The organism is Halogeometricum pallidum JCM 14848 (assembly GCF_000337095.1).
Taxonomy (GTDB): Archaea; Halobacteriota; Halobacteria; order Halobacteriales; family Haloferacaceae; genus Halogeometricum; species Halogeometricum pallidum.
Genome location: NZ_AOIV01000021.1, coordinates 113,363 through 277,681, shown reverse-complemented (window position 1 = coordinate 277,681; position 164,319 = coordinate 113,363). Strand labels below are relative to the sequence as shown.

The following is a 164,319-nucleotide window of genomic DNA, read 5'->3' as shown; positions in this document are numbered from 1 at the left end:
CTACTAGACGGTATGCGCACGAAATCGAAACTCCTCCTCGGCGGCGTCGGAACGGCACTCGCGGCGTGGGTCGGATGGGGCGTCTACAGCGCTCAGTCGGCCGATCGCGTCCCGTACGAGACGCTGGGGTCGCTGGGTGACGGAGCCGTGGAACTGCGGCGGTACCCGCGGACGCTCCTCGTCGAGACGACGGCGCGGGACGACGAAACGGCGTTCCGACGTCTGTTCGGCTACATTTCGGGTGCAAACGAGGGCTCGCGAGACCTCGCCATGACTGCTCCGGTCCGCTCTGACGAGAGCGACACGAAGCGGGACGGCGAATCGGTCCCGATGACGACGCCCGTTCGCACGGAGAACGGGTCGAGCGTGTCGATGACCGCCCCCGTCCGCAGCGACGAGGGCGACGACGGCGTCAGGATGGGGTTCTTCCTCCCCGCGGAGTACACGCAGGAGACGGCGCCGGTGCCGACGGACCCCGACGTCCGACTCGTCGTCGAAGGGCCGCGGACGGTGGCAGTGCGGTCGTTCTCGTGGCGGGCGACCGACCGCCGGGTGGCGAACGCCGAAGAGTCGCTCCGCGCGACGCTCGAACGCGAGGGCGTCGAACCGCGGGGCGAACCGACGCTCCTGCGGTACAACGACCCGTACACGCCGCCGTTCATGCGGCGCAACGAAGTCTCGGTCCTGGTGAGTACCGACGGGTCCACCGACGCGTCGTAGAACCCAAACAGTTATTTTAGGTCGTCCTAAAACATGGATTGACGCCCTCGGTGCGCCCCGCTGACCGACCCTCCCGCGCGGAGAACCGGCTCCCGCCAGCGGCGATTCTCGTCCCGAATCCGCGCGCTCGTACCGGCGTACGGAGAGTGGGGAGCGCGCCGGCATATATTTTAGGTCTGCCTAAAATTCGCTGGTTTTACGTACTTTTAGGCTCGCCTAAAATTGTATGCAGTCACAGAGCACCCCCATTCGGACGCGACGCGCGGCCGTTTCGGACGCCTCCGGAAGTGATGCGCCGTGAGTTACGAGAGCGACGGCAACGACCCCATCCTCGCCCAGCAAATCAATCGGGAATCGAACGCCCGAACCTACCCCCGTCACCTCCCCTTCGCCATCCGCGAGGCGCGCGGATTCACCGTCACCGACATGGACGGCGACGAGTACTACGACTGCCTCGCGGGCGCCGGAACGCTGGTCCTGGGGCACAACCACCCGCACGTGGTCGACGCGATGGAGCGAATCCTCGACCGGAACCGGCCGCTCCACACGCTCGACATCTCCACGCCCGCGAAGGAGCGGTTCGTCGATTCGCTGTTCGAGAGCCTCCCTGACGAGTTCGCGGCGCGGGCGAAGGTGCAGTTCTGTAGTCCCGCCGGCACCGACGCCGTCGAGGCGGCGCTGAAACTCGTCCGGACGGCGACCGGAAACCGGAGCGTCCTCGGCTTCGGCGGCGCCTACCACGGGATGACGAGCGGCGCCCTCTCGCTGATGGGCGACACCGAGGCGAAAGAGCCAATTTCGGGGCTGTCGGGCCACGTCCACCACCTTCCCTACCCGTACGACTACCGTCCCCCGTTCGGCGTCGGCGGCGAGGAGGGCCACCGACTCGCGGCCGAGTACGCGGAGAACCTCCTCGCCGACCCCGGGAGCGGCGTCGCGAGCCCCGCGGGGATGATTCTCGAACCCGTGCAGGGCGAGGGCGGCGCGATTCCGGCCCCGGACGAGTGGCTCCGAGAGATGCGCCGCGTCACGCGCGAGCACGACGTTCCCCTGATCGTCGACGAGATTCAGACCGGACTCGGTCGGACGGGCGCGACGTACGCGTTCGAGCACGCCGGAATCTCGCCCGACGTGGTGACGCTCTCGAAGGCCGTCGGCGGCGGCCTCCCCCTCGCCGTCGTCGTCTACGACGAGTCGCTGGACGTGTGGGAACCGGGCGCCCACGCGGGCACGTTCCGCGGGAACCAACTGGCGATGGCCGCCGGCGAGGCGACCATCGACTACGTGCTCGAGCACGATTTGGCCGACAGGGCCGCCGAAGCGGGCGAACGCCTGCGCGAGAGCCTCGACGAGACAGCCGAGCGGTTCGACGCCGTCGGCGACGTGCGCGGTCGCGGCCTGATGCTCGGCGTCGAGTTCGTGGACCCGACCTGCGACTGGCGCGGTCCGGGACCCCACCCCCCGGACGGCGACTTCGCGTCGGCCGTCCGCGCGGCGTGTTTCGACCGCGGACTGGTCGTCGAACTCGGCGGGCGCGAGAGCGCCACCGCGCGGTTCCTCCCGCCGCTGACCGTCTCGGACGAGCAGTTGGACGACGTGGCCGCGATATTCGACGAGGCCGTCGCGGCCGTCGCCGGCGGAGAACGGGCGGAGACGGAGGTGACAGCATGAGCGGAGACGACCTATTCCTCGGCTCCGAATCGGGCGACGCGGCCTACCGCGAGTCGATGGAGCGAGCGACCGACGCCGTCGTCGATATCCTCGCCGACGGAGAGAACCCGTACACCGGGGAATCCGCCGCGGCCCTCGCCGACCTCTTCGAGGAACCCGTCCTGCCGGAGGAGGGCGCGGGCCTCGACGCGGCGATCGACGAGGCGGCCGAACGGGTGCTGTCGCACTCGGTCGCCACGTCGAATCCGCGCTGTGCGGCCCACCTCCAGTGTCCACCGATGGTGCCGGGGCTGGCCGCCGAGGCGATGCTGACCGCGGCGAACCAGTCGCTCGACTCGTTCGACCAGGCGCCCGCCGCGACGGTGCTCGAAGAACGCGTCGTCGGGGCGCTCTGCGACCTGTTCGACCTGCCCGACGGCGCCGACGGCGTGTTCACCAGCGGCGGGACGCAGTCGAACTTCCAGGCCCTGCTGCTCGCTCGCGACCGGTGCTGCGGGCGTCGGTTCGACCGGGACGTGCAGGCCGAGGGCCTCCCGCCGGAGGCCGAATCACTCCGAATCGTCTGCTCGGCGGAGGCGCACTTCACCGCCGCGCAGGCCGCCCACCACCTCGGACTCGGCGAGGACGCCGTCGTCTCGGTGCCGACCGACGGGGAGCACCGGATGGACGTCGACGCTCTCGACGCGACGCTCGACGAACTCGACGCGCGCGGCGACCGGCCGTTCGCGCTCGTCGGAACGGCGGGGACGACGGACTTCGGCAGCGTCGATCCGCTGTCCGAACTCGCCGACAGGGCGGCCGAGCGAGACCTGTGGTTCCACGTCGACGCGGCCTACGGCGGCGCGGCGGCGCTGAGCGACGAGCACGGCCACCTGCTCGACGGCATCGAGCGGGCGGACTCCGTCGCCGTCGACTTCCACAAACTGTTCTACCAGCCCGTTAGCTGCGGCGCGTTGCTGCTCCGCGACGGCGACGACTTCGAGTGGATGGCGCGCAACGCCGCCTACCTCAACCCCGAGGACCACGAGGACGCCGGCGTCCCCAACCTCGTCGCCAAGTCGGTCCAGACCACCCGGCGATTCGACGCGCTGAAACCGTACGTCGCCTTCCGCGCCCTCGGGCGCGAGGGACTGGCGCGCCTCGTCGACGCGACGCTCGAACTCGCCGACGACGCGGCGTCGCTCCTCGACTCGACCGAGGACTTCGAGCTCGTCCACGAACCGACGCTGAACGCCGTCGTCTTCCGCTACCGGCCGCGCGAGGGGATGAACGACCGCGCCGTGAGTCGGGTGAACGCCGCCGTCCGGCGGCGACTGCTCGACGACGGGCGGGCCGTCGTCGCCAGGACGGAGGTGGAGGGCGTGACGAGCCTGAAGTTCACCCTCCTGAACCCGAGGGCGACGCCGGAGGACGTGGAGGCGATGCTCGACGCCATCCGGGACTGCGGCGACGAACTCGCCGCGGAACGGGGGGTGGTCGCGTGAGCCTCGGCGTCGAACGCGAGGCGGACGACGTCGACGCCGCCGAACGCGCCGACGACGCGACGGTCCACGCGTTCCTGAACTGCTACCTCCGCGAGACGGGCGAGTACGAGATTCGGGAGGGCGAGGACGCAGGCGTCGCCGGCGTCGAACCCGGACCCGAGGGTCTCCTCCGGGCGCGACTCCCCGCGCAGGGAATCGACCTCCTGGCGCCGCTGTCGTACCGCTCTCCGACCGAGCGACACCTGTTCGAGACGCCGGTTCGATACCGCCTGCCGGGCGGCGGGAGTGAAATCGGCGGCGACGGCGGAGACGACGGTGACGGCGGCGTCCACCCCGCGGACGCCGCGACGCTCGCATCGCTGGTGGTGAAGGACCTCTCGCTCGCCCGCGGGGGCGACGCCGAGACGGACGAACTGCTGGCGCGCGTCCTCCGGAGCAAGCGGGCCGTCGAGTCGTTCGTCGCCGCGCGGACCGGGGACGGCGAACGCCTCTACGGCGAGGGCGCGTCGTTCCGCGAGGCCGAGCAGGCACTCGTGTTCGGCCACCACCGCCACCCGACGCCGAAGAGTCGAGAGGGCATCGCAGAACGGAATCGGGCGACGTACGCGCCGGAACTCCGCGGGTCGTTCGCGCTCGAGTACTTCCGCGCCGACCCCGAACTAGTCACCTCGGAGTCGGCGCTGGATCGGAGCGCGACCGCGTGGGTGAAAGACGAACTGCGCGCCGACTCCCGCGTCTCGGAGTCGTTCGTCGCCGAACACGTCGAGAGCGACGACGTACTCTTGCCGGTCCATCCCTGGCAGGCCGACCACCTGCTCGACCAGTCGCGCGTCCGAGAGCGCCTCGGCGACGGCTTAGAGCATCTCGGTTCGGTCGGCCGGGAGTTCTACCCCACCACCTCCGTGCGGACGCTGTACAGCCCCGAAGCGCCGTTCATGGTCAAATCCTCTCTGAACGTCGCCATCACCAACTCCGTGCGGACGAACAAGCGCCCCGAACTGGAACGCGGCGTCGCCGTCGCGGAACTGCTCGGCACCGCCTTCGGCGACGAACTGGCGTCCGAGTTTCCCGACTTCGACATCGTCCGCGACCCGGCGTACCTCGCGCTGGACGCCGGCGAGAAACCCGAGTCCGGTCTGGAGACCATCCTGCGCGCCAACCCGTTCCGCGGCGGGACGGGCGAGCGCTCGACGCCGGTCGTCTCGCTGTGTCAGGACGCCATCGAGGGGCAGTCGCGGTTGGGTCGCCTCGTCGCCGGCATCGCGGAACGCGAGGGCCGGACCGCGGCAGCGGTGAGCGAGGAGTGGTTCCGCCGCTATCTCGAAGTCGGAATCCGCCCCATCCTGTGGCTCTACCTCGAACGCGGCGTCGGCGTCGAGGCGCACCAGCAGAACTCTGTGCTGACCCTCGACGCCGAGGGCTACCCGAGCGAGTTCCGCTACCGCGACAACCAGGGGTTCTACTTCCCCGAGTCGCGGTACGACGCCGTCGACGCCTACCTCCCCGGCGTCGGCGCGCGCGCGGACACCGTCTGCGCAGACGCGATAGCGGACGAGCGACTCCGCTACTACGTCGTGCTGAACAACGCCTTCGATGTGATAAACGCGTTTGGCACGGCCGGACTCGTGGACGAACGCCGCCTGTTGGACCTCCTGCGCGGGGAACTCGAACGGGCCCGCGAGCGCTACGACCACCCCGAGTCGGACTTCCTCGGGCCCCTACTGGAGTCGCCGACGGTTCCCTGCAAGGCCAACCTGCTCACGCGGTTTCGCGGGCTGGACGAACTGGAGAACGAACTCGAAGAGCAGTCCGTCTACGCGGACGTGACCAACCCGCTCGTCACCGAACTCGACCGATGAGAGGAACGACCGAATCTCCCCCGAACGAGGAGTACCGACCCGGCTACGACTACCGGCGCTACGACGCGGAGAGAGACCGGACCGTCTCGCTCCGCCCGGCGACGCTGGAACGCGATTTCGGACGGCTCCACGCGTGGCTCGGATACGACCACGTGAAGCCGTACTGGCAGTTGGACCTACCCCCCTCGGAGTTCCGCGAGCGACTGGCCGAGAAGCTCTCGGACGACCACCTCACGCCCTACGTCGGCTGTCTCGACCACGTCCCGATGAGCTACTGGGAGTGCTACCGGGCGGCCGACGACGACGTGGCGAACCACTACGACGCCCGCCCGTCTGACCGGGGGGTCCACCTGCTCATCGGCCCGCCGGAGTATCTCGGTCACGGCTATGCGCTTCCGCTACTGCGCGCCGCCGTCGCCATGCAGTTCGAGAACTCGGACGCGGAGCGCGTGATAGCCGAACCCGACGCGCGGAACGAACGCGTCATCCGCGTCTTCGAGCGCTGCGGGTTCGAATCGGAGAAGCAGTTCCACTTCGAGGAGGCCGGGAAGGACGCCGTGCTGATGGTCTGCGAGCGGGAGCGGTTCGAGACGGACGTGCTGGGCGCCGAAACGGACCGAAAGGCGCGCGCGACGGAGGTGCGCGAATGACCGCCGAAGAGGCCGAAGCGGCGGACGGGACGGCGGAGACGCGAGACGTCGTCGGCATCGGCGTCGGCCCGTTTAACCTCGGTCTGGCGGCGCTGTTAGAAGGAGGCGACGCGGACGTCGACGCCCTCTTTCTCGAACGCGACGCCGAGTTCCACTGGCACGAGGGGATGCTGTTGGACGGCACGACGCTGGAGGTGCCGTTCCTCGCGGACCTCGTGACGCTGGCGGACCCGACGAACCCGTACAGCTACCTCAACTACCTGCGGGAGACCGGCCGGATATACGAGTTCTACTTCTACGAGACGTTCCAGATTCCCCGCCGGGAGTACGACGACTACCTGCGCTGGGTCGTCGACGAACTGGACGCGTGTCGGTTCAGCCGCGAGGTGACCGACGTGCGCTGGGACGCGGAGGAGGAAGCGTACGTCGTCCTCGCCCGCCACCCCGAGACGGGCGAGCGATTCGAGTACCGCGGCGAGAACGTCGCGCTCGGAATCGGCTCGCGGCCGCAGATTCCCGAGCAGCTGCGAGGGCACTCCGAGGAGGACGTGTTCCACACGGCGAGGTACCGCCACAACCGCGAGCGCGCCCTCTCCGGGGAGTCGATAACCGTCGTCGGGTCGGGCCAGAGCGCCGCGGAGGTGTTCTACGACCTTCTGAAGCGGCAGGACGAGCACGGCTACCGCCTCGATTGGCTCACCCGCTCGGACGGCTTCTTCCCCATGGAGTACTCGAAGCTCGGACTCCAGCACTTCACGCCTGAGTACGAGCAGTACGTCTACGACCTCCCGCAGGGGGTGAAAGACGACCTCATCCCGAACCAGGACCTGCTATACAAGGGGGTCGACCCGGAGACGAGCGCCGACATCTACGACCTGCTGTACCGGCGGTCCATCGGCGACAGGGACCCGGACGTGGGCCTGTTCGCGATGACCGAGGTCAGGGATATAGAGTCCGTCGGCGACGCCTACGCGCTGGACTGCCGGCAGTGGCAGACCGACGAGTCGTTCGTCCACGAGAGCGAGGTGGTCGTCTGCGGCACCGGCTACGAGCGGCCGATGCCGGGCTTTCTCGAACCCCTAGAGGAGGAGATATCGTGGGACGACCGCGGCCGCTTCGGGGTGACCGAGGACCATCGGTTGGAGGTCGACCTACCGGGCGACGTGTTCCTGCAGAACGCCGAACTCCACACCCACGGCGTCGGCGTTCCGGACCTCGGTCTCGGCTGTTACCGGAACACGAAGTTCGTCAACCGACTGGCGGGCCGCGGGGTGTACCCCGAGGACGCCGACACCGTCTATCAGGACTTCTCGCTCGACCGATTCGTCGAGCACGCACCGGGCGCCTCTCGCCGAGAGAGCGAACCGACCGCGGCGACGCGGGACGACTGACGACCGACGATTACCATGAACCCGAACGACACCATCCGAGACGACGCACTGGACGCCGACGTGTGGGAGACGGTCGAACGCCGCCTCCTCGCGAAGATGCTCGAAGAGTTCGCCTACGAGGGGATTGTCGACCCCGAGCGGGTCGAATCGAACGCGAACGACGCGGACGCCGGGTTCGGAGCGAGTGACGCCGACACCGGGTCCGACGACGCCGCCGCGACCCACCGCTTCGAACTCGGCGACGACACCTACCGGTTCCGCGCGGAAACGCGACTGATGGACAGTCTGTCCGTCGACGCCGAGAGCGTCGAACGGCGGGGCGGCGGCGCGGACGGGGAAGGGGACGAAAGCGGCTGGACGCCGCTCGAGGACCCGCTCACGCTGCTCCGCGATATCGGCCGGACGACGGACCTCGACGGTCTGACGGAGGGGAACCTCGTTCGGGAGTACAAGCGAACGCTCCTCGCGGACGCGCACGTCGAAGCGCGGAAGCGGAAGCGCGCCGAGAGCGGGGAGTTCGACACCCTCGAACTCGGCTACGCCGAACTCGAGGGGGAGATGGACGGCCATCCGTGGATAACGTACAACAAGGGCCGTCTCGGCTGGGGGTACGACGACTACCGCGAGTACGCCCCCGAGGCGAAAGAGCCCGTCACGCTGTCGTGGGTCGCCGTCAGCAGGGAGAAGGCGACGTTCGTCTCGACGGCGGAACTCGACTACGACTCGCTCGTGAAGGGGGAACTCGGCGACCGCTACGGCGCGTTCCGCGAGCGACTGGCGTCGAAGGGGCTGGACCCCGAGGAGTACTACCTCCTGCCGGTCCACGACTGGCAGTGGGAACACAGCGTCGTACCGCTGTTCCCCGGCGATATCGCCCGTGACGATATCGTTCCGCTGGGCGAGGGGCCCGACGAGTACCTCCCCCAGCAGTCGGTGCGCACCTTCGTCAATGTCGACAGCGAGGAGAAACATCACGTGAAAGTGCCGATGCGCATCCTGAACACGCTGGTCTGGCGCGGATTGCCCGGCGAGCGGACGGAACTCGCGCCGACGGTGACCGAGTACGTCAAGGGCATCCGCGATGACGACGAGTTCCTGCGGGACCAGGGGCTCGTTCTCCCCGGCGAGGTGGCCGGCCTCAACTACGACCACGGGGACTTCACCGACATCGAGGGGTCGCCGTACCAGTACCACGAACTGCTCGGCGCGGTGTGGCGCGAGCCGATATACGCGTTCTTGGAGGACGAGGAGCGAGCGGTGACGCTGTCGTCGCTGATGCACGTCGACGGCGACGGCGTCCCCTACATCTCCCGACTCGTCGAGGCATCGGGGCTCAGCACCGACGAGTGGCTCCCGGAGTTCTTCGAGACGGTGCTCCCGCCGCTCCTGCACTACCTCTATCGCTACGGGACGGTGTTCTCGCCGCACGGACAGAACACCATCCTCGTCGTCGAGGACGGCGCCCCGTCCAGACTGGCGGTCAAGGACTTCGCGGACGACGTGAACGTGAGCGACCGGCCGCTCCCCGAGTTGGAGACGCTCCCCGACGAGATGCACGAGGTACTGCGAAAAGAGCCCCCGGAGGGACTGTGTCAGTTCGTCTTCTCGGGATTGTTCGTCTGCGTTCTCCGCTACGTCGCGGACGTGCTCGAACGCCACGAGGACTACCCCGAAGAGCGGTTCTGGACGCACGCTCGGGAGGCGATTCTGGCCTACCAGTCGGAGTTTCCCGAACTCGAAGACCGGTTCGAACTGTTCGACCTGCTCCGACCGGAGTTCACGAAACTTACCCTGAACCGAAACCGCATCTTCGAGTACGGCTACGACGACGCGCCGGGTCGTCCCCACGCCTCCGAGCACGGGACGGTTCGGAACCCCCTGCACGAAGTCGCGGACGAGCGTCCGGACTACGCGAAGCGGTCGAGTTCGGCGGACGACTGAGCAGATAGCGGCGGTCGCGGTTCCGGCGCGTCGATCANACGACCCACGACGTGCCGTTCGCCGCGCTGGCGTTTATGACGCGGTCCATCTTGGAGGTGCCGTCGAGTGGGCCGAGGTTGTACCACCCGAGCGACATCGACACCACGTCGGCGTCCGTCTCGGCCTCCAACCAGTCGACGGCGTTGTAGAGGTCCCAGTCGGTGCTGATGCGCACGAGCACGATCGACGCGTTCGGCGCCGTCTCGGCGACGAGTTCGGCCGTCCCCGTCCCGTGCTCGCCGGACTCACTGTTCCCGTCGAGTCCCTTTTCCGTGAAGTCTTTCGTGGCGACGACACGGTCTGCGAGCGCCGGGTTGTCGAGGTCGAACCGGTCCACGTCGATGACGGCGATGGTGACGTTCTCGCCGCCGTAGCCGCGGGCGTGCAGCGACTCCAATCGAGCCGTCTGGATCGCCTCCGTCGTCCCGTCACTCCCCGCGAACGAGACGGGCCGAGCCGGTTCCCTGACGTACGACACGGACGGTTCGGCGGCCAGGGCGAGTATCTCCTCGCGCGTCGCCGTTGCGCCGACGTACCGGCCGTGCGCCGCGGCGTCGCGACCGAGGACCCGCGCGACCGATTCGCGCCCCGCCGCGACCCGTTCGGCGTCGAGTTCCACGACGACGGAGTACTCAGTTGGTTCCTCGCTCGACGCTTCGGTATCGAGACGCTTCGCGGCGACAGCGGCACTCCCGCTCTCGTCGTCGCCGCTCCGGGCGAGCAGTTCGGGGTCGACCTTCGCTTGGACTACCGCCGTCACAGCGTCCCGTTCGGTGACCGTCGTCCGCGATGTTTCGGTCGCCGTCGGTGGTTCGGTGGCTGCCGGCGTTTCGGTCACCGTCGACGTTTCGGTCGCAGTCGCAGTTGCCGTCGACGCTTCCGTCATTGTAGCCACCGCTGTCTCGGTTGTTCTCTCCGCTTCAGCCGTTGCCTCGGCGTCCGCCTCGTCGAGCGCCGAGACGACCGGCGCGACGACGGCTGAGACGACGACGAGGAACGTCACGGCGGCGGTGAACGCCACGCGTGCGCCCATCAGCGCCCCCCAGTGCGGTCGGTCGCGTCGACCCGCTCCGCGACCCGCACGCCGTGAGACGAGCCAGTTCGCTCGCCCGCCGTAGCGTCACCGCTCGAAGCCGTCGGCGCTGCCGACGTATTTTCTCCCCCGATTCCCCCCGTTTTTCCCGACGTTCCTACGCCGCCGTCCGAGTCTCCCCCGAGACGTTCGAACGGGTCCGCCGCGTGGACCGTGACGGCGTCGATGACGAATCGACGTCGGGTCGAGTCGTCTGACACGTCCTTTATACCCACCCGATGTATAATATCTTTTTCGGAAGAGTATAATTTCCTAACGACTGTATTTAACGAGTGATTTAAGCACGTGCGGGACAGTCTGCCGAGCCTGTTGGCAGCGAGACGACGTAGACTGGAAAACTCCGAGCTCCCATCGGACGTGACGCGACCCGTCGAAGCCAGGCGGTCCGCGGTCGTCCGGGACGTCCCGCTAAGACCATCCTACCCCGGCTAACAGCCGAATAACTATGACTAATCGAAGCGTCATCTCGACCGCTCCTCGGAATCCAGTCCCGTTCTCGGTCTGCCAGGAGCGAACATGGGTTGGTGGACGGCGGTCCCCCCGCCGAACCACTTACTGTATCTCCGGTTGCTACCCTGAGAGCGACCGCTCCCGGTCCGACACTCCGTCGTTTTCGCTGCCGTCGGTTCGAATATCGAAGCGCGCGCCGCCGGACCGACCGTCGACGGCGGTCACGCTCCATCCGTGCGCGTGGGCGATGGTCCGAACGATGCCGAGGCCGAGGCCCGTTCCTTCGGGATTCGACGAGACGCCGGGGTCGAACACCGTCTCTCTGTCCGCCTCGGGGATGCCGTCCCCGTCGTCCTCGACGAAGAAGCCGCCGTCGTCCAGACGGCCGACGCGGACCGCGATGGTGCCGTCGCCGGACTCCGCCGACCCGTCCGTCTCGGCGTGTTCCACCGCGTTGCGAAACAGGTTCTCGAACAACTGTCTCACGCGCCCCTCGTGCGCCTCGATGGTTCCGAGTTCGTCGGGCACCTCCAGGGTCGCGTCGCTCCCCGCCATCGCCGTCTCCCACGCGTCGCGCACGACACTCCCGAGGAGGACCGTTTCGAGTTCTTCGACCGGCTGACCGTTCCGCGCGAGGTCGAGCATATCTTCGATGATGCGGCGCATCCGACGGTGGGCTCCCTCGATGCGTTCGAGCCGCTCCATCACCGCGTCGTCGTCGCCGGCAGTGTAGTTCGCCCGCAGCAGCTCCACCTGCCCCGACGCGAGGTTCAGGGGGTTCCGTAGGTCGTGGCTCACGACGCTCGCGACCTGTTCGAGCTGTTCGTTCTGGGACTCCAACTCGCGCTCCCGGCGCCGAAGCAGTTGCTCACGCTGGACGCGTTCGAGCGCGGCGCTCGCGTTCAGCGCGAGCAGTCGAGTGAGCGAGACGCGCGAGTCGCCGAGGTTGTCGGCCTCCCACGACCCGGCTATCAGGACACCCTCCTCGCCGATGGGAAAGATCACCTCGTTCTGTACCTCGGTGTCGGGGTTCAGTGCGTCGGGGTCCTCGCCCACGTTGTTCAACACCTCCCCCTCACCGCTCTCCAGCACCCGCCACGCGATGCCCTCTCCGTGCGGTATCACCTGGTCTCTGACCGTCTCCGCGGCGGCGTCCGACAGCGCGCGGGTGACGAGGGCGTCGCGGTCCGCGTCGTAGAACGCGACGCCGGCCAGGGGGTAGCCCAGGATGTTCTCCGCGGCGTCGCTCACCACGCGGGCCACGTCGTCGTACGTCGTCGCCGTCGTCAGTTCCCGGTTCGCGCTGTGGAGGGCGCTCAGCCGCTCTTGATATCGCGACTGCGCCGTCACGTCCGTCAGGACGACGACGACGCCGCGGGTCGCCTCCGCTTCCGCGCCTTCGGGCCCGTCCGGTCCCTGTTCGTGCAGCGGCGAGAGGTCGGCCTCGATTCGCTCGACGTCGGACGGGAGGTTCGCGGGGAGTCGGTGTCGCTCGTACTCTCCTTCCCCGGTGAGGATTCGGTCGACGCTCGCCGCAACCCGCCGGAACCCCTCGTCGTCGAGGATACCGACGTCGCGAAGGGCGGAGACGGGGCGACCGACGAGTTCCTCGACGGGCACGTCCGTCCACGCTTCGACGACGCGGTTGACGAACGAGAGGCGGCGGTCCGTCCCGACGATGCACGCCCCCTGCCGGATATTCTGTACGAGACTCTCGTACCGGCGGAGCCGCTGTTCGTACTCCAGACGCTCGGTCACGTCGCGCGAGTTGACGACGATACCGTCGATGCTCTCGACGGGGTCCGCGCGCGCGACCGACTCCAGCCACACCCACGACCCGTCCGCGTGCCGGATGCGGAACCGCAACGTCTCGACGGCCGACCCGGCCGATTCGGACAGGCGCTCGAACGTCGCCCGCACTCGCGTCTCGTCCTCGGGATGGACAAACGAGCGAACCTCTCGCCCGACGGCGTCCTTCGGGTCGATACCCAGGATTCGCTCGCTCGACGGGCTCTGATACCGGATGACTCCCTCGCGATCGACCGTCGTCACGAGGTCGGTTGAACGTTCGATGAGGGCTTGGAATCGCTCTTCGGCGCGTTCCTCGTCGCTCACCTCGCGGACGGTACCGAGCGTCGCCGGTTCGCCCTCGTACCGTATTCGCTGCACGTCGAACGTGCACCGCACCGTCTCGCCGTCCTTTCGGACGACTCGCGCCGTGTACCGCGAGGTAGCGTCCTCGCCGGCGCTCGCGCGTCGCTCGGCGATGCGGCGCACCCGCGCCTCGTCGTCGGGGTGGAGGAGGGCCCAGATCTCCTTCTCGCGCAGTTCCGACTCCTCGTAGCCGGTCAGTTCGCGGACCCGGCGGTTGACGAACCGGAACCGGTCGCCCTGATAGATGTAGATGGCGTCGTGCGTCCGTTCGACGACGGTGCGGTAGAGCGCCTCGCTCTCGCGGAGTCGCCGCTCCGTTCGGTAGTGTTCGACGGCGTTGCGGATGCGGTTCGCGAGCAGTTCGTACTGCTTCCCGTGCGTCCGCTTTTGGATGTAGTCGGTGACGCCCGCCGAGATGGCTTCGCTCGCCACCTCCTCGCTCCCGCGACTGGTCAGGAGGACGAACGGCAGTCGCTCGTGACGCTCTCGGACGCACCTGAGGAGGTCGATGCCCGTCGTCCCGCCCATCTCGTAGTCGCTGACGACGCAGTCGACGGCCGCCGGACGGCCGTCGGAGCCGTTTTCGTCTCCGTCTCCCTCCGCCCCCTCCAGACGGTCCAGGACTGCGCACGGGTCAGTCTCGGCGACGACCTCGAACCCGCCCCGCCGCTCTAAGTGCGTCGCCACCAGTTCGACGAACGCGGGGTCGTCGTCGACGTGCAGCACGCGAACCGTCTCGGTCATTGAAGATAATTGACCAGTAGACTACTTATGGGTTGTCACCATTTTTTACAATTCGCCGCGTACGGTGGCCCCCTCCGACCGCTCGAACCGCCTCGCGGGCGATTTCGATCGGAACACCACCGTGTCCGCTGTTGTTTTACGACGTGGTTCGGCGGCGTTCAGTCGACGTGCCCGCCGCCGTCGACCCAGACGGTTTCGCCGGTGACGTAGGAGGCGTTCTCGCTGGCGAGATAGAGATACGCGCTCGCCAACTCCTCGGGATCGGCCGCGCGGTGCGGCAGGCCGGGCGTCTCCCCCTCCGGTTCCATCTCCTCGGCCTCCTCGGCCCATCCCTCGCGTATCTCGGTGGCGACGGGGCCGGGGGCGACGGCGTTCACCCGGACGTTCTCGGGGGCGAGTTCGAGGGCGGCGCTCCGCGTCACCATCCGAATCGCCCCCTTCGACGCGCCGTAGTGCGAGTGGTCCCACTCCGCGCGCCCCTGGGTGCTCGAGGAAGTGTTGACGATGACGCCCTCGACGCCTCGGTCTATCATGTCTTCGGCGGCGTACTGCGTCCCGAAGAACGTCCCGCGTGCGTTGACGCCGTACACGTCGTCGAACTCCTCGGGCGTCACGTCGCGAAAGCGCGTCTTCGTGTAGAGTCCCGCGTTGTTCACCATCACGTCCACGCCGCCGTACTCGCGGGCGTGGTCGACGAGGGCCTCCAGTTCTGTCGGGTCCGACACGTCGCACTCGACGTAAGCGGCCTCTCCGCCTTGCTCTCGAATCTCCTCGTGGGTGGGCAGTTCCGCGTCGGGGTCTTTCGGTTCGCTTCGCAGGTCCGCGTTCAACACCGTCGCGCCCGCTTCGCCGAACGCGAGTGCGACCGCTCGACCGATGCCGGAACTGCCGCCGGTAACGATAACTGTCTCCTCGGAGAAATCCGCCTCGATTCGTCCCATACCCGTCGTACGGACGGGGCGTTGAAGATTCGTGTGGTGGTTCGCGGACCGCCCCGTCGTCTACGGGGGGTGCTCGAACGGCGACCGGGCGCCGTCGGGTTCGTTGCCGGGGAGAGTGATCAGATTCCGCCGACCGAGCGATATCTTCGTGATGCGCCCCTCGTCGGCCATCGACGAGAGGACGCGACTGACCGTCGCCTTCGACCACCCGGTCTCGGAGACGATGGCGCTCTGTTCCAATCTACCGCCCGCGGCTTCCAGGATGGCGATTATCTCGTCCTCGCGGGTGAGCGGTTCGTCGTACCGCTCCGGTTCCTCACGCTCGGCCGCGGGTTCCGCGGCGCTCGGTGTCCCCGCCCCCGTCACCGGTCCGACCGTCGACTCGGATTCGTCGGCCGACTCGGCCGAGACGGCGGCGGCCCCGCCGCTCCCGTCACCGTCGTCAGTCTCCGTCGCGGACGCGGCCCCGCCGCGGCGACGCCACCAGAGGTAGCCGCCGCCCGCGGCGAGGACCGCGGCGCCGATTAGCGCGAGGCCCGGGCCCGACGAGACGGGCGTGCCGGGTTCGGACGCCTCGCCCGGGTCGCTTCCGTTCTCTATCTCCACGCGGTCGCTCGTCCCGTCGTTGTCGGTGTCGGCGCTGTTGGGGTCGGTTCCGTGGACGTTCACCTCGGCGCCGTCGTTGAGGCCGTCGCCGTCGGTATCGGCTTTGTTCGGGTTCGTCTCGTACGTCTTCACCTCGGCAGCGTCGTCTAGGTTGTCCTCGTCGGTATCGGCCTTGTTCGGGTTCGTCTCGTAGGTGTTGATCTCCTCGCCGTCGGTGAGGCCGTCGCCGTCGGTGTCGGCTTTGTTGGGGTTCGTCCCGTAGGTGTTGACCTCCTCGCCGTCGTCGAGTCCGTCGCCGTCGGTGTCGGCCTCGGCGGGCGACGTGGAGTACTGGTTTATCTCGGGACCGTCGTTGAGTCCGTCGCCGTCGGTGTCTGGTTTCGTCGGATTCGTCTCGTACGTCCGAATCTCGGCGGTGTCGTCGAGTCCGTCGTTGTCGGTGTCGGGCTTCGTCGGGTCGGTCCCGTGCGTGTTCACCTCCGTTCCGTCGTCGAGTCCGTCGCCGTCCGTGTCGGCGTTCTTGAACCCGGTTTCGCCCGATACCTCCGCTTGGTTCGAGAGGCCGTCGCCGTCGACGTCGCCGTCCTTCGTCATGACGAACACCGCGCTCTCGACGAGGGTCCGCCGCCCGTCCGTTCCGTTCACGAAGACGTTCTGTGCTCCGGTGACCCCGTCGGGCCAGTTCTGCACCGATATCGTCAGATTCGTCGCTCCGTTCGCGGGCACGCACGTGACTGTACGGTTTCCGCCGACGGGACCGACGCAGACCGACGAGGAGGAAGAAAGCGGTCTGTCGGTCTGGACCCGGATGTCGGTCGGCGACGACTGCCAGACGTAGGTGGTGCCGTCTATCGTGGCGACAGACTGCGACGTAACTGTCGCTCCGGGGGCGGCCGCGGCTGGCGCGCCGACCACCCCGAGGAGGATCAACGCGACCGCGGCGAACGAAAGTACAGACCGAAGCGCGGGTTGAGACATCTTTTCGATTCCTGTTGCACGTCAATCGTCGCGTTCGACTCAAAAACTTACTGGATCGTGTTGGAATATCAGTATAATGTGATGCTAAATCGGTCGTGTATATGGGAATTTCACCCATCCTTTCTTGTTTGGGTGAGCACCCGTCACTCGCTATACGGAGATTTGAGCCGGAATTCGGCGGTTTTCTCGCCTTCCGCCGGTGCCGCCGCTGAAACGGTTATCTTTCTAATCGGTTAAGCGCGGCTCGCCCGGCGAAACAGTCCTGAAACAGTGGAAGTGAGCGTAACGAGTATCACCGATTTTATCTACGGCTGTGTTTGTACCAGTCGGTGGCATCGTAAGGACTCCCACCGCGTCGCGGCCGCATCACCCGCCGCCGTTCTGACGCGTCACCGGGTCCGAGCCATCGTAGGCGACAGAAGCGCGCGGTTCCGGACGACACTGCCGGTCTGGAGGACCCCACTCCGGGCACCGGCTCCGAACTCCCGTCCCGCCGTCCCCACGACGGCGTCCCCATCCCGCATCCCCGGGAGTTCCCCCGTCGCATCCCCAGCGACCCACTGTGTTTGTCCGATTCCCGCATCAGCACGTCCGCGCGACGTCACATCCCCATCGACGTTCCCGCGCGGTCACGCTCGGTGCCCGGACACCCGTCCGGCACTGCGCGCTCTCGACTGCTAGCCGGGCTCCCCACCCCGGCGTTTTCCTTTCGAGACCACGATTCGCCGGTAGCTACGTCGACGCTTGAGATCGCACCACACGGTTTATAGACTCTATAGCGCTCTTGTTTCGGCCTCTACCGATTGAAACAGTGAAAGCGCTCGCAACGGGTGCCGGGGCCTTTATCCCGCACCGCCGTCGGCCGAATCGATGGTAGACAGAAAGATCGTGGCTGCCGGACTCGTCGCGGCACTCATGCTGTTCGCAGGGTGCTCGGGGTCCAGTGGTGCGGGCACGGAAGCGGGTACAGGTACGGAAGTTACGACCTCCGCGAGCGAGGAGACGACGGCCGAGATGGAAGCTACCGACGAGGAGGCGAACGCGACGGAGATGGAGGAGACCGAAGAGGGTTCCTCGATGACGAACGAGACCGAGGAGAACTCGACCATGGAAAATGAGACCGTGGAGAACTCCTCGATGGAAGAGACCGACATCCCCGAGGAGAACGAGACGATCAACGTCGAGAACGAGACCGACACCGAGACCGAAGCGTCGGCCTGAGCGTCGCGCTCTCGCCGTTCGATCCTCCACTCATCGAACGCACGCGCGTGCCGTCCCCGCGTTCGATGTTCCTTCGAGACTATTTTTCTCGCTGAGTGACGTCTGAAAACCGGCGACGACGGCTCGTTACTCGTTCAACCGCGACATCTCCTCGTCCGTGAGGTCGAGGTGTGTCGCGCCGACGTTCTGCTTCAGGTGTTCGACGTCGGACGTCCCGGGGATGGGCAACATCACCGGGGAGTGTTCGAGCAACCACGCCAGCATCACCTGATACTTCGTCGCGTCGCGTTCGGCGGCCACGTCTTCGAGGGCGTCGGACTTCTCGTCGACGTCGCCCGCCGCGAGGGGGGACCACGGGATGAACCCGATGTCGTACTCCTCGCAGGCCGCCAGCACGTCGTCGTCGCGGTGGCCGAGATTGAACCGGTTCTGCACCGTGGCGACGTCGACGATGTCCCGCGCCGTCTCCAACTGCTCGACGCTGACGTTGCTGAGGCCGACGTGTCCGACGACGCCCTCGTCTTTCAGTTCGGCCAGCGCCGTCACCGACTCCTCGAAGTCGACGTCCGGGTCCGGGCGGTGGTACTGGTAGAGGTCTATCTTCTCGACGCCGAGGCGGTCCAGACTACACAGATGCGCGTTGCGGAGGTAGTCGGGGTCGCCGCGAGGGAGCCAATCCCCGTCCCGGTTGCGGAGGAGGCCGCCCTTCGTCGCCACCACGAGGTCCTCCGGGTACGGCGCGAGGGCCTCGCGGATGAGCCGTTCGCTCACGCCCGGCCCGTAGGAGTCCGCCGTGTCGACGAAGTCGATGCCGAGGTTCATCGCCGTCTGGAGGACGTGCTCCGCCTCCGCCTCGTCGTCCGGACGTCCGACGATGTCCTCGCCGGTGAGTCGCATCGCGCCGAACCCGAGTCGGTGGACCGTCAGCTCGCCGCCGATATCGAACGTGTTGCTCTCGTTCTGAAGCATCCTCTCGACCGACGGACGGGAGGGTGGTAAACGGTGTGGCCCTGAGACGAATTCACACGAATTTGGCGTCGAGACGGGTCCTCGGCGTCAGACACACGGCGGACGCGACACAAGACTTTTATTCAGTCTCACGTACGTGTTGGTACGGTGAACGAGCGGCGGCCCGCGGGCGCGACGGGTAGGGGTACTTGACGCGCACGTCGCTGCCGCTCACTCCTACTTTCATGGACTCGACCGGAGAGCGGCGGCGCCGTCGACGCCACGGGCTCCGCCGCCGCCCCATTCCTTCACTTAGAGGTGACAATCTTCACAGATGTTACTTAGCGGTTGAGGGTCGTTTTTCGATGCTGAAAAAGAGCCGCGTTAGCTCGGCGCGCGGTGAGTCTCCTCCTACCGCGCCCGCTACACCTCGGGCGTTTCCATCACCTGCGGGACGCCCTGCGCGACCACCGTTTCGCCGACGACGTACGACGAGGCGGGGGCGGCGAGGAACTGCGCGAGGTCGGCTATCTCCTCGGTGGTGCCGATTCGTCGCTCCACCTCCCCGCGGTCGATGTTCTCGGCGGAGACGCCCATCTGCGACTCGACGCCCGGGGTGGCGACGAACCCCGGCGCGATGCAGTTCACGCGCACGTCCTCGCCGGCCCACTCGTAGGAGAGACTGGTCGTGAGGTTGACGACGCCGGCCTTCGCCGCGCCGTAGTGGCTCATCATCGGGGAGCCCTGCGTTCCGGCGACGCTGGCGAAGTTGATGACCGTCCCGCCGCCCTCCTTCAGGTGCTCGCCGGCCGCCTGCGTGCAGTGGTAGGTGCCGGTGAGGTTGATGTCGACGATGGTCTCCCAGCCGTTCTCGGAGACGTCGTCGAACGACGCCATGAACGACGCGCCCGCGTTGTTCACGAGGCAGTCGAGGCCGCCGAACTCCTCGACGGTGGCCTCCACGAGGGCGTCGACGGCGTCGCGGTCGGTCACGTCGCACTCGACGGCCAAGGCGCGTCCGCCGTCCCCGTCGGCGCTCCCCTCGTTGATTCCCTCCGCGACGGGGTCGACGTTCCCCTGTTCGCGCGAGCAGACCACCACGTCCGCACCCTCCGCGGCGAATCGTTCGGCGACGGTCTTTCCGATACCGCTCGACGCGCCCGTGACGATGGCCGTCTGTCCGTCGACGGAGAATCGGTCGGTCGTCATCGCCGCGCCTCCGCTGAACTGTGTGTCATCACTGTCCGACTCTCGTGCGTTGGTAATTAATCCTCGGCTGTCTTTATCAGTGTAAAAAACTCCTGTCGACAACGACGTTCCAGCGACGGTGTCGGCGACAGTACCGTCGCAGCGACGGCGCTCGTTCACGAGGGGACCGTTCTCACGGAGAACGTCGAACGCTTCGGAGTAGCCGAACTCGAAATCGAACCGCTCCGAGACTATCCCTCGTACTGCGTGATTCCCTCTACCTGCGACGAATCCACGTCCTCGAAGGCGTCGCGCGCGACGACGCGTTTGTGCACCTCGTCGGCGCCGTCGATGAGGCGGAACGCGCGCACGTCTTCGTAGAAGTCCGCGAGCGGGAGGTCCTTCCCGATGCCGTTGCCGCCGCACAGTTGCAGGCAGTCGTCCACCACCTCCTGCACGACGTTCGCGGCGTACACTTTCGACATCGAGACGGGCACGCGCGCCTCCTCGCCCCGCGCGATTCGCTCGGCGGCGTCCCGAACCATCGTTCGAACGGCGTGCAGGCGCGTCTCCGCCTCCGCGACGGTGAACCTGACCGACTGCTTCTCCGAGAGACTCCCGCCGAACGCCTCTCGCTGCTCGGTGTAGGCTTTCGCCACCTCCAGCGACCGGGCGGCCATCCCGGTGTAGCGCATGCAGTGGGTCAGACGCGCCGGCCCGAGTCGCTGCTGAGCGTGCGCGAACCCCTCGTTCTCCTCGCCCAGCAGGTTCTCCTCGGGGACGCGCACGTCGTCGTAGCGAATCTCGGCGTGGCTCGACCCGAGCAGTTCGCCGCCGACGTGGGGGATGTCGCGCACGATGTCGACGCCCTCGGCGTCGGCGTCGACCAAGAAGAGCGAGGTGCCCTCGTAGGGGTGCGCCTCGGGGTCCGTGCGCGCCATCACGATGAGGAAGTCCGCCTCGCTCCCCTGCGTCGTCCACCACTTGTGGCCGTCGAGGACCCACTCGTCGCCCTCCCGGCGCGCCTCGGTGCGGATCATCTTCGGGTCGGACCCGCCGCCCGGCGCGGGTTCGGTCATCGAGAAGCCCGAGCGAATCTCGCCCGCGACGAGGGGTTCTAAGTACTCCTCTTTCTGCGCCTCGGTGCCGACGAGTTCCAGCGTGTGCATGTTCCCCTCGTCCGGCGCGCCGACGTGCATCGCCGGCGGGCCGAGGAGGCTCCGTCCCGCCTCCTCGAACGCCGGTAGCACGTCGCGGAAGTCCAGTCCTTGCCCGCCGTACTTCTCGGGCATCTGCGGCGCGTACAGGTTCCGGTCGCGCGCCTCCTCGCGCAGGGCCGCTATCTCCTCGTCGGGGACGGGGCCGTCGCCGAGGTAGTCTCGCTCCACCGGGATGACGCAGTCGTCGACGAATGCGCGGACGCGCCCCGCGAGTTCGGCCGCCGTCTCCGTGTCGTCGTACTCCATACTCGATCCTCGCAATCGAACGGTGTAAATCTATTTCCGCCCCGAACTTATCGTCGGTAACGGGACTGATGACATGAGCGACGACGGAAACCACGGCGGCGACGACCGAACGCACGACGGAGGGGCGGACGCCGAGCGAGGAACCCGCGGCGACGACTACTTCCGGCGACTCGTCGACGAGGACGCCCTCCGCGCGTACCTCGAAGCCGAACTCGGCCCCGAGTCGACCTTCGAGGTGGAGCGACACCCCGCGGGTCACTCGAACGAGACGCTGTTCGTGACGTGGGGCTCCCGCGAGTTGGTGCTCCGGCGGCCGCCGCCGGGAGAAACGGCCGAGACGGCCCACGACGTGCTCCGGGAGTACCGAGTGATGGATGCCCTGCAGGGGACGCCTGTCCCCCTCCCGGAGACGGTGCTGGCCTGCGAGAATCACGATATCGTCGGCAGCGACTTCTACCTCATGTCGCGCGTCGCGGGCGACGTGCTCCGCGAGGAGGAACCCGAGCGCTTCGGGAATCCCGAGGCGCGCGAACGCGTCGGCTACGAACTCGTCGACACGCTCGCCGCGATTCACGAGGTTGACCTCGATTCGGTCGGCCTCGCCGAATTCGGGCGCGCCGAGGGCTACACCCGGCGGCAGGTCGACCGCTGGGGCAAGCAACTCGCGTGGGCGTTCGAGCGGACCAGCGAAGTCCGCTCGGTGCCGGCGCTCCGCGAGGTGGGCGAGTGGCTGGACGACCACGCTCCCGAGGACCATCCCGAATCGCTCGTCCACGGCGACTACAAGCTGGACAACGTGCTGTACGCGCCCGGGACGCCGCCGGACCTCGCGGCCGTCTTCGACTGGGAGATGAGCACGCTCGGTGACCCGCGCGCGGACCTCGGGTGGATGCTGTCGTACTGGCGCGACGCCGACGACCCCGAACCCGCGATACCGGAGTTGGAGACGCGGTTCATGGAGCGGGAGGGCTACCCGACGCGCCGGGAACTCGTCGCCCGGTACGAGGAGCGAACCGGTATCGAGTTCGAGCACCAGCGGTTCTACCGCGCGCTGGCCGTCTACAAGCTCGCCGGCCTCGGCGAGATGTTCTTCCGGCGCTACCTGGAGGGCAACAGCGACGACCCGATGTACCCGAAGATGGAAGCGCGCGTCCCGGCGCTCGGCGACCGGGCCAAGCGCATCATCGAGGGCGAGGAACCGCTGTAGCGCGCCCGCTCCGATGGGAAATCTGCCTCAGACGAACAACAACGCCGCGCCGAGTGCGGCCGCGAACGCGCCGATAGCGACGCCGACGAGCGACTGGCGGACGGCGGGAACGGGTCGGGGGCGGAGACGACGTCCGCCCGCGGTCACTCCTCGGTGTTCAGGCGCGCGAACAGTTCCGGGTCGGTCCGGAACTTCAGGACGTTGTGGACGGCGGAGTTCCGCAGGTTCGAGACCACCTTCCCGTGGCGCTTGTAGAACTCGTGTATCCACTTCGATTGGGCCTGCGAGGATTCGAACATCATCACCGACTTCCACTGGTACTCGCCGTCGGAGAGGAAGTAAAAGAGCGTGTGCGGGTCGTCGCGGATGTACGCCATCGCGTCGTGCCACGTCTCGGCGAAGTGTTCGGGGTCGAACTTGAACTCGAACAGCGCGAAGGAGTAGTACTCCTCGTTCGGCACGATGGCCTCCCGGAAGACGCCCTCCTCGCGCATCCGGCGGATGGTCTCCGAGACGGTGACGTGCGACACCTCGATGTCGTGCTTCTCTGCGAGGATGCGCGTCAGTTCCCGCGAGGAGCGCTGCGGGTCCGCGGCCAACTCGCGCAGGATGACCGTATCGCGGTCCTTGAACGTCCAGTCGGGGGCGTCGTCGTCCATTCTCGTCACCGTGGTTTCCGTCCCGCGCCGTGTCGCTTTCGGTCCCGCTCTCCGTCTCCTCCTCCGGCCGCGCTGAGTCGCATCGCCCTACAGCACCCGGTCTGCGATGATGTTCTTCTGAATCTCGCTGGTCCCCTCGTATATCTTCGTGATGCGCGCGTCGCGGTAGAAGCGCTCGGCCGGGTGGTCGGTGACGAACCCGGCGCCGCCGTGGACCTGCACGCCCTCGTCGGCGACGTCGACGGCGCGTTCGCTGGCGAACAGTTTCGCCATGCTGGCGAACCGCGCCGCGGTGTCGTCGTCTCCCTCCTCGACTTCGGTCGCCGCGCGGTAGGTGAGCGACCGCGCCGCCTCCACGTTCGTCGCCATCTCGGCCACCTTGTGCCGGATGGCCTGGTACTCGGCTATCTTCTGTCCGCCCTGCTCGCGTTCGTTCGCGTAGTCGACGGCGGCGTCGACGGCCGCCTGCGCGACGCCGACGGCCTGCGCCGCCACGCGCGTCCGCCCGTCGGCGAAGAAGTCCATCAGTTGGTAGAACCCCTCGTCCACCTCGCCGATGACGTTCTCGGCCGGCACGCGCACGTCGTCGAGGACGATTTCGGCGAGGTCGGAGGCGCGGATGCCGAGTTTGTTGTCTATCTTCGTCGCCTCGAAGCCCTCCGCGTCGGTCGGGACCAAGAAGGCCGTGATTCCCCGGTGGCCCGCGTCGGGCGTCGTCTTCGCCATCACGACGGCCACGTCCGCGACGGTGCCGTTCGTTATCCACATCTTCGTGCCGTTCAGGACGTACTCGTCGCCCTCGTCCTCCTCCGCGGCTGCGCCGCTTCGGTTCGAGGCGCTCCCCCCCTCGCGCTCCGCCCGCGTCTCTATCCCGGCCACGTTCGATCCGTGCGCCGGTTCGGAGATGCAGGAGCAGGTTGCGGCGTCGCCGGCGGCCACCTTCGGGAGCCACTCCTCTTTCATCCACTCCTCGCCGTACTTCCGGAGCATCGACGTGCCGAACCCGCGGGAACCGATGGCGCTCCCGATGCCGGCGTCGGCCCGCCACAACTCCTCCGTGACCAGAATCTCCGTCAGCGCGTCCATCCCGGCGCCGCCGTACTCCTCGGGGATGCCGGGCGCCACGAGGTCGTATCTGGCCGCCTTCTGGACGAGGTCGCTCGGGTACTTCTTCTCCTCGTCGTGCTCGCGGGCGACGGGGCGAATCTCCTCCTCGCCGAACTCGCGTACCACCTCGCGGACGGCGCGTTGCTCGTCGTTCAGTTGGAAGTTCATCGCTCGCCCCCCGTCTCGTCGTCGTCGGACGGCGCGGTCCCGCTCCGGTCGCGGAGTTCGAACTTCTGCACCTTGCCGGTCGTCGTCCGCGGCAGTTCGTCGATGAACTCCACCTCGCGGGGGTGTTTGTACTCCGCGAGGGTGTCGAGGCAGTACTGGCGTATCTCCTCGGGCGTCACGTCCGAATCGGGGACGGGGACGACGTACGCCTTCACCGTCTCGCCGCGGCGGTCGTCCGGGATGCCGACGACGGCGGCGTCGGCGACCTGCGGGTGCTCGAACAGCAGTTCCTCCACCTCCCGCGGGTAGACGTTGTAGCCGCCGGTGACGATCATGTGCTTCGCGCGGTCGACGACGTAGTAGTAGTCGTCCTCGTCGCGGTAGCCGATGTCGCCGGTGTGGAACCAGCGCTCGCCCCCGTCTTCGGTGAACGCCTCCTCGTCCGCCTCGGGCAGGCCGTAGTAGCCCCGCATCACGTTCGGCCCGCTGACGACGAGTTCGCCCGTTATCTCGTTTAGGTCGACCGCCTCCTCGTCCACCGGTCCGCGTTCGACGGGCGGCACGTCCTCGAACGCCCCGTCGACGATGCGGGCGTCGAGGCCGTCCAGCGGTTTGCCGATGCTCCCCGGCCGTCGCTCGCCGGGCCGGTTCGCGTGCGTCACCGGACTCGTCTCCGTCAGCCCGTACCCCTCGTACAGTTCGACGCCGAACACCGTCTCGAAGCGGTTCATCACCTCTATCGGGAGGCTGCTCCCGCCGGAGTTGACGAAGCGGAGCGAGGAGAGGTCGTAGTCGTCGGCGTCCTCGAAGTTCACGAGGTCGTTGAACATCGCGGGTACGCCGTGCATGACGGTCAACCGCTCGGCCTCGATGCGCGATAGCGTCGCCTCGGCGTCCCACGCGGGAAGCGGGTAGTAGCTCCCGCCCTCGAACAGCGTCGACAGCATCGTGACCGTCATCCCGTAGATGTGAAACAGGGGGAGGACGCCGAGGAACTTGTCGTCCGGTTGCACCCCGTCGGGCAGCAGTTTCGCCGTCGCGCGCGCGTCCCACGCGAGGTTGTGGTGCGACAGGAGGACGCCCTTCGGCCGCCCCGTCGTCCCCGAGGTGTACGGCTGGACCGCGACGTCGTCGTCGTCGCGTTCGACCACGTCGGCCCCCTCCTCGGCGAGGAACTCCTCGAAGGGGGTTGCCCCCTCCGCCTCCCCGCCGACGCTCACGACGTGTTCGACGCTCGTCTCCTCGCGGACGGCGTCGACGAACGGGACGAGGTCCGAGAGGGCGACGACGACGCGCGCCTCGCTGTCGGCCAGGAGGTGCGATATCTCCCGAGATTTGTACTGGGGGTTCATCGGAACGACGATGCCGCCCGCGTGGAGCGTTCCGTGGAAGGCGGTGACGAACTGCGGGAGGTTCGGGAGGTAGACGGCCACCCGGTCGCCCGCCTCGACGCCGTGTTCCGCGAGTCCCGCGGCGAACCGCGAGGTCAATTCCCACAGTTCCTCGTAACTCCACTCCTCGCCGCGGAACCCCACGGCCGTCCGGTCCGGGTTCGCCTCCGTCGCCGCCGCGATGTCCTGCACCAAGTTTGTCATTGTCGACCGTTTTAGTCGACGGCGACGAGGGGCTAAAGTGTTCGGCACAGGGATTAGCGACGGTCAGCGAAACGGGGACGATAATTTACATCGTTCGACGGGGTTCGGTTTTTTCACGGCTCGTCGCCGAGGGGGCGGTATGCAGACGGTGGAACTCACCGAACCCGGCGTCTTCGAGCACCGAGAGCGCGACCGCCCCGACCCGGAACCCGGCGAACTGCTCGTCCGGACGACCCACGTCGGCATCTGCGGTTCCGACGTCCACTACTACGAGCACGGCCGCATCGGCGACTACGTCGTCGAGGACCCCCTGATTCTCGGTCACGAGAGCGCGGGGGAAGTCGCCGCCGTCGGCGAGGGCGTGACCGGGTTCGAACCGGGCGACGAGGTGACGCTGGAACCCGGCGTCCCGTGCGGCGAGTGCGCGCGGTGTCGCGCGGGCGAGTACAACCTCTGTCCCGATGTGGAGTTCATGGCGACGCCGCCGGACCACGGCGCGTTCGCGGAGTACGTCGCGTGGGACGCCGACTTCGCCTACCGCCTCCCCGAGAACGTCTCGACGCGCGCGGGCGCGCTCTGCGAACCGCTGAGCGTCGCCATCCACGCGACGCGGCGCGCCGACGTGGAACTGGGCGATTCCGTGCTCGTCTCCGGGGCGGGTCCCATCGGGATGCTCGTCGGCGAGGCGGTCCGCGCCGCCGGCGCGGGGTCCGTCCTCGTCTCCGACGTGGTGGGGACGAAACTCGAACGCGCCGAGGCGTACGGCGCGACGGCGACGGTGAACGTCGCCGACGAATCGCTCGCCGAGGCCGTCGACGACTTCACCGACGGCGAGGGGGTCGACGTGGTGATAGAGGCCTCGGGCGCGGCGGCGTCGATCGAATCGACCGTCGACGTGGTGCGCCGCGGGGGCACTGTCGTCTGCATCGGCCTCTCCGCCGAGGACGAGATTCCCGTCGAGACCAACGAGATAGTCGACAAGGAACTCGACTTCAAGGGGTCGTTCCGCTTCCGGAACACGTACGACGACGCCGTTTCCCTGCTGGAACGCGGCGCGGTGGACGTCGAGAGGATTATCGACTTCGAGATGCCGATGTCGGACCTCACGGCGGCGTTCGAGCGGGCGACGGAACCGGACGTGGTGAAGGGGATGGTGACGGTAGGGGAGTAGCGCCGCTCCGAACCCCGGCGATTTCGTCGTGCAGTCGTGAGATTCATTACTGATAAGCGAAAACGAAGGTGGTAACGACCACCGTGCCGACACAAACACACCCGCTCGCGTTTCTGCTCGCCTTTCTCGCAGACCTGTCGCTGTCGGTTGCGATGCCGGTCTCGACGTTGATATTTTGGCGCGTCGCCATCGGTCCGCTCGGAATCGTCGAGTCGGTTATCTGCGTCGTCGTCGGACTCGTCGGTTACGTCTTCGCCCGCGGCGTCGTCCTCCCGCGACGCCTGTTCGTCTCGCGAGAGGTCGACGACGCGCCGAAGCGGCCGCCGCCGCCGTGAGGGGTCCGGGACGCGGCGGCGGCCGCAGACGCTACTGATACGTACCCCGGGTCCGCAGTCGTTTCCATGAACCCGAGCGAACTCAGAGCGTCTATCCCGGTGTTCGAGGACGTACGCTACATGAATACGGGCGCGAGCGGACCCAGCCCCCGCCCCGTCGTGGAGGACGCGCAGGCGATGCTGGCGCGCCACGAGTACGACGCCGCCAGCGAGGAGGGCCCGTACCCGTTCGCGTTCGACTTCTACGAGGATGTCAGAGAAACCGTCGCGGACTTTCTCGGAGCCGAGGAGACCGAAGTCGCGCTAACGCAGAGCACCGCCGACGGCATCACCCGCGTCGCGGGCGCGTTCGACTGGGAGGCGGGCGACGTGGTCGTCCGCACCGACCTCGAACACCCCGCGGGCGTCCTCCCGTGGTCGCGCCTCGAACGTCACGGCTGCGAGGTGCGCGTCGTCCCGACCGAGGGTGGACGAATCGACCGCGAGGCCTACCGGGAGGCCGTCCAGGACGCGAAACTCGTCTGCTTCAGCGCGCTGACGTGGAACTACGGCACGTCTCTCCCCGTCTCGGAGTTGGTGGAGGAGGCCCACGACGCGGGCGCGTTCGTCCTCGTCGACGCCGTGCAGGTGCCCGGCCACTCCCCGTTGGACGTGACCGACTGGGGCGCCGACGCCGTCGCCGCCGCGGGGCACAAGTGGCTCCTCGGAACGTGGGGAGGGGGCTTCCTCTACGTCTCGGAGTCGGCGGCGAACGACCTCGAACCGACGGACGTGAGTTATCGGAGCGTCGAGGACCCCTCCGCCGAGGAGTACGAACTCAAGACCGGCGCGCCGCGCTTCGAGGTGGGGACGACAAACCTCGCGCCGTACGCGGCGCTCCGGACGGCGATGGAGACGATGGAGTCCGTCGGCCTCGACGCCGTGGAGTCGCGTCTCCTCGACCTCGCGGGCAGGCTGACGGACGGCGTTCCGAACGACAAGCTACTGAGCCCCGAGGACCCGGAGTCGGGACTCGTGACGGTACGGGTCGACGACCCCGAGGCGACGGTGCGGACGCTCAAGGACGACTACGGTATCGTGATCAGACCCATCCCGTCGCTCGACGGGTCGGTCCGCGCGTCGCTGCACGCGATAAACACCGAGACGGACGTCGACCGACTGCTCGAAGCGCTCGAAGAAACGGGGTGGTGAGGTCGGGTCGCCGCGAGTCCGGTCTCAGACTCCGCGCGCGCGTTCGCGCATCACGTCTACTAAGCCGGCGTTCGCCGAGCAGTTCGGGCAGGCGCGGACCGTCCCCGACTCGTCCGCGAAGACGCGGACGAAGCGTTCGGAGACGTGGGTTCCGCAGTGGTCACACGCCGCCATCTCGTCGCTCCTGTGCTGTGGTCATCTGTCGTACCCTCGATTGAAACGGCGTCGGGGTAGCTAAAAGCGAATTTGCCGATTCTCACCCAAATCTCTGCAACATCTGCGCCGAATCGACCGTTCGACGGCGGACCCGTCGGTTCCCGACCCGCCCGTCGGCTACCGCCTCCGAGGGGCTTTTGCTCGTGGGACGCCCAGTTCCGTCCATGAGTGAGACCGAACTCGCGACGCTCGGCGGCGGTTGCTTCTGGTGTATCGAGGCTCCCATGAAGGAACTCGTCGGCGTCGAATCCGTCACCTCGGGCTACGCGGGCGGACACGTCGACGATCCGACGTACGAGGAGGTCTGTCGGGGATCGACTGGACACGCCGAGGTCGTACAGGTCGAGTTCGACCCCGACGGACTATCCTACCGGGAACTGCTCGAAGTGTTCTTCGCGCTCCACGACCCGACGACCGAGGACAGACAGGGACCGGACGTGGGGTCGCAGTACCGCTCGGCGGTGTTCTACCACGACGAGGAGCAGAGACAGACCGTCGAGGCCCTCACCGTCGAGATGACCGAATCGGGCGTCTACGACGACGACATCGTCACCGAGATAGCGCCGTTAGAGGCGTTCTACGAGGCCGAAGAGCGCCACCAGGACTACTACGAAAAGAACCCCGACCAGCCCTACTGTGCGGTCCAGATTCCGCCGAAACTGGAGAAGGTCCGCGAGAAGTTCGCCGGAAAGGTCCGCGGCGTCAACTGACTCGGTCGACTTTTTCCGGTCGCCCCCGCGTCGACGCGTCGCTCCGACGGCGACAGATTCTTATCTCCCGAATGACACGATGCCGCGTGACGAGTTCACCCACCGACGAGAGACGCGACGCGGACGGGATCACTTCGGTCGCTAGCCTCGACGCTCTCCGCGACCGCGGCGTTCCGTTCTTCGAGGAGTCGGAGACGGTCAACGCGGAGACGTTCGACCGGTTCGCCGAACTCGACGACTTGGCCCCTACCGGCGTCGTCGACGACGCGGGGCGGGTTCTGCTGGCGCGCGTCACAGAGGACTGCCCGTGGAAGATTCCGTCGCCGGCGGTCGCTGAGCGAGAGGACTACGCCACGGCGGCCCGCCGCTGGATTCGCGAACAGACGTGCGTCGCCGTCACCATCGACGGAGTCGAGGGCGTCTGGTCGGTCACGGTCCGCGCGGAGGGGGAGGCGCGGGAGGCGACGCGGCGCTTCGTTGTCTTCGCTGCGACGCCCAAACCCGCCCCCGACTCGGCCGCCGGGGACGTGGGCGACGGCGATGCCGCCGCCGTCGCGTGGGCTGACGAACTCCCCGACGGCGCCGAGCGACCGCCGGGTACCGACCGATTCTTCGACTGACGCGACGGAGCGTCACCGCTCGGAAGCGTCGCCTCGCGGGCGTCCGCCGCCGGTTGCGTCCTCCTCCGCTCTCACCCACGCAGCAGCAGCGCCGCCGCGACGAGTAGACAGACCACGAAGCCGCCGAACGCGACGGCGTAGTCCGCGTAGGTGGCGACGACGCCGACGTACGCCGGACCGAGGGCGTTCGCGCCGAGAAAGAGCGCCCGCGCCGCGCCGAGGTCCGCGCCCATGCCGTCGGCGGGCGCCTCGTCCATGATGATGGCGTCCGCGAGCGGAAAGCCCGCCTTGTAGCCCGCCGCCGTGGCGAAGACGGCGACGTAGAGGACGAGACGCGACTGCGCGAGGACGATGCCGGTGAGCGAGACGGCGCAGAGCAGGAGGCCGGCGACGGCGATGTGTCGGCGCGAGTAGCGGTCGCCGAGACCGCCGGCGAGCGGTTTGATGGTGAGACCGACGACGAAGACGATGGCGAACGTGGCGCTGGCGAGGCCGTCGGAGAACCCCCGCGCCTGCGCGAGGTAGGTCGGAAAGAAGTTGATGAAACCGCCGACCATGAAGTAGAACAGCGAGAAGGCGAGGAGCGTCTCGCGCTGTCGGGAACTGGCGACGAGTCGCCGGACGGTCCCGGCGGCGTCGAGCGACGGAGACCCGACGCTGACCGCCTCCCGCGTCCAGAGGGCGTACAGCGCGGTCACCGCCGCGAGGACGGCCGCGATGGGGACGAACGGCGTCCGCCACGTCGCGTACGTGAGCGCGAGGACGGCGAGGCCGGAGGCCAACAACCCTCCAACGTCCGTTCCGGCGGCGTAGACGCCCAGCGCGCGGCCGCGGCGGGCGGTGAAGAGGTCCGAGACGAGCGCCCGCGAGGGGATGGCGAACAGGCCCTTCCCGAATCCGACGACGACGGTGCCGGCGAGAAAGCCGAGGAGACCCCCGGCGAGGCCGAACAGCAGGAAGCCGACGACGAGGACGGCGAGACCCGGCAGGATGAGCGTCGTCCGGTTCCAGTTGTCCGAGTACTCGCCGCCGGGGTACTGCGTGATGGCGTAGACGCCCTGGAAGGCGGCGAGCGCGAGGCCCGCCGTCGCCTCGGTGATGTTCAGCGAGGAGATGATGGCGGGCAGCAGCGGCGAGAGGAGGAACCGACCGGTCTGGAGGACCGCCCATCCGAGCGAGACGACGAGGAGCATCCGCGTCGCGTAGCCGCTTCCGCTCTCGCCGCCCGTCGCGTTCGCCCCCTGCCGCGTCGTCTCGCTCACGATGGAAACTCCGCGACGGGGGCGTAGGTGGTTTCGGGTTGCGGAACCCGCGTGCCGGAAAGTCTCCGGCGATTAATCGTCTCGGCGCCGGTTAGAGGTTCGACGCGCTCGACCCGCCGTCGATGGGAACCGCGGCGCCGTTCACGTACCCCGACTGCGGCGAGGAGAGGAACGCGACGGTCCGCCCGAGATGCATCGGGTCGCCGACGCCGCCCGTCGGGATTCCCTCGCCCCACTCTTCGATGCCCTCCTCGTAGGAGTCGTACTCGCCGCGCTCGACGCCCTGTTCGACGAGTTCCTCGATGCGGGACGTCTCGTGCGACCCGGGGAGGACGGCGTTCGCGCGCACCTCGGGGGCGAACTCCTTCGAGAGCGTCTTCTCCAGTCCGATGACGCCCATCCGGACCGAGTTCGAGAGCACGAGTCCGTCGATGGCCTCCTTGACGCTCCCCGAGGCGATGGTGACGATGGTGCCGCCCCCGCCCGCCTTGAGATGCTCTTCGGCCGCACGCACCGTCCGCACGACGCTCATCACGAGCAGGTCGAACGCCTCGTACCAGTCCTCGTCGGTCGTCTCCGAGAACGGACCGGACGGCGGCCCGCCCGCGGAGGTGACGAGGTGGTCGAGGCCGCCGAACTCCTCGACGGGTCGTTCGACCAGCGATTCGATGTCGTCGGGGTCGGTCAGGTCGGCCGCCTCACCGACCACCGTCGCATCGCTCGCTGCGTCCTTCTGGACGTCCTCGACTGCCGATTCGAGTCGGTCGGCGTCGCGCCCGTTCATCACGACGTTCACGCCCTCCCGTGCGAGCGCTCGCGCCGACGCCCTGCCGAGACCGCTGCTCGACGCCGTCACCAATGCCGCGTCGCCTGCCATATCGAGTTCCATGCCGTGGAGTGCGCGCGACTCCCACAAAGTCCTGGCCGTGGCGGTGGCTTTCGCGGGCGGCCGCCGTCGGGGTCCGAGCGTCGCGCTTCCCCCGTGAGACCGGACCCGATTCACTCTTCGCCGAGTGACGCTTGAGCCCGATGGCCGCCGAAAAGACCGATCCGGACAGATTAACTCGCTCTTAACCGGAGTAACGGAGTGAACACCAATATGCTTCCGCGTTCATCGCGTCGGTATGGCAGCCGAGCTAACGGACGCCCAGCGGGAAGAAGTGTGGAACCTCTTCCGGTCCGGTATGTTCTCGAAGGAGGTCACCCGGGACCTGCTCGGGGAACGGACGTTCGAGGCGCTGGTGGAAGCGACGCCGCCGCCCGTCGACCTGTTCTGGGGCGATGCGAACCAGTTTTTCGCCTGAGGGGTTCGGCATCCCTCGGTTCGCCGCCCCCGCGAGGTTCGCTCGCCCCGGCAGCGCGGCGTCTCGTCGGCGCGTTTCGACCGCTCACCGAGTTTAGCTCTGTCGTTGGCGGCACGGGAGCCGGAAGCTGCAACGTTTTTGACTGACCGGCCAGTCAATCAGTGTAGTGACCGATTCTCGGTCGATTACGAATGAGCTCTGATGCCGCCGATGCCATCATGGACGGGACGCACAGCGCACTCCGCGCGCACGGGTACGCGGAGTTGACGATGCGGGACATCGCCGACGAGGCCGGAGTGAGCAAAGCGGCTCTTCACTACCACTTCGACGGCAAGCACGACCTTCTCCTCTCCTTTCTCGACCGCCTCTTAGAGCGGTTCGAGGCCCGCATCGAGGACGTGTCGGGCGAGGACCCCGAGGAGCGGTTGCTGTCGCTCGCGGAGACGGTGATGCTGCCGCCCGCCGACGGCGACCCGCACGAGTTCCGGACCGCCCTGCTCGAAATCGAGGCGCAGGCTCCCTACGACGAGGCGTACCGAACGCGACTCGAACGCTTCGACGAGGCGTTCGCCGACCGCGTCCGCGCTATCCTCGCCGCGGGTGTCGCCGACGGCACGTTCGACGAGTCCGTCGACCCCGACGAGTCGTCGTCGTTCGTCGTCACCTACGTCAGGGGGGCGCGGACGCGGAACGTCGCTGTCGGCGCGTCGCTGGACGACGCTCTCGCCGCGTTTCGCCGGTACGTCCGCAGCACACTGCTCGCCGACCCGCCCGAGGTGACGACCGAATGAGCCTCTGGGACCGACTGAACAGCGTCTTCAAGAGCCGCGACGAGTTCGACCTCACCTCTGGCGACATCGCCCGACCGCTGTTCTACCTCTCTTTACCCATCGTCGTCACCAACCTCCTCCAGACGGCGTACAACCTCGCCGACACGTTCTGGCTCGGCCAGTTCAGCACGAACGCGCTGGCGGCCATCAGTTTCGCGTTCCCGATGGTGTTTCTCCTCATCGCGTTGGGGATGGGGCTGTCCGTCGCCGGCAGCGTCCTCGTCGCCCAGCACACCGGAGCGGAGGAGGAGTCCGAGGCCGAGTACGCGGCGTCGCAGACGGTGACGTTCTCGCTGCTCGGGTCGCTTCTCCTCGGCGCCGTCGGCTACTTGCTCGTGGGGCCGTTCCTCGACCTGTTGGGCGCCTCTCCCGAGGTACTGCCCCTCGCGACGGACTACATGCAGGTCATCTCGCTGGGCCTCCCGTTCATGTTCGGCTTCTTCGTCTTCGTCGCCCTCATGCGGGGGTACGGCGACACCATCACGCCGATGCTCGTCATGTTCGGATCGGTCGTCCTGAACATCGCCATCGACCCGATACTCATCTTCGGATTCGAGGGAAACCCGCTGTTCACGATGCTCGGACTGGGCGGCCTCCAGTCGCAACTGTTCGCCGCCACCGGCTACACGGGGTCGGGGATTCAGGGGGCGGCCATCGCCACCGTCTTCTCGCGGTCGCTCGCCCTCGTCGTCGGTCTGTACATCATGTTCGGGAGCGCTCGGGGGGTCCAGATCCGTCTCTCGCAGATGCGACCGGACTTCGAGTTCTTCCGGCGCCTGCTCGCCATCGGCGTCCCCGCGTCCATCGAGGGGACGGGCCGCGCCCTTTCGGTGAACTTGCTTCTCGTCGTCGTCGGGATGTTCCCCACCACCGTCGTCGCCGCCTACGGTATCGGCGTGCGGGTGTTCTCCGTCATCTTCCTGCCCGCCATCGCCGTCGCGCGCGGCGTGGAGACGATGACGGGCCAGAACATCGGCGCCGGCGAGGAGGCCCGCGCCGAGAAGGCGGCCAACTTCGCGGCGATAGCGATGTTCGTCATCCTCTCGCTCGCCGGCGTCCTCGCCTACGTCGGCGCGACGCCCATCATCGCCGTGTTCACCGACGACCCCGAGGTGATCCGCGTCGGCGCGGATTTCCTCCACTGGGTCGCGCCGACGTTCGGCTTCATCGGCATCATGCGCTCGTACACCGGGAGTTTCCGCGGCGCGGGCGAGACGCTGACGTCGGCGGCCATCTCGGTGCTGATGCTCGGCGTCATCCGCCTGCCGTTCGCCTACTTCGCCTCGCAGTCGTGGGGCTACGACTCGACGGGTATCTGGATGGCGTTCACCGTCTCGAACGTCGCCGGCGCCGTCATCGCCTACCTCTGGTACCGCCGCGGGACGTGGCGGGAGGGGTCGCTCACGCGGCGAGCGCCGGCGGACGACTGAGTCCGAGCGCCTTCCGCCCTCGCTCCCGGTTTCGTTCTTATTTTCGCTCTCCCTCGTTCTCTCTCCCGGTTTCACCTTCGGCGGACCGCTCGGAGAGGACGACGGCGTCGCCGTCGGCGAGTCGGGTCGTTCGGTCGGCGTCGCCGCCGTTCACCCGACAGACGAGTTCGCTCGACAGCGATTCGGGATCGAAGGCGTCGAACTCCGCGCCGAGGCCGCGAATCACGTCCTCGACGGTCGAGTGCGGTTCGAGGACGCGCGCCAGCGACCGCTCGCCCACCGCGTCGGCGACGCCGGCGTAACACCGAATCGTGACTTCCACGACCTCCGACTGGTACGGCGGATACAAAGAACGTTCCGGGTTACCACACCACTTCGAGTCGACGTTCCGGCATCAGCGACGCTCACGTCGCCCGTTCGGCGGGGCGTGCTACTCGTCCACCGCGGTTCGGACCGCCGGCGGGAGGTCCATCCGTGCCAGTTCCGCGGCGGCGTCCACCACCGAGACCGACTGCTCCGCGTCGGGGCGGCGCTGCCCCGAACACGGCGTCCGGATCTGAGGCTCAGCGCCCCTCGACGCCCCGCCGAGGTCTGTGGACATATGTACGTTCGGCACGTACCGGGGCTATGACCGAGACGGTTCTCGGCGGCGCCCCCGAACCCGGCCGGTTCGCCGGCGTGTTCGACGTCTACGAGATGGAGACCGACGGGGGAGAGATACGCTACTACGGCCAACCCCGCTCGGACCGCCAGTCCGTCGTCCGCGTCGTCGCGCCGATGTTTCGCCAGCGGGGATACACCGTCTCCGTGGAGCGGGAACTGGGCGAGTACGTCCTCGTCGCCAGCGAGCGAACCACCGGCGTCGACGGTTTCCCGACGACGAACGTCGCGCTCTTCTGTCTCACCGTCGTCACGACGCTGTTCGCGGGGTCGCAGTGGTACGGCATCGACGCCCTCTCGAACCCCCTCGGCGTCCTCGACGCGTGGCCGTTCGCCGTCGCCGTCCTCGGCGTTCTCGGCGTCCACGAACTCGGCCACTACGTCGCCAGCCGTCATCACGACGTGCAGGCGTCGCTGCCCTATTTCATCCCCGTCCCGACGCTTTTGGGGACCATGGGCGCGGTCATCCGCATGCGCGATACGCTCCCCGACCGGGAGTCGCTGTTCGACATCGGCGTCGCCGGCCCCCTCGCCGGTCTGGTCGCCACCGTCGTCGTCACCGCAATCGGCGTGTCCCTGCCGCCCGTCGAGGTGGGCACGCTCCCCGTCCGGTTGGGCTACCCGCCGCTCATCCGTCTCATCGCGGCCGCGCTGGGTCAGCAGCTCACCTACGGGGACGCCTCGTTGATGGCCAACCCCGTCGTCGTCGGCGGATGGGTGGGCGCGTTCGTGACGTTTCTGAACCTCCTGCCGGTCGGACAACTCGACGGCGGACACATCGTCCGCGCCATGTTCGGCAGCGCGCACGCGACGGTCCAACGGTTCGTCCCCATCCCGCTGTTCGCCCTCGGCGCGTACACCTACCTCTTCGCCGACGGCCAATCGCTGAGCCTCTGGGTCATCTGGGGCTTCCTCGCGCTCCTGTTCGCCCGCGCGGGCAGCGCCGAACCCGTGGACGACTCGCCCCTCGGCGCGCCCCGCCTCGTCGTCGGCGCGGTGACGCTCCTGTTGGGTGTGCTCTCGTTCACCCCCGTCCCGCTGGCGCTGGCGTGACCCGAGGTGCGTCGAGCGTCGGCGGAAGACGTCGCTCCCCGGAACGGGTCGCCGGTGCCGGTACGTCCATCCCGCGCCCGCCCGACCCTCGCGTATGAACGTTCCCGACGCCGTCCATCCGCTCCCGGTCGAACTCGAATCCGACGGCGAGACGCGGCGTTTCTGGCCCTGCGCCGTCGAGACGGACCGCGGTCTCGTCCTCGTCGACGCCGGGTTCGCACACACCGCAGACCAACTCGAAGCGGGCCTCGCGGAGGCGGGCTTCGACCTCTCGGACGTGCACCTCGCCTTTCTCACCCACCAGGACGGTGACCACGTCGGCGGCCTCGCGCACGTCGTCTCCGAGACGGGCGCCGTCGTCGTCGCCAGCGAACGCGCGGCGCGCGTCGTCGACGGCTCCGAACCGCCTCGCGGCTCCGACTCCGGCGACGACCGGTACGAACCGGTGGCCGTCGACGTTGCGCTCGGCGGGGAGGCGACGCTCGACACCCGCGCGGGACCGGCGCGCGTCGTCCCGACGCCGGGACACACGCCCGGTCACGTCTCGCTGTACTTCGAGGCGGCGTCGTTCCTCCTCGCGGGCGACGCGGTCACCGCGGCGGACGGCGAACTGAACGGCCCGGACCCGACGTTTACCGAGGAGATGGACGAGGCGCTGGCGTCGGTCAGGACGCTCTCCGAGCTAGATATCTCGCGGACGCTGTGCTACCACGGCGGCTTCGCCGCCGCCGGGAGCGACCGGATGGCAGCCATCGTCGCGGACGCGGATGCGGATATCCGCCGCTGACGGGCGGCGGGTTCCTCGCGCCGAAAAAGAGTCGAGTTAGAGGCGGTCGTCGTCCGCGGCGCCGGGGTCGTCCGCGGTGTCGAACAGGTTGTTCTCGGCGCCGTCCATGAAGTCGTCGCCGGGCGTCGACTCGTCGACGATGTTGACGTTGTAGGCATCGATTCCCATGCTTATCAGTTCCTCTGCGGCCTGCTCCTCGCTTACGAACTCCTGGTCGACGAGCTGCTCGAACTCGGTCAGCAGTTCGTCGGGGAGCGTCACTTCGACGATTGGCATCGGTCGAGGTTCTACCTCCGGGTACTTGAGTGGACGGTTGGTGACGCACCCCCCGCCGCGAGAAGCTCTCGTCCGGCTTCGAGCGCCGCGGGCGACGCCGTCGGACCCGATTCGACGGTTTCACCGCTCTCGTCTCGTCACCGACCGTCTCACCACTCGGCGTCGAGGCCGGCGTCCGAATCGCTCTCTTCGGCGGGGTCCGCTTCGTCCTCCTCGTCGTCCGTCCCCGGCGTCTCGGCGTGGCAGGTCACGCGCACGGGTTCGCCGTCGCGTTCGCTCTCGACGGCCCACATCTGCCCGCACCCGAGCAGCGTCACCCAGTCGTCGCCGCGTCGCTGGTCGACGGTCACGAGGACGTCGTCAGTTTCGCTATCCCGGCCGGCGTACTCGATACGAATCGTCTCGCCGTACACCTTCAACCCCATCGGCTCCCCCAGTTCGACGAGGGTCGAGTCGGTTCGGCCGTCGGGGTGGTCGACGAACACTTCCACTATCGGCGCGTCGCCCGTCGGGAGCGAGTACTCCACCGCCAGCGTGCTCTCCTCGACATCCACTCGCTCTATCTCGACGAGCGACGCGGAGGCGCCCACGGCGTCCGCGACCTGTCGCTTGAGGGCGTGGACGGGAACCCGGGCCGTGTCACGTTGTCTGTCCATACGGTCTCTACGCGTGATAGAGGGTGGAGGGGTTTGACTGCACCGGCGTCGCGTCGAACAAGTGTGTCGACGGTGCACGGTCTGCCATCGCGCGTCTCGCTGGACCGTTACGCGCGGAGGCGCGAGATAGTCGCGTTCGACGCGCCGTCGACGGCCACGACCGGGCCGGGTTCCCCGGTCGGCGTCGGTCCGACTGACTCGTCCGACGCCCCCGACCCACCGGACGACTCGTCAGACGACTCGCCGGCCTGCGGTGCGGTGTCGTCGGGTTCGGACGCGGTGTTCGAGGGCGTCGTCTGCTGCGGTGCCACCGGCGTCCTCCGCGCTTCGGACGGCGTCGTCGCCGGCGCCGGATCGGGTGTCACCGTCGGTTCGCCGGCGTCGCTACCGCGCGCACCCGACGGACTGCCCCCGGGCCGCGAGTCCGGTGTCGGCGCGAGCGTCTGGGTGTCTTGGTCCACCGCCGGCGTCCGGCCGGTGCCGTCTCCCCCGCATCCGGCGACGAGGACGAGGAGAACCACGACCAGGATGCGCTTCATCCCGTCTACGTCATCGTCGTGTTCGACGTCCCCGACACGCCGTCCGTCTGCGCGGTCTTGTTGGTGACCGTGGCGTCGAACGACGTCTCCACGACGGTGACCGCCGGGTGGTTCGCCGCGACGGCCTGCAGCGCGGGGTAGTAGTTCGACGCGGCCGAGTTCGCCGGGTCGTCGTTCGTGGCCGTCGCGTCGGTGACGTCCGGTAGCCCGTCCTCGTCGTTCATGACGAGCGCGGAGTTCTTCTGTGAGTCGTCGCTCTGTGTGTAATCGAGGTACCGCTTGAACGTCGACTCGCTCCCGTCCCACTCCGGCCTGGTCAGTTCGCGTCGCGTCTTGTCTCCGAAGCTCCCGTAGTTCATGTAAGACCCCTCAGATTCGTTGATGCCGTAGAGGGCGATGGTGTAGCGGAGGTGGACCGTCGTCGTCTTTTCGGAATCGTCGGCGTCCTCGTTGATGTGGTCCGTCGAGTCGGCCGCGCCGTAGTACCCCGCGTCCGCGCCGGGGTAGTTGTTCTGCGGGCCGTGACCGACGACGACGTCGCCGCCCTCGACGTAGTTGTCCGCGTCGGAGACCGAGTTCCCCTCGAGGTAGGAGCTATAGTCGACGCTGCCCGCTATCTGGTTGAAGTTCCACGACTGGTAGTCGGGTCGACCCTGGCCGTCGAACACGGTGATGGTCGGTCCGTCGATAGAGTAACCGGAGTCGCCGGTCCGCTCTCGAATCTCGGCCGCGAACGCCGACGGCGAGAGGTCGACCGTCAGCTTTCCGGACTCGCCGGGCGCCTGAACGAGCGTACCGCCGTCGAACAGTTCCTCGGTGAGCCACGGCGTCGCGCGGAACAGCGGCCACTAGTTCCCCTCGGCGTCCTTGGCTTCGACGAGGCAGAACACCTTGCCCACCGGGTCGTCGAAGCCCTTCCAGTCCACGGTGAACTGGGGGCTGATTCCGACGCGGCTGACCTTCCCGTCGTTCGTCGCCGCGTCTACGTCCTGCGCGTCGATGGAGACATCTGACGTGGCGGACGCGTCGCCCGACGCGAGCGTGAGTCCGGCCCCTGCGATTCCGACCGCCCCGATTCCCTTGATGAATGTGCGTCTTCCGAAGTTCATTGGTGTACCACCGAGGACCCACCTCGGTCGACTGAACCACCCGACGAACACTACTAAGCTACGAACCGGCTAAGAACGCTGAACCGACAGTTTAGGCGTCTCAGGCCCGCTGTGTCGACATCCCTCCGAAGCGAAACCGCTCGTATAATCGGCTAAACGAGTCGATTCACGAATATCATAATGACAACCATTTTCTACCGACGTCTGCGACCCGTATTTTGCGGACGATCTGCCCGTCGGTTCGGTCGATGCGGCGGCGTATCGACTTCGCCCGCGGACGGCGACGCCGACCGAACCGCCGCGAGACGTAGGTTGATACTCGACCACTGCGACCCGAGAGCGTGACCAAATCGGAACTTTTCGAGCGAATCGACGCCAACGAGTCGAAGCTGACGACCATCGCACGGCGGATTTGGGAGACGCCGGAACTCGGTCTGCACGAGGAGGAATCCGCCGCGACGCTGATCGAAGCGCTCGAAGACGGCGGGTTCGACGTGGAGACGGGCGTCGCCGGGATGCCGACGGCGTTCGTCGCCGAGTACGGCGACGGCGACCCGACGATCGGAATCCTCGGCGAGTACGACGCGCTGCCGGGCCTCTCGCAGTCGGTGTCGGCCGAACGCGACCCGATAGCGGCGGACGGTCCGGGACACGGTTGCGGGCACAACCTCTTCGGGACGGCCGGCGTCGGCGCGGCCCTCGCTCTCGCCGAGGCTATCGACGCCGGCGAGGTGCCGGGCACGGTCGCCTTCTTCGGCTGTCCGGCCGAGGAGACGCTGGTCGGAAAGACGTACATGGCCCGCGCGGGCGCCTTCGACGACCTCGACGCCGCGTTGACGTGGCACCCCGGCGACCTCAACACGCCGCGGATGGCCTCCTCGAACGCGCTGAACTCGCTCACGTTTACCTTCGAGGGGGTCTCCGCGCACGCCGGCGGCGCGCCCGACTCCGGGCGGAGCGCGCTGGACGCGGTGGAACTGATGAACACCGGCGTCGAGTACATGCGCGAGCACGTTTCGGACGACGCCCGGATGCACTACGCCGTCACCGACGGCGGCGACGCGCCGAACGTCGTGCCCGCGGAGGCGACGGTGTGGTACTACGTCCGCGCGCCGACTCGCGAGGAGGTCGAGCGAAACACCGACTGGCTCCGCGACATCGCCGAAGCCGCGGCGATGATGACGCAGACGGACGTCTCGGAGCGGTTCCTCACCGGCTGTTACGACTACCGCGCGAACGACGTGGTCTCGAACGCCATCTGGGAGAATATCGAGGCGGTCGGGGCGATACCGTATGACGACGCGGACCGCGAGTTCGCCGCCGAGTTGCAGGCCACGGTGGCCGAGGACCGCATCGAGGCGCGCCTCGAAGAACTCCCCGACGACCTTCGAACCGATGTCGAGGGCGAGGCGCTGTACGCCGACCCGGTCGCGCCGTACGACCACGACCGGCAGACCCACGGTTCCACGGAGGTGGGCGACGTGAGTTGGATCGCGCCCACCGGGCAGTTCAACGGGGCGACGTGGCCCGTCGGGACGCCCGCTCACTCCTGGCAGGTTGTCGCGGCGAACGGCGACTTCGGGCTGAAGGGCGTCGCCTTTGCGGCGAAGGTGCTCGCGGGAGCGACGTACGACCTGCTCGCCGACGAGGGGCGCCTCGCGGCCGCGAACGAGGAGTTCGAGGCAACTATCGGGTCGGACGCCTACGAGACGCCGCTCCCCGAGGACGCCGAACCGCCGTTCGACGTGACGATGGGCTAGCTCCTCTCCGCGGGGTCCTCGCTCGATACCCCGGCGTCGTCGGGCAGCCGAAACGCCAGCCCGTACATCTCCCCGGCCGACTCCGAGCCTATTTCCGCTTCCAGGCGGTCCGCCGCCGCCGCGAGCGGTTCGGCGTACACCGCCGGAAGCCGCTCGCAGGCCCGACGGACGACGTTCGCGTGCGCCGCGACGTGTCCCTCGGTCCACGGCACCGGGTCCAACAGCGTCCGCGTCCGGTCGAACGCCCACCCGCGGGCCTCGAACTGCGCGCGGAGGACTTCGGCGGGGTAGAACGTCAAGGCGGGTCGGCCGTCCGCGAGTTCGGTCGCCGCGTTCTCCAGGGCGAACAGCTCTCGCACCGCGGCGCCGTCGGGGAGCGGTTCGTAGTCGTCGACGACGAGGTGGGCGCCCGGCGATGCGACTCTCGACAGTTCCCCGACGACGGCGACTAGCGACGCGGTCGGAACGACGTTGAAGAGGGCGTGCGCGGTGACGACGTCGACGGAGTCGTCGGGCAGCGGTATCGCTCGGAGGTCCGCCTCCAACACCGTCGTCCGCGCCCGTTCGTCGGGAGCGAGGCGCTCGCGGACGAGTCGCGCGTGGCCGCGGTCGTTCGTCACGGCGTAGACGTGCGCGGCGCCGGCGTCGAGCAGACCGGCGGTCGCCTTCCCGACGCCCGCGCCGGCCTCCAAACAGGTCGAACCCGCCACCGGGCGGTCCGCGAGTGCGACCCGGACCGTTCGCGGTACGTCCATGCGGTCCGAGAAGTCCGACGTTCACAAGAAGCTACCGCGGGGTGACTAGTCTTCTGATAGGCATATCTGCACCCAAAAAACGTCGACACTCACTTGTTAAATCTGTTATAGCGATTTTTACCGTGTCCCACGGTATATTAAGAGATAACGGACACAAAATGGTTGAAAGTAGATTTATAAATGAAGAGTTTAGATATACTATCTATGGAATAACGGTATTACGGCGTGTTTGGTTATCTGAGTGGTGGGGGGCGCTTGAATCTGTTTTAGAGTTCGTTCCTGAGAGCGGAACAGGCTGCCTGCCGTGAGTTACACGCTACCTTTCGACGCGCGAGTCGTGTACACTTGCCTCCTGACCGGAACTCACCGTAATTGGACGTTGTAGTTACGATCTCTCGAATAGCTTTCCTCTATGGATCTTTTGGAGAACGATGGTCGCTATCCGATGAGACGTCCAATTCCTCGCTTACTCTCCGCGATCACCTTCTCGTAGTTCTCACAGCGGTTCGTCCGGCAACGCAAATCAATTACAGTATTAGGCCCGTAACGGAAATAGGTGTTTCGGGAGGTCGGATGCGTCTCGGGGCGAAAGAAGGTGAGCACGCCGTTCCGCTCTCAGGAACGAACGGGAACGCGGTGTCCGAAGCGGAAGCTAGGGGGACGACGTTCGGACGGATGGATGACGATAGGAAAGATTTCTCCGCGAGTGAGTGAGCGAGTCTATTCGTCGCTGCCGAATCGTGGGGTCGAAGGACCGACCTCGAGCGCCGCTTTCAGTCGTCAGCGTCGGCGCCCGCCGGCCGACCCTCGGGTTCGGAGGACTCCGACCCGCCGGTGTCGCCGAACAGCACCGTCTCCTCCCGCAGGAGGACGTTCTCGGACTGCCGGCTGAACGATTTCGCGAGGCCGGCGACGGCGATGAGACAGACGATAGCGAACGGGCCGCCGGTGATGATGGCGGCCGACTGAAGCGCTTCGACGCCGCCGATGACCATGAGGATGGACGCGACGACGCCCTGGAGGGCGCCCCAAAAGATGCGGCTGATGGAGGAGGGTTCGGCTTTCCCGCCGGTGGTCATCATCGAGACGGCGAGCGTCGAGGAGTCCGCAGAGGTGACGAAGAACGTCGTCACGAGGACGAGGAACGCGAACAGGAGGATGGTCCCCACCGGGAGGGGGATCCACGCCACGTCGAGCGCCTGGAACAGCAGGTAGCCGGAGACGGCCTCGCCGTACTGTCCGACGGGTCCGAGGATGTCGACGACGCCGCCGTGTTGGAAGAGAACGGCGGTGCCGCCGACGATGGCGAACCACGGAATCGTCGCCAGCGACGTGGCGACGACGCCGGTGAACGCCACCTCGCGGACGGACCTGCCGCGCGAGATGCGGGCGATGAAGAGGCCGGCGAACGGCGACCACGCCAGCGGCCACGCCCAGTAGAACACCGTCCACGCGTTCGACCACGACCCGCCGTTCGTGAAGTCGGTGAACATGCTCATCTGGAACCAGTCGCCGACGAGGCCGCCCGTCGCCTGCGTGCTCAGTTCGAGGACGCGGACCGTCGGTCCGAGTATCAGCGTCGCCGTCATGAGCACCGCGAACAGCCCCATGTTGAAGTTCGATAGGCGGCGGATACCCTTATCGACCCCGAGAACCAGGGAGATGGTGAACAGGAGGGTCATCCCGGTGATGATGCCGACCGTCCCGACGTCGCCGATTTGGTACCCCCAGTTGAACTCGATACCGGTCAGGAACTGGCTCCCGATGAGTCCGAGCGACGTGGCGACCCCGCCGAGCGTCGCGAACACCGCGAGGATGTCGACGAGTTTCCCAAGGAGGTTGTCCACGTTGTCGGCGCCGACGAACGGCGTCAGCACGGCCGAGACGCGAAGCGGCGCCCCGTGTTCGTGCGCGAAGTAGCCGATGCCGAGACCCATGACGGTGAAGCAGGACCACTGGGTGATGCTCCAGTGGAACAGGCTGTACTGGACGGCGATGGGGATGGCGGCCTGAGATTCGGCGGCAACGTCGTACAGCGGCGGGACGGTCGAGTAGTGTAGCAGCGCCTCGGTCGGCCCCCAGAAGACGATGCCCGCGGCCAGTCCCGCCGAGTAGATCATCGTGAAGTACGAGATGTAGCTGAACTCGGGGGAGCCCTCTCCGAGCGTGATCTTCCCCCACGGACCCACGATGAGGAAGGCCAGAAAGCCCACCAGAACGAGCATGACGATGAGGAACGCCCAGTTGAACCGCGCGAGCACGAACTGGTTGGCCCCGGAGACGACTTCGCCCGCCGCCTGGGGGCGGAGCGCGAAGAGCACCACGAACAGGAGGGTGATTCCCGCGCCGAACCCGAAGATGGTCGGCTCTATCTCGTCGAGGAACTCGGAGACGGCGCCGCTGCGCTCGCTCATGTGTCCTCTCCGTCGGTCCCGCGCTGGACCCGGTGGTTGACGTCGCTGTACGCCCGCGAACGGTCGCCGAGCTCGCCACTCTGATTCGAATGCATCTCTGTATGCGTGTGCGTATCAACGACAATATTCAAACTCACAATTAAACGTTGTGGATACGAACGCCGTGCGGACGCCGATATCGGACGGACGCCTCGACCCGCTACACGGTTTCTGTAATCGGGTACGGAGCCGAATTCGGCCGATTCTGCTCGTCCGGTGATTCACCGTTTGCGGGGCGCTCGAATCCTGTGTGAGGGTTTCTCGTGGTTCACAAATCTTAACCACGGACGTACACGAGAAGTGTGTATGACAGACACCCCCGACGCGGACGCCGCGGACGAGACGCTCGCGCACTCGGCGGACAGAGCGCGCGGCATCCTCACGCCCAGCGACCGGGAGTTCCTCCTCGGACGAAAGACCGACTACACGGAGCACTCGAAAAAGCAGAAGCGCAATCGCATCCGCCGCCGCCTGCGGAACGCCATCCTCGATTTCTCTATCCTCTTCGAACACTTGGAGGACCGCGACCGGGAGACGGTGTTCAACCCCGAGGACGACGCCCGCGACGCCTACACGCGAGGAATCGTCGATATGCTCGGATTCCTCCACCTCGGCACCCTCGGCTACCACGTCCCCTTCAAGGACATGCTCGGACAGGGCGTCAACCGGGCCGAGCAGAAACTCGCCGGGTCGGACTACCGCATGGTGACCGTCGACTTCAACGTGGACCCCGTCGGTCGGATAGACGTCGACGACGTCGTCGACAAACTGGAGTCCGAGCGGTTCGACGAGATAACCGACGAGGAACTCCGCGCGTTCGTCCGCCTCATGACCGAGTCCGAGGAGTTCTCCTCCGCGGAGATGCGTTCGGGGATGAAAGCGGAGATGCCGGCGTTCCTCGACGCCGTCTCCGAGGCGACGGAGCGGCGGAACGGGCGGGCGGACGACCTGAGCGACTGACGCCGTCGGCCCCGCGGCGCCCGCCCCGCCCGGACCGATGCAACCGGAGACGGATTCTGTGTACGCCGTACCGAATAACGTTTATGACCCTCCAGCGAGTGGGTGGGACCGAGACTCATGCCAGAGCAGACCGCGATATCGACCGCCGGCGCACCGCAGAACGACAACCCCTACTCGCAGGGCGTCCTCGCGGACGACCTCCTGTTCGTCTCCGGGTTCGGTCCCGTCGACCCCGAAACCGGCGCGGAGGTGGAGGGCGGCATTCGGGAGCACACGCACCGCGCGATGGAGAACCTCGCGGCCGTCGTCAGGGAGGCCGGCGGGTCGCTGGACGACGTGGTGAAGACCACCGTCTACGTCGCCGACATGGACGACTACGACGCCGTCAACGAGGCGTACGCCGACCACGTCGGCGAAACGCCGCCCGCCCGCGTCTGCATCGAGGCCGCCCGCCTCCCCGAGGACGTGCGCGTCGAGATAGACGCCGTCGCGAAGGTGGCGTGACCATGCGGCTCACGACTACCGACCCGACGACCGAGAAGGACGTCGAGACGTACGAGTACCACGACGACGCCGACCTCGACCGCCTGCTCGACCGTTCGGCCGACCGGTTCGAGTCGTGGCGGGACCGACCCGTCACCGAGCGACAGGCGCTCGTCGGGTCGATAGCGGACGTGCTCCGCGAGAACGAGGACGAGTACGCCGAACTGATGACCGAGGAGATGGGCAAGCCCGTCTCGCAGGCCCGCGGCGAGATACAGAAGTGCGCGTGGGTCTGCGAGTTCTACGCCGAACGCGCCGCGGAGTTCCTGCAGGACGAACGCGTCGGCGTCCACCCGCGGGCGCGGACGAAGGTGTCCTACGAACCGCTCGGACCGCTCGTCGCGGTGATGCCGTGGAACTACCCGTTCTGGCAGGTGCTGCGGGTGGCCGCACCGACGCTGGCGGCCGGCAACACGATGCTGCTCAGCCACGCGCCCAACGTCACCGGCTGTGCGAAGGCCGTCGAGCGAATCCTCGACGAGGCCGGGTTCCCCGAGGGCGTTTTCACGACGCTCGTCGTCGACACCGACGCGATACACGACGCCGTCGCCGACGACAGGGTCGCGGCCGCGACGCTGACCGGCAGCGTCCGTGCGGGCCGCGCCGTCGCCGAGACGGCGGGGAACAACCTCAAGCCCTCGGTGCTCGAACTCGGCGGGAGCGACCCGTTCGTCGTCCTCGCCGACGCGCCCCTCGACCGGGCGTGCGAAGTCGCCGCGAAGGCCCGCGTGAACAACAACGGGCAGGCCTGCATCGCCGCCAAGCGATTCATCGTTCACGAGGACGTCTACGAGTCGTTCCGCGACGGCCTCGTCCGCGAGATGGAGTCGCTGACGGTCGGCGACCCCGCGGACGAGGACACCGACGTGGGCCCCATCGCCCGCGCGGACCTCCTCGACACCCTGGAGACGCAGGTGCGGGAGACGGTCGACGCCGGCGCGACGGTGCTGACGGGCGGGGAGGCGCTGGACCGTGAAGGCTACTTCTTCGAACCGACGGTGCTCGAAGACGTGCCCGACGACGCCCCGGCCGCCTGCGACGAACTGTTCGGCCCCGTCGCCTCTCTGTTCCGCGTCGGGAGCGAAGAAGAGGCGATGGAACTGGCGAACGACACCGACTACGGACTCGGGGCGAGCGTCTGGACCGAGGACTTAGAACGCGGGGAGCGACTCGCGGGCGAGTTCGAGGCGGGCGCGGCGTTCGTCAACGAACTCGTGCAGTCGCACCCGAAACTCCCGTTCGGCGGCGTGAAAAACTCCGGATACGGCCGCGAACTCGCCGCCGACGGCATCCGCGAGTTCACGAACAAAAAGACGGTGTGGGTGTCGCCGGCCGACGGCCTCGACGGGTAGGCCCGTTCGGGTCTACCGCGTCGCCGTCGCCGTCGTCGTCTGTTCGACGGCGTCGACGATGACGTCCATCGCCGTCTCGGCGAGGTCGTGCGTGAGGACGAGGGGCGGGAGCAGTCTGAGGACGTTGCCGTGGCGGCCCGCCTTCCAGACGAGAACGCCGTGCTCGAAGCAGTAATCCTGAATCGCGTCGGCGACGTCGCCGTCGGGGTTCCCGTCGGCGTCGACGAACTCCGCGCCGACGAACAGCCCTCTTCCGCGCACCTCAGCCAGTTGCGGGTTCGACTCGCCCGCCTCTCTGAGTCGGTCTCGGAGGTACTCACCGAGTTCGCGCGCGTGCGCTAACAGGTCGTGCTCCTGTATGTACTCGATGGCCCGCGTGCCGGCCCGCATGCCGACGACGTGGCCGCGGTAGGTACCCGCGTGGTCGCCCGATCCCCACGTGTCGAGGTCCTCGTGGTACATCGTCGCCGAGAGGGGGAAGCCGACCCCGCCGAGAGCCTTCGCCGTGGTCATAATGTCCGGCGTGACGCCGTCCCACTCGCTGGCCCACCACTCGCCCGTCCGGCCGAGGCCGCACTGTATCTCGTCGAACACGAGGGGCACGTCGTTGTCGGTGGCGATGTCGCGTACACCCTTCAGGAAGCCCTCCGGCGGGGTGACGACGCCGCCCTCGCCCTGAATCGGTTCGACGATGATGCCCGCGGGATTCGCGAGGCCGCCGTAGGGGTCTTCGAGTATCTGTTGGACCTCCTCGAGAGCGTGGTCGACGGACTCCTGGGGAGACTTCCCGTCGCGGAACGGGTGCGGGTAGGGCGCGTGGACCACGTCCGGGAGCAACGGCGTGTACGCCTCCTTGAACTTCTTGTTGGAGGTGACGCTCATCGCACCGCTGGTCGCGCCGTGGTAGGCGCCCCGGAAGGCGACGAGACCGGTTCCGTCGGTGTTGTACTTCGAGAGTTTGATGGCCGCCTCGACGGCGTCGCTTCCCGTGGGGCCGCCGAACACGGTTCGCATGTTCCCGCGCAGGCCCTCGGGCGCTATCTCGTCGAGTTTCTCGATGAGTTCGAGGCGCGCCTCGGTGGGGAAGTCGACGGTGTGGACGAACTTGTCGGCCTGTTCGTGCACCGCCTCGAGGACGTAGGGGTTGGAGTGACCGACGTTGAGGACGCCGATGCCGGCGAACATGTCGATGAAGGTGTTGCCGTCGACGTCGCGGACGGTGGCGCCCTTCCCGGAGTCGAACGCGATGGGGATGTCCTCGGGGTAGGCGACGGCGCTACTGTCGATGTTCTCCTGTCTTCGGATGAGTTCTCGGGACTTCGGTCCGGGAACCGAGTCGACCGACGGTGCCTCGTCGTAGTGGAGTTCCGTTATCGGTGGTCCGCGTGCCATACGCGTGTTGAGGTGTAACTATCGTAAATAAGTTGTCCACAGTTTCCATAGGGTCCGTACACAGAAACTGACCATCACTCCCGGCACGAAAAAGGTTATATCGTCGTTGGACGAAGCACACGTAGAGTCTCGGTAGCATGCGACAGTCAACCTTCGAACCCGGCGAGTACGAGAGACGTATCGAGGAGACAAAGGCGCGGATGCGCGAGGAGGGGTTGGACGCCCTCGTCGTCGCGGACCCGGCGAACATGAACTACCTGTCGGGGTATGACGGCTGGTCGTTCTACGTCAATCAGGCCGTCATCGTCACGCCGGACCGCGAGGAACCCGTCTGGGTGGGCCGCGGGATGGACGCCAACGGCGCGCGCGCGACGACGTGGCTCTCCGAGGAGAGCATCGAGTCGTACAGCGACGACCACGTCCACTCGCCGTACGACCTCCACCCGATGGACTACATCGCGGACGTCCTCGAAGCCCTCGGCGTCTCCGACGGAACGGTCGGACTGGAGATGGACGCCTACTACTTCACCGCGAAGTCGTACACGCGCCTGCAGGAGAACCTCGGCGAGGCGACGTTCGAGGACGCGACGCTTCTGGTCAACTGGGTCCGCATCAGAAAGTCCGAACGGGAACTCGACTACATGCGCGAGGCCGCCCGCATCTCCGAGAACGCGATGCGCGCGGGCATCGATGCGATAGGGGAGGGCGTCCCCGAGTCGGAGGCGGCGCGGGCCATCTACGACGCGCTCATCCGCGGCACCGACGACTACGGCGGGGACTATCCCTCCATCGTCCCGCTGATGCCCTCCGGCGACCACACGGGGACGCCGCACCTGACGTGGACCGACCGGGAGTTCGAGGCGGGCGACCCGGTCATCATCGAACTGTCGGGCTGTCGGCACCGCTATCACTCGCCGCTCGCGCGCACCGCCTACGTCGGCGACCCGCCGGAAGAGATGACGGAGCGGATGGAAATCGTCGTCGAGGGCCTCGAAGCCGCCCTCGACGCCGCCGAACCGGGCGTCACCTGCGAACGCGTCGAGAAGGCCTGGCGCGACACCATCGCCAAGTACGACATCGAAAAGGAGGAGCGCATCGGCTACTCGATGGGCCTCGGCTACCCGCCGGACTGGGGGGAGCACACCGCCAGTCTCCGCCCCGGCGACGAGACGGTGCTCGAGGAGGACATGACGTTCCACATGATTCCGGGCCTGTGGTTCGACGACTTCGGCGCGGAACTCTCGGAGACGTTCCACGTCACGTCGAACGGCGCCGAGGTACTCGCCGACTTCCCGCGAAAGCTGTTCTCGGCGTGAACTCCGCGGCGACCTGACGGGGCTCGGACCCCGTGCGCTCGCGGCTTTCGTTTGACGCAATACTTCTTCGCACCTGAATTGTATCTCAGACTGCTCCGAAAAGACGAACCAAGTCCGATCAGACTTGGCTGTATCATCGATTAATTTAACACGATGGTTCGTCATCGTCTCGAATATGCCATCAAATGGAGACGAGGCGGACGGGTCGGACGCGGACTCGGCGCTGGTCACGGCCCGCCGTCAACTCGAACGGGCGGCGGCGCACGTGGACGTGGACGAGAACGTCGTCGAACGCCTCCGGCACCCGACGCGCGTCGAACGCGTCTCGGTGCCCCTGAAGCACGACGACGGGTCGCTCGAAGTGTACACGGGATACCGCGCACAGCACGACGACGTCCGCGGCCCCTACAAGGGCGGCCTCCGGTACCACCCCGAGGTGAGTGCCGAGGAGTGCATGGGGCTCTCGATGTGGATGACGTGGAAGTGCGCGGTGATGGACCTCCCGTTCGGCGGGGGGAAGGGGGGCGTCGCCGTCAACCCGAAGGAGCTCTCCCACAAGGAGCGAGAGCGGCTGACACGACGGTTCGCGGAGGAACTCCGCGACGTGGTCGGTCCGAAGCAGGACGTTCCCGCGCCGGACATGGGGACGGACGCGCAGACGATGGCGTGGTTTATGGACGCCTACTCGATGCAGCAGGGAGAGACGACGCCGGGCGTCGTCACCGGGAAACCGCCGGTCATCGGCGGCAGCTACGGCCGCGAGGAGGCGCCCGGCCGCTCCGTCGCCATCGTCACCCGCGAGGCGGTCGACTACTACGACCGGGACCTCTCGGAGACGACCGTCGCCGTGCAGGGGTTCGGGAGCGTCGGCGCCAACGCCGCCCGCGCCCTCGACGACTGGGGGGCGAACGTCGTCGCCGTCTCCGACGTGAACGGCGCCATCCACGACCCCGACGGCCTCGACACCGAGGCCGTCGCGACGCACGAGGAGGAACCGGGCGCCGTGATGGGCTACGACGCCCCGGAGACGCTGTCGAACGAGGAGATACTCGAACTCGACGTGGACGTGCTGATTCCGGCGGCGGTCGGTAACGTCGTCACCGCCGGGAACGCTCACCAGATACAGGCCGACCTGGTCGTCGAGGGGGCGAACGGGCCGACGACGTTCGCCGCCGACGAGATTCTCGCCGACCGGGACGTGGCCGTGATTCCGGACATTCTCGCGAACGCCGGCGGCGTCACCGTCTCCTACTTCGAGTGGCTACAGGACATCAACCGACGGCAGTGGACGCTCGACCGCGTCCACGAGGAACTGGAGTCGCAGATGCTCTCAGCGTGGGGCGACGTGCGGACGCAGTACGAGGAGAAGGACGTGACGTGGCGCAACGCCGCGTACGTGGTCGCGTTGCGGCGCGTCGCGGAGGCGAAGTCGACGCGGGGCCTGTGGCCCTGAGTCGGGGTACCGCTCCGCTCTTTTCGTCGGCGCCGATTTACTGATTTACTCCCCGCCCGGCGCGAGGACCCCGTTCACCAGTTCCTCGCCCGAGTCGAGGCGTTCGAGGTTCTCCGCGACGATGTCAGCGAGGCGGTCCCAGTGCTTCGGCGTGTGACCGCCGGTGTGCGGCGTGAGCAGGCAGTTCTCCAGGTCCCAGAGTTCGTGGTCGTTCGGCAGCGGTTCGGGCTCGGTCACGTCGAGGGCCGCGCCGCGTATCTTGTTCGACTGGAGCGCCGAGACGAGGGCGTCGGTGTCGACGATGCCGCCGCGGGCGGCGTTGACGAGGACGGCTTCGGGCGGCATCGTGGCGAACTCCGCCTCCCCGAACAGGTCGCGCGTGAGGTCGTTCAGCGGGCAGGCGACGACGACGTACTCCGACCGGGAGAGGGCGTCGTGAATCGCGTCCTCCTCGAAGCCGACCACCTCGTCGGTGGGACCGCCCTTCTCGGGGGTGTAGCGGACGCCGATGGTCTCCACCTCGAACCCCTGCAACCGCTGGACGACGGCCTGTCCGATGGAGCCGAGACCGACGACGGTGACGGTGCTGTCGGTGAACTCGCCCGACTGGAAGTGTCGCCACTCGCCGTTCTGTTTCCGCCGCCACCCCTCGTGCAGGCGGCGGGCGAACGTCAGCATGTTCCCGATGGTCTGTTCGGCGATGCCGGGGGCGTGGATGCCGCCGGCGTTCGTCACGCCGACGCCGCGGGCGGCGAGTTCGTCGGTTGGAACGTGGTCCGTCCCGGCGAACGTGCAGGCGAACAGTTCGAGATTCGACGCCGACTCGACCAGTTCGGGGTCGAGGTCGATACCGGTCGCCACGCGCGCCTCGGCGACCAGTTCGCGCTCCTGTCTCGGCGTGCGCGCCAGCGTGACGGTTCGGTCGGGCAGGCGTTCGCGGAGCGCTTCCGCGTACGACTCCATCGACAGTCCCTCGGTTCCCTCGCGGAGGACGACGACGTCCGGTGTCTCCGTCATGGTGAGTCGTTCTCGTGTCGTCGCTTCCGAACTTAGTCCTTTTGCGTATCCGGCGTCCACGAAATCCGTTCACAGTTAAGTGGGTGGCGCGTGTCAGGTCGTAGTATGGTAGCGACGACCGAGCTAGACCTCCCCCGGTTGCGTCGAGCGTTCCATCGCCACCCGGAACCCGCCTGGCGGGAGTTTCACACGACGGCCCGACTCGTCGAGGAAGTGCGGTCCATCGGCGTCGACGAACTCGCGGTCGGTCCCGAGGCGTACGACCCCGACGACAGGATGGCCGCCCCCGACGCCGACTCCGATGAGGTGCGGCGGTGGATGGACCGCGCGATTGAGCGAGGGGCCGACGAGGAACTGGTCGAACAGATGGCCGGCGGCAACACCGGCCTCGTCGCCGTCCTCGACCGGCAGGACGGCGCGGACGGTGAGGACGGCCCGCACGTCGGCCTCCGCGTCGACATCGACGGTCTGTTCATCGAGGAGTCGGCCGACGAGGAGCACCTCCCGGTCCGCGAGGGGTTCCGCTCGGAGACCGAAGAGACGATGCACGCCTGCGGTCACGACGCGCACATGACGTGGGGGTTAGCCGTCCTCGACGCCGTGAAGCGAAGCGACTTCGCGGGGCGGTTCACCGTCTTCTTCCAACCCGCCGAGGAGGTGTCCGGCGGCGGCCACCCGATGGCCGAAAGCGAGTACGCCGCCGGTCTGGATTCCCTCTTCGCCGTCCACGTCGGTCTGGACCACCCGACGGGCGAAGTCGTCGCGGGCGTCGAGGAGATTCTGGCGATGTGCCACGTCGACGCGACGTTCCGGGGCACGTCCGCGCACGCCGGGAAGGCGCCGAACGAGGGCGACAACGCGATGCAGGCGCTCGGGACGGCCATCCAGAACGCCTACGGCATCCCGCGGCACGCCGACGGGATGACCCGCGTCAATATCGGCGTCGCGGAGGCGGGCACCGCGAGCAACATCATCGCCGAGAAGGCGACCATCCACGGCGAGGCGCGCGGGGAGACGACCGAACTGATGGAGTACATGAAATCGAAGCTCTCGCGGACGCTCGACTCGGCCGCCGAGATGCACGGCTGTGAGGCCGACGTCGAGATAGTCAGCGAGTCCCCGCGCGTCGACAGCGACCCCGAACTGGCGGGCGTCGTCGCCGACGCCGCCGCGGGCGTCGACGGCGTCGAGACGGTGACCGAGCGCGCGGCGTTCGGCGCCAGCGAGGACGCCACGTTCCTCATGGACCGCGCCCACCGGGAGGGCGGGCGCGCGACGTTCCTCATCGTCGGGACGGACCACCCGACGAGCCACCACACCGCCACGTTCGACGTGGACGAGCGGAGCCTCCCCATCGGCGTCGAGGTGCTGACGAAGGCGGTGCTCGCGGCGGGCGAGGGTGAGCCCGGTGCCGAGTGACGGGGAGCCCGACCGCGGAGACGGAGAGAACTCAGTGCCCGAGAGCGCCGACGCCGTCGTCACCGCCGCGGACGTGGCGGCTGCCCGCGAGCGCATCGACGACGTGGTCCACGAGACGCCGCTGGACGTGTCGACGACGTTCGCCGACCTGTCCGGCGCGGCCTCTGTCGGCCTCAAACTGGAGAATATGCAGCGCACGGGATCGTTCAAGATCCGCGGCGCGTACAACGCGATGGCGACGCTCCCCGAGGAGGCGAAGGCGCGCGGCGTCGTCGCCGCCAGCGCCGGCAACCACGCACAGGGCGTCGCCCTCGCGGGGAAACTCCTCGATATCGACACCACCATCGTCGTCCCCGAGGTGACGCCTGCGGCGAAGATAACGGCCACCCGGGGGTACGGCGCGGAGGTGCTCGTCGAGGGGGACATCTACGAGGACTCCTACGAGTACGCGCTCGAACTCGCCGACGAGGAGGGCTACGAGTTCGTCCACCCGTTCGACGACGCGGGCGTCATCGCCGGGCAGGGAACCGTCGGAGCGGAGATACGCGACCAGTATCCCGAGGTGGACACCGTCCTCGTCTCCATCGGCGGCGGCGGCCTCATCTCGGGCGTCTCCACGGCGCTGAAGGCGCACGACCCCGACGTTCGCGTCGTCGGCGTCCAACCGGAGGGGGCGGCGCACGCCAAGCCGTCCTTGGAACGCGACGAGATACACCGGCTGTCGGATATCGACACCGCCGCCGAGGGCATCGCCGACGCGCGTCTGCTCGAGAAGACGTTCGCCGTCCTCCGCGAACGCGTCGACGACGTCGTGTCGGTCTCGGACGGCGAGATGGCCGTCGCCGTCACCCTGCTGGCCGAACGGGCGAAGACCGTCGCCGAGACGGCGGGCGCGGCGCCCGTCGCCGCCCTCCTCTCGGGCGCCGTCGACGCGACGGACGAACACGTCGCCTGCATCGTCTCCGGCGGCAACGTCGACCTGACGGAGCACGCCGAACTGACGCGGACCGGACTGCTCGAACTCGACCGCTACGCCGAGGCGCGACTGCACGTCGAGGACTGGCCGGCGGCCCTCGGCCGGGTGGCCGACGCCGTCTCCGACCGCGGGGCGGGCCTCGACGCCGTCGAACGGGCCGACCGGACGGTGGGCGACCCGCCGAACCGGACGCCCGTCGCAGTCGGCGTCGAGGGCACCGGCCCGGACCACCTCCGCGAGGTGCTCGCGTCGCTGGACGACGCGGAGGGAATCTCCGTCGCGTCGCACACGCTCGGGTGACGGTCGGGGGTTTCGGAACCGACTCCGCGAATCGCGGTTCGTGGCTGTACCTTTATCCCGCGACGGCCTCTTCTCACGACGTATGATAGCAGTAGACACGACTCGCGCCGGCGGTGAGTTCGCCGATGTCTGACGTTGGGATGGACGGCATTCGAAGACACGAGAACGTGCGGATTCCCGTCGGGGACGACACCGTCGCCGCGACGCGGTACGAACCGCTGACCGACGGACCCTCGCCGGCGCTCCTGACGTACGTTCCTTACCCGCACCAAGACAGCATCACGTACGGCGCCTACGACCCGCTGAACCGCTATCTCGCCGCGAGCGGGTACGAAGTGGTCGTCGCCGACATGGTCGGGACGGGCGGGTCGACCGGGTTCGTCGACGAACCGTTCACGCGCCGCGAGGGGGCCGAACCCGCCGAACTCGTCGAGTGGCTGGCCGACCGGCCGTGGACCACGGGGAAGGTAGGGATGTTCGGGAAGTCCTACGGCGGCATCACCGCCCTCGACGCCGCCGCGAAGCGACCCGACGGCCTCGACGCCATCGTCCCCATCCACACGCCGTTCGAGGGGATGCGCAACGCCTACACCTACGGCGGCCTGTTCGAGTTCCTCACCATCGGGATGGACTGGCTCACCCTGATGCAGGCGCTGGACGCCAAGCCGCCATCGAACCCGGAGGCCGACCCGGCGGCGATGACGGCGTGGCGGGACCGCCTCGACCGACTGCCCGACCGCGACCCGTGGCTGTTCCAGTTCCTGGACAACGACCCGCACGAGGCGTACTGGGACGATAAGGTCATCCCCGTCGAGCGAATCGACGTGCCCGTCCTCGCCGTCGACGGCTGGCGCGACCCGTACATCGAGGACACGGTGCGGTACGTCGACCGCATCGACGCGCCCACGCGGGTGCTCTTCGGCCCGTGGCGACACCGGATGCCGCACCGGGGGCGCGAGTCGGCCGTCGATTTCCGACGGCAGGTGCGTTCGTGGTTCGACCGCTTCCTGAAGGACGAGGAGACGGGCGCGCTGGACGCCCCCGCGTTCCGCGTCTGGACGGAACTCGACGGCGGCGGGACGACGGCGGGCGAGTGGCGCGGCCTCGACCGGTGGCCGACGCTCGCGACGGCTGGCGACGACGCCCTCGCGTTCGCGCTCACGCCCGATGGCCTCGCCCCGCCCGCCGAGTACGACGCGGGTGCGGTCGAGGAATCCTACGAGTTCGACCCGACGGTCGGTCCCGCGTCCATCGACCCGTACGGCGCGACGGTCGCCCCCCCGGTCACGAACGACGACGACGCGCGCAGTCTGACGTTCGACTCGCCGCCGCTGGAGACGGCCGTCGAACTCACCGGGACGGGCGCCGTCTCGCTCCCCCTCGAATCGACCGTCGCCGACCCGACGGTGGCGGTCCGCATCGTCGACGTGGCGCCCGACGGACGCGGGAGGCTCGTCACTCACGGCGCCGTCAGGGGAGTGTACCGCGGCGGGACGGACGAGCGAACTCCGATGACGCCCGGCGAGGCGACCGAGCTCTCGATTCCCCTCGCGCCGAAGTCGCACGTCTTCGAGGCGGGCCACCGAATCCGGGTCGGCGTCGGGTCGTCGCTGTTCCCGGCGGTGCTGCCGACGCCGGAGCGGGGGTCGTTCACGCTCCGGTCGCGGCCCGACGACCCGGCCGTCCTCGAGTTCCCGGGGCGACGGCTGGACCGCGTCGCGTTCGACGACGCCGTCCCGATGGCCCCCCCGGACGACCGCCTGTCGCCGTCCCCGGAACGCGCCTCGGGGTCGGCCTCGTGGGTGACGGCGCGGGAGCACGCCGCCGGGGAGGCCCGCGTCGAGAAGTCGGACGAACTGCGCGTCAACCTTCCGCACGGGACGCTGACGCGCGAGGGGAACTTCGAGGCGTCCGTGCGGCGGGACGACCCGGGGTCGGCGTCCGCACGGAACGAACTGACGCTGACAGTGGAGAACGCCCTCGGCGTCTTCGAGGTGCGCGCGACCAGTCGCATCTCCCGGTCGTTCTGTCGCGTGCGGACCGCGGTGACCCACGACGGGGACCCGGTCTTCGAGCAGACGTGGACGAGATAGCCGTCGCTCGGGGTCGAACGGGCGGGAGAGAAAGCGAACCGAACGGCCCGCTACGACGACGCGGCGGAGGCGACTTCGTCCGCCGCGGCGTCGACAGCGTCGGCGAAGATACCGATTCCCAGTTCGATCTCGCGCTCGGTCGAATCGAGCGGCGGGAGGAGCCGAATCGTCTTCTTACCGCAACCGAGCGTGAGGAGGCCGCGCTTCAGCGACTCCTCGACGACGGTGTCGCGGCGGTCCGCGGTGTCGAACTCGACGGCCAACATCAGCCCTTTCCCGCGGACGTCGGCGACGTGGTTCGGCGCGTCGTCGCGGAGCAGTTCCTTCGCCTGCCGGCCGCGTTCGGTGGCGTTGGCCAGCAGGTCGTGCTCCTCGATGGCCTCGAGCGTGAACACGCCCTGCATCGACGAGAGGATGTCGCCGCCGCCGAACGTCGACCCGAGACGGTTCGACTCGGACGGGAAGAGCTCGGAGTTCGAGATAGTCGCGCCGACGCGGAGGCCCTTCGCGCTGGCGATGACGTCGGGTTCGATTGGGTAGTGGTCCGACGCCCACATCTCGCCGGTCCGCCCGACGCCCGACTGTATCTCGTCGACGACCAGGGGGATGTCGTACTCGTCGGTCACGTCGCCCACCTCTCGCATGAACGACTCGCTCGGGAAGCGGTAGCCACCGACGCCCTGAATCGGCTCTAACACGACGAACGCCACCTCCGCGGGGTTGACGTGACCGCCCTCCGGGGCCAGCGCCCGTCGCAACTGCGACCCGTCGCGGGTCGAGAACCCGCAGTCGCACTCCCCCTCGGTGCAGTGCCGGTCGCTACAGAACGGGACGGTCCGAACGCCCGAGATCTCGGGGTAATGTCGGGTGTACACTTCGTTGGACCGCGTAACGGACAGCGTCGCCATCGTCCGGCCGTGGAAGCTCCCCTCGAAGGCGAAGCCGTACTTCGCCGACGGCGCGTCGTCGTACGTTATCTTCAGCGCGTTCTCCACCGCTTCGGCGCCGGAGTTCGAGAGGAACACCGTGTCCATCCCGTACCCCTCCGACACCTCACAGAGTTTCTCCATCAGGTGGCCCGACCCCGGGAACGGCGACTCCTCGGGGTCCGGTCCGGCGCCGAAGTACATGTCCTGCCCCGCTATCTTCATCGGCTCCACGAGGTCGAACTCGCGGAGTTTCCCGAGCACCTTCTCGTTGTTGTAGCCGAGCGGTGCCGCGCCGATGTGACAGGTAAAATCGAGCAGCACGTTGCCGTCAACGTCCGTGACGAACGGCCCGTCCGCCTCGGCGGTCACGTCCCAGACGAAATCGTGCGAGTGCTCGCTCGGCGCGGCGTGTTCCGAGTGGAACTCGATCCACTCCGCGGCGTTCGGTCCGGGTAGACCCTCCGCTGTGGGTTCCGCGGTGTGCCTATCCATACACGGAGAGTGTGTACGCCGTCAATTAAAACTAATTATTTTCAAGGATAGAAAAGAGAAATTAGGGCTCCTGGACGACCGAAGGGTCGGTTTCCGTCGCCGCCGGTCGTCCGAGCCGTTCGCATCGTCCAGGCGAAGTCTCCGTCGACGCATTCGACCGAGCCTCGACCGGACTTCGAGATTGATAGAAGAATCTGACTCCGAATACCGGAGTGTCATACACATATTTGAAACAGTAGATCTACTCCGTGTCTTTTCGTAGCTATACATTCAGTTGCAACATGATAACCCGATAATAGTGCTCTTCTCTCTCGAAAAACATCTCTCGACGTAATCGTTCGTTCACAGGCGCCGACGAGAGTCGCCCGCGACTGCGTCGAGAATCGACTGACTCGGAACGGAGTTCCCGGTTCTCCGAGATATCGCGGCCGAGAGAACGAGCGTTTCGCCCCCTCCACCAGTCTTTTTACATTGTTAATCGCACTAGTTCGTATGGTAGACGCCACAATCGACGTTATCGACCGCGGTGGGTTGGAGTGCGACCTCAACTACCTCGTGGAGGGCAACACGCTCGGGAGCCACGACGAACCGAACCCGGCGACGGACTACGTCGAGATTCCGGTGTGGAACCTCGTCGTCGACCACCCCGAGGCGACCATTCTCTGGGATACGGGCAACCACGAGGACGCCCTCGACGGCCACTGGCCGGAGGGGTTGAAACAGGCGTTCTACCCCCACGACGTGCACGAGCACACGTTGGAGGGCGACCTCGACGACGCGGGCTACTCGCTCGACGACATCGACGCCGTGTTCCAGACGCATCTCCACCTCGACCACGCGGGCGGCCTCCACCACTTCGACGGGACGGACGTGCCCGTCTACGTCCACGAGGAGGAGTTGAAGTTCGCCTACTACTCCGCGAAGACCGACGAGGGAAGCGGCGCGTACATCCTCGGCGACTTCGACCACGACCTGAACTGGCAGGTGCTCCACCAGGACCGCGAGACGCACTTCGAGGATATGGAGTTCATCCGTCTACCGGGCCACACGCCCGGTCTCACGGGGACGATGATACACCTCGACGACCACGGCACCGTCGTGTTCGCGGGCGACGAGATATACCAGAGCGACAACTACGAGGAGGAGGTGCCGTTGGGTGCGCAACTGCTCTGGAGCGGTCGTCACTGGTTCGACAGTCTCCAGACGCTGAAGGATCTCGAACGGCGCCACGACGCCGAAGTCGTCTACGGGCACGACCCCGAGCAGTTCGCCGAAATCGAGTCGGGGTGGTCCTGATGAGTTACGAGCGCTCCGTTTCGGCGCCGGACCACGCCCTCTCCCCGGAGACGGTGTGGCACATCGACATGCCGGAGATACGCTTCGGCCGCGACTCGACCGAGGAACTCGCGTTCCAACTCCGCGACTTGGGCGTCGACGAGGACGCGCGCGGACTCGTCGTCACGGACGAGAACCTCGTCGATATCGGCCACGCCGACCGCGTGGCCGGCGAGATACGTGAAGACGGCCTCTCCGTCGACGTCTACGACGACTCCGAACGGGAACCGTCCGTCGAGGCCGTCGCCGACTGTATCGAGTTCGTCCGCGAGGAGGCCGGCGAGGCGGGCTACGACTTCTACGTCGGCCTCGGCGGCGGCAGTTGTATGGACACCGCGAAGGTGACCCGGGCGGTCATCGCCAACGGCGGGCACCCGACCGACTACATCGCCGAACCGACCGGCGAGGGCGAACCGCTGGAGGACTCGGGCGAACCGCTCGTGCTGATGCCGACGACGGCCGGGACGGGCGCCGAAATCTCGCCCGTCGCCATCCTCTCGGTGCCCGAAAAGGAGATCAAGGAGGGCATCTCCTCGAACAACGTCCGCGCCGACGCCGCCGTCCTCGACCCGACGCTCACGACGACGCTCCCGCCGGATCTGACGGCGAAGACGGCGATGGACGCGCTCGGACACGCGATAGAGGGCTACACGACTCACGAGTACGACTCGCTGCTCCGACCGACCGACCCGGCCGAGCGACCGGTGTACGCCGGGCGGACGCCGCTGACGGAGATGTTCTCGGAGAAGGCCATCGACCTGCTGTCGAACAACGTCCGCACCGCCGTCCACAACGGCGACGACCTGGAGGCCCGCGAGAACATGCTGCAGGGGGCGCTCTTCGGCGCCATCGCGGGACTGACCGCGGGGGCGAGCCTCTGCCACGCGATGGCGTACCCCGTCGGCAACAAATACCACACGACGCACGGCGAGACCATCGCCGTCCTCACGCCGGCCAGCACCATCGACTACAACTCCGCGAGCGACCCCTCGCGGTTCGCGGACCTCGCGGAGATGTTCGGCGTCGACACCGACGGGATGACCGACCGGGAAGCCACGGACGCCCTGAAGGCCGAGTACGTCCAACTCCAACGCGACCTGAACGTCCTGCCGAGCGGCCTCGACGAACTGGCCGGCATCACCGAGGAGGACGTTGATTGGCTCGCGGAACAGACCGTCGAGACGCAGAAGCGCCTCCTGCGAACGAACCCCCGACCCGTCACCGAGGACGACGTGCGCGACGTCTTCCTCGACGCGCTTTACAACTGGGAGGAGACGTAGCGGACGTCACTTCCTCCGACGAGAAATTATTTTATAGTACACATTCTATCTTTCGCGACAGACTTATGTGGGTGTCTAGGGTGTGTGACGACAGAGACCTATGCAAGGGACTACCAATCACCCCTCCACCGGCCCGCGACCCGGCGCCTCACCCGAGGAGTTTCGACAGTCGCTCCGGGATGCCGCCGCCCTGCTCAACGACGACGCGGAGCGACCGGAGTCGCTCTTCGTCGCGGTGCAGTACCGCAACGGCACCGATTACGTCCACGCCCACGCCGACGGCGCGGACGGACAACTCGACTGGAAGGTGTACGACCTGCTCTCGCCGCTGGCCGTCCACGCCCAACAGGTCGCGGCGGCGGCGAACGCCGACCCAGAGGCGGTGTTAGAGTGCGCCGCGGAACTCATCGATAGCGTCGAGGACCCGGACAGAAGAGGCGAGTGAGGGGGGCGGCGGCCGGCCCGGTCGGACGACCACGGCGGAACCTCCGCGCCGATGTCGGTGTCGGGGCCGACGCCGGTAGGCGTCTACTCCGACGTTCGGCCCCGCGCGTTGACCGCCAGCACGGGTGCGTCGGACCGCCGGACGAGTTCCTCGGTCGTGCTTCCGAGCAGGTACCGGTCCAGCCCGGTCCGGCCGGCCGTCCCCATCGCCACGAGGTCGATATCCTCCCGGTCCACGTAGTCTAAGAGGGTCCGCGCGGCCGACCCGCGCCGGACGTCGGTGACCGCTTCGAGACCCCGTTCGCGCGCCCGGGAGGCCACTTCCTCGGTCGCCGTCTCGCCGTCGGCTTCGATGCGCGCGATGACGTCGTCGGGGAACGTGTAGGGGGCGCCCATCGTCATACTGCCGAGGTCGACGACGTTCACCGCGTGGACGCGCGCCCCCGTCGCCTCGGCGACGGCGAGGCCGTGGCCGACGGCCAACTCGGCGTACTCGCTCCCGTCGGTCGGGACGAGCACCTCCTCGTACCCGTCCGTCCCCCTCCCGTCGACCGCTCGGACCGTCAGCACCGGGACGTCGGACAGGCGGAGGACGCGTTCTGATACGCTCCCGGCGACGTAGCGCGTCAGTCCCGTCCGCCCGTGCGTCCCCATCACCACGAGGTCGATACCGTTTTCGCCGGCGTAGTCGAGAATCGCCTCGTCGGGTCGCCCTCGAACCACCGCTGTTTGGACCGCGTCGGCCCCCTCTACCGCGTCCGCCGCCGCTTCGACGGCGCGTTCCCCCTCGGCTTCCAACCGGGAGATGTACGTCTCGTCGACGCCGCCCGCGCCGAACGCGCCGGCGGCCGCCTGAACGTCGGCGACCGAGAGGAGGTGCACCGTCGCGTCGAACAGTCCGGCGAGGTAGCCGGCGTGCTCGGCGGCGCGACCCGCGTGTTCGCTTCCGTCGGTCGGAACGAGGATGGAGTCGTACATGGTCTTTCGTATGAATATGGGGCGGCCCGAGCATAAACCGTCGTGATGGTTTCCATGCCGTGGTAACTCTTGGCGTGTTAAAAATTTAGAAAATTGTGGAATTTCAGTGGTGGAGCTGCTCGGGAACGGGGCTGTCCTCGTCGCGGAGTCGCTCTATCAGCGACCGCTGGGCGGCCTCGTCCATTCCGTCGTAGCGGGCGGCGGCGTCGAGCACCATCGCCACGAGTTTCGGATCGCCGGGCGAGACGACGCTCGTGAGACCCTGCGCGGCGGCGAAGTCGAATCGCTCTCGAATCTCGTCGGGCGCGCCCACCGGTTCGTACCAGTTCGCGTACGGCCGGTCTTCCTCCGGGAGTTCCTCCGTCGACGGCCACGACCCCTTGGCGAACGCCTTGATGCCGAGCGTGCCGATTCCCTCCTCGTCGGCGCGTTCGAGGACGGCTTCGTAGTCGTACTCCTCGCCGTCCTTGCCGGCGACGACCGGGTTGAGGGGAAACATCAGCGATTCGAGGTCGTCGATACGGTCGACGGCGTCCAGAATTAGTCCCGGCGACCCGTGGCTCGTCAGTCCGATGTGGTCTATCAGCCCCTCGTCTCTCGCGTCGCGGAATGCTTCGAGCGCGCCCCCGTCGCTCGTTATCTCGTCCAGTTCCTCCTCGTACTCTAAGCCGTGCACCTGATAGAGGTCGATTTTCTCGACGCCGAGGCGGTCCAGCGAGCGTTCGAGCTTCCGCCGCGCCCCCTCGTAGTCCCGCTCTTGGGTCTTGCAGCCGAGGAATATCTCCTCGCGGTGCTGTCGGAGCTTCGGCCCGAGTTTCAGTTCCGCGTCGCCGTACGTCGGCGCCACGTCGAAGTGGTTCACCCCGCGGTCGAGGACGAGTTCGACCATCTGGTCGGCGCCCTCCTGTTCGAGCCAGTTCAGCGCTATCGCGCCGAACGTTGCAACGGTACTGTCGTGACCCGTCTGCCCGAGTGCGCGCGTCTGCATGGTCACTGCTAACGGACACAGTGCGAATAAACTGTGGGCCTTCGCTCGCCCGGTGTCTCCACCGCGCCGCCATGGCGCGATTCGAGACTTCTCCCTGACGGACGTCGGCGGCGTATCCATCGGGGAACATCCGAACTGGTCCGAGCAACGGTCGTCGAAGCGGAGTGAGACTTCGTCGCGGCCCACCGTCTAAAAATTTCTAAAAATTTTCCCGGAAGCCGAAGCACAATTTTCACAATTTCTAAAATGTATGACGTACTCCTCCGGTAGGCGACTGCGACGAATCTATCGACTAGCTGTCGCTCTCCACAGTGTAAACAGCGGACACGGTGGTGTACCGATTCGGCGTCGGTCTCCCGCAACGGAGGCGGTCGAACGCGCTCGGTCGTTCGGGACGGGTAGTAGTCCCGCCCGGTGCTCCGGTCCGTTCGGTTCGGTCCACCTGCTCGGTCTGGTCGGTAACTCGTCCGTCTTTACGACGCGCCTCACTCCCCCTGTTCGGCGAGTCGTCGCTCGAAGACCGCGGCCTTCTCGTCGAGGGCGTCCACCACCGCGCGCTCTCTCGCCTCGTCGTGGGCGTACGTCGGCGCGCAGACGTTGATCGAACCGCACACCGTTCCATCCGGTCCCGTGACGGGGATTCCTATCGTCCACATCCCCTCGATGGCCTCCCCGAAACTCGTGGCGTACCCCCGCTCTCGGACGGCTTCGAGTTCCCGCAGGAACTCGTCGGCGTCGGTGATGGTGTGTTCCGTCTGCGCGGGAAGCCCCCATCGGTCGAGTATCTCCCGGACCCGCACCTCGGAGTACTCCGAGAGGATGGACTTCCCCGAGGCGGTGCTGTGGACGTGGAACAGTCGACTGTCGACGAGCGAGGAGGCGGTGTTCGAGAACGTGGACACGTCGTACAGTGAGACGATGCGACCGTTCTCCTCGACGGTGAAATCCGCCTCTAGTTGCGTCTCGTCGGCCAGTTCCGGCACGACCGCTCTGGCCACCTCGTACGCCTCGTGCCGTTTGCGCGCGTAGTTTCCGAGGTGGTAGAGTTTCACGCCGACGTGGTAGGTGTCCCCCTCGCGGTTCAGATAGCCGTACCGCGAGAGCGTCTTCAGGTGGTTGTGGACGGTGCTCTTCGCCAGTCCCGTCTCCGCGGTCAGTTCGGCGAGGGTCGCGCCGTCGAGTTCGGTAACGTGTTCGACGACCCGAAGAGAAATGTCGGTCGTTTGGAGCGTATCCCCGGTTCTGCGCGGCTTCATGCCGTAGCTGTCATCGTGAGACTACTTATCAGTGTGTCTCTCGCGGCCTGATCGTTCCCGAGAGCAGAACGTTCCGTTCGTCCGAGCGGGTCCGTCAGGGAGGGAAACTCAGTCGTCCCCGAGGAGGTTCTCGAGGAGTCGGTCGCCGAACGCGACGACGACGGCCCCGCCGACGAGGTTGAACAGGAGGTCGAGAGCGGTGTCGCGGGCGCTGTAGGGGACGAGCACCGGGTCGACTCCGAGGCGGTCGGTGAGGGCGTGAACGCCGTACTCCAGGACCTCCCAGACGACGCCGCCGCCGATGAGGGCGACCGCGACCGTCCGCCGCGGGTCGCGGCCGCGGCGGTCGGCGACGACGTAGGCGATTCCGCCGAGGACCGTCGAGGAGAGAGTGTGCGTGAGGTGGTCCCACCACCACCAGCGGTCGTCGTCGTCGTAGAGGCCGAGCATTCCGACCGCGTGAGCCAACATCGCGACGGAGAGATACGTTCGTTGCCACCCGCGCAGGTCGACGTCGAAGCGCCGTTCGAGGAGACGCGGGAGGTACGTGAGGGCGAAGGCGGCGACGCCGTTCACGACCGCGCCGGGGTTCCGACGGCGGATTCCCGCGACGAACGCGGCGAGGATACCGGCGCGGATGCCGCACAGGACCGTTCGCTCGGATTTGCTCGTGTCGTCCACGTTTCGACCCTCGCGCGCGCACTGGATATTTGCTTCGTCGGGCGTCGCGTTGGTCCCCTCGCGGTCGGCCGAATCGACCGCGCGCCCCGACGGATAAACGGGGTCCGTGATGCACGTCAACACTGATTGTCTCTCGGCGTGAACGCCCGGCAGAGAATGAGCACGAGCGATGAGCGGTACGATGTCGCCGTCGTCGGCGTCGGCGGGATGGGCAGTGCGGCCGTCTCCCACCTCGCCGAGCGCGGACTGGACGTCGTCGGAATCGAGCGCTTCGACATCCCCCACGCGCAGGGTTCCTCGCACGGCGTCACGCGCATCATCCGGCGGGCCTACTACGAGCACCCCTCCTACATCCCGCTCATCGAACGCGCCTACGAACTGTGGGAGGAGTTAGACGAGGCGTCCGGCCGCGACATCCTGCACCGGACGGGCTCCATCGACGCCAGCGCGGCGGGCGACACGGTGTTCGAGGGGTCGAAACGCTCCTGCGAGGAGTACGATATCCCCTACGAGGAGCTGACGGGTGCGGAGGTGAACGAGCGATTCCCCGGCTACGAGTTGCCAGAGGACCACCGCGCCGTCTACCAGGAGGACGGGGGCTTTCTCGTCCCCGAACAGGCCATCATCGCGCACGCCGAGGCGGCGCAGGCCGCCGGCGCGGAGGTGCGCGCCCGCGAGTCCGTCCGCGACTGGGCGGAGACGTCCGACGGCGGCGTCCGCGTCTGGACCGACCGCGACACCTACGAGGCGGACGCGTTGATTCTCGCGGCGGGCGCGTGGAACTACAAGATGGCCGACGCCCTGGAGGGACTGGCCGTCCCCGAGCGACAGGCGCTGGCGTGGTTCCAACCCGAGGCGCCGTCGGACTTCCGCTCCGACAACCACCCGGTCTGGAACATCAGCGTCCCCGAGGGGCGCTTCTACGGCTTCCCCGTCCACGACGTGCCCGGATTCAAACTCGGCAAGTATCACCACCTCGACGAGCAGGTGGACCCCGACGACTACGACACCGACCCGACGCGCGCCGACGAGGAGGTGCTCAGAGATTTCACGGAGAAATACTTCCCCGAGGCGGCGGGGCCGACGATGGGGCTGTCGACGTGCATGTTCACGAACTCGCCGGACGAACACTTCATCCTCGATACCCTCCCGGACCATCCGCAGGTGGCCGTCGGCGCCGGTTTCTCGGGCCACGGATTCAAGTTCGCGAGCGTCATCGGCGAGATTCTCGCCGACCTGGCGGTCGACGGCGAGACGGAGCATCCGATAGAGATGTTCCGATTAGATCGGTTCGAGTAGGTTTCGGATCGACGGAGGGTGTAACCACCCGGTTCCGTCCGTTAGCGTCGGACTCTCCGTCAAGCCGCTGACTCGTCCCTGGACCCTCGAACGTGTTGGATCACTCGGTCGAGCGAGCCTCTCCGCCGCCGACGAGAGTTCAACGCGGCGGGAATTAGGGTACTACGGTTTGTTGTGGTGACGCCTACGGACCTCCTATGTCGAACAGTGCCTCGTTCGAAGTTGGTCCCCCCTACATATACGAGTGCACGGACTGCGGCGAACGCATCGAGGCGGACAGCAGTATCGGACAGCGTCCGGAGTGCGAAGGCGAGATGCGGAACCTCAGCAAGTCTAGCGGCCAGTGAGGTCCCCGCGGCGAACGGTCGCTGCCGCCGATTTTCGAACCGAGAACAGGTGTTGCTGACTACTCCGCCCCGAGTGCACACCCCCCATTCGGGCTATCTGCTTCGGCACGGCATTCGTCGCAGCGCTCGTGGGCGACGAACTAGACGCGACAGACGAGACGGTGATGCCGCTCTGTGCGGCGGTACCCTCGACGGGACGGTGCTCCAACCGATGCTCGTTCACGCGTTGACGGAGCGAGAGCAACTGCTCCGACCCGGGTCAGCATCGACAACGAGGCGATGGGGGCGAGCAACGCCCGGCCGCTCATCCGGTCGGTTCGAGACTGCGGCTACGGGGTCAGACACGCCAACGCCTGAGATCGACCCCTCGTTTCGTCTCCCGCCGCGAACCCAACCGTGTTCTCTCGCTCCGACACTCTTTCCACCGTCGAGTCGATACCGACGGGTGTGGACGCAGCGAACCGCCGCGCGGTTTCGCCGAAAATCGGACGATCAACCGCTTCGGAGGCGCACGTTCGCGTTAAAAAACACCGACATATGTCAACACCTATCTTTATCTTTCAGTACGATATCACGTACCGTGGATTGCGGAACCGTGGTCTCTAGTAGCACGAACTGAGGCTGTCGCTCAACCAGTTGCACGCGTGACCGATCGGAGTGGCCCAATCTCATATAACGCTGGATACGGATGCATGAATTCACAGGGTAGCAACAACGAGCACAGCGCGCAGGCCGGTCCGGGTCGGAACGCCCCCGTTCCGTTCGTCGCCGTTTCGACGCCGCTTCCCGAGTCGTTGCGGACGGACCGCGGACGCGCCGGTTCGACGGCCGGTCTATCGACAGCCACTATCGAGCGACAATCGCCTCGCAGCGCCGGAAATCAGAACATGAACGCACGCGAACACGGACGACACCGGACGGAGAGGGTACCGTATGGCGAGTAACGACGATACGAGTGGCGAGATGTCCGACGGACTGCAGGTCGAACTGTTCCACCCGGAATCGGACCGCGAACCTGGTGATACGAACATACAGGGGTTGGGGTTCGACGTTCACCCCGTCGTCTTCCCCGTCGCGCTGGTCATCATCGCGATGTTCGTCGTACTGACCCTGTTCTTCCAGGAGTTCGCGTCTCTCTTCGGGTTAGTGACCGCGGACGGCACCCTGATGACGGCCGGTGAGGCGTACGGTGCCATCCGGGGCTTCTTCGAGGGGAACTTCGGGTGGTTCTTCCTCCTCTCGGTGAACATCTTCATCGTGACGCTCCTGTACTTCGCGTTCAGCAAGTACGGGACGATTCGCCTCGGCGGCGTCGAGGCCGAAAAGGAGTTCAGCGACTTCTCGTGGATGGCGATGCTGTTCAGCGCCGGCATGGGCATCGGGCTCATGTTCTACAGCGTCTCCGAACCACTGTACTACTTCACCAACGTGCCGGGCTTCTTCGACGCGGAGGCGGGTTCCGGCGCCGCGGGGGCCGCCGCACTGGCGCAGACGTTCTTCCACTGGGGGATTCACCCGTGGGCCATCTACGGACTGGTCGGTCTCGGACTCGCGTTCTTCTCGTTCAACCGAGGCCTGCCGCTGACGTTCCGCTCTATCTTCTGGCCGCTCCTCGGCGAACGCATCTACGGTCCCATCGGGCACGCCATCGACCTCGTAACCGTGTTCGCGACGCTGTTCGGTCTCTCGACGTCGCTCGGTCTCGGCGTCAAGCAGGTCAACAGCGGCCTCTCGTACGTCTTCGGGAACGTACTCGGCATTTGGAACGTTCCGGTGGGAATCATCCCGCAGATACTCCTCATCGCCGGCATCACCGCCGTCGCGACGGCGTCCGTCGCGGCCGGCCTCGACGGCGGCGTCAAGAAACTGAGCACGGTGAACCTCTATCTGATGTTCGGCCTGCTCCTGTTCATGATCGTCGTCGGGCCGAGAGTGTTCATCTTCAGCGCGTGGATGCAGGGGCTCGGCACCTACTTCAGCAACCTCCCCGCGCTGTCGTTCTTCACGGGGACGATGGGTCCGGGCGACGCGACGGTGTCCGGATGGACGGTGTTCTACTGGGCGTGGTGGATCGCGTGGTCGCCGTTCGTCGGCATGTTCATCGCGCGCATCTCGAAGGGCCGGACGGTCAGGGAGTTCGTCGTCGGCGTGATGGTGCTGCCGTCGCTGTTCTCGACCATCTGGCTCTCGGCGTTCGGCGGAAGCGCGCTGTTCAACTCCCTGCGGGGTAACGGCGCCGCGATGGCGATATACAACGAGTCGGGACAGACGTTCGCGATGTTCGGCATGCTGAATCAGTTCCCGCTCGGCGCCGTCTCGGGACTGCTGGCGACGCTGCTCGTCATCACGTTCTTCGTCACCTCCTCGGACTCGGGGTCGCTCGTCGTCGACCACCTGACCTCCGGCGGCAAGCACGACGTGCCGAAGACCCAGCGCATCTTCTGGGCGACGACCGAGGGGGCTGTCGCGGCGCTGTTACTGTGGGGCGGCGGCCTCAACGCCTTGCAGACGGCCGCCATCGCCACGGGCTTCCCCTTCGCCGTCATCCTGGTGTTGATGTGCTATACGGTGTATCTCGGGTTGGACAACGAGTACGAACTCCTCCAGTCCGAGCAGTTCGCCGAGCGCATCGAGGATATGACCGACGACGAGGAGTTCGACGTGAAGACCTCGCGGCAGGACGTGGTCACCGACGTCACGGGGGACAGAGACGCCGAAGGGTCGGACTGAGTCAGACCCGGTCGCCGCCTCCGGTCTCCGTTCTCGCCGTCTCCCGCGTCCCTGCCTTTGGCGACAAGACTCTCTCGCCACCTCTGCGAAGCGTCCCCCGTTTACAAGTAGGCTGGCGACGAGTTCGAGACGATGCCGAAACCGCTGCCGACCGCTGCGGCCGCCCTCGTCGTCCTCCTGTTCGCCGTCGCGTTGGCGCTGATGGCGAGCGGCGACCTGCGGACGGCGGCGCTCTGCTTTCTCGCCGCGAGCCTCACCATCTACTTCAGAGAAACCTACCTTCTCGACGATTGAATCCGAGTGCCCGGGCGAAAACTCCGGCTACAGTTTGCTCGACTTCATCCGTTCGGTGATGACCGGGACGGTCGCGGTCCGCACCACCCTGTCCGTCGTTCCGCCGAGGAGCGTTCCGATCTTCCCGCGATAGGCCGACCCCATCACGATGGCGTCCATCCCCTCGTCGTCGGCGAAGTCGACGATGCGTTCGCTGACCGACCCGCTCCGAATCGACGTCTCGCAGTCGACATCGTGTTCGGCGGCGATGCCGCACAGGTCGTCGAGTACCCTCTCGCCGTACTGCTTGTACTCGGTTCGAAGCTGATCTTCGTCGTCCCGCAGCGACAGCGCTCGGGGGACGCCGGGCAGGTCGATGACGTAGAGACCGTGGACCGTCGACCCGAGTTCGGCCGCGAGTTCGATACCGTGTCTCGCCGCCATCTTTGCCTCTTCGCTTCCGTCGTAGGGTATCAGTATGTCCTCGTACATGGTGTCGCGGGTGTCGTCGCACCGTCGGGCGGTCGCGCGAGTCGACTCTCGGCCCCGGCGGTTCTCGTGACTCGGCGTTCGGCGCCGAGCACCGTGTAGCTTTCGACCGTTAGCGGTGCTCACGTGACTCCTGGCGTTCCGTCGACGCCGTTCGTTACGTCAGTACGGGTGTAACCGTGATCGAACATCTCGGGTGCTGCGGTCGCGTGCTCCGCCGCTATACCGTGCCATTCGTTCACGCTTAACTAGAGATTGGTCCACGGAACGACCGATCGACGGCGCGGTATTCTCTCGATACCGCCGAACGGGATGAGAGGCCTCGAACGCCCTCCGCCCGCGGTTACGTCGGAAGTGGCGGTATCCGTCCGGCCGTTCGTCTGAATACCACGTTAACGTCCAACACAAGACAGTACGCAGAGCAAAACTATACTGATAGACGAAAAACAGAACCGCGGAGACACGGCGCGACGCCGGGGTGGGGTGCCCGGTTCCGCGCTGAAAGGGAGACTCACGGGCCGTGGGAAGCCCGATTGGTGGGAGTGAAATCCGATGCAAGAGTTCACGCGACAGACGGTGATACAGTTCGATGGGGACAGCGAACCCGAGACGGGCGGCGATTCGGTTTCGGTACAGAAATCGGTCTCGCGGACGGGCGAGAAGGTGGTCGTCGAGTACGAACTCGCGGTCGAGCGCGAGACGCCGGTTTCGGTGCGGGTGGTCGACGCAATACCGGCGGACGAGCGGGTCTCTCGGTTCCGCGGCGACGTCCACTACTACGAACTCTCGGAGCGAGGGCTCGAACTGTACGCCGCGGTCGGACGCGACCCGGTGACTCGAGTCTCGGTCTCGTTTCACGGGCCGGCGACGGACGTCGACCGGTTCGACTCGACCCCGGACGTAGACCTGATACGGACGCTGCCGGCGGCCCTCGAAGACGATGCCGACCCCCGAGCGGTCGCCGCCGGCAACGCTGACGGTGACGATGACCGACCGGCCGTCGGCGTCGTCGCCACCGCCTCGAACGGCGACGCACTCGTTCGTACCGTGCTCCGGTCGCTGACGCGCGGCTTCGTCGTCCTCGTCGGTGACCGAGGCGACGCCGATAGGGAGGCGCTCCGTCTCTGCGAGCGGTTCGGTGCGACGCGCGTCTCGCTTCCGAGCGCGGACGACGAGGGGGACCTCCGACGCGTCCTCGCGGCCGCCGCACGGGCGCGGTCGCTCCCGGGCGTCGTCTTTCAGGAATCCCCGGACCGCCGAATCGACTTCGACCGGTCGCTCGCAGACTTCCGGCGGGCGGGGGAGCGATCGATCACTGCGCGCTACGAGGGCGACAGCGACGCACGAGACGCTTCGGCGTCTCTCGCCGTCGGCATCCTCGCCCGTGACGAGGCCGACCGCATCGGCGACGCCGTCGCCACCGCGCAACTGTTCGCCGACGAGGTCATCGTCGTCGACGAGAACAGCGCCGACGGAACGGGCAACAGAGCAACCGCGGCGGGGGCGACGGTACGGCGGACGGAAGGCGACCGACGATCCAGCGAGGCGTTCCGCTCGCTGTTCCGGACGGTCGCCGAACGGGACGTCGATGCCCTCGCCGTCGTCGAGGCGGACGGTCGGTACGATATCGGCGATCTCCCCCGACTCCTCGAAGACCACCGACAGGCCGACGCGGAGATCACGGTCGGACGCCGGTCCGAGGAGCCGTCCCGGTCCGACGTTTTTTCACTCCGGTCGCTTCGACGGTGGGCGGCGACCCGCCCTGCGCTCGCGGGGCGCGGCGCCGTTCGGCTCCACCCGCTCGCCGCGGGGTTTCGGAGCGGGCTCCACATCTACGACCGCCGGGCGCTGGCGTCGCTGGCGGCGGACGAGTCCGTTCGCGAGGCGTCCGATATCGGCGCCGGGGTCCTCTCTCACGCTGCAAAGTGCGGTTACCGCGTCCGGGAAGTCGGCGACTAGGACGTGACTCCGGGCGAGCAGCGTTCGGCGCCCGACGAGCGCGAGTTCGTCGAACGTTCCGTCCGGGCGACCGACCGCGCCCGCCTTCCGGTCGGTCTCGCCGCTTCCGGGTTCGCGAGCGCCCTCGCCGGTCTGGGTCTCGCCTACCGGTCGCTCCGGCAGTACCAGTATCTTCTCACCAATCTCCTCCCGGTCGAGACGACGGCGGCGTCGGCGTGTCTCGCCCCCCCGGGCGTGCTCGCCTGCATCACCGCCGCCCTCCACTCGCTCGATTCGAATCGGTGACCCGGTGCTCACTCGAGGGCGATCGAGGCGGCAGGCGACTGCGAGGTGCGCGCGCCCCCGCGTATCGCGCCTCAGAGGTCGCCGTTGATGGCGTCTGCGACCCGCTGGCGGTCGAACAACTGCTCGCCGTCGGGGAGTTCGGGATAGGGCCCCCCGGCGTACGTCGGCCACTCGCCGAATCGGTCGGGGTACAACTGTTTGGCCGTCATCTCCAACTGGAAGAGGTTGAGAATCGGCCCCTGATAGCGCGCGGCCTGCGCGTACACGCGGTCGTTCTGCACCGCCGAGAGCTGACTCGCGACCGGGTCGTCTTCGAGGCTCTGCCGCACCGCCGCCATGTCGGTGCTGGGGGCCATTCCGCCGTTGCCGAGGATGACATCGGGGTCGGCCTCCAACAGGCCCTCGATGTCGACGGTGTCGCCCGAGGAGACGTCGTCGCCGAACGCCTCGACGGGCTTGAGTGGCCGCGTGTGCGCCGTGAGGGTGCCCGGGTTCGTCACCTTGTACACGTATATCTGATCGAAGTCGTTCGGCATGGCCATCACCACCGACGGCCGCTCGTTTTCGGGCGGGAGGTCGGACTCGATAGTGTCGAGCAGTCCCGCGTGTACCTCCGCGAGTGCGTCGTACTGCGCCTTCGCGTCGAACACCTGCGCCACCTTCTCGAACATCTCCCAGAGCCCGTAGTACTCGTAGCGGTCGGCCCACTCCTTCGGCGGCTTCTGGTGTCGAGCGCTGTAGGCGTTCCCGAACCACGGGCTGACGTTCTCGGTTATCTCCTCGATGTCGTCCATCCCCCACTTGTCCTCCGCGAAGACGCTCGCCGGGTCCGCGAGGTGGACGTCCGCGTCCAGCTCGTACAGTTTCTCCTTGCTCGGCGTCCACGAGGAGTACAGCCCTGTCCAGTCGAGTTCGACGCCGTCGAGTCGCGGCGTGAACTGGTTCCACACCCCGCCGTAGTAGTCCGGCGCGTGCATTGCGTTCACGTCGTTTCCGCGGCCGAGCGCGAACGCCATTCCGGCCAGGTGGGTCAGACGAGTGAAGATGGTCTCGGGGACGGCGTCGAACGCGACCTCGCCCATCGGCGCCATCGACACCGAGTACGATTCGCCCGCCGACGTCGTCTCGTCCTCGTCCTCGGTCTCGCTCGCTTCCAAATCAGTCTCCGCCCCCGACGCCGTCGTCGCGGCGCCCGTCGTCGACTCCGCGGTCGGCCCCGCGCCGTCTCCGCCCGTACATCCCGCCAACAGTGACCCGCCGACGACTGCGCCGCCGAGGCGGAGGTACCGCCGCCTCGTCGGGCCGTCTCGCCCGGTCAGTTTTTCGCGCATGGTTTTAGGCCCGCCTAAAGATGTATAGTCGCTTCGGTGTTCGGGTGACCCGAAAGAGGCTCGAACCGGGCGGCGGCGCGGGGCGTCGAAAAAGAACCGCGAAAAAGAGAGACGAGGCGCGAGTCTACCGTTCGTCGCGGCCGCGCGCCCGCCAGCCGACCAACAGGGTCATCGCCACGAGCGTGACGAGGAAGCCGAAACCGGGGGTGCTCCCGCCGGTCGTGGTCGCCGGTTCCGTCGATTCCGCGGACGGGGTCGTCGGCGCGGACGTCTCGGTGGTCGGCGTCGCGGACTGCGTGGTCGTCGCGTCGGCCGTCGACGCTTCGGTCGCCGTCTCGGTCGACGCGTTCTCCGTGACGGTCACGGTGCCGGCCGCAGCGTCGTTGACCGCGAGGGCGTACGTACCCGGCGCGTCGAAGCTAACCGAGAAGTTGACCGTGCGCGTCTCTCCGGCCTCGACTTCGACGGTCTGTTCGTCGCCCGTCTCGTTGCCGTCGATGCCGAGTCGAACGTCCATCTCACCGTCGGCGTCGCCGGTGTTCTCGACGACGGCCGAAACCGTCACCGTCGTGCCGACGCTTCCGTTCGTCGCGTTGAGCCGCACCGACTCGATGGCGAGCGACGACTCCGCGGGCGCAGAGTAGCCACCGCCGCTGCTACTACTGCTTCCGCTGTCGTCGTCATCGTCGTCGTTACCGCTCGCGTCGTTTTCGTCGTCTTGGTCCGGCGACGATTCGGTCGGGGTGGGCTCCTCTGTCGGAGTGGGTTGTTCGGTCGTTGGCTGTGCCGTCGTAGGTTGCTCGGTCGTGGTGGTGGGTTGCTCGGTCGTCGTTTCGGGCTGTTCGGTGGTAGTGGGCTCTTCAGTTGTCGTAGTCGTCGGTTCTTCCGTGGTGGTGGTGGGTTGTTCGGTGGTAGTCGTCGGTTCTTCCGTGGTGGTGGTGGGTTGTTCGGTGGTAGTNTCGGTTCTTCCGTGGTGGTGGTGGGTTGTTCGGTGGTAGTCGTCGGTTCTTCCGTGGTGGTGGTGGGTTGTTCGGTGGTAGTCGTCGGTGCTTCGGTCGTGGGTGCGGGCGTCTCTGTCTCCGTCTCCGTTTCCGCCTCCTCGACGCTCACGGTCACGTCGTTGATCGTCTGCGGGACGAACGTCTGTCCGCCGTCGGTGGCGAACTTCGTCTCGGACTCCTCGAACGAGAGCACGGCGCTTTCGCCGGCCTCGCCGACCACCGTCAGCGTGATTTCGGCCAGGACGGGATCGTCGCCGTCCGAAGCGCGAATCTGGTTGAACGCGACGGTGCCGCTCTCGTTGTCCACGTTCGAGACCGGGGCGGCGAAGTCGTCGCTCCCCGATACCTCCTCGACCCGTACGACGGCGGGGTCGAAAGTGAGTCTGGTCTGATACCCGCTCACCGACGACGCGTTCGCCCACACGCTCACCGTGACGGTCTCGCCCGGTTCCGCGGTTATCGTTCCGTTCGGTGCCGCCGTCGCTTCCTCGCCGACACTGATCGTTGCTGCCGTCGTCGTCGGTTGCGTCACCGTCGCGGCCCCGACCGGGATGATGGCGACCACCATCAGCAGGGCGCAGACGGCCAACACGTTGATTCGCTCGCTCATTGTCCTTCCTCGCTGATATTTCTCGCACCGATCGCATCGCCGATATCCACGTCACCGTCGCCGTCGACGTCCGCCGCGTCGGCGTCGATGTCGACGTCCTCGCCCGCCACCGACCGCTGAATGGCTTCGACGTCCTCCTCGTCGACGTCGCCGTCGCCGTCGACGTCGCCGGTCACGGTGTCGTCGCCGCCTCCGCCCCCGTCGGATGCGGTGTACTGGACGGTGAGGCGGGGCGGGTTGTCGCTCTCCGCCGTCTTGAGGTCGCAGCCGTCCGGCCCGGTGGGGGCGAACGCCCACCCGAGGTTCCGGTCGCCGTCGACCCACGCCTGTACGCTCTGCGTGACGTCGACGGCGAACATCCCTACTTCGACGGGACCGGTCTCGGCCACGGCGTCGGACGCCGCGTCCGTTCCGTCGGTTCGAATGCCGCCGCCGACCGAGTCCCAGGTGTCGCCGTCGTCCCACCCGGTTCGCATCTGATGCACCGTCGCTCCGTCGCCGTCGTTCACGCACTCGAGAACCAGCGTGGCGGCGTCGACGGTCGAACCGGCGGGAATCTGTCCGTCGCCGTCGCCGACGACGTCGTCGAATCGGAGGAGCGCCTGCGCGGCGCTCCCCGAGTTCGGCGGTTCGTCGCTGTCGACGACCATCGTCTCGTCGCTCCCGAACGCCGTCATCGGGTCGGATTCGTAGAGCGTGGTGTCGACCGTGCCGCCGTAGCCGTCGGCTCCCTGCTGGAACGCGGTTTCCGGCGACTCCGCGGACTCGCTTCCGAAGCGGGCGTCGAAGTCGAGGTCGAAGCCGAACGTGCTGTCCTCGTCGTCTTCAACTCCGGTGACTGGGGAGTACGTGCGCATCTGAATGCGGTCGGGCGCGTCACTGCTCCCGCCCTCGCCGGGTTGGAACTCGATCTGCCGGAGGAGCCCGTGACCGCCGTCTTCTCGCGCCTGGTAGTTCGCCAGCATCTCGTACACTTCCTCGCCGGACTCGTTCGTCGAGATTTGGTCGGCCTCGGCGTCTTCTTTATACCAGTGGCCGCAGAGGACCATGAACACCTGCGCGTTCGGCGCGACGAGTTCCTCCCAGACCGTCTGACCCGAGTTTCCGTCTTTGTCCCCTTTCTCCTGGACTCTGTCGAGTCGAGCCGGGGGGTTTCGAAGGTACGAGTGCGTGGTGAGGATGGTCGCCCGGTCGGGGTGCTCGTCGAGCACCTGCTGGGCCCACCCGAGGGGCGTCGACGGGTCGTCGACGCTCCCCGGCGGTTCCCACTCCAAGGCGAGGTGGAGGAAGTCGTACCCGCCCGCGGAGAACAACTGGTAGGTGTTGAGGTCGTCGCGGTTCGGGTCGCCGTTCGTGGGTCCCGCGCCCCCGAAGTACTCCCGCGCCTCGTACCTCGACGCGCCGAAGTACTCCTTGTAGTTCGCGATCGACGAACTCCGCTCCATGTTCTCCTCCCAGTCGTGGTTGCCGGGAACGGTTGAGTAGGGAACGACGCCGTCGAGCGTCGACATGGCATCGTCCATGTGTTCCCACTCTGCGATGGTGTCAGCGTTCTCGACCACGTCGCCGACGTGGCTCACGAAGGCGATGTTCTCCTTCTCTTCGGTGTGATTATCGGCGATCCACTGCGTCATCTCGGCGGGGTACCGCGTCATGTCCCGGGCGTAGAACTGCGTGTCGGGCAGGGTGACGACCGACCACGACTCGTCGCTCTGCGCGGCCATCCCCGTCGACGCGCCGAATCCCGCCAGTCCCGCACTGACCCCGAGGGCCTTCAGCACCGTTCGCCGCGTGGCAGTCAGTCCCGCCGGGTCCCCGTCGGAGTCGTTCGCTTGTAATCGTCTCATGGATTGGTTCTTACTCAGTATATTCGCCATTTTTGAAGGATAGTTATACGTCTGTTAGGTGGGTTCTCGGGGCGTGTAGCGGCGGATGGGCCGCTGACAGACCGTTTCCCCTCCTGAGAGAATCTCGATAGGACGCGGCTGACGGAACCGAAACCGGCCACTAAGGAGGTTACCGTTCGCGGTCCTGACCGCTTCGCGACGCCGATTCGCGGTTATCGACGCAGTACCGGTCTCGGCTACGTTCGATATCGGGTCGTCCGGCGACACTCCCGATAAGAGGGAGATAACAAGGGGGACGGCGACGGATATCTCCTCGATAACGGTCGCTTCGTCGACTCTCCGCTACTCGTCCGGCGATTCGACGAACGCCCGCGTCAGCGACGCGATTTCCGACCGGAACGTCGCCATGTCCACGTCGCTCTCGCGGTGGTCCAGCCGTCGGTGTTGCTCGCGAACGATGGCTTCGAGCACCCGGTCGTACAGCACGTCCACCGTCACGGTCCATCCCATCGCCTCGATTCGGTCCGCGACTCGCTCGAACCGCCGCCGCGTCGCGCACTCCCGCGCGAACGCTTCGGCCGAGACGTCGATAGGGTCCGGGTCTCGTTCGCTGAACTCGGGATGCCGCAGTTTAGCGCGTCCGCCGCGCTTGTTCCGAACCAGGACGCCCTTCGCCGGCCCGTCGTACCACGCCGACCGGGGAACCGCATACGAGTCGGGGTCGAAATCGCGCGTGTTTCGCTCCCGTTCGAGGGCGTTCACGGGACGAAGACCGAGGCGTTCGAATATCTTCTCGGCGGTGTCGGGCGGTCGGAACCCGTCGGCCGATGCCGACCAGACGTCGACGCCGAGAAACGAGGGGATGCGCTCCCAATCGTACTCCAGCGACTGCCGCTGGGTTGACTGCCCGAAGAAGACCACGTCTCTCGGGTCGGCGACGGCGTCTCGAAGCGCACTGCGGTCGAGGTTCTCGCGGACGTGCCGGACGGCGTGTTGGTACGACGCGGGCATGTCGTCGGAGTCGTCGTAGACGCGGGTCTCGTCGCCGAAGCGGAGGACGCCGTCGTCGTCGAGTCGGAAACGCAACCCGGCACCGTCGATCAGTTCGAGCAACCAGAGGTGACCCCGTTCGAACGTCTCGGCGGGCGCGTCAGCGGCGGTCGGTGTCGTCGGAAAGTCCTTCATGGTGGATCTGTCGTTCGAACGGCTGACGGTCGACGTTCGTCTCGCGCCGGGAAAAACCACACCCACACCCGGCCGCGGCGCCGGTCGGAGTGCTACTACGAAGCTCTATGACGACCCGTCGAGCACCGGTACGATAGAACATGGCAGACGAGATCTCGCTCGACGTACTGTACGAGGTATCGGTGGCGGACGCGATGCGACAACTGCGAGCGGTACCGGTCGCGACGGGCGGTAACGGTCCCGACGCACTCCTCTGCGTCCACAGCGCTCACCCCGGTGTCGACCCGGGGCAGAACCACTTCACCCTCCCGACGGATACGCTGAAACTAACGCTCGTCACGGCCGACGAGACGGTCGCGTGGACGCACGACGTCGGTGACGGAATCGTTCCGGGGGTGTGGTTCTGCCCCGTCTTCCCGTTCGACCTCGACGGCGACGGCGTCGAGGAGATCTGGTACGTCGACACGGTCGACCCGGACCACCCGTTCTCCCTCGACGGCCACCGACTCGCGCGCATCGACGCGGCGACCGGCGAGACGACCGGCACGTGGGACTGGCCGGACTACCCCTACGAACCGATGAGCATGGCCTATCGGAACTTCATATTCGGCGGACACGTTCGAGGGGATCCCGTTCTGGTCACCGCACAGGGTACGTACCGGGAGATGAAGCTCCAGGGCTGGAACCCCGACCTGAGTCGACGGTGGGAGACGACGTTCGCGCGCGAGGACCCGGGCGCGCAGGGGAGTCACCAATGTCCGGTGTTGGATATCGACGGCGACGGCGTCGACGAGGTGCTCTGGGGCGAACGACTTCTCGAACTCGACGCGGGCGAGCAACTGTGGTGTGCGGACCGGGACAGTTGGTCGGGACACTCCGACATCGTGCAACCGACGTTGGACCACCGGACCGGAGAGTGGACGGTGTTCACCTGCCGGGAATCGCACGTCGAGGAACCGCCGCGGGTCGTCGCGTACGACGCGTCGGGCGAACGGGTGTGGACGGCGCTCGAAGAGGGACACATGCACACCGGGTGGACGGCGCGACTCGGCGAACACGGTCGAGTGGCGATGGCCGGCGCGAACAAACACGCCGCCTACGAGGAGATGGACGAGTACGCGTGGGACGCGTTCACCGGCGAGGAACGAGAACTCGATTACCCGGTGTACTCGACGCTTCCGGTCGACCTCGACGGGAACGGCACCCACGACCTCGTGTACGAGATGTTCGACCGGGAGGGACTTGTCGTCGACCACCGCGGCGAGGAACTCGGTCGCGTCGACGGGCGCGTGGCTCGCTTCCCGCCGTCGAAGCTGTTCGACTTCCCGGGCGAGCAGATACTCGCGTACACGGCGGACGGGCGCGTCCGATTGTGGGGTGATTCGAACGCCGCCGACGGCGACGCCGCTCGAAGGCGGTACGAACGCCCGTACTATCGAAAGGCCCAGCGACTGGCGTCGGTCGGGTACAACTGGCGGAACGTGGCCGGAGTCTAAGCGCCTACGAACGAGAGGGCCGCGACGTCACCGTTCGTCCGACGGACACCGGAGAAGCGTCTCGCCGCCGGACGCTTCGACGACCGTTCCGTCATCGGTCGTCTCGAACGAGATACCCGGGTCGGCGTCCCACGCGGCCTCCGGACTGGGGCTGGCGGCGACGGCGGACCCGAGCCAGTGTCTGCCCGGGTCGTGCGTCGACCGAAGCGTCGGTACCACGGTCCGCGGGTGGTAGAGGTTGGTGTTGGGTTCCGCCTCGACCACCGCGGGCGCGCGGTCACCGAACCCGTCGACGATTCCGCTCACGCCGTTGGGGTACCGCGCGACTGCGGCCCCGTCTCGCGCGCGGTGGACGGCCGCGTCCCCGTCGTCGCCGGTTCTGTCGAGAGCGAACCCGCCCTCCTCGGCGCGGACGGCCCGGTCGGTCTCGATTCGATGGACTCGCACGTGCCACGGAAGCGCGGGCGCGAGCCACGTTCGGACCCGGACCGACTCCCACGGCTCCCATCGGAAGGAGAGCGTCGTTCCGTCCATCTCCGTCGCCGTGGCCTCTTGAGGAGTGGCGTACCCCGACCCGTCGAGGCTGAGTGCGAGTGCGCTGTCGTGACCCCCTCGACCCGCGCCCGGCAGCCGGCTCGCGACCGAGAACCCGAACCGCGCGGAGTAGGCGAACTTGGTGTACTTCTCGTGGCCGTGAACGCTCGTCTGGGGGAGCGACAGGGCGAACAAGTGCTCTCCCCCTTCGCTCCGACAGAGCAGTTTGCCGGCCTCGGGTTGGGGGGTGACGTCGGGCAGGTCGGGGAGGGGCTCCTCTTCGGCCTGCCAGAACGGGTGGCCGGCGTTGAGCGCGAGCGGAAAGAACGCCTTGAGCGCCCAGTACGGGGAGTTCGGCGAGTTGTAGCTCTCGGACACCTTCAGGGTGGGGTAGCGGTAGCCCACCGACAGCAGTCCGCCGTCGGTGAATATCGGCTGGTCGAGCCACCAGCGAACGTTGCGCGCCCACAACCCCCTGACGACGCCCCAAGAGAGCGAGTCGGGTTTCGCGTCCGCGAACGCGAGTCCGCCCCAGAACGCGGCCTGTGCGAACCGATACGTCAGGCTCCGACCGTAGGGTATCGCGCGGCCCGCGTCGTCGAACCAGTGGACGTGTTGCGTCGCGAACTCCCTCGCGCGGGCGCGGAACCGCTCGGCTCGTTCGGAGTCGCCGTCGGCCATCGCGGCGTCGAGGAGACCGTAAAACTGCATCGCCCACGGGAGGTAGTAGTCGACGGGACTCTCGTCTCCCTCCCCCGACGGCCCGTCGGTGTACCATCCGCCGCCGCGGTGGAACGACTCGAGTCGGTCGAGCGACGATTCGGTGCGCTCGGCGTCGTGGGGCGCTCCGACCGACCGAAGGCCCCGATTCACCATCACCCGGAAGAACAGCCAGTTGCAGTCGTGCAGTTCGGCGTCGTTTATCTGGTCGAGCCACGTCACCAGCCGCTCGCGCTCGGCGTGCGAGAGCGGCTCCCACAGGTGCTCGGGAACGAGCGCGAGCCCGACGCCGATGGCCGCCATCTCGACGTGCTTCTGCGAGTAGTCCCCCGCGGCCCCCCAGTACTCCTCGTGCTCCGGGTCTGTGCCGTTGACGAGGCCCTCTCGAATCTGTGGCCAGCGCCCGAACTCGGCCTGAACGCCGAGCGGGACCGCTCCCCACAGCAGGCGCGAGAACCCCTCCAGTTCGGCCGCGGCGTCGGGGAAGTGAGCGCCCGTCGCCGTGGGTCGAATCCGCGCGTTGCCCGGACTGACGTGGTCGAACAGCGGCTCGATCAGTTGCGCGGCGGTCCGTTGGAACTCGGTGCGCGTCCGGGGAGAGACGCCCACCGGGTTCGACCCTATGGGATTCATACTCGCACGTACACGATTTGTCACATAAGTGTGGTGTCGAGTCCGGGCGGACGACGGCGCTCACTCGTCACGCCGTAGATACCGCCTCGCCGCCTCGACGGTCAGCGGGAGCTTCTCTCGCTCGACGAGTCCCTCGAACAGTCGGACCGTGGCGGGCGGACGCAGACCGTGGTCTCTCAGTAGCGTCCGGTCGGTGAGTATCTCTCGGACGGGCCCGTCCGCGGCTATCGACCCGTTCCGACTCACGAGCACGACCCGCTCTGCCACCTCGGGAACGGCGTCGAGCGACGGGGTGAACCACAGGAGGGTCCCGTCGCGGTCGGTCACAGACTCGCGGATACGTTCTCTGTACCGAGCGTCCACGGCGCCGAACGGTTCGTCCAAGAGGAGCACCTCGGGGTCGAACGCGAGCACGCTCGCCACCGCGGCCCGCTGTTTCTCGCCGCCGGAGAGGCGGAACGGCGGGCGGTCGAGCAGGTCCTCCAGTCCGAGTTCGGCCGCCAGCGCGTCCACGCGCCGCCGCGCCGTCTCCCGGGGCTGTCCGAGTTGGGCGGGGCCGTACTCGATGTCCTCGCGGACGGTCGTGTTGAACAGGTAGTCGTCGGGGTCCTGAAGCAGCACGCCGAGTCGGTCCCGGACCGCCTCCGCGTCGCTCGTCTCCCCGAAGTACGTCACCGCCCCCGCGGTCGGTTCGACGAGGCCGCCGAGCGCGAGTTGGAGCGTGCTCTTGCCCGACCCGTTCGCTCCGACGACGGCGACGCGCTCTCCCCGGTCGACGGTGAGGTCGACGTCCCGAATCGCGGTCGTTCCGTCGGGGTACTCGTGCGTCAGCCCGCGGGCTTCGATCACGGGAGCCATCGAACCACCCCCGCTCCGACGACGGCGGCGACGGCGCACGCGCTCAGGGCGTAGTCGTATCCGTCGACGGCGCGGGGTCGACCGTACGGCGACGGCGGTCGAGCGCCCCCCCGCGCCCGCATCCCGCGACCGACGCGCTCCCCGCGGTCCAGCGTCCGCAGCAGGAACGTCCCCGCCAACCGCTTCGCGTCGCGCCACTCGCTCCGGGCGCCCGCGGAGTCCGTCGTCCGACTGTCCCGCGCCAGCACCAACCGCTGCAGTTCGTCGAAAAAGAGGAACAGATACCGGTAGGTGACCGCGAGGACCCACACGAGCGCGACCGGCACTCGGAGCTCCCGCATCGCGGCGACGAGCGCCGAGAACGGCGTCGTCACGGTGAGAAGCGAGAGGAGCGCCACGCCCACCCAGACGCGCAGCGTGAACCGGACGACGTAGGCGACGCCGGCGTCGGTGACCGCGACGCCGAGCACGCTCGCGAGCGCGTCGCCGGGCAGCAGGACGGCCTGCGGGAGGACGACCACCGCGGCCGCCGCCGGGACGACCGCCGAACGCGCGAGCAATTCCCGGAGCGGGACCGAAGACAGGAGCGCGAGGGCGACGGTCACGACGCCGAGACCGAGACTCACCGCGGGCGTTCGCGCGAGCATCACGGCCAGCGCGAACCCGCCGAGCGACAGGAGCGTCACGCGGGGGTCGCGCCCCTGCAGAAATCCGTCTTCGGCGGCGACCTGTTCGGCCGCGAAGACGGCTCGGAGCGCGCCGGAGATGGACTCGACCGTGCGGGCGAGCGCGCCGGTCACCGTTCGAGGAGGCGGCCCGCGCCGACGGCGACTGCGAGCGTGAGCGCCGTCCCGACGACGGCGGACGCGAGCGTCCCGAGCGACGACCCGAGGCCGGGCACCGAGTAGTCCGGGAGGACGCCCGAGATGGTCGGATTGGCCGCGTCGGCGGCGCCCGTCTCCTCGGCGGCGCGTTCGAGCGGTTCGACGTATCCGACCGCGCCCGCCGCCCACCCGAACACCGGCGCGAGGGCGACGAGAACGAGGAGGCCGACCATCGCCCGCCGGACCCACGGCTTCTCCGAAACCGCGCTCACAATCCGACCCCCGAGGCGTGCTCGTCGTCGCGCCGGCCGAGCACCAGGTCCGGCCGGGCGTCCGCGACGTAGCCGTAGACGGCGGCCGTGATGGCGCCCTCCACGACCCCCAACAGCGCGTGACCGACGACCATGATGGTGACCGTCGTTCCGAGTTCGTACGCGAACGCCGACGACGCTCCGACGCCGACGCCGACGACGAACGCCGAGAGGGTGACCGCACCCCACCCGGCCAGGAACGCGGCGCCCGACTCGTGGACGTTCCTACAGGCGCGGAACAGCGCGTAGCCGACGAGCACGTCGACGACGGCCATCGCGAACAGGTTCGCGCCGAGTGCGATGATGCCACCGTCGCCGAACACGAGCGCCTGAATCGCGACCACGGCGGTCATCGCGAGGACGCCGAGCGACGGACCCAAGAGAATGCCGGCGAACGCGCCGCCGACGAAGTGAGCGCTCGTTCCCCCCGGTATCGGCCAGTTAAGCATCTGGGCGGCGAAGATGCCGGCGGCGACCACGCCCAGAAGCGGCGTCCGCTCGTCGCCGAGTTCGTCGCGCGCGCGTTTGATTGCGACCCCGACGGCCGCGCCCGAACCGAGCCAGAACAGTCCCGCTACCCACGGGTCGAGAAATCCGTCCGGAATGTGCATTCGTACCGCTGTCGTCGCTCAGCGCAGAAATAATACTTTTGCTCGAAATCGTAATACTCTCCGACGGCCCGCGGCGCTCGCTGCCAATCGTTAAAGGCTCCCTGCCGAAACACGGGGTCATGAGCCGAGCCAACGACCGGATGAGCGTCACTCTCCCGCCGCAGTTGCTCGCGGAACTGGACGGCGTGGTCGAGGCGGGCGAGTACGGCAGTCGCTCCGAGGCCGCCAGAGATGCGCTCCGCGCGTTCGTCACGGAGTTCAACCGACAGACCGGGCTGTCCGGGTCGCTCAGCGGAACGGTGGTCGTTCTCTACGAACACGACCACAGCGGGGTGACAGAACGGATGACCGACCTGCAACACGACTTTTCGGACACCATCATCGCCGTCCACCACGTCCACCTCAGCGACCACCTCTGTCTGGAATCCATCGCCGTCGACGGCACCGGCGAGCGAATCGAAACGCTGCTCTCGAAGCTTCGGCCCCTGAAGGGCGTCCATCGCGTCAAACTCACCGTCGTCGAAGCAGACCGGTGACGCCGAGCGTTCGAACCGAACGACCCGAGCGTCGGTCGGACCCCCTCCCCGGGAACCTTTCCGACCGACGGGACCGCTCAGCGGCGGTAAGCCGCCCGAGCGCCGCTACTGATTGATGACGACGATAGCGGCCAACGCCAGACAGATACCGGCGATTTTGTTCACCGATAGCGGTTCACCGAGGACGAGGACGCTGATGACCGCCGTGATGACGAAGTACATCCCGCCGAGGGTGGTGACGAGGGCCGTCGACCCGACGGAGACCCCGATGTACGTCGCGACGACGCCGGTTACCGCTCCGAGGCCGGCGAGAGAGGACAGCACCACTCCGCGCTCCGTGACGGCGAGCGAGACGTCGGAGACGAGGACGTAGATGCCCGCCACGATGGTCGCGACGAAGTACGTGATGAACGCGGCCATCTCGGGGTCTATCGAGTCCGAGGCGGCGTCGCCCAGTACGATCCAGATTCCCCACGCGAACATCGTTATCACCCCGTACAGGATTCCCGGGTTCATCGGTACTCGCTCACCCTCGTCGCTCCCTGCTCGCTCGGCGCACGCCCCGTCGGGGCCGTCGGACTACCCATTATCTCGGCCTTGCTCTGCCGGATAGTAAGTGTCCGGGGTAACAGCAGGCGGTGTTTATCCCTGTTCAGCGTTCCTCCGAAGAGTCCGTCCGCTCCCCCCTCCGGATGACGAAGCGACGCGCCCGGTCGCGGACGGCCGTGATCCGACCTCAGAGGTGCGGCAGCACGTCCTCGCCCAGTCGTTCGAGACTCCGGGTCATCTTCTCGGTCTCGACTCCGGGGTAGTACGACCGGAAGACGAAGTGGATGTCGTCGCCGAGGGCGTCGCGGTACGTTTCGAGGTCCTCGACGACGTCCTCCGCTGTTCCGACGAGCGCCGCGTCTTCGAGGTCCCGCCTCCGCCCTTCGGGGAGTTCGTCGATGGACTCCTCCTCGGCCCACTCCTGGTACTTGCGCTGCTGATAGAAGTAGCTCTCTCGGACGGTCTCCCACGCCTCCTCGTAGCTGTCGCCGACGAACCCGTACTGAATCACGTAGAACGTGAAGTCGCCGTCGATGCCCTCCGTTTCCCGCACGCGCTCGATGTCCTCCTTGCGCTTTCGGATGTCATCGACCGAAAGCGCCTCGTTGGCGCACCAGCCGTCGGCCATGCGGGCCGCGCGCCGGACGGCGGGTTTCGCCACCGCGCCGAGCACGAGTCGCGGCGGCGAGTCCGGCGTCGGCGTCACCGTCGTCTCCGGCGAGACGGGGTGGAATTCGGGGTCGTAGTCCAGCGGTCCCGGTTCCCACGCGTCGCGGAGCAGGCGGACGGCGTCCTCGGTCCGGTCGGTGCGCTCGTCCTTCGGGACGCCGAACTCTCGGAACTCCTCGTCCAAGTAGCCGATGGAGAGACCGAGGGTGAGTCGCCCGTTCGAGAGCGCCTGGACCGTCGCAGAATCCTCTGCGAGGCGGACCGAATCGTAGAGCGGCGCGAGCGCGACTCCTGACCCGAGTTCCACGTCGTCGGTCCGAGCCGCGAGCGCGCTGAGCGCGGGCATCGTCCCGGAGAGGTACTCGTCGTCCCTGAAGTGGTGCTCGGACGTCCAGACGCTGTCGAGACCCACTCGGTCGGCCGTCTCGCCGAGTTCGAGCAGTTCGTCGTAGATGGCGGCCGCCGAGCGGTCGTCGTCGGGGCGTCGCTGGGCGCTCAACAGTCCGAATCCGATATCCATAAGCGCGGTAGCGCTCCCTCGAACAATAACCCCGGGTTTGCAGCAGACTCGCCGGGTTCTACTCCGGACCGCAATCGCCACACGAACGACGGAGATCTCTTTGTTCCCGACTGTAGACTCGTCGGACGGACCTTCGACTCCCTCGAAGAGTTGATGGCCTCCGGTCGATGAGGCGTGCATCCCTCCGAGTCGATTCATGCGAGAGGTTCGATAGGGGAGCTATTAGCGATTAGGACGCTATCGCTCTTCAGGCGCCTCGGGACGTCATCACGGCAGACGGGGGTGATTCGACCTGGCAGACGATAAACTTCGCCGCTGTTGCCACTGCCGGAGGACCTACTGCGAATGAGGATTAGTTATATTAACAAGCAAACAAATCAATTCTGAATGACAATATTAGGCGATATTTTGCTCCGAGTGCGTGGTAAGATACTACAGTCCCAGCGCATGACAGATGCCGCGTTAGTGCCGATGCAGGCGTTTCGAGGCGGCGTACGCCGTTTCGGTCCGGATACGCGGTCGTTCACTGTCCCCTCCGTGGGTGGGCTGACGTTCCGAACCGAAACCGGGGACGAAATCCGCCACTTCTGGCCCGTCTACAACGAACTCGACAACCTCACACAGTTCGCATCGGACCTCCGTCCGAACGACGTCGTGTTCGACGTTGGCGCACACGTCGGCGTCTACTCGGTGACCGCTGCGCGTGCCGATGTCTCCGAGGTGTACGCGTTTGAACCACTTCCGGCGAATGTGGAGCGAGTCCGCGAGAACGCGACGCTGAACGGCGTCGACGTCCGGACGTTCGGGTGTGGTCTCTCAGACCGAACGACCACGCAGGGGAACGTCGTCGGTGGCAGTAAGAGCGGTTCGCTTCTCCACATCTCGCCCGACGGCAATGGCGACGAGACGGTGCCGCTTTACCGCGGCGAGGACATCGTCACACGGCATGACCTTCCCCTTCCCACAGTCGTGAAACTCGATATCGAGGGTGCCGAACTCCGGGCACTGGAGGGGCTGGACGGCGTCTTGGAGGAGTGTCGTCTCATCCACTGTGAAGTCTCAGAGCGTCTCGCTCCCTTCGGCGACTCGCCGGCCAGACTTCACAACTGGCTCACCGACCGCGGCTTCGCTATCGAATCGCTCGGGAGAGGAGGAGTCGGACACGGCGACATCCGCGCCATTCGGTAACGATGTCTCACCCGACTACCCTCTCTCGGGCGTGTCCGTATACGAACGCGCGAGATGCTGCTCTCTCCCGAACCGGATGACGATGCAGCCCTCCCCTATCGAAGCGAAAAGAACGGCGGAAACGGTGGTGTCCCCGTCGAATCGATTCGCCGCTTCCTGCAGTCGTACACCGACACCGCCGGCGGCCGCTTTCGTCCCGGAGAACACACACATATTTGGTCGCCGGCGCGAAGAGGCCGACAGACCAGATGGGATACCGACGAGCACTCTCCTTCGGGTGGGCGCGGCGCGACACGCTGGCCGTCGTCGTCATCGCGCTTACCGTCTCCTTCCTCGTCGGGGCGGCCGTGCTGGGCGTCGCGCTCGGGTCCCAGACCACGGCCATCGCGGCGCAGTTCGAGACACCGTACGGTATCGACGACACCGGGCGGGGCGACGGCGCGGCGATTATCGAACTCACCGTCGCCGAGACGACCATCGACGGCGAGCAGGTGACCGTCGTCGGCGTCCCGCGGGGGGCGCCGAGCATCACCGTCAGAGGGCAGACGGTCGAGTTCCCGCCGCCCGACCCCGGCGTCCTCGCGAGCGCCGACTATCAGGGCGCCGGGAGACGGGTTTCGGTCGGCGATCGGACCGTTCGGGTCCAACCGCGGGAGTCGCGGCCGGTGCTCCCCGACGCGTGGTACGTGACCGACTCCGAGACGGCCGCCGCGTTCGAGGGGTCATCCGCGGTGACCATCCGGAAGACGGAGACGCGTGCGGAGACGCCGCTGCTCTCCGCGCTGGAATTTTTCGTCCGCGGGGCCGCCGAACTCGTCCGCCTCCTGCAACTGGCCACCCTCGCAGCGGGCGTCCTCGTCGCCGTGACCATCTACAGCGTCGTCCAGATCACGGTCCGCGAGCGCCGGCCCGACATCGCAGTCCTCCGCTCGACCGGGGCGACGCCGTTTCAGATACTCCGGCTGTTCACGGTCCGAGCGCTCACGCTCACCGCCGTGGGCACCGCGGCGGGGTACGGCTTCGGCCTCATCCTCGTCCGCGCCGTCGTCAACGTCGCCGTCTACCGCGGCCTCCCGACGACGCTGAGCGCGCAGGTGACCGAATCTGTCCTCGCCGTCCTCCTCCCGGCGGTCGCCTTCTTCCTTCTCGTCGGCGGACTGGCGGGCCTCCTCGCCGCCTCCCGCGGCGCGACGGGGGACCCGGCCGCACTCACCGGACCAGAGCGTCCCGACGCGAGACGCCTCCGCGACCGACTCGGCCGCCTCGTCGGGACGCGACTCGTCGAATGGGACGCCCTCGTGCCGACGGCGGCGACGCTGTCGGTGTTCATGGCCGCCCTCCTCCTGCTCACCGCGGTGGCGGGCGCGGTCGGTCCGCTGGCGGACACGGGCGAGACCATCACCCAACCGGACGCGCCGCACCCCATCGCCAGCAGCGTCCCGGCCGCGTACGCGGACGCGCTTCGGGCGCAGGGAGCGACGGCGAGCCCCGAAATACTCCTGTTCGAGGTGTACGAGGGACAACCCATCGTCGCCAGGGGGGTGAACTTCACCGCCTATCGGGCGCTCTCGGGCGTCGAAGTGGCGCGCGGCGAGGCGCCCGACGCGGAGAACGAAGCGCTGGTCGGCGCGGACCTCGCGCGGTCGACCGGGCTGTCGCCCGGCGACACCATCGTCCTCGGCGGGAGCACCGACGCCAGCGTGATGCGCCTCGAACTCACGGGCACGTTCTCGGGGGAGGGCATCCAGGACGACCAACTGCTCGTTTCGCTGTCGGCCGCCCGCGAGATGTCGACTACCGGCGGGGACTCCGTCCAGTTCGTCCGGACCGACGGACTCGACGCCGACGCCGCCGGCACCTCCACCATCGTCGTCACCAGCGCCCGCGTCGGCACCGAGAACGGAACCCCCGGCGTCGCCGTCGGCGTGACCAACCTCGGACTGAGCGAGGCGACCCGGGAGGTCGAGGTGCGACTCGGCGACCGGACGCGCACGGCGGAGGTGACGGTCGACGGCCGACGTTCCGAACGCGCGTTCGTCTCCTTCGAGAACCTCTCGGACGGGACGTACCCGCTCGTCGTCGGCGACGTGCGCAAGAACGTCACCGTCGACGGCGACTCGCTGGTGGCACTCGACGCTGACAGCGCGGGCCTCGTCGTCGAAGCGCCCGCCCGCGCGCCCGTCGACGGTACGCCGGCCGTCAGGGTGCTCCGAAACGGTCGACCGGTCGCCGGCGCGACGGTCAGTGCCGACGGGCAAACGACGACCACCGACGAGAACGGCGACGCGCGGATCACGCTCCGGACGGCCGGCAACGCCACCGTCGTCGCCGAACACGAGGGGCGGAGCGCGCGGACGAACGTCACCGTCGCGCCGGGCGCGGAGCGGGCGCCGATACTGGACGTGACCGTCTCGCCGGACGCGCCGAGCATCTTCACGCGCCCGGAGGCGACCGTCGCGGCCCGGAATCCGTGGGAGGAGGCGGTCGAGGCGAACCTCTCCGTGACCGGGCCGGGCGTCGAGCGGACGGAGTCGCTGGCGCTCGAACCGGGCGAGACGGCGCGTCTCGCTGTCGAGATTCCGCAGCGACCGGCCGGGTCGTACGCGGTGACGGCGTCGACGGCGGCCGGCGCGCGCGCGAGTTCGACCTACACCGTCAGCGGCGACGCCCGCCTCGGCGCGGCGCTGGCGCAGAGCGGGCAGTTCTCGGGCGGCGGCGGCATCACGCAGGCGATACAGGTGGCGTTCGGCAACATCGAGGTGCTCGTTCTCGCCGTCGTCTCGCTGCTCGGCGTGATGACCGTCGGCAGCACCACCGCGGCGTTCACCCGCGCGGTTCACACCGCCAAGCGCGAAATCGGCATCCGGCGCGCGACGGGGGCGGACCCCCGCTCCGTCTTCGCCGACGTGTTCGTCGACGCGCTCAAAATCGGGACGACGGCGGCGGTGCTCTCGATGGCGGTGGCCTATCTCCTGGTTCGAGCGCTGCTCGCCGTCGGCGAACTCCGCGTGTTCGGTCTCGTGTTGGAACCCTCCCTCTCCCCGGGAATCGCCCTCGGAGCGCTCGCCTGCGGCGTCGCGCTCTCGCTCGTCAGCGCGATGTTGGCCGCCGTCGCCGTCGTCCGGCGCGACCCGGCGACGCTCTTAGTAGATAGACATATACCGACGCCGTCGGGAAGTGATGAGTAAATGAGCCGCCGCCGCCGGGTCGGTCTCCTCCTCGTCGCCGTCGTGTCCGTGGCGCTCGCCTTCCGCGCCGCCCCCCTCTACTGGAGTCCCTACCCCTCGACGCTCGACGGCTTCAACTACGCCGCACTGGCCCGCACGGTCGTCGACACCGGGGCGTTCCCCTTCACCGACCGGGCCGACAGCCTCCTGTTCACGACGCTCTTTGCGACCGCCGGCCTCGTCTTCGACGCAGACCCCCTCTTCGTCGCCCAACCGCTCGCGTCCGTCGTCGGAACGCTGGTCTGCGTCGTCGGCGCCGTCCTCGCCCGCCGCGTCGTCCGCGACTCGACGCGCCTGTCGGTCTCCCCGTCGTCGGTGGCCGTCGCCACGGCCGGCCTCCTCGCCGTCGAGGGACTGTTCCTGCGCCGGACGCTGGTGCCCGACGAGGAAATCGTCGGCATCCTGCTCACGCTCACCGTGGCGTTCGCGCTCCACTACGCCTACCGGACGGGCGAGCGCCGCTGGTACGGCCTCGTCGCCTTCCTCCTCGGCGCGTTTCCGCTCTTGCACACGTTCACGTCGTTCGTCGTGGGACTGGTCGTCACCGCGCTGACCGCCCGGCACGTCTCGGAGACGCTCTCCGCGCGTTCGCTCGTCGTCGGCGTTGCTATCGCGGGCGGCTTCTGGGCGTACGTCGCCGTCTACTACGGCGCCGTCGCGACGCGACTGTCGCTCACCGTCCCGTACGTCGACCGCGTCACCGCCTACCCCGGCCTGTTCGTCGCGTGGGTCATCGTCCTCGTCATCGGCGTCGTCTGGTTCCAACACACCGGCCTCCGAATCCGACAGGGCGTCTACCTCGCCGTCGTGGGGACGTTCTTCGCCGTCGTGCTGTTGAACGCCTTCACCCCTATCTTCCCGGGGACGGTGAGCACGCCGCGTCTCGTCCTCGCCCTCGTCGGCCTCCTCGTCTTCGTCGCCGTCGCCGCGGCGCCCTCCCTGGACGTGTTGGACACCTACCGCGGCGCGACGCTGCTCGTCGCCCTGTTCGCCGCACCGGCCGCCGTCATCGGGTTCAGCCTCACCGCCTCGCTCACGCCGGAGTACTTCGCGACGGCGATGCGCGCGCAGACGTTCCTGCACTTTCCCGCACTCGCCCTCGCGGCGGTGACGCTGGTGCGGGTGTTCGAACTCGAACGCCCCTCCGCCAGCGGGTCGAGACGGGCCCTCTCCGTGGCCCTCGCGGCGCTCGTCGTCCTCACCGTCGTCGCCTCCGCGCCGCTGGCGTACCTCAACATGGACACCGCCTCCGCGCCGAGTACGACGCTCGACTCGGAGTATCGGGGCGTCGCGTTCCTCGGCACACACACCGACCGCGCGTGGACCGGCGACCACACGCTCACCCGCGTCGGCGCCTACATCTTCGGGAGCGACGCCGCCGTGGGACCGGCGGCGAGTTGGCTCACCGGCGGGCCGAGTCCCACCTGTCCGGTCGTCTCCCAGCGCTCGTGGACGACGACGGGCGCGCATCTGTTCCCCTCTTCCCCCCAGACGGTCACGCGGTCGACGTACGAGGGGTGGCTGGACTCGCGCAACGTCGTGTACACCGCGAACGGGTTGGACCCGGTCGCCGTCTCGATGCCGACCGAACCCGGTGAAACGGGCTGCTAGCGCTTTCGGTCGGCGGGCGTCGGCCGGCCCTGCCAGCCCGAGATGTGCTTGGATTCCTGACGCGCTACCCACCCGCCCGCAGATCAGTGCGGCAATCGCCGTCGCGACCGGCATCTGGTTGGTAGGCGTGCTCCGCGCGGCGTCCTCGTGGGTCGTTCTGAGCGCCCTCGCCGCCGGCGTCCCGACCGCGGTCCCGTGGGTCGCGATTTACGTCACGAATCCGCTCCTCCTCGTGACCGTCGTCGGCACCGCCGTGGCGGCCAGCGTCACGACTCTGACGCCCACGATAACGGACCGGGTGAGCGATCGAACCTGACGGGCCGCGTCCGCCCGACCCTGCCGTCCTGACACCCGCCGGAACAAATGACCTACATAGGAGAAGTGTGAACGCTTCGCCACATGACTGGTCCCGTCCTTCGCGGCGACCGACTCACCGTCGAGCGCGGGGGGAGCGCGATACTCGAAGACGTCTCCCTCTCGGTCGCCCCCGACGCCTCCCTGCTCGTCCGGGGGGCGAGCGGTGCGGGGAAGTCCACCCTGTTCAACGTCCTCGGCCTCCTGAGCACGCCGACCAGCGGAACGCTCTACGTCAACGGCGAGGACGCGAGTTCCCTCCCCGAGCGCAAGCGCGCGGCCATCCGCCGCGACACCATCGGCTTCGTCTTTCAGGACTTCCAGCTCATCCCCGACCTCTCGGCGTGGGACAACGCCGCCCTCCCGCAGGACCACACCGGGAGCCGCGACGAGGAGTGGCTGGGGGAACTGTTCGACGCGCTCGATATCTCGGACCTGCGGTCGCAGTACCCCGCGACGCTGAGCGGCGGGGAGAAACAGCGCGTCGCCATCGCCCGGTCGCTGGCGAACCGGCCCGACGTCGTCCTCGCCGACGAACCGACGGGACAACTCGACCCGCGGACGGCCGAGAAGGTGCTCGACCTGCTGTTCGGCGTCAGAGAGCGGACGGACACCGCCTTGGTGCTCATCAGCCACGACCGCGGGCTGGAACCCCGGTTCGAGGAGACGGTCCTCCTGCGAGACGGCCGGCTCACCGCCGGCGCGGACGACGAGATAGACTACTCCCTCCCCCAATGAGCGACGACCGACGCCACCCCGGCGGCCGACGCCGTCCCCGCGGCCGGCACCGCGTCCGCGACACCGATGCGGTTTGAGTCGACGCTCGTCTCGTCGTGGTCGCGCCGGGAGTGGCTGACCGTCGCCGTCGTCGCCGTCACGACGGCCTTCCTCATCGGTTCGGTCGTCTTGCTGCTCACCGTCGGCTCCTACGTCTCGACGCTGGAGGGCGACCTAGGGAGTTCGGCGACGGTGAGGTACGACGCCTCGTACGACGACGCTCTCGCCGACGCCGACGCGAGCGCCGCCGACGAAATAGTCTTCCCCGTCACGACGGCCGAAACGGGCGACGGTGCGCGTCAGACGGTTGTCGGCGTGCCGCCGGACGCGCCGCCGCGCATCGAGAGCGCGTCGGTGGCGTGGAATCCGGCAAGCGTGCCCGCGGCGCCCGACAGTGGCTTCACCGGCCCGGTCCAGAGTTCGACGCAACAGCGCCTCGGCGGTGCCTCCGTCCAAGTGGCTCCCCACCCCGACGAACGCACCATCTTCCCGGCGGAGTGGTACGTCGGGTCGGCGGAGGCGGTAGCGTCGCTCGGGGATACGGGGGCGCTCGTCGTCGACACCGGCCGATCGGCAGCGGACGGACGGTCGACGTGGCAACGCGAGGGCGCGCCGCTCATCGCCGCGCTTCCCTTCCTCGTCGGCGGCCTCGGGCAGGTGGTTCGGACGCTCTCCATCGCGGCCGTCGGCGGCGGCCTTCTCGTCGTCGTCGTCGTCTACAGCGTCACGCGGATGTCCATCCGGGACCGACACCCCGAACTCCGCGTGGCCCGCGCGACGGGCGCCTCCCCGACCCGCCTGTTCGCCGTCCTCCTCCTTCGGGTGCTCGGGCTGACGGGGACGGGCGTCCTCCTCGGGTTCGCGCTCGGTCTCATCGCGGTGAAGGCGGTCATCAACGCGGCGACGTACGCCGGCTTCATCGTCTCCATCCAGGCGGTGATCACGGCCTCTATCTTCCGCGCCGTCGTGCTCGTCGGCGGCTTCCTCGTCGGGATGGGCCTGCTCGCGGGCGTCCTCGCCACGCTTCCCGTCGTCCGGGGCGACCCGATGGCCATCGGCCGCGACTCTCGCGGCGGTCAGTTCAGCGGACACGGTGGTGTGGGGGACGAATCGGATTCGCTCGGCGCGCGCCTTCGAGCGCTCGCCGCGGCCGTCCGCCCGACGTTCGTCGACTGGCGCGCGGCGGTGCCGACGACGACGACGCTGACCGTGTTCATGCTGGTCGTCCTCTTGGTTACGGCCATCGGCGGCGCCATCGCGCCGCTGGCGACGACCGAGAGCGGGACCGTCACCGAGGCGGGGTCGGTCCACCCGCTGAACAGTCGAATCAGCGAGGAGTACGCGCCGATGCTTCGCGACGAGGGTATCGCTGCCAGCCCGGAGGTGCTGTACGCGCAGACGATCGACGGCGACCCCTACCTCGTCCGCGGCGCGAACTTCACCGCCTTCGGGCAGGTGACGGACGCGCGACTCGTCGCTGGGCACGCCCCGCGGGCGTACGACCAGGCGGTCATCGGAGCGAGTCTCGCGAAGACGCTGAACGTCGAAGTCGGCGAGACGCTCACCCTCGGCGGGAGCGTCACGCCGGGCGTCCGGCGGGTGACCGTCGTCGGCCGCTTCTCGGGGAGCGGCATCACCGACGACCAACTCGTGTTGCCGCTGAGCACCGCGCAGACGCTGGCGACCGGGGAGGGGGAAGTTCACCTCATCCGGACGAACGGAACCGCCGAGGACTTCGAGCGACTCTCGCAGCGACCGGGCGGCCTCGCCGTGACCAGCCTCGCCGGGAACGACTCCGTACAGGTCGACGACTCGTATACGGTCACCGTCGAGGTCAGAAACTACGGCGAGGAGGCGACGACGCGGAACGTGACGGTCCGCGCCGGTAACCAAACGCGGACGCGGGCGTTCTCGCTCGCTCCCGACGAGACGGCGAGCGCCGACGTGGCCGTTACCTTCCCCGAACCAGGGACGTACACGGTTCGGGCCGACGGAACGAGCAAGCGGGTGCAGGTGTATGACCCGCGGACGCTGCAACTCCCCGAGGGGTACCCGACCCGCGCCCCGCCCGGATCGACGCTGGTCGTGCCGGCGACGACGCCGAACGAGACGCTGGTGTCGGGGGCGACGGTGACGCTCGGCGACCGGTCGCGACAGACCCGGTCGTCGGGCGGTGCGGTCATGCCCGTCCCCGCCGAACCGGGCGAGTACACGCTGACCATCGAGAAGGACGGCTACGCGAGCGAGCAACACGCGCTCGTCGTCGAGGAGGGGGCGCCACAGCGGCTCAGCGGCCGCATCGACGTCTCCCCGGAGTCGGGGTCGCAACTCACCAGACCGACCGTCACCGTCCAGGTGGGCAACCCGTGGGGGCGGCTCCTCGTCCGGAACGTCTCGCTCGTGACGCCCGGGGGGACGGAGAGGCGGACGGTCAGGCTGTCGGGCGGGGAGGTCCAGCAGATAACCGTCCCGGCGTCGGACGCAGGGCTCAACGGGACGCTCGCGCCGGGGACGTACGACCTGCGCGTCGTCTCTGACGGCGCCGTTCTCGCGACGACGACGTACGAGGTGACGGGCGACGAGCGGGTGAGTTCGACCATCGCCTTCGAGGGGGAGTACTCGCAGGGCAGCGGCATCGGCCGCGCCGTCGAGAGCGTGTTCGGCAACGTGCGCGTGCTGTTTCTCGTCATGATCGTCCTCGCCGGCGCGAGCACGGTCGGCGGGACGGCCGCCACGTTCGCGCACGCCGTCCACGCGAACCGCCGCCGCATCGGTATCTACCGCGCGACTGGCGCGAGTCGGCGGCAACTGCTCGCCGCGTTGGTGCGCGACGCGATCACGCTGGCGCTCCCGGCGACGGTCGTCGCCTTCACGGCGGCGTTCGCCTGCCTCCAGGCGCTCTCGTGGGCCGACGTGCTCGTCGTCTTCGGCATTCGACTCGGCGTTCCGCTGTCGGCGTGGCTCCTCGTCGGGTCGGGGCTGGGAGCGCTGCTTCTCGCGGTGGGAAGCGCCCTCGGCGTCGGCTACGTCTTCCTCGTCGCCGACCCCGACCGACTGCTCCGCGCGGAGCGGTAGCCCCACCTCCGTGCTGACATTCACCACACCACCGTGTCCGCTGTACTCGCGGCGCCGAGCGGTCGATTCACCGCCGGCCGATTCGTCGCTCCGTTCGACGCTCTGACGTGTAGAAACGTTACACTCCTAGTCGCGTAAAAAGGCTCTTCCGCCGGTACGCGGGCGGTTGACGGGTAAAACATCCCCCGTCGGTATCAAAAAAGTACCCCTGTCCTCGGCGAGTTTCGTTCGCTCCGCCGAATCCGATTTCACGCTCGGCCCGCGTCGCTCCAGTCGGCCGATTCGGTCGCCTTGCGGCGGCCACACCCCTCCCGGGGAGAACGTACCAGAATCGGAACACTATCGATTCCGCTCGATGGTCGCCGTTCGAGACGGGTACGATAGGCCAGAGTAAATCATATGTCCGTCTCTATAGATACTCCCTTTATGGGGAGAAAGATCCGGAAGACGCTCAGCATCGATCTGAAACTCGTCGAGCGACTCGAATCCGAAAGCGACCAATCCGAGGTAGTGGAGCGAGCGCTGGCGGAGTACTGGGGGATCGAAATCGAGTAGCACCCGCCGAACGGTCTTTGCGTCCCCGGACCGACGAACGCATCGCTCAAAAGTGTCTCGCGTCCTCCGAACCCTCCCGAAAAAGTCTCGAAACCGGACGGCCCGGCGTTCGGGCCGATTCCGACTCTCTGTTTAACTCTCGCTCTCGTTCTCGACGGTCGCGTTACCGAGTTCGACCGTGCCCGTCGTCGTCGAGAGGTTGTTCTGTCCCTTCGCCTGTCCGATGTAGATGTAGCGGTAGGTGCCCTCCTCCCAGTCGTCGCCCGTCTGGACGTCGACGGTGCCCGTCCCGTTCGTGGAGACGGCGAGGGTGCCGGAGGCGTCGAGGTACGTCTTCTCGCCCCTCATCGGCGACCCGCCTCTCGCCGGCGCCGTGCCGTTCGTCTGACCGCTCGCGTTCGCGCGGTTGATGATCCAGTCGGCGAGGCCGCGGAACGTCGTGCGACCCCGAACCGTCTCGTTGTCGACGCTCACACCGGCGACGGAGGCGTTACCGACGACTTTCGCCGTACCGTTCACGCCGACGAGCGTGCTCTGCACCGTCACCTGGTCCGCCGAGATGTTGGTGTTGAGCGGGCCGTTGACGCGGATGCGCGTGCGAGCGCTCGTGTACTGCGATTCGTTGTACAGCACGACGGCGTGGCTCACGTTCGAGTGGGTGAACGTCGAGTTGACGTCGAACGTCACCTCGTCGCCGGGCGTCGGGTTCTCCGTCGACACGGACGCGGACGCCTCGGCGGCCTGCACGAGGGCGGTGTCCATACCGAGGACGCGCGCCTTCCCGTCGACGGCGAGCGAGCCGTTTTCGACGGTGAAGCCTTCACCTTCGGTGTCCTGAACCACGAAGAACATGTACTGACCGGGGCCGCGAGCCTCGCCCTCCTCAGAGAGGTTGTACGACGTCTCGATGGCTCCCTTCTCCAGTTCGCCGAGGTCGACGAGTTCGTAGGAGACGTTGCCGGAGGCGTTCGCCTTCATCACCGAGTTCAGCGCGCCGCTCACGGAGGTCCGCGGCGTGTTCTGCAGCGTCGTCGACGCGTTCGGTCCGGCCTTCGCGACGAGCAGTTGGACCTCCTCGTCCTGGAAGGGGCGCGTCGTGATGGGGCGCCGCGACTGGAAGCTCATCTGAATCTCCTCGTCGGGATTGAACACGGCCAACTGCTGTTTGTTGAGGCGCACCTCGGCGCCCTGCCCTTGGACCGTGACCATCTGATTCTCGATGACCGTCCCGTTGCTCGCCGAGGCGTTCACTCGGAGCGGGAACAGGGCGTTCTTCCATACCGACACGGACTCCGTCGCCTTCACGAACTGCGTGTCGGGCACCTTCTCGACGGTGCCCGTGTCGTTTGCTGAAACGTCCGTTACGCCGGCGACCGGTGAGATGCAGAGAACCACGACGAGGAGCAACGCTCCTATCGCTCTCGCTACGCCATCGGTGAACAGCCTAACCATACTCGGGAGTCTCGGTCGACTGTGATAGTATTTTCGCCACGATTACACTTTTCGTCACGGAAAATACCCATTTAGCAGTAGAATGTATATCTACTATGTATATGTGTAATTAAAACCAATTCTGAGTGGACTCTCTTGAGAAATTTCATATGAATTGGACTGGGCGTTTTCGTCCGCCAGCGGCGTGCTTCTGCGGTGTCCCCGCCGTGTTCGATCCATCATTTCGACCGAGAGTCGGTCTCCAATATTCGATTATCGATATCGGACGAGTAGAGAGACAATCTCTCAAAACGGCCTATACCGAACGCTTCGATCAGGCCTTCGAACCGCCCCGCCGTTGGAAGCCGACGGCGAAGTTCCGTCCGCACCGGCCGCAGTCCGCGTCGACGACGCCATCCGGATTGTAGTCGGTGCGTTCGACGCGCGACGTCATCTCGACGGAGAACGCACCGTCGCATCCCGGGCAGGTCACGGTCAGGGCCTCGTCCGCGTTCGTGGATGTCATCGTGTGACGGACCAAGAGCCTCGATAGGGTAAACTGAACACCTCAGTGAGTAGGTCGCTCGCCTGTCGTTATAGAAATTCGAGGAGAATACCCGCGCCTTTAGGCGCGGGATGAATCCGACAACCCCTCCACAATCCACAGTCGATAGCAAGGCCAGATATTCCACCGCCTATAATCCGAATCTTCACAATAGAACCGAATATAAGCACTTATACAGACGTTCAGAATGCTGGAATTCCACCGCACTCACCGAGCGAAAATCCTCAACCACGCACAGGTAGAGGAACCGCTCGACCGGCACGGGTGGAGTACCAGCAAGCTCTGGAACGTCGCCAACTACCACTCCCGAAAAGAGTGGGACGAGACGGGCGAGATTCCCGACCACGGCGACCTCAAAAACAAGTTGAAGACCCATCAAAAGTACAAGGGACTGCATAGTCAGTCCAGTCAGCGCGTTCTGGAGGAACTCGCTGAAGCCTTCAACTCGTGGTACGAAAAGAGGAAGTCCGACGACCGTGCGAATCCGCCCGGCTACCGCAAGGAAAACTACTACGACCAAGAAGGTCGACGAGTCCACGAAGAACACCCTCGAAGCACGGTGACGTGGAAACAGAACGGCATCAAACACGACGCCAAGAACAACCGCGTTCGCCTGTCAAAGGGCGCGAACCACAAGGAACACCCGAAAGCGTGGGAATACATCCTTGTCGAATACGAAACCCGACCCGGCGTCACCATCGAAAACCTACAACAGGTCAGAGCCGTCTACGATAAGGCAAAGGGATGCTGGGAACTCCACCTCGTCTGCAAAGACGAAGTAGAGACGCCCAACGCACCCGGTGAGGAGACGGCAGGTCTCGACCTTGGCATCTGTAACTTCGCAGCGGTCGCGTACAGCACCGAGGACGCCGACCTGTACCCCGGCAACCGTCTGAAGCAGGACGGCTACTACTTCCCGAAAGAAATTGCAAAGTGCGACGATTCAGGCGGCGAACGGGCCACTCGACTCCACGCGAAGTGGTCGGAGCGTCGAACCCACTTCTTCCACAGCCTCGCTAAACACATCGTTGAACGGTGTGTCAAGAAAGAGGTGGGGAGAATCAACGTCGGTGACTTGGAGGGCGTCCGCGAGAACGACAACGGCGAGTCGAAGAACTGGGGAAAGCACGGAAATCTCGACCTGCATGGATGGGCGTTCGACCGGTTCTCGAACATCCTCGAATACAAAGCGAAGGTCGAGGGTATCGAAGTCGTAGAAGTGTCAGAACACGACACGAGCAAAACGTGTTGCGTCTGCGGTAGAGTAGACGACAGTCAGCGTGTCGAGCGGGGTCTCTATGTGTGTGAGGAACACGGTGATGCGTTCAACGCTGACGTGAATGGCGCGGAGAACATCCGTCTCGACATCAATCAAAGTAACTCCGAGTCTTCGGCCAGTTTGGACGAAGATAGGAGTACCGGCTGGTTGGCACAGCCAGCAGTCTACCTTCATAACCTCTCCCGAGGATTCCAACCTCGGACAGAAGTGGTGGACTGCAAACCTTAATATCCCAACTCAGCGGTGCGGTGCCGTGGGATTCCCGCGTCTTCAGGCGCGGGAGGATGTCAACGAGGCTTCCGGTAGCTACCTCACCTTCACGATGAGGTGCTCGTGCTCACCCCACTAGGTCGCTGGTTCCTCTCTTTGATCCAGACATACTTCCTCACCGCACCGGTACACCTTTGTCATCGACTCAGCATCTCATAATCGAATGCAGAATAAGCGAATTCTCGTGACGGGTGGTGCGGGATTCATCGGTTCTAACCTCGCCAACCGCCTCGCCGAAGACAACGACGTCATCGCCGTCGACGACCTCTATCTCGGGACGCCCGAGAATCTCTCTTCGGACGTGGAGTTCGTCGACGCGAGCGTCCTCGACGACGACCTGCCGACCGAGGACGTGGACGTGCTCTATCACCTCGCCGCGCTCTCCTCGTACAAGATGCACGAGGAGGACCCGACGACGGGCGCCCGCGTGAACATCGAGGGTTTCGTCAACGCCGTCGAACAGGCGCGCGAAGACGACTGTGACACCGTGGTCTACGCGACCACCTCCTCCATCTACGGCTCTCGCACCGAACCCTCGCCTGAGAGCATGGAGGTCATCGCGCGAACGGGGTACGAGGCGTCGAAACTCGCCCGCGAGCGCTACGCCGAGTACTTCCATCACCACTACGATATGTCGCTCGCCGGCATGCGGTTCTTCTCGGTGTACCAGGGCTTCGGCGGCGCCGAGGAGCACAAAGGCGAGTACGCCAACACCGTCGCGCAGTTCGCTCACAAGATCGCCAACGGCGAGCGACCCGAACTGTTCGGCGACGGCTCACAGACCCGCGACTTCACGCACGTCGACGATATCGTCCGTGGACTGGTGCTGGCCGCCGAACACCAACTACAGGGCATCTACAACCTCGGGACGAGCGAGAGCTATTCGTTCAACGAGATGGTCTCGATGATCAACGACGCGCTGGGAACGGACGTCGAACCCGCTTACATCGAGAACCCCTTCGAGGTGTACGTCCACGACACGATGGCGGACTACACGAAGATGCACGAGGCGACCGGATGGGAACCCGAGGTGTCGTTCAAGGAGGGCGTCGAGCGGGTGTGCGAGCCCTATCTGCAGTAACAACCAATAAATTGACATAAGCCCGTCCTCTCGTCTCTCAGTTTGAGACGGAACACCGGTCCTGCGTGCGCGATTCACTCGCGTCCGACGGCTCTGCCCGCACGAACTGGCGATGATTATGTCATAGGAAATAGACACTTTCAAAGAACATGATTGGTAAGAAGATTAATATGTATTGCTATCCAACGTCTGCTCGATGGATCTCGACGTTCTCCTGGATTACACCCAAGACAAAATTATCGTCATCGACGAGGATGCGACCATCCTCTACGCGAACGATGCGGTCTCTCGACTCTTGGGCTGGGAAACGGGCGAGTTAATCGGCGCGAACGCCCTCGCGTACGTCCACTCGGACGACCTCGATGCCGTCTGCGCCGTCTTTCGGCGAGCGATCAACAGCGAGACGCTCACCGACGTGACCGTCGAGTACCGCTATCGAACCGCGGACGGCTCGTGGGTCTGGTTCGAGAGCCGAATGTCGAACGCGACCTGCGACCAACTCGACGGTTACGTCGTGAGTTCGCGCGATATCAGCGACCGGGTCGAGGCCGAGCGTCAACATCGGGAACTCACCGCTCGCGTACAGGAAATCTCGTCGGTGACCGACGAGGTGCTGTGGATGTTCACCGGGGATTTCTCCGAACTCCTGTTCGTCAACTCGGCCTACGAGGCCGTCTACGGACAGTCGGTCGAAGAACTCGAAGGGGATGCGAGCGCCTTCTTGGAAACGGTGCATCCGGACGACGTCCCGGCGGTCGAACGCGCGATAACTCGCCTCACCGGCGGCGAGTCCGCCGACCTGGAGTACCGGGTGAACCCGAAGCGAAACTACGGCGTGTGGGTGTGGGTGCAAGCGCAACCGATACTCGAAGGCGGAGAGGTCGTCCGCATCAGCGGCTTCACCCGAGAGGTGACCGACCGACATCGGCGGGAGCGACAGCTTTCGGTGATGGACAACCTGCTTCGCCACAACCTCCGAAACGCGCTCAACGTCATCTTGGGGTACGCCGACCTCATCGACGAGACGACGTGCGACACCGTACATCTGACCGACACGATTCGCACCGCCAGCGAGCAACTGCTCCAGAGCGCGGAGAAAGAGCGCGAGGTCGTCGATATCTTGAACCGGGAGACCACGTCGGACTCGGTCGACCTGACGGCCGTCACCAGCGCCGAAATCGAGCGGACCGAACGGCGGTTTCCCCACGCAGACATCGATTCCTCGCTGCCCGACAGCGCGGTCGTCTACGCGCTGAGTAACCTCCGACTCGCGGTCTCGGAACTCCTCGAAAACGCTATCGTGCACAGCGAACGCGACCGACCGTCGATCGCCGTGTCCGTCCGGGAGGTTCGAGACGGGATCGAACTCCGCGTCGAAGACGACGCGCCCCCGATACCCGACATCGAGGCGCACGTACTCAGGGACCCGCACGCGATGACGAACGTGTTTCACAGCACCGGTCTCGGACTCTGGCTCATCTACTGGATCGTCGAACTCTCCGACGGGGACATCTCGCTCGATTCGACGACCGACGGGAATCGGATCCGCATTCGCTTTCCCCGCGCTCAGACGGTCGTCGAAAGCGCTCCGACGCCGATGCGTCAGCCGTGATTGCTGTCCTCGGACGGCCGTATCGGACGACGCCGAGTCGTATTCTGTTCTTCGCGGAATGAGTCGCTAAGCCCGCTTTCTCAACGAACGTGTACGGCTGGAACGTCCGGCTCAGTCGAACTTGGCTTCGAGCACTCGGAACGCGACGTACGGGACGAGATAGCCCAACGAGTACCCGAGAAAGTGAAGGAAGACGTTGATGATGACGCGCCCGCCGTACCCGCTGGACGGAAAGCCGGCGACGATGACGAGCACGAACAGCGCACCTCCGAACGGCACCAACGGCGGAACCGTCCCGACGAGCGAACGCGTTCGCGGTCTCGGACGCCGAACCACCGGCCGCACACAGGTTCCGACCGCCAGAACGCTGCCGGCGCCGATGGCGGTGAGCCAGTCGCCGGTAGGGGGTGTCACTCCCAGCGGGGCCGACATCCGAAGCACGATAACCGCCGTACCGACGAAGAACACGGCCGGCAGGAAGGTCCTCGCGGTCCGCGTCGGCGCCGGGCGGTCCGCTTCGATTCGGTCGGCGAGCGCGTGGGGGAGATAGCCGACGAAGGCGAAGTTGATGCCGGAGAACCCCGTTCCGATCCGGGGTCGCGGGAACAGCATGTTCAGCGACGATAGCACGAACGGAAACACGAGGAGTATCGTGAACGCGACGACGTAGAACCGCCGGCGCCGACCGCTCCGGATGCTCGCCAGTAGCGCGGGCGAGACCACGAGCAAGAAGACGAGGAGGTTCGACAGGAGCGACGACGCCTGCAGATGAACGAAGTGCGAAGCGTACATGGTGAGCGCCGTCGGCCGCGCGTACGAGAGTGCGAGCCCCTGTCGAACCGATACCGGAAGCAGAAAGACTGCGAGCAGAACGCACGGAACGGCGAGAAGGAACACGACGTCCGCCGGACGAACGCGTTCTTCCAGCTGAGAATCGGAACCCACCGTCCCGGTGGCGGCGTCGCTCACCTCACGAAAGCTCCCGTTATGCTGCCGTATCGCTGGCTTCACGACCGTATCTCCGACCGGACGCTTTTGTATTCTATGTCTCAGATATCAGAATTGATAATAATGTGTGGGGCCGGGGCCAGAATTCTCCCGAAAAAGCGCTCAAACTGCCGCCAACCCAGGTTTACGGTATTCTGATAGAAGACGATTGAGAAATCTGAAATGATATCGGGGATCGAAGAACATCGTAAAATCCGATATCTCCCGACCAAGCGAGCCGTACGGTACATATTCACGCGAGATAATCGGCGTCCGGCACGCACGGAGGCGCGGCGTGGCCGAACAACCGGACTACGAGGCGCGGTCGCACAAAACGCCTGAGACTGAAACCGGAGTGGCGACGACTCGCTCGCGGGGAACGCGCTGTGACACGGCCGCGAGAAACAGTCGGAAGAACCGAATCCCCGTTATCGATTGCGGGAGAATCGCTCCCGAGTCCGACCGGCGACGGGCCGGGAGTCCTCGGGGGCGGACCGCCCACCTGACCGGGTGCGTCGAGCGCTACTGGGTGCCTCGGTAGATGTAGAAGCCGCCCAAGACGGCGAACAGCGCGATTGCACCGATCAGGATGGTGTCGAAGCCACCCTCCTCTTGAATCGGACCGTCGCCCAGTCCGCCCTCGGGCGTCTCGGCGTCCGCCGATTCGTTTCCGGTCTCGGGTTCCGATACCTCGTCGTCGCCGGACGTCGCATCATCCGGGCCCGCTCCGTCCCCGTCCGAACTGGACGACGCGTCCGCCGTACCGATCGCGAACAGCGAGAATCCCGGCGTCGTCGCTTCGAGGGTGACGACGGCTCCTTCCGTCGAGACGACGGTCGTCTCTAAGGCCGACCACTCTCCGTCGTGGTAGTGGTAGACGACGAGTTGGTCCGGGGCGACGTCGTCCAGCGTCTCGGTGTCGACGGCGAACTGGAGCGTCGCTTCGCCTTCGGTTCGGTCCCGGGGGACCGTTATGTCGACGTATCTGAATCCCTTCGCGTTCGGGATCGCCGGGACCGAATCGGGCCGGACGTCCAGTTCGCGAGCCGTGACGGAACCGCCGGTGCCGCCGGCGCGGAAGCCGACGCGGAGCGCCGTGATCGCCGTACCGACCTTGAGGTCGGCCCGTCCGTCGGTGATGTCGCCCGTACTGGGCGCCGCGGGCTTCTGCTTTGCGGGGGGCGCGTTTCCGCTGCTACTACCGCCGCCGTTTCCGCCACCGCTCGCTCCGTTCGACTCGTCCTCTCGGGGGTCGTCGACTCCGAGTCGGACCGTCCCGGTCGTCGTCGAGAGGTTGTTCTGGCCCCGCGCCTGGGCGAGATAGACGTACCGGTACGTCCCGTCGGCCCAGCCGTCTTCCGTCTGGACGGTGACCGTCGTCGCGCCGTCCTCGGAGGAGACCGCGGTCACGGAGGCGTCGAGCCACGTACCGGTCGTCTGCCCGGGCGTGTCGGTGGACTCTGCCGAACTGTCCGACCGGTCGACGAGCCAGTCGGCGACACCGCCGACCTGCGTCTCTCCCTGCACCACCCCGTCACCGAGCGTCACGCCGCCGATTCTCGCCGTTCCCGCCACGTTCCGCGTTCCGTTGACGCCGACGATCGTACTCGTGGCGGTCACTTGGTCCGCCGAGAGCGTCTCGTTCATCGGCCCGCTCACGGTGAGACGGGTCCAGCTATCGGCGTACTGCGATTCGTTGTACAGCACGACGGCGTGGCTCACGTTCGAGTGGGTGAACGTCGAGTCGACGTCGAACGTCACCTCGTCGCCGGGCGTCGGGTTCTCCGTCGACACGGACGCGGACGCCTCGGCGGCCTGCACGAGGGCGATATCCGCCCCGAGAACGCGCGCCTTCCCGTCGACGGAGAGGGAGCCGTCTTCGACGGTGAAGCCTTCGCCCTCCGTCGTCTGGACGATGAAGAACGCGTACTGGCCGGGTCCGCGGGCGGGCCCGGACGCGGAGACGTCGTACGAGGTGGTGGTCGCCCCGTCCTGAAGGCGCCCGAGGTCCTGTCGCTCGAAGGTGACGTTCTCGGACCGCTCGGCGTCCGTCAGCGTTTCGAGGAGGCCGTTCGTCGAGAGGTTCGACCCCGACAGGAGGGAGGAGGCGTTCGGTCCGGTCTTGGCGACGAGCAGTTGCACCTCCGCGTCCTCGAACGCCTCCGTCGTAATCGGCGCGCGGGATTTGAAGCTCATCCGAATCTCCTCGTCGGGATTGAACACGGCTAACCGCTGTTTGTTGAGTCGTACCTCGGTGCTCTGTTCTTCGGCGAGAACGGTCATTCGTTGGTTCTCGACGACCGTGCCGCTACTCGACGCCGCGTCTACGCGGAGCGGAAACGGCGCGTTCCGCCACACCGACACCGAATCCGACGCCGCGATGAACTGCGAGTCCGCCACGTCGCCGACCGTCCCCGAGGATAACCCGGTGGACGTTATCGCCGCGCTTGGCGAGACGCACATCATTACGACCAGTGTGACGGTGACGGCGGCTCGAACACCCCCTCGAGATGAAAACTCATCCATAGTATGTTCTTATAGAATAGTGTCATGGTATTTGGAACTGTTGTATCATACCTATTAATGAGAACTTCTTCGCTGGCTGACTATCGTACGTATTTCGGTCCCGATTGCTCGCTCTGGAGTCCGCTTTTCTCCCCCGTTGGTTTTTCTCGTGTGGACGGTCCTCGATTCGGTCGGTGGCGTCACGGCCGGTCGAAGGGCGCTCCCGTCGTTCTGTGGGCGCTGCGAAAGAGAGCCACGCCGTTGACCTCACTCCACCTGTCAGGGCGGGCAGTCTCGTCGTCCTTGAGCGAGCGTATTTTTAGCTGAATCGAGGCGCTAAGCCCCCTTCCTCAACGAGTGCCGAAGGCACGAGTAGGGAGGGGATACAGCGTTGACGAGACGTTCCGTGTCTCGTCCGCACACGAGAGCTTTGCTCTCGTGAACGCCGCAAAGTTTGTTTGCACGTTCATCGGTACGTTTACTACCCACACGGTCGAACGTGGTAGTACGATTCTCACCACGCCTCCGACGGTGTTCAAGCGCGACAAAAAGCGCGCACCGTCGATTGTGGCCGAGTGTCCATTTGGTAGAGTGGGACACTCCGAACCACCCGTAAAGGGAAATCGCCTGCGGAGTCTGGAGTCCCTGTGCCCACGTCGGGTATAAATTCCGACACAGAAACAGGAAGCCCTGTCCTCAACAAGCGAGGGGCGGGTAGCCCCGAGCGCGGTAGGGCAGGGTAGTTCACACTCTGTTGAAATCCTCTTATAGAGATTCAAGGAGAATACTGGTGGCTAAAGCCACCAGATGAATCCGACAATTTAAGTCACAAACCATCGTATCACGCACTGTACGTGGAGAACTGGCAGTTGACTCGGTGTTTGCCATGACCTGCAGTCAAAATCAAAACGTAAGCCGACCACGCCCACAGTCGTTAAACAATCAGGTAACTCGAAGCCCCTACGGGGTACGAGTAACGGCTTCGTGGCAAAGCCACTGGCTGACTGTCCAGCAAACCTTAAACTCCCAACCTTCCGGATTGACCTGCCCGGCCAACACCGGGTGGGAGGCCCGCGTCTTTAGGCGCGGGAGGATGTCACTAAGATATACTCTCGCCTGAACCGACTGGTCGCTGAAGAGTGCGAACTGGTTACTGGAATTTCTACCAACTTCAGATGATGTTCAGAGCTCCGTGCAAGATGCAGGGGGCGTATCCATCAACACGAGACGTGGTTTTCGAGAGGCGTTCAGCGAGTTTCCATCCTCAGATACAGTAGAAGTATGGCGATTAGATACAGAGTCATCCCTCCGACGACACCCCACGTGAGGACGTTCGACGGATCGAAGTTCGCCCAGGCACGGACGACACCGATCAGCACCAACGTGAATCCGAGTATCTGACTTTGGACCAGTATTCGTGTGGCGCTCCAGCGTGGATCGAGTACGACGACACCGTTGACGACGCCAAAGAGCGCAAACCATCCCGCCAGAATTTGCGCCGTGAAAGGGGAGACTGTCCACGGCCACACATCAATCATGAGTTGCGGAGCGAGAAACAGGCCGAGAGCACTGACTGTGAGGAGAACTCCGATACCACCGCTAAGCACCCGCACTGCTCGTGGGAGGTGGGGCCCATTGCCTGTCAGTTCCACAGGATTGGTCCGTCGATTGAGCGCCCAAACCGCTGGAATGAGTATGGGAGTGAGTGCGTAGAGAAATACCCAGAGGTCGAACGTGAAGTGACGGTGGTTGAAATTTTCCCAGTGGAGGACGGTGGCGATAGCCATCAGCCACGTGAAGGTCGCGATTCCGAGAAAGACAGACGAAACCCTGTGCCACTCCTCGACAGTAGAAACTCGGTAGAAGAAGTACACACCGGCTCCATAGCCTGCGCCCATGATGATAGGCGTCATTTCGGGCCGAATGGTCCAGGCGAAGTATCTCGTGGTCTGATCGGGTAGTCCGTAGAGGACTAGAAATGCCGCGGCTAGAAACGGCATAATGAAGCGCGCGACCCATCGTGTGATCGGAAGGACTTGACCGTCACGGGTGGAGGTATCTATCCATCCTCGAAGATTTCCATGTACTTTGGTCATTGTTATCACGTATGTCACGTAGCCATTCTGCGTACGAGAGTATATGCGTTCCCTCCCATTTGGTGGATGTATCCTCTGTATCTCGCGGGTATCCTGCCAGTTAGGGGGAGGTCGTCGTTTCTCGCGCTCTGTCTTTGACCTGTCTTGAGCGATTGAGAGTATAAAAATACCAACTTCTGGTGAATTCAACAAAGCCTATTTTTACTATCCTTACTGCCGAAGACCGTCTCGACAGATGCCGACAGCCGTTATCTATCACGATACGCCGATCGCGAGCACCGTCGAGGACCTGACCGACGATCCGACCGTCGTCGCAGCCGAGTCCGATGCGGACGTCCGCGACCACCTCGCCGACGCCGACATCTTCGTGACGAATCCGAACCACTGGCGGGACGACTTTCTGGACTCGCTTTCGGCGGGAACGTGGATACAGTCGACGAGCATCGGCTACGATGCCTTTCCGGTCGACGAGTTCGCCGACCGCGACGTGACGTTCACCAACGCGGAGACGCTCCACGACACGGTGGTGAGCGAACACGCGTTTGCCCTCATGTTCGCGCTCTCGCGACGACTCGGTCCGGTCCTCGACAACCAGCGTCGACGCGACTGGGACCGAAGCGTCGGCGCGGAGATGTGGCTCTGGGAGGGGACGCAGATGACCGTCTTCGGACTCGGGAACATCGGCGAGTCCATCGCGCGTCGAGCGCGTGCGTTCGGCTTCGAGGTGTTCGGCGTCAAACGGACGCCGTCGATATACTCCGGCGTACTCACCGGGGACCGCGTCGTCGCCACCGAGCAGTTCCACGAGCTACTACCCGAGACCGATCTGCTCGTACTGACGGTCCCGCTCACCGACGAAACGCACCACGCCATCGACGCGAGCGTCTTCTCCGCGCTTCCCGACTCGGCCGTCGTCGTCAACGTCGCGCGGGGACCGGTCGTCGACCAGGACGCACTCCTCGCCGCCCTCGAAACGGGGGAGCTACGGGGCGCCGGGTTGGACGTGTTCGAGGACGAACCCCTCCCACGCGACTCTCCGCTGTGGGAGCGCGACGACACCGTCGTGACGCCGCACGTCGGCGGCCGCTCGGAGGACTTCGCGATTCGCTTCGCGCGGCTGTTCCTGGACAACTATCGGCGGTGGAGGGACGGCGAGTCGCTGGCCAATCGAATCGTCTGATTTTCTCCCTATTCGCTCACGATGGGCCGCAGACAACCGGGTGCGAAGACCGTCACTCACTCCCGCTATCTCGGTGCGCGCCCCTCCGATTGAGCGTTACACCGGCACGACGTCGCTACATTCGCGCTACGGGACGGTACACCCACTGCAAGAGCGGACGATGCGAGGCCGGCGGCGGCGTTCGGGTCTCCGCTGGACGACGACGCGGCGATGAACGTCCAGGAACCGAAACGGACGAGGAGCGTCGTCACGGCGACGACGGGGAGCAAGACGGTGCCGTACCCACGATACCGGGCCCGCAAGGACAAACGCGACCCACAGAGATAGCCTCGAAAGGAGAACCGAGCCGAGGAGTCCGCCGAGAGAGCTGAGAACGGTCCCGACGACACCGAAGACGGCCGCTTCGTTGACGGCGTCAACACGAGCCAGATTCACGTGCAAAAGCGAGTAATCCAAGCACCATCTGGATTGTGTGGATCTCCGACCGACTTCACCGCTATCGAGCGACTCTCTCAGTAGCCGAATCTCCCTTATCTCACCCTCCGTGGAGCCGCTCTCGTAGCCCCTGTAGCGCCGACGTGACGAGCAACCACAGGGTGTAGCCGACCGAGACGGCGACCCCATGTGCCGAAACCGTTCCGCCGTACTGTTTCGTATCTGTCTTCATTCTATGTACAACCATTATGCTTACCGCATAACACTATTTGCCCACTGAATCCGCTTAACGCTCAGTTTAGACCGTCTGTCGGTGGTGCTTCTGAACGGGTCCTCGAGGCGGCCTGTTCCCCGTGTGTGGGGGAGACGGGCGCGCTGACGAGTCGAGGCATACGAGCGCTGGGGTTCAGTACCCTATGAGATGACGCGTTCGGGGTGGTTGTCCCGAGAGAACTCCACGGACGGGAGCACGGACCAACTCTCGCACGTCTCTCACACGCACGCTGTGAGACCACCCACCGCACAGACGGCGTCGTTATCCCCCCGGGATTGAGCAGGGATTCACGGGCCATCTGTTATACCGTCTCAAGTAGCGACGGGGCATAGTTGCACGAACTGATACGCTCGAAGGGGTCTTTCACACGTGTCGCTCGGCAGCGGACCGCCCAGTACAGTCGCTCTGCGACTAGTTCTCCACAACGCTATTATCGGCTAGTACGTCAGATATCACCTTCGATAACTCCGGGCGAGAGTTTATAAAGGATATTTTTGACAGAGATATTAGTGACTATCTCACTCCGGATACGGCGGTACGGCTCTCCTCAACGAAGTGCAGGAGTACGACCACGGTCCGTAGCAGGACGTTCGGGGGGGAGGATAGTCTGTTCACTCTATTATGGATATTAATCGCAAGCTCATCGCGTTGTGTCTCGCTATCTCGCTGATTCCGGTGTCGACTGTGGGCGTCGTCGGGGTTGTCGAGATGCAACAGATCGGGTCGGCCGCAGAGACGCAGAGCGCAATTCACATGGAACAGCAAGTCACGGGCGAACTGAACAACACCGTTTCCGCTCGCCAAGCGGGCATCCAGAACGTGCTTGACGCGCGTCGCGTCGATACCCGGTCGCTCGCGGCTTCGTCTCCGATTCAGAACTACCAGGCCGCCAGAAACGGCCAGTGGCGACTCGTCCAAGAGCAGAGTCGAGAGCAACTCGGCCACACAGCGTTGCAGATGCGGAGTACGGTCGAAACCACGAAACAGACGATTCTCGAAAACGAGTACGACGGGCGAGCGTGGGAGGACCTCTCGGCGACTGAGCAACGGCGGGTCGAGGACCAAATCGAACGCATCCTCGTCGGCACGAGCGGGAACGGCACAACCGCGTCGGGGACTGCGACCGAGATGTTTCACCCCGGCTACATCGGCAACACCGGGTACGCCTACGTCGTCGATAAGGACTCGAACATCGTCATGCACCACAGTCTCGCAGACGGGTTCAACCTGCAGGACGACGCCGGCTTGACCGTGTTCGCGGACGTCGAATCCACCATCGAAACCGACGAGGCAGTTCGGAGTGGAGAGACGTGGGGGATTGCGGAATACAACTGGGAAGACACCACTCAGGAGGGCAACCCCGTCGAGGAAAAGTTCGTCGCGTACACCTACGACGAGGACCTCGACTGGGTGCTCGCGCCGAGCGTCTACTACTACGAACTCCAGACCACGGCGCAGGAGAGCGCGAAAGACCGCATCAACGACTCCTTCGAGAGCTACCTCCAGACGCGGTCGGTGTCGGTGAACGCCGAGGAGCGACGCGCGTACGACGAAATCATCCTCACGACCGAAACCGGGCAGGGTGTCGTCAGAACCGACCGGGCCGGAGAGACGGTCGAAACGACCTCGGTCTCGGACCAGTCGTACGCTGATGAACCGTGGTTCACGGCGAGTACGGAACTCGACGAAGGCGAGGTGTACGTCGGGGATGTCCACGCCCACGACGGAAAACGGGTTGTGTACCTCGCGTCACCGGTCTACCAGAACGGCCAGTTCGCCGGGACGGTCGCGCTCCGGTTCGACTTCGATATCCTCGCAGCGCTGACGAACGACGTGACGGTCGGCGAATCGGGATATCTGAGTATCGTTAATCAGGACGGCGCCATCCTGAGTCACCCGAACGCCTCGGTCGTCGACGCCGGGAGCAAAATCACGGACGAGTCGTACGCTGGCGGACTGGCGACCATCGCTCAGAACAGCATCACGACGGGCGACGACGGCCTCGATACGTACGCGACGACCGACTCGGACGGGACCGAGAACACGTACTACGTCGGGTACGCGCCGCTGCAGTTCGGGAACAAGCAACTGTCGCTCCTCGCAACCGTCCCCGAGGAAGACGTCACCGCACCCGCCGCGGCGCTCGGGGCGTCGCTACGCCAGAAAACGGCCTCCGCACGGAACATCTTCATCGGCCTCATCCTCGTCGCCGGACTCGTCGTGACGGGCGTGGGGTATCGCGGGGCGCAGTACTTCTCCGAACCCATCGTGAAACTTCGCGACCAGGCGACCGAACTCGCCGCCGGGCGATTCGACCAGACCACCCCGATAGAGGCGACCGACGACGAACTCGGTGAACTCGTCGTGGCGTTCGAGTCGATGCGCGAGAACCTCCGCCAGCAAGTCACCGAACTCCGCACGGTGAGTCAAGAACTCGGAGACGGGAATCTGGACCAGGATATCCGGACCGACCTGCCCGGGGAGTTCGGCGCGATCATGACGGACCTCGAAGACGGTATCGAGCGTATCCGTCAGAGCCTCGTGGAGGTTCACGGCGTCGCCGACGAGTTCGCGGAGATCAGTAACGAGACGGCGTCGAGTGCGGAAGAAATCGAGTCCGCGAGTCAGGCGACGGCGGAATCGGTCGAGGAAATCGCGCACGGCGCGGCACAGCAGACCGAACAACTGCAGTCGGCATCGAGCGAGATGAACACCCTCTCGGCGACTATCGAGGAGGTAGCGGCGTCGGCCGACGGCGTCGTGAAGACGGCAAACGAGGCGTCGTCCCTCGCTGACCAAGGTCGCGAACAGGCCGCCGAGGCGACCGAGGAGATTTCGGCGATCGAGACGGAGGCGGTCGCGGCCGTCGAGCAGGTCGAAGGGCTCGAAGAGCGGATGGCGGAGATCAACGACATCGTCCAACTCATCACGGACATCACCGAACAGACGAATCTGTTGGCGCTGAATGCGTCTATCGAAGCGGCGCGAGCCGGTGACGTCGGAAAGGGCTTCGCGGTGGTCGCGAACGAAATCAAGCAACTCGCGAACGAAGTCGAGGACGCCACTGAGGACGTTGAAGCGCTAATCTCGGAGGTTCAGGCGGATACGGGCGCGACGGTGAACGATATGCAGGCGATGCGCGAGCGCGTGCAGTCGGGGACGGAGACCATCGAAGGCGCTATCGAGATGTTCGACGACATCGCGGACGCGAGCGAGCGAGCCGAGTACGGCGTTCGCGAGATTTCTGACTCGACGGAGAGTCAGGCGGCGTCGACGGAAGAGGTGGTGGCGATGGTCGACGAAGTCTCGAGCGTGAGCGAGGAGATGACGTCGCAGGCCAGCAACGTGTCGGCGGCCACCGAGGAACAGACGGCGTCGATAAACGAAGTCGCACGGAACGTCCAGACGGTGTCTGCGTCCGCGCAGTCCTTACAGGAACTCGTCGACGAGTTCGACGTCGGCGCCGCTACCGGTACCGACGGGACCACTGCCGGAACCAGCGGGGCCGCAGCAGCGGCCGAATCGTCGAACGAGGGCGTGGGTCGGGAGGAATCGACGACACCGACGTTGGACTAACTCTCCGCGACGCGGCTTCTCGATTTTCCGGGACGGGAGTGCCCTTCCGAATCGCGGAACCGGCGTTCACGAACCCTACCGCTTCACGCCACCGGGAGTCACACCCACTACGTTTTAAGCACGAGTGGACTTCCTAGGTGAGTAGAAGCCACCTCGGCATCTCGCCTCTCTCTATGACCTCAGATTCGCCTATCCGTGTTCTCCACGTCGATGATGAACCAGGGTTCGCAGACATGGTCTCGAAGTTCCTCGAACGCGAAAATCCCCGACTGCACGTTCAGACGGCGTCGAGCGCCGCAGCGGGAGTCGACCGTCTCGAAGAAGCGAACTTCGACTGTGTCGTCTCCGACTACGATATGCCCGGAACGAACGGCCTCCAGTTCCTCCACGACGTTCGTGAGGCGAATCCGGATCTGCCGTTCATCTTGTTCACGGGTAAGGGAAGCGAGGAAATCGCCAGCGATGCGATCTCCGCCGGCATAACCGACTACCTCCAGAAGGAGGGCGGGAGCAGCCAGTACGCGCTCCTTGCGCACCGGATCACGAACGCCGTATCACAGTACCGCACCCAGCGTGAGATTGAGACGAGCCAAGAGCGCCTCTCGCTGTTTTTCGAACGGTCCCCGCTCGGGGTCATCGAATGGAACGAGAACCTCGAAATCACGCGAATCAACGACACCGGCGAGAACATCCTCGGCTACGAGGAGGACGAACTGATCGGGAGTTCCTGGCGACGACTCGTTCCCGAACCTGAGCAAGACGCCGCCGCCGAGTTCTTCTCGGAGGTCGCGACCGGGTCGGACGCCTCCGATAACGACCGGAAAACGGTCACGAAACGCGGTGAACGCATCATCGCCGAGTGGCACCACCGCGTCATCAGAAACGACCTCGGCGACGTGGTGACGACGTTCTCGCAGTTTCAGGATATCACCGAACGGGTGGAGCGACGACAGCAGCTCGCACGGGAGCGAGCGTTCACCGAACAGGCACTCGACACGTTGGATGACCTGTTCTACGTCGTCGATGCGGATGGGAAGCTAAAACGATGGAACGAACGGCTTGCGCGGGAAACCGGTTACTCGGACGAGGAGTTGGCCGGACGAGACGTGCTCGAGTTCTTCCCCGAAGACCAGCGCTCGGTCGTGACCGATGCGGTCGCGGAAACGATAGACACGGGAACCGCGACGATCGAGGCCGACGTCCTCACTGCGGATCGCGGGAGGGTTCCGTACGAGTTGACTGGCAAACGACTGACCGACCCACCGGACGACCTCCTCGGACTCGTCGGCATCGGTCGTGACCTGTCCGAACGGAAAGAACGCGAACGCGAACTCGAATTCGCCCGGGATCTGTTGGAGAAAACGGAGCGGATCGCGGATGTCGGCGGCTGGCAAATCGACGTAGAGACGGACGAGGTCTTCTGGTCCGACCACCTGTTCGAGATGCTCGGGATAGACGGCGACGAGGCGCCCCCGCTCGACGAAGCGCTTGACGTCTACGTCGAAGCGGACCGATCGGTCGTCGAGAAGGCGATCGAGGACGCGATCGCTGCCGGCGATCCGTTCGACGTGGAAGCTCGGTTCGACCGGTCCGACGGCGATGTTCGGTGATTCCGGATACTCGGTGAGCCGACAATCGAAGACGGTGAGGTGGTCCAACTGCGCGGCGCGGTGCAGGACATCACCGACCACAAGCATCACGAAGAGCGCCTCCGGAAAACCTCCTCACGGCTCGAAGCGCTCTACGAGAACTCCCCGGACATGATCGACGTACTCGATCCGGACGGAACGATACTCGACGTGAATAGTCGTTTTTGCGAAGAGTTAGGCTACGAGAAAGACGACGTGATCGGCAGACCGATCTGGCAGATCGATCGGATGGCCGAACCAGCGGACGTGCAGGCGCTGCTTGCAAACTTCACGGCCGGTGAGCGTCGAAAGTTCGAGGGTCGGTACGAACGGACGAACGGCTCGACGTTTCCCGTTGAAGTCCACCTCCTCCGGCTCGAACTCCACGAGCAGGATCGGTTCCTGGCGATCAGCCGGGATATCACCGCCCGTAAGCAACGCGAGCAGGCACTCCAACGCCAGAACGACCAACTGGAAGAGTTTGCCAGCGTCGTCAGCCACGATCTCCGGAACCCGCTCAACGTCGCGGAGGGGTACTTGGAACTCCTGCGCGAGGAGTGCGACAGCGAACAACTCGAGTCGGTCGACCGCGCGCTCGCGCGGATGGACACACTCATCGAAGATTTGCTGACGCTGGCTCAGCAAGGCGACCGGATATGCGAGACGGAATCGGTCACCCTCGCGGAGTTGTCTGCGCAGTGCTGGCGGAACGTCGAGACGGCCGACGCGACGATTCGGACTCCCGTCGACGGGACGATTCAGGCCGATCGAAGCCGTCTCACGCAACTGCTGGAGAACCTCTATCGAAACGCTGTCGAACACGGCGGTACGGAGGTGACAGTCACCGTTGGGAGGCTGGACGACGGCTTCTACGTGGAGGATGACGGTCCGGGAATTTCCGAAGACGACCGCGAGGACATCTTCGACGCCGGGTACTCGACCTCGACGGAGGGGACTGGTTTCGGGCTCTCGATCATCAAAGAGGTGGTCGATGGACACGGGTGGAGCATCCGTGTGGCGGACGGAACAGAGGGGGGCGCGCGATTCGAGATCACGGGCGTCGAGTTCGTAGACTGACGGGGACACGATCCGACTGAACGATCGTTGATCAAGATGCGAAGACTGCGGACTCGTCATCGAGGAGCGACGAATCGACTACGGACCGGAGTGGCGGACGTTCGACGGCGGTGAGTCCTCCAGTACACGAACGGGGCACCGCTCACCGTCGTACGTCGCGACCGCGGTCTCTTGACCGAAGTCGGACGCCGGCGAGACGAGAGTGGCTCTCACGACTCATCTCCGCTCGGTACCGGTTGTTTCCTCGTACGTGAGGATTATCTGTTATGGACCTCGAACCCTTGCTCATGGAGTTCAACCTCGACAGTTTCAGTGCTCGCGACTGGGAGCGCCCAACGAACGCCGACCCGGTCCGATTCGCCATGGTCGGACTCGGGTGGTGGACGCGCGAGCAAGCGATTCCCGCCGTCGAAAACGCGGACTATTGCGCGACGACGGTCTTGGTCAGTTCCAGTACCGAAAAGGCTGAGGAGGTCGCGGCTGATCTCGAGGGGGTCGAGGAAACGCTCACCTACGAGGAGTACGCCGACGGCGCGGCGACCGACGCCTACGACGCGGTGTACGTCTGTACGCCGAACGGACTCCACCGCGACCACGTTGAAGCCGCAGCGACGCACGAGAAGGCGGTCCTCTGCGAGAAGCCCCTGGAAGCGACCGTCGAGGACGCCCAGGCGTCCGTCGACGCCTGCCGGGAGGCGGATGTCCCGTTGATGGTCGCCTACCGAGTCCAGACCGAACCGGTGGCCCGCCGCGCCCGAGAACTGATTCGGGACGGCGCCATCGGAGATGTCGTGTCGATACTCGGGCACATGTCGGACACGATACTCGATTCCGTCGACGAAACGAGCTGGCGGTTCGACCCCGAGCTATCCGGCGGGACGACGCTCAACGATATCGGAATCTACCCGCTGAACACGATCCGGTTCATCCTGGAGGAGGACCCCCAGGCGGTGTACGCCCGGACGGAGTCCGAACAGTCGGCCTACGAGGGAACCGACGAGCACGCGGCGTTCCAGCTAGAGTTCCCCGACGGCAAACTCGCCTCGTGTACGGTCACGCACAGCGCGACGGTAACCTCGAGCCTCCGGTTCGTCGGTACTGAAGGCGAACTGAGCATCGAGGGGCTGTTCTTCCCGAACACCCGGAAGGTGCTCCGGGTGTCCGGACCAGATATCGAGGGCGAGTATCGACCGGAACCGGTCGACCAGATGCGCGAGGAGTTCGACTACTTCGCCAACCATCTCCGGCGCGGTCTCGACTTTGAAGCCGACGGCGAGCACGGGATGGTCGACATGCGCGCTGTCCGCGCCCTCTACGACTCCGCCGAGCGGGGACGACGCGTCGAACTCGATCTGTAACTGCGAACGGGAACTCCGAAGAGCCTCGCTCTTCCGGAGACGACGGAGTCGGCCCTCTTCGGTCCGGATTTTCACGAGGGGTCCCCACAGCGCCGGAGGCACGAGGCCCCCGACGAAGTAAAAAAAAAGTTTCACCGAACCGTTCGTAGCACCCCGTACGCTGGCGCAACCGCTTTTCGGGACGGCGCCTTAGGTGACCGTATGGACTATTCGGACTCCTATCGGCGCGAGGTCACCGCGAAGGTCGAATCCGGCTGGAAGATCGAAGAAGAGACCCAAGATCGAGCCACGCTCGTCCGGCGCGAGTTCGGCAATCCGGGAATCCACCTCGTCATCGCCATCCTGACGATTTGGTGGGCGATGGGTGTTCCAAACCTGCTGTACGCCGCATACCGGTACTTCACCGGCAGCCAGCGCACCATCATCTGGAAGGACCGGACCGACGCTGACGCGGACGAACCGGCGACGCGTGTGGAGTAACACGCCACGACGCCGCCGGAAATTCTGTTTCGGACGGTGAGACGGCGTTCGCCCCGTCGCCGTGCGGACATCAATTCCGAGAGCCGTCGCCAGCGCGAATGCTTTTGCCCGGACGGGTAGAAGTCTATTCGATGCATCACCCGAGGTCGGACAGGCCCGTACTGGTCGGAGTCGATAACTTGGATACCGTCCAGCAGCTGGTTCGTACCGCCGGCGACCTCGCCTCCCTCGGGTCGGGCACGGTGCGACTCGTGACAGTCGCGGTGAAACGGTCGGACTCCCCGTTCAGGGTGTTCAACGACGAGACTATCGTCCGGGAGTTCGCCGACAGCAGCCACGAGCTGCTCGACCGGGCGACCACACCAGAGGACGTCGCCGTCGAACGCGGCGTACTCGTCGCACGGTCGGCCACGAAGGGGCTGCTCGCAGCGGTCGAAGAGACCGACCCAGCCGCGCTCGTCGTCGGCTGGCGGGCACAGGAACGGCGAACCGACGCCGTCTTCGGGACGACCGTCGACGCGCTCGTCGAGCGCGCACCCTGCGACCTGTACGTCGAGCGGGTCGGCCACGAGGCGAACGGCGTCGACTCCGTCCTCCTCCCGGTCGCGGGCGGCCCGCACGTCGAGACCGCCGCCCGGGCGGCGACCGCTATCGCCGCCCGGAACGACGCCCGCGTGCTCGTGTTCTCGGTCGAGACATCCGGCGACGCCGCGTCGTTTGTCGCCGAGGGACGCGACGCGCTGGCCGACGTTGACGGGCCCGACGTGCCGGTCGAGACGGCGGTTCGGGAGAGCGACGACGTGACCGACGCACTCGTCACCGAGGCGGCCGCCCACGACGTGGTCGTGCTGGGGGCGACTCGGAAGGGCGCTCTCCGGCGGAACCTCGCCGGGTCGGTCCCCCGGAAGTTCGTCGACCGGACCGACCGGACGGTAATCCTCGCGCGGAACGGCGACGTGGTGGACGGTCCGCTACGCGGCCTCGGGCGGTTGCTCCGACGATGACAGGGCTCGTGTTCTGGGTCCTCGTCGCCCTCGCGACGGTCACCAGCTTCGCCACGGCGTGGGCGCTCGGTGCGAACAGTAACTCGCCGCCGTTCGCCCCTGCAATCGGCGCGAACGCCGTCTCGACGATGCGAGCCGCCTTCCTCATCGGTATCCTCGCCGCACTGGGTGCGCTCACGCAGGGCGGAAGTATCTCCGAGACCGTCGGGTCGGGACTCATCGACGGCGTCGCATTCACCTCGTTGGCGGCGACCACCGGACTCCTGACCGCCACCGCCTTCATGGCGTTCGGTATCTACACCGGCTATCCGGTTCCGGCCGCGTTTGCGACCACGGGTGCGATGATCGGAGTCGGACTGTCGCTCGGCGGCTCCCCGGCGTTCGAAACCTACCAGCGCATCGCGACGTTCTGGGTGCTCGTGCCGCCCGTTTCCGGCGGACTCGCGTACCTCACGGCCAAGCTTTTGCGCCGCGACGACATCCCGGAGACGGTGGCGATTCCCGTGCTGGCGAGCGTCGTCGGCGGCATCGTCGCGAACATCCAGTTGAGTATCATCCCCTCTCCGACCGGCGCGGCCCAGGAGTCGGTAGCCGGATTCGTCTCGGGCACCGTCCCGGTCCTGACCGTCGCCGGCGTCGACATCGCCACCGTGGTCGTGACGCTGCTCTTCGCCGCCGTGAGCTTCCAGTACATCCGGCGGCGAACCCAGGCGTCCGTCGACAAGGGGATCAAGACGTTTCTCGTCGTGCTCGGAAGCGTCGTCGCGTTCTCCAGCGGCGGCAGTCAGGTGGGGCTGGCGACCGGGCCGCTGGAGAACCTCTACCGGGCCGAATTGGGGCTGCCGGCGATCGGACTGCTGGCGCTCGGTGCGACCGGTATCCTCAGCGGCGCGTGGATGGGCGCACCGCGTCTGCTCCAAGCGACGTCCCGCGAGTACGCACAGCTCGGTATCCGGCGCTCCATCGCCGCGTTGGTGCCCGGGTTCGTCATCGCACAGGTCGCCATCGCACTCGGCATCCCGATCTCGTTCAACAACATCATCATCTCCGGCGTGATCGGTGGCGGACTCGCCGGTGGCTCCGCGGGCGTCTCGCGCCGGAAAATCGGCGTCACCCTGGGGTTCTGGTTCATCACGCTCGGGATGTCGATCGTGATCGGTTTCGGGCTCTACCGGCTCTTCGCCGCGGTGCTCGGGACGTAGTCACTTGACGACCGTCACCGTCACGGAGGCCTTCCCGACGACGGCCGAAGCGACGGTCCCGAGCAGACGACGACTGAGCGCGTTCCGGTCGCCGCCGTGTCCGCCCATGACGACGTGGTCGACCTCGTGCGCGTCGACGTATGCGAGGATGGTCTCCGCGGGGTCGCCGGTTTCGACCGCGGTGGTAACGCTTCGGCCCGCCTCCTCCACCCGTCGTTTCGTGTCTGCGACCAGGTCGTCGGCTCGCTCGTGAGCGGCCGTCTCTCGGGAAGCGTCCGCCTCGATGACACCCCCCTCGCTCATCGCGCTATCGAGCGGGGTCACCACGTTCAACACCGTCACCGGACAGTCGAATGTGGCGAGCGCGTGTGCCAGCGCGTCGTCTGCGAGCGGCGACCCGTCCAACGGGACGAGGACGTGTGACGGTTCCATACGTACCCTCCGGCGCCGAGACACAAGTATATCGACGGTAGTTCACGGTACGCCACGATACCGCTGCGGAACTATCTTTATCGACTGAGTACCGGTTGTTCAGGACGTCTCCCCCTCTTCCACCCCCTCAGACTCGTCGAGCCAGGCCTCCTTACACCCGTCACTACAAAACGAGTACAGTCGCAGTTCGCCGTCCGAATCACGCTCCTTTTCCATGGGATACCAGTCGCTCGTCTCGATCGGGTTGCCGCAGCGGTCGCAGCGAGTACTAGCCTCCGTACAGAGGATGAACATGGGCATCTGATGACCACTATCTCTCTAAGTATCTCTTTCCGCAGTTGGTACGTCCCCGGTGCGGCGGTGTCGACCATCGTGGGGCCGTCCATCTCGGAGGCAGCCACTGATTGGCCTACTGCGAGCCTCGCCTTTACCTTCGAGAATCATCGTCCTTGTCCGTCTGATCGACCGCGATCGAACGCTCGGTGACACCCGTTGACTTGCTCACGGTGACTTTCTTGGCACGGACAACGACGGTACAACCCTCGTATTGGAACTCGACAGTCAGGGAGCGGGGCGATTGAGCCCACTTTGTCCGATAGATGTCATTCAGCGCATCGGGATCAATCACGTCGAAGAGCGGATCGAGATCGGTCGGCTCGATGCCGTTGGCCTCAGCGACGGCCGCAATGACGGTCTCGGTAACCGTGCGGTCGCGGGCGGCCCGCGTACCGACATCAGTGGTGATGCGTGACTCCATACTACTCTGCAGGCGAGAAACGGGCATAGGGCTGGCTTCGACGTATGTAGCGTCCGGGGGCGCACCTACTACATATGTAGAATGCAGTCACTCGGGCGGTAGTGACGCCTGGTCGAACAGTCGCGCGAAGAGCTTCCGCTCGGCTGTTCGGAGGTGTCTGTTGAACGTGGGTTGGGTAATCCCGAGTGACTCGGCGACTTCCTCTCCCGTTCGGTCACGGGGCCATTCGAAGTAGCCGCTTAGATAGGCCGTCTGAAGCACTTCGCGCTGTCGGTCGGTGAAGTCGCCGGTGAGGGGGCCAGGCACCTCGCCGCCGGGCCACCCGCGGCGCTCGACTTCGCGCCGAGCGACGAGGTCGGTCTCCGGGAATCGCTCGTCTACTCGGTCGACGAACGTCCGTACGTCGATCGTTCCCGGAAGTTCGACGACGACGCGGGCGCCGGTCGCAGAGACTGTGATGGTGTGAGCGGTCGCTCCCGCCGTCGCCAGCACCGACGGAACCGTTTCCCCCGTCACGAGGAGTTCGAAGCGGTGTCCGGCCGCCGATTCGTCGGCATCGGAGAGGCGAGCGACGGTCTTGACCCGCGTCGAATCAGTTGCGGCGGCCGCGAACACGTCTGGCGGACATTCTCGGACGGTGACGAAGACGCGAGTTCCTCCCTCCTGTTGTGGGATCGTGCCGTGCACGTCGAGTTCGCTCCCTGTCTCGGTCGCGAGGGCCGCAAGCGCCGTCCCGGCGTCTCGAATCGTCAGCCTGAGCTCGACGACGCTATCGCTCAGAAGGCCCCGTCGCGTCTCGACCGCGTTGAGCGCGTTTGCGATCGTTTCGCCGAGTTCGGCCAAGACCTCGCGCGTGAGCGTATCGAACGCTTCTGTCTCGCCGGCGTACACTGTCAGGACGCCGTAGTCCACACCATCGTACCGGATCGGGAGGCTGAGTGCCGAGTGAAGGCCACTCGCGAGAGCGGTTTTTCGCCACTGATGCTCGCGCAACCTCTCGGCGACGTTCGGGACGTAGGAAACCTCGCCCGTCTCCGCAGTCGACAGCGCGGGCTCGCCCGTCTCCGCCTCGAGACGGAAATCAACCTCGTCGAGGTATCCTCGAGCGTCGCCGGCCCACGTCTGCGGCGTAAGCTGGCCGTCGTCGACGTCGCCGATCCACGCGAACGCGAAGCGGTCGTCGCGCGTCAGCCGCTCGCAGACGGCTTTCTCGATCTCGTCGGCCGTCGTCGCACGAACGAGTACCTGGTCGATCTCTCGGATGATGTCGTTGACTCGGTTGAGCTCGTGCAGTCGGCGGTTCCTGGCGGCGAGCTCTCGTTCCTGATCGTGGAGCGCCTCCTCGCGCTCGATTCGGTCGAACGTCGCTTCTGCCGTGGCCGCTAGGTGATCCGCGACTTCCTGCGTCTGGTCCGGAAGACCGGCGACCGCAGTCGAGACGATCGCGAGGACGCCGTGGTCACCGATCGGGAGCCAGACCCCGCTGCGGACGGGGACGTCCGCCAGGGTCGGGTCGTCAGCCTCGTCCACGTCGTCGAACTGGCGGGATTCGCCGTTCACAAAGGATTGCCACGCTATCGACGGGTCGCCGGGGCTGATAACGGGTAGATCGCCACCCAGCGCCTCGATGCCGTCAGTAACGACGGCGGGGTTGAGGCTGTTGTTCGTGTCGTCGAACAGGTAGACGATCACTCCGTCGACGTCGAACACGTCGGCTGCCGCCGCCGCCGTTCGCTCACTCGCTTCGACGAGCGACTCTGCCCCGATTAGGTCACGGCTCACCTCGTGCAAGCGCGTGAGCGTTCGTTCGAGACGCTTCCGTTCAGTGATGTCCAGTGCGGCACAGGTGAGTCCGACGACCTCGCCCGATTCGTCTCGCAGCGGTTCGACCGTCAGGTCGTAGGTGACCGTCCCGCTGGGCAGTTCGTAGGTGTATTCTCCGCGGACGCCCTCGCCGGTTTCGAGGACTTGGCGCTTGGGTTCGAGTATCACCTCGGCCGCGTCTTCGGGGAGGAGTTCGTCGTCGCGCTTGCCGATTACACTCGCCGGGTCGAAGTCGATGTGCGGACTGCTGAGCCACGTATAGCGGAGGTCAGTGTCTAGCCGAAACGCGGCGAACGGAGAGTTCTCCAGCGCGAGCTGGAAGTGCTCTTTCTCCGTGCGGAGTTCACGTTCGAGCTCCTTTCGGTCGGTGACGTCTTCGACGACGCCGACGGCGCGGACAGGGTCTCCCTCGGCGTCGTAGTAGAACTCGCCGTTGGCCGCGATCCAACTCTGTTCGCCGTCGGCGCGAACGATCCGGCACTCGAACGACCACTCGCCGGTCTCGAACGCCGCCTCGAAACTTTCCTCGACGGCGTCGCGGTCGCCGGGGTGGACGTGCTCGAGGAAGCGCTCGAAGCTCCAGTCGTCGAGTGGTTCGTCGTATCCGAAGATGCGGTCGTGCTGTGGCGACCTGCGCGGGGCGGTCTCGCTCCGCAGGTCGAGTTCCCAGGTACCGTGCCCACCGGCTTCGAGCACGAGTCGCAGACGATCGTCGGTCCGTCTGAGCTGGCGCTCCTTCTCGCCGAACGTCGTGCTCACCTTCGTGAGGGTCCGTGCGGTATCGAGCATCCGGTCGACCTGCCGATCGGGTGGTTCCGGGCTACCGAGTGCTGCCGGCGGCGTGAAATGAACGTTGGGAGCGACGCCGGCGTCCGTCACGAGATACGGATGGGCGCGCACGATATCCCGAATGAGCGATGCCGAAAAGGTACCGCGGTCATACTGACAGAACGCGACGACGTTCGAGTCCGCACACACGTCGGTGAGCGCTCGTTCGTAGTCGACGAGTTCTTCGCGCGATGGGTCGTCGCGACAGACCGAGCCAACGTCGGCGACGATTCGAGCGGTCTCACCGTCATCGATTTTCCCGATAGCCCGCTCGACGTATTCGGCCAGACAAGTCGGCTGAGATGGCTTCGGAGCCGCAATCTCGGTCTTCGGGTAGAAGTGCAGCATCCCCGTCTCCAGCGCTGTACCGACGTCGGCGCCGGTGTCCCGGAGGCGAGACTCGAACGCTTCGCGCTCGCTGGCATCGACGAGTGCGATGACGCGTTCGTCCTGCTCGATCCCCTGGACGGCAAACTGAATCACTTCCGGGGAGGCGGTCGCCGAATCCGCAACGACGGTGACGAAGTGACCGAAGGGGCGTTCGTGACCATCGACTGAGCCGAGGGGGTGGCTGTCTCGACGTAGCGCTCGGATCACCGAGGCGATATCTGCTCCGACGGGAGTCGCTTCTCGCTCGTCCAGCCGCGTCATTGAGCCAGAAAGACCATCCAGTAACTTACGTTGTCTGGCTAGGTGACGAGCCCACTCGGATTGTCGGGGCAGCGGTCGTCGCGCTTACATCACCGGAGGCGACTCGTCACAGACGACAGAAGTAGCCACGAAGCGTCGGGCGTTGGCCCTTCGACCGACGGTTGGCCGGGACCCGATATACGCTCTCTATTCGGCACGGCTGCTGAGAGCCATAATTGATTGAGTATCGTCAGCGTCCGACCGTGGCGGAGACGTCACCGTCCGTCGTGACCGTCAGAAGCTGTCGTAAAGCCACCTCCGAGTGTAGTCACTCCCATGGACGTCCCCGAACTGTCCCTCCGACGGCTCGCTCGCGGCGCTGCTGCACTCGCCTGCCTCGTCGGCGGGTACAACTTCCTCTCGCTGATGGGCGCGTTCGGTCCCGTCTCCTGTTGGACGGGATACACCGCCAGCGGCTCGGCTTCCAGCAACGGCACCGAAACGACGACCACTCCGACGATCAGTCGTGGTTGCGAGTCCGGAATCGACGTTCTGCTCGGAGCCGGAGGACCGCCGGGCGGCGGCAACGCTTCAGTGCTATTCTCGTGGGCGGTCGTCCTGCTCGTCCTCGTCGCCCTCGGCGGCTACAGCGCGTGGACCGGCCGTCGATACGTCACGTGGGCCACCGTCGTTGCCGGCGTCGCGATTACCGTCATCGGCGTCTTCAGTATCGGCTGGTACTTTCTGCTCCCGACGCTTTTCCTGTCGGTCGCCGCGCTCGCACTGTCCGTTCGGCCCCGGAACTAGTAACGACCGTTTCGGACCGATCGCTCGATGCGTACGCATCCGCATGGTACTCCTCGCGCGACCGTGGAGACTCCCGAAACTTGCTCCCACGGCTCGACCACCGGTCGTTGGGACCCGCGCACCGTCCAGAACGGAGAACCCGAACCCTTCCCGCGCGCCCGCCCTCAGCGATAGCTCAGCAGACGGAGTCCGTTCAACGAGACGAGCACGGTCGAGCCTTCGTGGCCGACGACGGCGAGCGGCAGCGGAATCCCGCGCAGGAGAATCGCGGCCACCATCAGCGCGATGGCACCGAACGCGATGGCGAGGTTGACCGTGAGCGTCCGACGGGTCTTCCGTCCCAGCCTGAGGACGTACGGGATCTTGCCGAGGTCGTCACCCATCAGTACGACGTCGGCGGTTTCGAGCGCGACGTCCGTTCCCGCACCGCCCATCGCGACACCGAGGGTGGCCGTCGCGAGTGCGGGGGCGTCGTTGACGCCGTCCCCGACCATCGCGACGCTCCCGTAGCGACTCACCAGTTCCTCGATGGTCGTCACTTTCTCCTCCGGCAGGAGCTCCGCCTGGACTTCGTCGACTCCGACCTCGTCGGCGATTCGCCGCGCCACGCCTTCGTTGTCGCCGGTCAGCATCACGACCCGCTCCACACCGAGTGACCGCAACTCCGCGACCATCTCGGCGGCCCCCGGACGGAGCGTGTCGGTGAACGCGAGCCATCCGAGCACGCGAACGACCCCGTTCGTCTCCCGAGCGACGAGGACGCTCGTTTTGCCCTCCGCCTCGAGCGACGCTAACCGGTCGACGCCGCGCTCGAACCCGTCTATCTCTGCGTCCGCGAGCGTCGTCTCGAAGTAACTCCGATTTCCGATGTGCACCCTCGCGTCTCCGACCGTCGCTCGAACACCCTTCCCGGCAGCCGCCCGAAATCCGGTGGCGTCGGCGACGTCGAGCGACCGCTCCGCCGCCGCCGCGACGGTCGCCTTCGCCAGGTGATGCTCAGAGCGGGCTTGAACGGCCGCAGCGAGCGCCAGCAGTTCGTCTTCGGTCGCCACCTCGTCCCGTCGGTCGTCGACGGCCACGTCGGTCAACTGCGTGTCCCCCGCCGTGAGCGTCCCCGTCTTGTCGAACGCCACCGCGTCGACGGTCGCCGCCGTCTCGACGTGTTCACCGCCTTTGAACAGGACGCCCTGCCGCCCGCCCGAGGCGATCGCCGACAGCACCGCGGCGGGCGTCGAGATGACGACCGCACACGGTGAGGCGGCGACCATGAGCGTCATCGCCCGGTAGAACGTACTCGCGAACTCGCCGCCGAGCGCGAGCGGGACGGCGATCGCCGCGACCGTGAGTCCGAACACCCCTAGGACGTAGGGCTGTTCGAGCCGGTCGATGAGTCGCTGGGTGGGCGCCTTCTCGCTCTGGGCGCGCTCGACCATGTGGATGAGACGCGCGATGGCCGACTCGTGAGCCTGCCGCGTGACCTCGACCTCCAGGCTTCCGCTCTCGTTTATCGTCCCGCCGAACACCTCGTCGCCGGGTGTTTTCGTAACCGGCACCGACTCGCCGGTGAGCGATGCTTGGTCCACCGCACTCTCCCCGGATCGGACGACGCCGTCGAGCGGAATCCGATCGCCGGGTCGGAGGACGAACACGTCACCGACCTCGACCTCGTCGATGGGCAGGGCGACCTCCGCGCCGTCGCGGAGCACCTGTGCCGATTCCGGCCGCATCTCGACGAGAGACCTGATCGCGCGCCGGGAGCGCCCGATGGCGTAGTGCTGTAGCGTATTCGAAAGCGAGAACAAGAAGAGGAGCATCGCGCCCTCGAAGGGTGCGCCGATGGAGAGCGCGCCGAGTGCAGCGACGATCATCAGCAGGTCGATGTCGACGGCCCGGTGGCGGAGCGTCTCGACGGCTCCCTTGAGCCCGTACCATCCACCGAAGACGTACGCGACACCGTAGCCCGCCCACAGCAGGAGTTGCGGGCCGTTGCGCCATCCCGTCACCAGGCCGATACCCATCCCGGCGAGGGTCAGTACGACGAAGGCGGCTTCTCGTCGCAGGTCCGCCCGCGTCCGTACGTCGTCCGTATCCGGTTCCGTCTCGTCTCGTACGGTGACGTTGTGATCACGAACCAGTCGCTCGAGATCGTCTCTGGTGATGGCGCTTTGGTCGTAGGAGATACGAACGCTGCCGGTCCGGAACGAGACGTCCGCCTCGTAGACTCCCGGCGTTGCTTCGAGCGTCCGTGCGACAGCCACCGCTCCGGCTTCGCCGCGACCACCCCGCCGTTCGATGGAGAGCGTACACGTCGCCGGTGGGATTTCTTCAGGTTGTTCCATATCGTCGTGGACTCACTGCCGTCTCTGGCATCGTGACACGTCGGTCTTCCCGGAGTCGATTCAGGAGTCGCGGCGTCGGATTCCTATCCGGACAGGAGGTCTCTCAGTGGTGTTCGATACGGCCGCGCAAAACGTCATCGGATGGCGGTCACCGGCTGTCGGTCGTTTCGCATCACCCGCTGGTTGATCACGCGGACCGTTGTCCCGATGCTCAGAACGTCCAGTGGTCCGACGTCATCGAGACGCTGCCTCCCCGTCTGGCCGATCTCGAAGAGCGTATCGAGACGTCGTGAGAGCGGCGGTAGTCGGAGGAACTCGTAGTTCTTTGGCGCCGTCGAGTCGGGTTCGTCGGGGAGAGACTGATGTCGGGGTTGAGGAGGCGACGCGAATGCGATTGCGGGGGTCGATACGAGTGTGCGGAGTGGCGGTGGTCCACGTGGCTTTTGTCGACACCGACCGAGACAGGGCGTATGGGTGTGACGAAACACGACATTCGAAACGGGATTCGCGGTGGCGTCGGGCGGTTCAAGCGAGACGTCACGGCGCCGTTCACGAAAGAGGAACTCGGGGCGCTCTGTGCGACACTGGATATCACCACGACGGAGACTCCGACCGAGTCGACACAGAAGATGCGTCAACAGATCCGCGTTGCCGTCGGCCTCACAGAGGATATCGACGCGGCGGACGAGGGCAACTTCTCGAAAGACGAACTCGAGGTGATCGCTGCGGCGATCGGCGTCGACCCCGTGGCCGGTGACGAACCCGACCCGCTGTTCTGAGCGACCGCGGACGGCGATGGGACGGCAATCGCGTCCGCCAACCCGTTCTTCGAGCGGAACGTAGTCTCACCGGGTCCCAGGCGCCTGAATCGGACGGTAGAGGCTGTGCGAGGAACACCGGTACGATGGTGGATAGGGGCTTGCGTCCGGGCCTACGACCGCGCGGACTACGGCTTCACTTACTGATCGTTCGGGGCCCCAACCACGTTGCGTGTCGGCGTCAATATCCTTTCCAATCCGTGCGCGATTCTATCTACGGCCGCTCATACGGGAGTACAGCGGGGAATCCGATACGAAACAAGATGAGTGAGGACGGTATCAGAAGCATATCGCTCTACAAGACCTCACTCATATCTCAGCTCCGAGAAACGTATCCTTCGCTCTCCAGTCCGAAGAGATGAGTACGACGCAAAGATTCCGCCAGGGGTTTCAGGCTACTTTGACCCGTACCCAGTCCCCGCAACCGTTGCACTTCAGAATTTTAACCTGCTGTTCAGGTGGGTGCCCACCATCTGTGATCACCCTCTGATCGGGGGGTGATGACTTGAGTGTCGCCGTGACCCGGTGTTGGCGTGCGCCCCCACACGTCGAGCAGGACATCACTGTCGATTCCGCAGTTTCCGGTATATTCGTTGATTGACCCATCCAATCCCCATTTAGTAGAATGATGAAGGAGCATTTAGCAGTTTCGCATTCTTACCATTCGAATGGGTAAATTACGGATCTCGACCATGATTTAAAACAGACTATGTGATTTGACTACGGGATGAGGTAGTCGTATAACGGACAGTAGAAACACCTATCAAAGATGCTGTCTGATAACAGTTCGCACCAGCTCCCATTGCTCAGAGGCACCCCATATCGTGGGGCGCGGTTTGGGAGTTGGCACACTTCCTGTGAGAGTGGCGACATCGTACCTCGCTAGCCTATCAGCGTCTCTGCCAGCAGATAACGGCGCGGTGTGCACTGGTAGTGGAGACCCGCCCGGAACGACCACGGAAGAGCGCTCTCGACTCGCGGCTCGGCGGATATCTACGACTACCAATGTGGGACTCCGTCGGCGGGACACTGAAAATCTCATACTCGCCGTCCCAGATAAAACAGAATCAGCGGGACGTCAACCTCTTTTCAGCCACGACCGCTCTGCTCGGCGTTCTGCCATGAGACCTATCCGGACACCGACTCCCAGTTACCCTATGACCGAGGAACTCCTGCTCTACGGTGCGTACGGCTACACCGGGTCGCTGATCGCGAAAACGGCCGTCGACCGAGGCTTCGAGCCGATACTGGCCGGTCGCCGAGCGGAACCGCTCGAGGCGCAGGCGACCGACTACGGACTCGAGAACCGGACGTTCAGCCTCGAACACCCCGAAGTCGTCGAGAATCGCATCGCCGACGCCGACGCGGTCCTGAACTGCGCCGGCCCGTTCTCGGCGACCGCTCGGCCGCTCATCGACGCCTGCATCGAAACGGGAACGGAGTACCTCGATATCGCCGGGCGGTACGACGTACTCGAGGAAACTGCCGAACGCGACGGAGAGGCGAGCGATGCCGGTATCACTCTCCTGCCCGCCGTCGGTTTCGACGTCGTTCCGACGAACTGCCTGACGAGCTACCTCACAGAGCAGGTCGAGGACCCGACCCATCTCCGAGTCGCGATCGATGGCCTCGGCACCTTCTCGCCCGGCACGGTGAAGGCCATCCTCGAACAGGCCGGCGACCCCGGAGCGGTTCGCGAGGACGGTCGACTTCGAAGCGTCCCGCTCGCGTGGAAGCGCCGCGAGTTCAGCTTCGAGGGCGAGGCCAAGTCGGCCGTCACCGTCCCCTGGGGGGAAGTCTCGACGGCCTACCATTCGACGGGGATTCCGAACGTCGAAACCTACGCGACGGTCCCCGAGTACGCGCAGACGGCCATGAAGCGCGCCCGTGGATTCTCGGGGATTCTCGGCTGGGGGCCCGTCCAGTCCGCCCTCCAAGCGGTGGTCGACGCCGTCGTCGAGGGACCGACCGCGGCCGAGCGCGCACAGAGTCACAATCGCATCGCCGCCGAAGTCGAGAACGCGGACGGCGACACCGCGTCGGCCGGCCTCCGAACACCCGATACGTACGACCTTACCGCCGAAACCGCCGTCGACGCCGCGGGACGGGTGCTCGACGGCGACGTCGCCGCCGGCTTCCACACGCCGAGCGAAGCGTTCGGGGCGGACTACGTTCTCGAGTTCTCCGGCGTCGAACGGGACGACACCGAGGAATTCGAGTAAGAAAGGAATCGTCTCCGTCACCCCGAGGGGCTCAGGCGCTCTTCACCAGCAGGCGGTGGACGGAGACGTGTAGGTACTCGAGTTCCGAGAGCGTCGAATCATCTGTTAGCGTGTTATCGAGGCCACGGTCGTAGTGGACTGCGCCGTACTGTCCGGCGGTCAGGTTCCCCGTCATGACGAGTCCGTAGACGTCCCCCTGTTTGACGTAGAGATATCCCGTACCGGTCTCGCCGGCCGGCGCGAAGATGACGCCGTCGAACGACGCCGGATTCGCGTTCGACCCTGTAACGGTCGCGCTGAAGTGACGGGGGCCGAAGACGACGAGCCGGTTCGCCTTCTCGCCGGGGATGTGGACACTCGAGGACTTGCCGACGTGGAAGTGCACGTCTTTCGACCCTTCGCCGGTCACTTGGGCCCTCGTCGTGGCCTCGCTCGCGACGACGACGTGGGCGGTACCGTCGCCCACGACGCGTATGTTCCCCGAGTCGAGATTCACCCAGTCGCGGACTGCGACTCTGACGTTTCCGTCGGTCGTGTTCAGTACGAGCGTCTCGTCGCCCTCGAGGTTGAGGCTCTCGAGGTAGTAGTCTCCCGGCCCGAGTTCGGCGGTCGTCCCCGGAACCGAGAGCTCGTTGTCGGTGATATACGGGGTCTGGTCGTTGTCGGCGTCGGCGCGGATACGGTCCGTATACGCGCGCACGAAGCTATCGATCGGATCGACGCTCTCGATGCCGTCAATCTTCGTCACCGTCCCGCTAATCTTCGATCGCTCCGTCGCATCGGGTTCGGGTTCGTCGGTCCACTGGACGTTGCCGTTTATCTGCGAACTCCCGTCGAGGTTGACGATGCCGCCGGAGGTGACGTCCCCGTCGATGCGAGAGTCACCGGTGGTGTACACGTCACCGGAAATCCGCATCGACCCGTTGAGCGACTTCGTGGCGGCGTACTCGCCCTGCGTCGAGTCGTAACTGTCGACGTAGGCTCCGGTTCCGGCGACCCGTAGTTCGCCCGTTCCGGAGGTGGCGACGATACCCACATCGTACTTCCGAACGTCGGGAAGCGCGAAGAAGACTACCGTCACCGCTTCGGCGTCGTGGTCGTACGTCACGACGCCGTCCGTACTGTCCTCGAAGTATCGGCCCCACGCCTCGTAGTAGTCGCTCTGGACGGTGACCTCGACCCGTCCGCTCTCGAGTTTGTTGTGCAGGTCGCGACTCCGGTCCGGGAACGCCCGCGTCGACGTGCCGTTCTTGCGCACGTACACGCGGTCGGTCAGGCCCGTGTCACCGTCGACGGAGACGACGGGTATCGTCAACGTCCCCTCGGTGTAGTGAAACTCCGGACGCGAGAGCATGGTCGTTCCCTCGCCGTCGGCGCGCCAGATTCCCCCGCCTTGGTACGCCACGGTCGTCTCGCCGCGTCGGTAGAAGACGCTTCCGAGCGACCCGTTCACCACCTCCGTCGGCGCGCCAGACTCGGGGCGGAGGGTCACGGCGACCCAGCCGTCGTCGTCGGTGTAGGCGTGCCCGAGGTTGTCGAGACTCGCTAAATCGACCTGCTGGACGGACGACCCACCGAGGGCGACCTGACTCGCGCGCGCGTCGAACTGGTCGAGGCCGCGTTCGGCGTGGGAGACGGCGGCGACGTCTTCCTGTCCGCTGATGGCCATGCTCCCGTAGACGACGAGCATGCTCGACGCGAAGACGACGACGGCCGTCAGGAGGATGAATCCGAGAACCTCGGACTGTCCTCTGTCGTCGCCCGTTCGTCGGCGGTCGATCCCGCTCACGGACGGTCGGACGCGACGAGCGAATCGTCGTCGGACCCCGTCCCTCTCTGTATCAAACTGTCGCTGCGTGGGTACGTTGGGTATCATCGTAATATGAGTGGGACCGAATGTCGTTCGCGTCACGCGAACGGGTGGTCGAAAGGCTGTGCGTTGAAGGGTAGTTTAGTGGATTACTCCACCGTGTACTCGGCGAGGAGCACTTCGCGGTCGCTGCTGGGGTCCTGCCAGACGATGCTGACGACGTCGCCAGTGGTGGCACCAACGGTGACAACTTTGTAGCTGTCACCGGTCGCGAGGGCTCCGGGGTCGTCCGGATCCGCCGATGCGTTGTCTGTCTTCACGATGACTTCGCCGGCAGCGAGGGCGTCACCGCCCTTGTGGTACATCGTGACCGTCCCTGCGTCTGCGTCCTGTTTGAACTTGAGACTCACCTGCGGCGCGTTCGCGCTGTCGGCATCGACGCCGAGGGCGACGTAACCGACGACACCCGCGAGGATGACGGTCATGGCGATCAGCAGTGCGACACCGAGGACAGGGGAGACTGCCCGGTCGTCCGTTCGGAAGGTTTCGAATAGCTTCATGGTTGGTTTCTCACACACCGGGTGCGGCCAGACGGAGACGACGACGGAACGCACCCAGACGAGCGGATCTGACCCCGCCCCCCAGTTACCACCCGGGTGTGGACGCCTCGCGCCCCACCCCAGTTCGCGTTCGTGTGCTGCCGTCCTGTTCGGCTCATCGGTGTGATTCCATCGATGACCGATACCACCATTGTAATTGAAATTATAATTTTTACAGAATCACACGTTTAGCCCACTCCGCCGACACATACGTGACTCGTTAACGTTCACCAAGAATTGGATTCACCGCTCAATGGGCCATTACACCCATTCTACCCCGATAGACCGAACGTTCGCGCCGGTCCGGTTCGACCGCACAATCCGTCCTGCAGTTCCATACGCGCGTGAACGATGCGCACGACTCTAACCAGTACACTAACCAAAAGAATCTGATGTGTAACAATACGGATGTTCTTCGTACGTCCTCTCACGCATGCGAGACAATACTGTGATGCGACGAGGTCGGTGCGACTCGCGCACCCCAGCGGAGGCCGGCGTATGAGCGGTCGATTCGAGACAGGCATCGAGCTACTCGACAGACGACTGTCCGGTGGCGTCCCCCGCGGGAGTCTCACCGCCGTGCTGGCACCTCCCGCCAGCCAGTCCGAACTGCTGCTGTACGAGATCGCGACCGCTCGGCCGACGCTGTACGTCAGCCCGGTGCGCGCCGTCGACGACGTCGACTCCGCGATGGTCGGGTTGCGGCGGGCCCGCGACGACATCGTCGTCACGTCCGTCGACCCGACCGAACCGGAGATGGTCCTCCGTCTGCTCGATGCACTGCCCGACGCATCGACGCTCGTCGTCGACCCGATGGAAGTGTTCGAGGCGCTTCCCGCGGCGCGGTACTGGTCGTTCTTGAACGACCTCCGCGACGGTCTCGACGCGGCGAACGCAGTCGGGTTTCTCCACTGTCTGAACGGTCGGCAGGTTCCAGCGCACCGCGACACGACCGAGTACGTCGCCGATTTGGTGTTCGAGCTCTCGACGGAACGGCGCGGCGACGTCGTCGAGAACTATCTCACGGTTCCGAAGTTCCGGGGCGGAGAGGCGCTCGAAGACGTCATCAAACTCACGCTGACGACCGACGTCGACGTCGACGTCAGTCGAAACATCGTCTGAGCCGGTCGCAGCGTTCCCGGGACCTTGTGACCGTTTAACAACCCGTTTCGTTCAGTTATTCTTACTATTACAATCTAACTACATTTCTACCTTGCAGTAGAGACGCTGAGACGACTGCGACCGGACCGGCGTCTAAAGAGAGCTATGGACACGAACATTCGAAAACAGCTTCGGACGGGGGATTCAGACGCTCTGAGTCGCCTCGCACGGAGCGGACAAGAGGGAGGGGCCTATCGGTCCGTTGCCGAGGTGGTGCCGGCATGAGTACTGACTCTCGGTGGACGGACGTCCGAGAAGAAGCGGAGGCACCCGTCACCGTCGGCGCGTACACCTGGGCCCAGTTCATGCGGGAACACGGGCACGGCGAAGACGTGGCCGCGGCCTACCGCGACGTAAAGACGGACTCGAAGTCGAACGGCGGGTGGTTCGGACTTCGACCCCGCGACCCGACGTCGCCGTCCTCGCCCGACTGGAGTGCCGTGGCGTTCGACCCGGCCGAGTGGCTCGGGTTCGACCCCGACGAACTCCCCGGCCGCATCGAACTGGCGGCGACCCGAGCGAAGACGTTCCGCGGGTGGTTCGCCCGGTTGATCGAGAACACGCCCGTCACCAAAGGCGAGTACACGTGGGAACACTTCAAGTGGGAGTACTACTACGAGGACGGTCGGCTCCCCCGCGAAGAGGGCGAGGTGGTACCGTTCCGTCCCGAAGCGCATCTCGGGTTCGACCCGGACGCGTTCGGCGACAGACTCGACCGCGGTGCGGACGCTGCCCGCGACGTCCGAACGCTCATCGACAGGCGGACGGTCAACGTCCACCCCGAACTCGACGAGGATGTGTTCTTCTCGACGCTCGACGGACACACAACGTTGGTCAATCGGTACGACCTGGAGAAGGCGGTGTCGATGGACAAGAAGGGTCACTTCTTCGAGGTCGAGCGGTACTGGGTGGACAAGCCCTACTGCTTCGTCGTCGTCTTCCACTCGCTTCGGGAGAACGAGAAGAAGTACTACCTCGTATCGCCGTACCGTAACGAGATCGAACAGTCGTTGATGTCGTTCCTCTCGGGGAAGCTCCGCACCGCCATCAAGTACTCCGACGACGACGTCATCGTCCGCGGGCCGGACGCCGACAGAGAGCGGGTTCTCGAACGCGAGACGCACCGACTCCTGAACCGCTACGACCTGTACGGTGACGGCAGCTCGCTGCTCTCGAATCCCCGTCGACGCATCGAGGAACTGCTGCGCCTGCTCGACGACGACAGCACCTTCGAAACCGAGACGCAGGGTGAACTGGACGGCATCGCTGCGAGACCCGAACCCGCCGTTCTGGCGGAGGACGCGGACACGCTGACCGAGTATCAGGTGCACAAACTGCTCTACTTGCTGAAGCGGAACTTCCTCGGGTACGAGCGCATCGACGGTATCAAACACGACATCAACGTCGAGGACATCTCCTGCGACGGCTACAACTCGCCGGTGTTCGTCTACCACACCGATTACGAGCAGATCATCACGAACGTCGAACACGGGGAGGGCGAACTCGACGACTTCGTGATCAAACTCGCTCAGCGCTCCGGCAAAGGGATCAGCCAGCGTCGCCCGCAGGTGGACGCGACGCTCCCCGACGGGTCGCGCGCGCAACTCACGCTCGGGAAGACCGTCTCGGGCCACGGGACGAACTACACCATCCGGCAGTTCAAGGACGTGCCGTTCACGCCGGTCGATCTCATCAACTGGCACACGTTCTCACTCGAACAGATGGCGTTCCTGTGGCTCTGCATCGAGAACAACCGGTCGCTCATCTTTGCCGGCGGGACCGCCTCCGGGAAGACTACCTCGCTGAACGCGGTGTCGCTGTTCATCCCGAACAACACGAAGATCGTCTCTATCGAGGACACCCGGGAGGTGGAACTCCCCCAGCGAAACTGGATCGCATCCATCACCCGCCCCGCTTTCGGGACGAGCGACAAGGGCGATATCGACGAGTTCGACCTGCTGGAGGCCGCCCTCAGACAGCGACCCGACTACATCGTCATGGGCGAGGTCCGCGGCGAAGAGGGGCGGACGCTGTTTCAGGTGATGAGTACCGGCCACACGACGCTGACGACGTTCCACGCCGACAGCGTCGGCGAGGTGCTCAAGCGCTTCACGACCGAACCGATCAACGTCTCGAAGTCGCTGTTCACGTCGCTCGATCTCGTCTCGGTCCAGACGCAGACGCGAATACAGGGCCGGAAGGTGCGTCGGAACAAATCGCTCACCGAGATAAACCACTACGACGCCGAGAACAACGAGATCAACGTTCAGGACGTCTACCAGTGGAGCGCCGACTCTGACGAGTACAAGACGATGGGGAAGTCCAACNCTACGACGCCGAGAACAACGAGATCAACGTTCAGGACGTCTACCAGTGGAGCGCCGACTCTGACGAGTACAAGACGATGGGGAAGTCCAACACCCTCCAGAAGATCAGATTCGACCGAGGGTGGGACGAGGAGACACTCGAACGCGAACTCCACAAGCGACAGGCAGTCCTCGCCTACCTCGTCGTGAACGGCCTCAGCGAGTACACGCAGGTCGCGGCGACCCTCCAAGGCTTCCTCAACGACCCCGACGCCATCTTGACCATGATGTCGAACGGAACCCTCGAGAACCACCTCGACGAACTCCGGAAGATGGAGAGCGTCGTCATCGACGTGGATCCCGAGAAGGAAGCGCTCGTTCCCCGTCCCGACCCGGACGTGAAGACGTACGAACAGGCGCAGGCGTTCCTCGACAGCGCCGAGGCGACGCTATTCGACGACTACCGGAACCGAGAGTCGAAGTCGCTCGCGGCGGTTCTCGCGGACATCTCGAAAACGGAGAACGTCGTCGCGGAACCCGGTCAGCGAGAGCGACTCGAGGACATGTTCTACGACGCGACGCTCCTGCGGTCGGACGACCAAGCGGCGGCCGCCCGTCCCGCGGAGGGCGACCCCGTACACGCGGTCAGCGACGGCGGAACGGACGCGGACAAAAGCGAAGGCACGGAGACGGACGACGAACGACGCGGAGACGAATCACGAACTCGATAACCCATGAAGTACACCTACGCAACCCTACTGCTGAACGAAACCGGTGCAGAGATCAACGAACAGAACCTGTCGGCCGTCCTCGAGGCCTCACAGACGGAGTTCTCCGTCTCGCGGGTGAAAGCGGTCATCGCAGCTCTCGAAGACGTGGACATCGACGAGCACGTCGCCGCGGCGCCGACGGGCGACGAACCCGACCACGAGGACCACTCCGAGGAGGGGGAACCCGTCGCCGACGGGGCGACCGAGGCGTTCGATCTGGTCGCGTCCGACGACGGCGAGAGCGAGTCGACGGCGACCGACGGCGGCCTCCCGACCACGCGCTCTGAACAGACCGACAGCGACGACCCGACCGAAGGTAGGTAAGGAGTTCAGATGAGCACTGGTTTCGTCGAACGTGGGGTCTCCGACCGGACGATGGAGGCGTTCGGAGACACGTTCTACCCGTTCTACCGACGGCTGTTCGGATCGGACAGCGACTTCGCCGCCGGCGTCGAGCGGAAGCTGGCCGAATCGCGGATGCCGTACAACGTTGAGATGTACCTCTCGGTCGCGCTGGCGGCCGGGACGGCGTCGGGTCTCGCACTCTGGTTCGCCGGACTGGTCGTCGGCTACCTGCTGTTCGTCAGCAACGTCGTCCTCCTCGGACCGGTGCTCGACGTCTCGGTCTCGAACCAGGCCGTTCTCGCGACGATAGAGGCCGTTCGGGTCCCCGCCCTGGTCGTCGTGACCGGCCTCGTGTTCGGGTCCATCGGGTTCGGCATCGGGTTCGGCACTACCGTGTTCGTCCCCTACCTCCGGTCGGGTGCCCGACGGCGCGAGATCAACCTCCTGCTGCCGGACGCCGTCTCGTTTATGTATGCGCTCTCCATCGGCGGCATGAGCCAACTCGAGATATTCGAGGCCATCGCGGACGCCGACGACACGTACGGCGAGGTGTCGCGGGAGTTCAGGACGATCATGCTGGAGACGGAGTACTTCGACACCGACTACCGGTCGGCGATACGAAAGCAGGCGTTCGAGACGCCCAGCGCGGAACTGAGTCAGTTCCTGACCGACATGCTGTCGGTCATCGACAGCGGTGGCGATATCACCCGCTTTTTCGACGACAAGAAAGCGCTGCACTTCCGCACCGCAAAACAGGAACAGGAGGACATCCTCGAAACGCTCGAACTGTTCGCGGAGGTGTTCGTCACCCTCTCGCTGTTCCCGCTGCTGCTCATCATCGTCCTCATCGTTCTCAGCATGCTCGGCGAGGGACAGGAGATAGTACTGTACCTCACGGTTTACCTCCTCATCCCGATGTTCGGCGGCGTGTTCATCGTCATCCTCTCGACGATCACGCAGGACGAACTCGGAGACGGCGTTCTCCGAACGAAAGAGCGAGCGTATCTTGCCGAAGACGAGTTGAGCCACGGGCTGTTCGGCGGCGGCTTCGTCGACCAGTTCACCGGGCGATTCAGCGTCTTCGACCGTATCGCACGCCGGGAGGGAAGCTTCCAGACGCTGCAAATCGTCAGGCGTCCCCACCTGTTCCTGCGGGACAACCCGACCTACACGCTCGCGCTGACGGTTCCCACCGCCGCGATGCTCGTCGGCGTGGCGGTACTGACCGGGTCGGCCCCGACGACGTGGGACGGTCTCGTCGCCGAGCCCATCTGGGGGACGTTCGTCTACATGTACCTCCCGGCGTTCGTCATCGGCATCCCCGTCGTCGTGTTCTACGAGTGGAACGTCCGCTCGCGATACGGCATCCTCGACACTCTCTCGGAGACGCTCCGCAAACTGGCGAGTGCGAACGACACGGGGCTCACGCTGTTGGACTCGGTTCGAACCGTCGTCGATACGTCCTCGGGTCGGCTCTCAGAGGAGCTGGAGATCATCTACACGAAGAGCAGCTACGGGATGAACATCTCCGAGTCGTTCATCGTGTTCAACAACAAATACCGCCTTCCGGCCCTCGCACGCACCGTCAAGCTCATCACCAGAGCGCAGGAGGCCTCCGGGCAGATATCGTCCGTACTCACGACGGCCGCACAGGCCGCGGAGAATCGCGACGACATCGAACGCGACCGGCGGTCGCGAACGCGGATGCAGGTCGTCATCGTCGTGATGACCTATCTGACGCTCCTCGGTGTGATGGCCATCCTGAAAGTGCGGTTCATCGACGTGCTCGCGCAACTCGCGTCCCAACAGGGGGCGTCGAGTGCGAGTCGGTCGTTCATGGCGACCATGGACGCGTCGCTCCTCTCGCTGTTGTTCTTCCACGCCGTGACGTTGCAAGCGGTCGTCACCGGACTCGTCAGCGGGTACGTCCGGGACGCGCGATTGCTCTCGGGGGCGAAATACGTCGTGGGACTGCTCGTCGTCTCTCTCCTCGTCTGGGGTGTGGTCGGATGACCCGGACCGACGGCGTGAGCGTCACGGCGACGCGAAACCGGGGACAGACGAACCTCGACTTCCTGCTCGGAATCGTCGTCTTCTTCCTCGCACTGTCGTTCGTCGTCGCGAGCGCGCCGCAACTGATCGCACAGTACGACGCACAGGAGACGCCACTGGTCGCAGAGCGCGTGTCGACGACGCTCGCGGACTCACTGCTGGTCGAATCGGGCGCCCCTGGGGCGCTCGACGTCGAGTGTACCGGCGCGTTCTTCGCCGGTGTCGGCGGTGCCGGGTGTCCCTTCTCGACGGGCGACGCACTCGCCGACGTCGTCGGCGTCCACGAGACGTACAGCGTGAACGTCTCCCTGCAGTGGGACGTGACCGGCGACGCCGAACCCGACCTGCTCTGCTACAACGGCGGCGACGTCGGCGCGTGCGGTACCGACCGCCTCGCCGTCGGTCCGGACGTCCCGCAGGCACACCGGTCGGCCGCTACCGAACGCCGAACCGTCCTCGTCGGTGACCAACCCGCGGTTCTCGAAGTGAGGGTGTGGTGAGATGACCGATCGCGCACAGACGTTCACGCTGGAGTCGGTGACGGCGGCGGTCCTCCTCGTGGGTACCGTCATCTTCGTCACGCAGGTGGGCGGCGTCACCGCGCTCACGGCGAGTACGTCGAGCCAACAGGTAACGGAAGCGCAGTACGGTGTCGCCGTGGGCGTCCTCGACGCCGCGACGGCGGACGGCGCCGTTCGAGCCACGCTGCTCTCGTGGGATCCCGACGACAGCTCGTTTCACGGCACGGGCGACTATCGTTACGCCGTCGACGGAGAGATGCCGACGGCGTTCGGCGCGCTGTTGAACGAGTCGTTCGCGGATTCGGGATATACGTACAACGTGAACGTGGTCCACGTCGACCCGACGACGAACGAACAGCGACGCGTTCCGGTGATCCGACAGGGAACGCCGACCGACGACGCCGTGCGGGCGGTCCGGACGGTCACGCTGTACGACGACGACGTGTTGCTCGACTCTTCGGGCACCGAGACGGAGACGACGCTGACCGAGGCGTCGTCGTTCCACGTTCCCGACGCCGTCGACGGCCCGATATACACCGTCGTTCGCGTGGAGGTGGTCGTATGGCCGGTCTGAGCGCACGGCTCCGGACCGGATGCCGCGGCCACGGCCGCGACCGCGGGCAACTCCTCCTCGTGGGGGCGTTCTCTCTCGCCCTTCTCGTCGTGGCGCTGGCGATGATCCTGAACGGCGTCGCGAGCGGGGAAGTGCTGGCGACCGACCGGACCGACGTTCACGATGCCCGTGACGCGGTCCGGTTCGAACACAGCGTCCACCGCGGCATCGGCGGTGCCGTCGAGGTGCTCAACCGGCGAAACGACGGTTCGTACGCCGACCTCGACACCGCACTCGCGGACTCGGTGGACGACTGGGACGAGGCGGCCGCCCGCGGCAGCGCCGCAGAAGGGGTCGACCTCTCTGTCGAACGCGTCGATTGGGAACGAGGGACCCGCATCGAACAGCGCGACTCCCGCACCTTCACCGACGCGAACGCGACCGAGAATTGGACGCTCGCGTCGGCTGTCGGGCAGACCCGCGCCTTCGAGATGAACGTCTCCCGGACGAACCTGTCCTCGTCGTGCACGCCCGAGTGCTTCGCCGTCGTCGCAGACGACGGGACCGACGTGTGGCGAGCGTCGTTCACGCAGACGGCGTCGAAAATCGACGTGACCGTCGAGAGCCCAACCGAGACAAAGACCTGCAGCGTCTCGGGTGCGTCGGCGGTCGTCGACCTCTCGTCGGGGACGGTGAACGATGGGACCTGTTCGTTCCCGCCGTTCGCCGACGGCCTCGGCGGGTCGTACGACATCGGCTACGAGAATGGGACTCGGGCGGACGGAACGTACGGGCTGGTCGTCGACGTGAACGAGTCGGGCGTGTTGGGCGTGAGCCCGGACCGATACGACGAGACCGCGCCGACGGCCTCGCCCGCAGTCTACGCTGTCACCGTCTCGGTGACCTACCAGACGCCGCAGTTGGCGTACGCGACCGAACTACGGGTCGTCCCGGGTGAGACCGATGCGTGATCGCGCCTCGACGACCGCGCTGAACTACGTGATGCTCCTCGGCATCGTGGCGATTCTCGTCTCGACGCTCGTGGTCGGTGTCGGTGATCTGGTGATCGACCAACAGGAGCGCGGCGTCCGTTCGCAACTCGACGTCGTCGGGAACCGACTCGCGGCCGACGTCGCCGCGGTGGACGGCGTCGCACGACAGACCGACGGCACGGTGCGTCTGCGGAGCGACCTTCCCGACCGGGTCGTCGGGAGCCCCTACACCGTCACCGTCGAACAGACCGGCAGTGACAGCTACCGGCTCACGCTGCGGAGTTCCACTCCGGACGTCGTCGTCCACGTCCCGTTCCGGTCGACGACGCCGGTGGCGGAGGGCACGGTCCGCGGCGGGCCGGTCGACGTCGGGTACGACCCCGCGACGTCTTCGGAGGTGACGCTTCGTGACCGATAGAGCGCAGGCGGAGACGCTCGGATTCTCCACCGTGTTCGGACTGGTCATGCTGATGATCGTCGTCGTCTCGCTCGTCGTCTATCCGGCTATCGAAGACGTCCAGGACTCCCAGCGCGTCTCGAACGTCGAGCGCAGCATGACGGTGTTCGCGGGCAACGTCGACGACGTGGTCGGGAACGACGCCCCGCGTCGGTCGACGGGATTCCGACTCGATAGCGGCCAACTGTCTCTCGGTGATCCGGTAACGGTGACGGTGACCGGCGACTCGTTCGGCGAGACGTACGAGGTTCGTCCCCTCATCTATCGAAGCGACGACGGGACGGAACTCGTCTACGTCAACGGTGCGGTCGTCCGCGACGACGGGCACGGGGTCGTGATGCTCACCGAACCGCGACTCCGCTTCTCGGATCAGGGAGTCGTCCTCCCCATCGTCCGTCTTGGTGAGGCGACGGGACCCTCCGCCGTCGGTGGGTCGACTAGGGTGGCGACGGTTCGCGAGGCGACGCACGTCGCCGTCGCCGACCGGACGTCACAGACCGTCTCAATCACGATGACGTCGCCTCGCGTAGAGGCCTGGCGGCAGACGCTCGAATCCGACGCGGGGGCGACGTGCGGGTCCGTCTCCGGTGAGACGCTGACCTGTACGGTGAACGCCCAACGGGTGTCCGTCGTCGTCGTCGACGTCGGTGTCTCGTTCGAGTGACCGGTCGGCCTCCGGGACACCCGACACGTACGGGCTCACCGCGAAGGCTGCTGTCGATGCGGCGGAACGTGTGCTTGACGGAGACCCGTGCAAGCGAGACGGCTCGTTCTTCTGATGGGGAACGCCACGACCGAGCAGGCGACGCTGTAACTCACCGCGCATCCGCCTCATCTCGTACGAACCCGGGCATCTTGGCTCAGGTACATCGTCTCTGACGTCGTAAGACACGTGGGATTACCGCTATGGCCAACTCATCAATGAAACGTAACGTCGAGACCGTGACGCGGATGTACGAGTCGTTCGCCGAGGGTGATATCGATGCCGTCGTCGCGACGTGGGACTCGGGCATTGAACTTCACGAACCCGAAGGAATCGTCGGTGGCGGGACGCTTCGCGGGCGAGACGAGATTCTCGAGAACCTCTTTGCCGGCTTTGCAAACGACTGGACGGAGGTCTCGGTCGTTCCGGAGCGGTTCATCGATGGTGGCGACACGGTCGTCGCGCTCATCACGTGGAGCGGTACCTACGTCGAGACGGGGACGTCCGTCGAATTTCGCGGTGCACACGTCTTCGACTTCCAGGACGGGAAAATCGTTCGCTGGACGTCCTACGCCGACACGGCGTTATTCAATGCCGCGACGGAGAATGGACCGACCGACTCGTTCGGACCCTCCGAACGGTCGGGATGGAGACCGCACCGCTTTCCCGACCGGTTCTGACGCACCGATTAGCCCATGACCCTCGCGCCAGCGTCTCTCTCACCCGATACAGATGCCCTCTGTATACCGTAAACACACATTCGGCCGCACCTGCCGTCCCGTCCGCGGAGTGCCGTTTTACGCGCCTGAACTCCGCGTTCCCGGTAGAATGTCTCCGCACCTCCGTGGTGCATGACTGCCTGTGGCGGCAGTACCCAGAGTTCTGTGCCGCATTGTGGGCACGGGTAGCGATACTGGGTCTGGGGAGCCCTCGTCAGTCCGGAATTCGTGGCCAACCTCTCGTGTGTGCTTGTTGGACGGCACCGACTAGAAGATGAGACTGTCCCCTCGCAGCGGAGCGAAGGATGAAACACACGAGTGCTCCCCACGCAGATTGCTTGATCTGGATGAGTTCCTGTTCGTGGAGGTGGCCGACCGGCCAGTCCACACGGCCGGGCGTCACCTACCGCCGCCGATACCACCAGTACCCGACGGCCGAGAGGAGCACCGCGCCGAGAACGGCGATAACGACGAGCGAGACGATGTCGTCGGCCTGTTCCTCTTCTGCGACGTCGACCCGCACGCGGTAGGAGTCGGTGACCTCGGTGGGAGTCTCAGCCGTCTCGGCGGTGACGTTCAGGCGAACGGAGTGCGTGCTCGGCACCGCGTCCTCGTCGACGGACAACTCGAAGGCGACCGTCGCCGACTCGCCGGGCGAGAGCGCCGGCACGTACGCCTCCGGGGCGACGCTCGTGAACGGTTGGCTCGGCTCCAACGCGAGAACGACGTCCCGCCGGGTCGTCTCACCGGTGTTGGTGACGACGACTTCGAGGCGGTTGGTGCTGTCCGGGGCGAACGTGGCGTTCCGCGCCTCCACGCCGAACAGGTCCCGTTCCGGTCGGACCTGTCCGGTGACTCGTATCGGGTCGCTCCCCGTCACCGATCCCGCTCTTGGCTCGTACTCCACCGTCAGCGAGAACGGACGCGCGCCGGGCGTCGCGTCGTCGCTCACCGCGGCGGAAAACTCGACGTCGGCCCGTTCGCCGGGTTCGAGCGTTCCGACGGCGACCGAATCGTCGATTATTCGGATGTGTTCGGAGTCCGTCCGAAGCGTCACGACCGCGCCGCGGACCCGCTCGGGGCCTTCGTTGACGACCGATCCTCGGAGCGTTCCCCGCTCGCCGACGTACAGCGAGGCGTTCAGCGATGGAACCGAGAACGCCGTCTCCGGACGCGGGTCGATGCCGACGCTCAGCGGTTGTGAGTTCTTCGGGTTCCCGTCCGAGTCGAGATACGAGACGACCGCCTGCGCGGCGTAGTTCTGCGGCGTCCGGTTGCCGTCGACGGCGACGTCGTACGTGACCGTCCGCGTCTCGTCTGGGCCCCACGACCCGACGTACCGCGTCGCCTCCTGCGCCCCGCTGAACGCCACGGCCCCGTTCGGCGAGGACAGCGTCACCGTCGCGTCGTCGGCGGGCGCCGCCCCGGTGTTCTCCAACAGCAGCGAGACGGATCCGCTCTCGCCCACTTGCGCGTCCGTCGTCGTCTCCACCACACGGAACGAGGCGGTGTCCTCGACGATCACCGTGACGGTCAGCTCCCGTTCGACGGTGCGTTCGGTTATTCCGCCCGTCACCTCCGCGATGGAACTCGTGTGCGTGTACTCGACGGTCACCGGCAGCGTGTACGTCCCCGGTTCCGCGTCCGCGTCGACCGAGACGTCGAACCCAACCGTCGCGCTCTGACCGCTGGCGAGTCCGCCGACGAGCCGCGGACCGGATTCGACGGTCAGCGGGGCGTCACCGTCGTCGAGAGACAGTTCGATTCCCCGCGCCGTCGTCACGCGCTCGTTGAGCGCCGGATTCGTCGCGGACGCGAGGTCTAAGTCGCCGCTGTTCGCGACGGTCAGTTCGAGCGTTCCGCTCTCGCCGACGGCCACGCGGTTATCGCCGAGGGCGACCTTGAGGTCCGGTGACCCTCGAACCGCCGCCCCGACGGTTCCCGGAACGACGATGAGCGAGACGAAGATGAGGGCGAGGAGTTGCCGTCGATTCATCGGCGACCCTCCGGTCGGATTCGGTCGTTTGTCGACCGGCCGCCGCTCGATATCGAGTCTCCCGAATTCGTCGCTCCGCCGTCGGCTGCGTTCGTATCTGGTATCATAAATCTCTCCGTTGGAACTGGAACACGCTGAGGACGACCAGCAGGGCCGCGGCTTCGAGCAGGATGACTGCGCCGGCTAGGTCGTACGTCCCGTCGACGAGGATGGCCATCGGGTCGTAGTAGTGCGTCGGGCTGATGGTGCCGAGCCACTCGTAGTCCGTCCCGGCGACAAACGATTCGACCATGAACAAGCCGAAGACGACGCCGGGTGCGCCGCGCTGAGCGACGCTTCCGCTGTTGACGAACACCGAGAATACAACTCCCAGACCCGCACAGACGAGGAGGTACGGAATCGAGAGGACGTGTGTCATCACGACGTCGACGAACGGAAGGGGGTCGTCGATGAGAACGCCTCCGAAACAGACGACGGCCGCGACGACGGCGTTCACGAGGAGAAGCGGCGCGAGCAGCGACGCGAACTTTCCGAGAAGGACCGAGACGCGCGAGACGGGGGTCGACAACAGCAGGTCCAATCGACCGTTTTCGACGTCTTCGGCGACGAGCGCGCCGGCGCTGTACGCGAAGTACACCCCCAGCAGCAGGACCCAGCCGAACTGGTACAGTTCGGCGGCGAACAACCCTTCGAGCGATCCCATAGCCTCGACGCCGAACGCCGATTGAAGCGCCGGCGGGAACGCCTCCGCGTACTGCTCGAAGTCGATCTCTTGGATCATGGACGGACCGATTGCGAAGAACAATCCCGCGTACAGCGAGAGACCGACCGAGAGCGCCACCGCGCTCAGGAGCCGTCGCTCCGTCTCGTAGCGGACGATTTCACGCATCGTCCTCGCCCCCTCGGTCTGTGGGCGTCTCCCCGTAGAATCGCATGAACACCTCTTCGAGGGGGGCCTCCTCGATTTCGATGTCCTGCACGTCATACTCGCTCAACTGTGCGAGCAGGTCGTTGTACTCCCCCGTATAGGTGAACGTAATCGTCGCTCCTGAATCGCTCCGGCTCGGGGTGGCCGTGTCGATTCTGTCGGCGCCGAGACGCAAGTCGTGGACGCCGGAGACTGCAAACTCCTCGGGCGTTACGCGCTCGGCGACGCGGACGCGGACGAACTTTCCGGACCGGCTGAGCAGCGTCTCGACGTCCTCCAGTTCGACGAGACGCCCCGCGCGGATGATGCCAACCCGCTCGCAGATCTTCTGGACCTCGCTCAGAATGTGCGAGGAGAAGAAGACGGTCTTCCCGCGTCGGTGTTCCTCCGCGATGAACTCGATGAAGCGGTCCTGTTTCAGGGGATCGAGACCGCTGGTCGGTTCGTCCATGATGAGCAACTTCGGGTCGTGCATGAGCGCCAGTACGATGGCGAGCATCTGCTTGTTCCCGCGGGAGTAGCTGCCGATCTTCCGGTCGAGCGGGGGAGTGAACTGTTCGAGCAGTTCGTCGCTGCGCTCGTCCCCCCGGAGGTCGCCGTAGTAGCTCAGCATTCGCCGTCCAGTCGTGCGTTCATCGAACACCGGTTCGGCCGGGAGGTAGCCGATTTCCCGGCGCGCCTCGACTAACTCCCGTTCGTCGGTGATGTCTCGGCCGAGGACGCGAGCGCTCCCGCTGGTCGGTGACTGGAATCCCAGAATCGTCCGGATCATCGTCGTCTTCCCGGCTCCGTTGGGGCCTAAAAAGCCGAACACCTCGCCGTCTTCGACGGTGAAGGACAGGGAGTCGATTCCGAGGACGTTCCCGTAGTCCTTCGTGAGTTCGTCGACTTCGATGGCACCCATACCTCTCTTTATGGAAGTTGCAAGGCTAAAACCCCGCCCTGCAGGGCGGGGAGGACGTCAACTGACTGGTTCAGCGTCGTCAAAGCCGGTAACGGAACCGCCTCCCCACTGGCGTCGTGTATTGAGCGTCTCTCGCGCCTGAAGACGTCCCCAGAATGGGATTTCGTAGTTAGCCGTCTCTTCTACCTCGCTCGCCGGATGTCTTGGAGGCGGTGACTAATGCGAACAATGTCCCTGGAGGTGGTGTCGTATCGTCGCTTCGTCGAACGCCAAGCTCTGCACGAGTGTTTCCATCGAGTAGCCTACCTCCAATGCCTGCCCCATCTCGACGCATTCGTCAGCGTCTACGGGTTCAAATTCATCGTTGAGTTCGGCTGCTGTGTACATACTCTCTCATGGGAGGATGACCGGATTGAGATTGTGCGTATATACATAGCCACCTCGAAACGCGGTGCCTATAGTGCCCATATAGGCCCATTTGGTAGATATTCAGACACTATGTATACACTAAATTTCTGATATGTACGTAAAATTGTCCTATACTGTTAGTCAGGGCTGTCGATGATGAGCAGTGCACGTCTTCATCAAATCGACGCCCTCCACGAGAGACGAACGACAGTACACTAAACATCTCTCGGCCGTTGGTAGTCGCATGTCCGACACAGACGATCACAAGCAGACGGTACAGGCGGCGTTCACGAGGCAAGCCGAAGCGTACGCTTCGAACGCTTCGGTGACGGACACGGAGCGAATCGATCGATTGGTGCGGATGGCCGGCGTCGGTCCCGACTCGCGCGTTCTGGAGGTCGCAACCGGACCGGGACACGTCGCGTTCGGATTCGCGGACGTCTGTCAGGAAGTCGTTGGAATCGACCTTACCGACGCACCACTCGCCATCGCCGTCGATCGAAAGCGCGACCGTGGTGTGGACAATGCTGTGTTCCTGCAGGGTGACGCCGAGTCGCTCCCGTTCTCCGACGACGCCTTCGATACCGTCGTCTGTCGCCTCGCGCTTCACCACGTCGAGGTCCCCGCACGGGTCCTCGAGGAGATGGTGCGGGTCTGTCGTCCGGACGGGATGGTCGCCGTTGAGGACCTCGTGGTCAGCGAGCACGCCGAGCGGGGGACCTATCAAAACGAGTTCGAACGCCTCCGGGATCCCTCTCACGTTCGAGCGCTCTCACTCAGCGAGCTATTGGAGACGGTCGCCGAACGGGGAATCGAAGTGGAGCAGGTGCGGACGGGAACGCTCGTGCCGGAGATGGAAGCGTGGCTTAGCAACGCGGAGACACCGGACCACCGAGCCGAGACGGTCCGTGAGATGCTTCGGGCCGACGAAGAACGCGACCTGAGCGGGACGCGTCCGTTTCGGGAAGACGGCGACTTGCACTTCGTTCAGCGGACGGCAACCGTCGTCGGCCGCGTGCTCTAACTCCCTCGTATCGTCACCCGGGTTGGTATCCTCTCCATCCGGCGTTACCTGTTTCTCCAGCAACCCACCCGTTCGTGAACTGTCACGCTAGATTCCCATCTCTCCAATCCAGCGATTATCTCCCGCCAACTCGCCGTCTCACCTGCGTGTGACGAGCATGAAGACGCGCCTAGCGGCTCGATGACGCGCGGCGAGCGAGTCCGTGCCGCCGCTCGGACGCCGAGAATACCTCGAACCGCATCGCGGGTCGCCAACGAGACGGGCGTCTCCGTGAAGACGGCGCAGAAGTACCTCGAGCGGCTCGCCGAGGATACCGTCCTCCGGACGATCGAACAGGGCGATCGGACGCTCTACTGTGTCGATCAGCTCATTATGGCGAGTGGAGTCTGTTTGCCGGTTACAATCGGTGTCCATCGCTTCGGAGGAAAGGAGGCGTTCGGTTACGATGGGGTGCTCGCGAACGAAGAACGTGACTGCGGGACGCCAAGGCGGCCACGGTGCCGACGAGGAGGCCGACGTGTCTGCAAGCAACGTCTCTCCCGCAGAAACGAAACCCGCTCTCGTCGGACACAGAAGGGGACAGAGGGTCCTGTCCGGGCAGCGACAATGACGAACACCGATCCGCCGGGGTTCCAGAGCGCCGGCCAGACTGTCGTCTCAACCGCTCATCGGCAAGTGGTGTCGCCGGTCTCTCTCGGGACCTCGAATCGTTCGGTCTCGTCTCGGAGCGCGTCCCGCGAGCGTCACGGACGGTGCGTTCTCGGCGTCTGCGTCGTGCGTGGTGACGTGGTATCCGGGCCACCCCGCCGCAGTCGATTCCGCCGAGTGCATCCGGTAGTACAACTCGTCGGCCTCTTCGAGACGTTCCCAGACGTGGGCCGGAAGTGCGTACGTCGAGGCGGTCTGGTAGTCGGGAGACTCCGTCGCCCAGACGGGGTAGAAGTTCTCGAGCGACCGTTCGCCGCCGTGGTTCGCGTCGTCGAACAACTCCGCGCGCGTCGCCACCTCGACGACGTAGACTGCGTTCGGTCCGAGGTCGACGGAGAACTGCGGTGTTTCCCCCTCGCGGTCGAACGGCTCCGTTCCGATCGGCTCGATGGACGGTCCCGTCGACGTATCCGACGCGGGCCTTCCGTTCCCCTCCGTGTCGGTCACGGTGAGTGCGGGCGCAAACTCCGAATCGGTATCTGCCGTCGTGACGTGGTATCCGGGCCACCCCGCCGCAGTCGATTCCGCCGAGTGCATCCGGTAGTACAACTCGTCGGTCTCTTCCAGGCGGTCCCAGACGTGGGCCGGAAGTGCGTACGTCGAGGCGGTCTGGTAGTCGGGAGACTCCGTCGCCCAGACGGGGTAGAAGTTCTCGAGCGACCGTTCGCCGCCGTGGTTCGCGTCGTCGAACAACTCCGCGCGCGTCGCCACCTCAACGACGTAGACTGCGTTCGGCCCGAGGTCGACGGAGAACTGCGGCGGGGAGTCTCCTCTGTCGACGGTCGCCGAACCGATCGATTCGATGGACGGCTCTGTCGACTCAACGCCGCTCCCGCCGATCGATTCCTCGACTGCTCCGCGTGCGTCGATTCGACCGTATCCGAACTCGGGATGCCGGGGGACCCCCAACGGGTCGTCCGGGTCGACCGCGTACGATACGCCGCCGATCTGCGCTGCGGTCTTCGCGAGGATTTCCTTGACGTCCGGCTGTCTGAGTTCGGGATCGACGGACAGCATGAGTCCGATTACCCCCGCGACCAGCGGTGCCGCAGACGACGTCCCGCCGAAATCGTTGAAGTAGTTCCCGACCGCGTCTCCATCTGCGGTCGATCCGGTGTTGTACCCGTCCGACCCTTGCCGGTCTGTGGTGAATATGGCACGTTGCCCGCCGTTCGACGGTGCGGCGACCCAGATTGCATCTCCGTACTCGCTGTACCACGCGTGCGTGTCCTCGCTCGTCGACGCGGCGACCGCGATGACGCTCTCGTAGGACGCGTATCCGTCCGTGTCGACGGATTCGTCGTCGTTTCCGGCCGCCCACGTGATGGGTATCCCCCGCGCTTCCCCGTCGACGACTCGGCCCTGGTTGAGACAGTAATCGATCGCGAACCTCACGTTGTCGGTCAGTGTGTACCGGCCCTTCGACGGTCCCCAGCTACAGCTGATCACGTCGGCGCCTTCATCGCAGACTTCGCGGAACATCTCCGCCTCTGCGGCGACTCCCATGTGGGGCGGATACCGAACGGCCATCAGCGAGCAGTCAGGTGCCACGCCGTAGACCTTCTCGCCGGCAGCGACTGCGACGCCGGCGCACGAAGTACCGTGATTGTCTACCGACAGCTTCGGTCGGCCGTCCGAAGTGAACTCGTCGTAGTCGTACTCCCAGTACGTGTTGTGGACGAACTCCGGGTGGAGCGTGTCGACGCCATCGTCGATAATCGCGATTCGAATCGACGGGTCACCTTTCGTCAATCCCCATGCGTCACGGACGTTCGCCTTGTCGAGGTGCCACTGCTCGTCCAGGTACGTGCTGCGGGAGACGCGCTCTCCGGGGACTCCACTCTTCGGGGTCGCCGCTAGCCTGTCTGCCCGCCCGTCCTCGTCTGCGAGCAGCGCCCGATACGCCTCTTCGTCGACGGTACTCAAGTTGTTCTTGATGTAGATGCCGTGTTCGGCCAGCCGGTCGATGACGTCCGCGTTTGACAGGCCCATCTCGTCTGCGATTCGGTAGACGCGGCGTTTCCGCGCCGTCGTTGAGGATCGAATGTGTCGCTTGCGAACGAAATCCGGTGTCGCGAACAGGACGTCGCCTGTCTCGAAGTACGTGTTCGCGAGCGCGACCGGCCCGAAGTCTCCGTCGCCCTTCGGGGCCTGGAGAAGGTAGCCGTTGTCGACGTAACCGAGTTCTTTGACGATGGTGACGTCGTACTTCTCGTTGAGTTCCTCGATGCGGTCGGTCGGGATGTTCGGGTGGAACGCGACGACGAACTCGTTCGTGACGAACATGAGTTCGTACTCGCCCTCGTCGTCAGCGTCGCTCGAGACCGACCTGTCTTTCTTGTCCTCCGGGACGTTACGGTAGGCGGCTGAGGCGAACTCGACCGGTTTCTCGTCGTTGAGTTCCGCGATAAGTTCGTTCACCACCTCGTTCTCCGTTTCGCCCACCAGATTGCTCTGCTTGAGGTTCGCCTTGTACACCTTCAGGCGGTAGTTGTCGATGTACTCTAGCTCTTCGGAGTCTTCGTTCACGAACCGCTGAGCTCTGGTACTCAGCTCTTCGCTCGCGTTTCTACTGTTTCGGTCGTACCGAACGACGTACACTCCGTCGGCGCGCACGAGCGGTATCCGCTCGCCATCGACGTAGTGATAGCTGTTCTTTTGATCTCTGGAATCGGTTGTTGCCATTGTCTGGATTTATCTCGGCCGTTGTTCGGTCGTCTCGCTCTTCGTCGTGCGCTCGGGCCGGTGACTCACGTCGGGCCCGGGCATCTTCTCCAAGTCTGTCTGTGGCTGTGTCTCACCTCCGAATCGATCCACTGCGGTTGAAACGAGGAGCTCCGTCGGGACGTCTATCAGTACGCCTGACGCGCTGATATCCCAGTCGAGCCACGCCGTCTCTCTCCTCTCGCCGGTCTCCGTCACGACCGTCAGTCTGAACTGAAACTGCGCGCTCCCGTCGCCTAAGTACGCAGCCAGCGGATACGTGACCGTCACCGTTCCGACCAGCGGCTCCCCGGAGAGCGAAAACGGGTACGACCCTTCGTCGCCCGCAAATCGGGCTTCGGCCTCGATTTCGGCGATTTCGGTCGCCTCGAGGTCGACGTCCGGAAAGAACAACAGGACGGTCGTCTCGATGTCCTCGACGTAATCCGGCGTTTCGCCGACGAAGACCCGTGTCTCGTCGATGTGCCGCGCCGTACACGTCTCCTGCTCGACGACGGCGACCACGTCGACACCGGAAAGATCCGCCGATACGGACACGTCTGTCGTCGAGCCCGCCTCGACGGAGTCGTCGATCGGAATCGTCGACGTCCGTCGCCCGTCGGTGTACGTCCGCAGTTCGGTGACGCCGACGCGCTCTTCGGAGTGGTTCGACAACCGGACCGAGTCTCCACGATCGGTCACTTCGACCGGGCCGGATTCTCCCGGGCCGGTGAGCCGGCAGAGTTGAAGTGCAAGCTCCGCGGTCGGGAGCACAGTACCGTCCGTGAGTTCGAACCGGGCGTAGCCGCTGATACCGAGGCGACTCGACAGCCTGCGGAGCATGAGAAGCCCCTCCGTCGCGAGTTCCGACTCCATCGTCACGCGGAGTCGGTTCGCACCTTCCAGAACGGTCGGTTCGAACGTCCCCGCCCAGTCGTACGCTGCCGAAGACATGACGTCGGTCGGGAACACCAACCGAGGGTTCGGAGCGTGAGCCAACAGTCGCTCGCGGAGCGCGCGGAACGCTGCTGGCGACACGTCCGGACGCAACTCCGCGTCGAAGACGAGTCGCTGCGTATTGGCCGCTACGTCGATCAGCGAGTAGACGGCCGCAGCGGGTTGGTACGCTTCCGGACTCCCGACGGCGTGTCGGGTGATCCGATACCGTGACGGGACGACAAGGAACCGGCCAGGTTGCATCAGCGACCGATACACTGCAGCGACCTCTTCGCTGATTTCGGCGTCTGTACCCGGAACGTCTGCCATCTGCTCGTACTGACGATAGCTGATCTCTCCGAGTTGCAGTGCGTCTCGACACCCGACTGCCGCGGTTCCCGTCTCCGTCCGTTCGACGTAGAGGTGTCCGAACTGCGAACAGGCGACGAACACGTCTACCTGTATCTGTCGAACGAGCGTCCGTCGCTGTGTCTTCGCCGTCGAGTCCGGGAGTTTGATCGTCGAAATCTCGGGCCGAACGAGCACCGAGGCGGGGGTCGGCCGATAGTTTTGGATCAGAGTGCTCTCTACGCCGGATCTGAGGCCCACATCGGTCCTCGATCCGAGGAGTGCACGCGAGCGCTGAGAGACGTTCCCGTCACGGGCCATCTGTAGCCGCTGACCCGGGAAGTGAAGTGTCGCGGTGGACGCGTCGAGCACGACCGACGATTCGGCCCGTTCGACGGCTTCCGACGAGTACACGACGGTCGGTCCCGCGCTCTTGGCGCCGCGAGCGAGCTGATACTGTTCCTTACCGGTGTTGAGATACGCCGCGAAGGTGTACTCGACGGCGATCGCTGCCCGCCGGCTCTGGAACTCCGCTATCGCTAGCGCTCCGTAGCAGAGACGAACCCAGTCGTTGAGTAGGTGAACGCTCGCACGTACGCGTCCGCCTTCGCGTGTCACATCCGCATCGACCCGGTGGCTTCGGGTCTCACCTGTCTCGGAGTCGACGAACGGAACGTCCAGCCAGACCGACAAGTCTCGCAGTTCGACGGGGCTCGATCTGCGGTCGTCAGCCGCGATCGCTCGTTCGACCTCCGGAGACGGACGCTGCCGGAGTTCGAGGTCGATAGTCGCCTCTAACCCCGGTTTTCCGCCTTCTGTCACCCCGGTCCGTTCGTACCCGAACGTGAACGGGCTCGTTTCGACGGACGATGACGGGTCCGGACTGACCAGCTCGAACTCGGGCGCGTACCAACTACGGCTCGCGTCTCGACTGTCGGGCCACAGTAACCCTTCTGGGTCGTCTACGACGGGAAGCCGTGCTCGCGGCTTCGGTTCGACGACGAGGTCGTCGAGCGCCCAGAGCGGTCGCTCCTGCTGGACGAGTAGCTTCGCGGATGGATCCGCATGGACCCCCTGTGGTATCACCGTCGTCGCCGTACTGCTCAGATCGAGTGCAAGCGACCGTATTTCACCGTTACGGACGGCGAGTCGGGTCGGACGCTCTTCATGCTGTCTGCGGTAGCGCGTCGAGTCGTCTCGACGACGCCGTGGTGTCGGTTCGACGCCGCCGTCCGCGTCGAGGGCGATGATACTCACCAGCTCCTCGGTCCGAAACTCGTCTGTCACCTCTCCGAGGACTGTTGTCAGTGGTGCGGAGACAGTTCGAGTCTGCTCCGTCACGCTGTCTTGTCGTTCACTGTAGCTCAGTCTGAACATCTGATCCGGTCGTTCTCGGAGCGAATATCGCGGTTCGTCGTCTCCCCGAGCGAGGACGACAAACGACTGGTCGAGGAAGGCACTGAACGCCGCCTCTCGAACCGTCGGCTGGTCGACGGCCGACTGGACGCTCACGACGCCATCGTCGACTAATTCGTCGAAGAGGTCTCGGAGGCGAGCGGTCGTGACTGATTCGTCGATTCGGTCGGCGAGGAAGTCGTAGATGTCGGCCCAAGAACCCCGGAGATGGAGCTCTCCCACCGAGCGTGCGCCGTACGTCACGTCAACGCCGAGGACGAGCGAGTCGCCCGTCCCCTCGAACGCCTCGAGGACTGATATGGCGTCGTCTCTCTCGAGTGATGCACTGAGGGCTGCACGCGGATTCGTTCCCGACGCGGTGGATTCCATGAGTACCCGCGACCCGTTCCCGTACGTCGATACCCCTCCTTCACCTTCCGGCTCCGTGCCGTTCGAACCGTCCTCTGCGTGCTCTCCGCCGGCCGCATCTGGAGACACGGTCTCGTCGGTTCTGAGTTCGAACACCACGGTTCGAGCGTAGAGCTGTCGGTACTCGCTGTTCGAGTTGCAGCCGAGTTCCGCCAGTATCGTGTCCGGAACTGCCAGCGACGATTCGAAACTCAGCATACCGCCCTCGACGAGCGGTGCGATCGATTCCTCGTACGCCATCGGCTGCCGTTCGAGCAGCAGCTTGAACGTGAGAATCGGCCGGCCGGCGCTATCTCGAGTGATCCTCGGGCGATCCGGGAGCACGTACGTCACCTCGGCGTTCGCGTCGGGCACGACCGCGACGACGGGCATCCGTTCATCACCCGTGTCGATGGTACGCCATTCGGCATCGGCCGCGGGACCGGAACGTAGTGAATTGGACATGGGTGACTCCACTCAGGTCACTCCGGTCGGGCGGTCCCCCAGCCGCCGATCGTCTTCAGCTCTGCGTACGTCCGTTCACCGCTCGCTTCCGTCTCGGATGCGTCGACGTTCGAGTGTGAATGACGGCTCCTCGGTTTCATCGCCGCCTCTTGGCCGTCGCTGGTCGTCGAGTGGTTCTGGGGCTCGTTTGTCGAACTCCCTGGTTGTGAGGCCGTCGACCCGGGCTTCGTAGCACCGTCCGGCGCCGTGACTTCGATGTCGACGGCTTCCTTGTCGCTCCCGACTTCCTCGGGCGGGATCGCGGACTCTTCCATCGAGAGGAGCCGTGGTTCGGAACTCTCGGGGTTCGGTACCGAGATCATGATCGGCCCGTTTCCGACCTCTCTCACCCACGGGCCCTCCCACTCGCGGCCGATCTGCGAGAACGTCCCTCGCTCCACGCAGCGGACTTTGTACTCGTACTCGGGGACGAAATCCATCTGTCCGGTGTACAGCTCGAGGTACCGGGGAGTATCCTGGTCGGAGAACTGGAACGAGAACCTCGTCGGGTTCCGCTCGTTTCCTTCGTCCGTCTCTCCGGCCGGCTTGATCGTCACTTCGACGAACTGCCGGTTGTTCTCCAACATCACGTTGAGGAACATGGGGCCGATTTCGAGCTTTCCGGCCGAATCCGCCCGCACTTCCAAGTCGATGTCGTTCGTCAGCGTACCGTTCTCTCCCTCGTCGAGTTCGATGATCTCCTTTTCGACGAACTGCCGAATGTAGGGAGAGTCGTTCTCGCCCTTCGGTTCGAGCATACCGATACGGCGCTTGACGTACGTCTTGTCCGACGTCCACCCCTCAGGTGGATTCTGGACCTCATCCTCGGATTTCTTCGAGAACGCCGGCGTCCACTCGGCGTCGTCGTGCGAGTAGAACTTCGTTCCGGTCCACTGCATCTCTCCGTTCGTGTCGGGATATCCGATCTGACACGAGGCGTACTCGACGGGGTCTCCGATTTGGTCTTCGGATTCGCTCGGCCAGTTGACGACCGGCGAGACGAGTCTCGTGACCTTCCGGAAGTAGTCGTCGAGGTAGAGGTTACTGAAGTACTTGTCAGCCGCCTCCGGGTCTGCGTTTATCTCGTTGTAGAACCCTTTGAGCGAACTGCTCACCGAGTGGGGGAGGCGGTACTTCCGGTCTATCGTCTCCGTATAGTTCAGTTCGACGAACCGAGTGTCCAGTTGGCCTTTGACCGACCAGCCACCGCCGAATCCGAAGATCCCACCTTTCGCTTCGGCGGGTTCGACTTTCGGCGGCGGCTCGAAGATGACCTCCTTGGCCTGGGACATGAACGACTCGAAGATGACTTCTTGATGGTCTCGAACCATCTCGAGCATCTCCTCGCTGTCGGGTGCCGTCCCGTCGATGATAAGGTGCACTTGGATATCGCCTTTCACTACCAAGTTCTCCCACTCGGCTTGGATCGCCTTGGAACTGAAGAACGTCCGAGACTGAGCTGCTGCGGAGAAGTGGCTGAAGATGCGGCTCCACTCCCCGTTCATTGTGAGCTGTATCTGGGGACTCCAGACCATGAGTTCGACGTCGCGCCGGACGGAGACCGGTGCGTACGCGTCGTGGAACCCGTCCCACAGAATTGCGGTCACGTACGAGCCGAGCAGTCCGGTAAACGCGTTCTCACCGGCCGGGTCGATGGAGGCCTTTCCGCCACCCTCCAACCGCGCGTACCACTTGTCGAGGTTCGAGCGACTGCTTCGAGCTTCTCCCAACCGAAGGCTCCCGTTTCGTCGCGACATTCGAACTTCGGGAACCGGCGGCCCGGTTATCAGGCTCCGGTCTTCGGGGGCATCTCCACCGGTCGGAGTCACCTCGCTGGCTGTCGGCGAGAGGTTCGAGATAGCTGTGTAGCTGCTTGCGAGCGGAATCGGACTGAACTGCGGAGTCGCGTTCGAGGCGATGCCCCAGTATCTCTCGTCTCGTCCGCTGAACTTCTCGATCAGTTGCTGTTGGGACTTCTGTAGAATCTCTATCGGAGGCGCGCCGGTCGTCGTGACGCTGAGTACTCCGCCTGCGACTTCTTCGTCGCCCTCAACGCCGACGTGTGTGGATTCACTCGTGACGCCCGCGAACTTTGTGAGGTGGAACTTGTAGTCGCTTGAGACGGGATCCCGGGCGATGCGAACCTCGTTCATCATCCAGTAGAACCACATCGGTTCTCCCGCCTCGTTCAACGCTGGATTCATTACGTCCGGGAGGTAGAACAGACGGTACGAGTTGCCGGCGTCGGTGACGACGAACTCCTCCATTCCTCCGGTGTATACTGGTCCCTGTGGTGATACAGTTGGCATGACTGTCGTTCTTACTTATTTCTGCAACCAAATATACATGATTGATGATTTAGTATTACTTCCTGAAGACACGATATACTGTGAGACGATGTGATAACCGTGTAAATAGGATTTGTGAGCGTCATAAGGGCGGTTATTGACTCAAGATAAACGGTAACAAAATAGACAAACAGAAAGAACTCACAACCAGTTTTTTAGAGAACTTAATAGGATATTGGTGTTCGTGCCTCACGCCCGAATCCCTAACCGCCGCACTTCCGTTTCGTGCTTGCGACTCACACGTTAGATGTTCGTTCTGTAGCCTGCTACCTGACTGCTAGACCCCTCGTCGATCACGGTCGACAACCGGTGATGCGAGTGAGTACGTTCATCTGCCGAATCTGACACTTTCCCTCGTCGATTTCGGCGTACACCCCTCTGAAACAGCGCTTCGTTGGTACGAGGCCGCTAAATTCGAGTTTCAGGAGCGTACAGCGACACCGGTTCCCGGAGGGAGTACCGTGTACAGGGTGTAGATTCACCCCGGCTATCGACGTCCACACACACCTGTATTCGCCACGCACGGCACAACCCGCATTCGGAGAATTCGGCACAGAGACGGCCAGTAAGGGCTAATATCGAGCTCTACTCGAACACGCAATCTCACCGAAGCCGGATTCTAGTCCCATCGATTCGAATTCTAAAACCCCGGTACACCCCCTCGTTAGTGGGGTGTATCGCCGGAATCCTGATTTTAGCAATCGTCGCCGACAGCCAACTCGTGGTCGCGCACCGCGACCAACTGTTCTACATCGACGCGAGAACCAGCGAAACGCCCGAATACGAATTCCGACAACCCCCAGTTCGAGTCGAACGCCATCACCCGGTCGGGACCCACCGCGACGCCCCCTACACCGCACAGCGTAGCCCACATTCCGGTGAATCTGGGGGTGTACGCCGTTTTCCACCCCGCTTTTCACTGCTGGAGCGTTGATATGTCAGGTTGTCGCTCCGCGGGGTCGACTCGAACTTGCCTGTCGAACGGAGAGGGGAGAGGGCTGGAACTATCTGCTGGGGTCACTGCGTTCTTCGGCTTACGTTCGCCGGGGCCCGAACCCATTTCGGCGCCCCCCGCAAATCCGCGAGCGACCGATGCGTCTCATCGCCCACCGAGGGTTCGACGGCCAGTACTCTGCGAACACCGTCGCGGCCGTCGAACAGGCGGTCCCCCACGCCGACATGATCGAAATCGACGTTCGAGGTTGTGCCTCGGGCGAACTGGTGGTCGTGCACGACCCCCTCGTCGACATCGCGGTTGACGGCGTGACGAGCATCGACGACCTGACCGCGACGGAACTCTCCGGCCTCGACGTTCACGACGGCGAGGGCGTCCAGACGCTCCGAGCCGTCCTCGATGCGATTCCGCCCGACACCGGGGTGAACCTCGAACTCAAAGACCCGAATACCGTCGAGCGAGCCCTCGAGGTCGCCCGGTCAGTCGAGCACGAGGTCATCGTCTCCTCGTTCGACGCCGACGCAATCCGTCGGGTTCACGCGGACGACGACGCCGGCGTCGAATTGGCGTACGTGCTCGGTCTGCGGCCCGGCGACGACCTCGGCGTCGCGAACGACCTCGAGTGCGCGTACGTCCACCCGAACGCGTGGCTTTGTCTCCTGACGGACGTCGTAGAGAATGCCCATAGGGCGGGGATGACCGTGAACGCGTGGACTGTCGACTCACGACTCGGGGCGTGGGCGCTCCAACGGCGCGGCGTCGACGGCGTCATCGCCAGTTCGCCGCACGTCACTGAGTGGGTCGAGTGAGTATTCCGGCACCTGGTCCGAACGGGCTCTCGGAGGGGTTTTGGCCGCGGATTCGAGTCTCGGACTCGACGCAAACGGATCCTTCAGCGACTGCTCGTCTTATCGCGGGTGAGTCCAACAGCCGGTGCCGGTTCGACACGTACCCCCGAGACGAGCGAGTGTCCATTTTATGCACCTCCTGGCCGTAGTCTAAATATGATATCACGGATTCTCGTCCCGATGGACGATTCGGAGATGGCCCGGCGAGCGCTCGAGTACGCTCTCGAGAACCATCCCGAGGCGGCGATCACGGTCTTACACGTCGTGGGCGAACCGTCTCTGATGGGGGGCGCAGCCACGGCACTCGCCCTCGAGGAGGATATCGAAGAAGCCGCCGAAGAACACTCGAAGGCGGTATTCGAGGGCGCCCGGGAACTCGCCGCCGAGTACGATGCCCAGATCACCACCGAGGTTCAGATGGGTCATCCGGCCCGGGCGATTCTGAACAGAGCCGACGACTTCGATGCGATCGTACTTGGGAGCCACAGCGGTTCGTTAGTCGATCGACTGGTCGTCGGGAACGTCGCCCAGAAGGTGGTCCGCCAATCACCCATTCCGGTCATCGTCGCCCGGTGAGCGGCGGCGTGTGAAATACCGATTTCGGGAGGGAGACACGTACAGACCCGGAGCCCGTCAAAGACGTATCGACGAATTCACCGGCCGGACCGTCCAACACGTAACAGGGGCTTCACGGATCCCCTGCTCCAATCGGAGGTTCTACGGGGCCTACCGCTTGCTGTAGGCGGCGATGTCCTTCTTGGTGAACTCCCCGTCGCCGTTGAAGTCCAATGCGGCCACCTGCGCGTCAGTGAGCTGAATCTCTCCTTTCCGTTGGGCGTTCTCCAGTTGCGTCAAGTACGAGACATCCTGGCCGTCGACGTCGCCATCGCCGTCGAGGTCCTCGTAGAGCCCGTCATCGTCGAGATCCTGGGGAGCGACCACCTTCCCACTCTTCAGGACGATCGGCTCCGGGAACACCTCCGACAGTTTCAGCTCGAACACGTACGCCGACCCCGAGTCAGGGCCAGCGTCGTCGTCTGAATAAGCTCCGACGAGCGCCGTGCTCCCGTCGCCGCTTATCGACACCGAATGGCCGAAGAAATCGTTGGCGGCGCCGTCGCTGGCGGTGAGTTTCGTCTCGGCCGGCGGGTCCTGGATGAGGTCGTAGACGTACGCTGAGCCCGAGCTACTGCCAGCGTCGTCGTCTCGAGAGGCT

General features: G+C 65.7%; 133 protein-coding genes and 4 pseudogenes (1 of these 137 running past the window's edge). 75 read left to right on the top strand and 62 right to left on the bottom strand.

What is annotated here, in order from left to right; genetic code table 11:
• Positions 1-12 precede the first annotated feature (12 nt).
• The 7 genes from C474_RS09320 to C474_RS09290 all read left to right on the top strand — a co-directional run bounded on the left by C474_RS09320 (position 13) and on the right by C474_RS09290 (position 9,716).
• Positions 13-720: an SOUL family heme-binding protein gene (locus C474_RS09320; protein ID WP_008386141.1), complete on the top strand. Its 708-nt coding sequence runs from the start codon at positions 13-15 to the stop codon at positions 718-720.
• A gap of 297 nt (positions 721-1,017) precedes the next feature.
• Positions 1,018-2,391, top strand: a complete 1,374-nt coding sequence (locus tag C474_RS09315; RefSeq protein WP_008386140.1) for a diaminobutyrate--2-oxoglutarate transaminase — start codon at positions 1,018-1,020, stop codon at positions 2,389-2,391.
• Positions 2,388-3,875: a pyridoxal phosphate-dependent decarboxylase family protein gene (locus C474_RS09310; RefSeq protein WP_008386139.1), complete on the top strand. Its 1,488-nt coding sequence runs from the start codon at positions 2,388-2,390 to the stop codon at positions 3,873-3,875. The genes C474_RS09315 and C474_RS09310 overlap by 4 nt, the downstream gene beginning before the upstream one ends.
• Positions 3,872-5,734, top strand: coding sequence for an IucA/IucC family protein (locus tag C474_RS09305; RefSeq protein ID WP_008386138.1), 1,863 nt, complete (start codon positions 3,872-3,874; stop codon positions 5,732-5,734). The genes C474_RS09310 and C474_RS09305 overlap by 4 nt, the downstream gene beginning before the upstream one ends.
• Positions 5,731-6,384: a GNAT family N-acetyltransferase gene (locus C474_RS09300; RefSeq protein ID WP_008386137.1), complete on the top strand. Its 654-nt coding sequence runs from the start codon at positions 5,731-5,733 to the stop codon at positions 6,382-6,384. The genes C474_RS09305 and C474_RS09300 overlap by 4 nt, the downstream gene beginning before the upstream one ends.
• Positions 6,381-7,775 carry a lysine N(6)-hydroxylase/L-ornithine N(5)-oxygenase family protein gene (locus C474_RS09295; protein WP_008386136.1) on the top strand — a complete coding sequence of 465 codons (1,395 nt, stop codon included), beginning with the start codon at positions 6,381-6,383 and terminating at the stop codon, positions 7,773-7,775. Before C474_RS09300 ends, C474_RS09295 begins: the two co-directional genes overlap by 4 nt.
• Before the next feature lie 15 nt (positions 7,776-7,790).
• Positions 7,791-9,716: an IucA/IucC family protein gene (locus C474_RS09290; protein ID WP_008386135.1), complete on the top strand. Its 1,926-nt coding sequence runs from the start codon at positions 7,791-7,793 to the stop codon at positions 9,714-9,716.
• Positions 9,717-11,418: 1,702 nt separating this feature from the next.
• Here the strand turns inward: C474_RS09290 and C474_RS09275 are convergent.
• From C474_RS09275 to C474_RS09265, 3 genes are all read right to left on the bottom strand, one after another.
• Positions 11,419-14,196, bottom strand: coding sequence for a PAS domain S-box protein (locus C474_RS09275; protein WP_008386132.1), 2,778 nt, complete (start codon positions 14,194-14,196; stop codon positions 11,419-11,421).
• 158 nt (positions 14,197-14,354) lie between these two features.
• Entirely contained in the window at positions 14,355-15,137 is a 783-nt protein-coding gene (locus tag C474_RS09270; RefSeq protein WP_008386131.1) for an SDR family NAD(P)-dependent oxidoreductase, read from the bottom strand.
• Between the two features lie 60 nt (positions 15,138-15,197).
• The gene (locus C474_RS09265; protein WP_049916876.1) at positions 15,198-16,721 is read right to left on the bottom strand and encodes a helix-turn-helix transcriptional regulator; all 1,524 of its coding nucleotides are present in this window, start codon (positions 16,719-16,721) and stop codon (positions 15,198-15,200) included.
• Between the two features lie 870 nt (positions 16,722-17,591).
• Here C474_RS09265 and C474_RS09260 point away from each other — a divergent pair.
• Positions 17,592-17,942 carry a hypothetical protein gene (locus tag C474_RS09260; RefSeq protein ID WP_008386128.1) on the top strand — a complete coding sequence of 117 codons (351 nt, stop codon included), beginning with the start codon at positions 17,592-17,594 and terminating at the stop codon, positions 17,940-17,942.
• 126 nt (positions 17,943-18,068) lie between these two features.
• On the opposite strand, the gene C474_RS09255 is transcribed toward C474_RS09260, so the two are convergent.
• The 3 genes from C474_RS09255 to C474_RS09245 form a co-directional block, all read right to left on the bottom strand.
• Entirely contained in the window at positions 18,069-18,911 is an 843-nt protein-coding gene (locus C474_RS09255; protein WP_008386126.1) for an aldo/keto reductase, read from the bottom strand.
• 402 nt (positions 18,912-19,313) lie between these two features.
• Entirely contained in the window at positions 19,314-20,099 is a 786-nt protein-coding gene (locus C474_RS09250; protein WP_008386124.1) for an SDR family NAD(P)-dependent oxidoreductase, read from the bottom strand.
• Between the two features lie 230 nt (positions 20,100-20,329).
• Positions 20,330-21,544, bottom strand: a complete 1,215-nt coding sequence (locus C474_RS09245) for an acyl-CoA dehydrogenase family protein (RefSeq protein ID WP_008386122.1) — start codon at positions 21,542-21,544, stop codon at positions 20,330-20,332.
• A 73-nt stretch (positions 21,545-21,617) separates the two neighbouring features.
• Between C474_RS09245 and C474_RS09240 the strand changes: the two genes are divergently transcribed.
• The gene (locus C474_RS09240; protein WP_008386119.1) at positions 21,618-22,751 is read left to right on the top strand and encodes a phosphotransferase family protein; all 1,134 of its coding nucleotides are present in this window, start codon (positions 21,618-21,620) and stop codon (positions 22,749-22,751) included.
• A 143-nt stretch (positions 22,752-22,894) separates the two neighbouring features.
• Here the strand turns inward: C474_RS09240 and C474_RS09235 are convergent, their stop codons facing one another.
• From C474_RS09235 to C474_RS09225, 3 genes are all read right to left on the bottom strand, one after another.
• Positions 22,895-23,410 carry an Lrp/AsnC family transcriptional regulator gene (locus tag C474_RS09235; protein ID WP_008386118.1) on the bottom strand — a complete coding sequence of 172 codons (516 nt, stop codon included), beginning with the start codon at positions 23,408-23,410 and terminating at the stop codon, positions 22,895-22,897.
• 87 nt (positions 23,411-23,497) lie between these two features.
• On the bottom strand, positions 23,498-24,685 hold the full coding sequence (locus C474_RS09230; protein WP_008386116.1) for an acyl-CoA dehydrogenase family protein: 1,188 nt from the start codon (positions 24,683-24,685) through the stop codon (positions 23,498-23,500).
• Positions 24,682-26,280, bottom strand: coding sequence for a long-chain-fatty-acid--CoA ligase (locus C474_RS09225; protein ID WP_049916875.1), 1,599 nt, complete (start codon positions 26,278-26,280; stop codon positions 24,682-24,684). Before C474_RS09225 ends, C474_RS09230 begins: the two co-directional genes overlap by 4 nt.
• A gap of 139 nt (positions 26,281-26,419) precedes the next feature.
• Between C474_RS09225 and C474_RS09220 the strand changes: the two genes are divergently transcribed.
• The 3 genes from C474_RS09220 (at position 26,420) to C474_RS09210 (ending at position 28,977) form a co-directional block, all read left to right on the top strand.
• Complete coding sequence (locus tag C474_RS09220) at positions 26,420-27,451, top strand: NAD(P)-dependent alcohol dehydrogenase (RefSeq protein ID WP_008386113.1); 1,032 nt, start codon at positions 26,420-26,422, stop codon at positions 27,449-27,451.
• 83 nt (positions 27,452-27,534) lie between these two features.
• Positions 27,535-27,786, top strand: a complete 252-nt coding sequence (locus tag C474_RS09215) for a hypothetical protein (protein ID WP_008386111.1) — start codon at positions 27,535-27,537, stop codon at positions 27,784-27,786.
• A gap of 66 nt (positions 27,787-27,852) precedes the next feature.
• Entirely contained in the window at positions 27,853-28,977 is a 1,125-nt protein-coding gene (locus C474_RS09210; RefSeq protein WP_008386109.1) for an aminotransferase class V-fold PLP-dependent enzyme, read from the top strand.
• A gap of 24 nt (positions 28,978-29,001) precedes the next feature.
• On the opposite strand, the gene C474_RS22590 is transcribed toward C474_RS09210, so the two are convergent.
• Complete coding sequence (locus C474_RS22590; RefSeq protein WP_008386107.1) at positions 29,002-29,151, bottom strand: DUF7563 family protein; 150 nt, start codon at positions 29,149-29,151, stop codon at positions 29,002-29,004.
• A 206-nt stretch (positions 29,152-29,357) separates the two neighbouring features.
• Between C474_RS22590 and msrA the strand changes: the two genes are divergently transcribed.
• Both msrA and C474_RS09200 read left to right on the top strand, forming a co-directional pair.
• A complete protein-coding gene (gene msrA, locus C474_RS09205; protein WP_008386105.1) occupies positions 29,358-29,903 on the top strand; it encodes a peptide-methionine (S)-S-oxide reductase MsrA in 546 nt (181 codons plus the stop codon).
• A gap of 86 nt (positions 29,904-29,989) precedes the next feature.
• Positions 29,990-30,523, top strand: coding sequence for an NUDIX hydrolase (locus C474_RS09200; RefSeq protein ID WP_008386104.1), 534 nt, complete (start codon positions 29,990-29,992; stop codon positions 30,521-30,523).
• Between the two features lie 71 nt (positions 30,524-30,594).
• Here the strand turns inward: C474_RS09200 and C474_RS09195 are convergent, their stop codons facing one another.
• Both C474_RS09195 and C474_RS09190 read right to left on the bottom strand, forming a co-directional pair.
• Complete coding sequence (locus C474_RS09195) at positions 30,595-31,716, bottom strand: MFS transporter (protein ID WP_049916884.1); 1,122 nt, start codon at positions 31,714-31,716, stop codon at positions 30,595-30,597.
• Positions 31,717-31,876: 160 nt separating this feature from the next.
• Positions 31,877-32,674 (bottom strand): SDR family oxidoreductase, encoded by a 798-nt coding sequence (locus C474_RS09190; protein ID WP_008386100.1) that lies wholly within the window; start codon positions 32,672-32,674, stop codon positions 31,877-31,879.
• Between the two features lie 235 nt (positions 32,675-32,909).
• Here C474_RS09190 and C474_RS09185 point away from each other — a divergent pair, with 235 nt between their 5' ends.
• The 3 genes from C474_RS09185 to C474_RS09175 all read left to right on the top strand — a co-directional run bounded on the left by C474_RS09185 (position 32,910) and on the right by C474_RS09175 (position 35,349).
• On the top strand, positions 32,910-33,089 hold the full coding sequence (locus C474_RS09185; protein ID WP_008386098.1) for a hypothetical protein: 180 nt from the start codon (positions 32,910-32,912) through the stop codon (positions 33,087-33,089).
• A gap of 191 nt (positions 33,090-33,280) precedes the next feature.
• Positions 33,281-33,880: a TetR/AcrR family transcriptional regulator gene (locus tag C474_RS09180; RefSeq protein WP_049916874.1), complete on the top strand. Its 600-nt coding sequence runs from the start codon at positions 33,281-33,283 to the stop codon at positions 33,878-33,880.
• Entirely contained in the window at positions 33,877-35,349 is a 1,473-nt protein-coding gene (locus C474_RS09175; protein WP_008386095.1) for an MATE family efflux transporter, read from the top strand. Before C474_RS09180 ends, C474_RS09175 begins: the two co-directional genes overlap by 4 nt.
• Positions 35,350-35,386: 37 nt before the next feature.
• On the opposite strand, the gene C474_RS09170 is transcribed toward C474_RS09175, so the two are convergent.
• Positions 35,387-35,671, bottom strand: coding sequence for a MoaD/ThiS family protein (locus C474_RS09170; protein ID WP_008386092.1), 285 nt, complete (start codon positions 35,669-35,671; stop codon positions 35,387-35,389).
• 108 nt (positions 35,672-35,779) lie between these two features.
• Complete coding sequence (locus tag C474_RS22340; RefSeq protein WP_160166829.1) at positions 35,780-35,950, bottom strand: hypothetical protein; 171 nt, start codon at positions 35,948-35,950, stop codon at positions 35,780-35,782.
• Between the two features lie 26 nt (positions 35,951-35,976).
• Here C474_RS22340 and C474_RS09165 point away from each other — a divergent pair, with 26 nt between their 5' ends.
• Positions 35,977-37,062, top strand: coding sequence for a site-2 protease family protein (locus C474_RS09165; protein ID WP_008386091.1), 1,086 nt, complete (start codon positions 35,977-35,979; stop codon positions 37,060-37,062).
• 94 nt (positions 37,063-37,156) lie between these two features.
• A complete protein-coding gene (locus C474_RS09160) occupies positions 37,157-37,849 on the top strand; it encodes an MBL fold metallo-hydrolase (RefSeq protein ID WP_008386090.1) in 693 nt (230 codons plus the stop codon).
• A 36-nt stretch (positions 37,850-37,885) separates the two neighbouring features.
• Here C474_RS09160 and C474_RS09155 read toward each other — a convergent pair whose 3' ends face one another.
• The 5 genes from C474_RS09155 to C474_RS09135 form a co-directional block, all read right to left on the bottom strand.
• Positions 37,886-38,125: a DUF7120 family protein gene (locus C474_RS09155; RefSeq protein ID WP_008386089.1), complete on the bottom strand. Its 240-nt coding sequence runs from the start codon at positions 38,123-38,125 to the stop codon at positions 37,886-37,888.
• Positions 38,126-38,274: 149 nt separating this feature from the next.
• A complete protein-coding gene (locus C474_RS09150) occupies positions 38,275-38,781 on the bottom strand; it encodes a hypothetical protein (RefSeq protein WP_008386088.1) in 507 nt (168 codons plus the stop codon).
• 107 nt (positions 38,782-38,888) lie between these two features.
• Positions 38,889-39,320, bottom strand: coding sequence for a hypothetical protein (locus C474_RS09145; RefSeq protein ID WP_008386087.1), 432 nt, complete (start codon positions 39,318-39,320; stop codon positions 38,889-38,891).
• A gap of 5 nt (positions 39,321-39,325) precedes the next feature.
• Positions 39,326-39,988, bottom strand: a complete 663-nt coding sequence (locus C474_RS09140) for a hypothetical protein (RefSeq protein WP_008386086.1) — start codon at positions 39,986-39,988, stop codon at positions 39,326-39,328.
• A 180-nt stretch (positions 39,989-40,168) separates the two neighbouring features.
• Entirely contained in the window at positions 40,169-40,429 is a 261-nt protein-coding gene (locus C474_RS09135) for a twin-arginine translocation signal domain-containing protein (protein ID WP_008386085.1), read from the bottom strand.
• A 341-nt stretch (positions 40,430-40,770) separates the two neighbouring features.
• Here C474_RS09135 and C474_RS09130 point away from each other — a divergent pair, with 341 nt between their 5' ends.
• Complete coding sequence (locus C474_RS09130; protein ID WP_008386084.1) at positions 40,771-42,189, top strand: amidohydrolase; 1,419 nt, start codon at positions 40,771-40,773, stop codon at positions 42,187-42,189.
• Here C474_RS09130 and C474_RS09125 read toward each other — a convergent pair.
• Both C474_RS09125 and C474_RS09120 read right to left on the bottom strand, forming a co-directional pair.
• Positions 42,186-42,944, bottom strand: a complete 759-nt coding sequence (locus C474_RS09125) for a class I SAM-dependent methyltransferase (RefSeq protein ID WP_008386083.1) — start codon at positions 42,942-42,944, stop codon at positions 42,186-42,188. The genes C474_RS09130 and C474_RS09125 overlap by 4 nt on opposite strands.
• 773 nt (positions 42,945-43,717) lie before the next feature.
• A complete protein-coding gene (locus C474_RS09120) occupies positions 43,718-45,358 on the bottom strand; it encodes a BCCT family transporter (RefSeq protein ID WP_008386082.1) in 1,641 nt (546 codons plus the stop codon).
• A 345-nt stretch (positions 45,359-45,703) separates the two neighbouring features.
• On the opposite strand from C474_RS09120, the gene C474_RS09115 reads away from it, so the two are divergent.
• The 3 genes from C474_RS09115 (at position 45,704) to C474_RS09105 (ending at position 48,252) form a co-directional block, all read left to right on the top strand.
• The gene (locus C474_RS09115) at positions 45,704-46,357 is read left to right on the top strand and encodes a hypothetical protein (RefSeq protein ID WP_008386081.1); all 654 of its coding nucleotides are present in this window, start codon (positions 45,704-45,706) and stop codon (positions 46,355-46,357) included.
• A gap of 117 nt (positions 46,358-46,474) precedes the next feature.
• A complete protein-coding gene (locus C474_RS09110) occupies positions 46,475-46,861 on the top strand; it encodes a Rid family detoxifying hydrolase (RefSeq protein WP_008386078.1) in 387 nt (128 codons plus the stop codon).
• Positions 46,862-46,863: 2 nt separating this feature from the next.
• Entirely contained in the window at positions 46,864-48,252 is a 1,389-nt protein-coding gene (locus C474_RS09105; protein ID WP_049916873.1) for an NAD-dependent succinate-semialdehyde dehydrogenase, read from the top strand.
• 12 nt (positions 48,253-48,264) lie between these two features.
• Here C474_RS09105 and C474_RS09100 read toward each other — a convergent pair whose 3' ends face one another.
• Entirely contained in the window at positions 48,265-49,644 is a 1,380-nt protein-coding gene (locus C474_RS09100) for an aspartate aminotransferase family protein (RefSeq protein WP_008386074.1), read from the bottom strand.
• A 137-nt stretch (positions 49,645-49,781) separates the two neighbouring features.
• Here C474_RS09100 and C474_RS09095 point away from each other — a divergent pair, with 137 nt between their 5' ends.
• Together C474_RS09095 and gdhB are read left to right on the top strand one after the other, a co-directional pair.
• Positions 49,782-50,960: a M24 family metallopeptidase gene (locus C474_RS09095; RefSeq protein ID WP_008386072.1), complete on the top strand. Its 1,179-nt coding sequence runs from the start codon at positions 49,782-49,784 to the stop codon at positions 50,958-50,960.
• Between the two features lie 175 nt (positions 50,961-51,135).
• Positions 51,136-52,413: a glutamate dehydrogenase GdhB gene (gdhB, locus tag C474_RS09090; RefSeq protein WP_008386070.1), complete on the top strand. Its 1,278-nt coding sequence runs from the start codon at positions 51,136-51,138 to the stop codon at positions 52,411-52,413.
• 45 nt (positions 52,414-52,458) lie between these two features.
• Here gdhB and C474_RS09085 read toward each other — a convergent pair whose 3' ends face one another.
• Positions 52,459-53,430: a D-2-hydroxyacid dehydrogenase gene (locus tag C474_RS09085; RefSeq protein WP_008386068.1), complete on the bottom strand. Its 972-nt coding sequence runs from the start codon at positions 53,428-53,430 to the stop codon at positions 52,459-52,461.
• Positions 53,431-53,535: 105 nt separating this feature from the next.
• Between C474_RS09085 and C474_RS09080 the strand changes: the two genes are divergently transcribed.
• From C474_RS09080 to C474_RS09070, 3 genes are all read left to right on the top strand, one after another.
• Positions 53,536-54,849 carry an amidohydrolase gene (locus tag C474_RS09080; protein WP_008386067.1) on the top strand — a complete coding sequence of 438 codons (1,314 nt, stop codon included), beginning with the start codon at positions 53,536-53,538 and terminating at the stop codon, positions 54,847-54,849.
• 34 nt (positions 54,850-54,883) lie between these two features.
• Entirely contained in the window at positions 54,884-56,125 is a 1,242-nt protein-coding gene (gene ilvA, locus C474_RS09075) for a threonine ammonia-lyase (protein ID WP_239640409.1), read from the top strand.
• A gap of 125 nt (positions 56,126-56,250) precedes the next feature.
• Positions 56,251-58,218 (top strand): CocE/NonD family hydrolase, encoded by a 1,968-nt coding sequence (locus C474_RS09070; protein ID WP_083861998.1) that lies wholly within the window; start codon positions 56,251-56,253, stop codon positions 58,216-58,218.
• A gap of 50 nt (positions 58,219-58,268) precedes the next feature.
• On the opposite strand, the gene C474_RS09065 is transcribed toward C474_RS09070, so the two are convergent.
• Positions 58,269-59,639 carry an aminotransferase class III-fold pyridoxal phosphate-dependent enzyme gene (locus C474_RS09065; protein WP_008386059.1) on the bottom strand — a complete coding sequence of 457 codons (1,371 nt, stop codon included), beginning with the start codon at positions 59,637-59,639 and terminating at the stop codon, positions 58,269-58,271.
• 492 nt (positions 59,640-60,131) lie between these two features.
• Here C474_RS09065 and C474_RS09060 point away from each other — a divergent pair, with 492 nt between their 5' ends.
• The 3 genes from C474_RS09060 (at position 60,132) to C474_RS09050 (ending at position 62,699) form a co-directional block, all read left to right on the top strand.
• Entirely contained in the window at positions 60,132-60,935 is an 804-nt protein-coding gene (locus C474_RS09060; protein ID WP_008386057.1) for an N-acyl homoserine lactonase family protein, read from the top strand.
• Positions 60,935-62,254 carry a hydroxyacid-oxoacid transhydrogenase gene (locus tag C474_RS09055; protein ID WP_049916872.1) on the top strand — a complete coding sequence of 440 codons (1,320 nt, stop codon included), beginning with the start codon at positions 60,935-60,937 and terminating at the stop codon, positions 62,252-62,254. Before C474_RS09060 ends, C474_RS09055 begins: the two co-directional genes overlap by 1 nt.
• Positions 62,255-62,354: 100 nt before the next feature.
• Positions 62,355-62,699 (top strand): hypothetical protein, encoded by a 345-nt coding sequence (locus C474_RS09050; protein ID WP_008386054.1) that lies wholly within the window; start codon positions 62,355-62,357, stop codon positions 62,697-62,699.
• Between the two features lie 83 nt (positions 62,700-62,782).
• Here C474_RS09050 and C474_RS09045 read toward each other — a convergent pair whose 3' ends face one another.
• The 4 genes from C474_RS09045 to C474_RS09030 all read right to left on the bottom strand — a co-directional run bounded on the left by C474_RS09045 (position 62,783) and on the right by C474_RS09030 (position 66,601).
• Entirely contained in the window at positions 62,783-63,676 is an 894-nt protein-coding gene (locus C474_RS09045; protein ID WP_008386053.1) for a universal stress protein, read from the bottom strand.
• Between the two features lie 103 nt (positions 63,677-63,779).
• Positions 63,780-64,664 carry an aldo/keto reductase gene (locus C474_RS09040; RefSeq protein WP_008386052.1) on the bottom strand — a complete coding sequence of 295 codons (885 nt, stop codon included), beginning with the start codon at positions 64,662-64,664 and terminating at the stop codon, positions 63,780-63,782.
• 485 nt (positions 64,665-65,149) lie between these two features.
• Complete coding sequence (locus C474_RS09035) at positions 65,150-65,920, bottom strand: IclR family transcriptional regulator (protein WP_008386051.1); 771 nt, start codon at positions 65,918-65,920, stop codon at positions 65,150-65,152.
• Positions 65,921-66,028: 108 nt separating this feature from the next.
• Positions 66,029-66,601 carry a hypothetical protein gene (locus C474_RS09030; RefSeq protein ID WP_049916883.1) on the bottom strand — a complete coding sequence of 191 codons (573 nt, stop codon included), beginning with the start codon at positions 66,599-66,601 and terminating at the stop codon, positions 66,029-66,031.
• Positions 66,602-66,757: 156 nt separating this feature from the next.
• Here C474_RS09030 and solA point away from each other — a divergent pair, with 156 nt between their 5' ends.
• From solA to C474_RS22585, 4 genes are all read left to right on the top strand, one after another.
• The gene (gene solA / locus C474_RS09025) at positions 66,758-67,900 is read left to right on the top strand and encodes an N-methyl-L-tryptophan oxidase (protein ID WP_008386049.1); all 1,143 of its coding nucleotides are present in this window, start codon (positions 66,758-66,760) and stop codon (positions 67,898-67,900) included.
• Between the two features lie 197 nt (positions 67,901-68,097).
• The gene (locus tag C474_RS22040; RefSeq protein ID WP_152421638.1) at positions 68,098-68,247 is read left to right on the top strand and encodes a rubrerythrin-like domain-containing protein; all 150 of its coding nucleotides are present in this window, start codon (positions 68,098-68,100) and stop codon (positions 68,245-68,247) included.
• Positions 68,248-69,180: 933 nt separating this feature from the next.
• Complete coding sequence (locus tag C474_RS09020) at positions 69,181-70,977, top strand: BCCT family transporter (RefSeq protein ID WP_008386048.1); 1,797 nt, start codon at positions 69,181-69,183, stop codon at positions 70,975-70,977.
• A gap of 132 nt (positions 70,978-71,109) precedes the next feature.
• Complete coding sequence (locus tag C474_RS22585; RefSeq protein WP_008386047.1) at positions 71,110-71,271, top strand: hypothetical protein; 162 nt, start codon at positions 71,110-71,112, stop codon at positions 71,269-71,271.
• 27 nt (positions 71,272-71,298) lie between these two features.
• Here C474_RS22585 and C474_RS09015 read toward each other — a convergent pair whose 3' ends face one another.
• Positions 71,299-71,742 carry a universal stress protein gene (locus C474_RS09015; protein ID WP_008386046.1) on the bottom strand — a complete coding sequence of 148 codons (444 nt, stop codon included), beginning with the start codon at positions 71,740-71,742 and terminating at the stop codon, positions 71,299-71,301.
• 549 nt (positions 71,743-72,291) lie between these two features.
• On the opposite strand from C474_RS09015, the gene C474_RS09010 reads away from it, so the two are divergent.
• Together C474_RS09010 and C474_RS09005 are read left to right on the top strand one after the other, a co-directional pair.
• Positions 72,292-73,698 (top strand): glycosyltransferase, encoded by a 1,407-nt coding sequence (locus tag C474_RS09010; RefSeq protein WP_008386045.1) that lies wholly within the window; start codon positions 72,292-72,294, stop codon positions 73,696-73,698.
• Positions 73,699-73,701: 3 nt separating this feature from the next.
• On the top strand, positions 73,702-73,983 hold the full coding sequence (locus C474_RS09005; protein WP_008386044.1) for a hypothetical protein: 282 nt from the start codon (positions 73,702-73,704) through the stop codon (positions 73,981-73,983).
• 71 nt (positions 73,984-74,054) lie between these two features.
• On the opposite strand, the gene C474_RS09000 is transcribed toward C474_RS09005, so the two are convergent.
• The 5 genes from C474_RS09000 to C474_RS08980 form a co-directional block, all read right to left on the bottom strand.
• A complete protein-coding gene (locus C474_RS09000; RefSeq protein ID WP_008386043.1) occupies positions 74,055-75,314 on the bottom strand; it encodes an ABC transporter substrate-binding protein in 1,260 nt (419 codons plus the stop codon).
• 124 nt (positions 75,315-75,438) lie between these two features.
• Complete coding sequence (locus C474_RS22335) at positions 75,439-75,918, bottom strand: CARDB domain-containing protein (RefSeq protein WP_008386042.1); 480 nt, start codon at positions 75,916-75,918, stop codon at positions 75,439-75,441.
• The gene (locus tag C474_RS08990) at positions 75,876-76,883 is read right to left on the bottom strand and encodes a cohesin domain-containing protein (protein WP_449404850.1); all 1,008 of its coding nucleotides are present in this window, start codon (positions 76,881-76,883) and stop codon (positions 75,876-75,878) included. Before C474_RS08990 ends, C474_RS22335 begins: the two co-directional genes overlap by 43 nt.
• Positions 76,884-76,921: 38 nt before the next feature.
• Entirely contained in the window at positions 76,922-78,772 is a 1,851-nt protein-coding gene (locus C474_RS08985) for a DNRLRE domain-containing protein (protein ID WP_049916882.1), read from the bottom strand.
• Between the two features lie 342 nt (positions 78,773-79,114).
• Positions 79,115-79,957 (bottom strand): hypothetical protein, encoded by an 843-nt coding sequence (locus C474_RS08980; protein ID WP_008386038.1) that lies wholly within the window; start codon positions 79,955-79,957, stop codon positions 79,115-79,117.
• Between the two features lie 140 nt (positions 79,958-80,097).
• On the opposite strand from C474_RS08980, the gene C474_RS08975 reads away from it, so the two are divergent.
• Positions 80,098-81,453: a rhamnogalacturonan lyase family protein gene (locus C474_RS08975; protein WP_008386037.1), complete on the top strand. Its 1,356-nt coding sequence runs from the start codon at positions 80,098-80,100 to the stop codon at positions 81,451-81,453.
• Between the two features lie 27 nt (positions 81,454-81,480).
• On the opposite strand, the gene C474_RS08970 is transcribed toward C474_RS08975, so the two are convergent.
• The 5 genes from C474_RS08970 to C474_RS08950 are packed head-to-tail and all read right to left on the bottom strand — an operon-like array spanning position 81,481 to position 85,944.
• On the bottom strand, positions 81,481-83,340 hold the full coding sequence (locus C474_RS08970; RefSeq protein ID WP_049916871.1) for a DUF2264 domain-containing protein: 1,860 nt from the start codon (positions 83,338-83,340) through the stop codon (positions 81,481-81,483).
• A 60-nt stretch (positions 83,341-83,400) separates the two neighbouring features.
• Complete coding sequence (locus C474_RS08965; RefSeq protein WP_008386033.1) at positions 83,401-84,198, bottom strand: energy-coupling factor ABC transporter ATP-binding protein; 798 nt, start codon at positions 84,196-84,198, stop codon at positions 83,401-83,403.
• Entirely contained in the window at positions 84,186-84,998 is an 813-nt protein-coding gene (gene cbiQ / locus C474_RS08960) for a cobalt ECF transporter T component CbiQ (RefSeq protein WP_008386031.1), read from the bottom strand. Before cbiQ ends, C474_RS08965 begins: the two co-directional genes overlap by 13 nt.
• Positions 84,995-85,255 carry a PDGLE domain-containing protein gene (locus C474_RS08955; protein WP_008386029.1) on the bottom strand — a complete coding sequence of 87 codons (261 nt, stop codon included), beginning with the start codon at positions 85,253-85,255 and terminating at the stop codon, positions 84,995-84,997. Before C474_RS08955 ends, cbiQ begins: the two co-directional genes overlap by 4 nt.
• Before the next feature lie 35 nt (positions 85,256-85,290).
• Positions 85,291-85,944, bottom strand: coding sequence for an energy-coupling factor ABC transporter permease (locus tag C474_RS08950; RefSeq protein WP_008386028.1), 654 nt, complete (start codon positions 85,942-85,944; stop codon positions 85,291-85,293).
• A 119-nt stretch (positions 85,945-86,063) separates the two neighbouring features.
• Here C474_RS08950 and C474_RS08945 point away from each other — a divergent pair, with 119 nt between their 5' ends.
• Positions 86,064-86,480, top strand: coding sequence for a CopG family ribbon-helix-helix protein (locus tag C474_RS08945; protein ID WP_008386026.1), 417 nt, complete (start codon positions 86,064-86,066; stop codon positions 86,478-86,480).
• Positions 86,481-86,585: 105 nt separating this feature from the next.
• Here C474_RS08945 and C474_RS08940 read toward each other — a convergent pair whose 3' ends face one another.
• Together C474_RS08940 and C474_RS08935 are read right to left on the bottom strand one after the other, a co-directional pair.
• The gene (locus C474_RS08940; protein WP_008386024.1) at positions 86,586-86,996 is read right to left on the bottom strand and encodes an EamA family transporter; all 411 of its coding nucleotides are present in this window, start codon (positions 86,994-86,996) and stop codon (positions 86,586-86,588) included.
• Between the two features lie 220 nt (positions 86,997-87,216).
• Positions 87,217-88,218, bottom strand: coding sequence for an LLM class flavin-dependent oxidoreductase (locus C474_RS08935; RefSeq protein ID WP_008386023.1), 1,002 nt, complete (start codon positions 88,216-88,218; stop codon positions 87,217-87,219).
• A 537-nt stretch (positions 88,219-88,755) separates the two neighbouring features.
• Here C474_RS08935 and C474_RS08930 point away from each other — a divergent pair.
• The 7 genes from C474_RS08930 (at position 88,756) to C474_RS23315 (ending at position 99,005) form a co-directional block, all read left to right on the top strand.
• Positions 88,756-89,406, top strand: a complete 651-nt coding sequence (locus C474_RS08930; protein WP_008386021.1) for an FkbM family methyltransferase — start codon at positions 88,756-88,758, stop codon at positions 89,404-89,406.
• A 248-nt stretch (positions 89,407-89,654) separates the two neighbouring features.
• A complete protein-coding gene (locus C474_RS08925) occupies positions 89,655-92,594 on the top strand; it encodes an FtsX-like permease family protein (protein ID WP_008386018.1) in 2,940 nt (979 codons plus the stop codon).
• Entirely contained in the window at positions 92,595-94,244 is a 1,650-nt protein-coding gene (locus C474_RS08920) for a hypothetical protein (protein WP_008386016.1), read from the top strand.
• A gap of 118 nt (positions 94,245-94,362) precedes the next feature.
• Complete coding sequence (locus C474_RS08915) at positions 94,363-94,560, top strand: hypothetical protein (protein WP_152421637.1); 198 nt, start codon at positions 94,363-94,365, stop codon at positions 94,558-94,560.
• Positions 94,561-94,643: 83 nt separating this feature from the next.
• A complete protein-coding gene (locus C474_RS08910; protein ID WP_008386013.1) occupies positions 94,644-95,336 on the top strand; it encodes an ABC transporter ATP-binding protein in 693 nt (230 codons plus the stop codon).
• Positions 95,337-95,402: 66 nt separating this feature from the next.
• Positions 95,403-98,450 (top strand): FtsX-like permease family protein, encoded by a 3,048-nt coding sequence (locus C474_RS08905; RefSeq protein WP_008386011.1) that lies wholly within the window; start codon positions 95,403-95,405, stop codon positions 98,448-98,450.
• Positions 98,451-98,876: 426 nt separating this feature from the next.
• The gene (locus C474_RS23315; RefSeq protein WP_275039810.1) at positions 98,877-99,005 is read left to right on the top strand and encodes a hypothetical protein; all 129 of its coding nucleotides are present in this window, start codon (positions 98,877-98,879) and stop codon (positions 99,003-99,005) included.
• A 132-nt stretch (positions 99,006-99,137) separates the two neighbouring features.
• On the opposite strand, the gene C474_RS08900 is transcribed toward C474_RS23315, so the two are convergent.
• Together C474_RS08900 and C474_RS08895 are read right to left on the bottom strand one after the other, a co-directional pair.
• Complete coding sequence (locus tag C474_RS08900) at positions 99,138-100,457, bottom strand: hypothetical protein (RefSeq protein WP_152421636.1); 1,320 nt, start codon at positions 100,455-100,457, stop codon at positions 99,138-99,140.
• A 313-nt stretch (positions 100,458-100,770) separates the two neighbouring features.
• Positions 100,771-100,962, bottom strand: a complete 192-nt coding sequence (locus C474_RS08895; RefSeq protein ID WP_008386007.1) for a hypothetical protein — start codon at positions 100,960-100,962, stop codon at positions 100,771-100,773.
• A gap of 226 nt (positions 100,963-101,188) precedes the next feature.
• On the opposite strand from C474_RS08895, the gene C474_RS08890 reads away from it, so the two are divergent.
• From C474_RS08890 to C474_RS08880, 3 genes are all read left to right on the top strand, one after another.
• Complete coding sequence (locus C474_RS08890; protein WP_008386005.1) at positions 101,189-102,508, top strand: RNA-guided endonuclease InsQ/TnpB family protein; 1,320 nt, start codon at positions 101,189-101,191, stop codon at positions 102,506-102,508.
• A gap of 205 nt (positions 102,509-102,713) precedes the next feature.
• The gene (locus tag C474_RS08885; RefSeq protein ID WP_008386004.1) at positions 102,714-103,631 is read left to right on the top strand and encodes an NAD-dependent epimerase/dehydratase family protein; all 918 of its coding nucleotides are present in this window, start codon (positions 102,714-102,716) and stop codon (positions 103,629-103,631) included.
• 196 nt (positions 103,632-103,827) lie between these two features.
• Entirely contained in the window at positions 103,828-105,243 is a 1,416-nt protein-coding gene (locus tag C474_RS08880) for a PAS domain-containing sensor histidine kinase (RefSeq protein ID WP_008386002.1), read from the top strand.
• 111 nt (positions 105,244-105,354) lie between these two features.
• Here C474_RS08880 and C474_RS08875 read toward each other — a convergent pair whose 3' ends face one another.
• The 3 genes from C474_RS08875 to C474_RS08865 form a co-directional block, all read right to left on the bottom strand.
• Positions 105,355-106,035, bottom strand: a complete 681-nt coding sequence (locus tag C474_RS08875) for a hypothetical protein (protein ID WP_152421635.1) — start codon at positions 106,033-106,035, stop codon at positions 105,355-105,357.
• 717 nt (positions 106,036-106,752) lie between these two features.
• Positions 106,753-108,630, bottom strand: coding sequence for a PGF-pre-PGF domain-containing protein (locus C474_RS08870; RefSeq protein ID WP_152421634.1), 1,878 nt, complete (start codon positions 108,628-108,630; stop codon positions 106,753-106,755).
• Between the two features lie 1,352 nt (positions 108,631-109,982).
• Positions 109,983-110,648 carry a hypothetical protein gene (locus C474_RS08865; RefSeq protein ID WP_152421633.1) on the bottom strand — a complete coding sequence of 222 codons (666 nt, stop codon included), beginning with the start codon at positions 110,646-110,648 and terminating at the stop codon, positions 109,983-109,985.
• A 418-nt stretch (positions 110,649-111,066) separates the two neighbouring features.
• On the opposite strand from C474_RS08865, the gene C474_RS08860 reads away from it, so the two are divergent.
• Entirely contained in the window at positions 111,067-112,011 is a 945-nt protein-coding gene (locus tag C474_RS08860) for a D-2-hydroxyacid dehydrogenase (RefSeq protein WP_008385995.1), read from the top strand.
• A gap of 535 nt (positions 112,012-112,546) precedes the next feature.
• Here the strand turns inward: C474_RS08860 and C474_RS23310 are convergent.
• Positions 112,547-112,678, bottom strand: coding sequence for a hypothetical protein (locus C474_RS23310; protein WP_275039809.1), 132 nt, complete (start codon positions 112,676-112,678; stop codon positions 112,547-112,549).
• A gap of 663 nt (positions 112,679-113,341) precedes the next feature.
• On the opposite strand from C474_RS23310, the gene C474_RS08855 reads away from it, so the two are divergent.
• From C474_RS08855 to C474_RS08825, 8 genes and pseudogenes are all read left to right on the top strand, one after another.
• Entirely contained in the window at positions 113,342-116,296 is a 2,955-nt protein-coding gene (locus C474_RS08855) for a methyl-accepting chemotaxis protein (RefSeq protein WP_008385994.1), read from the top strand.
• A 233-nt stretch (positions 116,297-116,529) separates the two neighbouring features.
• Positions 116,530-117,906: a PAS domain-containing response regulator gene (locus tag C474_RS08850; RefSeq protein WP_008385992.1), complete on the top strand. Its 1,377-nt coding sequence runs from the start codon at positions 116,530-116,532 to the stop codon at positions 117,904-117,906.
• Between the two features lie 27 nt (positions 117,907-117,933).
• A pseudogene (locus C474_RS08845) lies at positions 117,934-119,001 on the top strand (two-component system sensor histidine kinase NtrB); the annotation flags it as partial.
• A 37-nt stretch (positions 119,002-119,038) separates the two neighbouring features.
• Positions 119,039-119,211 (top strand): annotated as a pseudogene (locus tag C474_RS21440) (TFIIB-type zinc ribbon-containing protein); the annotation flags it as partial.
• A 56-nt stretch (positions 119,212-119,267) separates the two neighbouring features.
• The gene (gene gfo6 / locus C474_RS08840; protein WP_008385988.1) at positions 119,268-120,359 is read left to right on the top strand and encodes a D-xylose 1-dehydrogenase Gfo6; all 1,092 of its coding nucleotides are present in this window, start codon (positions 119,268-119,270) and stop codon (positions 120,357-120,359) included.
• A 201-nt stretch (positions 120,360-120,560) separates the two neighbouring features.
• A complete protein-coding gene (locus tag C474_RS08835) occupies positions 120,561-120,839 on the top strand; it encodes a hypothetical protein (protein ID WP_008385985.1) in 279 nt (92 codons plus the stop codon).
• Between the two features lie 131 nt (positions 120,840-120,970).
• On the top strand, positions 120,971-121,843 hold the full coding sequence (locus tag C474_RS08830; protein WP_049916868.1) for a universal stress protein: 873 nt from the start codon (positions 120,971-120,973) through the stop codon (positions 121,841-121,843).
• Positions 121,840-123,045, top strand: a complete 1,206-nt coding sequence (locus C474_RS08825; RefSeq protein WP_049916867.1) for an inorganic phosphate transporter — start codon at positions 121,840-121,842, stop codon at positions 123,043-123,045. Before C474_RS08830 ends, C474_RS08825 begins: the two co-directional genes overlap by 4 nt.
• Here the strand turns inward: C474_RS08825 and C474_RS08820 are convergent, their stop codons facing one another.
• The 4 genes from C474_RS08820 to C474_RS08805 all read right to left on the bottom strand — a co-directional run bounded on the left by C474_RS08820 (position 123,046) and on the right by C474_RS08805 (position 127,537).
• Positions 123,046-123,477 carry a universal stress protein gene (locus C474_RS08820; RefSeq protein ID WP_008385979.1) on the bottom strand — a complete coding sequence of 144 codons (432 nt, stop codon included), beginning with the start codon at positions 123,475-123,477 and terminating at the stop codon, positions 123,046-123,048.
• Positions 123,478-123,576: 99 nt separating this feature from the next.
• Complete coding sequence (locus C474_RS08815; RefSeq protein ID WP_008385977.1) at positions 123,577-123,777, bottom strand: DUF7576 family protein; 201 nt, start codon at positions 123,775-123,777, stop codon at positions 123,577-123,579.
• 127 nt (positions 123,778-123,904) lie between these two features.
• Positions 123,905-124,234: a HalOD1 output domain-containing protein gene (locus C474_RS08810; protein ID WP_049916866.1), complete on the bottom strand. Its 330-nt coding sequence runs from the start codon at positions 124,232-124,234 to the stop codon at positions 123,905-123,907.
• Positions 124,235-124,321: 87 nt separating this feature from the next.
• Positions 124,322-127,537, bottom strand: a complete 3,216-nt coding sequence (locus C474_RS08805) for a bacterio-opsin activator domain-containing protein (RefSeq protein WP_008385974.1) — start codon at positions 127,535-127,537, stop codon at positions 124,322-124,324.
• Between the two features lie 315 nt (positions 127,538-127,852).
• On the opposite strand from C474_RS08805, the gene C474_RS08800 reads away from it, so the two are divergent.
• The gene (locus tag C474_RS08800; protein WP_008385972.1) at positions 127,853-128,323 is read left to right on the top strand and encodes a hypothetical protein; all 471 of its coding nucleotides are present in this window, start codon (positions 127,853-127,855) and stop codon (positions 128,321-128,323) included.
• A 164-nt stretch (positions 128,324-128,487) separates the two neighbouring features.
• Here the strand turns inward: C474_RS08800 and C474_RS08795 are convergent, their stop codons facing one another.
• Complete coding sequence (locus C474_RS08795; RefSeq protein WP_008385970.1) at positions 128,488-130,662, bottom strand: heavy metal translocating P-type ATPase; 2,175 nt, start codon at positions 130,660-130,662, stop codon at positions 128,488-128,490.
• 470 nt (positions 130,663-131,132) lie between these two features.
• On the opposite strand from C474_RS08795, the gene C474_RS08790 reads away from it, so the two are divergent.
• Together C474_RS08790 and C474_RS08785 are read left to right on the top strand one after the other, a co-directional pair.
• A complete protein-coding gene (locus C474_RS08790) occupies positions 131,133-131,441 on the top strand; it encodes a hypothetical protein (protein ID WP_008385968.1) in 309 nt (102 codons plus the stop codon).
• A gap of 1,196 nt (positions 131,442-132,637) precedes the next feature.
• Positions 132,638-133,702, top strand: coding sequence for a saccharopine dehydrogenase family protein (locus C474_RS08785; RefSeq protein WP_008385966.1), 1,065 nt, complete (start codon positions 132,638-132,640; stop codon positions 133,700-133,702).
• A gap of 31 nt (positions 133,703-133,733) precedes the next feature.
• On the opposite strand, the gene C474_RS08780 is transcribed toward C474_RS08785, so the two are convergent.
• Positions 133,734-135,491, bottom strand: coding sequence for a DUF7289 family protein (locus C474_RS08780; RefSeq protein ID WP_008385965.1), 1,758 nt, complete (start codon positions 135,489-135,491; stop codon positions 133,734-133,736).
• 170 nt (positions 135,492-135,661) lie between these two features.
• Positions 135,662-136,072 (bottom strand): type IV pilin, encoded by a 411-nt coding sequence (locus tag C474_RS08775; RefSeq protein WP_049916864.1) that lies wholly within the window; start codon positions 136,070-136,072, stop codon positions 135,662-135,664.
• Positions 136,073-136,609: 537 nt separating this feature from the next.
• Between C474_RS08775 and C474_RS08770 the strand changes: the two genes are divergently transcribed.
• From C474_RS08770 to C474_RS08725, 10 genes and pseudogenes are all read left to right on the top strand, one after another.
• Positions 136,610-137,233 (top strand): RAD55 family ATPase, encoded by a 624-nt coding sequence (locus C474_RS08770; RefSeq protein WP_008385962.1) that lies wholly within the window; start codon positions 136,610-136,612, stop codon positions 137,231-137,233.
• A gap of 260 nt (positions 137,234-137,493) precedes the next feature.
• Positions 137,494-140,051, top strand: a pseudogene (locus C474_RS08765) (type II/IV secretion system ATPase subunit); the annotation flags it as partial.
• A 261-nt stretch (positions 140,052-140,312) separates the two neighbouring features.
• On the top strand, positions 140,313-140,672 hold the full coding sequence (locus C474_RS08760; protein WP_008385960.1) for a P1/P2 acidic ribosomal protein: 360 nt from the start codon (positions 140,313-140,315) through the stop codon (positions 140,670-140,672).
• 9 nt (positions 140,673-140,681) lie between these two features.
• Entirely contained in the window at positions 140,682-142,706 is a 2,025-nt protein-coding gene (locus C474_RS08755) for a type II secretion system F family protein (RefSeq protein ID WP_008385958.1), read from the top strand.
• Positions 142,703-143,245 (top strand): DUF7287 family protein, encoded by a 543-nt coding sequence (locus C474_RS08750; RefSeq protein ID WP_008385956.1) that lies wholly within the window; start codon positions 142,703-142,705, stop codon positions 143,243-143,245. The genes C474_RS08755 and C474_RS08750 overlap by 4 nt, the downstream gene beginning before the upstream one ends.
• 1 nt (position 143,246) lies before the next feature.
• Positions 143,247-143,840, top strand: coding sequence for a DUF7288 family protein (locus C474_RS08745; protein ID WP_008385953.1), 594 nt, complete (start codon positions 143,247-143,249; stop codon positions 143,838-143,840).
• The gene (locus tag C474_RS08740; RefSeq protein WP_008385951.1) at positions 143,828-144,790 is read left to right on the top strand and encodes a hypothetical protein; all 963 of its coding nucleotides are present in this window, start codon (positions 143,828-143,830) and stop codon (positions 144,788-144,790) included. The genes C474_RS08745 and C474_RS08740 overlap by 13 nt, the downstream gene beginning before the upstream one ends.
• Positions 144,783-145,229 (top strand): DUF7266 family protein, encoded by a 447-nt coding sequence (locus C474_RS08735; protein WP_008385949.1) that lies wholly within the window; start codon positions 144,783-144,785, stop codon positions 145,227-145,229. Before C474_RS08740 ends, C474_RS08735 begins: the two co-directional genes overlap by 8 nt.
• A complete protein-coding gene (locus C474_RS08730; RefSeq protein ID WP_008385947.1) occupies positions 145,219-145,932 on the top strand; it encodes a DUF7289 family protein in 714 nt (237 codons plus the stop codon). The genes C474_RS08735 and C474_RS08730 overlap by 11 nt, the downstream gene beginning before the upstream one ends.
• A 242-nt stretch (positions 145,933-146,174) precedes the next feature.
• Positions 146,175-146,651 carry a nuclear transport factor 2 family protein gene (locus tag C474_RS08725; RefSeq protein ID WP_152421632.1) on the top strand — a complete coding sequence of 159 codons (477 nt, stop codon included), beginning with the start codon at positions 146,175-146,177 and terminating at the stop codon, positions 146,649-146,651.
• 442 nt (positions 146,652-147,093) lie between these two features.
• On the opposite strand, the gene C474_RS08720 is transcribed toward C474_RS08725, so the two are convergent.
• From C474_RS08720 to C474_RS22330, 4 genes are all read right to left on the bottom strand, one after another.
• Positions 147,094-148,686, bottom strand: coding sequence for a COG1361 S-layer family protein (locus C474_RS08720; protein WP_008385944.1), 1,593 nt, complete (start codon positions 148,684-148,686; stop codon positions 147,094-147,096).
• 103 nt (positions 148,687-148,789) lie between these two features.
• Positions 148,790-149,575 (bottom strand): ABC transporter permease subunit, encoded by a 786-nt coding sequence (locus C474_RS08715; RefSeq protein ID WP_008385942.1) that lies wholly within the window; start codon positions 149,573-149,575, stop codon positions 148,790-148,792.
• Positions 149,568-150,518, bottom strand: coding sequence for an ABC transporter ATP-binding protein (locus tag C474_RS08710; protein ID WP_008385940.1), 951 nt, complete (start codon positions 150,516-150,518; stop codon positions 149,568-149,570). Before C474_RS08710 ends, C474_RS08715 begins: the two co-directional genes overlap by 8 nt.
• Positions 150,519-150,734: 216 nt before the next feature.
• Positions 150,735-150,905 (bottom strand): hypothetical protein, encoded by a 171-nt coding sequence (locus C474_RS22330; protein WP_160166827.1) that lies wholly within the window; start codon positions 150,903-150,905, stop codon positions 150,735-150,737.
• Between the two features lie 265 nt (positions 150,906-151,170).
• Between C474_RS22330 and C474_RS08705 the strand changes: the two genes are divergently transcribed.
• Both C474_RS08705 and C474_RS23545 read left to right on the top strand, forming a co-directional pair.
• A complete protein-coding gene (locus C474_RS08705) occupies positions 151,171-151,950 on the top strand; it encodes a class I SAM-dependent methyltransferase (RefSeq protein ID WP_008385938.1) in 780 nt (259 codons plus the stop codon).
• Between the two features lie 180 nt (positions 151,951-152,130).
• Positions 152,131-152,322: pseudogene (locus C474_RS23545) on the top strand (DUF7342 family protein); the annotation flags it as partial.
• A 285-nt stretch (positions 152,323-152,607) separates the two neighbouring features.
• On the opposite strand, the gene C474_RS08700 reads toward C474_RS23545, so the two are convergent.
• From C474_RS08700 to C474_RS08690, 3 genes are read right to left on the bottom strand one after another with little or no spacing between them, the layout of a single operon-like run.
• Positions 152,608-155,343, bottom strand: a complete 2,736-nt coding sequence (locus C474_RS08700; RefSeq protein ID WP_083861994.1) for a translation initiation factor IF-2 N-terminal domain-containing protein — start codon at positions 155,341-155,343, stop codon at positions 152,608-152,610.
• A 9-nt stretch (positions 155,344-155,352) separates the two neighbouring features.
• Positions 155,353-158,913: a hypothetical protein gene (locus tag C474_RS08695; protein WP_152421631.1), complete on the bottom strand. Its 3,561-nt coding sequence runs from the start codon at positions 158,911-158,913 to the stop codon at positions 155,353-155,355.
• Positions 158,914-158,930: 17 nt separating this feature from the next.
• The gene (locus C474_RS08690; RefSeq protein ID WP_008385932.1) at positions 158,931-161,219 is read right to left on the bottom strand and encodes a hypothetical protein; all 2,289 of its coding nucleotides are present in this window, start codon (positions 161,217-161,219) and stop codon (positions 158,931-158,933) included.
• 1,173 nt (positions 161,220-162,392) lie between these two features.
• On the opposite strand from C474_RS08690, the gene C474_RS08680 reads away from it, so the two are divergent.
• Positions 162,393-163,064 (top strand): glycerophosphodiester phosphodiesterase, encoded by a 672-nt coding sequence (locus tag C474_RS08680; RefSeq protein WP_008385929.1) that lies wholly within the window; start codon positions 162,393-162,395, stop codon positions 163,062-163,064.
• Between the two features lie 195 nt (positions 163,065-163,259).
• On the top strand, positions 163,260-163,679 hold the full coding sequence (locus C474_RS08675) for a universal stress protein (protein WP_008385926.1): 420 nt from the start codon (positions 163,260-163,262) through the stop codon (positions 163,677-163,679).
• Positions 163,680-163,829: 150 nt separating this feature from the next.
• Here C474_RS08675 and C474_RS08670 read toward each other — a convergent pair whose 3' ends face one another.
• Positions 163,830-164,319, bottom strand: partial view of an FG-GAP repeat protein gene (locus C474_RS08670; protein ID WP_008385924.1) — the 3' portion only. Its footprint extends 1,124 nt past the window's final position; only the last 490 of its 1,614 coding nucleotides appear in the window; the start codon falls outside the window, past its right edge; its stop codon occupies positions 163,830-163,832.

Excerpts from the sequence above, each read along its gene's own strand:
- C474_RS08850 (WP_008385992.1), top strand. The coding sequence starts at position 116,530 with ATGGTCTCGAAGTTCCTCGAACGCGAAAATCCCCGACTGCACGTTCAG.
- C474_RS09110 (WP_008386078.1), top strand. The coding sequence starts at position 46,475 with ATGCCAGAGCAGACCGCGATATCGACCGCCGGCGCACCGCAGAACGAC.
- C474_RS09120 (WP_008386082.1), bottom strand. The coding sequence starts at position 45,358 with ATGAGCGAGCGCAGCGGCGCCGTCTCCGAGTTCCTCGACGAGATAGAG.
- C474_RS08940 (WP_008386024.1), bottom strand. The coding sequence starts at position 86,996 with ATGAACCCGGGAATCCTGTACGGGGTGATAACGATGTTCGCGTGGGGA.
- C474_RS08735 (WP_008385949.1), top strand. The coding sequence starts at position 144,783 with ATGCGTGATCGCGCCTCGACGACCGCGCTGAACTACGTGATGCTCCTC.
- C474_RS09045 (WP_008386053.1), bottom strand. The coding sequence starts at position 63,676 with ATGTACGACTCCATCCTCGTTCCGACCGACGGAAGCGAACACGCGGGT.
- C474_RS09225 (WP_049916875.1), bottom strand. The coding sequence starts at position 26,280 with ATGACAAACTTGGTGCAGGACATCGCGGCGGCGACGGAGGCGAACCCG.
- C474_RS08905 (WP_008386011.1), top strand. The coding sequence starts at position 95,403 with ATGCGGTTTGAGTCGACGCTCGTCTCGTCGTGGTCGCGCCGGGAGTGG.
- C474_RS08800 (WP_008385972.1), top strand. The coding sequence starts at position 127,853 with ATGGACGTCCCCGAACTGTCCCTCCGACGGCTCGCTCGCGGCGCTGCT.
- C474_RS08945 (WP_008386026.1), top strand. The coding sequence starts at position 86,064 with ATGAGCCGAGCCAACGACCGGATGAGCGTCACTCTCCCGCCGCAGTTG.
- C474_RS09080 (WP_008386067.1), top strand. The coding sequence starts at position 53,536 with ATGGTAGCGACGACCGAGCTAGACCTCCCCCGGTTGCGTCGAGCGTTC.
- C474_RS09245 (WP_008386122.1), bottom strand. The coding sequence starts at position 21,544 with ATGGAGTACGACGACACGGAGACGGCGGCCGAACTCGCGGGGCGCGTC.
- C474_RS08715 (WP_008385942.1), bottom strand. The coding sequence starts at position 149,575 with ATGCGTGAAATCGTCCGCTACGAGACGGAGCGACGGCTCCTGAGCGCG.
- C474_RS22040 (WP_152421638.1), top strand. The coding sequence starts at position 68,098 with ATGTCGAACAGTGCCTCGTTCGAAGTTGGTCCCCCCTACATATACGAG.
- gfo6 (WP_008385988.1), top strand. The coding sequence starts at position 119,268 with ATGGACCTCGAACCCTTGCTCATGGAGTTCAACCTCGACAGTTTCAGT.
- C474_RS09065 (WP_008386059.1), bottom strand. The coding sequence starts at position 59,639 with ATGGATAGGCACACCGCGGAACCCACAGCGGAGGGTCTACCCGGACCG.
- C474_RS08910 (WP_008386013.1), top strand. The coding sequence starts at position 94,644 with ATGACTGGTCCCGTCCTTCGCGGCGACCGACTCACCGTCGAGCGCGGG.
- C474_RS09290 (WP_008386135.1), top strand. The coding sequence starts at position 7,791 with ATGAACCCGAACGACACCATCCGAGACGACGCACTGGACGCCGACGTG.
- C474_RS08950 (WP_008386028.1), bottom strand. The coding sequence starts at position 85,944 with ATGCACATTCCGGACGGATTTCTCGACCCGTGGGTAGCGGGACTGTTC.
- C474_RS09055 (WP_049916872.1), top strand. The coding sequence starts at position 60,935 with ATGAGTTACGAGCGCTCCGTTTCGGCGCCGGACCACGCCCTCTCCCCG.
- C474_RS09270 (WP_008386131.1), bottom strand. The coding sequence starts at position 15,137 with ATGGGACGAATCGAGGCGGATTTCTCCGAGGAGACAGTTATCGTTACC.
- C474_RS08935 (WP_008386023.1), bottom strand. The coding sequence starts at position 88,218 with ATGGATATCGGATTCGGACTGTTGAGCGCCCAGCGACGCCCCGACGAC.
- C474_RS08955 (WP_008386029.1), bottom strand. The coding sequence starts at position 85,255 with ATGGTCGGCCTCCTCGTTCTCGTCGCCCTCGCGCCGGTGTTCGGGTGG.
- C474_RS08775 (WP_049916864.1), bottom strand. The coding sequence starts at position 136,072 with ATGAAGCTATTCGAAACCTTCCGAACGGACGACCGGGCAGTCTCCCCT.
- C474_RS09010 (WP_008386045.1), top strand. The coding sequence starts at position 72,292 with ATGCAAGAGTTCACGCGACAGACGGTGATACAGTTCGATGGGGACAGC.
- C474_RS09150 (WP_008386088.1), bottom strand. The coding sequence starts at position 38,781 with ATGGACAGACAACGTGACACGGCCCGGGTTCCCGTCCACGCCCTCAAG.
- C474_RS09000 (WP_008386043.1), bottom strand. The coding sequence starts at position 75,314 with ATGCGCGAAAAACTGACCGGGCGAGACGGCCCGACGAGGCGGCGGTAC.
- C474_RS09230 (WP_008386116.1), bottom strand. The coding sequence starts at position 24,685 with ATGAACTTCCAACTGAACGACGAGCAACGCGCCGTCCGCGAGGTGGTA.
- C474_RS09320 (WP_008386141.1), top strand. The coding sequence starts at position 13 with ATGCGCACGAAATCGAAACTCCTCCTCGGCGGCGTCGGAACGGCACTC.
- C474_RS09240 (WP_008386119.1), top strand. The coding sequence starts at position 21,618 with ATGAGCGACGACGGAAACCACGGCGGCGACGACCGAACGCACGACGGA.
- C474_RS09060 (WP_008386057.1), top strand. The coding sequence starts at position 60,132 with ATGGTAGACGCCACAATCGACGTTATCGACCGCGGTGGGTTGGAGTGC.
- C474_RS09195 (WP_049916884.1), bottom strand. The coding sequence starts at position 31,716 with ATGCTCCTCGTCGTCTCGCTCGGATGGGCGGTCCTCCAGACCGGTCGG.
- C474_RS09295 (WP_008386136.1), top strand. The coding sequence starts at position 6,381 with ATGACCGCCGAAGAGGCCGAAGCGGCGGACGGGACGGCGGAGACGCGA.
- C474_RS08925 (WP_008386018.1), top strand. The coding sequence starts at position 89,655 with ATGGGATACCGACGAGCACTCTCCTTCGGGTGGGCGCGGCGCGACACG.
- C474_RS09250 (WP_008386124.1), bottom strand. The coding sequence starts at position 20,099 with ATGACGACCGACCGATTCTCCGTCGACGGACAGACGGCCATCGTCACG.
- C474_RS09015 (WP_008386046.1), bottom strand. The coding sequence starts at position 71,742 with ATGTACGAGGACATACTGATACCCTACGACGGAAGCGAAGAGGCAAAG.
- C474_RS08690 (WP_008385932.1), bottom strand. The coding sequence starts at position 161,219 with ATGGAGGAGTTCGTCGTCACCGACGCCGGCAACTCGTACCGTCTGTTC.
- C474_RS09070 (WP_083861998.1), top strand. The coding sequence starts at position 56,251 with ATGTCTGACGTTGGGATGGACGGCATTCGAAGACACGAGAACGTGCGG.
- C474_RS08755 (WP_008385958.1), top strand. The coding sequence starts at position 140,682 with ATGAGCACTGGTTTCGTCGAACGTGGGGTCTCCGACCGGACGATGGAG.
- C474_RS08695 (WP_152421631.1), bottom strand. The coding sequence starts at position 158,913 with ATGTCCAATTCACTACGTTCCGGTCCCGCGGCCGATGCCGAATGGCGT.
- C474_RS08875 (WP_152421635.1), bottom strand. The coding sequence starts at position 106,035 with ATGTACGCTTCGCACTTCGTTCATCTGCAGGCGTCGTCGCTCCTGTCG.
- C474_RS08750 (WP_008385956.1), top strand. The coding sequence starts at position 142,703 with ATGACCCGGACCGACGGCGTGAGCGTCACGGCGACGCGAAACCGGGGA.
- C474_RS09035 (WP_008386051.1), bottom strand. The coding sequence starts at position 65,920 with ATGAAGCCGCGCAGAACCGGGGATACGCTCCAAACGACCGACATTTCT.
- C474_RS08680 (WP_008385929.1), top strand. The coding sequence starts at position 162,393 with ATGCGTCTCATCGCCCACCGAGGGTTCGACGGCCAGTACTCTGCGAAC.
- C474_RS08700 (WP_083861994.1), bottom strand. The coding sequence starts at position 155,343 with ATGGCAACAACCGATTCCAGAGATCAAAAGAACAGCTATCACTACGTC.
- C474_RS08890 (WP_008386005.1), top strand. The coding sequence starts at position 101,189 with ATGCTGGAATTCCACCGCACTCACCGAGCGAAAATCCTCAACCACGCA.
- C474_RS08710 (WP_008385940.1), bottom strand. The coding sequence starts at position 150,518 with ATGGGTGCCATCGAAGTCGACGAACTCACGAAGGACTACGGGAACGTC.
- C474_RS08985 (WP_049916882.1), bottom strand. The coding sequence starts at position 78,772 with ATGAGACGATTACAAGCGAACGACTCCGACGGGGACCCGGCGGGACTG.
- C474_RS09155 (WP_008386089.1), bottom strand. The coding sequence starts at position 38,125 with ATGCCAATCGTCGAAGTGACGCTCCCCGACGAACTGCTGACCGAGTTC.
- C474_RS08980 (WP_008386038.1), bottom strand. The coding sequence starts at position 79,957 with ATGAAGGACTTTCCGACGACACCGACCGCCGCTGACGCGCCCGCCGAG.
- C474_RS09135 (WP_008386085.1), bottom strand. The coding sequence starts at position 40,429 with ATGAACTTCGGAAGACGCACATTCATCAAGGGAATCGGGGCGGTCGGA.
- C474_RS22340 (WP_160166829.1), bottom strand. The coding sequence starts at position 35,950 with ATGTCCACAGACCTCGGCGGGGCGTCGAGGGGCGCTGAGCCTCAGATC.
- C474_RS08825 (WP_049916867.1), top strand. The coding sequence starts at position 121,840 with ATGACAGGGCTCGTGTTCTGGGTCCTCGTCGCCCTCGCGACGGTCACC.
- C474_RS09125 (WP_008386083.1), bottom strand. The coding sequence starts at position 42,944 with ATGGACGTACCGCGAACGGTCCGGGTCGCACTCGCGGACCGCCCGGTG.
- msrA (WP_008386105.1), top strand. The coding sequence starts at position 29,358 with ATGAGTGAGACCGAACTCGCGACGCTCGGCGGCGGTTGCTTCTGGTGT.
- C474_RS08820 (WP_008385979.1), bottom strand. The coding sequence starts at position 123,477 with ATGGAACCGTCACACGTCCTCGTCCCGTTGGACGGGTCGCCGCTCGCA.
- C474_RS08865 (WP_152421633.1), bottom strand. The coding sequence starts at position 110,648 with ATGACGCCTATCATCATGGGCGCAGGCTATGGAGCCGGTGTGTACTTC.
- C474_RS09160 (WP_008386090.1), top strand. The coding sequence starts at position 37,157 with ATGAACGTTCCCGACGCCGTCCATCCGCTCCCGGTCGAACTCGAATCC.
- C474_RS09020 (WP_008386048.1), top strand. The coding sequence starts at position 69,181 with ATGGCGAGTAACGACGATACGAGTGGCGAGATGTCCGACGGACTGCAG.
- C474_RS08880 (WP_008386002.1), top strand. The coding sequence starts at position 103,828 with ATGGATCTCGACGTTCTCCTGGATTACACCCAAGACAAAATTATCGTC.
- C474_RS08835 (WP_008385985.1), top strand. The coding sequence starts at position 120,561 with ATGGACTATTCGGACTCCTATCGGCGCGAGGTCACCGCGAAGGTCGAA.
- C474_RS08885 (WP_008386004.1), top strand. The coding sequence starts at position 102,714 with ATGCAGAATAAGCGAATTCTCGTGACGGGTGGTGCGGGATTCATCGGT.
- C474_RS08830 (WP_049916868.1), top strand. The coding sequence starts at position 120,971 with ATGCATCACCCGAGGTCGGACAGGCCCGTACTGGTCGGAGTCGATAAC.
- C474_RS09185 (WP_008386098.1), top strand. The coding sequence starts at position 32,910 with ATGGCAGCCGAGCTAACGGACGCCCAGCGGGAAGAAGTGTGGAACCTC.
- C474_RS08920 (WP_008386016.1), top strand. The coding sequence starts at position 92,595 with ATGAGCCGCCGCCGCCGGGTCGGTCTCCTCCTCGTCGCCGTCGTGTCC.
- C474_RS22330 (WP_160166827.1), bottom strand. The coding sequence starts at position 150,905 with ATGTACACAGCAGCCGAACTCAACGATGAATTTGAACCCGTAGACGCT.
- C474_RS09220 (WP_008386113.1), top strand. The coding sequence starts at position 26,420 with ATGCAGACGGTGGAACTCACCGAACCCGGCGTCTTCGAGCACCGAGAG.
- C474_RS08675 (WP_008385926.1), top strand. The coding sequence starts at position 163,260 with ATGATATCACGGATTCTCGTCCCGATGGACGATTCGGAGATGGCCCGG.
- C474_RS09100 (WP_008386074.1), bottom strand. The coding sequence starts at position 49,644 with ATGGCACGCGGACCACCGATAACGGAACTCCACTACGACGAGGCACCG.
- solA (WP_008386049.1), top strand. The coding sequence starts at position 66,758 with ATGAGCACGAGCGATGAGCGGTACGATGTCGCCGTCGTCGGCGTCGGC.
- C474_RS09300 (WP_008386137.1), top strand. The coding sequence starts at position 5,731 with ATGAGAGGAACGACCGAATCTCCCCCGAACGAGGAGTACCGACCCGGC.
- gdhB (WP_008386070.1), top strand. The coding sequence starts at position 51,136 with ATGCCATCAAATGGAGACGAGGCGGACGGGTCGGACGCGGACTCGGCG.
- C474_RS08900 (WP_152421636.1), bottom strand. The coding sequence starts at position 100,457 with ATGGTTAGGCTGTTCACCGATGGCGTAGCGAGAGCGATAGGAGCGTTG.
- C474_RS09310 (WP_008386139.1), top strand. The coding sequence starts at position 2,388 with ATGAGCGGAGACGACCTATTCCTCGGCTCCGAATCGGGCGACGCGGCC.
- C474_RS08860 (WP_008385995.1), top strand. The coding sequence starts at position 111,067 with ATGCCGACAGCCGTTATCTATCACGATACGCCGATCGCGAGCACCGTC.
- C474_RS09255 (WP_008386126.1), bottom strand. The coding sequence starts at position 18,911 with ATGCTTCAGAACGAGAGCAACACGTTCGATATCGGCGGCGAGCTGACG.
- C474_RS08705 (WP_008385938.1), top strand. The coding sequence starts at position 151,171 with ATGTCCGACACAGACGATCACAAGCAGACGGTACAGGCGGCGTTCACG.
- C474_RS09235 (WP_008386118.1), bottom strand. The coding sequence starts at position 23,410 with ATGGACGACGACGCCCCCGACTGGACGTTCAAGGACCGCGATACGGTC.
- C474_RS09275 (WP_008386132.1), bottom strand. The coding sequence starts at position 14,196 with ATGACCGAGACGGTTCGCGTGCTGCACGTCGACGACGACCCCGCGTTC.
- C474_RS08975 (WP_008386037.1), top strand. The coding sequence starts at position 80,098 with ATGGCAGACGAGATCTCGCTCGACGTACTGTACGAGGTATCGGTGGCG.
- C474_RS08895 (WP_008386007.1), bottom strand. The coding sequence starts at position 100,962 with ATGACATCCACGAACGCGGACGAGGCCCTGACCGTGACCTGCCCGGGA.
- C474_RS09105 (WP_049916873.1), top strand. The coding sequence starts at position 46,864 with ATGCGGCTCACGACTACCGACCCGACGACCGAGAAGGACGTCGAGACG.
- C474_RS09260 (WP_008386128.1), top strand. The coding sequence starts at position 17,592 with ATGGTAGACAGAAAGATCGTGGCTGCCGGACTCGTCGCGGCACTCATG.
- C474_RS09180 (WP_049916874.1), top strand. The coding sequence starts at position 33,281 with ATGAGCTCTGATGCCGCCGATGCCATCATGGACGGGACGCACAGCGCA.
- C474_RS08725 (WP_152421632.1), top strand. The coding sequence starts at position 146,175 with ATGGCCAACTCATCAATGAAACGTAACGTCGAGACCGTGACGCGGATG.
- C474_RS08805 (WP_008385974.1), bottom strand. The coding sequence starts at position 127,537 with ATGACGCGGCTGGACGAGCGAGAAGCGACTCCCGTCGGAGCAGATATC.
- C474_RS08740 (WP_008385951.1), top strand. The coding sequence starts at position 143,828 with ATGGCCGGTCTGAGCGCACGGCTCCGGACCGGATGCCGCGGCCACGGC.
- C474_RS22590 (WP_008386107.1), bottom strand. The coding sequence starts at position 29,151 with ATGGCGGCGTGTGACCACTGCGGAACCCACGTCTCCGAACGCTTCGTC.
- C474_RS08795 (WP_008385970.1), bottom strand. The coding sequence starts at position 130,662 with ATGGAACAACCTGAAGAAATCCCACCGGCGACGTGTACGCTCTCCATC.
- C474_RS08965 (WP_008386033.1), bottom strand. The coding sequence starts at position 84,198 with ATGGCTCCCGTGATCGAAGCCCGCGGGCTGACGCACGAGTACCCCGAC.
- C474_RS09115 (WP_008386081.1), top strand. The coding sequence starts at position 45,704 with ATGACAGACACCCCCGACGCGGACGCCGCGGACGAGACGCTCGCGCAC.
- C474_RS09210 (WP_008386109.1), top strand. The coding sequence starts at position 27,853 with ATGAACCCGAGCGAACTCAGAGCGTCTATCCCGGTGTTCGAGGACGTA.
- C474_RS08745 (WP_008385953.1), top strand. The coding sequence starts at position 143,247 with ATGACCGATCGCGCACAGACGTTCACGCTGGAGTCGGTGACGGCGGCG.
- C474_RS09190 (WP_008386100.1), bottom strand. The coding sequence starts at position 32,674 with ATGGAACTCGATATGGCAGGCGACGCGGCATTGGTGACGGCGTCGAGC.
- C474_RS08760 (WP_008385960.1), top strand. The coding sequence starts at position 140,313 with ATGAAGTACACCTACGCAACCCTACTGCTGAACGAAACCGGTGCAGAG.
- C474_RS08785 (WP_008385966.1), top strand. The coding sequence starts at position 132,638 with ATGACCGAGGAACTCCTGCTCTACGGTGCGTACGGCTACACCGGGTCG.
- C474_RS08815 (WP_008385977.1), bottom strand. The coding sequence starts at position 123,777 with ATGCCCATGTTCATCCTCTGTACGGAGGCTAGTACTCGCTGCGACCGC.
- C474_RS08810 (WP_049916866.1), bottom strand. The coding sequence starts at position 124,234 with ATGGAGTCACGCATCACCACTGATGTCGGTACGCGGGCCGCCCGCGAC.
- C474_RS22585 (WP_008386047.1), top strand. The coding sequence starts at position 71,110 with ATGCCGAAACCGCTGCCGACCGCTGCGGCCGCCCTCGTCGTCCTCCTG.
- C474_RS08855 (WP_008385994.1), top strand. The coding sequence starts at position 113,342 with ATGGATATTAATCGCAAGCTCATCGCGTTGTGTCTCGCTATCTCGCTG.
- C474_RS09165 (WP_008386091.1), top strand. The coding sequence starts at position 35,977 with ATGACCGAGACGGTTCTCGGCGGCGCCCCCGAACCCGGCCGGTTCGCC.
- C474_RS09050 (WP_008386054.1), top strand. The coding sequence starts at position 62,355 with ATGCAAGGGACTACCAATCACCCCTCCACCGGCCCGCGACCCGGCGCC.
- C474_RS09085 (WP_008386068.1), bottom strand. The coding sequence starts at position 53,430 with ATGACGGAGACACCGGACGTCGTCGTCCTCCGCGAGGGAACCGAGGGA.
- C474_RS09175 (WP_008386095.1), top strand. The coding sequence starts at position 33,877 with ATGAGCCTCTGGGACCGACTGAACAGCGTCTTCAAGAGCCGCGACGAG.
- C474_RS09040 (WP_008386052.1), bottom strand. The coding sequence starts at position 64,664 with ATGCAGACGCGCGCACTCGGGCAGACGGGTCACGACAGTACCGTTGCA.
- C474_RS08970 (WP_049916871.1), bottom strand. The coding sequence starts at position 83,340 with ATGAATCCCATAGGGTCGAACCCGGTGGGCGTCTCTCCCCGGACGCGC.
- C474_RS08770 (WP_008385962.1), top strand. The coding sequence starts at position 136,610 with ATGAGCGGTCGATTCGAGACAGGCATCGAGCTACTCGACAGACGACTG.
- C474_RS09145 (WP_008386087.1), bottom strand. The coding sequence starts at position 39,320 with ATGAAGCGCATCCTGGTCGTGGTTCTCCTCGTCCTCGTCGCCGGATGC.
- C474_RS08790 (WP_008385968.1), top strand. The coding sequence starts at position 131,133 with ATGGGTGTGACGAAACACGACATTCGAAACGGGATTCGCGGTGGCGTC.
- C474_RS09095 (WP_008386072.1), top strand. The coding sequence starts at position 49,782 with ATGCGACAGTCAACCTTCGAACCCGGCGAGTACGAGAGACGTATCGAG.
- C474_RS23315 (WP_275039810.1), top strand. The coding sequence starts at position 98,877 with ATGGGGAGAAAGATCCGGAAGACGCTCAGCATCGATCTGAAACTCGTC.
- C474_RS09265 (WP_049916876.1), bottom strand. The coding sequence starts at position 16,721 with ATGTCTCAACCCGCGCTTCGGTCTGTACTTTCGTTCGCCGCGGTCGCG.
- C474_RS23310 (WP_275039809.1), bottom strand. The coding sequence starts at position 112,678 with ATGAAGACAGATACGAAACAGTACGGCGGAACGGTTTCGGCACATGGG.
- C474_RS08720 (WP_008385944.1), bottom strand. The coding sequence starts at position 148,686 with ATGAATCGACGGCAACTCCTCGCCCTCATCTTCGTCTCGCTCATCGTC.